This is a genomic window from Coriobacteriia bacterium, assembly GCA_003149935.1.
Classification (GTDB): domain Bacteria; phylum Actinomycetota; class Coriobacteriia; order Coriobacteriales; family QAMH01; genus QAMH01.
The window spans coordinates 479,792-710,477 of record QAMH01000006.1 but is presented as its reverse complement, the minus strand read 5'-3'; the positions used below and the strand labels follow the sequence as shown (position 1 = coordinate 710,477).

Below are 230,686 nucleotides of genomic sequence, written 5' to 3'. Positions count from 1 at the left end.
GCAGGGCGTGAAGCGCGTCGCTCCGCTGCCCTTGGAATCGAAGCAGGAGCCCAAGCGTGTTCTTGAACCAGAACCGGAGCCTGAGCCTGAGCAAGAGGTCGAATCTGAACTTGAACTTGAATCTGAACCGGTTTCTGATTCTGAACCCACATTTGAACTTGAACCTGCTTCGTTGCAGGAAGACGAGCAGCCCGAGGCGTTGGAAGAGGCCGACATCGAACTGCTCTCGACAGGGTCCGAGGTCGAGGACCTGCCGGGTGCTGCAAGCTCGGAGGAGAAAGCCGAGGAACCTGCAGACAAGAAGTCGGGCAAGAAGGGCAAGGAAAAGGACAAGAGCGGCAAGAAGGACAAGGACAAGTCCGAGAAAAAGGACAAGCCCGAAAAGAAAGCCGAGAAGAAATCCGAGAAAAAGCCCGAGAAGAAGGACAAGGAGAAGGTTGACCTAGACCTGCCGTTCATCACGAACAAGCCGGCGCATAGCGCCGGATTCAACGCCTCTGCCATGCTGGACGAGAACGTCAACATAGATGACCAGCCGCTCGGCAAGCACTTCAAGCCCTCGAAGAAGCCGGCGGAGGCTCCCAAGCCCGTGGCAGCGGGTGTCCCGGTGAGCACGGAAAGCACCGAGCAGCGTCTTGCGCGCGAGCGCTCGTACATGAGCGATTTCCCTCATACGGCACCCAAGGTCGAGGAGCCGGACAAGGTGCAAGAGCATGAGCCACAGCACGAAGCGCAACACGAAGCGCAACATGAGGCGCCCAAGAAAAAGGGCTGGTTCAGGAGTCTGTTCAGCTAAGGCTGCAGCGGCTGGGTAGATACATCGAGTATGAGCGTTGACGAGGGGATATATCTAGATTATGCAGCGGCAACGCCTGTTGGCGAGCAAGTGCTCGAGGCGATGCTGCCCTACTTTTCGCAGGACTTTGCGAACCCCTCGGCATCGTATGCGCCCGCGCGTCAGGTGCATGCGAGCGTGGAGGATGCCCGTGCGCGCATCGCGCATCTCATAGGAGGCAAGCCCGCCAACATCGTCTTCACGGCAGGCGCGACCGAGGCAAACAACCTCGCGCTTACCGCCGCCGTGCCTGGTGCGCACGTTATCGCAAGCGCCATCGAACATGCGAGCATGCGCAGCTGCGTGTCAGCGCGCGAGAATGGCTCGTTCGTGCCCGTTGATGCGCAGGGTTTCGTGAGTCCCGATGCTTTGAAGGCAACGATTCGTCCCGATACGGAGTTCGTCAGCATCGCTCTTGCCAATGGCGAGATCGGAACGATTCAACCGCTGCGCGAGCTTGCGCAAGTCGTGGACGACGAGCGTGCGCGTCGCCTTGCGGCTGGCGACATGCGCCCCATCTACCTACATACGGATGCTTCGCAGGCGGCGGCACTCAAGACGCTCAACGTCTCCTCGCTTGGGGCAGATCTCGTTACCGTGTCTGCTGCCAAGATGTATGGTCCCAAGCAGATGGGTCTGCTCTGGGTGCGTAGCGGCATCGAGCTGCGTCCACTCGTGTGTGGTGGTGGCCAGGAGGCGGGCTTGCGCAGCGGGACGGAAAACGTTCCGGGCATCATCGGCTTCGCGCGCGCCTTCGAGCTTGCCCGCGAGCGGCGCGAGGATGAGGCAAAGCGCTTGCGCGAGCTGCGCGATTGGCTACAAGTCACGTTGACGACCGCGTTTGCCGATGCCGTCGTTGCGGGGCCGACGCGTGACGCCCAGCGCCTCGATAACCTCCTGCATATTTCCTTTCCGGGTCTGCTCGCTCGTCGTCTCGTCATCTCACTCGACCAGCGCGGTGTCTATGTCGGGACGGGTTCGGCGTGTGCTGCGAGCAAGATGACGGTCTCGCCCGTGCTCGAGGCGATCGGCGCACCACCAGAAGTCGCCGAAGGCAGCGTGCGCATCACGCTCGGGCGTGATACGACGCGCGAGCAGGTCGAGCGGGCAGCGCAGGTCATCATCGAGGTCGTTCGTGTCGAATACGAGCGTGTAGGTTCGCGGTAGGATGTCATTCGGCCTCGGACGCGTCCCCCGTTGTCATTTTGACCGCAGGCGTGCAGCGCCGTAGTGGAGAAATCTCGCCATTCCGCTCGAAATAACAGAGGGGAGGCCGCTCGCTCGAAATACGTGATATCTTTATTTCTGTTGAAAGCCGCAAGTGGAGAGGACGTACATGGCACAGAAGGTCATCGTCGGCATGAGCGGGGGAGTGGACTCCTCGTTGGCGGCGGCGCTGCTTGTGGAACAGGGCTTCGATGTCACGGGTGTGTACATGCGCAACTGGTCGGTCGACCTGCCGGGGTTCAAATGTCCCTGGGCCGAGGACCTTGCCGATGCCGAGCGTGTCGCGGTGCAGCTGGGCATCGACCTCGAGGTCTGGGATTACGAGGAAGAATATAAACGCGGCGTGGTCGACTACCTGGTCGATTGTTATGCGCGTGGTCTCACGCCCAATCCGGATGTCATGTGCAACGAGAAGGTGAAGTTCGGCGTCTTCGCACGCGAGGCCTTCGAGCATGGCGCAGACTACATCGCAACGGGGCATTATGCCCGTGTGCTCCTCGATAATTCGGGCGCGAAGTGCGGTCACTTGCTTCGCGCGCTCGACGAGCACAAGGACCAGACCTACTTCTTATGGCGTGTGACTGGGGCGGTGCTGGCTCGCACGCTCTTTCCCATCGGCGAAATCGAGAGCAAGGCAGCCGTGCGCGAGATGGCTGCGCAGCGTGGGCTCGAGGTCGCGACCAAGCACGATTCCGATGGCATCTGCTTCATAGGGCCAGTCTCGATTCAGCAATTCCTGCTCTCGCAGCTCGAACGCAAGGCAGGCGACATCGTCGAATACGAGACGGGAGACGTGCTCGGTCAGCACGAGGGCGCGTTTCTCTATACGCTTGGTCAGCGTAAGGGGCTCGACCTCGGAGGGGGCCCGGCACGCTACGTGGTCAAGACGGACACGGCCGAGAACATTGTCTACGTGAGCGCGAACCACGACTGCGATGCGCTGTGGACCGACGAGCTCGTGCTCGACGACGTGCGATGGGTTTCGGGTGATGTGCCCGCACCGGGACGTTACCTGGTGCGCACGCGGCATACCCGCCCGCTTGTCGAGGCGCATGTCGAGACAGGAAAGGACGCGGCGCGCATTACCTTCGACGGACGTGTCGAAGCCGTTGCCGCTGGCCAGTCGGTTACCATCTACTGTGGCGAGGAGTGCCTCGGCGGCGGCATCGTGAAATGAGGCAGGGGCTGCTGTCATTTCGAGCGAAGCGAACGCAGTGAGCGGAGTCGAGAAATCTCGCTCTTAGCGCTTCGTTGGTCGTGATGGGTGAGATTTCTCGACTGCGCTTCGCTCCGCTCGAAATGACAGAGAGGGGCAATCGCTCCGCTCGAATGCATTGTTGTCATTCCGACCGGAGGGGCCGCAGGGCCCCGAAGTGGAGGAATCTCACCACTCCGCTCGAAATGACAGGAGAAGCGCTCTCTACTTCTCGTTCTCGCGCTCGGTGAGGATGCCGTTGAGGGTGCGCCAGGCAAGCTCGGCGCACTTGACGCGTGCGGGCATGCGCGAGATCGACTGGAGTTCGGCAGCCTCGTCAAGGTCCTCGATGTCGTCTTCGGAAAGCTCGTTGCCCTGAATCATGCCGATGAACAGCCCGAGCAAGCGCTTTGCCTCGTCAACTGACTCGCCCTCGATGAGGCCGGCCATCATGTCGGCCGAGGCCTGGCTGATGGCGCAGCCGTGCCCCGTAAACGAGGCCTCCTCGATGACGTCGTTCGCATCATCGATCTTGAGGTAGAGCGTGAGCTCGTCACCGCAGCTCGCGTTGATGCCGTCGTGGCTGTGCGTCGCGTCCTCGAGCTCGTATCGATAGTCGGGATGGGCGTTGTGATCCATCAGCGCAGCAGAGTAAATGCTGCTGGTAGAGCCATTAGACATTGAACATCCTTCCCACGAGCTCGAGCCCGTCGATGAGTCTATCGATATCATGTGCGTCGTTGTAGAACGCCACGCTCGCACGGCAACACGTGTGCATGCCGAGGAAGAGCAGGAGAGGCTGGGCACAGTGATGACCGGCGCGAATCGCGACGTTCTCGCCGCTCAGGATGCCCGAGACATCATGCGGGTGCACGCCGGTGACGTTGAAGCTGAAGGCGCCGCTGCGCGCATCCGGATCTGCGGGGCCCACGACCTCGATGAACTTGAGCGCCTCCATGCGCTCGGCCAAGTAACGCATGAGCGCCTTCTCGCGCTCCTCCATGGCTTCGATGCCGATGCCGTTGGCGTACTCGATTGCCACACCCGTCGCGTAGATGCCGGCGGCATCTTGCGTGCCTGCCTCGAATTTCTCGGGGACGGGGGACCAGACGGCGTCCTGCTCGCTCACGTAGTCGATCATCTCGCCACCCGTGAGGAACGGCGGCATACTCTCGAGCAGCTCGTGTTTGCCCCAAAGAACGCCCACGCCGAAGGGCCCGAAGACCTTATGGCCGGAGAAGGCGAAGAAATCGCAGCCAAGCTTGGTGACGTCGACGGGCATGTGCGGTACGGACTGTGCGCCATCGACCACCATGTATGCGCCGTTCTCGTGTGCGAGCTGCGCCATGCGGGCGATGGGGTTGGTGACGCCGAGGACGTTCGAAACGTGCGCCGCCGCGACGATTTTGGTCTTGGGGCCGATCTTGGTGAGCATCTCCTCTTCGGAGATGAAGCCGTCCTTGTCACAGTACATGTAGACAAGCTTCGCGCCGGTCTTCTTGCAGAGCTGCTGCCAGGGAATGAGGTTGCTGTGGTGCTCCATGATGGTGATGCATACCTCATCGCCCTCCTCGACCACGGTGGGGCCGAAGGACTGCGCGACGATGTTGAGCGCCTCGGAGGCATTGCGGTTGAATATTATGTCGCGTGCGTTTTCCTCGCCAACGTCGATAAAGCGTGCGATGAGCTTGCGCGTATTCTCGATGGCTTCGGTCGCCTCGATGGAAAGCTCGTAGAGACCTCGCAACGGATTGGCGTTCATGGTCTTGTAGAAGTGGTCCACTGCCTCGATGACGCAGGCGGGACGTTGCGCGGTGGCTGCGCTGTCGAGAAACGCCAGGTCTGGCATGGATACGAGAAGCGGGAAATCCCTCTTGTACGGATTGGCTATGATGTCGATCGAACTCACAGGTAAACCTCCTCGAAGTTCTCCACGATCGTGTTGCCGAGGCGCGCGACGGCCTGCTTGGTCACGTCGTTGGCGGCGTTGAGCCAGGCGTCCTCGAGCGTCGCGGTGATGAACATCTGCTCGGCCTGCTCGGGCGACAGCCCGCGGCTTTCCAGGTAGAAGAGCTGGTCGGCCTTGATGTGACCGATGGTCGCCCCGTGGTTGCCCATGACATCGTCCTCGTTGCAGAGGATGTTGGGGACGGTCTTGTTGCTCACGCCCTCGTCGACGAGCAGCACGTTGTCTACCTCGTGGCCCACGGCGCCCTTGGCCCCGCGAATGAGGTCGATGGTGCCGCGCAGCGTCTTCTTGCTCGAGCCGGCAAGCACGCCGTTGGCATAGAGGTTGCAGGTTGATTTGGTGCCGTGATGGCGCAGGATGTAGTTGAAGTCGAGTTCCTGCTCGCCATGGCCCAAGTAGTGCGTGTAGACGTTGATGGTGGAGTTGTGGCCGCGCAGGTCACCTGCAAGGCCCGTGTACGACTTGCCCGCGCCAAGCACGGTCTGATGTACGTCGATGGTTGCGTTGTCCGCAGCGAACAATCCCATGTCATCGAGGTCGGTCCAGGTGTCATCGAGTGTCTGGACGCGACGTAGCGTGACATGTGCGCCCTCGGCGGCAAAGATGCGGATGGAGCTGCCGGTGATACCTGTGCCGAAAGCAGGGGAATCCACGATGACGGCGACGTCGAGTGTGGCGCCCTCGTGGGCGACGAGGTCGATGGCGGCCATGTTGGCGCCCCCGTCGACGCCGCTTATCTGGATGTTTGCCGTATGGCTTGAGCCAGCTGGCGCGATGATGGAACGCGTCTGGCAGGCCATCTCGCGAATCCAGTCGCTGACTTCCTCGCCCATGCCCTGCTCGAAGGATGCGGCCAGGCTCTTGGCCTGCTCCATCGCGTCGGCCTTCTTCTGGTACGCGGACAGCGCCAGACCGCCGAGCTCCTCGGCCTGCTCATCGACGGCGTTGGTCAGCACGGGCTTGTCGCCATAGACCTTGTCCCAGGCAGTTTGCGCCGCTTCCATGGCCTCAACGAAGGCCGTGGCATCGCCGAGCGTGGCATCGGTTTCGATGACGGCGTCGGCTTCGCAGGAAAGCTGCGCGGGGATTTCGATGGTCACGTCGTTCATGTGGAGGAAGTACCAGGTCGGAGCTGGCATCGCACTTGCGTGCTCGAAGATACGTGCTTCCATTAGCCGATCGCCCCTTCCATCTCGAGCTTGATGAGGTTGTTCATCTCGACGGCGTACTCGAGCGGGAGCTCCTTGCTCACCGGCTCGGCAAAGCCGTTGACGATCATCGTACGTGCCTCTTCTTCGGAGAGACCGCGGCTCATCAGGTAGAAGACCTTGTCATCGCCGATGCGGCCGATGGTTGCTTCGTGTCCGATATCGACGTTCTTGCACTTGATGTCCATGGCCGGAATCGTGTCGCTGCGGCTGCGATCGTCGAGCATGAGCGACTGGCAGCTCACCGTCGCGGCGGAATCCTCGGCGTTCTTGGTCGCCACCACGCTCGAGCGGAAGGTAGAGACGCCGCCGTCCTTGGAGATCGACTTAGTCTCGACGCTCGCCTTGGTCTTGGGCGCGTTGAGCACGACCTTGCAGCCCGTGTCGAGGTTCTGGCCCGCACCCGCGAAGGTGATGCCGGTGAAGCTCGACTTGGCGCCGCGCCCGTTGAGGATGGACATGGGGTAGAGGTAGCCCACGTGGCTGCCGAAGGAACCCGAGATCCACTCAATATCGCCACCCTCCTTGCAGATGGCGCGCTTGGTGTTGAGGTTGTACATGTTCTTCGACCAGTTCTCGATGGTCGAGTAGCGCAGGTGAGCGCGCTGCCCCACGAAGAGCTCGACGGCACCCGCGTGCAGGTTGGCGACGTTGTACTTGGGGGCCGAGCAGCCCTCGATGAAGTGCAGGCTCGCGTCATCCTCGACGATGATGAGCGTGTGCTCGAACTGGCCCGCGCCACGCGCGTTGAGGCGGAAGTAGCTCTGCAGCGGATAGTCGAGCTGCACGCCGGCCGGCACGTAGACGAACGAGCCGCCCGACCACACGGCGCCGTGCAGGGCCGCGAACTTGTGATCGGTGGGCGGGATGAGTTTCATGAAATGGTCGTGGATGATGCCCTCCCACTTGGGGTCTTGCAGCGCCTCCTCGATGCCCGAGTAGACGATGCCCATCTTGGAGGCGGACTCCTGCATGGAGTGGTACACGAGCTCCGAGTCGTACTGCGCGCCCACGCCGGCGAGGTAGCTGCGCTCGGCCTCCGGGATGCCCAGGCGGTCGAAGGTGTCCTTGATGTCCTCGGGGACGTCGTCCCAGCTCGCCTGCTGGTCGGTCTCGGGTTTCACGTAGGTGACGATGTGGTCCATGTCGAGGCCGTCGATCGACGGGCCCCAGGTGGGGATGGGAAAGCCGTTGTAGATGTCGAGTGACTTGAGGCGCAGCTCGAGCATCCAATCGGGCTCGTCCTTCTTCTCGGAAATCTCGCGAACGATCTCGGGGGTGAGACCCGCCTCGAGATGCTCCTGGTTACTTTCGTCCTTGACGAAGTCGTACATACTGCGGTCGATGTCATCGACCTGCGTGCGCTTCTTTTCGCTTGGTCCGGTCATGGCGGCCCCTTATCGTGCCTGCGCGAGGGACTCGAACTGCTCGAATCCGTTGGTGTCGATGTCGGCGATCATGCTCGCGTCGCCCTCGGCGACCATGCGGCCGCGCACCATGACATGCACCTTGTCGACATCGAGGTGCTCGAGGATGCGCGTGTTGTGGGTGATGACGAGCAAGGTGCCGTTGCATTCGCGACGGTAGAGCTCCATGCCGCGGCTGACGACGGAGAGCGCATCGACGTCAAGGCCGGAGTCGGCCTCGTCGAGGATGGCGAGACGCGGCTTGAGCAGCAGAAGCTGCAGCATCTCGACCTTCTTCTTCTCGCCGCCCGAGAAGCCCACGCCAAGCTCGCGGTCGAGGTAGGCGCGATCCATGTCGAGCTCATCGGCAAGCTCGCGCACGCGCTTGCGGAACTCCTTGCGCTTCATGTCGAGTTCGGGGCGCGCCGAGGCGATGGCACGCAGGAAGCTCGACAGCGGCACGCCGGGAATCTCGACGGGAGCCTGGAACGAGAGGAACATGCCGGCAAGGCTGCGCTTGTCGGGGGAGAGATCGGTGACGTCCTCGCCGCCGAACATGATGGTGCCGCCCGTGACGTCGTAGGTCGGCTCGCCCATGATGACGTGGCCCAGCGTCGACTTGCCCGCGCCGTTGGGGCCCATCAGAACGTGGACGCCGCCTTCCTCGACATCGAGGTCGACCGAATGAAGAATCTCCTTGCCGTCAACACCAGCTGACAGGTCGCGGACGGACAATAGTGCATCGCTCATAGGTGTTCCCATCTCTCCTGCGAGGTCCTCTCATGTTTCCTCGCTGCGGTTTCACGTGCGCGAAGGCTCGTGGAACTTTTTCTGCTCAATGTAAATGGTGCATGTTCAATGTCAAGAAAACTCGCCGCTTCGACATGCAAAGGTAACTTTTGGGACGCGGCGGAGGGGGAGGGGGAGGGACGCTCCGCTCCGACGGTCGCCCATTGTCATTTCGACCGTAGGCGCGTAGCCCCCCCATTGTCATTTCGACCGGAGGCGCGTAGCGCCGGAGTGGAGAAATCTCCTCCGTCACTACTAACGGAACGCAAGAGCGGGATTTCTCGACTGCGCTCACTTCGTTCGCTCCGCTCGAAATGACATGAGGCGCTCACTTTGTTCGCTCCGCTCGAAATGACATGAGGCGCCATTGCGTTCGCTCCGCCCGAAATGACATTCTGGATGCCAACAGATAGAATGCGAGTTAGCACAGTATTACTAAAGAAAGGTGCCCTCATGAGCGGACTTACCATTGCCCTCATCGTCATCGTCGTAATAATCGTCATTCTCGCCATCGCGCTTATTGGGATGTACAACAACCTCGTGCGCATGCGCAATCGTGTCGATAACGCTTGGGCGCAGATTGACGTGCAGCTCCAGCGCAGGCTCGACCTCATCCCCAACCTCGTCGAGACCGTCAAGGGCTATGCGGCGCACGAGAGTGGCACGCTCGAGGCCGTGACGCAGGCGCGTAACGCGGCGATGAACGCCACGACGCCCGAGGCGCGTGCCGAAGCCGAGAACATGCTCACGGGCGCCCTCAAGACGCTCTTTGCCGTGAGCGAGGCGTATCCCGACCTCAAGGCTTCCGTCAATTTCCTCGACCTCCAGGCTCAGCTCTCGGAGACCGAGGACAAGATTAGCTACATGCGCCAGAGCTACAACGATACGGTCATGAAGTACAACAACGGTATCCAGACCTTCCCGGCCGTCATTTTCGCCGGCATGTTCGGTTTCAAGGAGCGTGAGCTCTTCGAGGCGGCCGCTCCCGCAGCCACCGCTCCGCAAGTGAGCTTCTCGTAATGCGAGCGCGAATTGCAATAGCGAAAAATGAGACAGCTGCTCAGAGTAACTGTCTCGTTTTGGTGTTGATGGCCGCGTGCGTGTTTTGGCTTGTCGCGTGCGCATGCATCATGCCCGTAAGCGCGCACGCCAAGAGTCATGCGTGCACGAGTGACACCATCAACGCGACCGTTAACGAGGATGGCTCGCTACATGTCGTCGATGCGCGGACCTATGAGTTCGACGGGCGCTATACGCTTACGGCCGCGGTGCTCGATCCGCCGCCCGGCGGCACGACCATCGTCAACGGCGTGTCGGTCATCGATGAGAACGGCGTCACCACGCAGCTCGTCGAAGTACCGTTTCAGGGTTCATGGCGTACGGCGGGTGGCCCTCCGAGCGGCTACTATTCCATCGATGTGGCCGAACGCGCGGTCTATGCGTTCTCGACGACCGAAGACGAGAGGAAGACCTTCGTCTTCGATTACACCTACACGGGCGCTGTCAATCGCTATGACGATGTGAGCGTGCTGTATTGGCAATTCGTCGCTCCCAACTGGGATGTCGATACCGAGGACGTGCATGCGTTCGTGCGGCTGCCCGTGCCTGCAGGTCAAAGCGTCATGGGCGGCGAAAACGTCTACGCCTTCGCTCACGGAAACATCAATGGCTCGGTGAGCTTCGAGGACACCGGCGTCATCGAGTTCGACGTTCCGCGCGTGAAAGAGGGGAGCTTCGCCGAGATGCGCGTCGCCTTCCCGGCAAGTTGGACGCCATCGGTCTCGGCCGAGCAAACGCACGCCTATGACGGGCTTCCCCAGGTGCTCGAGGAGGAGCAGGCATGGGAGCGCGAGGCGCAGACTCGTCGCATTATCGACGTGTTGTTGCTCGTCATCCCCCTGTGCATCTCGCTCGCGTGTCTCATCGTCGCGCTCGTCTTGTTCTTCCGCTATGGCCGCGAACACAAACCAAGCTTTACGGACGAATACTGGCGCGACGTGCCCGAGAAGGGGACAAACCCCGCCGTCATCGCGCGTCTATGGCGCTGGAACAAACCCGATGCCAATGATCTGACCGCCGTCCTCATGCATCTCTCCAATCTCGGCGTGGTGAGTATCTCGCGCGAGACGAGCATCGAGGAACGCAAGATCCTCGGTGACAAGGAGCACGTGACCTATAGGCTCGGGCTCAATCCCGAAAAGCGCCTCCATGTGAATCACGACGCCATTGACACCAAGGCGCTCGACCTGGTCTTCGACAGGATTGGCGTGCAGTACGGCAGCGTCACGCTCGAGGATATCGAGGCATATGCCAAGGATCATGCCCAAAGCTACGTGAACTCCATGCAGCTATGGCAGGGCACCATCAGTGCCGAGGTCGACAGACGTGGCTTTTTCGAGAGGACGGGCGAGCGTTGTAAACGCGCGTTTCAGATTGCGTCAATCGGACTCATCGTGCTCGGTGCCTTCGTGAGCATCACGATCGAGAACTTCATGCCGCTCATCGGTCTGTTTCCCGGTGCCGTGATTCTGCTTGTGTTCTCGTTCTTCATGACGCGGCGTTCTCAGGAGGCCGTCGATATCTACGCGCGCTGCACGGCGCTCAAGCGCTGGTTCAAGGACTTCACCGCACTTGACGAGGCCGTGCCTACGGATGCCAAGGTGTGGGGCGAGCTGCTTGTCTATGCGTATCTGTTCGGTGTTGCCGACCAGGTCGTGAATGACCTCAACCGCGTCGCACCTGACATTTGGACTAGCGACGTGTTTGTCGGCAGCATGCTGTGGTACTACAACCCCTACGTTTCGATGCATGCCGGTGCGGCGAGTGTGGACTTCTTTGGAAACGCGTTCGAGAACACGATGTCTTCGGCGCAAAGCATCATTGCCGCTGCCAAAGGTGGTGGCGGCGGGAGCTTCGGCGGTGGAGGCGGCTTCTCGATGGGTGGAGGCGGCGGTTTCGGCGGTGGAGGCGGCGGCTTCTCGCGCTAGGGCTTCACGCGCGAGCTGCATTTATCTGACGGAGGCATGCGTCTGACGAGGTGCACGTGCAGAGACCCGTCGGAGACTCGCATCTGGCGGGACGAGCCCGCGCAGGCCCTCTCGGATGGCGACCCACCGCAATTTGACGCCTGGATGCGATCGCTGAGACCCATTCGGGATGCCTCGTTGACGAAACGCGTTCGCATAGACCCACTCGACGGGTTTATGCGGGTCTCCTTCGGCTTATCTCGCCGATTTCGTCCCGCGCAGACCCATTTCCGAGTCTATGCGGTCGCAATCCGTCATCTCGCGATCTCCGTTCCGAATCATCGGCATCTGCTGCCTCATGGCGCGTCGCCTTCACGCTGCGTTCGTTGTCCCGTGATCTAGAATCCATGCAGCCGATATTTGCTGCTTCGCAATCCTGAGATTGTTTGCATCGTCTCACAAGAAATGTCGACAATCAGAACCGAACATAAAAAGTGTGCGATACTTGGCACGAGGATTAAAACCGATTACCAGGAGAGATGCCGAGGAATGACTATGGGCACACCTACTGACGAGCAGGTCAAAAGCTACATCGAGTCTGTTCCGGGACTTCGCGAGGAATGGGGCATTTCTGGGGCTTCAAGGTTGGCTAAAGTCACTTTTATCGTGATGAACGTCCTTCTCATCGCCGTAATCATTGGCGTCATCGCCTATTTTGCGTTTACGAGTCCCGAGCTCTCCACCAAGGGCGTTTCCGGTCTCATCATCATTCTCGTGCTTGCCTATGCGGCCAGTGTCGTTCGCATCTTTCAATTGCGTGCCGAGCGTAAAGAACTGCCCAGGTTCCGGCAGGCACTCGCGAGGCGCCTCACGGGTAATCCCGAAACGGATACGGAGGCACAGCAACAGGTCGAGGGCGAGTTCAAGTGGGAGTCGATGCGTTATCGAATCATCGTCCGTATGATTGGTATCGCGGGGCTTGTTATTCTCACTATCAATACGTATCAGGTCGGAACTGTCGATTTTGCCCGCGTCCTCCTCTTTGATGGGGCGATTCTTATCTACCTGGCAGGAGCATTTTGGAACAACTATGCCTTCAAGGCAGATCTTCTGGAAGTCGAGTTGCAGGAGCGTAGCCGGGCGACCATTCGTTGGCAAACGGAGCATCCGGGCGAGGCGCAAGAGGAAGAGGCGCAAAGGGACGCGGGACATGTTGCCTCTCACGAGTCCCATGAAGAGAACAAACGCCCTGAAGACTAGATGGGGATTCAGGGAAACGATTTGCCCAGCGACTCTCACTGGCATTCGGCGTTAGGCTTTTGATGATGAAGACCTCGACGTTAGAGAGAGCGCTCTGTTTCATAGCTTGTCATTGATTTGAATAATTCCCTGCGGAGGATTCCATGGCGCTCCTCCCAGTCTTCGGGAAAGTCCCTCATTCGGTGATGGATGCTTCGGGCGATGTCAGCTGCAACCTTTGCGAATTCGAACGCGTTGCACAGCTGTTTGCCCGTAAGGGTGAATACGGTATATCCCTTCGAGAGCAAGATGTTTCGCCTTGTGGCATCACGTGCCCTGCTTTCGCGGGATTCATGGTCGTCGTGGCCATCGTATTCGACGATAACCATGGCATGTGGCCAGCTCATATCGCTTTTGAAGTGCTCGCGTCGTGCAATACGCCGTTCCTCGGCATCGAGTTCGATGCGGGCATTAAGCTCGGCCTTCGGTAAGCCAAAGCCACCGTACCTTTTCGGAAGGCAGGCGAGGAGATACGCACGCGTTTCCATGGGAGAGTTCGAGCCATCTTGTAGGTACTTCAAAATAATGGACAACCGTTTTGATCCATGCAGCTCTGATGCCTCGCGCAGGAAACTGCGGATAGACGCGACCGATGCAAGCTGGAGGTCCCTGCAGATGTATCCGCGGGGCTCCTCGGGAAGCAGCGCATACGTGCCACACAGCTCCATGCACAATTCCATCAGTTGGTATCTCGAAAGCACGCATGCGGATTGGATGAGACAAAGCTCGGGGGAGGCCAAGCATACACGATCGCCGAGTTGTCGGAACGCACCTTTTGGGAGAGCGCGCGAATGGACACGGTATTTATATAACCGTTTCGATATGCGATGTGCATAGGATGGCACCATGAGGCGTATGGGCGCAGTGCCAAGGTCAAAGCGAGAGAGGCCGATTGCCTCTAGCTCTTGGGGTGTCGTCGGGCAATCGGTCAGGGGGTTTGCGACCTCTCTCTTGAGAGTGGTTGCACCCGCTTGGTTGCGTCGCCAGGCATGAAGTGCAGAACTACCGACTACGTATGCTTTCACGAACTTCCTTCCCATGCGTATGCGTCATCTGAGGGCGAATTGTTCGGCGGGCACCGCCAAGTGCGGCCTCTCTCCGTGCTGAGCAATGGTAGGTGTTAAAGCACCGAGACATCTACCCTGAGAATCTGAACGATTTCAGAGCGATTTCGGGATGATGTCGGAGTAATTTCGGTGTGAAGTCAGACTGGCTAAAGAATAGGGGAGTGACGTGGGCTACGGCGTGGCAGGTTGCGACTGCGCAGACCCGGAAATGAGTCTGCACGGGGTGGAATCGGCGTGATATGCCGAAAGGGACTTGCATAGGTCCGCCGGATGGGTCTTCGTGGCCGCATTCTGCCAGCGAAGCAGCCCGAACGGGTCTGCGCGGGTCCGTTTGGGCAGTTGCGGGTCTTCGTGGGCGCGCCCCGGTATCGGGCACCTCGACAATCTGCATGGTCACGGTTATCGCATAGAATGCGTGGAGAAACCGTGCCTTTGGGGCTCTTGCGGTATCATGAGCAAACATTTGTCATGAAAACTCACGATAACCAGTGATTTCGAACATGGGGAGCATCATGGTCAGGTATTCCGCTCACGGTAACCACAGTCGCAGTGGGCAGCAGCCCGTCTTGCGGTCGGATATGGCAGCGTACAACGCGAGCAATTACGTCGGACACAGCGCGCGGTGCCCCAAGAACCACAAGCGTCGCAACATCATCATCGTGGTTGTCGTGGCGGTCATCCTTATCCTGGGGTGTTCCGGTGTGGCCCTTGCCATGAGCGCCAAGGATGCCAAGGCCGATGCCGAAGTCCTCATGGACCAGGGAAAGACGCTTGTCACGCAGCTCAAGGAGGGCGATAAGACCGGCGCTGGAAAAACGGCGACGGAGCTTTCGGCAACCGCCAAGAAGCTCAACGACAACGTGAGCAGCCCTCTGTGGGCCGCTGCCACGCTCATTCCCGTCTATGGTAGCGATATCGCCCAGGTGCGCACGATTGCGAGCGTGGCGGACACGCTATGCGCCAAGGCGGTTACGCCGCTTATCAACGCGCTTCCCGCAGAGGGGCTTTCGGGCATCGTGGTCGATGGCGGCGTCAACGTGCAGGCCGTCGAGGACATGCTCACGCCGCTCGGTGCCGAGTATCCCACGATTCACGATTGCGCCGAGCAGGTCGCCAAGATGGGCGATTCTCACCTCGACCAGCTCAAGGAGCCCGTCCAGACCGTCAAGGGGCTGGTCGGCACGCTTGATACCGTTTCCGAGTACGCAAGCGAGCTCTCGCATCTGCTGCCCGGCATGCTCGGTGCCGATGGCGAACCCGCCCATTACCTCGTGATCGCTGCGAACAACGCCGAGCCGCGCTCCACCGGCGGCATGGCGGGGTCCTTTGGCATCATGACCGTCGAGGATGGCAAGATGAGCATGGGCGACTTCGTGGGAAGCGAGACCGCTCCTCGCCCGGATACCGGCGAGGCGGCTTTGCCCCTTACCGATGAGGAGCTCCTGATCTTTGGCAAGCGCGTGGGCATGGATATGCGTGACGTTGGCTACATTCCCAACTTCCCGCGTGTAGGCGAGCTCCAGAAGGCCATCTGGGAGTCGAGTGGCAACACGGTGGTCGATGGCATTGTCATGCTCGATCCGGTCTTTCTGCAGCGCATCCTCGCGCTCACCGGAGGCGTGACCACGAGCAATGGCACGGTTGTCGATGGCACCAATGCCGCGCAGATCCTCATGAACGAGGTGTACTTGCGTTACGGCGATGAGAACGAGATTCAGGACGCCTTCTTCGCCGAGGTCGCCAGTGCGGCGCTTGACCAGGTACTCGGCAATTTGGGCGAGGTCGACCTGGCAAAGCTTCTTGAGGTCGTCAATAACTCGCTCGATGACCGTCGCTTCTACATCTGGATGGCCAATCCCGAGGAGGAAGCCATCGTCACTAAGCTCGGTGCAGCCGGCTTGACCTCCGTGAGCGAGACCGAGCCCGTTGCGGGTATCTATTTTGGCGCCGCGTCAGGCGCGAAGAGCTTCTGGTATCTCGATGCGGATACGCAGGTAAGCGAAGGCCGCAAGAATGTCGACGGCTCTATGAGTTATGACGTCACCGTCACCTTTAGCAACACGCTTAGTGACGCTGCTGCCTCCGATATGTCCTGGTACATCACCGGCGAGGCGGCCATCAAGCGTAGCGTGAGCGACATGCATTTGGACGTGTATCTCTATGCGCCGGCAGGTGGCAGTATCTCGAACATGCAGACGAATGGCTACTTCTTCGATTCGAGCTACTTTGGTGGCGAGTGGTATACCACGCCCGGTCCTGACGAGATGACCAAGGCAAGTTATAACGGTAACGAGGTCTGGTACGGCATTACGGGCATCAACGGCGGGGAGAGTACGATCATCAGCTACACGGTGACGACTTCGCCCAAGGCAGAAACCTCTCTGCAGATCGACATGACGCCTTTGGCGAACGAGGCTCTCTAGGCCGCTGGGGTACATGTAACAGTCCGACGTGCCAAAGTGTCGCTTTCTGCTGTACCATGCAGCAGATGCTTTCATTCGATGTCCGGGAGACGCATGACTCGTAATGCGCATAAGGGAGATTGGGGCAAGGTCCTCAAGACGGGTGCCGCTGTGTTCGCGGGCGCATCGGTTGCCGTTGCCGCTGCGGGTCAAATTGTCGCTTGGAAGCGCGATCGCAAGGGCAAACCAGCGCCCGATGAAATCATCGATGTCACGAGCGTCCAGGCACAAAACGTGCTTGACAAGGCGACGCGTGGAACCGACATCGTGCTCAATCCCGTACAGCGTCAGCCTATTCCGGGCATAGACGATACCTATCGCTACCATGTGCTTAAACGTGGCTTCGATGTGGTGTTTTCCGCCTGTGCATCCGTTGCCTGTTTCATCCCCACTCTTGTGGTTTGCGGTCTTATATGGCTCGATAATCCCGGATCGCCCATATACAAGCACAAGCGCGTCGGGCGTTATGGCGTGCCCATGAACATCTACAAATTGCGTTCGATGGTGCCAGGGGCCGACGATGTCGAGAAACACCTCACGCCCGAGCAACTCAAGCAGTGGGAAGCCGAGCACAAGGTCGACAACGATCCGCGTATTACGAAGATCGGCAAGTTTTTGCGCAAGACTTCGCTCGACGAGTTGCCTCAGTTCTGGAACGTGCTTACGGGTGAGATGAGCGTCATCGGCCCGCGTCCCGTCGAGCCTGACGAGCTTGCAGCCTACGACGATTCGGTCGTGGAGTTTCTATCGGTGACGCCTGGTATCACGGGCTGGTGGCAGACGGTATCGCGCAACGATGCGAAGTACGAGGACGGCGAGCGTCAGAGCCTCGAGCTTTTTTATGTGCGCAATCGCAGTGCGAAGATTGATTTGAAGGTGTTCTTCGAGACCTTTAGCGCTATGTTTGGCAAGAACGCGAGCGGAAAGTAGAGAGACTATATGCGCTTTCGTGGCGCTATACGGTATCGCTTCTTTTCTGTGCGCGAATTATGATTACCACAATTGCCACGAGCAATCCCAGCACGGCAAATTCAACTGCATATTTGAGAGGGCTTGGACTTGCGGATGATGTGTCCGGGCTTGCGTAACTGATGATTTCGACACCCTCTTTATCGAGCGTGTTGAGTGCGTAATCACAGATGTATGATGCAAGCTCGTTTGCGATGACGCTTGCATCCTCGCGGGAAGCCCCGGTAACATCAATGACTATGACATCGCTCTCATCGGGCTTCGTTGCTTCGATGACCAGCTCATCTACATCGATATCGGGGTGTCGACTAATCAGTGCCGCGTGTGCCACGCTGCCATTGGCGACGCGGGTAAGTCCTGCCGTCATGTTTCTGTCGGCTGCTGCCATTTGCTCGCTTACAGGTATCAATACCGTACTCTGCACAACGTAGTCTTTAGGCACTACCGAAACAATTGCCCATGATGCTAGTGCAAAGCAGATGGGTATGACAATGATCAGCAGCAAATGCGCACGAACAAGGGAAAGCAATTGACGAAGCGTCATGTAAGCTCCTTTGATTTTTTGGTTGCAACAATGTTTGCTATGGGAAGTGACAGGTAGAGTAACAATATGTCGTATCTGAGGAATAGTGACAGATCATCTACGGTGAAATGGATAGCGAGGATAACGAGCATGGATACAAGAAACCAATCATGGTTTTTGTAAGCCCAGATGCATAGTGCGGTAAAAGCTCCAAAGAAGACCAGCGCAGGAATAACGCCAATCTGAACGAAAAGTTTTACATAAAGAGAGTCGATGTAGTTGTATGCGCCGACGGTTGAAGAGCCGCCGGATACATCGAGTCCGTTACCAATTTGCAGAATCTCTTGTCCGAAGAGCGTGAATCCATATGTATTTAAGGTTGCGTTTCCGTATTCCAGACGACGGCCCAGAATGCCGTTCAGCGTGTTCAGAATGGAATTATCTGGCGTATAAAAAATCGTAGCTGCGAGCATAGCCGCTGCGCAAAGAGGGAATGCAAGAAACACGAGCCATTTCACGGGTTTACTGTAAATGATGTTGCGGCCTTGGATGGCTACGGCGCCATGACGGTTTTTGGGAAGTTTTGAACAGCAAAGACCGGCAATAATTGCGATTACGGCGAGATAGAAGGAAAGACGCGAGTCTGTCGCAAAGTAGATTGCGAGGTTTGCCATAAATAGACCGGCGGCGTGCGTCCAACTGAAGTCGTATCGTTTAAGGAGGATGACGATACAAGTGATGTTGAAGACAATCATCGAGGGAAAGAGCATGTATCGGAATCCGAGAAGCCATCGTTGGCGATCTCCGCCGGTGAATATGTAATTGGGAATGATACCTACAAGAGAGCACAGGATTACTCCGGCACAAACCAGTATCGAACTCCAAAATGCGACTTTGAGGATCTTGTTCATCGCAACGTTACGTGCACAAAATGCAAAGATTATGCAATCGATGTAGTAGGCTTCCGCAGCGTTAATCATGCCGATGCAAAGAATCCATGCGAATGCCAGCCAAAGTATCGTGCGTTTATCGTATCTGCCGCCGATTAATTCGCTGAAAAGGAGCAGGCCGATGCAGCCATAACGAACTGTCTTTTCAATGGAACCAGAGACAAGAGGTCCCACCAATGCTTCCCCAAGAAGCTGAAAAACCATCCAGATTGCGAAGGCGATGAGGAATAACAGCTCGCATGCGTCGACATTGCCGAGCTGAATATGCATATTCCCTTGTTGGTCGTTTTCCTTGACTTTAATCAAAGCGGCACCATGTGGTTATCATGATTGGGTGATTGGGACCTGAATCGACAATATATCACATTAGGTGTTAGCGCCCCGACTCTTCGTGTCAATGCGGTATAGTTGCGATCATGTCACATTCTGTAAAGAAAAACTTTATCTACAATTCGGCGTATCAGATCTTTTTGATTATTGCGCCGCTCATCTCCACGCCGTATCTCTCGCGTGTGCTCGGGCCAGGGGGCGTGGGCGAGTTTTCATATACCTACGCAATCGCGGCATATTTCGTGATGTTTGCGACTTTGGGTATGTCAAATTATGGCGTGCGTACCATTGCCGCGGTCGCTGATGATCAGGAAAAGCGCAGCAAGACCTTTTGGTCGGTATTTGCTTCGCAGCTTGTCATCGCGGTCCCCGTCTTTCTCATCTACCTTGCCTATGCGCTTGTCATGCCCCAGGGAGGCACGCTCGTCGCGTTGCTTTGGGCGATGTACGTGTTTTCGGGCATTGTTAACATTTCATGGCTCTTTTTTGGCATGGAGGACTTTGCCAAGGCGACCGTCATAAACATCGCCACAAAGGCCCTCGAGCTTGTCGGCATATTCACCATCATCCGCTCTGCCCAGGATGTTTACCTCTATTGCGGCATTCACTCTCTTGCCTTGCTGCTTGGCTTTGCGCTGCTCATGCCGTTTGCGCGCCAGTACGTGAGTTTTTCCAGACCTACGTGGGCTGAGGTGAAGGTGCATTTCCTTCCCAATCTGAAACTCTTTATTCCCGTTATTGCGATTAGCCTCTATACGACGCTTAACTCCATTTTGCTCGGCGTTATGTCGACGATGGAGCAGACTGGCTATTTCGACTATTCGGAGAAGATGGCGAAGATGCCCCTTGCCGTAATTACGGCTCTGGGAACGGTTATGCTTCCGCATATGTCGGGCCTCTTTGCCTCCGGAAAGCATGAAGAAGGGCTCGCTTTGCTCGATACGTCCATGTGGTTCATGTTGGCTGGTGGTCTTGCCGTGGCATTTGGTATCGCGGGCATCGCGCCCGAGTTCGTGCCGGTTTTCTTTGGACCGGGCTATGATCCTTGCATTCCCGTGATGGTGGTTCTTGCCTGGGTAGTGCCCCTCATTTGCGCGACGAACGTAATAGGAGCCCAGTACCTGCTGCCCATGTACCGTGACAACCACTACACCATTTCCGTTTGCGTAGGTGCCGTTGCAAATATCGTGCTGTGCCTCGTGCTCATCAGTCGCTTGGGGGCGTTGGGCGCGGCAATCGGGACCGTTGCCGCCGAGCTCGTCGTGCTAGCTGTCCAGGCGTATTTTGTCCGTGGCGAACTTCCGTTATTGCGCTACCTACGCAACATGCTCCCGTTTGTCGTCATCGGCGCTCTCATGACAATTCTCATTCGCGTGATATCGATTCCACTCGTTTCGACCGTGGGCGTTTCGGTGCCCACGCTTCTCGTGGAGATGGTTGTCGGTGTGGCGTTTTTCTGCGTGCTCGCTTTCGCGTATTGCATTGCGACGAAAAACAAACACTTTCATCGGATTATAGGAGCGAGAGGAAAAAGTCAGCGATGACGGGAAAAGAGCACGGGATGCCGCCTTTGATTTCTGTCGTCATTCCAGCGTATAACGCCGAAAGATACTTGGATGAATGCGTGCGGAGCATCGTGGAGCAAGATTATTCGAATCTCCAGGTTTTGCTCGTGGACGATGGGTCGAGCGATTCCACCCCTGAATTGTGTGATGAGTGGTCTTGCCGGGATAAGAGGGTCTCGTCAATCCATACGGCGAATAGGGGCCCATCGGCGGCTCGAAATCGCGGATTAATCGAGGCGTCCGGAGACTGGATCTGGTTTGTCGATGCCGATGACTATGTTGCACCGGGCGCTTTGGAAAAGATCGCGGAGCGCATCTCTGCCTGTCGCTGTGAGCTTGTCGCTATCGGTATAAAATCATTCAATGAAGAGGGTGAGCTACCCGTTTCCGATTTGTATGCAGAAGCAACGCTCCCTGAGGGGGTTATTAAGTTTAGCGAGCTCGAATCCCTGCTCTATCAGGGGAGACGCGGTCATTATCTGTACTCTTACTTGTTCAAAGCCGATTGTCTGCGTGCTTTTGCAGCGGCCTCGGGCCCGTTCGACGAGGACATGTGGCTCTTTGAGGACGCAGCGTTTCTCCACCAGTATCTAGGCAACGTGAGCGATGTTTGTTGGATTGATGATCGGCTGTACTGGTATCGCCAGACCGAAGGTTCCCTTCTGCATCGCGCTGATGCCAAAAAGGCGGCATCTGGACTCAAGGCCGTCGAGCAAATCAGGGAAATCGAAGTCAATCCAGACCTTAGAGGCTTGCGTCAGCAAATGGTCATCCGTTTTTTGCTGAGTATTGATACGCTGGCGGGGGATTCAGTCGAAGGCATCGGCGTGCGAAGGCATGTCCGGGAGTTGCTCGCGGATGTTCTCGTCGAGGAACCTAGGGGCAATCTTCCTTTGGCGCTCCGTGCAAAATGCTTGCTTGTACGAATGGGAATATACCAAACGCTTAGAAAGCTCTTGATCAAGGCGGGGGCCATCAGGGCATGGGACGAAGCATAGCCTCGTCAATCGCATGCTTTAAGAAGTGGCCTTCGCGTAGCTTCTTCGAAATATCCCGGGCGTTTTCCCTCATCCGCGTGTATTCCTCTGTCGAGATCGGGTTGAGGGCATCGGCGAGCACAGACAGACTCGGCACGGTTATTCCCGCTCCGTGCTCTTTTATGAAGGGGGCGAGAGCAGCTTGATCCCAAATGACGACGGGGAGGCCAGCGGCAAGGTATAGCGATGTCTTGTGCGGGTTGTTGATGCGCAGATAGTCTCCAAAAGCGCCGGTGCACGTATTTGTGCTCGGTCCATCCCAGACAAGTCCGAAGCTACCCTGTAGGTTTGGTATGAGCTCTTCTGGCGAAAACTCCCCCATATAATGCAAATTGTGTCTCCCCGTGTCCTCGAAGTTCGCACCGTACAGATTGAAGTCAGGCGTTTCGGGCAGCTCGTAGAGATAGTCCGCCTTGCCCCTCTGAAGGTTTCCGGCGATAATCACCGGGCTTCCAGGCCCCGATGCCGTCGCATAGGCGTTTTCATCCGAGAGAAGATAGTCAAATACCTGCAACGGCACAATCCTCTCGGGGTCAATGCTATGAACTTCCACTAGCCGCTTCTTCATCGCCTCGTTATGCACTATAAGAACCGAAGAAAGATCGATGAGAGAAAGCTCTTCGGCGTATATACGTTTCTTTGCCGCACGGCTTCTATCGCGTTCTGCTCCGAGGCGAATGGAATCGAGGTCGTGAATTATCAAGATGAACCTTACGCCTCGTTCGTATGCTTTTTTGAAAGGGCCTTTTGCGAAAATCGAATGGTGCATCAGAGGAAACTGAAGGATGACTATGCTTCCATCATCGACTTTTGAAAGCGCGTCTGCCCAATCCCTTGCAGCTGAAAAATGAAAGCCAAGACGGGAAAGGGCGCCGCTTGTCATTCGGGCATGATAGTCGTAGTTGATCACGATTCTTGAAAACCCGATGTCATTTAAAATAAACGAAACATCGTCCCGCGCCTTGCATCCGGCGTTGTTCAGTCGATAGTCGGGACATATCTCGTCGATGTAGAAGATCTGGGTTGTCACATCTTGCCTTTTCGTGCAGCCGGTCGAATTTGACTTCAAGCATGTTAAACGACTTTCGTGCCCGTGTCGTCTGCTACGATACACAAATCGAGAGTAACGATACGAGGAAAACGTGAATGGAAACCTGTACTGTCGGAATAATAATTCCAACTCTGAACGCGCAAGATGAGATTGGGGAATTGCTCGAACTCCTGAAGAACCAAACCCGGTCACTTGATGAGATTCTTGTCATAGACTCGAGTTCCGATGATGATACGGTTTCGATTGTGGAATCCTTTGAGGACGTGCGGCTCATCTCCATCGAACGCAAGGATTTTAATCACGGACTGACGCGTGATTTGGGGATGAGGACGCTGCAAAGCGACTTCATCTTGTTCTTGACGCAAGATGCGTTGCCGGTATCCGAAAGGTATGTTGAAAACCTTATCCGCCCCATGCTGGAGTTTGACGACATCGCGATGTCATCTGGCAGGCAGCTTCCAAAGAAGGATGCCCGACGCTTCGAGCAGCTGGTGAGGTCATACAACTATTCGGCGGCATCGGTCGTGCGTTCGCTCGAGGATGTGTCCACGATGGGAATAAAGGCCTTCTTTGTATCGGATGCATGCTCGGCGTACCGACGTGAGACCTATATTGCATGCGGCGGTTTCGACGAGGTTGCGACGAACGAGGACATGCTCATGGCTGCAAAGTTTATGAGAGACGGGATGCGCGTTGCCTACGCCGCAGATGCCGAAGTCTACCATTCTCATAATCTAGGATTTCGCGAGCAGTACGATCGGAATTACGCTATAGGTGTCTTTTTGGAATCGCACAAAGATGACTTGTGCAATGCGGCCGTTACGAGCAGTGGAAAAGATCTGGCAAAACATGTGTTCTCCGAGCTGTGGAAAGAGCGCAACATGAGAGAGATGTCCGCGTTTTTTCTTGACTGCATCGCGCGCCTTGCGGGGAATGCTTCGGGTAGAAGGCACGCGGCTTCTGCAGTCGCGTCGAAGGGAAAGCGACGGTAAGTGCGCATGAGCTACGAATTGCAGGATGAACCGAAAAGCCAGGCTACGCCAATGCCAGTCGGCGCGGCGCTTGTGAGCATTGTCGTTCCCGCCTATAACATTTCGAGCCATCTGACCTCTTGTGTCAAAAGCCTTGCTTCTCAAAGCTATGACGCTGTCGAGATTCTTCTGGTTGACGATGGGTCGACAGACGGCACGAGCGAGATATGCGACACATTAGCTGGGGAATATCCGCAGGTGAAAGTCATTCACAAAAGCAATGGTGGTCTCTCGTCTGCCAGAAATACGGGACTTGCTTGCGCTGGTGGCGAGTACATCATGTTTGTTGATGGTGATGATGTTATATCTCCAGATTGCGTAGAGACCCTCATTGCTCCGATGCTTGATGATTCGTCCGTCCGTATGGTCGTAGGCGAATTCAAGCAGATTACCGGTACAGATGCACGGAACGAAGACTGGTTTTCCGAGACTCATTCTTGTGAGGTGATGACTGACGCTGCCGCTCTGGGCTTGATGTTGTACGGCGGGCGGTTTGAAATCAGCGCAGCATGCAAACTTGCGAAGAAGGACGTCTGGGGAGAAGCACCGTTTCCGGAAGGTAGATTCTACGAAGACCTGTATTGCATCGCCCAGATTGTGTCGAAATCTCCCATGGTCGGGATGGTGTCTTCGCCCTTGTATGGCTACGTCATGCGAAGTGGATCCATCACCGGTCAGAAATCCGCATCGAAGAAGAAGATATCCGATTATATAGACTCAGTTGCCCAGTGCGGAATCGCTATCCAAGAACGCTTTGCTGAAGATGCGGAATTGAATGCGGCATATGCGGCTCGGCAGGAACTCGAGTATTGCAGGATCTACCGTCTGTTGGAGGAAGGCGAGGACGAAACATACAAACGTGACATGCTTCCGATAATCCTCAAAAAGGTCCGAGACGGGCTTGACGATTATATGCAGGATTCTCATGTCTCCCGCATATGGAAGCTCAGGGCCTGGATCTTGTCTAGAATTCCCGCCCTCTATTTGCCCTCATTCAAATTGGCGGCCGCGATAAAGGGAAAGAAATACGAATGATTTGCTGTTTTGTTGTTTGTTTGAGGTGCAGTGTATAATCCAAGTTCACATAATTGGGAGCAAGCGAGCGCACACAAAGAAGCGACGAATAGCGCGCAAATCGCATGACGGGGTCATGCGGACAACGGGAGAGATATGGACAATTCGAATCTCGATGATTACGAGAATATGCGTCGCCCGCAAAACGGGCGAATGAGTGCGGCGAATCAGCCTTATCGCAAGCCTGCGCCACGTCCTTCAACGGATGAGCTCGCGCCATACGGCGCTGCAAATTACGTAAGTCATGGATCGAAGACCAGGACTCATCGACACGTGCGCAAGCCCATTATTGCTGGGGTTGCGGTGATTATCGTTTTGCTGCTGATTGTTCCTGGCACAGCACTTGCTGTGAGCGCAAAAAACGCAATGGATGATGCCAGGATTCTTATGAATCAGGGTTCGGCGCTCGTCAGCCAGATCCAATCGGGGGATGTTCAAGGGGCGCAGCGCACTGCGACCAATCTTAACTCCATCGCTAAAGAGCTTGACGCAAATGTCAATGGTCCACTTTGGGTACCGCTTACTTTTATACCTGTGTACGGTGATGATGTAAAGTCGATACGTACGCTGGCCGAGGTTGCCAACAAACTCTCCGAACAAGTGCTCATTCCTATTGCGCAGGGATTGTCCACTGATGGCAATGCGCGTCTTTTCGTTGATGGCGGTTTCAATATTCCGGTGATTCAGGCTATGCTTACGCCGATTGGAGCAGCGTCCGACACCATTCGGGAATGTGCACGACAAGTAAACGAGCTGAGCGAGCCGCACATCGTTCAGCTCATGAGTCCCGTTATGACTGTGAAAAGTCTTATGAGCGTTCTGAGCGAGGTCACGGGATACGCGAGCGACCTCTCACGAGCGCTGCCAGGCATTCTTGGTGCAAACGGTCCGCGAACGTATCTTATTATGGCGTGCAGCGAGGCTGAGCTACGCTCTGTCGGCGGTTTTCCAGGATCCACTGGTTTGATGACTGTCGATAATGGCAAACTTGAGATTGGTGAAATGACCGCGCCGAATCTTTCTTTTGCTCAGTCTGAAGATGAAGTCTTGGAGTTGACTGATGAAGAGAGGACTCTCTTTGGGACTCGTGCAGGGGAATATTTCTACGATGCGGGGTATAACCCGCATTTTCCTCGTGCTGCTGAGATTATGAAATCAATCTGGGATGCGAACAAGAAGCCTCCATTCGATGGCATTATTTCTGTCGACCCGGTCTTTTTGCAATCCATACTAGAGCTAACTGGAGGAGTGACTACGTCGGATGGTGTCGCGGTAAACGGTTCGAATGCTGCGGAAGTTCTAATGAATTCCGCATATATCATGTATAGCACCGAGTCATTTGAAGATGAATCTACCGAGAGTCCCGACATTGCAGCTGATGATCAGAAAACCGCATACGCTCTAGCATCGGCAAAACAAAACGCCTTCTTTAGCGAGGTTGCCTCCCTTGCCCTCGATGCATTTTTTGGAAACATTGATTCTGTTAGCATGCTGAGCGCCGTGCAGGTTATAGGGGATTCGATTGCTGATAAGCGCATCTACATGTGGGTGGCCAATCCTGAAGAGCAGGCTGTAATTGAAAAGCTCGATGCAGCGTGTGCGATCTCAATGAGCGAGGCTAATCCGGAACTCGGTGTTTATCTTGCGACGACAGTTGCTTCAAAGGGCAATTGGTATATCAATTCGGATACGACCGTGGGTAATGAGACCAAGAATGCTGACGGATCAACAAGTTATTCCGTAACGACGACAATTACGAATACGCTTTCTCCTGACGATGCTGCAAACCTTCCTGCAATTCTTACAACTCCTGATCAGTATGCTGTTGGTAAGGTGCGCTCAAAGGGAGATATGATTCTGGACGTGTACTTGTTTGCACCCATGGGTGGCGTCATTACTGATCTTCAAGTTGAGGGTGATTTTGCACCCGATACTTTTTTTGACGATGTGGGTGTTTGGTATACACAACCTGGGATTGAACCTATGACGCGGGCGACTTACAACGGCCATGAGGTTTGGTACGGTGTTACGATGATCGAAGGTCTGCAAAGCACGACATTGACATATACTGTCACGACTTCACCAAACGCGGTCGAGACACTTGTGATTGATACGACACCTTTGGGCCAAGAGTAGGTGAGGATGTCGATGATATTTTGCGCAAGAGGAGAAGGTTGCGTTGTCTGCTGAAAACAAAGACGCTGCTGACGAAATGAAGCGTATTCACGTGGATCGCAAACGCGCCGTGCGTACGGCGCTACTTGTTGTGTGCGACGCAATTTTCATTGCGTTTGCTTATATTCTTGCTTTGCTTATGCGTTTCGAATTTGATTTTGTTCAGATTGGCGAAACGTATCTGCATGCGTATCAGATTCTGATCATCCCGTATATTCTTATAGCTATTGCCTCTATGTGGGCGTTTAGACTGTATCACAGCATTTGGACCTATGCGTCGACAACGGAGCTCACGCATCTAGTCCTCTCGTGGCTTGTGACTCAGGCTGGTATTCTCGTCGTGTATTTCATCACGCAGATTCGTATGCCGCTCTCATTTTGGATTATGGGCGCCATTCTGGGCTTCTGCTTCACTGCCGCTTTGCGCTTTGGGTATCGTTTTCTGCGCATGACGCGCGTGCGTATGCGTGCTGATAGCGTGAATGGCAAGACGCCCGAGAATGTGATGATTATTGGTGCTGGTTCTGCCGGACGTGACCTTATTCATGAAATCAAATTTAGCGACAAGCTTAATTGGAAAGTCGTGTGTGCTATTGACGATAATCCATCGAAAGCTGGAAAGTATCTTGACGGTGTTCCTATTGTCGGAGGACGCAAGCGCATTATAGATGCGGTCAAGGAATATGGCGTTACGCAAATCGTATTCGATATTCCCAGTGCGACGGGTACAGTACGCCGAGATATTCTCGAAATATGTCAACAGACGGACTGCAAACTTCTTGCAATGCCTGGAATCTATCAGCTTTTGGACGGACAGGTAAATGTCTCGCGGTTGCGTGAGGTACAGATTGAAGATTTGCTTGGACGCGATCCTATAACCATTAACAGCGACGAAGTCCATGATTTCATACATGACAAAGTTGTCTTGATTACGGGAGGTGGCGGAAGTATCGGCAGCGAACTGTGCCGTCAGATTGCAGCGGACTGCCCTCGTCAGCTTGTGATTTTCGATATTTATGAGAACAATGCGTATGAAATTCAACAGGAGCTTTTGCGCTGTTATCCAGAAATAAACCTTGAGGTTCTCATTGGTTCCGTGCGTGATGAGGGACGAGTTTCTTGGCTTTTTGACCAATATGCTCCTGATGTTGTTTTTCATGCTGCTGCGCACAAACACGTGCCGCTCATGGAGAAGAGTCCAAACGAGGCCGTTAAGAACAATGTCATGGGAACGTACAATGTCGCGAAAGCAGCGCTCGAGCACGGCGCGGACCGTTTTGTGCTCATCAGCACTGATAAAGCTGTGAATCCTACTAATATCATGGGTGCAAGCAAGCGTGTGTGCGAGATGATTGTTCAGATGATGGACAGACGCTCTGCTGTGCGATGTGAGGAAAATCTTTTCAATGACGATGGCACGTTAAGTCCTGTGCGCACGATCTTCTCGGCTGTTCGCTTTGGTAATGTGCTTGGCAGCAATGGCAGCGTTATTCCATTGTTTCAAAAGCAAATTGCAGAGGGTGGCCCTGTCACTGTTACCGATAAGAACATCATCCGCTACTTCATGACTATCCCTGAGGCCGTGGGCCTTGTTTTGCAGGCGGCCTTCTATGCTGAAGGCGGAGAAATCTTCGTTCTCGATATGGGAGATCCGGTGAAGATTGACGATATGGCGCGTAAGCTCATACGACTGAGCGGCTTCGAACCTGATGTGGACATCGACATCGTTTATACCGGCCTTCGTCCTGGCGAGAAACTCTTCGAAGAAATGCTTATGAACGAAGAAGGGCTCAAGGAGACTCCCAACAGGCTTATTCACATTGGACAGCCCATTCAGATGGATGATGATGTAGTCAGCAGGAAGATTATTGAGCTTGGTAAGGAGAGTTGGCAAGAGAGCGAGACAATCAAGGTCATCATGGCCAGTGTCGTGCCCACGTATAAACCGAGTTTTGCCAGCGGATGCGTTGCAGGTGGGACAAGTGTAAACAATGCCACAGCTAATCATCCGGCTGGCACTCTGCCTGAAAATGGGAAGTTGCGAGAGTAGAAGGACGTTTCATATGCCTCTGAATAAAATCGTCCCGTTTGACCAGAAGGTCTGGCTTTCGTCGCCCACTATGCATGGCGATGAGCTTAAGTACATGTCCGAAGCTTATGATACCAACTGGATGTCTACAGTGGGTGGCAATATCAATGCCATTGAGCGGGAGATTTGCGAGAAAGTGGGCTGTGGGTATGCGGTTGCACTGTCCGCTGGCACAAGTGCGCTTCATCTTGCTATGAAGCTAGCGGGCATAAAACCCGGCGACGAGGTTTTGTGCAGCGATATGACCTTTTCGGCCACTGTGAATCCCGTAATCTACGAAGGGGGTGTTCCGGTTTTTGTGGATAGTGAATACGAGACCTGGAACATGGATCCTGTGGCCCTTGAGAGGGGTTTCGGACTTCATCCTGATGCTAAAGTCGTTGTGCTTGCTCATCTCTATGGTACTCCCGCGAAAATGGACGAGATTTGCTCGATTTGCGATGCCCATGGAGCGATTCTTGTGGAAGACGCTGCCGAAAGTCTTGGTGCCATATATAAAGGCAAGCAAACCGGAACCTTTGGCAAAGTGAGCGCTATCAGCTTTAACGGAAACAAGATTATAACGGGAAGTTCCGGGGGGATGCTGCTTACCGATAACGAGGATGATGCCAATCGTGTTCGTAAATGGTCTACTCAAAGCCGCGAAAACGCTCCATGGTATCAACATGAGGAGTTGGGTTATAACTACCGCATGAGCAATGTGATTGCTGGCGTGGTTCGCGGGCAGCTTCCGTATCTCGAGGAGCACATCATTCAAAAGCAAGCTATCTACGAGCGTTACAAAGAGGGGTTCAGGGATGTGCCCGTGAGCATGAACCCATTTGATTGCGAAATTTCTGAACCCAACCACTGGTTAAGCTGTTTACTCATCGATTCTGATGCGATGGCACCGCAGGTTCGTGGAGAACAAGATGCTCTCTATAAATCGGAGGCGGGCAAGAGCAGTCCTACAGAGATATTAGAGGTTCTCGCGGCACTTAATGCGGAGGGGCGTCCCATATGGAAGCCGATGCATATACAGCCCATATTTCGCATGAGTCCCTTTGTGACGCGTGAAGGGGACGGACGCTGTCTTACGAACGCATATATCTCCGGTGGTTCTGTGGGGGTCGATGGCAGACCGCTCGATATCGGTTCAGATATTTTCCATCGCGGTTTATGCTTGCCGAGTGACAACAAGATGACTCCCAAACAGCAAGACAAGATTATACAGGCAGTTTGCGCTTGCTTTGAATAAGGGTTCTTCATGCTTGCCCCTATTGATACCTCGGACGTTCCAAAAGGCATATACGCGCGAATAATCAAACGCGGCCTGGATGTTCTCTGTTCGCTTCTTGGCATCCTGGGTTTGTCTTGGCTGCTGTTAATTGTTGCGGTTCTCGTTCGGATTAAGTTGGGAAACCCTGTACTGTTCAAGCAACTTCGTCCTGGCAAAATTGATCCTTCAACAGGGTGTGAGACGATATTCTATTTGTATAAATTTCGAACGATGACTGACGAGCGGGACGAGGACGGTAATTTACTGCCAGATGACATGCGTTTGACCTCATTTGGAAAGTTCTTGCGCTCGACATCTCTTGATGAGCTTCCGGAGTTATTTAACATCCTGAAGGGAGATATGTCTGTAACGGGACCTCGCCCCCAGCTCGTACGCGATATGGTTTTCATGTCTCCCGAACAACGGAAAAGGCATCTTGTTGCCCCCGGTCTATCTGGACTAGCCCAGGTTAGTGGGCGAAATGCAATTTCATGGGAAGATAAACTCCAAATGGATCTCGTCTATATAGAAAATATTTCATTTATATATGACGTTAAAATCGTTATTAAGACGTTTGGAAAAGTCTTTGCGCGGAAAGATGTAACAGCAGATGGTATGGAAACGGCTGAAGATTATGGGGACTACTTACTTCGGCAGGGAAAAGTGCCGAAAGCTGAGTATGAAGCGAATATGCAGCTAGCAAGAGACGCTATTGCCCAGCACGGATGATTGTTGCTGCAAGATTCAGGCCTGTTTTTCGGCAATCCCGTTATCAATGTAGTCGGATAGTAGAGTATGCGGCTTTGCAAGGATAGCGAAACGAGTCTCTTGCAACTGTCTGTACTTTGAAGAATCGGATAAATCGTCTATTACTATCGGAATGCCGTTTTCGTATGCTTGTCGCAAAACAGTCGAATAAAGTGAAAGAGCATGGCGGGTGGTTGAAAGTGACTCTTCAATTGATACACACTCGCACGTTTCGAGATGAATTCCGGCATTGATGAAAGGTGCCAACTCACTTACATCTGTATATCGCGGATGAGGACGGATGCATAAATGAAATCCCTTTTTACGAAGCTTTAACATGTGCAATAAGATTGCGTCCAATTGTTGTCGCGTCTCTCCTCCAAGATAATAAGTGAAGTCATATCGCTTTCTACCCTCTTGGATGCACAATCGCAATGAGGGAGGTATAGAAACATGGAATTGATTACGGTGCGCCCGTAAATCAATGAACAGGTCAACGAGCTTGTCATCCCAAACGTAGCAACGATCAAATTGAAAAAAACTATCACGAATAAAAAAGAGTTTCTCACCGTGCATCACATTGATATGAACTATTCCATTTTCATGCAGGTACGCCGTCATAAGCGAGGATGCAAATGAATATTCGCTGCACACTATAAAAGCCTTTGGATTTATAGAGTCGATGACACCTCTATACTGCCGTACTTTTACAAGCGTCTTTAGAAGGAAATGCCATGAGAATGGGTAGCGCACGACAATCTGCCTGAAAAAGGCTCTGTCTTTTTTTGTAAGACGGCCCTGTGATGTGGAAGAACAGGGGACGATGTCAAAGCTTGAAGAAATCTCGATTGGAATGATATCGGTTGTCAAATCATCGAAATAGGCTGCGCGGGGGGTATCTTTGTCGCATATGTCTCTGCATGGGGTAATGGGACTCTCTTTTCGCAAGAGAATAACAAGGAGCAGTGGTGCAGAAGCAAGGTTAATCAGAGAGTGAACAAGCATTCCTTTTAACTTCATCTGGCATTTGTACTGCATGAACGACCGTTCGATTAAATCATGAGGTTCCTTGAGTGATTCAAGGTAGGAGATTTGTTTGGTGACCGGGGTGGAAAAAGGACTGACGCTCTTTTTTTCTATCACGTTGGCTATCTTTTTCAGTATATTCACGAGACTAGTCAAAATACACCTTTGCATATCGGGATTGAAGCAACCCTCTGTGTTTGGATTTTCAAGCGTAAACTATAATTATAGTTTACGCTTGGTATCCCAGGTCATAAAACTCCTTCGGCATGATGCCTTTCTCAGAAATGACCTCAAGAAGCTCTTTTGTCTTTTTGTAGTATGAACGAGCTGCATCTTCCCGATAATATGGATTGGTAGATTTTTCACCCTTGTGTGCTTGCGCCCAATTAATGGCACCTGAAATTTGCGTGCTGTCGCATGCAACGTCAATTACGCTTTCTGCCCGTACGCGGCCTTTTTGCCTATTCCCGATATTTACCGTAGGAACTCCGAGACTTGGTGCTTCAATAATTCCAGAAGACGAGTTTCCAATGAGGCATTCGGCGTGTTTTAGCAGGTGCAAGAAGCTGTCAACGGGCAAGTTTTCAAGATAAGACGCATTGTCATGAGATGCGACATAGTCTTTGACTGTATTACGAATTTCATTTGCTTGCGTGTCTGCATTTGATCCTAGAAAGATGAACTCGAGGTCGGAGTGCATATCGCATGCAGAAAGGAGTGTCTCTGTCTGTTCGATAACATCAATGTTTGAAAGTGTCTCGGGATGAAACAGCACAATACAGAAATCCTTGCTTGGGGTAAGCGGGAGTTGCTCCATGGAGGCGCGCTCGCTCAGCAAAACGCAATTCTCTGCCCCCAAAGCGCCTAGACAAAACACACGATCAGGATGCTCGCCGAGCTGAATAATTCTATCTCTGTATTCTTCGCATGAGGCAAAATGGAATGTGCTGAGTTTAGTAATCGAATGGCGAATAAACTCGTCATAATTTCCGTAGGTTGCCTCACCGCCATGCAAATGCAGAATAGGAATTCTCTGCATTGCCGCCGCAACTGATACCGCAAGCATTTCGTATCTATCACCAAGTACGATAAGCAAGTCCGGGCGTGTCGTTTCGAAATACTCTCCAAATGAACTGAGGCATGCAGCCATGCGGTTTATTACTTCAGCGTTGGATGAATAACCAGGTGGTAGGTGCAGTTCAAATGAGATGTCGAAACCATGCTTCTTTGCTAGGTCAACCTGGCAACCAAACTCCTCTTCGACGAAAGAACCGGTTGCGAGGATGGTGAGTTTGACATCTCTATCGTTATCAAGAAGCTTGAGATATCTTTCGACAATTCCAAATTCGGCCCTCGAATCGACCGCAAATGATATCTGGTACATTTGAGCTACTCCTTTTGCAGAAGTGCTTCCGCGAGAATGAAATCAACTTCATCGTCGATATCGACTGATTCGCGTTTGGGCATTATATAGGCAATGGACCGGTGGCCGAAGAAGTGCCTTTGGGTCATATACTCTTTGGGTTTTGCGAAGTATATCGCTCCATTTGGGCTATAGCTCCTGTCTTTTTGCCTAGCGTAGTGAGCAAAATCAGCAGAAAAATGTTTCATGCTCAAATCATTTTCAATGGGTTTTACCAGATCGGGACCGAATTCCGACTCTTTTACGGATACAAGAAAATCGAATGAATCTATATTCGACTCAAACAATGTTGCAGCAGCAACGATGCTTTGGGCCGTTCGCAAGGGGGACGTTGGTTGGAGTAGAGCAAAATAATCCGGATTCATGCTGAGCTTCGACAGGAAATCTTCTATTACGGCATATGTGGGTGCTGAGTCGCCAGAAATCGATTCATCTCTAAGGATAGTCTTCGCTCCATATTGTTCGGCGAGCTTAGCGTATTCCGTTGAATCCGTTGATACGTATACGTGCTTGAACAATTCCGATTCCAATGCCGCTTCGATCGTATATGCAATCATAGGCTTGCCGCATATGGGAAGCACGTTTTTGTTTTTTAGTCCCTTCGATCCCGAGCGTGCGGGAATAAGAGCTGTTCTGTTGTAACTGCATGGGGTCATGACTGTTCCTGCCAGGGGAATCCGTTTTGGATAATAAGCTCATCCTCAGAGAAGTCTCTTTGTGCTGTTAGACCGCAAAGCTCGTCCCAAAGCATAGGGGAGATGCCATATCCTGGTCTTTTGCATGCAAGATTTGCATTAGTGAACGTTTCCCCTTTCTTAATTTTCCTCGATGCCACAATGGATTTTCGTGCTGCGTTTTTGTTTTTCGCCTCGGATTTAGTTACGATTTTGCATCCATGTCCGAGCATTGCCTCGGCTCTTCGTACATCTTTGCACAAGGCGCGAAGCTCGTCTGGTGTGGAGGAAGCGACATGATCGGGTCCTGAGAGAGCTTTGTCCAGAGTGAAATGTTTTTCGATAACGCTGACACCAAGCGCAACAGCTTCAATGGCGGCGACAGAACCAACCGAATGATCAGAAAAACCGATGTTCAAACCTGGAAAAGATCGACGCAAATCGCATATCGCGGTAATGTTCACATCGGTATCAGGAGTCGGATATTCGGTATTGCAATGAAGGAGAGTGATTTCTTTGGAATTCACGCCTGATTCTCTAAGGACAGCGATGCAGGATTTCAATTCTTCGATGGTTGCCATACCCGACGAGACAATGAATTTTCGTTTTGGACACGACACTTGTGCAATGGATCGCAGATAGGGGAGATTAGTTATTTCTCCCGAAGGAACCTTCCAAATCGTTTGGCCTGCGTCTTTAAGGAAGTCGATTGTTTCCAAATCAAACGGGGTGGAAAACACATCAAGATTCAAGGATTCCGCATACTTTTTCAACTGTAGGTAATCTTCGTGTGACAGCTCGAGCTTTTGGAGCATCTCGAGCTGCGTTTCTTCACGCCCCATATTTCTTTTCTGATAATCAGCCTTCTCCGCAAACTTGGATACGAGCGAAGATGCAGAGAAAGACTGAAATTTAACAGCATCGACTCCACATTTTTTCGCCTGGGCGATCATTTCCTTTGCTAGTTTAGGATCTCCATTATGGTTACATCCTATTTCAGCAATTAGATATACGTGAGTTGACATGTTATCTCCTTTTTATTACTCGGGCAGGAGTGCCGACGACAGTAACACTGTCCCCCACGTTTCGAATGACTGATGACCCTGAACCGATTATCGACCATGACCCAATCGTAAGCTGGCCATTTGTTACAGAGCTGCTGCCGACGAAGGTACCGTCTCCAACAATTACGTCACCGTTAAGAACGGAATTGGTGGATACATGATTATGGCTCCCAACCCTGCAGCGATGCTCGACTAGGGCACGAGTGTTGATGATGTTGTTGTCTCCTATCTCTGCGAAGCTGTTTACGACTGCCAGCTTACCAATGAAGTTCCCTTCTCCAATACGAGCGGTATGGGAGACAATTGCACTCGAATCAATGATGTTTATGATATGCATGCCGGCATTTTTCAGGTGGGCATACCACTTGTAACGAACATGGTTGTCTCCAATTGCAATAAAAAAGGAATAGTTTTCGGGTGCGTCGATTTGCTCAAATCTCTGGGCGATTATCGGACGTCCAAGAAATGTGTCATTTCTTGCGTATTCATCAATGAACCCAATTAATTCTGTAGTGTTGGGGTTTACAGAATCAACGACGGACATGGCATGCCCGCCTGCTCCTACAATAATTAGTTTCGTTTTGTTCATCTTGACTCTCCCAGTGGTGCTATCGGGACAAGGTGCTTATTTTCTACTCTTTGATTTTATGCGAATGAGCAGGATGATGATGCAATAAAGGATTAAATACAAAATTCCAGAGACAAGATAAGGAACGTTAAAATATGCGGCGGTCAATGGGAGAATTGCACAAATACATCCTAGAGCAAGTGGCGCGCCCATGTCGCTGATTTGCTCAGGGTATTTGTACCCCAGGTATTCTCTGCAATAAACTGAAGTTGCGAGTTGTTCAAATAGACCGGCGATCATCCATGCGGCTGTAGCGAATTCTATGTTTCCACCGAACGCGTAGACAAGCCCCAGAAGCACAAGCGAAAAAGGAAGCTTAAGCAAGGCGATGCGCATCGGAAGCTCGCTTTTTCCGATGGCCAACAGCGCTTGTCTACATATTAGGGAAGTTGACTTCAAAAGTGAGATAAGACAAAAAAGCTGTAATATCGTAGTGCAGGGAAGCCATTTCTCAGTTAAAAGAAGTCGAATGATAGGCTCCGCATATATCAATATAATTATGATGATGGGAGTCATGACCAGCATGGTCTCCCTGTTTGCTTTTCTTAGTCCGTGCTTTAAATGAACTTTCGAGCATTGGCTGCGACTTGAGAAGTCTGCCAACAGGACTGGTGCAAGTGCCCCGGTTATCACTTCGCATATTGCTGAGGGGTATCTTTGCCCTTGAGAATAGTAGCCAAGGTCTTTCGTTGAGTACCATTTGCCGACAAGCAGGGTATACATGCTGTTCGCTGCGGAATTCAGCAGTTCAGTGCCCATGACCTTCCAACCAAACGAAATTAATGTCTTTGCGGATTCTGAGGAAAACTCAAGCCTTGGAAGCCACTTTACGAATAGTGCAGTGACGCAACAAGCGGTTAATGCAGCAATGAGTTGCTGGGCAATCAGGCTCCAAAGCCCCAAGCCCTCCATAGCCATCCAGATTGCGACAATACTCGCAACGACTTCGGAAGCAATGGCTCCGATGAAGACTGGGCGCATGTTTAACTGACGCGTTGTTTTCGCGACTTGAATGCTGTTGAATGACAAGGGGAAAAACTGAAGCGCAAGCACCTGCAGGGGGACGGCTAGCGCGAGGTTATCGTAAAAGACAGCAATCGGATTGGACAAAACAAGCAGCGTCAGAAAGGAAGCTAAGGAAAACCCCATGCTAATCCAGAAGGCAGTTGAGTAGTCCACTCTCTGAGGATTCACGCTTTGGATTAAAGCAGAATTAAGCCCTCCCAATACGACGATGTCTCCTAACGAGATAAAAACGAGCATAACGGCGAGTAAGCCAAACTCTTCAGGTGCCAGTATGCGAGCGAGTATAATTTGGACAATAAGGCGCAAGGCCTTGCTGCCGCCTCTTTCGAGCAACTTCCAGAGCAATGCCGTGTACGTTTTTCCGAACGTCTGCACTGGGTGTTTAGCCCCTATTCATTTCTTGCCACATGATTTCAAAATGATGGTAATTCAATAGAATATTTGAATCTAGCTCAAGTTGATTGAGCCGTTTTCTGTCGATGGGCTGCAGAACGTCCGCCGATTCGAGCAAGGCAAGATATTTCTCTCTAGCGGGAGAATCTCGGTTAAGCTCTGTAAGAGATTTCTTATCGTGATTAAGCAAGTGATATATTCTTCTTGCAAATGGATAATACCAGGCGCTCTTTTTTTCCTTTTGGAGATACTGCTTAATCCGAGTTTTGACCTGGCTCTCTTCGTTCAACGCATGACTTTGCGCATCATATTTCATTTTTCTGATATGTGAGAAGAAGGGCACTTCAAGTAACTCTGGAGTGAGATTGTGAATAGCTTCGATCATAGGCTTTGATCCCACGCGGTCATCAAATCCCATAAGGTTCATACTATCGGTCATCATCCGGTCGCCAAGCACTAAAAAGGAGTACATGAACTGATTCGCATAATTGGTCATGTGGATATCAGCTCTTTTTCTGTACATTTCGGTGTTAAGATGCTGAAAATCCGATTTAGTCAAGTTGCTCGAATCAATTCCGAGGTTTTCGCATATCGCGGTCATTGAATCCAAGATATGGGCGCGATAAGCGGTAAATTCAGGGTAAATATCCTTGTATGATCCCCGTAGGTACAAATCATCAAATAGTTCCGCTACGGTAAAAGACTCTTTGTCGTAAGCCTGTATGTCTTCGGTGTTGCGAAACATTTCTCCAAAATAGCCAAATGTTATGAAATCCACCGATGTATTGAAAAACGAGTGAATCAGATTTTCATTGTAGCCATATAGATGAGCGTACTCTCCAAATACGCCAAGAGCTTTGGCATAGTGTTCCCTGGAAGAGTCGCATGCGTCCCATACTTCGACATCCAAATCATACTTCGAGGCGAGCTGACAAGTGCATTCGTAATCCTGCTCTTTTGTGTTTGTCGAAATTGAGTTTCCTCGCCAGTAGATAAGGCGAGGCCTTATTCCGGCGCCAAGAAGCAGGGACAGGGCAAGGCGGCTGTCTTGTCCGCCGGTCATTGCGACTGCGGGTGTAACAAAGGTGTCTCTTATGGACGAAAACTTGCATGCGGCGGCGGATGATAACGAACGGCCCTTTTCAATGGACATGTCTAGGGGTGGTAGAAAGTCCATTGACCATATTCCCTCACGCCAGGAAATGGCATGATTGCCGTCAAGCCTCGAAATCCCATCGAGTATCGTTGCGTCACCAACGATACACGACTGGAAAAGCTGTTGTACCATGGCCTCCGAGTTCAACGAGATTGGTCTATGAACTTTTCCAAGATGAAATAGGCTGCTACAAATCGAAACATTATACTTATCTAGGGTGTAATAGAGATCCTGGGTTCCGTTCGAGTCGACAAATACGACTAGTTTGTTGTTTTTCCAGATGGCAATTGCGTACGACCCAATTAACACTTTTTGGAGTGCACGAACATCTCCGGAAAAGGCTTCGTATATGCATCGCAAAGCATCCGAATCGATTTTGCCTTCGTAGATGTAAGTTCCGATCCCGACGGCAAATCCGGAATTGCCGCTATGCACATTTGTGGTCGGTACTTTTAGCTTGCCAAAAGTTGCAATTGACCCAAACTCGCCGCTAGATTGGAATGTGTTTCTAAAGCAGGCCGGGATGATGTCAATCAGCTTACTGAATTCTTCTTGATTTGTTTCTATTATCAGTTTCGACACGCTAATCCTTTCGGTCGCTCACGCTGCTCTGTAGGGGAGTATGATGCTGACGCTATGAGAAGCCACTCGATGAATCCAAGAGCTAACTTGTTGCAAAGGAGCGTGCATTCGAAACAATTGTAAATAATGATTCCCGTGAAGACGGCGATTGAGAAGAAGGTGGTCTGGCTGCATGCGTTCTTAGAGATCTGTATCCAAAGGAATCCGAGAGTAGCGACAAACACTACGAGTCCAACAATTCCATTTTGTACAAGCAGCTGAAGGAATGTATTGTGAAAGGATTTGCCTGCAAAGGACCCTCCCGGCTGAGCACCGGTTCCTAAGCCTAGGATGAAATGAGAATCCAAGGAACTTAGAGCTTCTGCCCAAAGCGCCGGTCTCGATGAATCGATGTTTTTCCCAAAAAGCCTCACTGAATAGTTATTGAGAAAATCGTACCATCCAAAGTTTTTGGCGTTGACGTAAACGTATAGACCGACAAAAAGAAGAATGACGAGGGCGAAGAACATTATCTTTAGGGCCTTTGAAGACGGCTTTGTCATTGCTAGCGCGAGATAAAGAATCACAATGATTGCAAAAACAATGAGTGCCGTTCGTGATTTGGTTATGTCAATCATAATTATTGCAAGGATAATGCTCACCAGAAGAACTGCTATTCTGATTCTGTAGTGACCCAATCCAACACCATGTTCCTCGCAATCGCGAAAATGACAGAAGACCATATATGCAATTACGAAGACCAAGATTCCCGGAAGAGTGTTTTTAGATTCCAGCGTTGTGTTGTCGAAAAGGTACATAATGAAGCGAATTAAAATGGCAATTGCCCCGATACCTGCTATGAGATTTGCGCTTGGTTTCAGCGAATTTGTGATGAAACAGCAAGAGAAAAGCGTGATTGCGACAATATAGAAAACGTAGCGTATCGACAGAATATCCTGCACAAAGAAACAACCTATTAACTGAATCAGTGCAAGCACAAACATTGCTGCGGCATATTTTAGGACTACCCCATCACAACGGTATTCCTGAAGCAACTTAAGGGCGAATGCAATCGTGGCAATAACTATTGCTGGCAATAGCAACGGATTACTATCTCCAGAGCTGAAGACCACGGGAAATATTAGACACGCCCAAACGACAGCTGATGCGAGTGGGGATAGGGGGACGATATCATTTTTTTTGAGTGCGCAACGGCCCATGTATGTCTGCCTCCCTAGCTGGAGAAAAAAGCAATGGAGTCGCTAGAGAAGTATGATGTTTTCTTTTTTGCCAAGCTGTTTTGTCGCATTTCTTGTGTCAAATACGATGCGTGAGTGCTGCTGCACCTTTTCGTAGTCCACATTGGAATGGTCGCAAGCAATCACTACAATATCGGCGCTATCGAGCAGGTTTTCCGAGAGGCACGGGGCTGAGTGCATCGTTTCGTCCTTATATTTGTATTCGGGTATCCAGGGGTCATAGTAGCTTACGCTCGCGCCGCGGTTTTTCAGCTCTTCGATAAGCCGGAGCGCGGGGCTTTCTCTGTAATCATCAATATCCCTTTTATAAGCTACGCCTAGAATCAGGACATCTGATCCATTGACTGCCTTTCCGGTATCATTTAATGCTCTGGCGATACGATCGGCACAGTACTCGGGCATTTTGTCGTTGATCATCATGGAAGACTCGATCATGCTCGTATGGAAGCCGTATTCTCTCGCCTTCCACGAAAGATAGTACGGATCGAGGGGTATGCAATGTCCGCCGAGGCCTGGCCCCGGATAGAATGCGGTGAATCCATAGGGCTTCGTTTTTGCTGCGTCGATTACTTCCCATATATTAATTCTCATACGGTCACATAGCATTGCCATTTCGTTTATAAGGCCGATGTTGACATTCCTGTACGTATTTTCCAGTATCTTTTCCATTTCTGCGATTGCGGGGCTCGATACCTTCACGATTTCCCCTTCAAGAAAGCTGTCGTAGACAGAGGAGATCGAGTCAAGGGCTTCTTTGCCAATTGCGCCGACGACTTTGGGAGTGTTGTTTGTCTTGTATATTGGATTGCCAGGATCAACGCGTTCTGGACTAAAGGCGAGATAAAAGTCTGTGCCACATTTCATGCCCGATTCCGTCTCGATAATGGGCCTGATTAAATCCTCGGTCGTCCCGGGGTATGTTGTGGATTCAAGAACGATCATAGCCCCCTTTTTCAAGTACGGAGCTATAGCTTTTGTGGATTCTTCCATGTAGGACGTTTCGGGTTGTTGGTGACGATCAAGAGGGGTTGGAACACATATTGTAACGAAGTCGCATTCACGAATTTTCGACACGTCGTTTGTCGCTTCGAGCAGGTCTAATTCAACGAGTCTAGCAAGTGTTGAGTCTTCGATGTCGCCGATGTAGTTCTTTCCTTGGTTAACGAGGGCGACCTTTTCTGCGGAGACATCGTATCCTATAGTTTTGTAGCCTGCGCTTGCCATTGCAACCGCAAGCGGCAGCCCAACATAGCCAAGGCCGACTGCACCACATATCAACTGACGATTACGGATCTTGCTCTGTAGTTCACTCTGTTCCATCGTTGCTCAACTTTCCTGATTAGGTAGCTTACTGGCTTGGGTTGCGATTTAGCCCCTTCCTGGAGGGAGATCGATAAGGCTCTATTCTCTATTTAAAGAATGGTGCTTTTATTAGTCCGACCATCGAGCCAAGTCCATAACTAATGTGGAATAGCGGATGCAATCCCAGCAAAACAAAAAAATCTTTTATTCCTGATGCGACTTTCTTCGAAAAGTATACGTCACACAAAATGTAGGCTATTAACTCTAAGGCCAAGACAAGGCGTGCGGCGGGTAGGGGGAAGGACGCGATGATTAGAAAGATCAGCGAAAAAACGAATACCAGGGGGACAAAGTGACGCCATCCCATTGTGCCCGGAACGATTTTTGAAGTCAGCACATTCCATTTTCCGTTATCAAATGCCATCCGTATGATGCCTTTTAATGTATCTCGGCAGTAGTACGTGAAATTGATGTCAGAAGCTAGATAGATTTTCCCTCCGTTCGACCTGATTCTATGATTCATCTCATTGTCTTGATTTCGAACAAGTCTTTCGTTGTAGCCTCCGAGTGTTTCGAAAACTTCTCGTTTAAAGGCGCCGAACGGAACTGTGTCGACGTAACCTGACTTACCTCCAATCCTGAACTGCGAATTGCCTACGCCGAAAGGAGAAGAAAGCATTTTTGCTATTGTCTCTCCTAATGGAGTTTTGCCCTTTGTGATGGCTAGTCCACCTACGTTGTCGGCATCGTCTGTTTCAAGGTAATGCACGCATTTCTCGATATAATCTGTCGGGTACTCCGCATGGGCGTCTAACCTGACAATGTACTTTCCTCTTGAGGCGTCGATGCCGATGTTCATTGCACAAGGTGCGGTTTTCTGAGGATTGGAAGCGAGAATTATCAACTCGGGATTCAATGACCTGTATGACTCGAGCACTTCCCAGGTTGAATCATCGGATTTCCCATCAACGATAATCCATTCCATTTGCTCCTTTGGATACGTTTGCTTGAGAAGAGAGTCTAGACATTCGGAAATAAAACGCTCTTCGTTTCTGACCGGTATGACAACCGAGACCACGATATTTCTCAAATTCGAACACGTCCTTAAATGCATCGTCTGCATCACAAACAGATTATCGTGCAAGACCGGAAAAGCCAATTCGATGGCTTTGGTTGTTGCATGCAGCGTTCTTTTGCTGATTAGATAATAGCTAAGTATATGAAAAAAGAGCTGATGGGCTGAGGATAATCTTCAATAGCTCTCATTTTGTGGACCAAGGGCAGCGCACAAATGCCATACGGCGACAATGCGTAAGTCAAAGGCATGCCTAACTTGGCGAATGGCCCACATTAAACAAAGTATTCGCTTCATCTGTCGATTGAACCCTCCTGCTATAATTTCTATAATTTATGATTTGCTACGCTTGTTTTCTTGGGCGAGGCTCTGATTTTATCTGTAGAGTATTAAAGAGAGCTCTGGTATGACGTTACTTGATTTGCTGAGATTAATTAAACGAAATATTAAGTTGGTAATTGCGCTGCCCGTGATTTGCGTGCTCTTTGCTGTAGCTTGGTCGATGTTTACGCAAGGAAGTTACACGGCAACGGCGAGTTTCGTTACAAATGGTGATCTCGCGTTGGCCCAGGGGCTTGCCGCAAAGGAAGCCTCAAGTCATTCTAATGCCGAGATGCAAGTGTCCTGTTCTTCGGTTAGCGCTTCTAAACAAATCGTCATCAAAGCAACGGGTTCCAATTCCTCTGCTTGCATTGAGGCGGCGAATAACGTGGCGAATTCAACTGTAAGGCAGTATAAAGAGGCGAGCAATAATATTATTGCGACAGTTAGCGAGGCAAGCTATGCAGTCAGTAATAGCTCGTCTGTATTGAAAGTCGCGCTTCTTGCCATACTCGTAGGTTTGTTCCTTGCGGTTTGCTTTGTTGTTTTTATCGATGGAATTAAGGCGCCAATTAGATCGCGGGAAGATATTGAGAGCTCTTCGAAGCTCCCTGTTCTCGGCAATGTCCCCTCGTCTGACGGAGGGGAGAGGCTTCTTGCCAACCTGCAATTCTGCCATGGAACACGGCCGTCGACAGTCGCCGTCGTTCCTATTGGGGTTGCGATGACTGCCCCCGTCGTCGCTCGTGAACTCGCTGGAGCTCTTGAGCGCAGTGACGTTCGTGTCAAGCTTGTGAAAGGCTCTCCTCATGCGAACAAGTTCCAAGTGAGCGTTCCTGAGGATGCGGCGATTGTTGTGAGTTGCGAACCTCTGGAGGCTGGTATGGGGGCTGCATATATTGCGCATGGTGCTGATGTAACGGTGCTGTGTGCGAGTGAGTGGGCTGATTCCAGACGTCAACTCGTTTCGGTAGTTCGCGAACTCGGACTTGCTAAGGCCAAAATCATCGGTGTGGCGTACCTGCCTGAGGAGAAGAAGCCTAGGGAACCCAGAAGGGCCAAAGCTCCCGAAGGGGAATAAGAGGGCGGTCTCGTTCGCACCCTATCTGAAGTTGTTAAAGTGACAGGGCTAAGTTCGTCAGTCGTGTCATGCGTTCTTTAATCTCCGTCCATTGTGTTGCGCAGTATTCAGGATTCGTTAGGTAGCTTTGCGACAACAGCGCGTTGCCTGGATATGACGGCCTAATGTTGTTAAGAAGAAACGCCTGGTGGGCGCTGATCGTCTTTGATAGGACGTCTGCTTCTCGCGCGATAATCCAAGGGTGCAGGGGGATGGGGCCCGGCAATGCGCTGCGCTTGCGAGCTTCTTGTAGATGTGCCCAGTTGTCCTCGACTTGGAGAAGACCGTCGCTTATGACGGCCTCTTCTCCCATTTCTTCCAGAGCTCTCAAGACGATCCTTCGCTCTGTTTCTGCCAGCGAAATACAGTGATAGAGAGGGACTTCTAGGAGCTTACAGATGAGTCTTGCTTCTTTTCCAAAGGCGCGGAGAAGAGAGTAGGCGTTATCGGTGGGGAATAGAGAAGAGTCAATGCACTTGGAGCTAATCCGCAAGAAATAGACGAAAGATGTATTTTGAAAGATTCCCCAGGCCATTTTATAAGGTAGTCTGCACCAGCGTTTGAATACTAGCTGTATCGGTACATATACCAAAATAAGCGCAGGATACGCTAACATATCTTTCGTTCCTTTACCGATTCCGTGCTTCATCCGTATCTTGTTCGACAAGCCTTATTCGGAGGTTAAGATGGCTGAACGCAGCATGATTATGTATGGCCTGAGATTTAATGTCAGGCAGAAACCCGAAAAAGTAGTTTACCCCCGTGATATTAATGGCGAAAATCTTCTTGAAGTCTTTGATGACTGGTGCAATGAGAATATGAACGCTGCGCTGCATAGAGCATCATCAGATGACTGGATATGGATTAAGAGAATCGGCGTCGACCAGAACAAGAATGTCGCTTGCGTTGATATTCAAACCGGAAAGGCCGGTGAAGCTGGTGAGCTCGTGGACACATCTGAATCGAATCCAAGCATTCCATTTTCAGAGTATCATGCCCCTACTGTTGATGCGCGCGTGGTTTTGTATGTCCCTCCCAAATGCGATGTCGCTTATGCGTGCGTGGAGCATGTAGTCCATGGTGGCAGCGACATATTTTTCCTAGATTCATTCAAAAGAGGATTTGACGGGAGATTTCCAAAAATTACATTAAATCGAGTTCGGGTTATTGAGACCATGGACTTATGGAAGCAGTTTGAAGGGATGAGCGAAATCGAATTGAGGTTTATGTCGCCTTCGAAAGATATAGCTGATGGTCCATGTATGAAAGACGGCTTCCTTTCTTATAGATTGCAACATCGTCGATCGAAGCGCTTTTCCCTGGGCTTATTTGAGAGCATTAGAAATGATCCTCGTGAGGCGTTGGAGTTGATTCTGCCCAATAGCATGAATAAAGAAAACCTGGAAGAGTTGAATCCCGATATCTATGTCACACTCACCGACAATAATGGAGATGAACGAAAGTTCGCTATTGAGGGTCTGCCTTCAGCCCCTTTTCGTCAGATCCTTCCGAGTGGTAGTGATAGACAAGGCAAGATGACCGACGCTGAGTATACGAATTACTGTGTCAAGGCCTGTAAGGACGTCATGGAGAATGAAGGATATATCGTGAGATAAATCAAGGAGGCTCATATGTCAAAGATTTCCTTGGCTAACATTTTCCATGGATACTTTCGTACGCTAAGAAATTCGGATACGAATAGCATTTCAATAATTGATATCCTGATTCAGTTAGTTCTCCCTATTCTCATTGGCGTAATTTGCGCCTTATTTAATCTATGTTTAGATTTGGGGATAATCGCATCGGTGGTTGCAACTATATCTGCGTTGATGTGCGCGGTGGCGATTATGCTTTATCAAACAAGGATTCAGCTAAGCAATGAAACATATTTTAGTGAGTCACGGCAAAGGCGGCTGATTGATGAGCTTTTCTCCGATATTGCGTGGATAATCTGTGTGGGCTTCTTGCTTGTCATGCTTATCGTCTTTTTGGGTAGATTTTCCTGGATAACCGGCTTGGTAACTTGTCTGCTCTCGCACTTCTTCTTGGTTGGTCTAATGTGCCTCAAACGTATTAATAGCGCATACGAAATCCTTAAGATGCCTTAGAGCTGAGCATCTGAAATCGACAAGTTCTATTTGTCCGCATTCTCTGATCTATCGAAACAGGAAACTAAAACGCAGAGACGCGTTAAATGCTCTTAGCCATCGGGATTCGTTCACGAGCAATATCAAATGCTTCAAAGATACGTGTCAAAGCACCCTACTTACATCCTCCTATCCCCATATCTTGTATACCTGTTGTCACTATTCACAAAATATGTGGACAACTACGAGACTCCGCTTAAATATTTATTCGAAAAAATCCAACTATGCGATGTCGTTTTGTAGGAGAGGATGGCATTTCGTCGGAATATTCCACTTATCCACAACATCTCATAAATCACCGTATGCTATTCTATGTTCGAACCAAAAAGCGCTCTGCGCTTTTAACGCCTTGATGCGCCCGCGTGTCAGGGCGTTTTTTCAATGTAAGGAAGAACGTGGATAAAAAGCTATTGTCTCCCGCTCAACAAGTCGACTTCCTCAAGAAGAACAAGGGCATAACATTCAACCTGATAAAGGAACAAGATGCTGAACGGTTTCTTGAGAATAAGGTCTTTCTCTTCAAGCTCAAGGCGTTTTGCAAAAACTACGAGACTTACCAGAAAGTTGATAGTAAAAAGGGTACCTATATTAGTCTTGACTTCGGTGAGCTTGTTGAGTTGTCGAGGCTCGACAAAGCGTTCAGGGATGAAATTCTCAATTTAACTTTAGATATCGAGCATTATCTAAAGGTGCGCATAAATCGTGGAGCCATGAAATGCCAAGTCGACCCATACGAGCTCGCTGCGTCGTTCATAAGCAAATCAAAACGCTCCGCCATTCAGCAACAAAAGGAAAACCTGACCGCTGAAGAAGCGCTTCATCACATTAATGAAATTGCCGGAAAGTGTGCGATGCTATCAAGTGATGCGCCTATCGATGATATCGTAGAAACGGCTAATGGAATTAAAGAGCAGATAGACAGCGTGTTGCACAATATCAATCCAAATCATATCGCTGACTCGGTTAAAAACATGCTCAATTCGCCCTACTCAAAGGGTTTGGCAGAAAAATATGAGGGTAAGGTTCCGCCATATTGGTGTTTAGTAGAATTGCTCACCTTTGGCACAACTATATCTTTCTATAAGATGTGTTTCATGAAAGACGGGCTGCTTTCCAGTGCCGCTGACGAAGCGAAGACATGCAAAGATATAAAAAATTTGCTGAGAAGCGTGCAGACATTAAGAAATGCTGCCGCCCATAATGATTGCCTCCTAAACTCCCTGAACGTAAGGCATAGGTCTAGATCGAGAACAGGCACGGTACGGATTCTCGAGCAGAACTATCCCGTCCATTCAGCAAGCCTGAACCCGGTGAAACGTGTTCCTATTGCTGTTGATTTTTCCGCACTGCTTGTTGTTTACGATGTCGTTGTACCCTCGGGGCAATCGCGAGAAAGAGCACGTCACGGTCTTTTGCGTATGAGAGAGCGATTCTTTGAGAACATCCAGTACTTCCAAAATGAAGACGGTCTGATAAAAACCAGCTCTCTAAGGGATTTCTTCGCCTATCTGGACGATCTTTTGAATGTGTTTATCGAGAGACTTGAAGATAGTCCGCTCGTATTGAAGTAAGGCATTGCAGGGCATACGTAGATACGGCGCATGCCTCTGCAAGGCTTCGCTTCTGGATTGGGCGTCTGGGCGATATGCTGGACCATTCGGCTGGTCCGGATTTGAACCCGTATCCTATCTGGCAAATCAATGGAATTTGGAAGAGCCGGGACAGATCTCAGTCTTTAGTTCTAAAACGCTTAAGCCCCTGGTCGAAAAGAGGCTGCTCGTGTGACACGGGAACAGCTCAAATGATCCCTCGCAGTATTACTCTTTGCCAAAATAACTTTGGAGTGGCTTTGGAGTGAAAGCAATTCATGGATACCCAAGCTGCGGTCTGCAGAAAGCCTTAGCAAGTTTCACTTTGTCTGCGCGGTATACTGTAGTCACTTGATACCCCTCCCAGCTGTCCATGTGAGGTAACGCATCTTGTCCGATAGCTCTACGCAACGCTCTGTTGATAGCCTCCAGCCTACTCCCGCCCTCCGCGGCTTTGGCGTTGCCGTCCTCATCCCCTGCTACAACGAGGCTGCCACCATCGCCAAGGTAGTGAGGGACTTCCGCGCGGCGCTTCCCGAGGCCATGGTCTACGTCTACGACAACGCCTCCACCGACGACACGGCCGCCATCGCCGCCGCCGCGGGCGCCGTCGTGCGCCGCGAGCCGCGCCGGGGCAAGGGTAACGTCGTGCGTTCCATGTTCCGCGATGCCGATGCCAACTACTACATCATGGTCGACGGCGACGACACCTACCCCGCCGAGGCGGCCGTCCGTTTGTTGGCGCCCATTGTCGATGGCGATGCCGACATGGTTGTGGGCGACCGCATTTCCAACGGCTCCTACGATGCAGAAAACGGGCGCCGTTTCCATAAGTTTGGTAACAACCTCGTGCGAAGGCTCATTCGCCTGCTCTACGGTTATTCCTCCAATGACGTCATGACCGGCTACCGCGCCTTCTCGCGCGCCTTCGTCAAGACCATGCCCGTCATGTCGGAGGGCTTCCAGGTCGAGACCGAGATCTCGGTCTGGGCCGTCGACCGCCGCTGGCGCGTCGTCGATGTCCCTATCGACTACCGCGACCGCCCCGAGGGATCGGAGAGCAAGCTGTCGACCTACTCCGACGGCATGCTCGTGCTCGCCGCCATCGCGAGCCTGTTCCGCGACTACCGCCCCATGGCGTTCTTCGGCTGGGTGTCCGTTGTCCTCGTCGCGCTCGGGCTCATCGTCGGCGTCCCGGTCGTCGCCGAGTACCTCGACACGAGCTACGTCTCCAAGCTTCCCTCGGCGGTTCTCGCCGTCGCGCTTATGCTGTGCGCGGCGCTCTCGTTTGCCGCCGGCACCATCCTGGACTCCGTGGCGCGCGCCAACCGACGCCGCTGGGAGCTCGAGGTCTACCGCGTGATGGGGGAGTGAGGACCCTGCCCTCCGGCCTCTACAGTCCGTACCAGCTGATGCCCTCGTCCTGCCAGCCGACGCCGACAAGCTGCCAGTGCTCTTCGATGCTCGTCGTGTAGTTATGCGATCCGGCGACCGCATTGGGGTTGTACTGACGGTAGAGCGGCACGCGCTGCTGGTCGTCCGAGTACCAACCAATGCCCTCGTCAGCCCAGCCTGCCGCGAGCAGCGCGTCGCGTTCGACCGTGCTCGTCGTGTAGTGGTGATCGCCGGCATTGGCGTTGTAGAGTCGGTACACCGGCGTGTTCGAGCGCTCCGGTGCCGTCCAACCAGAACCCTCGTAGTTCCAACCGGCATTTACGAGCATGTCGCGCTCGGCTGCGCTGGCCGTGTAGAAGTGCTCGCCGCTGTGGGGGTTATAGAGGCGCTGCATGGACACGCTCGCATCGGATTCCGACGGCTTTGACGCCGATTCGGTAATCGCGAAGTTCGCCGTCGTCGTTCCCACGTAGTTGCCCGTTCCCGTGATGGTCACGTTCGCGGTACCCACGTTGACGTTATTCGCGTAGCTCAGCGTGTAATCGCGGCCTTCCACGAGCTCCCCAAAGCCGCCGAGCGTGACGGTCGGGCTCGGCGTGAGGGCGCTGCCCGTGTGCGTCTGCGCCGCGATGCTCACGGTGGCATCCGCGAGCGAGCGTGGCCTGATGCTGAAGCTGCCGGTCGTCTTGCCCGCGTATTTGCCCTTGCCGACGAGCGCCACCGTGCCCGTGCCGGCATTCACGTTGTTCGAGTAGCCCTCGATTGCGTAATCCGTACCCTCCTTGAGGACGTTACCGTTGTCGCGGACGGTGACGGCCGGCATCTGCGCCGCTCCCGAATAGGTGACGCTGCTCACCGATACGGAGCAGGACGCGAGGGAGGAGGTGATCTCGAATCTCGCCTCCTTGGAGCCTCGATAGTTGCCGCGCCCCTCGATGACGGCGGTGGCATCGCCCGTGTAGAGGTTGTTGTAATAGCTTACGCGGTAGTCAGTGCCCTTCACGAGCGTCTTTCCGTCGATCTTCACAGTCGGATCCGGCGTGACGGCCTTACCGGTGTAGGGCTGCGACGCGATGCTCACCGTGGCTGACGAGATGTCTTTCCTGTTGATGGTGAAGCTGCAGTCGCGCCAGTCGGTGGTCCCGGTAAAGTTGCCCTTGCCCACGACGCGCAGCTGCGCCGTTCCCGCATCCACGTTGCCCTGGTACTCGTAGACGAAGTCCTTGTTGGCCTCGAGGTCGCCAAAGCCGTAGAGATAGACGTAGGGCGTGGGCGTCGCCGCATTACCGGTGTAGATGTACGAGTCAACGGGCCCGATGGCGGCATACGCAAGGTTAACAGGTGTGATCTTGAAGCTCGTGGTGACCTCACCCTGGATTCCCTTGAGGCCCTTGATGGTGACCGTTGCCGTGCCTGCGTTTACGTTGTTCGAAAACTCGACGGAGTAGTTCTCGTTGCGAACGAGCGTCACGCCAGTGCTCGCCACGGTGATGCCTGGTTCGATGGCACTTCCCGTGTAGGGTTGGTCGGGAATGGCCGAGACCATCTCCGGCAGGATGACCATGACGATGGTGAACGTGAGTGTCACCGTGCCCGTGCAATTGCCCTTGCCGGTGATGACGGCCGTTGCGGTGCCGGTACCGGTGTTGTCGCTGTAGGTGACGGTGAAGTCGCGGTTGACGACAAGCTCGATGTCACCGGCCTTGATGACGGGAACCGGCGTGACGGCACCGCCCCTCCAAGGCTGTTCGCCAATGGGCTCGATAGTCGCGTCTTCCAACCGGATGGGCGTGATGTCGAAGGTCTTCGTGATTGTGCCCGTATAGTTGCCCTTACCGGTGAGGGTGATGCGTGCAGTGCCAGCATTCAGGTTGTCGGCATAGACGATGTCATATGCGTCGGTTCCCAGCGTCTTGCCGTCAAGCGCGACGGTAACCGCTGGTTTGATTTCGGCCCCGCTGAAGGCGTAGGAGCTCTCCACGCCGGAGACAATTGCAGCGCTTATGTCGAGTGGTGCAATCGTGAAGTTCTTGGTCTGTGTACCCGCGTAGTTGCCTATGCCCGTGACGGTGATGCTGGCAGTGCCGGCATTCACGTTGTCGGCGTAGGAAAGCGTGTAATCGGTGCCCTTGACGAGTGTCTTGCCGTTGATGGTGACGCCCGGATCGGGCGCGATGGCGCTGCCGGTGTAATCTGCGGAGGGAATGTCATCAATCGTTGCGCCGGCAACATCGATGGGCGTGATGTCGAAGAGGAGCCAACTGGACGAGCCCTTGAAGTTGCCCATGCCGACGACATGCACCTTGCCGGATCCTGCGTTGACGTTGTCCTCGTACTCGTAGATGAAGTCAGTGCCCTCGGTAAGCGCGCCAAAGCCCGCGAGCGTGACGGTGGGCGTGGGCTCGTGCGCCTCGCCGGTATAGGGGAGGGGCGCTATCGAGCTGAGCGTGGCCGGGAAGATGTCCGCCTTGCCGATGGAAAAAGTGCCGCTCGCGGTGCCGGCGGCATTTCCGATGCCCGTGATGGTGACCGTGGCCTGGCCGATTTCGACATTGTCGCTATAGGTCACGGTGTAGTCGACGCCTTCGATGAGCTCGGTGCCGCTCATGGACACGAGGGGCTTGGGCTCGACTTCATGGCCGGTATAGGCATGCTCGCCGGGGACCGTCACGGTGGCTTTCGAAATGTCGAGGGGCATGACCGTATAGGTCTTGCTGATGGAGATGCCCTCCACGGGATTGCCGTCTATGTCCTTGAACGTTGCGGTAACCGTGGCAGAACCCGGCTTCTGGCCTACGAGCGAGACGGTCTGCGTATCCGGATCGACCGTCATCTCGATGGTGTCGGAGTTATCGATGCTCCATTCCCATTGCTCGGTCGAGCCGTAAGTTTCCCAGCCCGTTCCGTCGCCATACTCGATGGAGACGGCCTGACGGTTCTTGTACTCGATGTTCTCGCTGCCGCCGAGCTGGGCGCTGATGACCTGGAGAGCATGGTAGGCGTTGATCTCGCCGTAGCCGGTCTCACGGTCCCAGCCGGGGTCGTCAATGTCTGTGGCCGTAGCGTAGATGAGGTCGACTACCTGGTCAGCGGTGAGGTCGGGGTTTTCCGTGAAGAACAGGGAAGCGATACCCGAAACGTAGGGCGCGGCCATGGAAGTCCCGTTCTTGGACCCGTAGGATCCGGCAGAATTCAGGGTGCTGCGGATTTTCGTGCCCGGTGCGCTGATGTTCTTGATGCGGGTGTTGTCGACGTTATAGTTCGAATCGGCATGACGGCCGACCACGTTATTCGTGGTGGTCCATCCATAGGTTTGCTCGAGGTTGATGACCGTGAGGCAAGATTCGTGATCGCCGGGATAGTCGACGAAGGGGACTGGTGCATCGGTTCCCGCATTGCCGGCCGCCGTGACGGTGAGAATGCTGTCGTGGTGGGTTTCGTTGCGATTGGAGTCGACCCAGATGCCATTGCGGGCCTGCCTGATTTTCGTCGTCAGAATGTCATCGTCCACGAAGTTCGCGCTGTGCTTGCCGCCAAGGCTCATGTTGATGACGCGGACGTTGTAGTACTCGGCATTGGTTTTGGAGCTGTCCACGGTCGATTGCCGGAAGAGCCAGGTATACGCCTGTGCCAAGGTGGTCGACTCGAACATATGTCTGTCCTCGCCCGTACCACCGTTGGTGGCGTTGATTATAACGAGACCGGCGTTATATGAGACGCCGGCAACACCAACGCCGTTATTCGTTCTGGCAGAGACGATTCCGGCCACATGCGTACCGTGGCTGTTGGTGTCGGCGACGGCGGCGGCACCAGTCTGGTTGGTTTTCGCGTTGTAGGAGGCAAGGACGTTGTCCTTCAAGTCGATATGCCCGATCGTGCATCCCGTGTCGATGACGGCGACGGAAACGCGGTTTGCGCGGGCCGTGCCCTCGGCGGTCTCGCCTGCCTTGGTGATGCCCCAGGCCTTGTAGGCGTCCAGGGAGTCAAGTGCCCACTGGTTTCCGCGGTCGGGGTCATTGATGGTGACGGCCGCGTTGGGCTCGATGTTCGGCAGCGCGCCTACTTCTGCTTCCGCAGGTAAATCACCTTCGGCAACTTCGTAGAGGTAGTTGGGCTGGGCGGCTAATCCCGATGCTTTGAGAGTCGCGACGGAGTCTTCCACGGTGGCGCCATCGACGAGGGCGACCTTGACGAAGCCGTTGTCGAGATCCTGGTCCGAGACGTCCTTTGTTGCGGCAAAGTCATAGGAAGCAAGCGTTTTGTTGATGCTGTCGGCGCTCGTGCCGGGTTCGAAGGAGAGCACGAGCTCATCGTGGACATAGCCGAGCTCGATATCGCGGGCGATATCCTCGTCACTGCGAGTTTCCTGTGGTTGCGGTTGGTCTTCAGAGGATGCTTGGTGGCCATCAGCCGTGACAGCTTCGGTGGCTGCGGGAGGCTCCTGTTGGGGCCCTGATTCCCTGATGAAAAAGAAACCGCCTATCGCGCATAGAAGCACCGTTGCAAGGCATGTGGAGAGAACCGCGCGTAAACGGCTACGCACGTGGGACTTCGTGCCGTTGGTGTGAGCTCCGGTTTTCATGGTGCGATTATATCCCCGGAAGTCGTGTTTCCGCAGTAAGAGAGTCACATTTGGCGGGAAAACGGCAGGCAAATGTAACCTTTTCCGTGTTTATCGGCGTGCAATAGATGCTAATGCGACTCTCTTGCACAAAAAGTTCACAGTCGCTCTACAGGGTCTGCAAAATGTGCCGCCGACGAGACAACGCCTCTGCGCCCCATCACAAAGGCCGAAGGCCCGCCCTCCCCCTGTCATCTCGACTGGAGCGGTCGTCAGACCGCGTAATGGAGAGATCTCCAGATGGCGAGATTTCTCGACTCCGCTTCGCTTCGCTCGAAATGACAGGGGAGGGCGTTCGCTCCGCTCGGAATGACGGGAATCTACATGCCGTACCAGCCGATACCCTCGTCGTTCCACCCGACGCTGATCAGATGGTCGCGTTCCACCGTGCTCGTGGTGTAGTTGTGCGAACCCGCGATGGCATTGGGATTGTACTGGCGATACAGCGGCACGGCTTGCGCATCATCGGAGTACCAGCCGATGCCCTCGTCGTTCCAGCCCACGGAGATGAGATGGTCACGCTCCACGACGCTCGTCGTGTAGTGGTGGTCACCGGCATTGGCGTTGTAGAGTCGGTATACCGGCGAGCTGGAGTTTTCCGGAGCGGTCCAGCCGGTGCCCTCGTCGTTCCAACCCACGCTGATCAGGTGGTCGCGCTCCACGACGCTGGCGGTGTAGAAGTGCTCGCCAGAATTGGGGTTATAGAGGCGGAACATGATCTTGGTGCCGGGGGCTCCTGGATTCCCGTCTTCGACATCGGTGACGGGCCCCTGTTGGACGGTTATGGGGAGCTGCACGCTGATCTTTGGGTTGGAGTCGAGCTTGGCGACGATGGTTACCTTGCCCACCTGCTTGGCAGTCAGCTTGCCATCTGCGGTGATGGTCGCATCGGCGGAGTTTTCGCCAAGCTCGAAGCTCCACGTGCCGTCGATGCTGCAGTCGACCTTGTATTGGGCGATGTAGTTCGACTGGATCGTGCCGGGCCCCGTGATTCTGCCATCGTAGACGGCGATGGTCTTTTTGAGCGTCTTGTCTCCCGATTTCACGCTGATGGTCGTGTATCCCGCCTTGAGTCCTCGTACAAGTCCGCTGCTGGTAACTGTAGCGATAGAAGGATCGCTCGAGGTCCAGCCGCTTGCCGCGGGGCAGTTCAGGCTGATCGAGCTGTTTATGTATACCGAGTCTGGACCCGTGACGTCTGCCACGCCCTTGGCGAGCTGGACGGCGTTATAGGCGTTGATTTTTCCGTATCCGGTGAAGCTGTCGAAGCCGGGCGTGTTGATGTCGTCGGCAGCCGAACAGAGTATGTTCTTGACGCTGGCGGCGCTCAATTGGGGGTTGGCGACAAAGGCGAGCGCGGCGACACCCGATACGCAGGGGGCGGCCATGGATGTTCCGGTCTTGGTGCCGTAGCCTCCGTTGTTTGTGGTGGTGTAGATCCTCGTGCCCGGGGCCGAGAGTTGCTTGGATTGGGCGCCGAGCGTGTTGTAGTTCGATTGCTCGTTGCGAACTATCGATCCGTTATCTTTTCGCTCGAGGTTTATGACGCCGATCACGTTGTCGGAGAAGTCGCACGGATAGCAACGGTAGGGAAGCGTGCCGTCTTGATTGCCCGCTGCACTCACGGTGAGGATGTCGTGGGTGGTGTATGCCTCGTCGATTTTGCGCATGACGGCCATGTCCTTTTCGCCGAGGCTGCCCGTGCGCTTGCTGCCCAGGCTCATGTTCACGACGCGGATCTTGGTGTCTCCGAGTTTCTTGTTGGCGATGACGTTCTCGTAGGCTTTGAGGACGTCGGTCGATTCGGCGACAAACTCGTTGCCCTGCTTGTGCAACGCCCTGACAATGTAGAGTCCTGCGTTGTACGAGACGCCGGCAACGCCGATGTTGTTATTCGCCTCTGCGGCGATAATGCCGGCGACTGGCGTGCCGTGATTCTGGTCGTCGGTAACGTTCGTGCCGCCCGTGCGCGTATCGTAGGCGCCGACGATGTTGTTTTTGAGGTCGGGATGGTCGACCATGCAGCCGGAATCGATGATCGCGACGGCAACGGGACGCGGCGCGCTGGCATTGGCCCTTCCCTTCGCGATATCCCAGGCATCATATGCGCGGATGATGTTGAGGCCCCACTGCTCACCCGAGTTTGGGTCGTTGAGATTCGTTGCCTGGGCCGTCAGCGAGGAATCTGCATCGGCTACCGTGGCAGCATCGGTTTCTTCATCGTCCAAGGCAAGCGCATAGTACTTGAAGTTGGGCTGGGCTTCGACGCCCTGGGCATACAGGAGATCTGCCACCTCGCCGGAGCTGGCGCTGCCCTCATAGGTGAGCTTGACAAAGCCGAATTCGGCATCGCTTGCGTCAACCGAGACGTTTGCCGTGGAGTCAAGCGCATCGACTTGCGATGCTATGCGTTCGATGTCCTGCGCACCGTCGATGGAGACGATGACGGTGTTCGCTGCGTACTCGTCTTCAGGCAAGGAAGCGTAGTAGGTTGTCTCCGGCTTCGTGTCGTTGGTGGGGGCACCATCCGATACCGCTGTGGTGCCGTCTGGCGCGAGGGCCTGCTCAGCGCTTTGGGATGAGGAAGCGATATCTGTTGCGTCATGCGCCGGCATGCCCGTGATCGTTGTGCCGAAGCTCAACGCAAAGACGAGCATGGCCGCAACGCACGTGGAGGAAATCGCTCCCAGGCGTGCCCAGATGCGGCGCCTCGAGGTCTTCTTGCTATGCTGTGCTTTTCTCATACTCCATACCATCCGATTCCCTCGTCATGCCATCCGATGCCGATGAGCATGTCGGTTTCCTCTTTGCTCGTAGTGTAGTTGTGCGACCCTGCGATTGCGTTTGGATTGTACTGGCGGAACAGGGGCACGCGTTGGGAGTCGTCAGAATACCACCCTATGCCCTCGTCATTCCAGCCCACGCTCACCAGGTAGTCCCGCTCGACGACGCTCGTGGTGTAGTGATGGTCGCCGGCGTTGGCGTTGTAGAGCCGGTATACGGGTGTGCTGGATTGGGTCGGGGCGGTCCATCCCGCTCCTTCGTAGTTCCAGCCTACGCCGACGAGGTGGTCGCGTTCGACCTCGCTGGCGGTGTAGAAGTGCTCACCCGAGTTGGGGTTGTAGAGGCGATGCATGACCGTTGTTGCGATTTCGGGAGTGGCTGGATCCGGGTTTGGCGTAGGCGTGGGCTCCGGCGTCGGATCGGGTGTCGGAGTCGGGTCGGGTTGGGGGGTTGGCGTCGGTGTTGGGTCAGGCGTAGGATCAGGTTTCGAATCGGGCGTGGGCGTGGGCGTGGGGTCCTGCGCTTTCACGATGGTGAACCTTGCGGTCTTCGTGCCCGTGTAGTTGCCCATTCCCTTGATGGTGATGGTGGCGGTTCCCACGTTTACGTTGTTAGCGTAGGTGATCGTGTAATCCGTTCCTGCCACGAGTTTCTTCGCACCCAGGGTTACTGCCGGTTGTGGCGTGATTGCCTTGCCCGTATAGGTTTGCGCCGGTATCGAGGAAATCGTCGCATTTGCTATGTCTTGTTTGGACACCGGCGGATCGGGTGTAGGGTCCGTATTGCTGTATGAAACACTGAAGTTCAGGGTATTGCTGCTATATTCGGCGGCAAGCTTAACATTCGGATTGCCCCAGTCCTCCTTGCCGAGTTGATAGGCTACGAGTGCGTAGATAATTTCCTTGAAATTGGATGGCCAGGAGATGTTTTCCGTAGGTAATGATAGTGAGAAGCTTGTTTCTTGTGCTGCAAGGTGGGCTTTCACGCTATAAGCGCCGGAGGCATCTTCAACATAGGGCTTGGTGAATTTGGATATTTCGCGCGATTGAATGAAGAAGTTATCCTCATAAGAATCTGCATCAAAAGGAGCCCGCGAATTATATGAGATGGCATAGGCACCGTCCCATCCTTTATGGACAGCACGCATCAATGAGGTGGGAAGTGCAAAGTAAAGGCGCCTCATGTCAATGCCGTTATAGGAGGCGTAGCTGGAATCATTCCACGTAGTGTCTACGTTGTACCATTTACCATCGAGTTTTACGCCGGTCCAAACATGTGCATCGCCAAAACTGTCCACGCGACGTGTTTCTATCCCAACTTTATTGAGCAGCATCGCATAGGCTTCGTGATATCCCTCGCAAGTAGCCAAACCACGTCCAAAGACGCCTTCAGCGTCCATATACGTGTATGAGTTGTCATATGTCGTGTTATCTATGATCCAGTCGTTGAACCAAAGAGCATGAGCGTACTCACTTGTATCACCGGCGGCGGTGCAGGCCTCCTGACATTACTTGGCAACTTTTGAAACGGTCGCGTCAATTGTCTCGAATCCCCCGGATTCAGCAATGGAAAACTCTATTTGAAACCGAGTAATATTGCTGAGCTTTTTTGTTCCGTCGCCGTTGTCCTCATACTCCATAGCATTGAAATCGAGGCGATATGTTCCAGCGCTGTAGAGATATTCCTCGAAGTAGTTCGAAGAGGAATATTTGTTAAAGGGCGATTTGCTGATGTCGATGACGTCATTCCAGACCCCGTCTTTTTTAATGCAAAATGAGTAAAGACGAAACATGAGAGGATTGGTGTTTCCCGTCACGTTATAGGTGAATCTCGTTTTTTGACCTTTCACGAAATTACCGTCATAGGTGACAGTTGCGGAAAGGGGAGCTTGCCCCTCTTGGGCGCTACTCACCGTAATGACTTTTGCGGGGGCAGTGACTTCCCCATTACTCGTAGCCTCAACGTTAGTTGAAGTCGGGCCTTCCGCCCTTGGCGCAGCAAATGCCAATAGAGGGGTCGTTGCAAGAAGGAGCGAGAGCGCGAAGGATGCGAACAGTCGGCCTATCTTGCGGGAAGATGATAGGGCTGTATATGCGCTGCGGGTTCTCGTCGACATTGCATCCTCCCGTGAGAAGGAAAACGTAATCCGGCTTTTCGCAAGTATACGTACGTGACATGCGAAATCGCGTTACAGCTTCAAAACAACAGGTGAACTGCATGATTTCATCGATACCGAAAACGTGCGATTGTGGTGCGAAGTGAGAGGATTGCTGGCGAAGATTCACGTTCGTGGCACAAGTCGTGAGGATTGCTGACGAAGAATCACGTTCGTGGCACATGAGGCATGTCATCGTAGGGCAAAACTGGGCGATTGTGCCAAGGATGTCCGTTTGGGGCACATTTCGTGCGCCCCAAACGAAAGTCCTCGCCGCCGCAGCCTCGAGAACGCACCCCAAACGGAAATCCCCGCCGCAGCAGCCTTGAGAACGTGCCCCAAATGGAAAAGCGCCTCAGTAACATGGTCGGTGCACGTGCTCATCGACCATCGTAATCTTTGCCATCTCGCTTCCTTCGAGAAGATGGGGATGCGTTTGCATGAATCGCTCGCCTTCGTATTTTGACAATGACATGAAAAGCTCTTGGCGAAGAATGGAGTGTCGCTGTTCCCAGTCTGTCGGGAAATCTTTGAGACGAAAGCCAATTCGACATGATATGTCGCGAATTACTTTGTCGAATGCATGCACATCACAAATTTGCTTGCCGGTAACGGTAAACACGTCATAGCCTCGCGAAATCAGGATATTGCGCTTTGCTGCATCTCTGGCCCTGTTTTCTCTCGACTCATGATCGTCATGTCCATCATATTCGACAATTACTTGCTGGTCGGGCCAGCATTCGTCACATTCGAGGTATTGACGCTTTGCCACACGCCTCTCGGCGGAGTTCAGGTTAATGCGAGCATTAAGCGTGGCTGGAGGAAGACCGTAACCTCCGAGTCTTTTTGGAAGACAAGTGAGCAGGTATTCGCGTGTTTCCATGGGGGAGCGAGAGCCATCGCACACGAATTGGACCGCCCGGCGGAGCTTCTTTACACCGTGAATATGAGAGATTCCTCGGAGGAAACGGTCGATGGATTCAGTCGAGGCAAGCTGGTAATTTCTTGAAATATAGCCTCGCTGTGTTTCGGGAACCAACGCGTACTTGCCGCATAGCTCCATGCACAACTCAATAAGTCGGAGGAGCGAGAGTTTGTTTGCCGATTCGAGAAGGCAGAGCTCAGGTGATGCTATGCATATGTGATCCGTAAGCTGATGAAACGCGTTCTCGGGAAGTGCATGAGGCTGGACGCTGTATCTATATAGGCGCCTCGATATCCTGAGCTCTTTTGATGGGACCATGAGTCGAACAGGCGCGTTCCCAAACTCGAAATCCGAGAATCTGAGAGAGGCAAGCTCCTTAGGCGATGTGGGGCAGTCGGTCAGCGCGTCGAATACTTCTTTCTTCAATATCGATTGTCCGCGTATATCTCGTCGCCAAAGATGTAGTGATGAACTGCCAACAACGTAGACTCTCATGGAAAGCTCCCTTTCGAATCCTGAAGAGATGCATATGGTAGTGCGAGGCCTTCGGAGTCATTCACCCCGAGAATCTGAGCAAAACAAGAGTCAGATGGGAGCGTTTTCCGTGTCGATTCAGACCATTTTCGGGATTTCTCGAAGCGCAAGAGTTCAAAGCTGCGTGTGTACGATGGTGATGGAGGCGGCTCTCCACGAGGCCTGTGGCTTACGAGTGCGTAGGTCGAAGCATTTTGGACAGGATGGTTTGTCGCTACATATATGTTCGAGCGTGTTTCGGAAAAACATGCCGATTGTATTTCGGGGAAGAGGAGGCGGCGGGGATTTGCGTTTGGGGCACATTTCGGGAGAGTGGATGACGATAGTTTGCGTTTGGGACACGTTTCAGGAGGATGAATGGCGAGGACTTGCGTTTGGGGCACACAGGATGTGCCAGTTTGGGTGAAAACGGGTCGGTTTTGCCGAAGATGTTCGTTTGTGGTGCGCATGGAGTGCCCCAAACGAAAGTTTCCGTCACGTGAGCGTATAAAACATGCCCCAAACGAAAATCCTCGACACGCACACATGCAGGGCGTGCCCCAAACGCAAGTTCTCGGCATGGGCGTGCGGAGGATGTGCCACAAGCGCAAGTTACCGCCATATGCAAATTACTGCCATATCCGCCACACACATATATATGTGTGACGCAGCCCAGATATGTGTGACGCAGCCCAGTCGAAGGAGGCTTCTCGTCGATGCGGTGGGAGGGCGTGAGCGGAGTGCGATAAAGATGATCGGGCACATGGCGGGCATGCGAAAGTGAGGCCTGCCGAAGAGCAGCACTCGTACTTTGTATACGCGTCATCGGATGATACGAACATTGCCCTATGTGTCGATTTTCTGATGAGCTTATGGTGCGGCAAAAGCTTCCGGATGAGTGTATTAGCGCATGGTAAGTGGGAAAGCGCATGGTAGCCATGACATATGATTGCGAGATTACCGCTTGGTAACCGGTCGTTGTGTCTTTGTGGAGGAGGCGAGGACGTTATCTCCATGTGCTATATTGGGCGGACGTTAAGTTCAGGAAGAAGGAGATGTGATTCATGAACGAAATGGTAAAGAGTCATAGTTCGCGCAAGAACATCCTTGCCACCCTGGCAAGCCTGCTTGCGTGCTTTGCGCTGGTCATGGCGCTTGTCCCCGTGCAGGCAATTGCTGCCGAGGGTGAGGGGGATACCACTCCTCCTGCGACCGAGCAGCCTGGCGGCGACGAGAATCAGGGCGGCACTCCCGGTGGCGATAATGAGGGCGATGACACCGAAGAGCCCACTGAGCCTGTCGAGCTTGTCGTTCCTACGGCCGCGCAGAATTTGACCTACACGGGTGAAGCCCAGAAGCTTCTCGACGTGAATGAGGGCTACGAGATCGTCATCCCCGATCCCGACGAGCCTGCAACGCCGGATAATCCGGACACGCCGGACACCCCGGACACCCCGGACACGCCGGATAACCCCGACCAGGGCCAGGATCCCGAGAACCCCGATCAGGGTGGCGAGGGCGATGATCCTGCGACCTCCCAGGCTGCCGAAGACGAGACCGAGCCTGAGCCCGAGACCGGCCTTGAGGTAACCAAGGATGGCGTCATGGCCACCGATGCCGGCACCTATAAGTTCACGGTCAAGCTGAAGGACGGCTACACCTGGAAGGGTGGCGGAACCACTGACCAGAACTACGAGATTACCATTGCCCAGGCTGACATCAACAAGGCGACGACCGCCACTGTCTCGAACGTGACCTTCATGGGCGAGCCTGTCAAGCCCGAGGTCACCATCACGATGGCCAACGGCACCAAGCTCGTTGAGGACACCGACTACACGCTTGAGTACGTCGACAATGACCAGGTCGGCACCGCCACGGTCATCATCAAGGGCGCGGGCAACTTCATGGGTACCAAGGTCGCTCAGTTCCAGATCGGTGAGCATCAGGCCATGTATCGCGTCTACAACCCCAACTCCGGTGAGCACTTCTACACCGCGAGCACGGTTGAGCGCGACCATCTGATCGAGGTCGGCTGGAAGAACGAGGACATCGGCTGGTACGCTCCCGAGAAGTCCAATGCCCCGGTCTTCCGTCTGTACAACCCCAACGCGGGCGAGCATCACTTCACCATGAGCGCTGTCGAGCGTGACGCGCTTGTCAAGGAAGGCTGGAACGACGAGGGCATCGGTTGGTACTCCGACGAGGCCCAGACCGTCAAGGTTCTGCGTCAGTACAACCCCAACGCATATGCCAACAACCACAACTACACCACGAGCCAGTACGAGTTCGATCACAACATCTCGCTTGGCTGGCAGGATGAGGGCATTGCCTGGTACGCCGCTGCTGAGGGCGGCGCTGACGAAAGCGACAAGTAACCCGGCGATTCCATATTTGATGCAGTAGACATTTAGACGGGAAGGCATCGACCATGACCAAACGCAGCATCGTCTTTCTACCGATTCGCCTACTGCTCGTAACAGCACTTCTGATAGCGGCTCTTCCGGCCCTGTTCGTGCAAAGCGCATTTGCCGAGCGGGTGGAAGGGCCGCTTCGCGCTGATCCGCGGGCATACGAGCATGTCGACGATGACGTGCTCTATGCCCAAGGTGAGAGCGGATTTGCCGATGGAGATATGATTGCCCAGGCTCAGGGCGGTTCGAATATCGTCAACCTTGGCATTACCTTGGATCAGATGATTCGGATGTGCATGGCCAATGACCAATATGGTAATTCCTATGCTCGCTTTCAGGCTGCTCTTGATCCCAACAACTGCGATCTCACCGTTTTCGCAGATCTCAGGACATCCTCTGGACTAACTGCTGCTCAAATTGATGCCTTCATTCTCTCGACGGCCAAGGGACGTCAAGGCAAGCTTGTCGGCATGGGTTCGGCCTTTGTTCAGGCAGAGCAGACATACCATATCAGCGCAGCGTATCTCGTGGCTCATGCGATTCTCGAGACTGGTTGGGGCACCTCTACTCTTGCCATGGGCCAGGATCACCAGGGGACCATCTACTATAATTTCTTCGGCATAGGTGCCTACGATGGTGTTGCCGATAGCGCTGGCCTGAGCATGGCGGTTAATCAAGGCTGGACAACGCCTACTTCTGCTGTACTCGGGGGCGCTCAGTGGATTTACGAACATTACATTTACGCCAAACAATATGCGCAGCCCACGCTTTATGCCATGAAGTGGGATTATGCGCAGGCAGATGCCAAGGGCACCTGCTGGCACCAGTACTGCACGCTGCCATCCAATGATACGCCGTGGCACGAGCAGATCGCCAAGCTCATGGACCAGGCCTATACCCATGCTGGATTCGATCCCACCTACAACTACATTCTTCCCCTCTATAAAGGGTGGAGCGTTCCCGACACCAACACCCGCGCTATGTTCCGCATGTATAACCCCAATTCCGGGGAGCACTTCTACACTTCGAGCATCGTCGAGCGCGAGACCCTCGATTCCGCGGGTTGGACCTATGAGGGCGTTGGCTGGAATTCGCCCAAGACGAGCAAATCGCCCGTGTATCGCCTCTACAACGAAATCGGCGGCGAGCATCACTACACCCTGAGCGCTTTCGAGCGCGACGCGCTTGTCAAGGAAGGTTGGAATGACGAGGGCGTAGGTTGGTACTCCGATGACGCGAAGGGCATCCCGCTGTATCGTCAATACAATCCCAATGCCTACGCAAATAACCATAACTACACGGCAAGCAAGTACGAGTTCGACCACAACATCTCGCTCGGTTGGCTTGACGAGGGGATTGCCTGGTACGGCATCTAGCCCTAGTCTATACACTCGATGAACATAGGTGCTGACAAATCGCTCTCGATTCGCGCGAACATGATTTGGAACGCCGCGGGCTCGCTTGTCTACATGGCGGCGCAGTGGCTGATCACGGTTCTCGTCGTGCGCTTGTCAACGGGCTATGATGCCGCGGGTTTGCTTGCCCTTGGCATGGCCGTTTCGAACATCTTCTCGCCCATCGGCTACTACAAGATTCGCACCTATCAAGTCTCCGATCTGGACGAGGAATTCACCTTTGCGCAGTACCTTGGCTTCAGGATCATCACGGTTGCCCTGGCCATTGGCGTCATGTTCGTCTACTGCTTCTTGACCTGCCCGGCTAGCGCATGGCTGACGGTCATCCTGTACGGCTTCTTCTCGCTCGGCCCCGTGTTCGTGGACGTACTGCATGGCGAGGAGCAACGTGAGTCGCGCATGGACGTTATCGGCATCTCGTTCATCCTGCGTGGCATTCTCTTGCTCGTCGCATTCATCGCGGGCATGGTGCTCTTCAACTCCCTCGACATCGCGCTCATCCTCATGACGGTGAGCACCTATCTCGTCATCGCGCTCTTCGACGGCACGGCCTTCATGAAGGTCACGCGCAAGCCCCTCAAGCCTGCCTTCGATGCCACGGCGATACGCTCGCTTTTCGTGAAATGCCTACCGCTTGTCGTCGCGTCCTTCTTCTGTTGGGCTGTCCCTGCTGTGCCGCGTCAGGCGCTCAATGACGTGATGGGGGAGTGGTTTCTCGGCATCTATTCGTCGGTGGCCGCGCCCGTGCTCATCGTGCAGATGTGTGCGCAATACATTTACGCACCCCTCCTGACGCGTTTCGCCGAGTATCTCAAGGCGGGTGACATGCGTGGTTTCCTCAGGCTCGTCTTCAAGGTCTCGTTAGCCATCTTCGCGCTTGCGCTTGCCTTCGGATTGCTCTTCGCGCTCGTGGGCGAGCCTGTGCTCGTGCTCATCTTTGGCTCGAGCATCGCGCCCTACGCGTACCTGATCGTGCCGCTCGTGCTTTGCACGGTCATGACCGCCTACGTCTGGTTTTTGGGTGACGTGCTCATCACGATGCGCCGCAATCGGGAGAATCTTGCCGGCTACGCCATCTCGTTCGCGCTTGTTCTCGTGAGCATGTACCCCATGATTCACGCGTTCGAGATGAACGGCGTGAGCTTCGCCATCATGCTCGCTTATGGCATGTCGATACTGTTTTTCCTCGGATGCATGCTGCTTGACGCGAAAAAGCGCTCGACTGTACCTGGCGAGTAGGCGCTGGGGGACGGGGTGACGGGTGTGACAGTGGGGACGGGGGTTCTGTCACGCTGGGTTCGCGTGACAGAACCCCCGTCCCCACTGTCACACCCGTCCCAAGCACTATTACCAGCAGACAAGGCCTTTCTTGAACCCTTCCGTGCAGTAATGCTTGTAATAGGCGGCAAGGTCGTCGCCAAATCTTTCCGCAAGTTCGGGGTTCTTCTCTCTGTAGGCCTGCACGTCAAAGTTGCGCGCCGTTTTTCCGCTGTACTTCTCGTCATGTATGCCAATCGTGGCAAAATGCTCCAATGCCCTGCCCGAAGTGGTGATTCCGAGCTTTCTGAGCTCGGGGTTTTGCTCGAGATAGTATTGGTAATCGAACACGTAGCCATAATCGAACCCGTTGTACCAACGGGTCGTGCGCGCCTGCTGACCAAGGGTTGCGCTACCAAGTAACCTGACGTTCTCGTCAAACCAATCCAAACGCCATCCGAGCCACTTTTGACAGAACTCGACGTTGAGTTCCCACGTCTCGAAAGGCTCAGCCTGGAAGGTGAACGAGGTGACGCCGAAGGGAATTTCGTTCATGCGCTGTGAGGCGGCAATGGTCTTGGCGTAGCTGCTTATGGAATGGAGCTTGCCTGCCGGACCCACTGCGTTTACGTCGCCAAGCACGACCTTCTGCACAAGATCGCGGAACGTGTCTTCGTATAGCTCCTGAATGCGCTTCTTGACCTGGTTGCTCATGATGGTGTTATGCAAGGTGAGGTAGTAACCCCAGTAGCTGCTCTGGATGGAGTCGTGCGCGTCGATGCGCGTGCCCATACCCGCGTCGAAGTCCCATACCGGGCCGGATTGCACGACCTTGCTGTCCTTATCCAAGTAGAAATAGGTCGAGCTCGTGTAGGTATCGTTGTTCTTGAGGAATTCCTCGAGCAGGTACATCTTTGCGAAGGAATCAAGACCGAAGGCAAAGCTGCCGTCGGAGAGCGCAGAGCCATCGGCAAGCTTGTCGGCATAGAGGTTGTCGAGTGCCTCCTGGATTGCCTCGCTGATGAAGGCGACGGCGTTTTTCGACGCGTATTCCGGGCTTTTGAGCACGAAGTGAGTGACGGCTCCATCTCCGGGCCAGATGGCCGTGAACCAGCATTTCTCCGCAGCATAGTAACCATTGTCAAGCTCGAGCAAATAGCCTCCCTCGATGTTGGAGGGATCCTTGACGCCCACGACGTATTGGAACTCGTTGCCATACTTGTTCGTTGCCGTCTTGGTGGGCAGCACGTCAAGGTCGGTGCCGAGGTTGGCGTTCTCTATGGCCTCTTCCAAGTCGAAGATGTCCACGCGACCGGGCTTGATTTCGATCTTCTCGGCAAGGAGGTAGCTGCCGCGGTACTCGCCGTCGTAGTAGAGATCGATGGGACGTACGTCGACCGTCGCCAGGCCAAGCTCGGCGGCGAGGTTAAAGGCGATGCTGCTGTGCAGCAGGGTCGCGTCGGCGCTATTGGCCAGGAGAATCCATTTCTTGGCGGGAGCGTCCGTGCCGATGAGGTCTGCCTTGGTGCTAAGCGAAATCTGATACGGCTTCTTGACGCCGTTACCCCAGGTGGAGTTGCCGCGTCCCTTGATGGAGGAAAGCGTCTTCTTGTTGCCGAAGGCATCCTTGTCGTAGATGACGCTGCCATCGGAATCGACCATGTGCACGGCGACGTTGGCCTTGGCGCTGTGGTCCGGGCTTGCTTCGATGAAGTCACGGCCCTGCGAGGAGATGTCATTGCTGTTGATGTAGATTGCGGGAACGTTTTCGGAGCGCATGACCGTAAGCGCGAAGGGTGTTGCGGTATTGCTGGTCTTGAACTTGAACGAAAGCGAGCCGTCAGCATTCTTGCCTGGTCCCAGGTTCAGCAGGTTGATTCCGTGTTCGGGATTGATGATGGAGAAGTCGTCGTTGCCAAGGTACAGGTTGACCTGCTCGGTCTTGCTCATATAGGCGTTCAAATAGAGGTTGTCGAGAGGCGCATAGGAGGGGAGGAAGAGATAGGTCTCCTTGCCCTTGGCGTACGAGACGATCGTTTCGGGGACGCTTCCGTCAGCAGCTGTGAAGGTTGCGGTGATATACGGGGCCTTCTCGATTACATCGTGTTTTGTCGTCTCGACGGTCTTTGTGTCGGATGCAAGCGCGTACCAGGCGACGCCCTCCCCGGTCCAACCCGCGCTGATGAGCGATGCGTTCTCGTGGTCGCTCGTCGTGAAGTTGTGGGCGCCAGCAATGGCGTTGGGGTTGTATTGCCGGTGAACGGGAATACCTTCGGAGCCTAAGGCGGAGTACCAGCCAATGCCCTCGTCATTCCAGCCGACGCCTACAAGGTAATCACGCTCGTAGGCAGAAAGCGTGTAGTGGTGATCGCCTGCGTTGGGATTGTAGAGGCGGAAGACGGGTTCATCGCTCGTAGCGGGCGCCATCCAACCGATACCCTCATAGCTCCATCCCACGCCTATCAAATGGTCACGCTCGACTTCGCTGGCGGTGTAGAAGTGCTCGCCTGAGTTGGGGTTGTACAGGCGATGCATGTCATGCTTGTCGATGGTGACGGTCTCGGTCACCGTCTCGGTCGTGCTTGTTTCCGCCTGGTTGCCCTCAACGATTCCGGGCGCATCCTTTGCGGGGCCACTGGATTTTGCCATTACCTTGCCATCGTCTTTGTCGTTCGAATTTATGGCAGCCGCATCGTCCGCCACCTCATTGCTGGCTGTTTCAGTTGCGGGTTCGCTATATGCCGCGAGCGTAATTTCGTTGTCCGGTGCGGACACGTCTTGGTCGGCACCAATGACATCGGCATAAGCAGGGGCTGTAATGAGAACAAGAGCGGCGGCAAAGGCCGCCGAAAACAGCTTCAAGCGCATGGGAATCCTCGCGTTTCAATCGATGTGAAGCCATTCTAACGCGCTGCCTATGTTGCGCCAGAACCGTTTGGTAACCATCGAGCGAGTAGCACGCAGCTGTTCGGGAGCGGCACTAGCCTTTCTGGGTCTCCAGGTCATGGGGAACGGCGGGCGCATCTTCCTCGGCATCTATGGCCTCGGCGCGGTTGTCGAAGGACTCGCCAGTTGCGGCATCCGTGTAGGTGATGAATCCGATGCCCTCTTCGAAGTGGAGCACAATGTCCTTGGTGCCCACGAGGTCGATATCACGTACGGCGATCTTGCTGTCCTCTGCGGTGAGCAACAAGACGTCATAGCTCTGGACGCCTGACTGTTTCGTGAACGAGAGGTCGACGCTGCTGCCGTTCTCGAAGACGAATCCGTCAAAGCTGTTCTCTGCCGTATAGCTCGTGTCACCTGCCGGTTTGATGCGCAGGCCGATGATGTCACTGCCCGTCTCGTTCTTCACCTGCACGGTCGTATCGCCGGCACCGATGACAGGGAGGTCCGAGCTGGCGACAGCTGAGCTCGAGCTACTACTCGAGATCGCCGATGAGCTGGTGGTGGCGCTATTACCCGACGGGGTCGTGCTGCTCTGCATGCAGCCGCACACCATGAGGGCGAGCGCGAAAATGCCCATGCAGCAAATCGTGATGACGAGCGTGGTGCGAAATCGTTTCATGTCAGCTCACTTTCCTCGGCGTGCCCGTGGGGCCTAGAAGCCATCCTTGGCGGCCTCGTACAGGCCGGCGGCAAGCTCGCGGGCGACGGTATCCTTGCGCTCCTGGTACTTCTTCATGTCATAGGAATTGTCGATGAAGCAGATCTCAAGCAGGGTACCGGGGATGTTCGTGCCCTTGCCGCTGCAGACGGCGAGCGCTGCGCTCTTCTTGCCGCGGTCGCGCAGACCCATGCCGTTCAAGAGGGACTCGTGCATGATGGATTGCAGCTTGGTCGCGCCAGGTGCCGCATTCCTGCTGTGGATGTAGCTCTCGCAACCGGTGCCGCCGCTATCGCTTGCGTTGAAGTGAATGGAGACAAGCGAGGTGCATCCGCGATCGAGCGCATCCTCCTGGCGATTCCAGTACTCGACGTTCGTGCCCACGTTGGAGTAGACCTTGAGACCGTAAAGCTCGCGGGCGTATTTTGCGGTGAGAGTCACGAGCTCGGAGGTGAGCTTTGCCTCCTCGTATCCGTTGCCGCATGCGCCGGAATCGTAGACGTCCTTTGTGGAGCTGCCCTTGCCATGGCCAGCGTCAAGGTAAATGTAGCTGGCTGCCACCGCGGTGTTTCCCTCGGAAACGGCGTACCAGCCCACGCCCTCGGCTTCCCAGCCTGCATCGACCAGAGCCTCGTCTTCATCTTGCGAAGTGGTGAAGTTGTGCGAGCCTGTCTTGGCGTTGGGATTGTACTGACGCAGCACGGCGATGCGTTGGGTGTCATCCGAATACCAGCCGATGCCCTCGTCGTTCCAACCTGCATCGACAAGTTCGTCACGCTCGAAAGCGGACAGCGTGTAGTGGTGGTCGCCCGCATTGGGATTGTAGAGGCGGAAGACGGGCGAGCGCGAGAAGTCGGGAGCAACCCAACCAACGCCCTCGTATTGCCAGCCGATTTCCACGAGATTCGCGCGCTCCTCCCAGCTGCCCGTGTAGAAGTGCTCGCCGGAGTTGGGGTTGTAGAGGCGGTGCATGTCGACGGTCTCGAGCGTGCCTGCGGCAAGCAGGGGCTCTTCGACGGGCTCGCTTTCGATGCCGATGGGGTCAGCTGCATCTTCGAGATGACGCTCGACCGTGATGGCGGGAGCGTCTTCGGTCTGTGCATCGATTGAGGTGGCGGATTCATCCTCTTGGACAGCGATGGTGTCCGTTGTCGGCAAGCTGGTGGCCGCAACCTGCTCGTCTGCAAACGCGATTCCCGTACCAAAAAGCATGGTGCAGAAGAACGCGGCAATGGCGATGCGTGCGAAGGGTTTCGTGGATAGTGTCTTCATGTTTTCGTTCACCCCTGAAATGTGCCGTTCGTAGATAGTTTTCAGAGTGATGGCAAGTGTAACGCCGCAGTTTGCAGGCTACGGAGAATCCAACTTAAAATTCACAAACCATGACCGTTCACCCTATACTGGTATGATTCGCATGTTTGGTACGGGATGTATTAAGGGGCTTGCATTGACAGATAAACCACTCGCGATGTGCCGGGGGGATTTGTACTGCTATCTGGCATTCGAGCTGGATGAAGATAGCCCTCGCATCGCTTTGGGAGCAGTCTTTTCCTGCGGTGGGCTCGAGTTCCCCGTTCCCGTCTACCCGCTCGAAGAAGTCTTGGGCGTCGAGCCCAGACGTTGGGTTGCGGTCTTTCCCCACAAAACGGATGAAGATCAGCGAGTTACGGTAATCGATAGAGCTACAGGGCGACAAATCTACGACTATCAATTTAGCTACGGGGACATGAAGTGGCAGTCACGCCTTGCCTACCGCATCAAGAAATCCCTTGCCATGCGCATGCGCGATATCGATCAGCTCTATTGGAGCACCGGTATTCTGATAGAGCTCGTTGACGTCTTTTCCGCATCGACTGATGAGCAGGTTATGCGCCTCGATATCATCTTCCCCTATGCTCGTCTCAATGATGTGGTTGATACCGATTTCATGCTCGCGCAAGGATCGTGTTCCCAGGTTATCGTTATGGAGGATGGCTTGGGAAACGATGGGAAGCGCCATGTTTCCCTGTCAATGCGTGTGGCCTGTGACGATCCGGGGTCTTTCGTTTTCGCGCAGGATTCTCGCGAACCGGGTTGTCGGCCGGGTCTGCTCGTTGTCGATGCCCCCATGCGTGTAGAGGAGGCTCGCAGGACTCGAGAACGGATGGCGAGCGCAGACGCTGACCCCACCTATCCGCACTGGCTCTTGCGTCATCGCGCCCAGGCATTCCAGTTGTCCGCGCAGCGTGCCACAAGTCGCGATTGGTCGGTTGGCGTGCTCATGGACATTGACAGAATCGATGCGTCGGCACTCGCGCAGAGCTTGGCTGCCCTTAGAGACCAAAGCGTTTCCGTGCAAGGCATCTGCCTTATGGGCGCGGGCGCAAAGCGGGCAAAGACGCGTATGCGTTCGGCGCTGCAGGATTACAGGTTGGTCGAGGTCGTCCAAGACGCAGACCAAGCAATGGGTCTGCTAGGGACGGACTGCCTGCTCGTTATGGACCAGCACGACATTCTTGAACCCAATGCGCTCTATGAGCTTGTGCTTTGCCTGCGTGAAGATGGCGACGCATTGCTGGCATATGCAGATGATGATCAAGTCGATAGGGCCCTTGCGGCCTATCGAAACCCTCGCCTCAAGCCTGATATCGACATTGATGCGCTTTACGCGGGAAACTATATCGGTTCATGTGCATTGTTGCGAGCGGACGCTTTTGGCGAGCTCGCCCTGGCGAACATCAAAACTGCCGAGCAGCTGATATATGCAGCATCGCTCGAACTGTGCGTTCGACAAGGCACCATTGTCCATGCGCCACGGGTCCTATGTCATCGACGTGAGCGAAAAGGCGATTTACGAACACTCGAGGGTGATCCGGGACTGCTTGCAGAGCACCTGCATGCTCGAAACGTAAGCGCGCACATCACACGGGACGATGCCTATAACAGGATCATCTACGAGACGTCTGAACCCCAAAAGCTCGTGAGCATCATCATTCCGACGAAAGATCACGCTTCCATGCTCAATGATTGCGTCAGCTCTATTTTGGAGAAGGCGGGCTATGACACCTTCGAGATTATTCTTGTCGAGAACAACAGCACGCAACCCGAGACCTTCGCGTTCTATGAAGAGGTTACGAAGCGTGACGCACGTGTGAAGGTCGTCACGTACGAGGGTGCATTCAACTTCTCCAAGATCGTCAATTATGGCGTGAGCCAGTCGAGCGGCGAGCTTGTGCTCATCCTCAACAATGACACGAAGGCAATCACCGACGGTTTCCTCGATATCATGGCAGGATATTTCGAGCGCCCGGAGGTGGGCGTTGTGGGCCCGATGTTGCGTTATCCGGACGGTCTTGTGCAGAATGCGGGCATTGCGCTCATGACGAGCGGCTGTCTGGGCTTCATGAATCAGAATCGTGCACCGGAGTACGACCAGGGCTATCTGGGCAGTCTTGCGCATCCGCGCGAATACTCGGCCGTGCTCGGCGCCTGCCTGATGGTGCGGCGCGATGACTTCGATGCTGTTGGCGGCTTTACCGAGGAACTCGCCGTGACCTACAACGATGTCGATTTTTGCTGGAAGCTACGTGAGCGAGGGCTGCGCTGCGTCTTCACGCCCTATGCCGAGCTCTATCATCTCGAGTTCGCTTCGCGGGGACGCGACCGCGTCAACGAGCAGCGCGCCATCCAAACCGAGCTTGAGGCTGGCATCATGCGTCAGCGTTGGCCGCAGTACTTTGCCTGTGGTGATCCCGTCTACAATCCTGCCTGCAGTCAGGTAGATCCGAACTTCAAGCTTGGGCGATAGGGGAGCCGCTTCGTGTGGTTGACCTTCTGCATAGCCGTTCTTGTATGCGCGCTCGCGTTTTATTTGCCGGGCTTTTTGCTCTTCTCAGGGTTGGGCATGAGCCGATTGCGCTCGTTGCTCGTTGCCCCGCTCGCAAGCGTTGCGGGCTACTGCGTTCTTGGCATCGTCTTGCCCAAATTCGGCATCTTCTGCTCGTGGGCAAGCGTTGCGCTTCCCGTGCTCGTAATCTGTGCCGTTCCTTTCGTCGTTCGCATTGCACGCAAGCGTGGGGAAGGCGATTCTGACGACCATGTGAGCGTCCTTGACTGGAAGACGTTCGGCCTCTATGTCGTTGCCGGTCTCGTCATCGGCGTGTACATATACGTCACGCCTCTGGGTTCGCCCGATGCCTTCTCGCAGGAATACGACAACGCCTTTCATATGGAGACGATTCGGGCCTTTGCCGATTCGGGCGTATGGTCCGTTCTGGATGTCTCCAAATATATGACGCCGGAAGACCAGGCTATCGCACCGCTGCCGGGCGCTGGCTTTTATCCGGCGCTCTGGCATCTCATGTGCGCGCTCATCGTGAATGTGCTTGCCTGCCCCGTTGCCGTCGCCCTCAATGCCGTGAACTACGTGGTTGCGGGTGTGCTGTTCCCGGCAGGCGTCATGCTCTTGCTTGCGACTATCTTGCAAGATCGTGGCGCCGTGCGCCTCGGGGCAATCTGCGCGCTAGCCTTTATCGGGTTTCCCTGGCTCATCCTCTACTGGGGTCCCCTATACGCAAATGCGTTTGGCTTTGCCCTTATCCCCATGGTTGCCGCGCTGTTCGTGCGCATCGTCGATTCGCTCGTGAAGCATGCGCTTAAGGCCGTCGATATCTTCGCCTTTCTTCTGGGCACGCTCGTGCTCGTCGTCGCGCAGACGAGCTCCATATTCTTCTGCATTATCTTTCTTGCTCCGTATTGCGTGTATCGTCTATGGTCGCATGATGGTCCCGTGCATCTTGGCAAGCGCGCGCTTCCCAACAAAACCTGTGCCGTTGTCTTTGCCGTCTTCGTGCTCGTCGTATGGACGGGGCTCGTGTTTGCGCCCTTCATGCACTCGCTCGTCTTCAATGGGGAGTGGGTCCCGACGAATACGGTTGACCAGGGAATCTGGAACATCATCACGATGGCGTTCGGGTGGTTTGCGCCGCAGTATCCGCTCGCGATCCTTGTGATTGTTGGCATCATCTACACGTTGCGTCATCGCGAGTATCTATGGATTACCGTTGCCTATCTTATCTTCTGCGTGATCTATGTCATATGTGTTTCGAACGGTGGTTTCGCACGGCACTTCTTCGCCGGATTTTGGTATGCGGATTCGTATCGCATTGTCGCCTGCCTCGCCTTGGTGGGCATACCTTTGGCAACGCTCGGCCTCTCCTGGATCGTGCGTTGGGTGTATGACCACATTCCGGCGGGTACGGGAGCCAAGCGGTTTTGCATAGGCGTTCTTTTGGCGTTGCTTTGCATCGTGCTCTATCTTCCGACGTTCTCCATTGGAGATATCAAAGTCGAGACTGCTCTCGGCAAGATTCAGGAAGAGTACTACGGTGCCAACCATAACGAGATTCCCAGTCATCACATCAAGCTTGACGAAGAGGAGGAAGCCTTCCTCGACGAGGTCGCGCGCATTGTCCCCGAGGGAGAGCTCATCCTCAACATGCCCGATGATGGCTCGATCTTTGCCTATGCGACGGACGGGCTGCGCACGTATTATCGCGATTATCGTTTCTATGATGGTGGGCGCGATTCAAGGTCCGGCTCACGTCCGGTTGAATCGCGTGAGAGCAAGATTATTCGCAAATATGGTGCGTGGGCATCGACGAATACGAGAGTGCGCGACGCTTTCGAAAAGGTTGGAGCACATTACGTGCTTCTCCTCGACCAGGGCAAAACCTTTAGGAACCAGCCCAAGCCGCCATCTTATGACGGAACCCTCTGGACGGGATTGACGGCTATAATGGACGATACACCCGGCTTCAGGCCGGTCCTGAGCGAAGGCGACATGCGCCTGTACGAGATAACAGCTTTAGATGGAATGGAATAGGAACGCTGGATGGGCATGCGAGGTGCGCACGAGATAAAGCGATTTGTGACCGAAAAAGGCTTTGGAAAGTTCGATGCCCTTGCGCTCGTCCTTCTCGTTGCTTTTCTTGTTCAGGGCGGCACTTTTTACCTCTACGTGCATTCCGCGCGGATTATCGTCTGCACGCTCTTGGCCGTTCTTGTCGTCATTGGCCTTTGGGCATGGCGTCGGGTGCTTCCCCAGACAGTTGATGCAGTATGTCGCAAGGTCTTTCCCGTTGTGCTCATTATCTGCGGCGTGGCGTTCTCGCTCTTTTTTCCGCCCGGCTCCGTGCCCGATGGTATCTACCACTTCAGGACGACCTATGCGTACTCGAATATTCTGGCCTTCCAAGATGCAGACCTCATGCGTGCGAGCGATGCGGAGCTGATCCACGATGAGAAGGTGGTAAACAAGCTCATCACAGCGGAGCATTGGAGGGTCACGAATGACGAACTCGAGGTCTTCAGCTCGGATAACTCGCCTGTTCATGAATACTGGCTCACCCATAGCAAGCTCTATGATGATGACCCCGTTGGCGTTGTAACGAACTTGCCGCTTCCCCAACTCAAGATTCCAGCAGCACTTGGCATCATGTTCGCGAAGCTCATTGGGCTCGGTGCGGTGCCCATGTTCTTCCTCGGGCGCCTGTTCAACATGCTCTATGCGGCGATACTCATCATCCTTGCCGTGAGGCTCACACCCATTGGCAAGAATATGTTCATGGCAGCATCGCTTATGCCCATGACCTTGCATATTCTCGGATCGTATTCATATGATGGGCCCATTATTGGCATGGCGTTTCTCCTTACGGCCTTGCTACTCAGAGCGATGCGGGGAGGGGAGGAGAAGGTCTCGAAGGGCCTGTGCATAGGAACCGTTGCGGTGGCAACGATCCTGGCTCCCTGCAAGGTCGTGTACATGACCATCAATTTCCTCGTGCTCTTTGTGCCTGCACGTCGCTTTAACTCGCGGGCATCGTGTGTCATGTTTAAGCTCTGCGTGCTTGGCCTCCCGATTCTTTTCATGATCGCATCGCGTTTTGCGGCGCTGCTTCCCTATCTGTCAGGTGGAAGTACGGGGGGCAAGTCTCCCGAGTACGAGGGCGCGGAATGCTATACGCTCGGCGGCTTGCTGAGCGATCCAAGGGCGACTTACTTGCTCTTTGCCAACACCTTGCTCGTCAATACGAGTAATTACCTGCCCGAGCTCGTGGGCGGCGTGCCCGGATGGCTCGAGGGGCGCGTCGCGCTTCCCATGTGGGCATCGTATTTCCTCGTCTTCCTCCTGTTTGCTTCGAGCGTCCGCGCCGAAGACGATGACGAATGCCTGCCGGTTTCGCAGCGTATCGTCTGTGTGCTTCTGTTTGTCATCACTTTGCTGGCTACCATGCTCGCGCTGGCGATTGACTGGACCTTAAACACCGATACGGTTATTCAAGGCGTGCAGGGTCGTTATCTCATTCCCGTCATCATCTTGCTGCTGCTTGCGTTGCGTTCAAAATGCATCCAAGTTAAGGCGCGTCTAGCCATGCCACTCGTGATGACGCTTTCAGGAATCAGTTTCATGTATTTGGCCTATATTGCTTTTAGAGCGCTGACAGGGTAATTTGCTACTTAGTGTTTTGACGCTTGCGCTCCGTGGCGTTACCCGGGTGTTCTAAGACGAGAAATGGGTTCACGTGCATTCAAAGGTCTTGCTCATAATTCCCGCTTACAACGAGGAAGATAACATTGCACGTGTTGTCGGCACGCTCGAGTCCGACTATCCCCAGTATGACTATGTCGTTGTGAATGACGGATCGAAGGACGGTACGGCAAACATCTGTCGTGAGCATGATTTTCGCTTTCTTGACCTTCCCATCAACCTTGGTCTTGCCGGTGCTTTTCAGGCTGGCCTCAAGTATGCGGATAAACATGGCTATGACTGCGCGATTCAGTTTGACGCCGACGGTCAGCACCGCCCCGAGTACGTTGCTCCCATGGTCGCCGCTTTGGCCGACAACGACATCGTGATTGGTTCGCGCTTCGTGGATGCTCCCAAGCCCAAGAGCATGCGCATGTTCGGCAATAACCTTATCGAGGCGATGATTAAACTCACGACGGGCATGAAAATCAGTGACCCGACTTCGGGCATGCGCGCCTATAACCGTCGCATGATAAGAGAGCTGGCCTATGGGCCTAACCTCGGACCCGAGCCCGACACCCTTGCCTATCTCATCAGGAAGAAAGGCGCTCGCGTTGCCGAGGTCCAAGTCTCCATGGACGAGCGCATTGCGGGGGAGAGCTACCTGAATTTCAGGACGTCCACGTCCTATATGGCGCGTATGGCGTTGTCCGTTCTTCTCATACAGTTCTTCAGATAAGGTGATGTGATGTTCTCGATTGCCCTGCGAATCATACTGATCGTCGCCGCCATTGGCCTCATGGCCTTTTTGCTGCATAGCATCAAGAAGTCCAAGATGAGTATCGAGGATGCCATGTTCTGGGTGGCGTTTTCCCTGCTCATTGTCCTGATGAGCATATTTCCCCAGATTCCCTCGCTTCTGTCAGACGCCATTGGCTTTCAATCACCGGTCAACTTCGTCTTCCTCTTCTTCATTTTCATATTGATTCTCCGCGACTTTTTCTCGAACCGGCGCATATCCCAACTCGAGAATCGCGTGAAGGAACTCACCCAGCAGATAGCCATCGACAGGCTAGACCATTATGAGCGAAGGCATCTGGGTGAGCATGACGATGACTGATGGGGAGACCGTGTCATCTCCAGCTCATGCATATGCGATCTTCTCGGCGCAGTATGCGCCACACGCGGGTGGTGTCGAGTCGTTTACCCAGCGCCTTGCCCACGAGCTTGCTATGCAAGGAAACCGCGTCTTCGTCGTGACCTCGCAGCTCTCTGCGAATACGTCTGCGTACGAGGTGCAAGATGATGGCGTTGAAGTGCATCGTCTGCCATGCAGGCCGCTTTTGGATGGCCGCTTGCCCATCTCGCGCAAGAACGCCGATTATCAGCACATGCTTGACGAGCTTGCCACTCGTGGTATCGATCGCGTGCTCGTCAATACGCGTTTCTACCAGCATTCCCTTGAGGGGGCGCGTTTCGCAAAGCGCATTGGCGTTCCTGCCATCGTGCTTGACCACGGCTCCGCGCATCTGACCTTTGGTGGCGGTATTGTCGATTGGTTTGTCGAACGCTATGAGCATGCTGTAACCAGGCGCATGCGGCACCTCGGGCCTGCCTTCGCGGGTATTTCGCAGGCAAGTAGGAGGTGGCTAACGCACTTTGGCATAGAGACCACGGCCGTTATTCCCAACGCCATCGATGTCGAGCAATTCAAAGATGCTGCATCAGAACGGGACTTTCGTGACGAGCTGCATGCGCATGACAAGACGCTCGTCGCCTTTGTCGGGCGTCTCGAACCCGAGAAAGGGGCACTTCCGTTTGCGCAGGCGGCAACGTTGCTTGGCGATGGGTTCGTATGTGCATTGGCGGGCGATGGTAGCCAACGCGAGCAGATTGCATGCCAAGGTTTTGACAACGTTGCCTTGCTTGGCAAGCTTGACCAGCCCGATCTCTCCGCTCTCCTGCGAGATGCGGATGTTTTCTGCCTGCCCACGCGTTCGGAGGGATTCTGCACCTCGCTTCTGGAAGCAGCTGCCCAGGGTTGCATCCCCGTCATGCCGCATGTGGGGGGCACAGATGAGGTGATGGGTTTTGACCCGGTGCGCTACGGTGTCATGCTCGAGAGCCGTGAGCCCGCAGACGTTGCACAGGCTATTCGCGAGGCGACGGCGCAACGTGCTTCAGGAGAAGGCCTGAGCGCTTTTGTTGCTGCCGAATGTTGTTGGGACAAGACCGTCGATGCACTCGAGATGGCCTTCGACCAGATTAGCTAAGAACATCGGATGACAATGTTTTGTCATTCCGAGCGAAGAGGCGGTCGCATTTCTGTTGTCATTTCGAGCGAAGCGAAGCGGAGTCGAGAAATCTCGTCACGAGATCTCTCCATTCCGCGGCCTCGCGGCCGCTCCAGTCGAGATGACAGGCGGCAGCCTGCGACCGCTCCAGTCGAGATGACAGGCGGCAGCCTGCGGCCGCTCCATGGACGTGCAGTGTTTCGTTATGCCTTCATAAGGTCGATGCCGTCGCCTAAGTCGAGGATGACAGGTGCGTGCGTGTAACGCTCCTCCTCGGGAGGTAACTGCATGTAGTCACCATAAAGTGTCTTGAGAAAGGCGTCACTATCATGGGGTGCACGCAGCGTGAGCCCGTCGAAGTCGATGTCCGTCGCGGGAAAGAGCACCTCGGTGTCAAATGATCCCCAGTTGGGATATGCGGCATCTGTCCAGCGCTGCGCGGGATTGTCCGTGTCGAAGGCGTGGTCGAATGTATCCTGCAAATCCTCTTGCTTCCAGCTGCGCGCGACGGTGGCGTGCACGAACTTGCAACCGAGCTCGACGATTGGCTTTAGCGGAGTAGACGGCGGCAGCTTGGGCCGCGAGAAGTGCCTGAGATATGACTTGAGCTGGGCAACGCGAGCCTTCTCGCATTGCTTCTGCGCAATCTTTGGGTCTGCATCGAGCTGGCAATAGGGAAAGATGTCCACGAAGACGCCCTGTTCGCACCCCGCCTCGCGGGAATTGTCATCGATGAAACGCGTGCCGTCCTTGAAGACCTTGGCCCAAAGTCCGGAAAATCCGCGCGTGTTCGTGGACGTGTGGAGCGAATAGCCGGCGGGTAGGAGTTCCGGCGCGATGGCGCAGAAACGGTCGTAATCGGCCTTGGGCATCCCGAGATCGACATCATCGTCCCAGGGAATGAAGCCTCCATGGCGCACGGCGCCCAAGCAGGTGCCGCCATCGATGAAGTACTCGATGTCGTTTTCCCGGCAGATCTTGTCGATGACGGCGACGATGTCGCGCTCAATGGCTTGCAATCGTTGAAGCGAGTCCTGCGGATAGGGCGAAGTGCTCACGGTGGCTCCCAACTCGGCGCATACAGGGCGTGTGTATTATACTTCTCGCAATTACACAGACGGGGGTTATTCACATGAAGCTAGGAACGATAACGCGCGGCGATAGGAAGATCTACATACTTCTGACTGCGGATTGCCCGCAAGGAGGGTCGATTGTTGCCGAGTCGCATTGCCAGGGGGATGACGCCGTTCCCGCCCTCGTCGCTGCCAAGGATGCCGCGCGTGGTGAGTACGTGCTCATCCTGCCTTTGCTCTACGTCGAGCAGACCGTCACCGTACGCGTGCTCGATGCGCAAGGTGCGGTCCTTGACGAGGAGTCTCAGAAGGTGCGACACCTCTCGAGCGCGTTGACCGCGAAGTACAATACCCTGAGCAAGGCGCCTGGCGTCAATGACATTCGCAATTTCGACCGCTATGCGCGCAGCGATATCTCTCATATCGAGCCTGATCGCATTTGCTATTTTGGCTACGAGCCGCAAAACAGCGAGCTCGTGCATATCGTCATCACGACTCACTGCGACGATGCGAGCACCTACGAGACGCCATTCGAGGTCATCGTTTTTGACCGCCAGGGCAAGCGCGTGCCTATCAGAAATCGCGCCGTCCTGAGCGACAAGCTCGACCATCCCGTGCCCCACTCCGATTTCACGCGTCGCACCATTCACACCTCGTTTCTCAAGGACCATGGCAACGACTGGTTCTTCATCTGGGTGCGCTTTGAAAATGACGCCCTGCCCCCTGCGTTCATCTGCATGGACAAGTGGCGCACGGAGTACATTCGCGATCGTTTTCAAAAGAAGTTCAATGATTCGGGTCAGGGCCCTTTCTACGAGGATTGGTTCTACCACACTCAAAAGAAGTCACCGATGGAGCTCGATGGGCAGCGCAGGGCGCACTTCGAAATCGAGCCGCTGTTCTCAATCATCGTGCCGCTCTACAAGACGCCGCTCGACTTCTTCGCGGAGATGTCACAATCCGTACTCGAGCAGACCTATGGCAAGTTCGAGCTCATTCTTGTCAACTCGACACCCGAGGATAAGGAGCTTGCCGCAGCTGTGGCCGCGTGCGCGGCAAACGATGATCGTGTACGGGTGGTGACGCTCGACAAGAACTACGGCATCGCGGGCAATACCAACGAGGGTATCGCCATCGCACAAGGCGACTTCCTCTGCTTCTTCGATCATGACGACATCCTCGAGCCGAGCATACTCTTCGAGTACGTTGATGCCATCAATCGTTATCCGGAGACGGATTTGCTCTATTGCGATGAGGACAAGATCAGGGACGGCAAGCTCTTCGATGGCTTCCTCAAGACGGATTTCAGCTGGGAGCTGCTCGCTACCTGCAATTACGTGTGCCATCTGCTCACGGTACGCAAGTCCATCGTGGATGTCATCGAGCTTTCGGGCGATGAGGTCACGGGTGCGCAGGACTGGGATATGACCCTGAAGGTTGCGGAGAAGGCGCGCAACATCTTCCACGTGCGCAAGGTGCTCTATCATTGGCGCTCCCATGAGCATTCGGCTGCCAGCAACGCCAACGCCAAGCCCTACACGCACAAGGCCGGCGAGATTGCGGTCAGGAATCACTACGAGCGTATCGGCATCCCCGTCGACGTGATCGATGGCTTCTGCGGCAACATGCATCGCATCGTGTATCACCTGCCCGAGAAGAAGCCGCTTGTCTCCATCATCATCCCCAATAAAGATCAGTCCTTCATGCTCGAGCGCTGCCTCGACTCCATCTGGGAGAAGACGACCTACGAGAACTTCGAGATTATCATCGTCGAGAACAATAGCGTCGAGGACGAGACATTCGCGTTGTACGAGCGTCTGCAGGCCGAGCATGACAACCTGCGTGTCGTGCGCTTCGAGGGTTCGTTCAATTACTCTGCCATCTGCAATTTGGGCGTGACGCATGCCGTGGGCGACCACTATCTCTTCCTCAATAACGACATGGAGGTCATCACTCCCGATTGGATTGAGTTACTGCTCGGGCCTTTGCAGCGCGAAGAGGTCGCCGTCGTAGGCGCACGTTTGCTGTATCCGGACAGGACGATCCAGCATGACGGTGTGGTGATTCCGCGCTCCGACCCCAAGCACGTGGCGTGCATGGCACCGGCGAGCCTCGTGTACTACTTTGGGATGATTCACAATGCCCGCGATGTGCTCGCGGTTACGGGCGCATGCCTTATGGTGAGCCGGAAGGACTTCGAGTCGGTCGAGGGCTTTGACGAGCGCTATGCCGTCGCCTACAACGATGTGGACTTCTGTCTGCGTCTCGTCGAGAAGGGCCGTCACGTCATCATCGACCCCAACATCGAGCTCTACCACTACGAGTCAGTGTCGCGTGGGTTCGATGAGACGGTCGAGAGCAAGATGCGAAACGCCGAGGAGCTCGCGATGTTCCAGAAGCGCTGGCCGCGCTTCATTGCCGAAGGCGATCCGTATTATGGAACCAACATCGCGCATGCGAACGCGTACTACGCGCTCAACTGGGACGTGCGCGCCTAGCCGATACCGAGGTACTGCTTCCAAAACGGCAGTGACGTCATGATGGGACGGGCCGCCTCGTACTCCTTGCGCAGGCGGTCCTTGTTCGCGCGGAACTCGACCATGTCACGGTGGAAACGGTCCCAGAGCTGATTGAAGCGCTCCTTGTCCATCTTGCGGATGATGCCCTTCTTGCTCGGCGCATCGATGGCGATGATGTACTCCTTCTTTCGCAGCTCATCGACGGGGTACAGCCAGCCGGCGGCGCTGATGACGGCAACCGATCCCTTGTCGTAGTAATCGCCCCTGACCATGCGATGGCCGTTGACGGTCATGTTGTCCCGTATGCGCTCGACGAACGAACGATGGTCGTCTCTCTCGTAGTTCTCGTGGTCGAATTGCGTTGCGGGGATGGTATCGAGGTCAACGCCCAGTGCCAGGGCGTCTTCCTTGATATCGTCAAGTGGAAGCAGCTTCTCCGCTTTCTTGAGGTGGTCAAGGTAGCTTCTCTCGGCTGCCCCCTTTTCCATGATGAAAGACGGACCCTTCAGAAAGTCCTCGAAGGCATCGAGTACGAGCGCTGCGTTGTCGTAGTTGTACTTCTTGAGTTCGAGCTCGAAGCCGATCTTCAAATCACCTATGAAGTCGGACATGGGGGCCATGCCGCTCGTGAACTGGCCGATGAGTACGTTGCGAGGCATTTGATAGCGCTCCACGGCGGCGCTGTAGCGTTGCTTGAACGGTGCGTGCCATACGCAGATACCGTTCATGGTCATGATCTTGGCATGCGCACGCAGACTGTACTCGACATCGTCGGTACGCACGAAGATGGGCAGCGGCAGTCCTTCGCGATCGATCACGGATACGGGTATGACGCAGTACCACCAGGCAGCATAGGACTGTGACATGCGGTCCGTGTCATATCCCGCTTCTTCGGGATTGCGGTGGATGAACGCCTCGTTTGCGACGCAGTCGTGCAGCACATCGACGTAGGCAAGGTTCTTGGCGGGGAAGTACTTGCCGTTGCACGCCACGAACCCGACATCCTCGTAGCGCAGGTTCGGCTGGTCCATGCTCATCATGGCACCGCTCAAAAACGCCTCCGAGTATTCGCCATTTACGATGGAGAGCAAGTTGAAGGTGCGTATGATGCTTTCGGGTGAGATGCTCACGTCATCGTCCATGAGCAGCACGTGGGTGGCACGCGGGGCCTGTTCCATGGCCTCAATCATGCCTCGGGCAAAACCACCCGCTCCACCCGCATTGGGGTTGGGATGTAGGAAGATGCGTTCGGATTCGATGTCCTTGGCGTCAAGGGTACGACCGTTGTCGACGACGTGCATGGAGAAGTGCTCCGAGATGGGCTCGTTAGTCTCGATGATGCGTGTTCTGACAAGCTCGACATTGGGGAGGATATAGTTCTCGTTTTTGAAGGTCGTCGTGCACAGGGCAAGCTCGACGGGGTGGATGTTCTCGTCATTGACCTCGGTGTAATAGTAGCTGTTGCGGATCTGCACGGCTCCCTGTGTCTCCAGCAGGAAGCCCACGAGCACGTCATCGTTGAGCTCGAGGGGGACATCGAGCGTGACCCACTCTTCGCTTGCCGCGATATCGCGTACCGTGTCTCCGAGACGTTCGACATGCCAGGTGTACGTGTCGGCGCGCGTTTGCGCGAACGTGCAAGCGGCTCCCTTAAGCTCGAGATGCAAGAAGAACTCGCGGGCACAGGTGTAGCGCATCCATTTGCTTGTGGGCAGCGCGTTGAAGAAGGTGGTGAAGTCGAAGGTGCCGGGCCCTTGCAGGACCCATTCGCCCTTGGCGGGATCATCACATGTTACGGGGGCGTTAGAGGAGCAATACATGGCAGGAGCTCGGAAGAACTGCCAGCTGTTTTCCAGTAGAACGTTCGAAAGCTTATGTCGCTGCATACCGTTTCCTTCCACGTATTGCCGCGGTTTCTTCCGGCTATTCTATCCGAGCATCTCGGCTAGAAACGCAAAAAAAGCAAAAGGATACATACGAACGTAAAAAGGTGGATTGGCGACCGTGTCGTCTCCGTTGCGGGATTGCTGCCTGCATGTAATGGGTTTTACGAATGGGAGCTTAGTAAAATGCAGGCAGGTCATATTACGCAGGAAGAACGCCAAAGGAGGTCAAATGATTAGTTTGGTAAGCAAAGGGCATGCGAAAAGATGTGCGCTCATCGCGATTCTTGCGCTCGCGTGCGCGGCGCTCGTCATGATGGTGCAGCCTCCGGCAAAAGCTGCTCATGCCGATGAGTCCGCGGTGAAGATGAATCGTCTCTACAATCCCAACAGCGGCGAGCATTTCTACACCGCCAGCCCGGTTGAGAAGGTCAGCCTTATGGATGCCGGCTGGAACTACGAGGGCATTGGCTGGACTGCGCCGGCAGATGGCAATGCGGTTTACCGCCTGTATTCGGGCACCGATCATCACTACACCATGAGTGAGTTCGAGCGCGACCATCTCATTTCCGTCGGCTGGAGCTATGAGGGCATCGGTTGGTATTCGGATGCAGACGAGTCCGTTGCCCTGTACCGTCAATTCAATCCCAATGTGCAGCCGTCTGCCCCAACCAACAACTCGGGAAGCCATAACTACACGTTGAGCAAAGTCGAAAACGATAGCCTCGTTTCGGCGGGGTGGAACGAAGAGGGTATCGGCTGGTATGGCATCAATGACACGAGCGAGCAGGACCTGTTCCTCGGCTCATTCTTCATCGACATGCCTGGTCAGGGCGCGGGTTTCGAGACCGCGCTGTGCTACACCCGTGACGGCATCAATTTCACCAAGGCTAGCACCCCGTTTGCGAGCAATGCAGATCCGCTTCACGATCCAAGCATCATGTTCAAGGACGGAACGTTCTACATGCTCTCCAACTGGAACAGGAACAACGGGCGCTTCTATCCCATGATTTCCTATTCCGAGAACCTTGTCGACTGGTCGCAGCCTGAAGGTCTGGGTCTCATTAACGGCGGAAGCTACGATGGCATCTCGCTGCCGTCCATGCCATTCGGTATCTCCGACTTTGATGTCGTTGCACCCGAGTGGTTCGTGGATGATAACGGAGACACCTATATCGTATTCTCGGCTGGTTTCTACGGCGAGTACCATGGCCAGCCCGAAAACGACAGAATGAAGGTCTACGCCGTCAAGGTCGATATCTCCAACGATGGCCTTGCCTTGTCCACGAGTGGTTCTGGCAAGCACTTCCCGCAGGGCCTCAGGCTCGATGCCTCCACCGCGTTCGAGATTCAGGGACTCGAGGCATCGGACAATTACATCGACTCCTCCATTTACAAGGACGGCGATACCTATTACCTGATAACCAAGAAGGACGGCGTCAACAATCAGATTTACGCGAACTCGAGCATGTCACCTGATGGGTGGCACCTGGTCAACACCAACATTGCCACGGGCAATGAGGGCCCCACGATGGTCAATGTCGATGGCGTATACATGCTCTACACCGATATGATCGCCACCTATCATGGGCAAACCGGCATTCAGGTGAGTGCATCTCTGGGCGAGAGCCAGCACTTCTCCGCACCGCAGTCAATTAGCTGCGTCGACAGCTCTGGAAACAAGGTGACGTTGCGTCATGGCACCGTCATCAAGTTGGAAGGCGAGGCGAAGGCCCTGGGCGAAACCTTTATAAGGCTATAGGGTTTCCGCAAAGTCTCTTTTGACTAACGAACGCCATCACATCCGATGTGATGGCGTTCTTCTATTCGGTATGTGCGCCATCTATATGCAATATCCTGGACATTGACTTGCATATTTTACTGACCAGGATACGGACAAATGTTACCTGTTCTGCGGTTTTCGCAAAGATATAGCGACCGCTGGCAGAAGCGATGCTCGACTAGATATGTGCACGTGGTAGTGTCGCGACGTGGTTATATCTGGTGTAGGGAAGTGATCAAAACATGAGTAAAGTTCGTTCGCTTGGAAGGGTATGGATTGTCATTGTCGCAACCGTGCTCGCATGCATGCTTGCGATGGCGGCGGCGCCTGCCTACGCGGCAGAAGACGCCGGGACTACCGACACGACGGTTTCCGATGGCGCCGTGACGACCGATCCCGATGACGGCGAGGACGTGACCGGGCCGGGCGACGTGACGCCGGGAGACGCCGACGATTCCGGCGATGCCGACGAGCCGACCAACCCCGATACGCCAGCAACGCCGGACGAGGGCGACGATGGCGATCAAGCGGACAAACCCGCTGGTGACACGCCGGATGACCAGGATAAACCTGACCAGGATACTCCCGACGACCCCGCGGACGAGCCTGACGAGCCCGCCGAGCCCGAGCCCTCCTACGAGGACTCCCACGCCAACATGTACCGCCTCTACAACCCCAACTCCGGCGAGCACTTCTACACCATGAGCCTGCACGAGGCCACGAGCGTCGCGTCCGCCGGCTGGCAGTGGGAGGGCATCGGCTGGGTGGCCCCGCTTTCCGGCGCGCCGGTCTACCGCCTCTACAACCCCAACGCCGGCGATCACCACTACACCACGAGCGCGGTCGAGCGCGACCATCTCATCGGCGTCGGCTGGAACGACGAGGGCATCGGCTGGTACTCCGACGGCGAGGACCACACGCCCGTGCTGCGCCAGTACAACCCCAACGCGGTCGCCGGCGCGCACAACTTCACGACCTCGGCGGTCGAGAACGACCACCTGGTCGGCGTCGGGTGGAACCACGAGGGCCTGGCCTGGTACGCGACCGACGGCCCCAACCTGGAGATCCAGGGCCGGTGGCTCGTCACGAGCGCCTGGGGAAGCCTCGAGCGCTACTGGATCGGCGCTGACGGCAACATCGTCAGGGGCCGCCTCATCGATCCCGAGGAGGGCACCGGCTACCACGCCTATGCCACCGACGATGGCGCTATCGTACGCGGCAAGTACTATGCCCCCGAACTCGACTGTGTCTATGTCGCCGACCAGGAAGGACGTCTTGTTTCCAAGCCCGATGGCCAGGACGGTTGGTACGTCACCGATTCCATCGATGGCGGCATGCAGCGCTACTATTACCTCGCTGACCTTCATGCCATGGACGCTGGTTTCTTTACGGTTGATGGTGTGAATTACTACGGTCTTGCTGCCGAGGGCTACGTGCTTCGTGGCAAATACAGCTGGGGCGGCATCGTCTTGCTCGGCAATCTCGAAAGCGGAGAGCTTGCGACGGGCCAGGGCTGGCTCGTTACCGATATCTACGATGGTGGCACTCAGCGTTACTGGCTCATCGCCACGTGGGAGAACTCGCCGTACTCCGGTGCTCAGACGGGCCTGATCTACGTCGATGGTGGCAAGTACTATGGTGATCCCAAGCAGGGCTACATTGACCGTAACAAGTATGTTTACGCGGATCGTTGGTACAAGGCCAATAACGATGGCTGGCTCACCGAGAGCGAGTCTCCCGAGGAAGGCGATATGATGCTGCGTGCCCAGGGCATGCGCAGCCCGACGGACTTCCTCATCCTCGTCGATACGGACAAATGCCGCGTGGGCATCTTCAGGGGCGGTAACGATAATTGGAACCTTGATAGGTTCGAGCCCTGCGTTTGCGGTGCTCCGTGGTCCCCGACCATCACGGGCACCTACTCCACGGGCTATCACCTGCCTGTGTTGCCGGACTGGTCGAATGCCCTGTATTGCACCAATATCACGGGCGGCTACTTCTTCCACAGCGTCCTGAGTTCCACCGATGAGCTTGGCCAGCATCTCTCCCATGGCTGCATTCGCCTCGACTGGCCGTTTGCCCAGTACATGCAGACGGTTCCCTACGGATCGACGGTGCATCTGTACTAGCGCGATGTGCGTGTTCGAATGGGTATCGTGTGCGGGCACCTCTCATTTGGGAGGTGCCTGTTTGCATTTGCCGTGCGTGTCTTATAATGGTTCGACATATCTCGAATCCAAGCGGAGGAGCACATCACATGAAGGGCATCATTCTGGCGGGCGGTAGCGGAACGCGCCTGTATCCGCTCACCCTCGTTACGAGCAAGCAGCTTCTGCCAATCTATGACAAGCCAATGATTTACTATCCGCTTGCCACGCTCATGATGGCGGGCATTCGCGACATACTCATCATCTCGACGCCTGCGGACCTTCCCAATTTCGAGCGCCTCTTGGGTGACGGAAGCCAGCTTGGAATCAAGCTTTCCTACAAGGTGCAGCCCTCGCCCGATGGCCTTGCCCAGGCATTCATCATCGGCGAGGAGTTTTGCGCGGGAGAGCCCTGCGCCCTCGTCCTCGGCGACAACATCTTCTACGGCAACGGCTTTCGCGATCAGCTCAGGCGTGCCGTTGAGCGTGCCGAGAACGGCAAGGGCTCCACGGTCTTTGGCTATTACGTCGATGATCCCGAGCGCTTTGGCGTCGTGGAATTCGATGAGAACTACAATGCGATCTCCATCGAGGAGAAGCCGGAGCATCCCAAGAGCAACTATGCGGTCACGGGCCTCTATTTCTACGACGAGCGTGTGTGCGAGCTTGCCAAGCAGGTCAAGCCTTCTGCGCGTGGAGAGCTCGAGATTACCGATCTCAACGAGATGTACCTCAATGATGGCTCGCTCAATGTCGAAGTGCTCGGCCGGGGCTATGCCTGGCTCGACACGGGTACGATGGAGTCGCTGTTCGAGGCGACGAACTTCGTGCGTACGGTCGAGCAGGCTCAAGGCATTCCGGTGAGCGTGGTCGAGGAAATTGCCTATGGCAACGGCTGGATCGATCGCGAACAGCTCGTCGAGGCGGCAACCAAGTACGGCAAGAGCAATTATGGCAAGTACCTCAAGAGCGTAAGCGAGAACAAGTTCTATGCAAAGGGCGGTAAGTAACCGATGAAGATCCTCGTGACCGGAGAACATGGCCAGCTCGGAAACGAGCTCAGGCGCTGTTTCGAGACCATGGAGGCCGAGATTGGCCCCATTCCCGAAGAGTACAGAGATGCCGAGGTCGACTATATCGATTACCAGGTGCTCGATATCAGCGATGCCGATGCCGTTGACGCCTGGTATGCCGAACACGGCCCCTACGACCTCACCATCAACTGCGCGGCAATCACCAATGTGGATGGCTGCGAGCAAAACGAGGCGGCGGCGCTTCACGTCAATGCCATCGGTGCCGAGAACATGGCACGCGCGGCGCAGGGCTGCGGTGGCAAGATCGTGCACATCTCCACCGATTACGTCTTTCCCGGTACCAATCCCGTTCCCCGCGTCGAGACCGATGCGGTGGCGCCCATCTCGGCATACGGCCGCACCAAGTGGGAGGGCGAAGTGCTCACCCAGGCCGCATGCGAGAAAAGCTTCGTCGTGCGCACGGCATGGCTCTATGGCTACATCGGCAAGAACTTCGTCAAGACCATGCTGCGTTTGGCGCGCGAAAACGGCAAGATTTCCGTCGTCAACGACCAGATGGGCAACCCGACAAGCGCCAACGATCTGGCCTACGAGATTCTCAAGATCGCGACGACCGATGATTACGGCACGTATCACTGTACCAATAATGGTACATGCAGCTGGTTCGACTTCGCTTGCGCCATTGTGGATGCTGCCGGCATCGAGTGCGAGAAGGAGGGACTGAGCTCCGCCGAGTACAAAGAGCGCTTCCCGCAGAGTGCCGATCGTCCGGCTTATTCGAGCCTCGAGAACGCGCACCTTGCGGCGACTGTTGGCGACGAGATGCGCCCTTGGCAAGAGGCTCTTGCGACGTACATGGATAGATTCGAGGAACTGGCAGATTAGGTTCTGTCAGGTAAGAATGGGAAAAGGTGTTTTACTCGCCAATGATTCGCACCCGAAGTGACAGAATCGCACAGCTGCTGCGGAACTCGCGCACAGAAACCGTGCGCTCAAACAGTCCTCGCAAGATCGCTTCGCGATTCTGCCTCTTCTGCTCATCGGGCTTCGTAAAACACCTTTTCCCATTCATATATGGATAGAAGGAACTTATGACAACGGATAAAGTCATCACGAGTGGCAACTTCACCTTCACGCAGACGTCCATCGAAGGCGTCATCATCGTCGACGTCAAAGCGTATGGTGATGCACGCGGCTACTTCATGGAGACGTACAAGCGTCCCGATTTCGTTGCGGGCGGCATCGACGTCGAGTTCGTGCAGGACAACCAGAGCTCGTCCACCAAGGGCGTGCTGCGCGGCTTGCATTTCCAGATTGAGCATCCACAAAGCAAGCTCGTGCGCGTCGTGAGCGGCGAGGTCTTCGACGTGTGCGTTGATTTGCGTGAGGGAAGTTCCACCTATGGCAAATGGGAGGGCGTTATCCTTTCGGCCGAAAACAAGCGCCAGTTCTTCGTACCGCGCGGCTTTGCTCATGGCTTCCTCGTGCTCTCGGATACAGCGGAGTTCTGCTACAAGTGCGATGACGTGTACCATCCCAACGACGAGGGCGGTTATCGATATGACGATCCGGCCTTCGGCATAGAATGGCCCGAGATTGATTGCGAGATCAATCTGAGCGACAAGGACCAGGTCCATCCCGCGTTCAAGCGCGACTAGCAAGGAGCAAGAGCATGACGGATACGTTTGCCCCCAAGAATGTCATCGTCACGGGTGGTGCCGGCTTTATCGGCAGCAACTTCGTGCATTGGGTCATCGACAATCAACCTGGCGTACACGTCACGGTGCTTGATGCGCTTACCTATGCGGGTAATCCGGATAACATAGCGGGTTTGTCACAAGATCGCATGACCTTCGTGCATGGCGATATCTGCGACGCAGAGCTCGTCGATAAGCTCGCTGCGGATGCCGATGCGATCGTGCACTTTGCCGCCGAGAGCCACAATGACAACTCCATCCTCGATCCCACGCCGTTTCTGAGAACGAACGTCGAGGGCACGTTCACGCTCTTGCAAGCAGCGCGCAAGCACGACCTGCGCTTCCATCACATTTCGACCGACGAGGTGTATGGCGACCTCGCACTCGACGACCCCGCGCGTTTCACCGAGGAGACACCTTATCATCCGAGTAGCCCCTATAGCTCGACCAAGGCATCGAGCGACATGCTCGTGCGCGCGTGGGTACGTACGTATGGCGTGCGCGCGACCATCAGCAACTGCTCGAACAACTACGGCCCACGCCAGCACATCGAGAAGTTCATTCCGCGTCAGATTACGAACATTCTCTGCGGCATCCGTCCCAAGCTCTACGGGGACGGTCTCAACGTCCGCGATTGGATTCACACCGAGGATCATTCCAGCGCGGTTTGGGACATCCTCACCAAGGGCGAGATAGGCGAGACCTACCTCATCGGTGCCGATGGCGAGAAGAACAACATTGATGTGCTGCGTGCCATCCTTACGGAGATGGGCAAGGACGCCGACGACTTCGACTGGGTCAAGGATCGTCCCGGCCATGATCGCCGCTATGCCATCGATTCCACGAAACTGCGCCGTGAACTCGGCTGGCAGCCCAAGCACACGAACTTCGACGAGGGCTTGCGTGACACCATAGCCTGGTATGAAGATAACCGCGACTGGTGGGAAGGCACCAAGCAGGAGACTGAGGCCAAGTACGCGAAGCAAGGGCAATAGGACATCTCATGAGCATCGATGACTTGCGTTTTGACGAGCGCGGCCTTATCCCGTGCGTCGTGCAGCAATACGATACGGGCGAGGTCCTCATGGTCGCCTGGATGAACGCCGAGTCCCTCGAGCTTACGCGAGAGACGGGAACCACCTGGTTTTGGTCGCGCTCGCGTCAAGAACTCTGGAACAAAGGTTTAACGAGCGGAAACATTCAGGCGGTCAAGGAGCTGTATTATGACTGCGACGGAGATACGCTCCTCGTGAAAGTCGATGCGGCGGGTCCTGCCTGCCACACGGGTGCCACGAGCTGCTTCTTTCGCACGCTTGACGTAAAACGCAAAGACGATGATGTTCGTCATCAGTCAGAAGAGGAGTAGGCGATAATGCCGGATACAGGTGCTGATGAGTTTGACGTGATTGGTTCTGCCGCAGCCGAGGCAAATCGCGACTATGTTCTCAAGACGGTGCAAGAGCGACATATTCACTTTATTCGCATGTGGTTTACCGATGTTTTAGGACAGATGAAGTCCTTTGCCATTACGCCAAGCGAGCTTGAGGCTGCATTCGACGAGGGTATGGGATTTGATGGCAGCTCGATCGAGGGCTTCGCGCGTGCCACGGAGTCCGATATGATCGCCTTTCCCGACGCGAGCACCTTCCAGGTACTGCCCTGGCGTCCCAAGGACGATGGCGTGGCTCGCATGTTCTGCAACATCCTCACGCCCGAGCGCAAGCCTTTCGACGGCGACCCACGCTACGTGCTGCGTTGCATGCTTACCAAGGCCGCGCGCATGGGCTATACCATGAACGTTGGCCCCGAGCTCGAGTACTTCTACTTCAAGAATTCCACGGAGCCCGACCCCATCGATTATGCGGGCTTTTTCGACCTGACCGCCGATGACACGGCTTCCGATCTGCGCCGCGACACGATTTTGACGCTCGAGCAGATGGGCATTCCCGTCGAGTACTCCCACCACGAGGCCGCGCCTTCGCAGCAGGAGATTGACCTGCGCTATAGCGATGCGCTCTCCATGGCCGATGCGGTCATGACATATCGTCTCGTTGTGAAGGAGGTCGCTCTCAAGCACGGCGTGCATGCGAGTTTCATGCCCAAACCCATCCGCGATGTCGATGGCAGCGGCATGCACGTGCATATCTCGCTCTTTCGCGATGACGAGAACGTTTTCTTCGACGAGAGCGACCCGCTCGGCTTCGGCCTGTCGCAGACGGCTAAGCATTACATCGCGGGTCTGCTCAAATATGCACCCGAGATGACGCTCATCACCAACCAATACGTGAACTCCTACAAGCGTCTCATTCCCGGTTTCGAGGCTCCTCTCTACGTGACCTGGGCAAATCGCAATCGTAACGCGCTCGTGCGTGTGCCGCTTTATAAGCCCGGCAAGGCAAATTCCGCTCGCTTCGAGTACCGTAGTCCCGATCCGGCATGCAATCCCTACCTCGTGTTCGCGGTGCTCCTGGGCGCAGGTTTGCGCGGTATCGAAGACGAGCTCGAGCTCGAGCCGCCCCTCACCGATGACCTATCGACTATGAGCGAGGCAGAGGCGCTCGCCGCTGGGTATCGCATGCTGCCCGGCGACTTGCACGAGGCCATCGAGCTCTTTGAGCATTCCGAGCTAATGCGCGAGATTCTCGGCGACGAGATGCATCGCTTCATCGTCGAGAACAAGAAGGAAGAATGGCGTTCGTATCGTTCCCAGGTTACGCAATGGGAACTCGATCGATACTTCCCGATTCTGTAGAAAGCGACCAGGTGCCGTGCCATGCATCGTAAACGTGTGCTATACATACAGGAGGGTATGCAAACGTATGGACGCATTGCGCGTCTGACGGCAGAGCTTGATGCCGATTTCGAGCTTTGTTCCGCCGCTGCCGCCAACTCTTCGCTCCCGCCCACCGACCTTGTCGTGTGCTCTCTCACGGATATGTGCTCCGATGGCATTGCCGCACTCGAGCAAAAGTTGCGACTCGCCGATAATGTGGGACTGCTTCTCATGGTGGAAGCCGATGCGCTCAAGCTTTTGCGCCTGCCTGCGCATATTCGTGCCGATTTCGCCCTCTCAAACGCTCCCGATGACGAGCTGCTCATTCGCATGCGACATCTTCTGTGGCCAGGGGAGGAGACGGCCAATTCCGACTTCATCGCAATCGATTCGATGGTCATCAATCTCTCGACCTATCAGGTTCTTGTCGATGGCAATCCCGTCGACTTTACCTATCTCGAGTACGCGTTGCTTGCGTTTCTGGTAACGCACGCGGGGCACGTGTACTCGCGTGATGCATTGCTTTCGCGCGTTTGGGGCTTCGATTATTTCGGAGGCTCGCGTACGGTTGACGTGCATGTGCGGCGTGTGCGCTCCAAGCTTGGCAACGATCTTGCGGCGCATCTGCGGACTGTCCGTGGCGTCGGCTACATGTGGGAGTAGGCGCGTCAGAGCAGACGATCTTGACGTTCACCGCGATGCTTGCGTAGCGTTTAGTACGCTACGCATCACGCTTCACGTCAATCTCGCCTACTCTGACGCGCCTACTGTAAACGTGTTACGCATCACGCTTCACGTCAATCTCGCTTACTCTGACGCGCCTACTGCGATGTGCCAACCAGACAAAAGTGCCCCGGCGATTATTGTCTTGTGCCAAGGGGTCTGACCCCCTGACACACTCTGCGATGTGCCAACCAGACAAAAGTGCTCCGGCGATTATTGTCTGGTTTTGCCCTATACGTCTATGAAGGCGTATTCGATTTCGTCGTGCAGGCGTTGACGAGTCTCTTCGATACGGTCCTTTTTAAGCTCGCATTCCCAGATGACGATGACATGCCAGCCTTCGCTTTCGAGCTGCTCCTTGACGCGCTTGTCCCGCGCCTTGTTACGCGCGAACTTTTGCTCCCAGAACCTCACGTTGCTCTTGGGTTTGCTTGCGTACTTGCATCCCTCATGCGCGTGCCAAAAACAGCCATTAATGAACAAAGCGAGTTTCCTGCCCGGATAGGCGATATCGGGATGTCCGGCGCACTTCTTCCAATCGCAGCGATATCCCGGCCAACCCATCTCACGGAGCATCTTGCGCACGACAAGCTCGGGTTTCGTGTTAGCGCGCTTATTGGCGACCATGACGTTATGTACGGCTTCGCTTACCATTTCCATCTCATGATACTGCATGAAACTGGGCCGCATCGCACCAAGTTCGCGGTACTATGGGAACACTATTTGCCCATACCGCCCGAAAGGCTGGCCATGTCTCAACGACTTATTGCTGTCATCGACGGAAATTCCCTGCTCCATCGCGCGTTCCATGCCGTGCAAACTCCCATGAACACGCCCGATGGCGCACCGACCAATGCCGTTTTCGGATTCATGCAGATGCTTCTGAAGATGATAGAGGACTACCATCCGGATGCCATCATCTGCGCCTGGGATGTGCATCGTCCCGATTGGCGTATGAAGCTGCTTGCGGGGTACAAGGCGCAGCGTCCCCCCATGGATGAAGGCCTCGCCGTACAGTTCCCCATGATTCAAGGCCTGCTCGAGGCGATGAACATCCCCTGCATCGCGATGGATGGGTATGAGGGCGATGACATCTTGGGCACTATGGCTGCGCGCGGTGAGGCCAATGGCGACCGCGTCTTTCTCATCACGGGTGACAAAGATGCCTACCAGCTCGCGAGTGATACCACGAGCATCGTGACGACTCGCAAGGGCATGTCCGATGTCGTTATCTACACGCCCGAAAAGGTTATGGAACGCTACGGCATCCCCCCGAGTCTCGTGCCCGATTTCCTGGGTCTCAAGGGTGATTCGAGTGACAACATTCCCGGCGTGCCCGGCGTGGGCGAAAAGACCGCTGCCAAGTTGCTTGTCGAATGGGGCTCGCTCGATGACGTGCTCGAGCATGCCGACGACATCAAGGGCAAGATGGGGGAGCGCATCCGCGAGCACGCCGAGGACGCGCGCATTAGCCGTGCCGTTGCCACGATCAGGCGCGATGCACCCGTTGAGCTTTCACTCGATGATGTTCACTTTCCGAGTTATTCCGCGCAGGAAGTAAGCGAGGCCTTTGGGGCGTTGCATTTCAATCGCCACCTGCGCGTGGTGCTTTCCTTGCTGGGTGATGACGCATCGACTGCCGCCGCCATGCCGCAGCCCAAGGTCAAGCTTAGCTATCACGTCTCCCAAAATGCCGAGTCTTTCGTCAAGGCGGCGGTGAAGGCGGGGCGTCGAGTTGCCGTTGCGCTCGACGAGCCCATCGAGCAGTCGCTCTTTGCGCAGGACCCCACCGTCGTCTTCTCTGATGGTGCGGGGCTTGCCGAGACGACGATCGAGCTTGCCGCGCCTCTCATCGGGCACATCCTCGCCGAGGGTACGCTTGTGGGCATCGACATCAAGCGCATGCTGCGAGGCGTGTTTGCGCCGGGCCATCCCGCGCGGGAACTCGACACGATATTCTCGGCCAATCTTTTTGACTGCAGCCTTGCGGCATACCTGCTCGATTCGAACGGTAGCTACCTGACGAGCGAACTTGCCGAGAAATACTTGGATCTGGTCAAGCCGACGGGCCAAAACGCTCCGAGCGACGGCCAGTTTGAGGCTGCCGTTGCCGAGAGCCTGGTGGATGTGCTCACAACCAAGCTCAAAGAAGACGATTCCTGGAATCTGTACTGCGATATCGAGCTCAAGCTCATGCCCGTGTTGCTCTCGATGGAGCGCTTCGGGACGGGTCTCGACACGAATGTTCTCAAGGATATCTCCTCGGAGATTTCCGGACACATCGAAGAGCTGCGCGCCGAGATCATCGAACTTGCCGGGGAGGACTTCAACATCGACTCGCCCAAGCAGCTCGGGCATATCCTGTTCGAGGTGCTCGGGCTCGATACGAAGAAGTCAAAGAAGAATCGTACGGGTTGGTCGACGAACGCCTCGGTGCTCGAGAAGCTGCGCGATGACCATCCGCTGCCGGACAAGATCATCGAGTATCGCGAGCTTACCAAGTTGCGGTCGACGTATCTGGATACTCTGCCGACGCTCGTCGATCGTGCTGACGGACGCATCCACACGAGCTTCAATCAGACGGTCACGACGACGGGCAGGCTCTCCTCGTCCGATCCCAACTTGCAGAATATTCCCGTGCGTACCGAACTGGGACGGCGCATCCGCGAGGCGTTCGTTGCCCCGGAAGGCGGCGTCTTCCTGTCGGCCGACTACTCGCAGATCGAGCTGAGGCTGCTCGCGCACCTTTCGGGTGATGAGGGACTCATCGACGCATTCTTGAGTGGCGAGGATTTCCATGCCCATACGGCTTCCGATGTCTTTGGCGTGTCGGTTGACGAGGTAACGCCCGATATGCGTTCGCGCGCCAAGGCAGTCAACTTTGGCATTGTCTATGGGCAACAGGCGTTTGGTCTCGGCCAGACGTTGCACATCCCGATGGTCGAAGCACAGGAGATGATCGACCGCTATTACGATGCGTATCCCAAAGTCCGTGCTTATCTCGATGACGTCGTCGCTCAGGCGCATAAGGACGGGTATGCGACGACCATGTTTGGTCGCAAGCGCCACATCCCCGAGCTGCGCAGCACGAATGTGAACCTGCGCCATTTCGGCGAGCGCACGGCAATGAACCATCCCATGCAAGGTACGGCAGCAGACATCATCAAGCTTGCGATGATCCAGGTGAACAAGCGTCGTCGCGAAGAGGGCCTGCATGCGCGTATGGTGCTTCAGGTGCACGACGAACTCGATTTCGAGTGCCCGAACGAAGAGGCGGATACGATGGCTGCGCTCGTCGCCGAAGTCATGAACAACGTGGTCGAGCTCAAGGTTCCGCTTATTGCCGATGTGCAGATGGGCCCCAACTGGGCGATTGCACATTAACTTGCGCACGCTCATTTGAAAGCGGAGGATGGAGCGCGACCGGAGCGACTGGGCTTCGGAGCTCCGGTGTGCATCATCCTCCGCTTCGCGTACAGGTTACCTCATACGCAGGCGTAGCCACTGGGAGGCACCCGGCGTCTGCTCGGCAAGCGCAAGCAGGTTATGCGCGGTAATGTAGCCTGCGCTATCGGCGGGAAGCTCGCCGCGCCAGCCCGTGTTGTGGTACCAGCTACGTGCGTTGAAGTACGCCTGCAGGCCGGGGTTCCTGAAGCTGTAGCCCTGACGCGCGTATGGCTCGTTGCGCGCGATGCAGAGCTCGGCATCGTTGAGGCCAAGAGCGCGAAGCTCGTCGATGCTGTAGGCCTTCTCGCTCGAGTTGGGAATGACGTAACCATCATGCAGGTTTACCGTGCCCGTGAGCGTGCGGCCGTTGGAGGCGACCATGGCGATGTTGACGGCACCATTGTTCACGCCGGGGCCATTCAGGTTATCGCCGCCGGTGTTGCCACCACTCGGGGCACTGCCACCCGAGGTGCCGCCGCTTGAGCCACCGGTGTTGCCTCCCGTATTGCCGCCCGAGCCGGTGCCGCTCGAACCGCCGGAAATGGCAGCGCCAGAGCTGCTTCCCGAACTACCGGAATTGCCACCCGTCGATGTCGAGCCGGTCGAACCCGAGCTGGAGCCCGTCGAGTTATCGGTCGCGGCACCGGGTGTGGTGGCATCGGAGCCGGGCGTTGTCGTGCCCGGCGCAGTCGTTGAGATGGAGCCCGGAAGTGCGCTGGAGCTGCTCTCTTGCTTCCACTTGGCATAAAGCGTCATATCTTGCGTGACGTCAATCGGGAAGCTGGCCTCCTCATTGTAGTTGGCATCGAGGTACCAGCCATCAAAGGTATAACCGGGGCGCGTGGGGTTAGCGGGGCGCTCGAGCTTGCCGTTCTCGAGTATGTATTGGTTGCCAATAACGGTGCCGCCATCGGTGTCGAAGCTTACCGTTTTGCTCTTGTTACCAGAGTTTGCGAGAAAGACGCCAAACGCCGCGAGGCAGCAGATGATGAGCAGCGCGATGAGAATGACGACGAACCTCTTCCTGTCGCCCGCCGTGTTGCGAGGCGTGCGTGTTGTGTCACGGTGCACGCTGCGGCGTGTCCGAGAACCGGGGATATCGCCCGTAGTGCCAGCGGATCGCGTGGGCGCTGGTTCTGCTGCGAAGTCGTCGATGAGAATCGGGGTGGTGGTGCCTGCTGCCGACCGCGCTACTGTGCTGGTGGTGGTTCTGGCCGTGCGTGCAGTCGTGCGGTCTTCGTCTGGAACCCTGCCGGATTCGCTTGTGGGACGCTTGATGACGGGAATCTTGCCCGTGGTAGCTGCGGCGCTTGTTCTGCGACGCGGCGTGGGAGCCTTATCGGAGTTTGCAGCTGCTCCTGGTGCGCTTGCAGAGCCCGGGGTTGTGGGGGTTGCGCCATCGCGCTTGGGCACACGGACCTCCCAGGGGCGCTCGATGGGCGTCGTGGGCTCGTTGCTCATGTCGGATGGAAGCTTGATGACCTTGCGGTTCGCGCTTCGATTGGATCTATCGGCACCAGGCATCTGGAGCGGTGACCCGCACTCCGAGCAGAACTTTGCTCCGTGAATATTGCTGAAGCCGCATTTGGCGCAACGCATGTGTGCTCCCCCGTGTGTTATCTAAGCTGCATTTAGGTAGCGTGTTCATACATATACTTGAACTTAGGTATTTTCTCTCAAATAGCGGGAGCATTTCAACTGAAAATTTCTTACATCTCAAAATATATAAATCGTTGTATGAAGCGGTGCAATTGTTACAAAGTCATTGCTTGAAATAGGGGTATATGGGGTACAATACATCTTTGCGTGCGGAATAGGCCGCACCGTGATGTTTTTGTTGGCCCCGAGTAAAAACGTTCGTTACGAATTATTCGCGGGCCCCGAAGAAAGGGGTCCTCTTGAGCGTAATCAAGAATCCTACCGTCATCGATGCAACCGAGATCTCCGATGACGAGATGAATGCCCTGATCGATGGTACGATTAATCCTTTCGAGGAAGGTGACCTGGTCACCGGCACTATCGTGAAGCTCGACCGTGACGAGGTCCTGCTCGACATCGGTTTCAAGTCCGAGGGCGTCATTCCCGTGCGCGAGCTTTCCATTCGCCGCGATGTCGACCCGTCCGAGGTCGTCAACCTGGGCGATCAGATCGAGGCTCTCGTGCTTCAGAAGGAGGACAAGGACGGTCGTCTCATCCTCTCCAAGAAGCGTGCTGAGTACGAGCGTGCCTGGATCAGCGTCGAGGAGAAGTTCAACAACGGCGAGAACGTCGAGGGCGAGGTCATCGAGGTCGTCAAGGGCGGTCTCATCCTTGACATCGGCCTGCGTGGCTTCCTGCCGGCATCTCTCGTCGACCTGCGCCGCGTGAAGGATCTTTCCACGTACATCCACTCCACCCTCGAGGCTCGCGTCATCGAGATGGATCGCAACCGCAACAACGTCGTGCTCTCCCGTCGCGTCGTCCTCGAAGAGGGTCGCAAGGCCGAGCGCGCCGAGGTTCTTGCCAAGCTCGCCAAGGGCATGCACCTCAAGGGCGTCGTCTCCAGCATCGTTGACTTCGGTGCTTTCGTCGACCTGGGCGGCATCGACGGCCTGGTCCACATCTCCGAGCTCTCCTGGAGCCACGTCAATCATCCCTCCGAGGTCGTCAAGGTCGGCCAGGAGGTCGAGGTCGAGGTTCTCGATGTCGACATGAGCCGCGAGCGCATCTCGCTCGGTCTCAAGCAGACCACCGAGGATCCGTGGCGCACGCTCGTCAAGAACTATCCCGTCGGCTCCATCGTCGAGGGTACGGTTACCAAGCTCGTGCCGTTCGGCGCATTTGTCGAGCTGGGTGACAGCATCGAGGGCCTGGTACACATCTCCGAGATGGCATCCCGTCACGTCGACGTCCCGAGTCAGGTTTCCAATGTTGGCGATCCCGTCCAGGTCAAGGTCATGGACATCGACATGGACCGTCGCCGCATCTCCCTGTCGATGAAGGCCGCCGCCGAGACGCTTGGCGTCGAGATCGAGGTCGCAGAGCTCGAGAAGCCCGAGTCCGATGACGAGCCTACTGGTGAGGTCGAAGAGGTCGTGGCCGAGGAAGTCGTGACCGAAGAGCCCACGGAAGAGTAGAAAAGGCAAAGCTTGTCTAAGATTCTTCTTGGCATGAGCGGCGGCATAGATTCGTCTGTTGCCGCCTGGATTTTGAAGCGTGACGCTCACGAGGTGGTGGGCGTCACGCTTCGCTTTCACGACAGCCCACAGCGGGCTGCCGCGATCGAGCGCGCACAAGGCTGCGCCCAGAAGCTTGGCATCGAGCATCACGTCATTGACATGCGCGACGAGTTCGCCCGCATGGTCAAGGATTACACCGCGTGCGAGTTCGAGCAGGGCCGCTTTCCCAATCCTTGCACTGTCTGCACGCGCGAGCTCAAGATGAACGCACTTTTCGAGCAGGCCACTGCCTTTGGATGCGAGCAAGTTGCAACGGGGCATTACGCTCGCATCACGCAGGACGAGGCGGGCTTCCAGCTGCTGCCTTACCAGCTACGCAAGCCCCTCGACGTTTCCAAGGATCAGACCTTCTTGCTCTACACGCTCGCGCAGGATCAACTTGCGCGGCTTGTCTTTCCATTGGCGGATTTGCACAAGGGCGTCGTCAGACGCATGGCGATGCAGGCCGGTCTCATGCGCATTGCCCCTGTCAACGATGGACAAGGCGAGCCCTGTTTCTACGATGACGAGGGGTTCGTCGCATGGCTCGAAGGCGAAGGTGGCTTGGAGCGTGATACGGGCGATATTGTCTATCTGGGCGATAATTCCATCATCGACAGCTACGAAGGGCAGTATCGCTTTGCTCCAGACCAGAGTTTGGGCCGTTACACCATCGCGCACGAGGTAAGCGAAGAAGACGACGCAAGCTCGGCGTCCACCATGGAAGATGAGGAGCTCTTCGCCGTCTACAAGGATGTCAGGAGTCATCGTGTGTATGCCGCAACCCGCGCCGTGGCCGGCACCGAGATGTGCCTGCTGCGCGATGTGTGCTGGACCTCGATTGACCCTCCGCAGGGCAAGCGCTCGTGCCGTGTCCGCATAGCATACGATCGCAAACCCGTCCCTGCTCATGTCATCTGCAACGACGAAGGAGTCGTTGTTGCATTCAGCGAGCGCGTGGGCGGCGTGCGCCCAGGTCAGCCCCTCGTCCTCTATTCGGACGATCTTGTTCTCGGCGGCGGAATCGTTACCGGGTAGTGGCGCCGGAAAGATGCGTATCGTGGCGGATTTCGAGCATATGTCGGCAGCAGGGCGTGCGGCAGCGCTTCGGGCGCAGCAACGTCAGAAGCACGATATCGATGCCGTCTCGCGTGCAGGCATGCGCTCGGAAAACGAAGATGATGACGGGTATGACCCGTATTCCGACTACATGGACATGCTCGCGCGTAGCTCGTACGAAGAGCCCGAAGCCGATCCGTGGGGGTAGGAGCATCATGTACACGGTCATGGTGACAGGCGGTATCGGGTCGGGAAAGTCGAAGCTCGTCGAGTTGCTGTGCGAGCGCGGAGCCGTTTCCATCGATCTTGATGAGATAAATCGCAGGCTCATCTCCAGCAACACCATGCTCATTGCCGAGCTCGCGGAACGCTTTGGGGAGGAGATCCTCGATGAGGATGGAGCTGTCGTTCCGGCGCGTTTGGCGCGGCTGGCGTTTGCAAGCGAACAAGCCACGCATGATCTCAATGCCATTTCGTTTCCCTACATCACCGAAGCGGCCACCAATTACATTCTCAATGTCGAATGCGTGCCACGTACGAATGCCAAGATTCTTGTCATCGAAGTGCAGCTCCTCACCGAGGTGCCCGAGTTTGCCCAGCTCGCCGACGAGGTCATTGCCGTGTCGGCACCAAGCGAGCTGCGTCTTGCACGTGCCGTCACGCGCGGCATGGACGCATCTGACGTGTTGGCCCGCATGCGTGTGCAGGCAACCGATGCCGAGCGTGCCTTGATTGCCGATACGATATGTGAGAACATATGTTCGATTGAAGAACTCGGTGATTGGGCTGATGCTTGGTACGATGAGCGTATGGAGATGCTCGAGAAGCAGGAGAGCTAGACGTGGACAGCGCGCAGAGTGCACAGATTAACGGTCGGCGCGAGCAGGGCAATCCCTTCAAGTGCGTCGCGCCCTATGAGCTCTCGGGCGATCAGCCGCAGGCAGTCGAGCGTCTTACCAACGGCATACAAAGTGGCATGCGCTACCAGACGCTGCTTGGCGTCACCGGTTCGGGCAAGACCTTCACGATGGCCAAGACCATCGAGCGCTTGCAGATGCCCACGCTCGTTCTCGCACCCAACAAGACGCTGGCAGCTCAGCTCGCAAGCGAGCTCAAGGAGTTCTTCCCCAACAATGCCGTGAACTACTTCGTGAGTTACTACGACTACTACCAACCAGAAGCATACGTTCCGCAGACCGATACCTACATCGAGAAGGACTCGTCGGTCAACGAGGAAGTCGAGAAGATGCGCCATGCGGCAACTTCGGCGCTGCTCACACGCAAGGACGTCATTGTCGTCGCGTCCGTAAGTTGCATCTATGGCATCGGATCTCCGGAGAACTACGCCGAGATGGCGGTTTTCGTAGACCGCGAGGTACCGCTCGATCGTGACGAGTTCATCTACCGGCTTATCGACATGCAATACGATCGCAACGATTACGAGCTCGAACGCGGCTCGTTCAGAGTGCGCGGTGATAGCGTCGACGTGTTTCCGCCTTACATGGATAATCTGCTGCACTTCGAGTTCTTTGGCGATGAAGTCGAGGAGATTGTCGAGGTCGACCGCATCACGGGCGAAGAGGTCATGAGCTATGCCTCGACGCCCATTTGGCCTGCATCGCATTACGTGACCAATCGTCCCAGTGTCGAGAAGGCCCTCGTATCCATTTCCGATGAGTTGCGAGAGCGCTTGGAGGATCTCAAGAAGAATGGCAAGCTGCTGGAAGCGCAGCGCCTCGAGCAGCGCACCTCGTATGACCTCGAGATGCTCGAGACCATGGGTTTTTGTACGGGCATCGAGAATTATTCGCGTCATCTCGACGGGCGCGAAGCAGGCGAGCCACCCTACACGTTGCTCGATTACTTTGGCGGCAGCGACTTTTTGACCTTCATCGACGAGAGCCACGTGACGGTGCCGCAGGTGCGCGGCATGCACGAGGGCGATCGCAGCCGCAAGGTCACGCTCGTCGAGCACGGCTTTCGTCTGCCAAGTGCGCTTGACAACCGTCCACTGCGATACGATGAGTTCGAGCAGCGCATCCCGCAGTTCATCTTCATTTCGGCCACGCCGGGCGATTACGAGGAGCGCGTAAGCGAGCAGACCGTCGAGCAGATCATTCGTCCGACGGGCCTGCTCGATCCGGAGATTGTCTTGCGTCCCACAAAGGCGCAGGTCGATGACTTGCTGGCAGAAATCCAGGACGTCGTCTCGCGCGACGAGCGCGTGCTCGTGACCACGCTCACCAAGAAAATGGCCGAAGAGCTTACGGATTTCCTGCTCGATCAGGGCGTGAAGGCAAATTACCTTCACAGTGACATCGGCACGGTTGAGCGCGTCGAGATTTTGCGCGAGCTGCGTATGGGCAGCTTCGACGTGCTCGTTGGCATCAACCTTTTGCGTGAGGGCCTCGACCTACCCGAAGTGAGCCTCATCGCGATTCTCGATGCGGACAAGGAGGGCTTCCTGCGCAATAAGCGAAGCCTCATCCAGACCATCGGCCGCGCCGCACGCAACGTAAGCGGACGCGTCATCATGTATGCGGATAACGTGACGGATTCGATGCGTATCGCCATCGACGAGACGGCTCGTAGGCGTCATATCCAGATGGCTTACAACGAGGAGCATGGTATCGAGCCCAAGACCATCCGCAAGGCCATATCATCCATCATGGACGAGCTCTCCGAGGGCAAGAGCGCCCAGGAGATTTCGACGAGCAAGGCGCTTGCCGATGATATCGCGCTGCTCGGACGTGACGAGGTGCTGCGCATGATCGACTCGCTCGAGGAGCAGATGGCCGAGGCCTCCGAAGCCCTTGACTTCGAGACGGCGGCCCATCTGCGCGATCAGGCGGTGAGCTTGCGTGCCAAGGTCGAGAGCACCGATGAAGACGATGCGCTCGCGCGCCTCAAGGCGACCTCACGACGCGGGTCGACTATGGGCACCCGCAAGAACTCCGGCAAGCACCGCAGGCGCTGAGGCGGGCGATCTCGACGTTCAGCGCCCTGCTCGCGTAGCGTCAGTACACGGTCTCGTCGTAATCCGTTTCGTGCCTGCCGCCGCATGCGATGCAGGGCACTGGCGTGACGTGATCGAGCACGCGCTCGTTATAGGGGCTCGAGTGGCGTTGATCGCAAACTGGGCAGCGTGTCCATTCGATATGCGTTTTACCTGCTACCGTGACCTCACGGGCGGTAGAAGCCTGATGGTGCACCGTGCGATAGACCGGTTGTTCTCGATATGCCGTGTGGTGAACGATGTAGCCTTGCCGCATGTCCGTTTCTGGCGCTTGCTCGACAGTCGCTGTCGCCGTGTCTGGCGTTGGCAACGCGTCTTGCACGGTGTCAGCGCTCGTCGTGCCTTCGGAGATATCGGGTACCTCGCTTCGCGCGTCATCGGCTTGCGCAGACTGCTGCGTTTGTTGCGCCGTGTCGAGACCACGAGCATCGTCTGGAGCTATGCCGGGCATGATGGCGCCGATATAGGGATCTGATTGTTCGATGGATTGTCGCGATGGCGAGCGAGCTGATTCGTCAGAGACTTTGGGTTGGCTGTGCAATGCCCAGGCGAGACTTGTCGAGCCTCCGATGAAGATGACGAGCGAGATGGCGAGAATCGTCAAATCTCTGGTTGATCGTGCCTGTGTTGATGCTGTGCGTCTGTTCCTCCTCGAGACGCGCTGCTTCAAGCTACCTCCTAGTTGTTGGTGACGATGAGGGCGATGATGAGGATGATGATGACGAGAAACGCGAGAATCTGGAAACGCCCAAGCCAGGTGTAACGATTCTCCTTGCGGATCATCTTGGCGATTTCCGCATCGCTCTTATCCGGATTAATGAGCTTGAGATACTCTGCATAGCTCATATTCTCGGGAATCTGCACCTTCTGGGAATCTTGCTCGGGCTCCTCGGGCGAGGGACTGGCCTTCGCCTGTCCGTCTGATGGTGCTTGCGTCTGCTCGTCGCTCATCGTGCCTCCTGTAGTCGTACACGGGCATACAGTGTAGCGCATACGCTGGCGTATGCACGCGAAAGCACCAAATTGCGATGAATGCCAAGGCGCGCGTTTTATGGTACCTTTCTCAGCAGATGATTTCTCGACCAGGAGGACCACATGACCTTGCTAAAGCGTGTTCGTCTGGCACTCGCTGCTACTGGTGTGACGCTTTTTGCTTGCGCGTGCCTGACTGCATGCGGTGAGCCCATTGCGGCGACCTACGACGGTGGATCGGTCACCGAGGAAACAGTCACGAGTACCATTGAAAACATGCGGACGTATTACGAGCTCGAGGATGACGCGGCCTGGGCCGAGTTCGTCAAGGGCCGCGAGTACGATACGGGCGCAAATGGCTCCATGCAGACGGCAGTCGAGAAGGCGGCCGCGCAGGCGGCAGCCGCAGCTGGCCAGACCGACGAAGACCAGACCGAGGGTACTGCCGAGGAAATGCGCGAGTACGTCATCGAGCAGATCATCCGCAGTCAGCTCATCGAGAAGGAGATCAAGGACCGCAAGCTCGAGGTGAGCGATGAAGACGTTGACGCATACGTCGAGCAGCAGCGTTCCTATGTCGAGTCAAGGCTCATGGAGGGTGTCTTCGAGAGCGTCCTGCAGAGGCAGGGCTACAAGGACCTCGATGAGTATCGCGAAGAGATTCGCGAACAGCTCAAGCAGCTCAAGCTCCAAAATGAGGTTTCGACCATCACAACGGACGATGGCCAGGAGATTTCCGGCAAGACCGCATGGTCCACATGGTTCGATAAGCTGTATGAGAGCGTCCATCCCAAAATCAATCCAGCTCCACAGCCGTTGCCCTACGCAATCGTCGAGGTAGCGCAGGATTCAGGTGCCGAGGGTGCACCGGAAGGCGAATAAGCAAGGCCAAGTTGGCGGATACATCTCACAGAACAGGGGAGAAGCATGTATTCCAAGAAGACCATCAAGGACGTCGACGTAGCCCACAAGCGCGTATTAGTGCGCGTGGACTTCAACTGTCCGTTGTATGAAGGTACCGTCGTGGATGATACGCGCATCCGCGAGGCGTTGCCGACCATCCGTTACCTCCTCGACCATGATGCTCGCGTCATTATCGCGAGCCATCTGGGCCGTCCCAAGGGGGATCATTTCGAGAGTCAATTCTCGATGATGCCCGTGGCCATGCGCCTCATTCAGTTGCTCGGACGTCCCGTTTCAGTCATTGGTGGCGAGAAGATTGCCGGCGAGGATGCCCTTTCGGCTTCGCTCGCGCTCAAGGACGGCCAGATCATGATGCTCGAGAATCTGCGCTTTGACGATGGCGAGAAATCCTGTGACCTGCAGTTCGTGCACCGCCTTGCCTCGCTCTGCGATATATATGTCAACGACGCCTTTGGCGCAGCGCATCGCGCTCATGCTTCCATCAGCGGCGTGCCGGAGTTCGTTCCGGCTGTGAGTGGCCTTCTGCTCGCCAAGGAGGTCGAGACGCTCACCTCGATGCTCGAGAATCCCAAGCGTCCCTTCGTTGCCATTTTGGGTGGCTCGAAGGTGTCGGACAAGATTGGCATTATCAGCAACCTCATGGACATCGCCGATACCATACTCATCGGCGGTGCCATGATGTTCACTTTCCTGGCAGCCCAGGGATATTCGGTTGGCCAGTCCAAGATGGAGGCCGACATGGTCGATACGGCTCGCCAGATGCTCGAGACCGCCAAGGAGAAAAACGTCAATCTTGTCATTCCCGTTGATGTCAAGATGGCCGATCAGTTCTCCGACCTTGCCTATACCGAGGCCGTCGATGTCGACGCCATTCCCGATGACATGATGGGGCTCGACATCGGCCCCAAGACAGGCCGCATGTATCGCGAGGTCATTCGCGAGGCCGGCACCGTCTTCTGGAATGGCCCCATGGGCGTCTTCGAGTTCCCGTCCTTCGAGCTCGGGACCCGTTGCGTTGCCGAGGCCGTGGCCGCATCCGACGCGACGAGCATCATCGGCGGTGGCGATTCGGTCGCGGCTATCAAGAAATTTGATCTGGCTGATCAGGTCACGTTCATTTCGACTGGCGGCGGTGCCTCGATGCGTCTGCTCGAAGGCAAGGAACTTCCGGGCGTCATGGCGTTGATGGACAAAGAAGCGTAAGACGACGAGACGGGGAGCAGCGTATGTTTGGCGCAATGCAAGATACCGCCGCCCGCATGCCGATGATTGCGGGCAACTGGAAGATGAACAAGACGACGGTCGAGGCCGTGACGCTCTCACAGCAGATCTCGTTCGAGTCTGACAAGGCCTGGGAGGCAGTCGAAGTGGTCATCTGCCCACCCTTCACCGACCTCAAGTCAGTCTTCAACGTTCTCACCTTTGACCACTCGAGCATCAAGCTTGGTGCCCAGGACGTGTATTGGGAGCCCGACGGAGCCTATACCGGCGCCATTTCGGTCTCCATGCTCAAAGAGCTCACCTGCGAATACTGCATTGTCGGGCATTCGGAGCGCCGCGAGTACTTTGGCGAGACCGACGAGACGGTCAACAAGAAGGTCAAGGCGCTGCTTGCCCAGGGACTTCATCCCATCATGTGCTGCGGTGAAGACCTTGATGTGCGAGATGCGGGCGATACGCTGGCCTTCATTGGCGAGCAAGTACGACTTGGCTGGAAGGGCGTTGGCGAAGAGGACATCGCCAAGTCGGTCATCGCCTACGAGCCCATCTGGGCAATCGGTACGGGTCGTGCTGCCACGCCCGAGCAGGCGCAGGAGGCATGCGCGCACATCCGCGGCGTCGTTGCCGACTTTGCGGGCGCAGACGCGGCGAGCAAGATGCGCATTCTCTATGGTGGCTCAATGAATACGGGCAATGCCGAGCTTTTCCTGCCGCAACCCGATGTCGACGGAGGCCTCATTGGCGGAGCCTCGCTCGATGCCAAGGCGTTTTCGACACTCGTTGAGATGGCGCTCAAGGCAAAGTAGTTTGCGTGCAACAAAAGAACTGTTCTACCGGGGCGATCTGTGATTGCCCCGATTCGTTAGAGGAGCATCTGAGATATGAAACCGTTCCTGTTGGTGATTATGGATGGCTATGGTCTGGCTGAGGACGGTCCGGGAAATGCCATTTCGCTTGCATCCAAGCCCTACTTTGACGAACTGTGGGCACAGCGCCCCCATACGACACTCGGAGCATCGGGGCGTGACGTTGGCCTTCCCGATGGCCAAATGGGCAATTCCGAGGTCGGGCACCTCAACATGGGTGCTGGGCGCATCGTACATCAGGAGCTCACGCGCATTAACGATGCATGCGAGAACGGCAGCATCGAAGAGAACGAGATTCTCATCGAGGCGATGGATGCAGCCATTAACGCGAATCGTCCCATTCATCTTCTGGGTCTGCTCTCTGATGGTGGCGTGCACAGCAATATCGAGCATCTCGAAGCGCTCATCGAAATGGCAGCCAAGCGCGGTGCTCGCGATATCCGCATCCATGCTTTTCTCGATGGTCGTGATGTCGATCCAAAGAGCGGCGCGGGCTATGTTCAACGCATCGTCGATTTCTGCGACCATATCTTCAATGATTACAATGGCGCCCAGGCAGAGATTGCGACCATATCGGGTCGTTACTATGCGATGGATCGTGACAAGCGCTGGGATCGCGTGCAACAGGCTTGGAATGCGATTGCACTCGGCGCAGGCAAGGGCTTCGCGCGCAACCGTCCCGTCGGCGCCGTCGAGGCTTCCTACAAGGTAGACATCACCGATGAGTTCGTCATCCCAACGGTTCTCAACCATCGCGGTGTCAATGATGGCGACACAATGATCTTCTTCAATTTTAGGCCCGACCGTGCCCGTGAGCTCACCCGTGCCTTCGTGGACAAAGACTTCGATGGCTTTCCACGTCCCAATGTGCCGGATGTCAACTTCGTTTGCCTGACGGAGTACGATCCGACCATCGATGCGCCCATTGCGTTTCCCAAGGCCTTCCCGGAGAACACGCTGGCCGATTTGCTTGCGGCGCAAGGCCTGCGCCAGTTCCATATTGCCGAGACCGAGAAGTACGCGCACGTCACATTCTTCTTCAACGGCGGTGTCGAGCAACCCAAGAAAGATGAGGAGCGCAAGCTCATCGCAAGCCCCAAGGTCGCGACCTATGATTTGCAGCCCGAGATGTCCGAGCCACTCGTTACCGAGGCGCTCGAGCAGGCGATCAACGATGACGTGGCCGATGTCTACATCGTGAATTATGCCAACTGCGACATGGTTGGACACACGGGCGTGATCGAGGCTGCCACGGCTGCCGTCGAGGCAGTCGATCATGGCCTTTCCCATGTGGTCGAGGCGATTCTCGCCAAGGGTGGTGCCGCACTCATTACGGCCGACCACGGCAATGCCGATAAGATGCTCGCCGACGATGGAGAGAGCCCGTTCACGGCTCACACGACGGCTCGCGTACCGTTCGTGCTTGTCTGCAACGATGCGTCACTCGGCCTTGTCGACGGGGATGATGCACGCTTGGCCGACGTCGCCCCCACGCTCATCGACTTGCTCGGCCTTGAGAAACCCGAGCAGTGGACGGGAAATTCACTGTTGACCCGCGCGTAGGAACTGTTAGAATGACTAACCTGTGACGCGTAGCGCGCGTCACGATGGTAAGAAGGAAAGGCATTTCGTGGACGCGATACTCAATGTGATGCACTCGGCGCCGTTTATGTATATCGTCTTGGTTCTCTGGGCGATTTCGGCAATCGGCCTTGTCATCTTCGTGCTTATGCATTCGGGCAAGGGTACGGGCGTTTCCGAAGTCATTGCCGGCAGCATTTACGGTACTGACACCGGATCGAGTATCGTCGAGCGCAATCTTGACCGAATGACGGTTATCTTTGCGGTCGTGTTCATGGTATCCTTGCTTCTCCTGATGATTTCCTTCCCCACGGGGTCGGTTCACTAGTCATCAGAGCTATTTGAAAAGTCGGAGTGGCGGAATGGCAGACGCGCTAGCTTGAGGTGCTAGTGCCCACATTACGGGCGTGGGGGTTCAAGTCCCCCCTCCGACACCAGTGATTTCGACGAATATCCCCCGGTCAGGGGGATATTCTCTTTCATAACCCGTCACATTTCGTCATATTTTCCGTGAAGATTCGTGAAGGTTTGACCTGCGAAGACGTGTCTTGCTGGTACCTGGTGTTAATCGAAAACGTGAAGATTCGTGAAGAAAAAGGAAAAAGAAGAGGACCCGCCTGAATGGATGAGAGGAGAAGGCGGGTCCTCACAAGGAGGGATGCGACTAAGCGTCGCGACTGATTCGTGTGCCGAGTCAAATTACTTGATTTGACGAATCAGGCGGGCAAGTTGGGGAGACCTTCCCGCTGACATGCAATATACGCGCATTGCGCTCAAAATGGGGCAAATTCGCATTCTCGCCACATCTTTTTAACTCTCTTGTTGCTTTTTATGCCGTTTTGTGTAGACCCTGTGATGAAAGTCGATTTGTCCATATCTTGATAATCTCTCAAGACTATATCCTAGATGTTGATAATTACCGATAGTCCCGTCTATTCACGTTTCCGCAATTCTCATCTCTTCACAAGGTTCTCATAAATGTTGGAATACGTGCGAGCGGGGAAGCCGTTGAGCGAAGGTACAAGGGAGCGCGCCGTAAAGACCACGAAGTGGGCTGTCGGGAAGCGACCGTCGAAGCGAGGCGGCTTCCCCGCTCGCACGTAACATCGTTTAGGCGAAAAATGCCCTGTCCATTTCCTCATTCGGCGGCGCTGAGTGCTATACTTCGCGTCACTGCGTTGATGGAGACAGTTGCATGCTTTCTCGAAGCAGAAAGCCAGAGACGTGCCCGTGTTGCTGGAAAGGCGCGACGCATCAGATGCATGCAAATTCACTCCGGAGCTACTCGCTGAACGGCATTTGCCCAGTAGGTGAGTCGGGTGCTCCCGATACAGGGCACAAATGAGCGGGTTGCAAGATGCAGCCAACCGAGGTGGTACCGCGGATTATCTTGATCCGTCCTCGCATGTCATGCGGGGGCGTTTTTTATTGCCCTCACGTCGTGTGGACGATTGGTCGAAAGGACAAGAGAATGGCGCTGAAGGAAGAACTGGAAGGCTTGCGCGACGAGACGCTTGCCGCCATTTCGGAGGCCGAGACAAGCGATGCACTCGAGGAAGTGCGCATCGGCGTGCTTGGCAAAAAGGGATCGCTCACGAGCGTGCTGCGCAGCATGCGCGATGTCCCGCCCGAGGAGCGTCCCATCGTGGGCAAGCTCTCCAATGAGGTGCGCGATGTGATTGAGGCGGCACTTGCCGAGCGCAAGACGGTGCTCAAGGCAGCCGAGCTTGATGCCCAACTTGAGGGGAGTGCGGTTGACATCACGCTGCCTGGTCGTAGCATGCCCATCGGCAGCGAGCATCTCATCAACCGCATCATCCGCGAGTGCACCGACATCTTTGCGGGTATCGGCTACGAGGTCGAGGGTGGACGCGAGATCGAGACCGACTGGTACAACTTCACGGCGCTCAATTCGCCCAAGGACCATCCGAGCCGCTCCATCCAGGACACCTTCTACATCGTCGACCGCTCTGGCGAGGTAAGCAACGTACGCGGTGAGAGCGACGTTTTGCTGCGCACTCAGACCTCGGGCACGCAGGTGCATGCCATGGAGGACAAGGAGCCGCCCATCTACATGATCAGTCCGGGCAAGGTGTATCGCCATGACGTGGCTGACCCCTCGCACCTGCCGCAGTTCCATCAGATCGAGGGTCTCGTCGTGGACAAGGGCATCACCTTTGGCGATCTCAAGGGGACGCTCGACTACTTCATCAAGGCGTTCTTCGGCGAGGAGCGCAAGACCCGCTTTCGCGCCCACTTCTTCCCCTTCACCGAGCCGTCTGCCGAGGCGGATGTTTCCTGCGGCATTTGCGGTGGCGAGGGCTGTCGCTTCTGCAAGCACACGGGTTGGGTCGAGATCCTGGGCTGTGGCATGGTCGACCCCAACGTCTTCGAGAACGTGGGCATCGATCCCGAGGTCTATACGGGCTTTGCCTTCGGCGTGGGCGTCGAGCGCCTTGCCTGCCTCAAGTATGACGTGCCCGACCTGCGCATGCTGCTCGAAGGCGACATGCGCTTCCTGCGTCAGTTCTAGCCCGCAACGTTTGTAATAGATAAGGAAACCACCATGCTTGTTTCATTGAAATGGCTTGACACGATGGTCAAGGTGCCCGATGCCCTGCAGGACTTCTGCGACAGGCTCGATTTGACTGGAACCGGCGTCGAGGGCGTCGAGAAGATGGGTGCCAACCTCGACGGTGTGAAGATCGGCCTCGTTAAGACCTGCGAGCCGCATCCCGATAGCGATCACATGCACGTCACGACCGTCGACTTTGGCGATGGCGCCGAACCGACGCAGATCGTGTGCGGAGCGCCCAACGTGCGCGCTGGCCTCAAGGTTGCCGTCGCGACCATCGGCACGGTGCTGCCCGGCGACTTCAAGATCAAGAAGTCGAAGCTGCGCGGTGTCGAGAGCTGCGGCATGATCTGCTCGGAACGCGAGCTCAACTTGGGAAGCAGCCATGAGGGCATCATGGAGCTGCCCGAGGATGCGCCCCTGGGCGAGTCGTTTGCCGCCTGGCGTGGCCTGAGCGACACGGTGCTCGATCTCGAGATCACGCCCAACCGCCCCGACTGCCTCTCGATGAAGGGATTTGCCCGCGAGGTGGGCGCCATGTACCACATCCCGTGGCACTATGATCCGCCCTGTGACGTGCCCGGCCCCACCAATGCCGAGGACGTGCGCGACCTTGTCTCGGTCGAAATCGACGACCCCGAGCTGTGCCCGCGCTATACGGCTCGCATCATCCGCGACGTGAAGATCGGCCCCTCGCCGCAATGGCTCGTCGAGCGCATCACGGCCCTGGGCGCCCGTCCCATCAACAACGTCGTCGACATCAGCAACTACATCCTCTTCGAGTTGGGCCAACCCCTGCACACCTTCGACCTGCGCGCCTTTCCCAAGGGCGCCGATGGCAAGCATCACGTGGGCGTGCGTGCCGCGCGCGATGGCGAGAAGTTCACGACGCTCGATGGCGAGGAACGCACGCTTACCAGCGACATGGCGCTCATCACCGATGGAGAGAACCCTGTCGCCCTTGCCGGTGTCATGGGCGGCCTCGACAGCGAGGTCACCGAGACAACGACCGATGTGCTCCTGGAGAGTGCGACCTTCTCGACGGCCCACACGAGCCGCACCTCGCGCAACCTCTCGCTCGTGAGTGAGGCCTCCCTGCGCTACGAGCGCGGTGTGGATGCGACCACCTGCGACGAGTACTCCGCCATCGCCGCCGCTCTCATCGCCGAGGTCGCGGGTGGCACGGTCTGCCTCGAGGTGGTCGATGAGTACCCCATTCGTACCGAGCGCGCCAAGCTCACGTTGCGCCCCGATCGTCTCCGTGCCCACATCGGCGCAGACATCACTGACGAGGGGCAGTTCCGCATCCTCACCGATCTGGGGTGCGATGTCGAAGGCAAGCCCGGCGATAAGCAGGTCGAGGTCATCGCTCCAACCTTTCGTCCCGACCTCACGCGGGAAATCGACCTGTACGAGGAAGTTCTGCGCATCTATGGCATGGACCGCATTCCCTCGACGCTTCCTGGCGGCGCTCATGCGGGCGGTCGTACGGTCGAGCAGCAGCGCATCGAGCTCATGGCCCAGACGTTACGCGCGTGCGGCATGAACGAGACGATGACATACTCGCTCGTGCCCTCCGACGACATGGACAAGACGCGTATGCCCGAGGAAGGCCGTGGCGAGGCCGTCGAGCTCATCAATCCGATGAGCAGCGAGCAATCGGTCCTGCGTCGCAGCATCATTCCCGGCCTGCTGCGCAGCGTTGCCTACAACCAGAGTCGTGGCGTCTTCGACGTACAGCTCTTCGAGCGCGGTGTCGTCTTCGGTGCGGCCGAGGGACGCAAGTCTCCGAAGGAACGCACGATGCTCGCCGGCGTGCTTGCCGGTTCCTTTACGCTTCCGGGTTGGAACCAGGCAGCGCAGGCCATCGACTTCTTCGATGCCAAGGGCATCGTCGAAAACCTCATGCGCGAGCTTTGCGTGCAGAAGCTGCAATTCAAGGCACTTGATGCCGATGAGGCCCCCTGGTTGACGCCAGGACGTGCTGCAAGCGTTATCGCAGGCGGGCGTGTGTTGGGCTGGGTCGGCGAGATGCATCCGCTCGTCTGCCAGGCCTTTGATGTGGAGGGTTCCGTTGCCGCATTCGAGTTCGACGTGCATCAGCTGCTCGGCGTGACCGGCGACATGCGCCCGTACGTGGACGTGCCCGTCTATCCGGGCATCGAGGTCGACCTCGCCATCGTCGTCGACGAGGACGTGACGGCCGAGCGCATCGAGCAGTGCATCACGAGCGCCGGCAAGAAGGGTCCCTTCGAAAGCGTGCGCCTCTTCGACGTGTACCGCGATGACGAGCGCGTGGGCGCGGGCAAGAAATCCATGGCGTTCAGGATCACCTATCGTGCGAGCGACCGTACCCTCACGAGCGAGGAAGTCGAGAAGGCCCACGAGCGTATCGTCGCCAAGGTCATGAAGGCGACAGGCGGCGAGGTGAGAAGCTGAGACCGCGTGACGTTCTCAGCGGCGTAACCGACAATGTCATTTCGACCGGAGGCGCGTAACCGACGATTGTCATTTCGAACGGGGGCACGTGACCCACGATTGTCATTTCGACCGGAGGCGTGCAGCGCCGGAGTGGAGAAATCTCTCCTATCGCAGGTACTTGTAGAACGCGGCGCAGGAGCCTTCGCTCGAGACCATGCAAGGGCCAATGGGGTGCTCCGGACTGCAGGCCGTGGCAAAGAGCGGACACTCGCTCGGGTCCATGACGCCGCGCAGCACATCACCGCAGCGGCAACCCTTGGGCTCGATCGTCGGCTCGATGATGGGTGAGAACTTGGCAAGCGCATCGAAGCGGGCGTACTTCTCGCGCAGCCTGTAGCCAGAATCGGGGATGAGGCCCAGACCGCGCCAGGTGGCATCACAGGGCTCGAAGGCCTCGGCGATGGTCGCCTGGGCATCGACATTGCCCTCGTCCTGCACGCCACGCCGGTAGTCGTTCACGATGTTCGCCTCACCGCGTGCGAGCATGCGCAGCAAGATCGCAATGCCGCTCAGCAAATCGTTTGGCTCGAAGCCCATGATGCATCCGGGAATGCCATAGTCACGCGCGAGGAATTCGTAGGGCGTGCGGCCGATGATGGTCGAGACGTGCCCTGGCAGTATGAGGGCATTGATGGCGACCTCAGGATCGTTGACGAGCGCTTCGAGCGTGTGCGGTACGGTCTTGTGCGCGGCAAAGACGCTGAAGTTCTCGATGCCGGCCGCCTCGGCGCGTTTGATGGTAGAGGCGATGAGCGGCGTCGTGGTCTCGAAACCAACGCCCACGAAGATGACCTCGCGGTCGGGATTTTCCTGTGCGCAGCGCAGTCCATCGAGGGGGGAGTAGACGATGCGGATGTCGCGTCCGGCGGCTTTCTCCTCGTTGAGTGAGGAAGTTGAGCCTGGCACGCGTGTCATGTCGCCGAAGGTCGTGATGATGACGTCATCGAGACGCGAAAGCGCGATGACCGTGTCGATGTCCTCGTTGGCCGTGACGCAGACGGGGCAACCAGGACCGCTGACAAGCTTGATGCCCTCGGGCAAAATGCTGCGGATGCCCGCTCGGGCGAGTGCGACCGTATGCGTGCCGCAGACCTCCATGAGCCTGATGTGCCCGTCACAGCGTTCGAGAGCTGCCGGGGCAATATCGTTGATGCGGGCAATGAGCTCCTTGCCGAGCTTGGGGTCGCGAAATCCGGAGAGGTCGAGCATTAGGCGACACCTGCGCCCATGCCGGGGTGGTCCTCATCGATGAGCTCGGGGAATTGCCTGATGAGCTCGAGCGTTTCGTTGGCGAATTGCTCGTCGATGATTTCGATGCCGTAGCCGGCATGCACGAGTACCCAATCGCCGACTTTTACCTTGGGGACAAGATCAAGTGCCACCTCGCGCGTGACGCCCATGATGTCAACGGTGCCCATCATCTGCTTTTCATCAAGCTCGGTGACTTGAGCGGGTATTGCCAAGCACATGTCTATTCCTCCAAACGTGCGCAGGCAACGATTGCCTGTCCATACGAGATACATCCATCATTGGGCGGAAGTTCGCGGTTGATGTAGACCGTGAATCCCAGGTCTCCTAAGCGCTCACACAGCTGGGAGAAGAGTATGCGGTTGACCATGCAGCCACCGCTCAAAGCAATGTCGTTGATCCCCGTCTCGCTTCGCGCCCGTAGCGTTTGTTCGATGATAGCGTTGATGAGGCCCTCATGAAACGCTCGTGCCGTGAGCGGGTGCTCATCGTCATTGCGCCAGGCGGCTGCCTCGAGCAGGCAGGCTGCCTCGCCGTCATAGCCGGGATGCGTGCAGATGCCCAGGAGTGCGCTTGCCGCATCGAAGAGGCGTCCTGTAGACGAGCACAAGGGCGAGTTAATGCCCTTTTCGATCATTTGGTCGAACAACGTGCGGTTCTCGAGGCGTTCGAGGAAGCACGCGAATTGCGGGTTATCGAGGGAGAACTGGCCGAAGAATGCATCGTCAAGCTCGTCATATGCCTTGAGCAGCGCATATGCAGTGCGCTCGGGGTTGAGGATGGCGGCAGCACCGCCTGGCAATGAGAAGCCAGGCAGGTGCCAGAAGCGTTCGAATTTGCCACGCGTGGCGATGAGAATCTCACCACCCCAGATCGTGCCGTCCGTACCGTATCCCGTACCGTCGAGCGCGATGCCGATGACGGGGCCTTGCAGTTCGTTCTCGCCGAGCACCGAGGCGATGTGCGCATGATGATGCTGCACTTCGATGAGCGGCAGATCATGTTCACACGCGTATTCGCGTGCCCATTTGCTTGCAAGATATTCGGGATGCATGTCGCAGGCAATGACCTGCGGATGCGTGTCGAAGAGCTGTTCGTAGCGCTCGCGTGCCTGGTGCCATGCGCGCATGGTGCCTAGATGCTCGAGATCGCCAAGATGCTGCGAGATGTAAGCGTGCTCGTCGTCGAGGAAGGTGAAGGTTGCCTTTTGCTCGGGACCGGCTGCGAAGATGATGGGGACGGCGCGTGACGGGGGGACGGGGCTAACGTCACACTGGGATTCGTGTGACGTTAGCCCCGTCCCCCCGTCACGCCCGAGGATAAGCGGCGTGGGCGCATAGCCGCGTGCGCGGCGAATCATCTGGACGGACCCATCATCCGTGATGCGGGCGACGGAGTCATCGTAACGTGCGACGATCGCGCGGTTGTTACCGAGAAAGCCATCGGCGATGTGTCCGAGCGCATCGAACGCCTCACAGTCGGTGGCGACGATGGGCTCGCCGCTACGATTGCCGCTCGTCATCACGAGGGGCGTATCGAGCTCGTGCATGAGCAGATGCTGCAGGGGAGTCGCCGGAAGCATGAGGCCAATCTCGGGCAGGTCTCCCGCGACGTTTGCGGCGATGGGGGAGTCTGGCACGCGTTCGAGCAGCACGATGGGACGCGCCGGGCTTTCGAGCAGGGCGGCTTCCTCATCAGACACGCGAGCATACGTGCGTGCCATGTCGAGATCGCGCACCATGACGGCAAGCGGCTTGCTTGGACGATGCTTGCGCACGCGCACGCGCGTGACGGCTTCCTCGTTGCATGCGTCGCATGCCAGGTGCCAGCCGCCGAGCCCCTTGATGGCAAGAACGTCGCCTGCACGCAATTGTTGCGCTGCGTATCCTATGATCGCATCTGATTCTTCCCGCGCGAGATGCTGCCTTTCGAGAATCAGTGTCCCCTCATCGTCAAATCCACCTTCAAGGACAGCTTCTGATACGGAGGCGGAAAGGGCATTCCCACGAGGAGTCAAAACGGTCTCGACGAGGGGGAATACCCTTTCCGCCTCCGTATTAGTGTCCACCCACCAGATCCGCGGCCCGCACGCGAAGCAGGCATCGGGCTGGGCGTGATAGCGGCGATCTGCCACATCGGCATATTCCTCGGCACATTGTGGGCACATCTCGAAAGCGCGCATCGAGGTCGCGGAGCGGTCATAGGGTAGCTCCTCGATGATGGTGAAGCGCGGGCCGCAGTTCGTGCAGTTGATGAACGGGTAGTGGTAGCGGCGGTCGTTCGGGTCGAAGAGCTCGTCTATGCAGGCATCGCAGGTGGCAAGATCGGGGCTCACGAGCGTGCTCGCATGCTCGCCATGCGCCGATGCCCGGATGGCAAAGTCATCAAGTTCTTCGCATGAACCTGGCCGCGACAGGCAACTCAGGATGTGGGCGGCTACAGGTGCGTCCTCGACAAGCGCGTCTTCGAACGCATCCAGCACGGCTGTATCTTCGTGCTGCACCTGGATCTCGACGCCGTGGGTGTCGTTGAGCACCCACCCCGTGCAGCCGAGCATGCGCGCGCAGCGCACGACATGGGGCCTGAAGCCCACGCCTTGCACGATGCCGTTGAGATGTATCCTGCGCGCCTGCATGTACCGCCTTTCCGCGTAGCGAGTGTATCACGCGCGATGCCGCGAGATGCCAACCGTCCCGTAACGTCAGCCGGAGCGCACATGCGTGCGGCCAGCTGCGTGAAACATGTTGAAGCGCCCGGCCAATCGCCCTATCCTATCGGGGTATTGAGTTCACGTACGAGGTGGCCACATCATGAAATCTGCACTGACACGACGTTTCCTTCCGATGCTCTGCTCCGTTCTCGCGCTTGTCGCGGTTCTTGCGCTCGGCGCGTGCTCCGCGCAGCAGCCAGCCGGCTCCATCCGCATCGGCACCATGCCGACCGAGGACATCCTGCCCATGTGGGTTGCCGAGGAAGAGGGTCTCTTCGAGAACGCGGGCGTCGATGCCGAGATAGTCGTCTTCGATTCCGCCCAGGGCCTTTCGGCGGCGCTGACGGCTGGCGAGGTCGACATCGCGATGACCGACCCCATGCGCGCGGTCAAGCTCTGCGAGTCCGGCACCGACCTCTCACTTGAGTGGATCACGCTCGGAGCGACACCCGAGCAGGGGCGCTTTGGCGTGCTGACGAGTGCCGATAGCGGTATCACCTCGCTTGCCGATCTCGCGAACGGTACCAAGGGCGTGGGGCTTGCCGCCAATACGGTGCCCGAATACGTCTTCGAGCAGCTGTGCGTGCAGCAGGGTATCGATCCCGCGAGCATCCCGGTGAGCGAGGTTGCGAGCCTGCCCGATCGTTATGGTCTCGTCGCTGCCGACCAGCTCGATGCCGCCGCGCTTCCCGCGTCCATGCTCGCGCTCGGCCAGGCATCGGGCATGGTGCTGCTTGCCGATGACGCGACGGGCGAGAACGTTTCGCAATCGGTCATGGTCGTGCGCGACGCCTATAACACGGGCGAGGGCGCCAAGACCCTGGCTGCCGTGCGCGAGGTGTGGGATGAGGCCGCAAGCCGGATTAACGCCGATCCCGAGAGGTACCGCATGCTGCTCGTCGAGAAGGCAAACCTCAACGAGCAGGTCGCCGCGAGCTACGCCATCTGCGAGTATCCGATGGCGCGCACTGCCCAAGGCGAGCCCGCCTATCCTCCTGCCGAGCTCATCGAGCCGGTGCTTTCGTGGATGAGCGCCAAGGGCTACGTCACCAAGAACGTGAGTTACGACGAGTCAAACGGCTCGTTTGTCATCTCGTAGGCAATCGCGACGCAAACGATGGCAGCCTCCGCACCGACGACGAGATACGAGTCCCTCACACCGCTCATGTGCGTGCGTCTCGCCGCGCCGCATACCTGGCCCGGCCCCTCAGTGCTCACGACGGTCTTCGGCGGTGTCTATGCCATCGCTTGCGGCTATGACTTCTCGCCGTTCATCTGGTGTCTGTTGCTTGCGGTCGCCGTCTTCGCGCAATCCGCGGTCAACACCCTGAACGATTGGGCCGACTATCGCGCCGGCACGGACACGGTCGAGAACTCCGATGATCCCACCGATGCCGTACTCGTCTACAGCAACCCCAACCCGCGTTCCGTGCTCATACTCGGCCTTGCGTACATGGCAGTCGCGCTTGTCTGCGGGATCATCTGCGTGCTGTGGTCGGGAAGCGCGATTCCGCTCGTCATCGGTGCTGTCGGCGCGCTGTTCATCGTATGCTATTCGAGTGGCAAGCTGCCTATCTCGTATTTTCCGCTTGGCGAGCTCGTGAGCGGTGTGGTCATGGGCGCGCTCATTCCGGCGGCCGACATCTGCATCTTCGCCGCGCATACGTATCCGGATGCCGGACTCTTCGGCATGCCCTGGCCTGTCGATTGGCTGCGCCTCGTCTCGTGTCTCGCGCCCTTCGTCATCAGCATCGGTATGGTCATGGCCACGCAGAACAACTGCGATATCGAGCGCGACATTCCCGTCGGACGAAAGACGCTTCCCGTCGTGCTCGGCCGCTCGCGCAGCGTCATCGTCTATCGCGTCTTCGTCGTGCTCTGGATTGCCATCGTGCTGCACTGTGCGTTCTGGTACTTCAACGCCGGCTTCTGGGCCGCGTGCGTGACCTTGGTGTTTGGCATCGGGGCTGTGCGCTTCCTGCTCACCACGCCGCTTACGCACGAAGTCCGCGGTCCGTCCATGGGCGCGGTCATGAAGGCAAACCTCTTCTTCAACGGCGCGCTCGTCCTCGCCGCGATGGTGTCGCTCATCTAGCGCAGCATCCGTCACTTTCCAAATCCGCTATCATGGTGCATCGATATTGCGAGGAGGGGAGTGTTGTGGCCAAGGAACACGTGCACGGTGTATTCGAATCGATTGCCGATGGGTACGATGCGGCAAATGACCGCATCAGTCTCGGCATGCATCGCCTCTGGAAGCGCGCGTTGTGCGACGCCGCGCTCAAGCCCTGCACGAACGCCAAGCGCGCGGGCTTCATCCTCGACGTGTGCTGTGGCACGGGCGACATCACCGCTATGCTCGCCGAGAAAAACCCCGATGTACTCGTCTGCGGGCTCGATTTCTCCGCGCATATGCTCGATGTCGCGCGCGAGCGCACGAAGGCCCTGCCCAACGTGATGCTCGTCGAGGGTAATGCCATGGAGCTGCCCTTCGATGACAATACCTTCGACTCTGCCGTCATCAGCTTTGGCCTGCGCAACACGCCCGACTACGAGCAAGTCGTGAGCGAGATGGTCCGCGTGACGAGGCCTGGCGGCGTCGTTGCCTGCCTCGATGCCTCCGTACCCGAGAGCACCGTCATCCAGCCCTTCTACCAGTTCTATTACAAGAACGTCATGACGCTCTTCGGCGGTGGCATCTCGCATCGCAAGGAGTACGACTGGCTCTACGAGAGCACGCAGGAGTTCCTGCGCAAAGACGAGCTCGTGCGCCTCTTCGAAGACTGTGGTCTTATCTCGGCGTGCGCGCGTCCGTTCATGTTCGGTGCCGCTGCCTTGCACACGGGCGTCAAGCCGCTGTTCAGCGTACCGCTGACCAGTGCCGTTGCCGACGCCGTGAAGAAGGCTGCCTGCAGCAAGGACGATGCGGCCGATGCATAAGCTCGAGTTTCGCGATGTGACGCTGCGTTATGACGACGAGCGTCATGGTGCTGATGGGCTGCTTGCGCTCGAGAGCCTGAGCCTTGCCGTGGATGCGGGCGAATCGCTCGCCATCATCGGGCCTTCGGGCTGCGGCAAGTCATCCACCTTGCAAATGGCCGCCGGGCTCGTGCGCCCCTCAAGCGGCGAGGTGCTCGTCGATGGCCAGCCCATCACGAAGCCACGCCAGAGGACGGCGCTCATCTTGCAGGACTTCGGGTTGCTGCCCTGGAAGACGGTGCTCGCCAATGCCGAGCTCGGCCTCAAGGTACGCGGCGTCGACCGCGAGCAGCGCGAGGCAAAGGCGCGTGAGGCTCTGGGCCTCGTCGGCCTTGCCGACTTCGCGCATGCCTATCCTGGCGAGCTTTCCGGCGGCATGCAGCAGCGTCTCGCCCTGGCGCGCTCCATCGCGCTCGATGTCGACTTGCTGCTCATGGACGAGCCGCTCTCCGCGCTCGATGCGCTCTTGCGCGAGCAGCTGCAAGACACCCTGCTCGAGCTGTGGCAGAAGGAAGGCTATGCGCAACTGCTCGTGACGCACTCCATCGACGAGGCGGTGTATCTCGGGCAGCGCATCGTCGTGTTGAGCGCGCGCCCCGGCCATGTGGTCGGCGTGCTCGATAACCCCGCGATGGGCCAGGCCGCCTATCGTGGCAGCTCCGCGTATTACGAGCTCTGCAACGAGATTCGCGCCTTGCTGCGCGATGCAACGCATGCTCACGAGGACGAGGAGGCGTGCCATGCGTAAGGCCTTGGGGTATGTGTGGGGCACCATCTTCGTCATCGTCTTGTGGTGGGTGTGCGCGGCGCTCATCGCCTCGCCCGCGCTTCCCACGCCGGCAGCGACGCTACCCGCGCTCGCCGACAACATCGGCAAGATCGCTCCCGAGTTCATGGTGAGCCTCGGGCGCATCCTGCTCTCGATGGCCATCGGAGCGCTCTTCGGCGTGCCGCTCGGCCTGTGGGTCGGCCGCTCCGAGCGCGCTGATGCTATCTTCGGCCCCGTGCTCTACGTGCTCTATCCCGTTCCCAAGATCGTCTTTCTGCCCGTCCTCTTCGTGCTCTTCGGCCTGGGAGGGGAGGGCAAGGTGGTGCTCATCGCCATTGCCGTGTTCTTCCAGATGATGGTCACGATGCGCGATGCCGCGAAGAACGTGCCAGCCGGTGCGGTCGAGTCCATGCGCTCGCTTGGCGCGAGCAAGTTTGCCATCTATCGTGACGTCATCTTCCCGGCGACCATCCCCGACCTGTTCACCGCTCTGCGCATCACCTGCGGTACGGCTGTCGCGATTCTGTTCATCGCCGAGTCGATGGCAGGTTCGAGCGGCCTGGGCTATTACATCATGCATGCATGGTCGCTGCTCGAATACGCCCGCATGTTTGCCGGCATCGTGGCGATGGCGCTGCTCGGCGTGCTGCTCTACGAGGCCTTCGACATCGTCGAACGCCGCCTCACCCGCTGGCGCAGGAGCGCATAGCCGAGGGGCTTACGGTCGCCGAACGCGTGTCGCTTGCCAATGACTCGCACCCGAAGCTCCAAAATCGCGAGACTGCTGCGGAACTCGCGCGCAAGAGCGGCGCGCTCAAACAGTCCTCGCAAGATCGTCTCGCGATTTCGGAGCTTCTGTTCGTCGGGCAGCGCGACACGCACCCGGCTACCAACACACACGTCATAAGATGTACCATATCCTCATGGACATCGAGATTCCACAGAGCGCCCGGACCATTCTCGACCTGCTCGAAGCGGCAGGCCACGAGGCCTATGTCGTGGGCGGTTGTGTGCGCGATGCGCTCATGGGCCGCACGCCCGCCGATTGGGACATCACCGCCTCCGCCAAGCCCGATCAGATCAAGGCCGCAGCTGCCAAAGCGGGCCTCAAGACGATCGATACCGGCATCGCGCATGGCACCGTGACCGTCATCATCGACCACGAGCCCTTCGAGGTCACGACCTATCGCGCGGACGGCGTCTACAGCGACGGGCGCCACCCGGACTCCATCGAGTTCCTCGACCGCATCGATGGCGACCTGGCTCGTCGTGACTTCACGATAAACGCCATGGCCTACAACCCTGCGCGCGGTCTCGTCGACCACTTTGGCGGCCAGGCCGATTTGCAGGCAGGCATTTTGCGCGCCGTGGGCGATCCACGTGAGCGTTTCACCGAAGATGCCCTGCGCATCGTGCGGGGCCTGCGCTTTGCCGCCCAGCTCGGGTTCACCATCGAGCCCGAGACCTCGGATGCGATGCACGAGCTGCGGGGCCTGCTCGACAACATTGCTGTCGAGCGCATCTGGGTCGAGTTTCGCGGGCTGCTCGAAGGACCCTATGCCGTCGACGTCCTACGCGCCTACAACGATGTGGTCTTCACCATCATCCCCGAGCTCGAGCCCGAGTTCGAATTTGACCAACGCAACCCCTTCCATCGCTATGACGTATGGGAACACACCCTGCATGCTCTTGAGGCAGCGCCGACGGACATGGAGGCGACCTTGCGTTTCGCGTTGCTGCTTCATGACATCGGCAAGCCCCACTGTCTCACCATCGACGAAGAGGGCAAGGGCCATGCCTATGGGCACGAGAAGGTGGGTGAGCCCGTCGCCGCAGAAGTTTGCCGCCGTCTGAAGCTGCCCCGTTCCGAATGCGAGACAGTCACACAGGTGGTGCGTCATCACATGTTTTCGATCCCCGACACCCCCAAGGCCATGCGTCGCTTTTTGCTCAAGCATGGCCCCAAACGTGCCCAGGATCTCTTCGCCATCCGTCGCTGCGACAAGAGCGGCATCGGACGCGGGCAGATGGTTGACAGTCCCATGAGCATAGCGTTTGCCAAGGCCGAGAAACTCATGGACGAACAGCTCAACGCCGAGCCTGTCTTCGGCGTGAAGGACCTTGCGATTAACGGTTCGGATTTGATCGCGCTTGGTATGGAACCCGGGCCAGTTATCGGTCATGTGCTGCAGGTGCTTTTGAATGAGGTTGTCGATGGCGACGTGCTCAACGAACGCGAAGCACTCATCACACGCGCTCAACAATTGGTCACTAGATGACTATGCGTTGGCAGACCGTCGAGCGGAGGCCTAAGGGAGCGCGCCGTAAGGACCGCGAAGCGGGCCGTCGGGAAGCGACCATCGACGCGAGGCGGCCTGCCAACGCGCGCCGCGAAGCGGGCTGTCGGGGAGCGACCGTCGAGGCTCGTCATCGCATGTCCGGCGACTGGCCCCGCGTAGCGGGTCGTCGGGAAGCGACCGTCGAGGTTTGCCCTCGCCATAAACTGTTGCTGATTCGCCATGGCTCTTGCGTTAGAATCGGGGGTTACATATCGACGAAAGGACACCACCATGGCCGAGAAGAACAAGCAGGTCCGCTTCAACATCCAGGCAAGCCCCGACCGCATGTGCGGCGTATATGCCAATGCCTCGATCGTGAGTACGACCAATGCCGAGTCCCGCATTGACTTCCTCTACGTCGACCATGCCAACAAGCAGGGCGATGACGTCCCAGCGCATCTCGTTGCGCGCGTCATCATGCCCACTACCGCGCTCGCCGACCTTTCGGAGACCTTGAGCAAGCACATCTCCAAGCATCTCGAGCAGGGAATGTAGACCCCATCGAAGCCGATTAAATCAAGAGAGACGAAAATGCCTGATACGCCAAACTACAAGCATACGATGAACCTCCCCAAGACTTCCTTCAAGATGAAGGCGAGTTTGCCCCAGCATGAGCCGGAGCGCCTCAAGAAGTGGGAGGACATGGACCTCTACTACAAGGTGCTCGCCCATAACGAGGGGCACGAGTCCTTCGTCCTGCATGACGGGCCGCCGTATGCCAACGGACCCATTCACATCGGCCATGCGCTCAACAAGACGCTCAAGGACATCATCGTCAAGTATCATGCGCAGCGCGGCTACTACGCGCCATACGTTCCCGGCTGGGACTGCCATGGCCTGCCCATCGAGAACAAGGTGGAGGAGGAGCTTGGTCCCGAGAAGATGGCCAAGATTGATGTCCCCACCTTCCGCAAGATCTGCCGTGAATATGCCGAGAAGCAGGTTGATGGCCAGCGCGAGGGTTTCAAGCGTCTTGGCGTTTCCGGTGACTGGAACAACCCCTACCTTACCTTCACGCCCGAGTACGAGGCGGGAAACATCGAGGTCTTCAAGGACCTCTATCTTTCGGGGGCGATCTACCGTGGTCGCAAGCCCATCCACTGGTGTACGCATTGCCACACGGCGCTCGCCGAGGCCGAGATCGAGTATTCCGACGAGGTGAGCCCCTCCATCTTCGTGAAGTTCCGCTTTACCGAGGTGCCCGAGGCCTTCAAGCCGGTCATGCACGATGACGCGGCGATGTCGGTCATCATCTGGACGACCACCCCGTGGACGCTTCCTGCCAACGCTGCCGTGAGCCTCAATCCGGATGCGGAATACGTTGCCGTGCGCGTGCGCGGCGAGTACTTCGTGCTTGCCCGCGAGTTGCTGGAAAGCGTCGCCGAGAAGGCGGGTTGGTCGGGCTACGAAGTCGTCGAGAAGGACGGCGAGCCCTTCGTCGTGAAGGGCGTCGACCTGGCAGGCGCTACATACAAGCATCCCATTCATGCTGACATGACGGGCACCCTCATCTACGGTGATCATGTCACGTTGGATACGGGTTCCGGTGCGGTTCACACCGCTCCCGGCCATGGCGCCGATGACTACGAGGTCGGCCTCAAGTTCAACATACCCGTCATCATGCCCGTCGATGACGATGGCACGTTCATGCAGGGCGGTGGCCCCTGGGCTGGCAAGGATGCCGTCGCCAGCAACGAGGACATCATCGCGTGGCTCGACGAGGACAACGCGCTCATCGCCCGCGAGGATATCACTCACTCGTACCCTCATTGCTGGCGTTGCAAGAATCCCGTTATCTTCCGCGCGACCACGCAATGGTTCGTCTCCATGGACAAGACGGGTTTGCGCGAAAGGGCGCTCGAGCAAATCGATGATAACGTGCGCTGGATTCCCGCCTGGGCTTCCAACCGCATCGGGTCGATGGTCGAGGAGCGTCCCGATTGGTGCATCAGCCGCCAGCGGTACTGGGGCGTGCCCATCCCGGTCTTCAAGTGCAAATCCTGTGGAGAGATTGTCGCCAACGAGGAAAGCTTCGATGCCGTCATCGAGCTATTCCGCACCAAGGGTGCCGATGCCTGGTACACCACTGCCCCCGAGGATTATCTGCCATCGAGCGTGTGCTGCCCCAATTGCGGCAGCCATGACCTCGAGCCCGAAAAGGACGTCCTCGACGTCTGGTGGGAGTCCGGCGTGTCGCACACGAGCGTCTGCGAGGCTCGTCCGTACCTGCATCGTCCGGCCGACGTGTACCTCGAGGGTTCCGACCAGCATCGTGGCTGGTTCCAGTCTTCGCTGCTCACGAGCGTGGGAGCCTATGACGAGGCTCCTTTCAAGACGGTCGTGAGCTGTGGGTTCACGGTCGATGAGAATGGCCGCAAGATGTCCAAGTCCCTTGGCAACGTCATCGACCCACTCGAGGTCTGCAAGGAGTTCGGTGCCGACGTTTTGCGTCTGTGGGTGGGTTCGGTCGACTACTCGCAGGACATGTCCGTGAGTCACACCATCTTCGAGCGCACTTCGGATGCCTACCGTCGTATTCGCAATACGTTCCGCTACCTACTCAGCAACCTCAACGACTTCACCAACGAGGATTACGTCTCTGCCGACGAGATGCTCGAGTTTGACAAGTGGGCTCTTGCCCGCCTGCAGGCGCTCGTAGAGGAGACGACGCAGGCTTACGAGGACTATCACTTCCATAGCGCCTATCGTGCTTGGTACGACTTCATCGTCAGTATCTCGTCCGAGTACTTCGATGCGGTGAAGGACCGTCTCTACGCTGACGCTGCCGCTTCCGTCGAGCGTCGCAGCGCCCAGAGCGTGCTTGCTAACATGCTCGAGGCCATGGTACGCCAGTTCGCCCCCATCCTGACCTTCACTTGCGACGAGGTGTGGGAGAAGTACCCCGAGGGCATGATGGAGGATGGCCGCGTGGCATCTGTCCAGCTGGCCGGATGGCCCGCGGCAGAGGACTTCGCCCCGCAATTGCCGGTCGCCGAGCGCGAGGAACTCTTGGCTTCCTACGAGGTGGTCATGGCGGCTCGCGATGCCGTGATGAAGGCCATCGAGGAGGCGCGAAACGACGGCATGTTCACGAAGAGCCAGGAGGCCGCCGCGACGATCATGGGCAACACGCAGCTCATCGAGGCCTTGGCTGCCCACGGCCTCGATACGCTTGCCGAGGTCTTCATCGTGTCGGCCGTCGAGCTCGAGGAGTCCGATGATGCCGATGGCTTCGTGGCGAGTGTATCGCCGGCACCCGGCGAGAAGTGCCCCCGCTGCTGGAACTACCGCGAGCTTGGTCCCGACGGTTTGTGCGAGCGCTGCCATGACGTCGTGTTTGGCCTCGAGTTCGAGACCCTCGAGTAGCACATAGGTGTCGCGTAAGCGGACATTCGTGTTGTTCATCCCCATCGTGATTGCGATGGTCGCCCTCGACCGCCTGGCCAAAGCCTGGGCGGTCGATCATTTGCGCCAAGGCGCTGCCGGCCCCGATTTCGGGCTCGTCGACCTCACGCTCGTGCACAACGCCGGCGCGGCCTTTGGCATGGGACAGGGGAGCGGTGCCATCTTCATCGCGATTGCAATCGTGATATGCGCCGCCGTCATCATCTGGCTTGTTGTGGGCAAGCGTCATAATGCCCTGGAGATCACGGCGCTCGCGCTCGTGGTCGCCGGTGGCATCGGTAACTGCATAGATCGTCTCACCACGGGTTACGTCGTCGATTTCATCCGCTTCACCTTCATCGACTTTCCCGTCTTCAACGTCGCCGATATCTGCGTAACCTGCGGCGTCATTCTCTTTCTCGTCGCCATCATCTTCACGGGCGTGCTCTCCGACGCCGATGAGGAGGAGGGGTGATGACGAACGTCTTCGATCACGAGGTAAGTGTCGACGAGCAAGGCACACGCCTTGACGTCTTCGTGGCCTCCCTCGGCATCGATGAACTCGCTTCGCGCTCGGCTGCCGTGCGCCTCATCGAGTCCGGTCGCATACTCGTTAACAGCCAGCCCACGACCAAGAAGCGCATCGTGGTCGCTGGCGATCAGGTCCACATCGAGATTCCACCCCGTAGCGGCGAAGGTGGCGTAATCGAGGCTGCCTACGACATCCCCCTGGACATTCGCTACGAGGACGAGCACCTCATCGTGCTCTCCAAGCAACCAGGACTCGTGTGTCATCCGGCGCGGGGGCATTATGGCGATACCCTGGTAAATGCCCTCGTCGCCCATTGTGGTATCGGCAATCTCGCCCAGGTGCAGGGCGAGGACAGGCCGGGCATCGTGCATAGGCTCGACCGCGACACGAGCGGCCTCATGCTCGCGGCCAAGACCGACCTGGCGGCCGCCCGTCTGCAGGATGGCATACGCACGCGCAACATCGACCGACGTTACCTCACGCTCGTTCATGGTTCCTTGGGTCATGACACGGGCATGATCGATGCGCCCATCGCCCGACATGTGACCGATCGCACGCGCATGGCCGTGAGCGATGCCCCCAATGCAAAGGGGGCGATCACGACCTTCGAGGTGCTTGAGCGCTTCGAGGCCGATCGCTATGACGACGGCTACAGCCTGCTCGAATGCCACCTTTTCACGGGACGTACGCACCAGATTCGCGTGCACATGGCCTACACGCACCATCCCGTCGTGGGAGATCCGCTCTACGGGCGCGCCGCGACGGCCAAAGCGCGCAACCGCAATGCCGCAGAGCATAGCGAGATGGGGCTCGACCGGCAGTTTCTCCATTCATGGCGTTTGAGTTTCGAGCATCCCATCACCGGCGAGGAGCTGAGCTTCACGGACATGCCCAGCGACGATTTGCAGATGATTCTGAATGAGCTTGCCCCGCGCTCCATGGGTCGCACGGACTATGGTCACGAGCTGCTGGGATAGAGGCCGCGTGTCGTAGATCTTATGCTGGCTCGGCTAACTCGGCGAAGAGGGCATCGAGCTTCGCGGGGTCTTCGACGGCGGCTGCGAGCTCTTCCAGACGACCTTCGCGTGCGAGTTTGGTGACAAGGGCGCTATAACGGGCTTCTCCTTCAGCCAACGCCTCTTCACGCGCCTCTTCGCATGCCTCTTCGCATGCCTTCTGCACTTCTTCGCGTACCTTTTCGCGCAATTTCTCCTCGGCTTCGCGCACCTTTTGCTCAACCTCGCGTGCGGCTTCGCGTGCGAATTCGCGCTTGGCGATGCGCACCCTGCGCTCGGCGTTCTCCTCGACGGTGCTCACGGACCAAAACATGCGTATCCAATCCTCGTCGTGGTTGATGGCGCAGACCGCCTCGTCGATTTCCTCGATGAGGTGGTCATCTTTCGCTACGGTGCCATTATACACATACTCGAGCAGGTCCCTCATGCCCTCGTCCTCTGTCGATTCCCATGCGGAGGCATTCAGGACAATCCAGGTGGAGCCGCTTTCTACCTCTAGGCCAGCTTCCTCTTTGCACGTCGGCCTTATTGTGTATACCGGGAGGGCGTGTCCGAAGGGATCATGTAGAATCATATGGATTACTGGCTACTAAGAGGTGTCTATACATGGCTGTTTCCTAATTACCACCCTAAACAAGGTACTCAAGATATCTTGAGCTATAGGCCACTCGAGACGTACCATTTTGCGTCCGACAATATGCCATCAATCGTTCCTTGAGGCGGAACGAAAGCAGGGCGTATCATCCGTGTTATCCACCTACAGGCTGAAGCTCTCGGGAATCTCATGCGTAATTCCCGCCATTGGAAGGAGATGACACCCATGAATACATCGACAAGGCGTGCTGTTCATGATGCATTGGCGCTCGCATTTGCCGTGGCTCTCTTGACGATCCTGTCATGGGTGGGGACGGTCACCCAGGCCTTTGCCTCTCCGATGCAAGATGCCGATAACGCTCTCGAGGCGCAGGTGTCCGCTACCTCTACGACGGCCCCGGTGGACATGTACCGCATGTACAACCGCAACTCCGGTGAGCATTTCTACACGGCCAGTACCGTCGAGCGTGACAGCCTCGTCAATGCCGGCTGGCGCTACGAGGGCATTGGCTGGGTTGCGCCCGAGACCTCGAGCACGCCGGTCTACCGCTTGTACTCGGGTACCGATCACCATTACACGACGAGTTCCTATGAGCGCGACAGTCTCATCGCTTCCGGTTGGCGCTATGAGGGCATTGGGTGGTATTCCGAGGACGTAACCAAGGACAAACCCCTGTATCGCCAATTCAATCCCAACGTGAACATCGAGGCCATCCACAACAACTCCGGCTCGCACAACTACACCATGTCCTACGACGAGCACAGCTCCCTCGTGCGCGTCGGATGGCGCGGTGAGGGTGTCGCCTGGTATGCCGCAGGCGAAGGGCAGCTGCTATCGAGCACGGCTCCGTCGGCTGCTGCCCTACGCTCCCAGCTCAGTATTACGGAGTACCTGCAGCCTGCACTGACCTACAACTACAAGGGAGCGGATTGGCAGGGCTACATCGTGCTCCATGACACGGAAGGGTCAGGCGACCCCATGAACGTGGTGGATGGCTGGCTCTATAACGGCGCTGGCGTGGCATCGCACTTCGTCGTCGGCCTCGACGGCTCCATCGTCCAGTGCGTCGACATGGACTACGTCGCCCACCATGCCGGCTGGGGCAACGACGGATTCAACCATGAGTTCGGCGTGCGCGAGTGGCCTTACGACGGCAGCGTCGACACTAACTACGGCATGAACTTCTGCTCCATCGGCATCGAGATGGTGCACTGGAACGGCCAGGGCTACTATCCCGAGGCCCAGCTTGCCGCGCTGGATAAGCTCATCGCCTATATCGACGCCTACTACGGGTTCGAGTCCACCATCATCGACCACAAGATGTGGGCCATCGGTAACTCCGACACCTCATCGGACTTCGCCGGCTATCTGGATAACTACCGGCGCTTCCGTCACCACTAGGGTTTTCTGGCCTTACTGCTTCACGGCTACGACCACAAAGCGCTCATCGGCCGTGCCGTAACTGCAGGTCGAAAGTGCGAGCAAGTCGTCACCGTAGTTTGCGCTTATGCCCGTTTCGTACATGGCGAGTTGCTTGACGTTTGCCACGTAGTCGTTGAACTGCTGCTCGGAAAGTTCGCCGACCTGATCCCAATAACGATAGGGGCTGGGCGCTGTCAGGTCCTCGTACCAGCAACCGAGGAGTTGATAGGTGCCGAAGCCCGTTGCACCTTCGATGGTGTTGTAGTCGATTACGTGGGAAAGGCCGAAGTCCGGGTTGTCGAAACTGCGCAGGCTCGCGAACATGCTGCCGTCGTTCATGTTGTGACCGTAGATGATGGAACTATTGCCATCGAGCAGGCAGCCCTTGCCCAAGAACGGCGTGCCAGCCGACGAATACTCGCCTTCGAAGTTGCGATGCAGGTAGTACTCGGGGTCATCGGGCGTGTACATGACGGGATAGTCAATACGCGTGTCGGCAACCTTGATCCAGCCCACGCAATTGGGATTATCCGTCACAAGCGCATTGGGGTTGCGGTCGTATTCCTCCGTGATGGTGTTGAACTCCTCGTTTGCGGTCCAGTATTTGCTGACCTGCATGAAGATGAGCACGGCGCATACGATGACGACAATGATGCAGATAATCTCGGCGATGAGGAATCCGCGGCGTCTGCCGGACCTGCTGGCGTGTTTTCCCTGTGCCATGCCTAGTAGTTCCCTTCGAAGAAGTCGGTGTCCTGAGGCAGCTCGTATCCGGTGAAGTACGCGTCGAAGTCAAGGCCAAGATACGAGCAGAGGTTCGCGAGTTCGATCATCGTGTTGTCGTTGACGGGGATGCCCTCCTTGCGCAGGCGCTCTTCGTTGAAGTGCTCCTTCTCGCCGTGGGTCCAGACGCGCTCGGCACCCCGCGCCACGGGGCTATCCCGCAGCTTCTGGAGGTAGTCGGAGAGATGGGCCCTGATTTCGGTGGGATCGCCGAAGATAGCCGGATCGATGACGATGAAGCCGTGGCAGATACCCGTCTTGTCATCGAAGGTGCAGCACTCGTCCGAGGTGTTGCCCATGGAAAGTATGGAGGAAAACAGTTCGCAGACCATGCCCCAGCCATAGCCTTTGTGACTGCCGGTTTTCTCGCTCGCGCCGCCGAGCGGCATAATGCCACCGCCCTTCTTGCCGACGATGTTCGCGAGTACGTCGGGGGCGTTGGTGGTGGGCTCGCCCTGGGCGTCAAGGGCCCAGACGGGCGGCAGGGGCTCGCCGTTCTTGTTGTAGATCTCGAGTTTGCCGCGCGTGACGACGGAGGTCGATGCGTCAAACCAGAAGGGGTAGGGGTCTGCCGGGGCGGCGATGGCGATGGGGTTGGAGCCGAGCATGGCCTGGCGTCCGAAGGTGGGAACCATGATGGCCTCGGAGTTGGTGCAGGCGATGGCGATGAGTCCCTGGTCGCAGGCCATCTTGGTGTAGTAGCCGGCGATGCCGAAGTGGTTGCCGTTGCGCACGGTCACCATGGCCATGCCGCTCTTCTTGGCCTTGTCGATGGCAAGGTCCATGGCGAATTTCGAGATGATCTGGCCCATCGCGGAATGGCCGTCGATAGTAGCCGAGACGGGCGTCTCGAAGACGACTTCGGGGGTCTCGTCGACGTGAATGGTACCCTTCTCGATGCCCTTGTGGTAACGCACCATGCGCTGCATACCATGGCTCTCGATGCCATAGAGGTCTGCGGTGAGGAGCACGTCGCTGATAACAGCGCTGTCTTCATCGGAAAAGCCGAACGCCTTGAAGACGTCGTTGCAGAAGGTGTTGAGGGTGTCATATTGCCAGTTCACGTAAGGCATGTGCTTCCCATTCTCTCGCGCGTGTACGTGCTCTATAAGATACTCCATTTGGGCTGGTTGGCACAGGCGCTATATGATACGGACGGCGTTTTGTAACGTTTTTATCCGACGATGACGAGGAGCATACCGTCGCGCACGCCAATCTGAAACTGCTCCCGGCAGCTACGGTTGCTTACCCCGAGGGGTATGGCGCAGCTCAGCGCGGCATCTTCAAGCTCCCATTGCAGACCGCGTTCGGTGACGCCGTAGGCATCGCCCCCAAAGGCGAGTACGGAGACGCGTGTTCCTGGCGGTGCCGAAAATCCTTGCGGTTCATCGGATGACGTGACGAGATGCACGCGCTGGGAGTCCCCGTATAGTACGCCGCTTGCGCCATGTTCGTGCAGGAAGGCGAGGGTCTGCATGTTCGCAAGCTCATGACCGACATCTCCGCCGAGTGCCGCGTGCAGGGCGAAGTTCGTGTATCCACGTGCCAGGCCCTCCTTGCATGCGTAGATGGTGTCGGTGTCGTCCTTGTCGCAGGGCAGCTCGATGCGCCCGCAGGTGATGAGTCCCACGAGCTCGGGTGCAAGACTGTCGAGGTCGCCTACGAAGAGGTCAGGCTCGAGCGCGGCGGCAAGGCAATGCGCAAAGCCGCCATCGACGGCGATGACGAAGTCACCGGGCTTGACAGGGGGGACGTGACAGGGGGACGGGGGTTCTGTCACGCTGGGTTCGCGTGACAGAACCCCCGTCCCCCTGTCACGTCCCCCGGGACCGGCACAGACGATGTGGCAGGTGCCGCTCATGCGCGCTCACTCTCGTCGATGAGCTCGCGTAGTTCGCGACTTGCCGCCTCGATGTCATCAGCGGCGATGATGGCGGAGACGATGGAGTAACCGGCAAGTCCCAAGCCAGCAAGCGAAGGTATGGTCTGGGCGTTCACGCCGCCGATGGCAACGATGGGAATGTCGACGGAGTTGACGATCTCGCGTAGCTCCTCGATGGTCAACACGCCGGCCTCGGGCTTGGTGGCGGTGGGGGTAATGGCACCGACGCCCAGGTAGTCGGCACCCGCCTTCTGGGCCGCCTGCGCTTCTGCGACGCTTGCGGCAGATACGCCCACGATGGCATCGGGACCCACGATGTCACGCACGCGCGATGCTTCGAGGTCTTCTTGTCCCACATGAACGCCGGCAGCGCCGACGGCGGCGGCAACCGCTGGATCATCGTTGATGATAAGCGGGACGCCATATGCATCGCAGATGCGCTTGACATCGCGTGCGATCGTTTTGTACTCCTCGCGAGTGACGTGCTTCTCACGCAGCTGCACGAGGGTCACGCCGCCTGCACAGGCCGCCTCGACGGCTTCGACGAGGGTGTCGGTCGACATAAGGTCACGGTCGGTGACCAGATAGAGCGTGTAATCGATGGCGGGTTTCATACGCGTCCTTTCGGATTGTCTTGAGCTCTGGTCAATCTTGTCTAGAGAGCCGTGCGCTTCCAGACGTTCGATGCGCGCAACGGGTCGAACACCTGTGTTCCGTGTCCGAGCGCAAGCGGTTGGACGAGTGCGCGGGCGATGAAGTCGTGACCGTCACGGACCGCATCGACAAGGGGCTTGCCACATGCGAGGTTGCAGGCAATTGCGGTCGAGAGGCAGCAACCGGTGCCGTGGTATTCCCCTGGCAGGCGCGGCGAGACGAATTCGTGGACCTCATCGCCGACGTACAGACGATCGACGAGAAGGTCTGCCTGATCATGCCCGCCCTTGATGAGCACGGCTTCTGCGCCGGAATCGAGAAAAGCGCGGGCTGCGTGCCCCATGCTCTCGGAATCGCGTACTTCGACGCCCGTGAGTTCGGTTGCCTCCGGGATGTTGGGAGTTACCACCGTCGCACGAGGAATGAGCGTATCGCGCACGAGCTCAAAAACGCTTGCCTCCGTGAGCGTCGCGCCTGACGTGGCGACGAGTACGGGGTCGAGCACGACCGGAACCTCCGGGTGCTCGACAAGTGATGTGGCGACTGCCTGGGCCACGCCTGCGTCTCCCAGCATGCCGATCTTGATGGCCGCCGGCGGCATGTCGGCGAAGACCGCCTCGATTTGCGCCTGCACGATAGTCGGCTCGATACTCTGGATGGCGGTGACCTCGTAGGTGTTTTGCGCTGTCACGCCCGTGATGGCGCAGGTGCCGTGAACGCCGTGCGCGGCGGCGCACTTGAGGTCGATCTCGATGCCCGCTCCGGCGCAGCTGTCCGATGCGGCAATGATGAGTATGGTGTTGTCCATGGCAATCCCTTCCAGCCCCGCATTACCGGAACCGTCTTGTCGGTCGCGAATAACTTCGCCTCTCAGCCGCACCTTGTCGCGCAGCTCCCGATAGGTGTTAGGTAATGGTAGCATGTCGCTTCTGTCATTTCGAGCGAAGCGAACGCAGCGGGCCCTCCCTTGTCATTTCGAGCGAAGCGAACGTAGTGAGCGGAGTCGAGAAATCTCGCCCCTCACGTTTCATCGGATCGTGTCAGAGGAGATTTCTCCACTACGCCGCCTGACGGCGGCTCCGGTCGAAATGACAGCGGGGGCACGTAATTAATCCTTGCATGCGTCTTATGGCAGAGATAGAATTGGCAAGCTGTGCGAAAACGCATGGCAGTAGCTTTTATTTCACATGCGAGGGGAGCCGCCCCGCTAGTGGCCTCGAAGGGGGTTGCGGGCAGCACGGCGATGATCCGAGCAGAGGACTAACGAAAACTGGAGGTTTACCCACAATGGCTACAACTGTGTCCATCAAGTCCCTTCTGGAGGCCGGCGTTCACTTCGGCCATCAGACCCGCCGCTGGAACCCGAAGATGAAGCCGTATATCTTCGGCGAGCGCAACGGCATCTACATCATCGATCTCAAGAAGTCCCTCTACGCCATCGACGATGCGTATAGCTTCCTTTACAACTTGGGCGCCGCTGGCAAGAAGGTTCTCTTCGTCGGCACCAAGAAGCAGGCCCAGGAGCCCATCAAGACCGCTGCCGAGCGCTGCGGCATGCCCTACGTCAACTACCGTTGGATGGGCGGCATGCTCACCAACTTCGCCACGATCCGCACGCGCGTGCAGCGCATGGAAGAGATCGAGGCCATGAAGGCCGATGGCCGCTTCGACGCGTACACCAAGAAGGAGCAGGCCGGTCTCAACAAGGAGCACACCAAGCTCGAGCTCGCGCTGGGCGGCATCCGTAACATGCACGACCTTCCCGACGCGCTGTTCATCGTCGACACCAAGCACGAGGATAACGCCGTGCGCGAGGCGCATCGCCTGCACATCCCCATCGTGGGTCTGATCGATACCAACGCCGATCCGGATGATATCGATTACGGCATTCCCGCAAACGATGATGCCATCCGTTCGGTCAACCTGCTGTGCCAGCTCGCCGCCGATGCGCTCATCGCTGGTTCTGGCACGGTTGTTACCGAGCAGGAGATGACCGCGGACGCACCGGCCGAGGACAAGGCCGTTCCCGAGATTCCCGAGGAACCGGAGATTTCCGAGCGAGTCGAGGTTTCCGAGTCAACCATTAAAGAGATCGAAGAGAAGACCGAGGAGGTTGCAGAATAATGGCAGAGATTACCGCAAAGATGGTCAAGGAGCTCCGTGAGGCTACCGGAGCCGGCATGATGGAGTGCAAGAAGGCCCTCACCGAGGCCGAGGGCGATTTCGAGAAGGCTGTTGACGTGCTGCGCACGCACGGTCTTGCCAAGGCAGCCAAGAAGGCCGGCCGTGCGACCAACGAAGGCCGCGTCAACGTTGCCGTCTGCAAGAACGATGCGCGCAAGGGTGCCGTCGTCGAGGTCAACTGCGAGACCGATTTCGTCGCACTTACCGACAAGTTCCAGGACTACTGCGACACCTTCACGCGTGCCGTCGTCCATAACAATCCCGCCACCGTCGACGAGCTCCTCGAGAGCGAGTACGAGGGCGAGAAAGTCGGCGATACGCTGACCGAGGCCATCCACATCATCGGCGAGAACATGCAGATCTCGAACTTCAAGCGTCTCGAGATCGACGGTACGGGCGCGTTGGTTCCCTACATCCACATGAATGGCCGCATCGGCGTTCTCGTGGGCTTTACCTTCGACAACGAGGCCACGGCCACCGACGAGCGCTTCCTGGCCATGGGCAAGGACGTCGCCATGCAGATTGCCGCGACCAATCCCGTGTCGCTTGACAAGGAAAGCGTGCCTGCGGACATCCGCGAGCATGAGTTTGAGATCTACAAGGCGCAGGCCGCCGAGTCCGGCAAGCCCGAGAATATCCAGGAGAAGATCGCCACGGGCCGCATGGAGAAGTTCTACAAGGAGAACTGCCTCGTGGAGCAGGAATTCGTGAAGGATCCGGACATCACCGTCGGCGCCTACATTGCCAAGTGCGCCAAGGAGATTGGCGACGACATCAAGGTCGTCTCGTTTGCTCGCATTGAGCTCGGCGAGTAACGCTCCTTCAACTGCACGTCAGTCGAGAGGGGATAGCGCACGGCGTTATCCCCTCTTTTTAGAATGAGTACGAGGAATGGAAACGATATGAGTGAGGTTCGAGTTCGCTTTGCCCCGTCGCCGACGGGCAAGCTGCATATTGGCGGTGCACGCACTGCCATCTATAACTGGGCGTTTGCACGCGCGATGGGGGGTACCTTCGTCCTGCGCATCGAGGACACCGATCCCGAGCGCTCCACGAAGGAGAACATCGACCTCATCATTCGCGCGATGAAGTGGCTCGGCCTTGATTGGGACGAGGGTCCGCACATCGGTGGTGATTATGGTCCCTATATGCAGACCGAGCGCTTCGACACCTACAGGGAGGCCCTCGAGCAGCTCAAGGAGAGCGGCAACGTCTATCCTTGCTTCTGCACGTCCGAGGAGCTCGCGGCGCGTCGCGAGGCTGTACAGGCCGGTGCTGCCAACGAGCCCGATCCCTGTCGCAGCCTAAGCCGCGAGGAGGCCCAGAAGCGCATCGATGCGGGCGAGCCCCATGTGTGGCGTCTCAAGGTCCCCGAGGACCGCGGCACCATCGTCGTGCACGACGTCATCCACGGCGACGCGGAGTTCGATGCCGCCCTCATGGATGACATGATCCTCGTGCGCAGCGATGGCACGCCCACCTACAACTTCGCGGTCGTCTGTGATGACGTGAACATGAAGATGACGCACATCATCCGTGGCGATGACCATCTGTCCAACACCCCACGTCAGGTCCTCGTCTACGAGGCCCTCGGCTATCCCACGCCGACCTTTGCCCACCTGCCGATGATCTGCGGTCCGGATGGCAAGAAGCTCTCCAAGCGTCACGGCGCTGCAAGCGTCGAGGAATATCGCGATATGGGTTACCTGCCCGATGCGCTCTTCAACTATCTCGCGCTGCTCGGCTGGGCGCCTGACGGCGAGACCACGCTGTTCACGCGCGAGCAGATGGCCAAGCTCTTCACGCTCGAGCGCATCAGCAAGAACCCGAGCTCGCTCGACTACGATAAGCTCGAGTGGATTAACAGCCAGTACATCCAGCAGATGGGTCCTGCGGTCTTCGTCGACGCCATCGCCCCGTATCTCATCGAGGCGGGGTATGCCGCGGACGAGGCCGGTGTCGAGGCGCTGCGTCCCCGCATCGAGCGCATCTATCCGCTCGTGAGCGAGCGCGTCAAGCTCATGACCGAGGCCGTTCCCATGATCGCCTACCTTCTCGACGAGCATATCGAACTTGACGAGAAGAGCGTCGAGAAGGTGCTGCGCAAGGAGGATAAGGGCGCCAAGACCGCCCTTATCGAGGCTGCTGCCGTACTGCACGACTGCGAGTGGACGGTCGAGGGCATCGAGGCTGCGCTGCGCGGCTTGCTCGAGAAGCTCGACGCCAAGCCGAAGTTCGTCTTTCAGCCGATTCGCGTTGCCGTGTGCGGCAACATGGTGAGCCCACCGCTCTTCGAGTCCATCGAACTTCTGGATCGCGATGTCGTCGAGCAGCGCCTCAAGACCGCTGCCGAGCTCGCCGTCGATTAGTCGACGGCGAAGCTGTTCGCGCATAGACCACCGTGGTCGATGGCGATGACGCCCTCGTTGCCCAGACGGCAGTAGAAACCCACGGGCTTGCCCTCGTAGAGATACACGCCGGGCATCGACTGCCATGACTCGACGAGGCAGGGGTCATCGTCATCGATGACCGTGTTGATGATATCGACGCGGGGTGGCTGGTAGAACTCCTGCACGATGTAGCCGGCATCGAGGTTGTCATCCACGATGTGCTCCCATTGTTCCTGGTCAAAGTCCACGCCGGGATAGACGCCGTGTGCGCCGTAGTCATCGGCCGGCTTGATGATCCAGGCGTCCTTGTCGCTCTTGACCTCATCGAGCGTGAAGCCGTTCACGCCACTTTCGAGGCGATAGGTGCGTGGCACGTGTGCGTCCACGAAGGCGGCCTCTTCCTCGGTTAAGAACGCGCGTGTGCGCTCGTCGAACAGGGCGATGTTGACTTCCTTGGAATGCACGACCGTCGTGCGGAAATGTCCGATGAGACAGGCTTTACCTGCAGCCACCGCATCGATGAGACCGTCGCATTCGCCGGGATGCTGCAGGATTTCGCTCGTGACCGCTCGCCGGTATATGGCGTCGACGATGCATCCGTCGGTCGAGTCGATGAGATGCTCGCCGTCAAACTCGAAGTCGCGTATGTCGGTGAAGCGCGCGTCGTAGCCCGCCTTCTGGAATGCGTCGATGAAACGATTGAAGTCGCTGAAGACCCCGCTTTCGCGAAAATCGGTGACGGCGATGGTGGGATGGGGGCGTGCACTGGGGCGCGACTCGTATATGCGCATGAACGACTCGACCCAGCTGTCGAAGAGCTCGAACTGCCTGAGCTCGTGATTTTGCGCGAAACGCTTATAGGCTGCGCCTTGCATGAGGGCCTTGCCGATCATGTAGTCGCGCGACATGGCACCGCTGCCGTCCGTATTGAATTCGCAAAACTTGTAGCTGAGATCCTCCTCGTTCAGGAAGAGGTCGAAGCGCGCCATGGGCAGAAGGTCGTCATAGTCGCAAGGCAGCATGATGAGGCGATGTAACTCCTCGGGAAAGTGAAAGAGCTCGCGATATGACTCGTCGTCAAGGTAGCGTCTGATCACCTTGCAGAGGATGCGGTGCATGGTCGTGACTTGATCGGCGATGTAAGCGCGGTCCTCCTTGTTGAAGAGGTATGGCACGTAGGGAAATGGCGCAGGCGCGCCGTGAACCCAGACATCTGAGTCGGCGATGAAGGCACGTGCCATTTCTCGCCCGTTGACGTCTCCATCCAACGCCAGGATATCGGCAATGTACTGTGCGCGCTCCTCTTTCATGAACCCTCCGCTCTGTCGTTTCACATGCTCAGTATCCCACGGTACGCGTGTTGTGCATAGCGCAAATCGTATCCGGATTCGTTCCGATTTTCGTTAGAGAGGGGTCTTGAACCGATGGGTGTTTGCTCGGTGATTTGACCAGAAACATTCGGCGTTTTTGTTGGATTTGCCTGAAAGAATTTCCCCCACGGTAGTTTGGCGAGAAAGGATGAACATGGCCGCAAAAGCGCAGATTGCATATCCCGGAAATGACGGGGAAGTACCAGATGACGAGCATGACATGATTAATGACAAGAAAGCCCGTGGTGACGAATGCGGCGATGGATCTGCATGCGATATCGACGGGGATTTGCTCGAGTTCGCCGAAGGCAAGATTGAGGACGATGAAGGCGAGGCTGAGACAGCAGACGAAGATGCCGAAGTGGTCGTTCGCGCACCGAGCGTACCTCCTGATCGCAGTTTCGATATCTCGCCCGAGGAGTTCTGCGGGGATCCCTACGAGCAGGAAGGCCATATCGAGTCACGTCAGGAGCTCGGCAAGAAGGGGGAGGAGGCCGCCGTCCGCTATTTGAAATCGCGTGGGTATGAGATCATCAAGCGCAATTGGTTCTGTCGCTTCGGCGAGGCGGACATCATCGCTCGCGATCCGGAGGGCACTCTGTGCTTCGTCGAGGTCAAGACGCGTCAGAGTCTCGAGGCCGGGCTTCCCGAAGAGGCGATTACGCGTAACAAGCAGAGTCGCTACGAACGCATCGCGCTGTGCTACATGATGGTGACCGATGACTGGGATGACAACAGCAGCGTCCGTTTCGATGCCATTGCGATTTGCGTCACGGCGCCTCATCGCGCGCTCCTGCGCCATCACAAGGGTTGCTTCAATGAGTGCTTCTAGGACTGTGCGCGCCTGCGTTCCCACCTGCGCCCTCTATGGCGTCCAAGCCGTTCCCGTTACGGTCGAGATCGAGATCGGGCCGGGATTGCCTGGCTGGCACATCGTCGGCATGGCCGATGCGTCCGTGCAGGAGGCACGTCTGCGCGTGCGGAGTGCCGTAAGGGCAGCCGGTTTCGATATGCCGGCCAGTCACGTGGTCATCAACCTGGCTCCTGCCACCGTGCGCAAGAGCGGTTCCGGATTCGATTTGCCCATCGCGATCGCATATCTTCTTGCAACGCGACAGATTGATCCGGCTTGTGTCGAGGAGACCCTGGCCGTAGGAGAGCTTGCCCTTGATGGTGCCGTGCGCCCCGTTGACGGTCTGCTCGCATACGCCATCGGTGCTCAACGAGACCAGTTGCGCCTGCTATCCGCATCCGATGCGACGTGCATGCCAAAGCTCGGCGGGCTCGACCACGTATGCATCGATCATCTTGCCCAGCTGCGATCTGCGTCGTTCTCTCCTCCCGACACGCTTGAGGCTGGGGTAGGCGTCGAGCAACTCGATTATCGTGATGTCGTCGGCCAGCAATTCGCTGTGCGTGCTCTCACGATTGCGGCGGCAGGCGGGCACGGCGCTCTGCTCATTGGGCCTCCCGGTGCGGGCAAGAGCATGCTGGCAAAACGCTTGCCAAGCATACTTCCGCCGCTTGACGAGGAGGAGCGCATCGAGACGGCGCTCATTCACTCGGTCGCCGGCCTCGATCTGCATACCATTACGTCGGGCGTACGTCCCTTTCGCGCACCGCATCATTCGGCGACGGTCGCCTCGCTCGTCGGTGGCGGCTCAGGTAACGTGCGGCCAGGCGAAGTGTCGCTCGCCCATAACGGCGTGCTGTTCCTCGATGAGTTCGCCGAGTTTTCGAACAGTGCCTTGCAGGCCCTGCGTCAGCCCATCGAGGATGGCAGGGTTGTCGTGAGTAGGGTCGGTTCGCGTGCGGTCTTTCCCGCGCGCTTTCAGCTCATCGCCGCCTCCAATCCCTGTCCCTGCGGTTTTCTAGGTGATGCCGCGCACGCCTGCCGTTGCAGCGAAAACCAGGTGAGTCACTATCAGGCAAAACTGGGCGGTCCGCTCAAGGATCGTATCGACCTCATATGCGAGGTCACCCGTGTCGATCCCACACGCGTGTTGGAGAGCGGCAAGGGCACGTGCTCGGCGCAGATCGCCGGCGAGGTACGTGCGGCACGCGAGCGTGCGAGCTGGCGCGGGGAGCGTGCGGAGTCGCTTGGAAACGTCACGCCACATGAGGTGATCGAGTCATGCGGACTCAGCACTGCCGGTCACAAGCTCATCGAGGACATGGCGCGCAAGCACTTTCTCTCGGGGCGCGGCATCGTGCGTATCCTGCGCGTGGCGCGTACGATTGCCGACCTCGACGAGAGCGAGTCCGTTCGCGAGGAGCATCTGCTCGAGTCATGTATGTATCGTGTCGACAATAATCTGGAGTAGCCATGGATGATGCATGCCAATTGGACGGCCCGCGATTCGAGATAGATATCGCCTCGGACGAGTATCCGGCCATACTACGCGATACGCCCGATCCGCCTCGTGTGCTTCGCGGTATCGGCAACCCAGCCGCCTTGCGTCCGGGCATCGCCATCATCGGCTCTCGCAAGGCGACGCCCTATGGCCTGGCCTGCGCCGAGGCCTTCGCTTCGCATATCGCCTCGCGCGGCATTCCCATCATCTCCGGTGGCGCCATGGGCTGCGACCAGTGTGCGCATCGCATGGCGCTCGATGCCGGTTGCCCGACGGTTGTCGTCTTTGGCTCGGGTGCTGACGTGACCTATCCCAAACGCGGCCGCGAATTGTTCCAACGTGTCATAGATGCCCAAGGTGCTGTCATATCCGAAAATCCCTGGGGTACCCAGCCCCTGCGTCCGACTTTCGTGCGACGCAACCGCATCATCGCGGGGCTTGCCGCGCTCGTGCTCATCGTGGAGGCTGGCCTTCCGAGCGGGACCTTTTCGACGGCGGATGCGGCTTTGCGCGCCAACCGCGACGTCGCGGCCGTGCCCGGCTCCATCACCTCGCCCAACTCGCGCGGTACCAACCATCTCATCGCCCAGGGCGCCTATTGCATCGTCGATACCGAGACCCTCGATTCCGCGATCGAGCTTGCCTGGGCCCATTCCATGTACGAGCTGCTTTCCGATAGGGTCGCGAAGGGGGAGGGGGACGCATGCGATGACCTCATCGGCGACGATCCCGTCCTGCGCGCACTTGCCGCCGAGGCGCTTTCCGCCCAGCAGCTCGCGGCCTACTTCGACTTCTCTCCCGGCGAGCTCTCGAGGCGGCTGGCCGCCTACGAGCTCGACAACCTCATCCAACGTGGCATGGACGGTCGCTACCAGCTCGTGCCACGGCACTAGGGAAGGAGGGAATCGTCATATGTAATTCCTTGCATCATGAGACAAGAAGATACGGGCAATGGTAAGGTGAATCGGTGAGTCCAAGCAGCTTGCCGAAAGGAATGCATTATGGATGATCAGGAAATGACCAAAGAGGAAATGCAAAGGTACCTGAATCAGCAGGCAGAGGCAGGCATACCCGAAGAGCGGGCACTCAAGAACCTCGCAGATGTCTTGGGCATCAGCTATCCCAAACTCGAGAAGTAACGGTTTGCCGGTGAGACAAAACCCCGGCAAGACGAGGGTGAATAGACGAGCATGATATACTTTTCCCATGCTGACGATTGAAGACATAGCAGAAGCTTTGCGGGAAGCTGTTGCGCCTTATGACGTGCGTGCTGGATACCTGTTCGGTTCCTTTGCGCGTGGAGAAGAAGAACGGCAAAGCGATGTCGATGTTCGCCTTGAATGCGGACATGACGTCAATTACAGCGATTTGCTCTCTATGCAGGAGCTTCTCGAAGAGCGTCTCGGTCGTTCCGTTGAAATTGTCACAAACCCACCTGAATTCATGAGGCCGGCCTTCAGAAAGCGCATTCAGCAAGATGAGGTGCTGCTTTATGAAACAGCTTGATCGCGATATCGAACTCATTGACGTTATTCTGGAAGATGCGCAAGTTCTCGCAAATCGGCTCCGGCGTTTCTCGCTTGACCAGAAACAATTCGTACATGATCGCTCGGAAGACGGGGAGCTGATTTATGACGCCGTTATGGCTCCCGTCTATCGTATTGCTGAGGACACTCTTCACCTGTCTGATGATGTGGTAAGCGCATTTCCGGATTACCCATGGCGTCAAATTAAGGGTTTTCGAAATTTTGTCGCCCATGGATATCGTGAGATCGACCGGACTATCGCGTGGCAGGTCGCGGGTGCCGATATACCAGAGCTGGCCCAGCTCCTTCGACAATATCGAGATGCGTATGCTTCGCAGATGACGCATGATGACGCTGGAGCAGGAGGCGCAGCGAGTCAGGCGTCTTCCGCATCTTTATAGTGACGGGGAGATAGGGCACATGAGCTTTCCAACAGTCACGGTCATCGGGGCAGGGCTCGCTGGTTGCGAGGCCGCGTTGCAGCTCGCTGCACGTGGAGTCCCCGTACGTCTTATCGAGATGCGCCCCGAGCATTCCACGCCCGTGCACAAGACGGGCAACGTCGCCGAGCTCGTCTGCTCGAACTCCCTCAAGAGCGTCGATCCCGAGACGGCGGCCGGTTCGCTCAAGTACGAGCTCTCCGCGCTTGGCTCCAGGCTCCTTGTCTGCGCCTATGAAACGCGCGTAGCCGCAGGCGGTGCGCTTGCAGTCGATCGCGACGAATTCTCCGCTGCCGTGCAGCGCCTGATCGACGCATCGCCCAACATTGAGCTCGTGCGCGAGGAGTGCACGATCATCCCCGATGGACCTGCTATCATCGCGACCGGCCCGCTCACGGCCGATGCGCTCGCGGGGCAACTTACCGACGAGCTCGGTTCGCAAGGTCTTGCGTTCTACGACGCGGCAGCCCCCATCGTCGAGGCGGACTCCCTTGACCGATCGGTTATCTTCGCCCAGTCACGCTATGACAAAGGTGACACGGCCGACTATCTCAACGCTCCGATGAATCGTGAGGAATACGAAGCCTTCGTTGACGAGCTCGTCAACGCGGGCCGCGTTATCGAAAAGGATTTCGAGCGTCGCGAGCTCTTCGCGGCGTGCCAGCCAGTCGAGGAAGTCGCGCGTACCGGGCGCGATGCGCTCTCGCATGGTGCACTCAAACCAGTTGGGCTTACCGATCCGCGTACGGGTAAGCGCCCCTGGGCTGCCGTGCAGCTGCGCGCCGAGAACGCCGCGGCGACGGCATACAACCTCGTTGGCTTCCAGACCAACCTGCGCTTTGGCGAACAGGAACGCGTCTTCAGGATGATTCCCGGCCTCGAGAACGCCGAGTTCTCGCGCTTCGGCGTCATGCATCGCAACACCTTTGTCGACACACCGCACGTGCTGACGAAGACGCTCGCCATCCCCTCGAGGCCCGAGGTGCATCTCGCGGGTCAACTCACGGGTACGGAAGGGTACCTCGAGGCCGTCGCCTCGGGGCTCTTCGTCGCGCTCGCCGTCTACGCCGAGCTCGCCGGCCTTGCCGAGCCCGTGCTGCCTCGCGAGAGCCTGTTCGGTTGTCTACTCGCGTACGCGACCGATCCTGGCACGGCAGATTACCAGCCCATGCATGTCAACTACGGCATCATCGATCCCATCGAACCCAAGATACGCAACAAGCGCGAGCGCAAAGCTGCCTATGCTGCGCGGGCGCATGCGGCCATCGACGATTTCGTCGCGGGGCGTCCCGACCTCTTCGATGGAGCACCGCAATCATGACGAAGGCCTTCTCTCCCGAGGAATGCTTCGCCGATGAGCGCCTCGACGCGAGCGCCGTGTGTTGGGCTTGCGCCTTTGCACGGCATCTCTCGGTCGAGCGGGGGCTTTCCGATAACACCGTGCGCGCGTACTGCATCGACATACGCAGCTACCTTGATTGGGCCGCACGTAGCGGACTCGACCCGCTCCAGGTGGAGTATCGACGGTTTCGCCGTTACCTCGTGGAGCTCAATGCCTCTGGCTATACCCCCAAGACGGTCTCTCGACGCCTTTCGGCTATACGCACCTTCTTCAAGTACCTGAACGTCCAGAATGTCACGCAGTTCAATCCCGCGGCAGCGACTTCGTCGCCCAAGTTGGGGCGCGACCTTCCGCGCAAGACGAGCGACTCCGACATCGAGCGATTGCTTGCCGTATGCGAAGACGATCCCGTTGGTTTGCGCGACCAAGCCTTTCTCGAACTGCTCTATGCGAGTGGTGCCCGTATCGCCGAACTTGCACGGCTCGAGCTCGCTGATGTCAATTTCTCGGATGCGAGCATCCGTCTCTTTGGCAAGGGCTCCAAGGAACGCATCGTCCCTCTGTATCCCATCGCGCTCGAAGCCGTGGACCGTTACGTGCGAGAGGGGCGTCCGTCTCTTCTGGGCGATGCGCGTAGCAACTCGCTCTTCGTCTCCACGCGCGGAAACGCGATGTCTGCCGACAGCCTGCGACGCGTTTTCAAGCAGCGGGCTGCTCAGGCGGGTCTTGACCCGAGTCTGCATCCCCATGACATGCGTCATGCCTTCGCGACGGATTTGGTCGAGGGCGGCGCCGACCTGCGCAGCGTGCAGGAGATGCTCGGGCATGCGAGCCTTTCGACGACGCAAGTCTACACGCACCTGTCGCTGCAGCACATGAAGGACGTCTACAAGGATGCCCACCCGAGGTCATAGGGATCGTCGGCGGACAAACGAGGAATCCACACCGCCTAGAAAATCATCGTCTCACATCATGCAATTTGTGCTATAATTCCGAATTCGCGTGGTGACACGCTCAATCCGCATGGAAATCCGGCGTAAGCCGTTTGTAGCAAGGAGAACGAAGATGTCGAAGGTATGCGAGGTCTGCGGAAAGCATCCGGCAGCAGGCCGCAATGTCAGCCACTCCCACCGTGTGACCAACAGGGTCTTTCGTCCCAACATCCAGAAGGTCACCATCAAGGACGCCAAGGGCCACGTTCGCAAGGCAAACGTCTGCACGAGCTGCTTGAAGGCCGGCAAGGTCACCCGCGCCTAGTCTTCGTGCATATACGCGTTACCTCGAGAGGCCCTGATGGGCCTCTTTTGCGTACATGACCATCATCTGCAAAGGAGCCATGCATGAGTAGTTTTCAGGAAACCGCCAAAGAGCTCATCGACAAGGGCAGCGAGTTCGTGTCAGGGCTTGCGTCGACGGCGGGTGATGTAGCGGCTAAGGCCAAGATCAAGATGAAGATCGCCGACTTGGTGCTTGAGGAGAACAAGCTCATGCAGCAGCTAGGCCGCGATGTCTACGAGCAACTGTCGGATGATGCGGCGTTTCGCGCATCGCATGCCGAGCTCATAGCTCGCATCGAGGAAAATGCCGCTCACAAGCAGGCATACGAGGACGAGCTTACGACCATGAGCGCGACCGTCGAGGACGCGCAAGGCTCGGATGACCCGCAGCCCATCGATGTCGATGCCATCGTCGTGAGCGACGAGCCTGTCGCAAGCGGAGACCAGACGAATGAAAGGGACGGCAAGTAATGCGATACAAGGCACCGAAAGGCACTCAGGATCTTATCTTCGACCGCGCAGGTGCGTGGCTCGAGTTCGTCGCTCGTGCGAACGAGGTGTTTTCCGCTTATGGCTACGAGCCCATCCAGACGCCGGTTTTCGAGAGCACCGAGCTCTTCACGCGCAGCGTGGGAGAGACGAGTGACGTTGCCAGCAAGGAGCTCTTCTCGGTACGGTCGATGGGGGCCATGCAGGCAATGCGCGAGGGTACCACGCTCAAGAGCGACCAGGTCCTCTCGCTGCGCCCCGAGGGCACGGCGGGTGTCGTGCGCGCCATCGCCGAGCACGCCCTCGTGCCGCAAGGTGCGGCTCCGGCAAAGCTCTGGTACGCAGGCCCCATGTTTCGCGCCGAGCGCCCGCAGAAGGGTCGCTATCGCGAGTTCAGACAGGTGGGCGTCGAGTGCCTTGGCGCCACCGAGCCAATTGCCGATGCCGAGATGATCATCATGTGCATGCGCTTTTTCGCCGCGCTCGGCATACCCGCCGAGCAGATGACGCTGCTCATCAACTCGATGGGTGACGAATCGTGCCGTCCGGCCTACACGCAGGCGGCACGCGATTACGAGGCCGAGCACGCCGAAGAGCTCTGCGATGAGTGCAAGCGCCGTATCGACGCCAATCCGCTGCGCTCCTTCGACTGCAAGAACGAGGCGTGCAAGCGCGTCATGGACGATGCCCCGCGCTTTTCGGACTACCTGTGCGAAAGCTGCTCCGATCGCTTCGAGCAGGTCAAATCGTGCTTGAACGCCGCCGGTATCTCGTACATGGAAGATCCCCGTCTCGTCCGTGGCTTCGATTATTACACGGGCACCGTCTTCGAGGTGCAGGTCACGGCTGGTCTGGGAACGCAGACTGCCATCGGTGGCGGTGGTCACTATGACAAGCTCATGGGCGAGATCTCGGGCAAGGACTTGCCGGGCCTCGGCTTTGCCGTTGGCTTCGAGCGCATCCTGCTCGTACTCGAGGAGCTCGGCATCGATCTTGCGCCCGAGAGTCGTCCCTTCGTCTACGTCGCGCTCGCAGATGCCGCACTTGCCGAGGACGCTTTCGCCATCGTGCAAGCGCTGCGTGATGCGGGCATCGCCGCGCAGATGGACATGCAGGGCCGCTCGCTCAAGTCGCAATTCAAGGTTGCCGGCAAGACACAGGCAGCTTACGTGCTTGTCATCGGCCCCGATGAGCTGGCTTCCGGTACGTGCACGGCACGCAACATGAACACGCACGAGGAGACGTCTGTGTCACTCGATACCATTGCCGAGGATATGGCGCGCTTGCTCTAGGTGCGCTTGGCGAAATGCCCCTCGCGCGGGGTTGTCGCTTGTTTCATAATAGCTAATTTATGAGTAAGAAGGACGCGGTCCTCCACTGTCTATGGCGGATCGCATGATGAAGGAGGGCATACAGTGCCTGAGGATTTTGCAAACGAGTACTCCATGCACACGCACACCTGCGGCGAGCTGCGCCGCAAGGACATCGGCCAGACGGTGACGCTTACCGGCTGGGTCGCCCGCAGGCGTGACCACGGCGGCCTCATCTTCGTCGATTTGCGCGATCGCACGGGCATTACGCAGGTCGTCTTCGATCCCGATACCGCCAAGGATTGCTTCGAGCTGGGCGAGAGGATGCGTCCCGAGTGGGCCATCGAGGTTACCGGCTTCGTGCGCGAGCGTCCCGAAGACACCGCCAACCCCGACCTGCCCACGGGCGAGATCGACGTGGTCGTGAACGAGTGCACGATCCTCAACGAGTCCGCCACACCACCCTTCCCGCTTGATGACGATATCGACACCGACGAGCTCACGCGCATGAAGTGGCGCTATCTCGACATGCGCCGTACGCCCGTGGCCGATGCCTTGCGTCTGCGCGACACCGTCACCTGGTCGATTCGCAATGCCCTGCACGAGCGCCTCTTCATCGAGGTCGAGACCCCCATTCTGGGCAAGTCCACCCCCGAGGGCGCCCGCGACTTCATCGTGCCGTCCCGCACCAATCCCGGTCACTTCTACGCGCTTCCGCAATCGCCGCAGCTCTTCAAGCAGCTCACGCAGATTGGCGGCATCGAGCGCTATTACCAGGTCGCGCGTTGCTTCCGCGACGAGGACCTGCGCGCCGATCGTCAGCCCGAGTTCACGCAGGTCGACATCGAGATGTCCTTCGTCACCGAAGACGACGTCATGAACATGATGGAAGACGTGCTCGCCGAGGTCTTCAAGGCCGTCGGCATCGACGACGTGAGCTTCCCGCTCGACCGCGTGCCCTACGCCGAGGCCATGGCCCGCTATGGCACCGACCGCCCGGACCGCCGTTTTGGCATGGAGCTCATCGATATCTCCGATATCGTCAAGGACTGCGGCTTCAAGGTCTTCTCCGGCGCGCTTGCCAATGGCGGCGTCGTCAAGGCCATCAACGCCAAGGGTGCGGGCGATTGGCCGCGTGCACAAATCGACAAGCTGGGCGACCTGGCGCTCGAGTGGGGTGCCAAGGGTATGGCCTGGATCCAGTTCCGCAGCGAGGGCAAGGTCAATAGCCCCATCACCAAGTTCTTCAGCGACGATGAAATCGAGGCGATCAAGACGGCGCTCGACGTCGAGCCGGGCGACCTCGTCATGCTCGGTGCCGACAGCGCGACCGTCGTCAACGAGGTCCTGGGCAACATGCGCCTGCACATGGCACATGCCATGAACCTCATCGAGCCAGGCACGCATGACCTGTGCTGGGTCGTGAACTTCCCGATGTTCCGCTACGACGAGGACGAGAAGCGCTATGCCGCCGAGCACCATCCGTTCACGCGCGTGCGCGACGAGGACCTCGACAAGATCGAGAGCGATCCGCTTGCCTGCGGCAGCTACTCCTACGACATCGTCATGGACGGCTTCGAGATGGGTGGCGGTACCATTCGTATCCACCAGCCCGAGCTGCAACGCCGCATTCTGCGTCAGATCGGCATGACCGACGAGCAGATCGACGAGCAGTTCGGCTTCCTCATCACCGCACTCGGCTTTGGCGCACCGCCTCATGGCGGCATCGCGCTCGGCCTGGACCGTCTGGTCATGCTCATCGGCGGCTATGCGTCCATCCGCGATGTCATCGCCTTCCCCAAGACGAGTTCGGGTGCCGATCCGATGACGGGCGCACCCGGCGAGGTGAGCCGTCGCCAGCTCAAGGAAGCCAACATCAGCATCAATCTCTAGTTTTTCGCTTTCACATCGAGGACGCCCCGGACTCATATTGCTCCGGGGCGTCTTCGTGCTTTGCGGTGCCTGGCTTGGTCTCGTTGCAGTGATCGCCTCTCTGTCTCGGTCGTGCGTTTTGCCGTTGGCGGCCGTGCCGTATTTGCACGGGGTGTCCGTTTGCGGCAACAGCGGCATCATGACGCCGTTGAGCGGGTACGATGTTCGTGACTCCGCCCAAGGCTCAAATCTTTATTCTAAAATCAGAATAAATAACCGCTCTCGTTGCTGTTAAGGTGTGCCTGCTTTTATTGGATGCCAAGTAAAGGAGTACGTAATGGCTTGCAATCACACCTACCGCGACTACACCAAGATGACCGTCGAGGAAATGGTTTCCTACATCGCTCAGGACGGCAAGATTCAGAGCACCTTCTCCGAGGACAACTACCGTGACGGTGCACTGGCTTGCTCCGTGCGCGGTGCTTTCGTGGGCAACGAGGAGCGATAAGCGCGTTTCGAAGGCAAACGGATTCCTGCGCCGAAGGTCTGGATTCGGCATCGAAGCCGTGGGAGAGGGGCAGATGCATTGCATCTGCCCCTTTTGCGTGGATATGGCTTTCATTGCAGTTGTGCCTACGTGGTACCATGTGCGACATATGTTTCGAGCACGAGCGCAAGCGAGGGTACAACATGAGCATCATGCGTATGAGCAAGACCTATTGTCCGACATTGAAGGAAGATCCTGCCGGAGCGGATATCGCAAGCCACAAGCTGCTGCTCCGCGCGGGCATGATTCGTCAGATGGGATCGGGCACCTACACCTTCTTGCCACTAGGAATGACCGTGCTCAACAAGGTGCAGGACATCGTGCGCGAGGAGATGAACGCGACCGGCGCCCAGGAGATCCTCATGCCCATCTTGCAGCCTGCCGAGCTCTGGCACGAGTCGGGGCGCTGGGATGATTACGGTCCCGAGCTCATGCGCGTTACCGACCGCCACGAGCGCGAACTGTGTCTGGGCCCCACCCACGAGGAGCTCATCACCGACCTCGTGCGCGACGAGCTGCGTAGCTACAAGGACCTTCCTTGCACGCTGTGGCAGATGCAGGTGAAGTTCCGCGACGAGATGCGTCCGCGCTTCGGCCTGTTCAGGACGCGCGAGTTCGTGATGAAGGACGCGTACAGCTTCAACGCCGACGAAGAATCGCTTGACGAGAGCTATCGCGATATGGAGGTCGCCTACGCGCGTGTCTGCGAGCGGCTCGGCCTCGAGTATCGCATGGTCGAGGCCGATTCTGGCCAGATCGGCGGCTCGGAGACCTGCGAATTCATGGCGCTGGCCGATGCCGGCGAGTCCGACCTCGTGCATTGCACCTGCGGATTCGCGGCAGACGCCGAGGCGGCAAACGTGGGCGTGACGATGGCGCTCGGCGAGGAGCGCGCACTCGAGAAGATCGAGACGCCAGGCGTGCATACCATCGGCGATCTTGCGGGCTTCCTCGACGTGCCCGAGAACGCGACCGTCAAGGCCCTATCGGGCACCGGTGCCGACGGCAAGATCTATGCCCTGTTCATCCCCGGTGACCACGAGCTCAACGACATCAAGGCCGAGAAGGCCATCGAGGGCTGGCGTCTGCTCACGGACGAGGAGATGCTCGAAGCGGGCTTGCACAAGGGCTCGATGGGTCCCGTCGATTTGCCGGAAGGCGTTGTCTGCATCTGCGATGCCGCGCTCGAAGGCACGCATGCCTGGGCCGTCGGTGCCAACGAGGATGGCTACCACTTCCTGGGTGCCGAGCCCGGTCGTGACTTCACGCCGGATGCGTGGATCGATCTCGTGCTCGCCGAGCCGGGCGACCTGTGTCCTGTCTGTGGCAAAGTCCTCTCGGGTTCGCGTGGCATCGAGGTGAGCCAGGTCTTCAAACTTGGCACGAAGTACTCCGAGGCCATGAACGCCACGTACATGGATGCCGATGGTGTCGAGAAACCCTACGTCATGGGCTGCTATGGCATTGGCGTGACACGCTCGATGGCGGCTGTCGTCGAGCAGCGCAACGACGAGAACGGCATGTATTGGCCCGTGAGCATCGCGCCTGCGCAGGTATGCGTCATTCCCCTCCAGATGGGCGATGACCTCGTCGAGCCCCTTGCGTCCAAGCTCGCCGACGAACTCGAGGCCGCGGGCATCGAGGTCGCCCTTGACGACCGTGACGAGCGCGCCGGCGTCAAGTTCGCCGATGCCGACCTTATCGGCTGGCCATATCAGCTGATCATTGGCAAACGTGGTGCGCAAAACGATATCGTGGAGTTCAAGGACCGCGCGACGGGCGAGAAGGTCGAGCTCGATACGAGCGAGGCCGTCTCGCACATCATACGCACGGTGCACGATGCGCTTGCCGCTCTCGAGCCCGTGACCACCTCGATGTAGAAAAAACCTATTCCATCGCGTGAAGTTTGCGTTACAATGTCGGTTCGTGCGCGACCCGTCATCGCGCCAGGTCTCAATTTCACGCCTGCAATGGGTGCAGGCGATAGATTGAAGGAGAAGTTTTGGTAGTCATCCGTCTGGCACGTCATGGTGCCCACAAAGCCCCGTTCTATCGCATCGTGGTCGCCGATCAGCGCAAGAAGCGCGACGGTCGTATCATCGAGCAGGTCGGCACCTACGACCCCGCGGGGGATCCTTCGATCATCGATCTCGATGTCGCCAAGGTCGATGAGTGGATTGCCAAGGGCGCTCAGCCGTCCGACCGCGTTGCCAAGATCATCGCGAGCGTGAAGAACGAGCCGCTGCCCGAGAAGCTCGCTCAGCGTATCGCCAACAAGACCGAGGCCAATCGCATCGCCGCCGAGGAAGCCGCCAAGAAGGCCGCCGAGGAGGCAGCTCGCAAGGCAGCCGAGGAAGCCGCCGCTGCAGCTGAGGCCGAGGCCGAAGAGGGCGAGTCCGAAGAGGCCGGAGAAGAGTAGGCCATGGTCGAGTCGTTCGAAGACGTCACGCAGCTCGTCCGTACGCTCGTCGAGCAGATTGTCGAGAATCCCGAGGCGGCGACCGTTACCGGTACCGACCAGGAAAACGGCGAGCTGTTCATCGAGATCGAGGTCGACGAGAGCGATATCGGCAAGATCATCGGTCGTCAGGGCCGTATCATCAAGGCGATTCGCACGCTTGCTCGCGCTGCTGCCTCGCAAGACGGTTTCCGTGTCGAGGTCGAGCTCGCCGAGTAGCAGCTGTATGTCTCGTACAGAATACGAACTTGTTGCCCGTGTCGGTAAGGCACGCGGGCTTGAGGGGGAGGTTACGGCCACGACGGCCGGCAACCTTCCCTTTTCCGTCTATGAGGGCTTGCACGTTCACGTCGTCCCGCCCACGTTGCAGGGCCCGCGCGAGCTTGATGTCATATCGGTGAGCGAAGGTGCGGGCAATACCTACCAGCTGCGCTTCGAGGGCATTGACACGATCGATGCCGCCGAGCAGATTGCCGGACGCTTTCTTCTGGCTGACGTGCGCAATCTCGAAGGCCTCGATAATCCCCTGCTCGAGATTGGACGCACGGTCGTTGACGAGCGTCATGGCGAGCTTGGCGAAATACGTGAGGTCATCGAGACAGCCGCCCATGACGTGTGGGTCATTGACGGTCCGTATGGGGAGGTGCTCGTCCCGGTCGTGGACGAGGTCATCGTCTCGTATCCCGAAGCTGCGGACGAGGCCATTCGTACGCGCGTCATGGACGGTTTGATCGAGTCATGATTGTCGAGACGCTCTCCGTTTTCCCCGAGATGTTCGAAGGGGTCATGTCAAGCTCCATACTTGGCCGCGCCCGCAAAAAGGGCATACTCGACTTTCACGCCTATGACCTACGTGATTGGACTCATGACAGGCACCGCACGACCGATGACGAGATTTACGGGGGAGGGGCCGGACTGCTCATGTGCTGCCCACCCATTTTCGAAGCCATCGAGAGCATCTGCTCGACGGGCCCCAAGCCTCACGTCATCTTCTTCACGCCTACGGGCCGTCCCTTCAACCAGGATATGGCCGCCGAGCTTGCGGGCTATGAGCGCCTGCTCATGGTATGCGGGCGTTACGAGGGTATCGACGAGCGTGCCTATACGCTTGCGGATCGCTGCATCAGCCTCGGTGATTACGTTTTGACGGGCGGCGAGCTTGCTGCCATGGTCGTTACCGATGCGGTGTGCCGTTTGCTTCCCGGTGCGTTGGGAGATGAGAACAGCGCCGTCGAGGAGTCCTTTGCCGACAACCTTCTCGAGTTTCCGCAGTATACGCGACCCGCTGTCTATCGGGATATGGAGGTGCCCGAGGTGTTGCTCTCGGGCAATCACGGGGCGATTGCGGCATGGCGCCGACGTGCCGCCATCGAGAGGACGGCTCTGCTGCGCCCCGACATGCTCGATGCCGCCAAGCTCACGGACGAGGAACGAGCGTACGCAGATACCATTCGTTCCGATTCTGACTGAGATACCGGTCTGGTCGCGCTATCATATACGCTTACATGTTTGTTTTTGAGGGAAGGAAAGGGGTGCATTCGTGAAGAAGAACTCGCCATTACGCCTGGTCATCGAGATACTTCTCATCATCGTGGTTGCCGTTGGCCTGGCCACGCTCTTCACGCGTTTTGTCATGCAGCCCTACGAGATTCCCTCCGGCTCGATGGAGCAGACCATCGAGATAGGCGATCGCGTCTTTTCCGAGAAGCTGAGCTACGCCTTCGGCGAGCCTGCCCAAGGCGACATCATCACCTTCGAGGATCCGTCCGACCCAGAGCGTGTGCTCATCAAACGTGTCATCGCCACGGGCGGTCAGACGGTTGACCTGCGCGATGGCGCCGTATATGTGGACGGCGTACGCCTCGACGAGCCGTACACGCAGGGCAAGCCGAGCAACGACTTGAATTCGGGCATCCAGTATCCCTATGTGGTACCCGAGGGCTATGTTTGGGTCATGGGAGACAATCGCACGAACTCCGCGGACAGCCGCGCCTTTGGCGCCATCAACACGGAAGACATAACGGGACGTGCCGTGTTCAGGTACTGGCCCCTCGACCGCATCGGCACATTGTAGAAGCAAGCAGACCATATCGCATGGTACGCACGATTGGATAGAGAGCATGCTGACCTTTCAAGACATCATTTTGACCCTGCAACAGTACTGGGCAGACCAGGGCTGCGTCATCTTGCAGCCATATGACTCCGAGGTGGGGGCGGGCACCTATCACACCGCGACGGCGCTGCGCGCGCTCGGTCCCGGTGCCTGGAAGACGGCATACGTGCAGCCGTGCCGTCGCCCGACCGACGGTCGCTATGGCGCCAACCCCAATCGCATGCAGCACTACTATCAGTTCCAAGTCATCCTCAAGCCCTCTCCCGATGACGTCCAGGAGCTCTACCTCGGCTCCCTGCGCGCCATCGGCATCGAGCCGCATCAGCATGACGTGCGTTTCGTCGAGGACGACTGGGAAAGCCCCACGCTGGGTGCCTGGGGTCTGGGCTGGGAGGTCTGGCTCAACGGCATGGAGGTCACGCAGTTCACGTACTTCCAGCAGGTCGGTGGCATCGAGTGCGATCCCGTTCCCGCCGAGATCACGTACGGCCTCGAGCGCCTCGCCATGTACATCCAGGGCGTTGACAGCGTTTACGACCTTGTCTGGAGCAAAGGGCCTGATGGCTCGATTTTCACCTATGGCGACGTCTTCTACGAGAACGAGCGCGAGCAGAGCGCATATGACTTCGAGTTCGCCGATGTCGATATGCTCTTCGCGCGCTTCGATGCTTCCGAGCGCGAGTGCATGCGCCTGCTCGACTTGGGGTTGCCGCTTCCCGCCTACGATTGCGTCATGAAATGTAGCCACGCCTTCAATCTGCTCGATGCGCGCGGCGCGATCTCGGCGACCGAGCGCATGGCCTACATCCTGCGCGTGCGCACGATGGCAAAGGCCTGCTGCGAGTCCTATCTCGAGCATGTGATCGAGAAGGGCGGCGCCTACATCGCCTCGCAGGATGGCCCGCGCGAGCTAGACGGCGACGCCGAGAAGGAGGGGGTCGCATAATGAATGCATCCAAGCTTGTCCTCGAGATCGGAACCGAAGAAATTCCCGCCATGCCCCTCTATGCGGCAACGCGTGATCTTGCCGATGCGGCACAGCACGCCCTCGACGAGGCACGCGTCGCCCACGGCGAGGTCGTCACCTATTCAACGCCACGTCGCATGATTCTCGTGGTCGAGGACCTTGCCGACGCAAGCGAGGCGCTCTCCATGCGCGCCAAGGGCCCCGCCGCCGCGATCGCCTTCGACGATGATGGCAAGCCCACGAAGGCTGCCGAGGGCTTTGCCCGTGGCAAGGGCGTTGACGTCTCCTGTCTCGTGCGCGAGGCGGACGAGAGCGGCAAGGAGTATGTGTACGCCTTGGTCGAGGAGCCCTCCCGCAAGACGGCGGATATCCTGCCCGACCTGCTTGCCGGCCTCATTGCAGGCATCAGCTGGCCCAAGTCGCAGCGTTGGGGCAGCGGTCATGTCACCTTCTCGCGTCCCGTGCGCTGGCTCATGGCCCTGTATGGCGACGAAGTCGTGCCCGTCGAGTATGCCGGTCTGGTTGCGGGCCGCATCTCGCGCGGCAACCGCCTCATGGCCGACCGCGAATTCGAGTTTGCGAGTGCCTCCGACTTGCCGGCCGCCTACGAGGAGATGAAGGTCATTCCTAGCGCGAAGAAGCGTGCGCAGGCCATTCGCGGTCAGATCAACGCCATCGAGGCCGAGACGGGCCTCAAGGCTGACACCCCCAAGGGCACCTTCGACGAGGTCGTGAATCTCGTCGAGTATCCCACCGTCATGCTCGCGCACTTCGACGAGCGTTTCCTTGACGTCCCGCCCGAGATCATCACCGACGCGATGCTCGAACATCAGCGCTACTTCCCGATGTACCAGCCCGATGGCACGCTCGACAACGCGTTTCTCATCGTGAGCAACGGTGATCCCGCCTACACCGAGACCATCGTCGCAGGTAACGAGCGCGTCGTGCGCGCCCGTCTCGACGATGCGGCCTTCTTCGTGGTCGAGGATCGCCGTGAGCCGCTCGAGAGCTACGTCGATGGCTTGAAGCGCGTCGTGTTCCAGGAGAAGCTCGGAAGCGTCTACGACAAGACCATGCGCATCGTGAAGAACGCCGAGGCCGTCTGTGACGCCGCCAGCATCACGGGTGCCGAGCGCGATGACGTCGTGCGCACTGCGCTGCTGTGCAAGGCCGACCTCATCACCAACGCGGTCGTCGAGTTCACCTCCCTGCAGGGCATCATGGGCGGTCACTATGCGCGCTTCTCGGGCGAGACGCCCGAGGTCGCCCTCGGCATCACCGATCACTATCGCCCGCGTTTTGCCGGCGACGAGCTGCCGCGCAACCTTGCGGGCACCGTCACCGCGTTCTCCGACAAGCTCGATACCGTCTGTGGCATCTTCGCGATTGGCGCGGGGCCCACGGGTTCTTCCGATCCCTTCGCGCTGCGTCGCGCCGCCATCGGCATCATCAACATCCTGCTCGATGGCCTCGACGTCTCGCTTGCCAAGCTCATTGACGTTGCGCTCGATAATTATCGCGACGTGGTCGATTTCGACTTCGACGAGGTGCGCGAGCAGGTGCGCGCCTTCTTCGCGACGCGTCTCGAGGTCATCGCACGCGACCGCGGCTACGCGCCCGATTGCATCGCCGCCGTCATGGCGACGGGAATGTTCGAGCCTGCCGAGACGCTGGCGCGCATCGATGCGCTTCAGACAGCGCGTAACGAGCAGCCCGAAGTCTTCGAAAACCTGGCGACGGCTTACACGCGCGCGGCAAATCTTGCCGATGCCTCCCTTGGTTGCGATGCTGACACATCGATCATGGAGGCACAGGAGCTTGCGCTGGCCGATGCCGTTACTACTGCCCGTGACGCGGTTACGGCCGCCCTTGCGGATGGCGCTCATCTTGATGCCATCGAGGCGCTTGCAAGTCTGCGCACGCCCATCGACAACTTCTTCGACGCCGTGCTCATCATGGATGACGACGCGGCCTTGCGCGAGATGCGTCTGCGTCTGCTCAACAGCTTCGTTGCCGTGTTCGCCAACGTGGCCGATATCGGCAAGATGGCCAAGAAGTAGGCACGTCATGGGCGATATGCCTACGCTGCCGACCATCCATGTCATCAGTGACTCGATGGGCAATACGGCCAAGACCATCGCTCGCTCGGCGGCAAGCCATTTCGGCGAGCTCGACCCGAATATCACGGTGCTTCCGTACGTCAGGTCCTTCGACCAGATTCGCTCGTTTCTCGAGGAAGAACAACGCTTGCATCGCCAGATGTACAACGACGATCGAATCATCGTCTACTACACCCTTGTCATTCAGGAGCTGAGGGATGCGCTGGAATCGTATCTTGCAGACCATCCCAACATTTACGCTGTCGACGTCCTGTCGGATTCCATTGCGGTCATCGAACAGGTGAGCGGCAAGACCCACAATCCCGCTCCCGGCGAACAGCACAAGATCAACGATCAGTACTTTCAGCGTATCGAGGCAATCGAGTTCACCGTCTCCCACGATGACGGTCTGCTCACGCAAGACCTGCCCGAAGCCGACATCGTGATTCTCGGCGTCTCCCGCACGAGCAAGACGCCGACGTCCATCTATCTGGGGCAGCAGGGGTACAAGGTTGCAAACGTTCCTCTTGTCGAGGGTCTCGAGCTTCCCAAAGAAGTCTACGAAGTTGACCGCGAGCGTCTCTTCGGCCTCATAACCGATCCCTCCGTGCTCGTTGGCGTGCGCAAGACGCGTATGGGTGGCCAATTGGGGCAGTCGAGGTATGCGGACATCGATGCCGTGACGTTGGAGCTCGACCGCGCGCGTACCATCATGCGCGGGCTCGGTTGCGTCATCATCAACACGAAAGACCGTGCTATCGAGGAGACGGCACAAGAGATACTGCGCCATTACAATGCCGCATTCCCCCGTATTCCGTCTCCCCACGGCTCGTTCGTTCTTCCCGTGTAGGGTCATGGACCAAAGGCGTTTCAAATACCCTATAATATCGAACATTGGAAACGGGGATTCTCGCACTTTGCAATGCACCGCTTCCTCTCCGACATGAAAGAAAGGATAGGCAAGATGGATCGTGACAAGGCATATGTTCTCTGGTTCGACGAGCTTCGCCGCGAGGACGTCGAGATCGTAGGCGGAAAGTCCTCTTCTCTGGGCGAGATGACTTCGGAGACCGATGTCCCCGTACCCTATGGCTTTGCCACCACGGCATACGCATACCGTCAGTTCATGGAAAGGACGGGCCTCGACAAGGAAATCCGCGAGGAGCTCAAGAAGCTCACGGACGTCGAGGACTCCGCGCTGCTGCGTGAGGTGACCGACAACATCCGTGCCATGATCGTCGCCGAGGAGATGCCGGCAGACATCGTCGAGGCCATCAAGGACGCTTACGCCGAGCTCGGCAATAAGATGCACGTGGATGATCCGTTCGTCGCCGTGCGCTCTTCTGCCACTGCAGAAGACCTTCCCGATGCCAGCTTTGCGGGCCAGCAGGACACCTACCTCAACGTGCACGGCCCCGATATGGTCGTGCAGAAGATCAAGGAGTGCTACGCCTCCACCTTCACCGACCGCGCTACCTACTATCGCGAGAAGACGGGCTTCGATCACCTGTCCATCGCGCTTTCCGCGACCGTCCAGATGATGGTCTTCTCCAAGGCCGCAGGCGTCATGTTCTCGCTCGATGTCACCAACGGCAATGACAAGGTCGTCACCATCGAGGGTTCCTACGGTCTGGGCGAGATGGTCGTGCAGGGCGCCGTCACGCCCGACAACTTCGTCGTTGACAAGGCAACGGGTGAGATTACGCGTCGCATCATCTCGGACAAGCACATCAAGATGATTCGCAAGCCCGAAGGCGACGTCGAGGAAGTCGACGTTCCCGCCGATGAGCGCAAGCAGCAGGTCATTACCGACGAGCAAATCAAGGAGCTCGCAGACTACGCCAAGCAGCTCGAGAAGCACTACGGCTGCTACATGGATATGGAGTGGGGCATCGACGAGCGCGATGGCAAGGTCTGGCTGCTCCAGGCGCGCCCCGAGACGGTCTGGTCGCGCAAGAAGGCCGACGGCGAGGTTGCCGATGAGGCAGATGACGCCGCAACCGAGAACCTTGACGTTATCGTGACCGGTCTGCCGGCCTCTCCCGGCAAGGTCGCCGGCAAGGCGCACGTCATCACCGATCCCGCCCTCATCGACGAGTTCAAGGACGGCGAGATTCTCGTCACCACGATGACCGCTCCCGACTGGGTGCCCGCCATGCAAAAGGCGCTTGCCATCGTCACCGATGCCGGTGGCATGACCTGCCACGCCGCCATCGTCAGCCGCGAGATGGGCATTCCCTGCATCGTCGGCACGGCGAGCCGCTCACAAGAGGCCACGGCCTCGATCCAGGACGGCCAGGAGATCACGGTCGATGCCTCCAACGGCACCGTGTACGCCGGTATCGTCAAGAGCATGGTCTCCGAGGCACCTGCTGCTGACGCCGCACCTGCCGCCGCGGCTTACGTGGCTCCTGTCACGGGCACCAAGATTTACATGAACCTCGGTAATCCCGATCTTGCCGAGAAGCATGGCAAGCTCCCGTGCGATGGCGTGGGCCTCATGCGCGAGGAGTTCATCTGGACCACCTTCATCCACGAGCATCCCATGCATCTCATCGAGACCGGCCGCGCCAACGAGGCTGTCGACATGCTCGCCGAGGGCATGCGCAAGGTCGCGAGCGCCCTTTCCCCGCGCCAGGTCGTGCTGCGCCTCTCCGACTTCAAGTCCAGCGAGTACCGTGGTCTTGCCGGTGGCGACAAGTACGAGCCCGAGGAGCCCAGCGCACTGCTCGGCTGGCGTGGCGCGTCGCGTTACTACGATCCCAAGTACCTTCCGGCCTTCAAGCTCGAGCTCCAGGCCATCAAGAAGGTTCGTGACGAGTACGGCTTCAAGAACCTCCAGGTCATGATTCCGTTCTGCCGCACCGTCAAGGAAGCCGAGATCGTCACGGGCATCATGGCCGAGGAGGGCCTGGTGCGCAGCCCGGACTTCAAGATCTGGCTCATGGCCGAGATTCCCAGCAACATCATCATGGCCGATCAGTTCAACAAGTTTGTTGACGGCTACTCCATCGGTAGCAACGATCTCACCATGCTGATTCTGGGCCTCGATCGCGACAACGAGATTATCCAGGACGTCGCCGACGGCCGTGACCTCGCCGTCAAACGCGCCATCCGCCATCTTATCGAGGTCGCTCACAGGGATGGCAAGACCGTGTCCATCTGCGGTCAGCTCCCGAGCATCTATCCGGAGTTCTGCGAGTTCCTCATCAAGAGCGGCATCGACTCCATCTCGGTCAATCCGGATGCGGTCATCCACACCAAGCAGATTGCGGCTCAGATCGAGCACAAGATGATGCTCGACAAGCTCACGGGCCGTGGCAAGGAAGAGGCCGAGGACCTCACCTGGTAAGCAATCCAGCTTCACCACATCGAGCAGGAGAGGGGCGACCGCATTGCGGCCGCCCCTTTTTTTTATGTGCCAAGGACGCACGTGTCAGGGGGTCTGACCCCTTGGCATATGCATCGTGTTGGGGCTGATGGCCCGGAGAGGGTAGGGCCGAGGTTTAAGGGAGCGCACCGTTAAGACCGCGAAGCGGGCCGTCGGGAAGCGACCATCGAGGCCCCCCGGACCATCAGACTCGCTATATATCCCACTGGTACGTGCGCATGTCAACGTGGCCGTCGTCTTTGAGCTCGACGCCCTCTTCGGTCAGGAGCGCAGCCTGCTCGTTCCAACCGGGCACAAGACGACCTACGGCGTTTACGACGCGATGGCAGGGATACTCGCCGTAGAACTGCGATTCCTTGAGCACCTTGCCCACGAGGCGCGCGTTCTTGGGCCTGCCGATGAGTCGGGCAATTTGCCCGTAAGTCGCGACGCAACCTGAGGGAATCTCGGCAACGGTCTCGAGAATCTCATAGACGAGATCATCGTCGAGCACATGACCGTTGCTTGAGCTTCGTGCTTCGCGAGAGAATATCTCCTCGAAATCCAATTAGACCCTCCTGCAAATGAATGGGCTGCGGCCAGCGAACAGGCGCGCAATGACCGAAGCATCTATACGCTGCTGCCCATTTTCTAGAAAGTATACGCAAAATTGCACGGCTCACTGTGAACGAAGTGTCGCCTGAATTACAATTACCGCATCTGTGTAATCTCAACCATGAAGGAGCTTGCATATGGCTGACGCTATTGCTGGCGAACTGACCATCGCCGAGGATGTCATCACCGACTTGGCCGGTTATGCCGCCCTCGAGAGTTATGGCATCGTGGGCATGGCCGCCCCGACGCTTTCCGATGGAATTGCCAAGCTGCTGCCCGCGAGTCGCCTGCGTCGCGGTATCAACGTCGAGAGGACCGATGATGCCATCGACATCGACCTGTACGTCATCATCGAGCACGGGACCAATCTCGCCGAGGTGAGTCGCATGCTCGCCGACAAGGTCAAGTTCACGCTCGAGGATGGCGCGCAATTGCCCGTTCGCAATGTGAACGTCCACGTGCAGGGCGTGAAGGTTCGCGATTAGCAGCTTGTAGGATTCGATACTCAACAGGGATATATCCATGAACATTGACGATATTCGCACATGCATCGCCACCGCTTCCGCAGAGCTGTCTGCGCGCAAGGAAGAGATCAACCGCCTCAACGTCTTTCCGGTGCCCGATGGCGATACGGGAACGAACATGTCGCTGACGATGGAGTCTGTGGCTCGTGAGGTTGCTGCCTTGCCGTTGAATGCCGATGGCGCCGCCCTGTGCAAGGCCGTAACGCACGGCTCGCTCATGGGCGCACGTGGCAATTCGGGCGTCATAACGAGTCAGATTCTGCGCGGCCTTTGCGAGGGACTTGTGGATGCCACCGAGTACAGCACCGAGACCATTGCCCGCGCGATGGCACGTGCCGTCGAGGTTGCCTTCCAGGCCGTACGTAAGCCGGTAAAGGGCACGATCCTCACCGTACTCGAGGATTGTGCCGCCGTTGCGCAGCAAGCCTACGAGGAGGGACTCGACGTTACCACGACGCTGCATGCCATTTCGGACGAGGCTCTTGCTTCGGTCAAGCGTACGCCGGAGCTTCTGCCCGTTCTCAAGGAGAATGGCGTTGTCGATTCGGGCGGTTTTGGCCTGGCCATTCTTACCCAGAGCTTCATCGCCGCGTTGACTGGCGAGCAAGCCCACCTTGCCTCTGCCGAGGATTTTACGCATGCCGAGGCGAAGGTCGCCATCGAGCATGTACGTGACTGGGCGGGTTCGGACTACATGTACTGCACAGAGTTTCTCCTACACAGCGACGAAGTCGATACGGTCGAGGCACTCGAGTTTCTCGCGTCTGTCGGGGATTGCGAGCTGCTTGTGGGCGCTCACCCCGACTTCAAGGTGCACGTGCACACGGACACGCCGGGTACGGTGCTTACCTACATGACGGATCGCGGTCAGGTCTCCGAGGTCTTCATCCACAACATGGTGCTCGAGAGCGAGGAGCGTGCCGATGGCATCGCTGCCGATGAGGCATCACGCCAGCCCGCCGAACGCAAGCCCATAGCGTTTATCGCCGTTGCCGCGGGTGAGGGCATGGCTAACATTTTGCGATCCCTCGGTGTTGACCATGTCGTTTCCGGCGGTCAGACCATGAATCCCTCGACGAAGGACCTGCTCGATGCCATCGAGCAGGTAAACGCCGACTCGGCCATCCTGCTTCCCAATAACAAGAACATCATCATGGCCGCCAACGCCGCTGCTGATAATGCCGATATCCCGTGCAGGGTCGTTCCCACAAAGTCAACGCCCGCGTCGTTTTCCGCAATGCTCGTCGCAAGTCCGGAAGGTGACCTCGATGAAATCGCCGAGGCCATGACCGAGGCGCTCGACGAGGTCAAGTGCGGCGAGGTGACAACCGCCATCAAGGACTCCAAAACTTCGGATGGTCACGAGATTCATCCGGATGACGTTATCGGTATCGCCGACGGCTCGCTCGATGTTGTGGGCAAGAGCGTCGAGGAGGTTACGCTCGCCCTCATCGACGAGCTTAACGATGACCTCGACTCGCTCACGCTCCTTGCGGGAGAGGATTTTGCCCAAGAGGATTTCGAGAAGCTCGTCGAACAGGTCGAGGAACTGTATCCCGACCTTGAAGTCGATGCGCAACGCGGTGAGCAGCCGCTGTATCCCATCGTTTTCTCGATCGAATAGGACCGGATAATTCAGGAGATGCAGATGGAGAAGATAGCGATCGTTACCGATAATTCATGCGATGCGTCTGATGCCGAGCTTGCCGAGCTTGGTGTCGAGTGTGTGCACCTCAGGGTCATCGAGCCCGACGGCACGCATTTTCCCGAGGACAACACCGTCGAAAATATCGAGGCCTTCTACGATTACATCGTCGATTGCGACGAGCTGCCCTCGACGTCCATGCCACCGCTGCTTGACTTCGCCCAGCTTTACACCGACCTTTCCCTTGCCGGCTACACGCACGTGATTTCCCTGCACATCTCGTCGCGCATGTCGGGGACCGTCCATACCGCCCGTATGGCCGCCGAAAGCGCTCCCATCCCCGTCGAGGTCATTGATACGCGTTGCAATACCGTCGCCCAGTTCCTTTTCGTGCGTCGTATTGCGCAGTTGCGCGAGTACGGTCTGAGTTTCGACGAGCTGGTCGAGGCCGCACACGAGCTTGTGGGAAAAACGAGTATCTGCTTCATGCTCGACAAGCTTCGCAATCTCGTCAAGGGGGGCCGCACCGGCAAGGCGACCGGTCTTGCCGCGGCCTTGCTCAAGATCAAGCCGCTTCTCACGGTCGATCCGGAAGGCGAGGTCGAGATGTTCGGCAAGGCCAAGTCACCCAAGCGCGCCGTCACCAAGCTCGTGCAGCGCTACAAGGAGCTCGAAGAGCACCTCGGGCCACTCGAGTGCTGTTTTGCCCATACGCGCAACATGGGTGGCGTTGATGACTTGCGCGAGGCCATGATCGAGGCGGGCATCAAGCTGGTTGAGGTCGGCGTGCGCATGGTTGGTCCTGTCATCACGACGCATGTCTCGACCGGCTGTTTCGGCTTTGCGTACATCCCGCAAGACGAGCGGGTACTAGGGCTTGCATAATGACATCACGCGGGGATTCCGACTTTCTGCTTGATTGCGATGTCGGCAAGATACGTGCCGTGAGTCCTGCACGCGCGAAGAACCTCTCCAAGCTCGGTATCTCAACGGTGCGGGGATTGCTCGAGAACTACCCACGCCGCTACATAGACCTTTCCAACGTCGAGACAGCCGCCCGCGCTTCCATCGGCCAGTTCGTGACCGTTGTGGGCACGGTCGATGAGGTTGTCGAGAAACAACCGCGCAGGCGCCTGCATATCCTCGAAGTGTCCGTCTTCGACGGTACGGGCGTCATCATCGCCACCTGGTTCAGGCAGCCCTGGATGGCTGCCAAGTTCGAGCGTGGCATGCGCGTCGCGTTTTCGGGGAAGGTCACGTTCGAGTACGGGTTCAAGCGCATGGCCAATCCCTACGTCGCCTTCTTGGGCGAGCCGGGTCAGGAGCAGACGCGCCTTGTCCAAATGCTCGCCGTGCACCCGGCTACCGAGGGCATCTCGACAACGTGGATGCGCCGCTTCATCGCAAACGCGCTTGAGCAGACGGCGGATATGAGCGACCCGCTTCCCGTCGCCTTGCGGCTCAAGCATAGGCTCATCGGCAAGAAGGCGGCCCTGCGCCAGATTCACTTTCCCGAGAACCGCACGCAGATGCTTCAGGCTCGCAAGCGCCTGGCTTACGAGGAGGTCTTGCGCCTGCAAATCGAGATGATGCGCTTGCGCCGTGCCGAGACACGCGATGGCGAGCCGACTGCCCACGTGCCAGGGCAACGGATGGATGAGCTACGCGCGCAGCTCCCGTATACACTCACAAGCGAGCAAGAGCAGGCCATTGCAGACATCGTGGATGATATGACCGCACCGCGCAGCATGAACCGGATGCTCCTGGGAGATGTTGGTACGGGCAAGACCATCGTCGCGGCCTTCGCCTTGGCGCTCAGTGCCGACAGCGGATGCCAGGCGGCCATGATGGCGCCGACCGAGGTGCTTGCGCGCCAGTACGCGAGCAAGCTCGGCCCACTCTTCGATGCGGCGCACATCAGCTGGGGCATCCTCACGGGAGCGACCGATTCCGAGGAGCGCGAGCGGCTCCTGGAAGAGGCGCAAGATGGCACGCTCCAAGTGCTCTTCGGGACACATGCCCTCATCGAGCCCACGGTGAGTTTCGCGCATCTCTCGCTCGTCATCATCGACGAACAGCACCGCTTCGGTGTCAACCAGCGTGCGGCCCTGCGCATGAAGGGGCCAGGCTGTGACCTACTCGTCATGACGGCTACCCCCATTCCACGCACGCTTGCGCTCACCCTATACGGTGACCTCGAGACGAGCTACATACGCACGCGCCCGGGCAACGTTCAGCCAACGCATACGGAGCTCATCTCACGCGACGCGCGGGGAAGGGCCTACGAGGCGATCAAGGAGGCCCTTGCACAGGGGCGGCAGGCCTATGTCATCTGCCCGCTCGTGGGTTTGACGCGCGAACGCAGGGCCGAGCGCATCGAGGACGGATCGCTTTTTGCCTCGCTCGCGAACGGAAGCGATATCTCCGATCCCAAGGCCGCTGAGGAGGAAGCCGCTCGTCTGCAGCGCGATGTCTTCGCGGGCTACCACGTTGGGCTGCTTACGGGTCGCATGAACGCGGAGGAGAAACAGCGGGCCATGGATGCCTTCAATGTGGGCGATATCGACGTGCTCGTTGCCACGACGGTTGTCGAGGTGGGTGTGGACGTCCCCAACGCGACGATGATGCTCATAGAGGATGCCGAGCGCTTCGGCCTCTCGCAGTTGCATCAGTTGCGTGGACGCGTGGGACGCGGTGCGTATCCGGGGACGGTCTTTCTCGTGGCAGACCCTGGCAAGGACGATGTCGATATGCGAGCACGCCTCGATGCTTTCGTGAGTACGACGGATGGCTTCGAGCTTGCAGAGGCGGATTTGCGCACGCGTCACGAGGGTGACGTGCTCGGCAGTAGGCAACATGGTGCCGAGACGCTCAAGCTCGTCAACGTCATCGATGACGCGCAGCTCATCGCCTGCGCGCATGCAGATGCGCTCGAGATCCTCGATGCCGATCCGGATCTCGTCGCGGCCGAGCACAAGGCGCTTGCCGCCGACATCGAGCGGACATTCGCAAATCTGGACGAGACGACGAGCAGGGGAGCGTAGCATGCGCATTGTCGCTGGTGAGTTCAAGGGCCGCATCATCGAAAGCCCGAGCGAGAAGACGACGCGTCCGACGACCGATCGCGTGCGCGAGTCCATCTTCTCGTCCATCTACTCACGTCTGCCCGAGCTTGCCGCCGTGGATGTCCTCGATGCCTTTGCGGGCAGTGGTGCCCTGGGTATCGAAGCGCTTTCGCGTGGTGCGCGCAGTTGTACCTTCATCGAGCGTGACCGTGCCGCCCGTGACGTGCTTGAGCGAAATCTCGCTTCCCTTTCCCTGAAGGCGCCACGCGTGCGCGTCATTGCCGCTGACAGCTTCGATGCCGTCGCGCAGCTTGCGCCTCATGGCCCCTTCGGGCTCGTCCTGCTTGATCCGCCCTATGCCGAGGTGCCCGCGCGTGTCCACGAGCTACTTGGTGAGCTCATCGATTACGGGAAGCTCGTCCAAGGGTGCGTCATCGTCTACGAGCACGCCCTGCAAGGCAAGGAGGCCGTTGCCGAAGAGTTCGGCATAGACAGGCGCTTCGTGCTCGATGGTCAGAAGAGATATGGCAAAATCGGCGTGACGTACCTGAAGTTCCACGATCGCGAGGATTAGGCATGCATAAGCTCTTGGTTCCCGGAACCTTTGACCCCATCACCTTTGGCCACCTGGACGTCATTCGACGCGCGAGCTGCATGGCCGACGAGGTCATCGTCGGCGTCGCCGCATCGCAGGGCAAGCGTGGCGGAACGCTTTTCACGCTCGACGAGCGCATCGAACTTGCCCGCGAGGTCACGGCGGAGTTCGCCAATGTCGAGGTTGTCGGCTTCGATAACCTGCTCGTTGATTTCGCGACCTCCATTGGCGCCACCGCTATCGTCAAGGGCCTGCGTGCGACGACGGACTTCGAGTACGAGTTCCAGATGGCCATGCTCAACTTCCGCCTTGCCCCCGAGCTGGAGACCCTCTTCGTCATGTCATCCCCCGATTACATGTACGTCTCCTCGTCCATTGCCAAGGAGCTCGCCTCGTTGGGTGGCAGCACGGAGGGCATCGTTCCCCCGATCGTGGGAGAGGCCCTCGCCAAGCGCCTGGGGTAGGATGAGGCGGGACGACATGGAAGGGGCACCGCCTCGACGGTCGCTTCCCGACAGCCCGCTTCGCGATCTTTACGGCGCGCTCCCTTAAACCTCGGCTCAACCCCTTCCATGTCGTCCCGCCTCATCCGTGCGCACAAGCGCTGCTGCTTCGTATATAATCAAAGGCTCTATAGCTAAACCTGGGCTCATGCGAGCCCATGCAACTTGAGAAAAGGAGGCGATACGTGAAACCTTTGCACATCATGGACACGACCTTGCGTGATGCCCACCAGTCACTGTGGGCGACGCGCATGGAGACGGGCGACATGCTCCCCATCCTGTCAAAACTCGATCAAGTCGGGTATTGGTCCATTGAGATGTGGGGCGGTGCGACATTCGATACCTGTCTGCGCTTCCTCGACGAGAATCCCTGGGATCGTTTGCGCGTCGTCAAGCAACACTGTCCCAACACGCCGTTGCAGATGCTCACGCGCGGACAGAACCTCATCGGCTATCATCACTATTCACGTGATATCGTCAATCGCTTCATCAAGGCCGCCCATCGTAACGGCATCGATGTCTTCCGCGTCTTCGACGCACTTAACGATATCCGCAATGTCATCGACAGCGCCGAGGCGCTCAACGAGTGCGGTGCCCATTTCGAGGGCGCCATCAGCTACACCATGAGCCCGGTGCATACGCTTGATTCCTACATCGAGTATGCCTCCGAGCTCAAGGCGCTTGGCGCCAAGTCCATTTGCATCAAGGACATGGCGGGCATGCTCACGCCGTATCGTACGGAGCGCCTGGTCAACGCCCTCAACCAAGAGGTGGGCCTGCCCGTTCACGTGCATTGTCACTACGTGGGTGGCATGGCCCCGGCCAACTACATCAAGGCTGCCGAGGCCGGTGCCTCGATTGTCGACACCGCATCCGCACCGCTCGCTTTCGGCAACTCCCAGCCGGCCGTCGAGATGATTGTCGCCGCGCTCAAGGAGTCCGAATACGATACGGGCCTCGACCTTGACCTCCTCTTCGAGATTTCGGATTACTGGGAGGAAATGCGCATCAAGAAGGGCTTTAAGCGCGGCATTTCCACGCTTTCGCATATGCGCGTCTACAGCCATCAGGTTCCCGGTGGCATGATGAGCAACCTCGTGAGCCAGCTCGAGATTCAGAAGGCGTCCAATCGCATGGACGAGGTTCTCAAGGAGATTCCCCGCGTACGCGCCGAGGTCGGCTATCCGCCGCTTGTCACGCCCATGTCGCAGATCGTCGGCACGCAGTCTGTTTTCAACGTGCTCACCGGCAAGCGCTGGTCGGTCATCTCCAAGGAGATGAAGGACTACATCGCCGGTTACTACGGCAAGGCACCCGGCAAGATCGATCCCGCAATCCAAAAAGCCGTGCTCGGCGACGAGCAACCGCTCGCCCCGGACGTTGCCCCGGGCTCGCTTGTCACGACGACCTACGACGAGCTTGCCGAAGAACTCGGGGATCTCGCCAAGAGCGAGGAAGACGTCCTCATGTACGCCATGTTCCCCAACGAGGCACGCCAGTTCCTCGAGAAACAGCGCAAGATCGAGAATACAAACTTCTTAATGAACGATGCCGTGAGCATCACCAAGGAGGAGGACTACGTGGACATCGCACAGATTCGTGACCTCGTGAAGCTCGTCGAGGAGTCCGGAGTCGGAGAGATCACCGTCGAGGAAGCCGGCGCCAAGGTCACCATTCGCACCCCGGGCATGCAGCCTGCTGCCTACGCCCCGGCCCCCGTCATGCCCCAGGCCGCTTCGGCGCCTGCTGCGGCGGAGGCTCCCGCACCCGCTGCCGCTTCGACGCGACCGGCGAGTTGGAAGCCCGTTACCGCCCCGATGGTCGGCACCTTCTACGCCGCGCCTTCGCCCGACGCCGATCCCTTCGTGACGGAGGGCGCAACGGTCGGCGCAGGCGAGACGCTGTGCATCGTTGAGGCCATGAAGCTCATGAACGAGATCGCCGCCGAGGAGGCGTGCGTCGTGCGCGAGGTCTGCATCGACAATGCCGCGCCCGTCGAGTTCGGCACCGTCATGTTCTACGTCGAGCCCACCGCCGAGTAGGAAAGGCCCGGATCGCGAATGCTTGACAAGATTCTCATCGCCAATCGTGGCGAAATCGCCCTACGCGTCGTGCGTGCCGCACATGAGCTCGGCATCAAGTGCGTCGTCGTGTATTCGGAGGCCGATAAGGACACGCGCGCTGTCGAGATGGCAGACGAGAGCGTCTGCATCGGTCCGGCGCCATCCGCGCTCTCGTACCTCAACATCCCCAATATCATCGCGGCTGCCAAGATCACCGGCGCGCAGGCCATCCATCCGGGCTACGGCTTCCTTTCGGAGAACGCCGATTTCGCCCGTGCCTGTGCCGATAACGACATCATCTTCATCGGCCCGTCACCCGAGTGCATCGATTCGCTCGGCAACAAGGCGGCGGCCAAGGCGACGATGAAGGAGCTTGGCGTTCCCACTGTGCCCGGTAGCGACGGCCCCGTCGATACCGTCGAGGAAGCACGTGCGTTTGCCCACAAAGTCGGCTATCCCGTGCTTATCAAGGCATCGGCTGGCGGCGGCGGCAAGGGCATGCGCGAGGCCAATGACGACGACGAGCTCGAGAAGATGTTCGTCGCCGCGCGTACCGAGGCGGCCAACGCCTTCGGCAACGACGAGGTCTATCTCGAGAAACTCATCCGCCGTCCGCGTCATGTGGAGATTCAGATCATCGCCGATACGCATGGCAACGCCATGCACCTCTGCGAGCGCGATTGCTCGATTCAACGCCGTCACCAGAAGCTCATCGAGGAGGCGCCCTGTCCCGTCATCGACGAGGAAACGCGCCAGGCGATGGGTGAGGCCGCGCTCAAAGCGGTGCGCGGCGTGGGCTATGTCAACGCCGGCACCATCGAGTTCCTGCTCGACACGGATGGCAGCTTCTACTTCATGGAGATGAACACGCGCGTCCAGGTCGAGCATCCGGTTTCCGAGCAGATCACCGGTGTCGATATCATCAAGCAGCAACTCATTGTCGCTTCGGGTGACCCCATCACCTGTGCGGACCTCGCACCGATGTCGCCGAAGGCCTGCGCCATCGAGTTTCGCATCAATGCGGAAGACCCGGCGCATGATTTCCGTCCCTGCCCGGGTACCATCACGCGCTTCGACATGCCGGGTGGTCCAGGTGTGCGCGTCGACACGCACCTGCGCGCCGGTGACGCGATTCCTCCCACCTATGATTCGCTCATGGCAAAGCTCATCGTATGGGGTGACACGCGCGAGGAGGCCATTGCACGTGGCAAGCGCGCCCTTGACGAGTTCGTCATCGAGGGCGTCGCCACGACGATACCCTTCCATCGCCGCGTGCTCGACAACGCGACGTTTAACTCAGGTATGGTGTACACGGATTTCATCGAAACCGAAACGAATGGGGGACAGCTGTGAAGGAAATCGACCAAGGCTACGTGATTGATGGCATCACCATTGCTCCCGGTGTTGTCGAGACGATCATCTCGCTTGCCGCAGCAGAGGTTCCCGGCGTTGCCGGAGTGGGCACTGCCGGTGCCATCTCGACCATCCGCTCGGCCTTCAATGCGGGCAATGCCATCCCCACCAACGGTATACGCATCGAGCCGCTTGGCGATAAGCAAGTCGCCGTCACCATCTCCATTCAAGCGTATTACGGCTACCGCCTCGTCGAGATCGCCGAGAACGTACGCAAGGCCATCGTCGATGCGCTCGCTGCCCAGATTGGCGTCACGGTGACGTCTGTCGACGTGCACGTAGACGCGCTCTCTTTCGAGGCGTAGGCGAGCCATGGCCGCACTTCGGCATGAACACACGGCTGCCCGCCGTGAGGCATTGCAGCTGCTCTACACTGGTGAGCTCATGGGTCTTCCGCTCGATCAGGTTGCCGACGGTAACGAGACCGAGCTCTTGCTCGTTCCCGAGTGTCCGCAGGGCGTAAGCGATGCCGACCTCGTGGGCGTCGATCTCGTTGCCTATGCCTCGACGTTAGTCAACGGCATTGCCGGTCATATCGACGAGCTCGACGAGCGCATCGGGTCGACAGCCGAGAACTGGACGCTCGAGCGCATGCCCATCGTCGATCGCAACATCATCCGCATTGCCACCTATGAGATTCTCCATTGCGATGAGATTCCCACGGGCGTCGCCATCAACGAAGCCGTCGAGTTGGCAAAGGCCTTCGGGACCGACGAATCACCGAAGTTCGTGAACGGCGTCTTGGGACGCATCGCGAGCGAGGTCTGCGGCGAGGATGCCGCTCAGCTCGATGCGAATGCGCTCGAGCCGCAAGCTTCGATAGATGAGGTATGACGATGTCAGAGAGTTCCAAGGAAACATTCGGCGAGGTCCGAGCGCGGCTCGATGAGATTGTCTCCGAAGTACGTAGCAAGGACGTCTCCCTCGAGAAGAGCCTCGACCTCTACGAGGAGGCTATCAGGCTTGGCAATCGCTGTGCCGAGCTCATCGACAAGCCCGATTACACGGCGGCCGAGATTGCCGAGGCCAACGAGGTCGTCGAAGCTGGTCAAGAAGAGGGTCCCGAGATTACGATCTAACATCGAAGATCGGACAGGATTTGACTGAGAAGATTCTGGATACGATAGAGTCGCCCGCTGACCTCGCTGATCTAAGCTATGAGCAGCTTAATCGTCTGGCCTTCGAGCTGCGCGCCGAGATGATAGCGGCGACGTCGCTGCATGGCGGACACCTTGCGCCATCGCTTGGTAGCGTCGAGCTCATCATCGCGCTTCATCGCGTGCTTGACTGCCCCCGTGACCGTCTCGTTTTCGACGTCGGCCATCAAGCGTACGCCCACAAGCTCTTGACGGGGCGGCGCAAGCAGTTCAAGACCTTGCGCACGTATGAGGGCATTTCCGGATTTCCCAAGATTACCGAAAGCGCATACGATGCCCACGATTCGGGCCATGCATCCGATTCGCTCTCGACGGCGCTTGGCTATGCCCTTGCACGTGACCTTGACGGATCGGATGCGACCATCGCCGCGCTCATCGGCGATGCCTCGTTTACGGGCGGCATGGCACTTGAGGCGCTCAACGACATCGGTCGTGCCAATACGCCGCTTCTGATCGTGCTCAACGATAACGGCATGTCCATCTCGCCCAATGTCGGTGGCTTTTCGACCTATCTTGCCAAGGTGCGCATGTCGGATCAGTACACGCAGCTGCGCAACCATGTCGAGGACGCCTTCAACGCGAGTGGCACGCTGGGGCGCCTGCTCATGCGTGGCGGCAACGCCGCGAAGGAGTCATTCAAGCAATTCGTGCTTCCCGGCGCGACCTTTCTCGAGGGCTTCGGCGTCACGTATATCGGCCCGGTGGACGGGCACGACATCCAGACGCTTGAGGAGATCCTCCGTGATGCCAAGGCGCTCGAGGGCCCCGTTGTCATCCATGCGGTGACGATGAAGGGCAAGGGCTACGGTCCCGCCGAAAAGAACCCTGCGCTCTTCCACGGCGTCGGCCCCTTCGATATCGCGTCGGGTACGCCCAAGCCCAAATCGAACGCTAATCCCACCTGGACGCAGGTCTTCTCCGACGAGCTCATCAAGCTTGCCGAGGATGATCCGTCAATCGTCGCCATCACGGCGGCGATGGCGAGCGGCACGGGACTTTCCGCTTTCGCGAAGGCCTACCCCGAGCGCTTCTTTGATGTCGGCATAGCCGAGGAGCATGCCGTTGGCATGGCAAGCTCGCTTGCGCTTGCAGGCAAGAAGCCCGTCGTCGCCATCTACTCGACTTTCATGCAGCGCGCCATCGACCAAGCTATCGTCAATGTCGGTCTACAGAAGGCCCATGTCGTCTTCTGTCTTGATCGAGCGGGGCTCGTGGGTGATGATGGCCCTACGCATCATGGTGTTTTCGACCTTGTCTACCTGCGTATGATTCCCAACATGCGCATCCTCGCCCCTTCCAGCGATGGGGAGCTGCGCATGGCGCTGCGCTGCGCCATGGCGCTCGAAGGGCCCGTGGCCATTCGCTATCCGCGCGGCAGCGCCCCCGTCGCTCCAGGTGCATGCGAGCCGTGGCAGGAGGGTCATGCCGTCAAGGTCAGGGACGGTGCCGACGGGGCGCTACTCGCCTTGGGTCGCATGGTCGATGTCGCGTGCGAGGTTGCCGAGGTAGCCGCGCGTCAGGGAGTCGAGCTTTCCATCTGGGACATGCGCTGGGCCAAGCCCATTGATGCCGACGCGTTGCGTGATGCCGCCCATACGGGCCATATCTTCACGCTCGAGGATGGCGTCATCACGGGAGGATTCGGTTCGGGCGTGCTCGAGCTGCTTTCCGATATGGGTGAGAGTTGTCCGGTCAGGCGCTTCGGCATCCCCGACACCTTCGTGACCCAAGGTCCGGTCGACAAGCTCTTTGAAGTGCTCGGACTCGATGCGGAAAGCATCAGCGCCGAGGTGCTCGCAGCGTATCAATCCTAGAGGTTACCCATGCGACTTGACGAGCTTCTCGTAGAGCGCGGGCTCGCGCGTGACCTGCATGATGCTCAGGCGTATGTCATGGCTGGCGAGGTCGTGGTGGGTGAGCATCGCGCCACGAGTGCCGGCATGAGCGTGAAGCCCGATGTTGCCTTGCGTCTTAAAGACGATAAGCGGCGTGGTGGCTTCGTGTCGCGCGGTGGTCTCAAACTCCAACAGGCCCTCGATACCTTCGGCCTTGAGGTCGGGGGCCTTGCATGTGCTGACTTAGGCGCTTCGAGTGGCGGTTTTACCGACTGCCTGCTCCAGCGAGGTGCTGCGCGTGTGAGCGCAGTCGATGTGGGCGTGGGACAATTCGACTGGCGTTTGCGCAATGACCCACGTGTGAGCCTTTTCGAGCGTACGAACATCCGCAACGTGAGTGCTGCCGACATAGACGGTCCTTTCGATCTGGTTGTTGCCGACCTTTCGTTCATCAGCCTTGCGTCTGTCATGAGCGATGTCGCCGCGTTCCTGAAGCCCCAGGGTTGCTTCGTCTCGCTTATCAAACCGCAATTCGAGGCATCCAAGGAAGACGTTGGAGAAGGGGGCGTCGTACACGATCCCCAGGCACACGCTCGCTGCATCGAGGCGGTTTTCGAGAGCGCGCGTGCCTGCGGATTCGAGGTCTGCGGTCTCACGTATTCACCCGTCACGGGCCCTGCGGGTAATATCGAGTTTCTCTTTTGGGCGAAATCCCGGCCATGCGATTCCCCGCGAGAGGGTAGTATGTGCTTCGATGAAATCGAGCGTGTCGTCGCAGAGGCGCATGCCAAGCTGAAAGGTGAATCGTGAAGGTTCTGATCGTGCCAAGCAACGTGGACGAGGTTGGTACCGCGGCCCACTATCTCGCTTCGCGCCTTGTCATATCCGGTATCGATGCCCTCGTCCAGGACTCCAAGGCGCCTGACCAGCTGTCTGTCCCCGTCGACGAGCTCGCGCTTGTCGTTTGCATGGGTGGCGACGGTACCTTCCTGCGCGCCGCACGTCTTGTCGATTTTGCTCCCGTGCCCATGCTCGCCCTCAATTACGGCACCCTCTCGTTTCTTTCCGGCAATCCGGCACGCGATGATGTCGAGCTCGTCACGAACGCCCTGGCTGGTGACATGGTCTTCGAGCATCGCTCGACAGCCGACATCACGATAGAGCAGGCTGACGGCCAGGTCATCAACGCGACCGCTCTCAATGAGATTGCCTATACACGCGGTCGTAGCGGGCGCGTGGTCGAGTATCGCTACGGCATCAACGGAATCACCATTGCGCAGCTCAAGGCCGATGGCCTGGTGGTTGCCACGCCCACAGGATCGACGGGCTACGCGCTCTCGGCTGGTGGCCCCATCGTGTCTCCGGCCTATACGGGTCTTGTCGTCGTGCCGGTTGCGCCCCATGCGCTCAACACCCGTGCCATTGTGCTCGCGCCTTCGGATGTGCTCGAGGTCATCATGGATACGACGCGTTCGCGCGATGCGTCGGTGTTCGTAGATGGGGTCATGATCGATGTCGACCAGCCCTCCTCGATAGAGGTGCGCCGCGGAGAGCGTGACTTGCTCTTGGCACGCGGTGGCGACGCCTTCTTCCGCAATGTCTCGCGCGTCTTCTTCGGTGGTCCGCATCCGGACATGCCCGAGCGACAATAGGGAGGGGCACATGCTCGACGAGCTCCATGTATCCAATATCGCCCTCATCGAGGACGCGACCATAGCCTTCGCACCGGGTCTGACCGTCCTCACGGGCGAGACGGGTGCGGGAAAGACGGCGCTTCTCGCGGCCCTCAAGCTCATATGTGGTGCGCGTGCCGACAATACGGTGGTGCGTGATGGTGCCGAGGAGGCGCTTGCCGAAGCACGCATCGTCGATGTAGACGAGCATATCGTTCGTCGGCGTCTGAGTGTCGCCGGGCGTAGCCGTTGTACGATTGACGGAGCAATGGCCACCGTCGGCGAGCTTGCCACACTCACGTCGTCGATCGAAGTGCACGGGCAACATGAGCAGGTGCTTCTCCTGGAGCCGGCTCGCCAGCTCGCCTATCTTGATGCGTGGGCGCAAGATGACGAGCTCCGTGCTCGCTACGCCGAGGCTCGCACGGCCTACCAGCAGGCACGCGCCACTCTTGACGAGCTCGAACAGGCCCAGGGCAAAAACGAGCAGGAGCTCGAGTTCATGCGTTTCACCTGCGAGCAGATCGAGAAGGTCAACCCGCAGGCAGGCGAGCTCGAGGAGCTTGAGGAACAGTTGCCGCGTCTGCAGCATGCAGACCAGCTCGCTCAGGCTTTGCAAGGTGCCTGCGCTGCGCTGCATGATGACGATGGCGCCCTCGACCTCATCGCCCGGGCGACTTCGGAGCTCATGCGGCAACAGGGAATCGATGAGGATCTCGATGAGCTCATTGGTCGGCTTGACGTCCAGATGCAGGAGCTTGAGGACCTCACCCGTGACCTGAGCGCGTATGCGCAGGGCATCGACACGGATCCGAGCAGGCTCGAGGAGACGCTTGATCGTCTCGATAAGCTCAATGGCCTTATGAAACGCTTTGGCCCTGGCATGGACCAGGTTTTCGCCACCTGGGAGGCGGCGAGACGCTCCCTTGAACAAGCCCAGGACTCGCCCGAACGCATGGAGCGGGCGCGCGCATGCCTCGCTCAAGCGCAAGACGCATATCGTCAGGCCGCCGCGGCACTTAGCGCTGCGCGACACGATGCAGCGCAGAGCTTCTGCGAGCAGCTCGCAAAGACCGTAAGCGAGCTTGCGATGGAGGGGGCGAGCTTCGAGTTCTCGTTTGACGAGCTGCCCTTCGAGCGTTGGGGTGAAGCTGGTAGCGAGCAGGTCGAGCTTCTCTACCAACCCGCCCCGGCGTCTAAACCCCGTCCGTTGCGTCGCATCGCATCTGGTGGCGAACTCTCGCGCATCCTGCTTGCGCTCGAGTGCCTGCACTACGATTCTTCCGATACCGGTGCGTCACGCTCGACCATCGTCTTTGATGAGGTCGATTCCGGCATCGGTGGTGCCACCGGCAATGCCGTGGCACGCAGGCTCGCGGCGCTTTCGAAAGACGCGCAGGTCATTGTCGTCACGCATTTGGCGCAGGTTGCCGCGCTGGCCGACGAGCACTATGTGGTGAGCAAGCAGAATGGCGCTGACGGGATGCCGCATACGAGCGTCGAGCCCGTCGTGGGCGAGGCGCGCGTGACGGAGATTGCTCGCATGCTCTCGGGAGACGATGACGAGCGTGCGCTCGACCATGCACGCTCCCTGCTCGAAGGGACGCGCTGATGACGGCCTCCACGCTTTCTCGGGCGCTACGCGATGGACAAGCCGTGATCGTCGCGACCGATACTGTCTACGGCCTTGCGGCTCTTCCCGGCTCTATGGGATACGCGAGCATCTTCGAACTCAAGGAGCGTCCCGCCGATCAGGTGCTGCCCTGGCTCGTGCATGATGTCCACGTGCTCGATGCGCTCGCGGACGACGTTCCAGCCTATGCCCGTCGTCTGGCCCAGATGTTCTGGCCTGGTGCGCTCACCCTCGTCGTGCGTGCCTCGAGTGCCGCGCGCGAACTTGGTGACGTCGCAGACGATGGGACCATCGCGCTGCGCAGCCCTGATGCGCCCGAGCTGCTCGCGCTCCTCGCAGAGCTCGATGCCCCGCTCGCCTGCACGAGCGCGAATGTCCATGGCGAACCCGCGCCCTCGCGCCTGGCGGATGTCCCCGCATCCATGCGCGAGTTGCCTGGTGGCGACTCTCTATCCGAGGTGTGTTGCGTTGGCCGCGCGTCAACGATTGTGGATTGCACGGGCCCTTATCCGAAGATACTGCGTGAAGGGCCGATACCCGAGCAAGTCCTACTCGATGTAGCTGCCTTCGGTGCTACACTTACAAGCCACGAGTAAAACGGCATCACTAGTGGGGACGTACCGCATTTTCGAGCATCTGGAGCAGATGAGCGATTTTCGCGAAGCGGTCTTGCGAGGACTGTCTGAGCACGCGGTCTTTGCGTGCGAGTTCCGCAGCAGCTTCGCGACAATCGCTCATCGGGTGCGAGAGCAAGCTCGAAAATGCGGTACCTCTCTTGACTGATTTGCACATAGCGACGAGAGGGCATGACAATGGCACAACTGCGTATCGCCTTGGCATCGGACCATGGCGGCTTCGAGCAGAAGGAAGCGCTTAAGCCGTGGCTCGAGGATCTTGGCTTTACGGTTGATGACTTCGGCTGCGATAGCGAGGAAAGCGTCGACTATCCCGATTACGCCAAACGTGCCGCCCGTGCCGTGGCACAGGGCGATGATGATTACGGCGTGCTCGTCTGCGGTACGGGTATCGGCATGATGATTGCCGCCAACAAAGTGCATGGCATTCGTGCCGCCAATCTTACGTCCACCGAGTTCGCCAAGCTTTCGCGCGAGCATAACAACGCGAACATTGCAACGCTTTCGGGACGTTTCACGTCCCTCGAGGACAACAAGGCAATTCTTGAAACCTTCCTCGGTACCGAGTTTTCGGGTGATAGGCATGCCCGCAGAGTCGAGAAGATCATGACCATCGAAACCGAAGAGTAGGAGAACTTCGCCCATGAATAACGAGCTACTTGCCCAAGCAGACCCCGAGATTTCCGCCGCCATCAACGACGAGCTGACGCGCCAGCGCAACACGCTCGAGCTGATTGCGTCCGAGAACATTCCCTCGCTGCCGGTCATTGAAACGATGGGCACGATCCTTACCAACAAGTACGCCGAAGGCTATCCTGGCAAGCGCTATTACGGTGGTTGTGCCAATGTCGATACCATCGAGACCATCGCGCGCAACCGCGCTTGCGAGGTGTTCGATGCGGCATACGCCAACGTCCAGCCGCATTCGGGTGTCTGCGCCAACTCGGCAGCCTATTTTGCGCTGCTCGACCCGGGTGCCACCATTCTGGGCATGTCGCTTCCGGCGGGCGGTCATCTTTCGCATGGCGCCAAGTTCTCGCTCTCGGGTCGCTTCTACGACGCCCACTCCTACGGCTTGAATCCCGAGACCGAACGCATCGACATGGACGAGGTTCGCGCTATTGCCCAGGAGGTCAAGCCTGATCTTATCGTTGCCGGTGCGTCGGCTTATCCGCGTATCATCGACTTCGAGGCATTTGCCGACATCGCCCATGAGGTTGGTGCCTATCTTATGGTCGACATGGCGCATATCGCGGGTCTCGTTGCCGGCGGTGCGCATCCTTCGCCGGTGCCTCATGCCGACATCGTTACCTCGACCTCGCACAAGACTTTGCGCGGTCCGCGCGGTGGTTTCATGGTCACGAACAACGAGGAGATTTACGAGAAGTACAACAAGGCCGTGTTCCCCGGTTGGCAGGGCGGTCCGCTCATGCACGTCATCGCCGCCAAGGCCGTCGCCTTTGGCGAGGCTGCCCGTCCGGAATTCTCCGACTACGCGCATGCCGTCGTCGAGAACGCCGCCGCCCTGGGCGAGGGCCTCGTCGAAGGTGGTCTGCGCCTCGTTTCGGGTGGCACCGACAATCACCTCTGCCTCGTCGACCTCACGCCTGCCGGCATCACCGGCAAGGAGGCCGAGGAGCTGCTCGAGCCGCTCGGCATCACGACCAACAAGAACGCCATCCCCAATGATCCGCTGCCGAGCAGCATCACGAGCGGCGTGCGCGTGGGCAGCGCGACGATTACCTCGCGCGGCTTCGATGCCAACGAAGCTCGTGTCATCGGCGGCTTCATTGCCCAGGTTATCTTCAACCGGGATAATCAAACCGTTCTCGACAAGGTAGCGGGCGAGGTGCACGACATGCTCGAGAAGCACCCCCTGTATCCCGAGATTGCCTAGTAAACGGGCGGTAGGAGGAAGACGCATGGCTGATACGCGCCCGAGCTGGGACGAGTATTTCATGGATATCACGAAGCGGGTCGCCACGCGCTCGACCTGTCTGCGTCGCGCCGTCGGTGCCATACTCGTGCACGACAAGCGCATCATCGCCAGCGGTTACAACGGCGGACCGACGGGGCTCGCGCATTGCCTCGACATCGGATGCCTGCGCGAGAAGCTCGGCATCCCGTCCGGGCAGCAGCATGAGCTCTGCCGTGGCATTCATGCCGAGCAAAACGCCATCATCCAAGCCGCGCGTTACGGCGTCTCCATCGAAGGCGCCACGCTCTACTGCACGACGCAGCCCTGCACGCAATGCACCAAGATGCTCATCAACGCGGGCATCACGGAGATTGTCTATGCGGAAGGCTATCCCGATGACCTCGCGCGTGAGCTTCTGGACGAGTCGGGAATCGTCGTCCGAAGATTCGAGGACTGACGCCGTACGGTCGTTTCATGATCGCGAGTTCGTGACCTTAGGTTTTTGCCAAAGCTAACTTACGCATGCCGTTCGCCTGAAATAGCGGCAGTTCACTGGGATTGCCACTATGAAGTGCTGCGGCCGCCATTATACTTTGGAGTGTTTTGTGTGAGTGCTGTCTTTGGGGAGAACTAGCTACATGGCGATAGCGATCATCGCGGGCATTCTCGCGGGTTTGGTAAGCTTGGTTCCCATGTGGGCTGGAGTTCGCAGCGCGAAGCGAATGGATGCGCAGCAATCGGCTGCCGGGTACCTCACTCCGGTATTGCTGGCCGTCGGAGGCTCGTTTGTGGTCCTCGCTTTGGCGACAGTCATTTGCGTTGTCGTGGCTCGATCGAGTGTCGTGCCCTTTGCTTTGGCAGAGGCCTGCACACTTGTTGTCGCGGCGCTCGGTTATGGAATAGCGAAAGCTATACGTAAGTAGAACGGAGAGGGCGAAAGTGGATATCAATCCGTTAGAGGTACTTCAAGGAGAGCCTCTCGAGGAACTGCAACACTCGTTCGATTCGATGTACCTTATTAGTGGAGGCGGCGAGGTCGGCCTCACGCAGTACATCTTCTGGATGATCATCTCGATGGTGCTTACCGCGCTCGTCGTCATTCTTGCCGGCAAACGTCTGAGCATCATCCCCACCAACAAGTTCGCCAATATGGTCGAATGGGGCTATGAGCGCATTTGCGTCAACATGGGCGAGAACGCAATCGGCAAGGGCTATCAGAAGTTCATGCCCGTCATCCTCACCTTCTTCTTCTTCATTCTCATCTCAAACGTCATCGGACTCATCCCGGGTTGCAAGACTCCCACGGGTTCGCTTTCCGTGACGTGGGCGCTTGCAACGGTCGCCTTCATCTACTTCAACTGGCAGGGCATCAAGAGCAAGGGCGGTCTTGGCTATATCAAGTCCATCGCCCCGTCTGGTCTGCCCGTCGTGATGGTTCCCATCATCTGGCTCTTCGAGTTCATCTCGCTCGTGCTGCGTTGGCTTACCCTTGCCGTCCGACTTTACGGCAACATGTTCGCCGGCCACATGATTCTTGGCATCTTCGCCCTTATGACCACCATCTTCCTGCAGTGCAGCATCGAGGCTATGAACTTCGTCATCGGCCTGCCTGCCATTGCATGGGTTCTCTTGCTTATCGTCATGTATGCCATGGAGTGCCTCGTCGCGTTCCTGCAGGCATACGTGTTCTCGATACTTACGGCCGTTTACGTCGGTCTTGCGGTTTCCGAATCGCACTAATTTGGTTCTCGGTCGGGTACCGTGCCCGACTGGTTCATAGGAAGTTAGGCTTGCACGGAGAAGGCCGTGCAGGTCGTCACTTAAGGAGGAACAAGTGGAAACTACCCTCATCATCGCCGCCCTCAAGGTTGTCGGCTACGGTCTTGGCGCCATCGGCCCAGGCATCGGCATCGGTATTGCTTGCTACGGCTGCTGCGTCGGCTCCGCCCGTCAGCCCGAGCTCGCAGGTCGCCTCTTCACCAACTTCATCATTGGTGCGGCACTTGCAGAGGCCCTTGCACTCATCGGCTTCGTGCTCTTCTTCCTTGCCTAGTCAGGTTTCGTTACGTTGGAAACAATGCCTAGGGAGGGATCAGTGAAAGCACAAGTCAAGAAAATTGCCACTCGCGGCACTGCCGCATGCGCGCTCGCGAGTGCCATGGCTTTCGCAGCCCCCACGCTTGCATTTGCGGCCGAGAAGGAGACCGCGGGCATTTCGGCGATTCTGCCGGCAATGGATGAATTCATCCCGATGCTCGTCGCCTTCCTCATCCTGCTTGCGATTCTCGCCAAGTTCGGATGGCCCATGTTCAACGGCATTCTCGAGAAGCGCGAAACCACCATTCGCGAAGCACTCGAGAAGTCCGAGCAAGCTCGTATCGAGGCCGAGCGTGTGCTTGCCGAGTACCAGGACAAGCTCATCGAGGCCCGTCAGGAAGCGGCTACGATCATCTCCGAGGCCAAGCAGCAGGCTGAGGCGCAACGCGCTGCCACCACTGCCAAGGCCCAGGAGGAAGCCGAGAAGATCATCGCCAAGTCTCGCGAGGCGATGCAGGCCGAGAAGAACGCCGCCATCGCCGAGCTTCAGGCATCCGTCGCTGACATCGCATGTGCTGCCATGACACGCGTCGTGCAGGAGGACTTCACCGATGCGGATCATCGCAGGCTCATCGAGAAGAGCATCGAAGAGATAGGTACGCTCAATGCCTAAGAATCGCCTGCTCATCAAGAAGGAAATCGAAGCGTACGCCGAGGTCTTGCTCGAACTTGGCGAGTCCAAAAACGACGTGTACTCGATTTCCGCACAGCTCGAGGAGATGAAGAAGGTCGTCAACATGCATCCCGGTCTTAGGGAAGTGCTTGCGAACGACTCCATCGACGAGAATACGCGTGCGACGGTCATGCACGAGGTTTTCAAGGAGTTTGATATCGAGCTCATCCAGTTCGTCATCTTCATGGCCTCGCGCCATGACATCACGCTTCTTCCCCGTGTGGCCGAGCGCTACGACAATATGGTGCAGGACAAGTACGATGTCGTCATTGTCGACGTCGCGACCGTCATCCCGCTTGACGACGAGCTGCGAGAGAAGTTTAAAAGTAAATTTTCCGCCCAATTTGGCAAGGAAATCGTCCTGCGCGAGCATGTCGATGCCTGGCTGCTTGGCGGTACGAACGTGAGAGCAAATGGAAGGCGTGTCGATTGTTGCACTGCTACGCGGATCGAGATGGTCCGTGCCGAGCTCTCTTCAGCAATGACTGGAGGTGAAAGGTAAATGGCGGAAATCACCGCGAGCGACATCGATCAGATTCTGCGTGAGAAGCTTGCTTCTCTGCAGACCAGCGTCGAGACTCGTGAGTTTGGTCATGTCATTCAGATTGGCGACGGCATTGCGCGCGTCAACGGTCTGAAAAGCGCAATGGCCGGCGAGCTCCTCGAGTTCGTCGCCCATGACGGCACGACTGTCTATGGTCTCGCCCAGAACCTTGAAGAAGACGAAGTAGGCGCCGTTCTCCTGGGCGACTACACCTTGATCAAGGAGAACGACGAGGTCCACACCACGGGCCGCGTCGTCGAGGTTCCCTGCGGCAAGAGCCTGCTCGGCCGCGTCGTGAACCCGCTTGGCATTCCGCTGGACGGCAAGGGCCCCATCGAGGCCGAGGGCTATCGCCCCGTCGAGTTCCGCGCCCCGGGCGTCATCGAGCGCCAGCCCGTCCACGAGCCCGTCCAGACCGGTCTCATCGCCATTGACGCGATGATCCCCATCGGACGCGGCCAGCGCGAGCTGATCATTGGCGATCGCCAGACGGGCAAGACGTCCATCGGCATCGACACGATCATCAACCAAAAGGGCAAGGGCATGATCTGCATCTATGTCGCCATCGGCCAGAAGGCCTCCACGGTCGCGACCGTGGTCGAGGCCCTCGAGAGCCATGGTGCCCTGGATTACACGATCATCGTCTCCGCTCCCGCATCCACGTCCGCACCGCTGCAGTACATCGCTCCCATGGCGGGTGCCGCAATGGGCGAGTACTTCATGTACAACGGCGAGGATGGCCAGCCCGCAAGCGCCACCAACCCTGGCCGTCACGTGCTCTGTGTCTACGACGACCTTTCCAAGCAGGCCGTCGCATATCGCCAGATGTCGCTGACGCTGCGCCGTCCGCCGGGACGCGAGGCTTACCCCGGCGACGTTTTCTACCTGCACTCCCGTCTGCTGGAGCGCGCCGTCAAGCTCAACGACAAGAACGGTGCCGGTTCGCTTACGGCGCTGCCGATCATCGAAACCCAGGGCGGTGACGTCTCGGCATACATTCCGACCAACGTCATCTCCATTACCGATGGCCAGATCTTCCTGCAGCAGGACCTGTTCATGCAGGGCCAGCGCCCGGCCGTCAACGTCGGTATCTCGGTTTCCCGCGTCGGCGGTTCCGCGCAGATCAAGGCAATGAAGCAGGTTGCCGGTACGCTGCGTCTTGACCTCGCCGCATACCGCGAGCTGCAGGCGTTCTCGCAGTTCGGTAGCGACTTGGACAAGGCGACGCAGCAGCAGCTCTCCCGTGGTGCTCGCATGACCGAGCTTCTCAAGCAGGGCCGTTACGCTGCCATGGACGTCGAGGACCAGGTTGTCGCGATTTTCGCTGGCGATCAGGGCTTCCTCGATGGCATGCCCGTCTCCGACACGCTGCGCTTCCGCGATGATCTCGTGCAGTACATGCACACGGTTCGCAAGGACCTCAAGGATAAGATCGCGACCGAGAAGCAGCTGACCGATCAGATCAAAGAGGAGCTCCTCGAGGCCATCACGACCTTCAAGCAGAGCTTCATCATTGCGAAGAAATAGAGGTTAGCGCATGCCCAGTCAACGCGATATCAAGAGGCGTAAGCTCTCGGTCGAGAGCACGAAGCAGATTACGCGCACCATGGAAATGGTCGCCACTGCCAAGATTCGCCATGCGACTGAGCGCATCGCCGCGGCTACCCCGTATTCCGAAGCCATGGTCAAGACTCTTTCCGGTGTGGCTGCTCATTCGCTTTCCGTTGAGCATCCACTCCTGGAGGAGCATCCGGAAAAGAAGAACGCGATTGCAATCGTCGTGGTTTCCGATCGCGGACTTGCCGGTGGTTTCAACAGCAACGTCTTTCGCATGGTTGACAAGTACCGTGCGGATAACACCGCTGCCGGCATCAAGACCAATGTCATAGTCTGCGGTAAGAAGGGCGCAAGCTACTTCCACTACCGCAGGCTCGAACCACTCATGGTGTTTCGTGACATGTCCGCGGATCCCACGCTTCAGGAGGCACGCGAGATTTCCTCGTACGTGCGCAGCAGTTTTCTCGACCATGCGGTCGACGAGGTCGTGATTTTCTACAATCACGCCCGCAACGCCGCTGATCAGGACTTGCGCCAAGAGGTCATCCTGCCTGTCCAGGCCGATGCGCTGAAGGCAAACGAAGACGAAAACGGCGAGGCGGAAATCGCTGCCGACACGAGCTTCGAGCCTTCGTCAGAAGAAGTACTTGACCGCCTCCTCCCGGCCTATGTCGAGACGGTGGTCTATCACGCGCTTATCGATTCAGCCGCTGCCGAGCAGGGCGCTCGCCGCAAGGCGATGAAGTCCGCGACCGACAACGCGACCGAGATGATCGAGACGCTGGATCGTCTGTACAACCGCGTGCGCCAAGGTGCCATCACCACTGAGATTACCGAAATCGTCGGTGGCGCTGCCGCTTTGGAGGATTAGAGAATGACGAGTAATGATAAGGACACAACTATGAAGAACGTTGGACGCATCGTTCGCATCGTTGGTGCTGTCGTAGACTGCGAGTTTGCGGCTGATTCCATCCCTGCGATCTACAACGCGCTCACGGTGGATGCCGATACTCCAGTCGGTCACGTTTCCACCGTGCTCGAGGTCCAGATGCACCTCGAGGGCAACATGGTTCGTACGGTCGCCATGACCAGTACGGATGGCTTGCAGCGTGATACCGAGGTCGTCGATACCGGCGCACCTATCCAGATGCCCGTCGGCAACGAGACCCTCGGCCGCATTTGGAACGTCATCGGCCAGCCGGTCGATGGCAAGCCGATGCCCAAGATCGACCAGACCTATCCGATTCACCGTCCGGCTCCCTCTTTTGACGAGCTGACGACCAAGACCGAGACCTTCGAGACCGGCATCAAGGTCATCGACCTCCTCGAGCCCTACATTCGTGGTGGCAAGACCGGCCTGTTCGGTGGTGCAGGCGTCGGCAAGACGGTTCTCATCATGGAGCTCATCAACAACCTCGCCCAGGAGCACAACGGCACGTCGGTGTTCACGGGCGTCGGTGAGCGCACCCGTGAGGGCACGGACCTCTACCTCGAGATGAGCGAGTCGGGCGTTATCAACAAGACTTGCCTTGTGTACGGCCAGATGAACGAGCCTCCCGGAGCGCGTCTGCGCGTCGGTCTGGCGGGCCTGACGGTTGCCGAGTACTTCCGCGACCAGGGTCAGGACGTTCTGCTGTTCATCGACAACATCTTCCGCTTTACCCAGGCTGGCTCCGAGGTTTCCGCATTGCTCGGTCGTATGCCGTCTGCAGTCGGTTATCAGCCCACGCTGGCCACCGAGATGGGCGACCTGCAGGAGCGCATCACCTCGACCGCCACGGGCGCCATCACCTCCGTCCAGGCCGTCTACGTTCCCGCTGACGACCTGACCGACCCGGCTCCCGCCACCGCGTTCATCCACCTCGATGCGACGACGGTTCTGTCGCGCTCCATTGCCGAGCTCGGCATCTACCCGGCCGTTGACCCGCTGGCTTCCACGAGCCGCGCCCTCGATCCTTCTGTTGTGGGCGACGAGCACTATCGTGTCGCCGTGCAGGTGCAGGAGATCCTCCAGGCCTATTCGGACCTTCAGGACATCATCGCCATCCTTGGTATGGACGAGCTTTCCGAAGACCAGAAGCTGGTCGTCGCTCGTGCCCGTAAGGTGCAGCAGTTCCTGGGCCAGCCGTTCCATGTTGCCAAGCAGTTCACTGGTATCGACGGTAAGTACGTCAAGGTCGAGGATACGGTTCGCTCGTTCAAGATGATCATTGACGGCGAGATGGACGACGTTCCCGAGCAGGCGTTCCGTAACAAGGGTGACATCGAGGAAGTCCTCGAGGCTGCCAAGGAACTCGCTTAAAGAAAGGGTGCAATCAAACCATGCTGCAATGTGAAATCGTCACTCCCGAAAGCAAACTGTATTCCGACGAAGTCAATTTCGTGGTAATACCCGCTTCCGAGGGCGAGATGGGCATCTACTCCAAGCACGAGCCCGTCGTGACTACGCTCAAGGCCGGTACCGTGCGCGTGACCGAGACAGAGGGTCAGGAGCCCGTACGCTACATTGTGGCCGGTGGATATGCACAGATTGAGGCGAATCGCGTCATCGTGCTCGCCGATCACGCGGCCGCCCTGCAAGAGCTCGACGAGACTGCCATCAAGGTCCATATTGACGACCTCAAGGAGAAGATGGCCGACCTTAAGGATGACGATCCTAATCGTGCGTTCATCGAAGACGAGGTCAAGTGGAACCAGGTTCTTCTCGAGCAAACCAAGTAGTGCCAGCGAGCAAGTTTCCACTTATGCGAGGGGCCGCCATGGGCGGCCCCTCTTGCGTTTGCGTGTGGATTTGCGATGGCTTGCTTGCGCACGCTATTGTGCAACGAAGCGCTTTTTCGCGATGTCGATGTCGGTAAACGTGAGGGGGACGAGTTCTCCGACGGGCAAGCTCGGGTCACAGGCCACGGTGTGGTAGGACTCGCTCGTGCCGATTCCTGGTCGCTCGATAATCACCTTCTCATTCGTGCCTATGCGACGCTCCATGTCTGCGAGCGCAAGGCGCTGGCCAAGTTCGATGAGCTTCTGGGAGCGCATGGCCTTCACGCGGGCGTCAATCTGGTCGATGCGCGCGGCTGCTGGTGTGCCCGGACGCTTCGAGTAACGAAAGACATGCAATCGCATGAAGCCGCAGTTCTCGACAAGCTCGCATGTCTGCTCGAAGTCCTCATCGCTTTCGCCGGGAAAACCGACGATGACGTCGGTTGAGAGGGCGCACTGCGGTATTGCAGTACGTAGCTGCGTGACAAGTGATGCAAATGCATCAGCGTCATAGTGGCGGTTCATCTCGCGCAGCACCTTGGAGGAGCCTGACTGCAAGCAAAGGTGCAGGTGGCGGCAGAGACGCCCGTCGGAGCGCGCCAGCACATTGACGAGCGAAGACGTAACGCTCTGGGGCTCGACCGAGGATATGCGGACGCGTCCTATCGTGCTTTGCGTGAGGAGCAGCGAGCTCAGACGTGCGAGGTCAGTGTCACCGTCGGCGTATGCGGCGAGGTCGATGCCAACGAGTACCAGCTCGCGCACGCCTCTGTTGGCAAGTTCTTGAGCCTGATGGAGCACCGTGGCTGCAGGTATCGAGCGCGCTGGCCCACGAGCAATGTGGACGATGCAATAGCTGCACGCATTATCGCAGCCATCCTGAATTTTGAGGTCGACACGCGTCCTGAAACCGTAGCTGCCATGAGCTCGAAGCTCGATATGCTCGAGCTCGTCGAGACGAGAGGGCTCTGCGTTACCAAGAAGACGTGCCGCAAGGCTCGGCACCTTGCACTTGTCCGCCTCACAGCTTATGCGGGCGTCGATTCCACCATATGCATTGTCATCGATGTTGATGGCACATCCCGTCACGATGAGCGGCATGTCTCCTGCGCGAAGTAACGAGCGAATTGCCTTGCGGTTCTTGGTATCCGCCTCGCCCGTGACCGTGCAGGTATTGAGAATGTTGACGTCACTTGTATCGGCGGTTTCGGCGCGCGTCCATCCAGCGCTCAACAACGCGGCGGCTATGGTCTCGGACTCGGCCTGATTGACCTTGCAGCCCAGGGTATGGATGTGAAAGCGCGGAATGGGAGCCCTCGCGTTCTTGGTATGGTGCTGATGTCTCTAGCGATGGTTGCCGAGGCCACCGAGCGTGTACATGCATAGGGCTGTGGCAACGGTACCGGCAGTCTCGGTGCGCAAGATAAGCTCGCCAAGCGAGACGATTTTGACAAAGCTTCCCAGAGCCTTGATCGCCTCGACCTCCTCGGCGGTAAGACCGCCTTCGGGACCGATGACGAGCGCGACATGGCTATCGATGTCGCAGCCTTCGAGCGCATCGGTGACAGACAATGGTGTGCCGTCAGCACGCTTGTCGGCTTCCTCCCAGGCAATGACGACGCGATCGTAGTCCATGAGCTCGCGGCAGATATCATCGAGGCCCGTCGGGTCGTCGACGATGGGCAGGATGTTGCGCCCCGACTGCTTGGCAGCGGAAAGCGCGATGCGGCGCCAGCGATCCCCCTTGCGACCGCGCTCGTCAAGCGCGAGACGCACGACTGTGCATGCGGAGAGGAAGGGGATGATGCGACCGATGCCGAGCTCAGTTGTCTGACGGATGGTCTGTCCCATGCGGTCGCCCTTGGAGATGCCCTGCACGAGCGTAAGGTCGGGCAATTTCTCGAGCGGCATGTTTTGGATGCAGCGACCCGTTACCTCGAACTCGTCAATCGTGACGATTTCGACCTCCCAGCACTTGCCGCCAGCGGCGACAGCGGCGATGTGCTCGCCCTCCTTGATGCGGCGTACGGTGAGGTGATGGAGCTCCTTATCGGAGAAGGGGAGGGTGACGATATCGCCTTCGGGCAATTCGCCTTCCATGAAAAAACGAGGTATGGACATGTACATCTCCCATTGGGACGCGTGCGAAAGACACTCGCTGATTAGTACCTTGGCTATCTAAACAGGTGTATTGTAGCGGTTTTCAGGTCATGCTATAGTGGCACAGTCAAAAGGCGCGGCAAGCGTCTCGACTTTCCTTTTCACAGTCAATCCCCGTTTGAAATTTCGTTCCTTGCATACCCCTGCTCAGGTTCACGAACGGTGAAGACAATCAATGTACGAAGGAGCCACAGTGAAGTTTTTCCTGGATACTGCCGACCTGTCCGAAATCGAAGAGGTTGCATCGTGGGGAGCCCTCGCCGGTGTCACCACCAACCCGAGCCTCTATGCCCGTATTGGTGGCAAGCTTGAGGACTTCGAGAACCACCTTGTCAAGATTTGCAAGCTTGTCGATGGTCCCGTGAGTGGCGAGGTCACCGCCGAGGATCGCGATGGCATGATCGAACAGGGCCGCACGCTTGCGGCGCTTGCCGATAACATGGTTGTCAAGATTCCCGTCTGCGTCGAGGGTCTTGCTGCAACGCGCGTGCTTGCCGAGGAGGGCATCGACGTTAACATGACGCTCGTGTTCACCGTGCCCCAGGCTCTGCTTGCCGCACGCGCTGGTGCACGCTACATTAGTCCCTTCGTCGGACGCTTCGATGATATTGCCGAGGATGGCCTTGGCCAGCTTGATGATATCGTGACGGCTATCCAAAACTACGATTTCGGCCATCCGGTCGAGATCATCGCCGCGTCTGTGCGCTCCGCCAATCATGTGACGCAGGCAGCTCTTATGGGCGCAGACATCGCGACCGTTCCCTACGGTGCGATGAAGCAATGTATCTATCATCCGCTCACCGAGCAGGGCCTCGAGAAGTTCAAGGCCGACTGGGAAAAGGTTAAGAACGCATGAGTGAAGAGACCGTAGTCCCCGCCGAGGCAACCGAGGAGAAGCCTGCGGCAAAGAAGACCACGCGCAAGCCCGCTACCAAGACGGCGGCTAAGGCAACGGCGTCAAAGAGCGCTACAGCCAAGAAGACGGCGGCTGCAGCCAAGAAGACAACGACGGCTGCCAAGAAGACCACGACGCGCAAGACGACAACGCGTAAGACCGCGGCGAAGAAAGCCGAGGAAGCCTCGGCAGCTCCCGTTGCCGAGGAGCAGCTCTCTCTTGTCGACGTGCCCGAGCTTCCGGTTGCAGATGAGGCTCCCGAGGCTGTACCCGAGAAGAAGCCCGTGCGTAAGCGCAGGACATCCAAAAAGGCCGAGGATGCCGAGAAGCCCGTTGAGGCCGAGGTCGAGAAGACTGAAGATACGGATAAACCTGTTGAAGCCACAAAAGCCGAAGATACCAAGGCGGCCGATGCGGAAACCGCGAGCGATGAGGCTGCGTCCCAGGATAAGGCTGACGCGCCTGCACAGGCGGGTTCCGAAGCCGAAGGTGGCTCCACGCCCGATGCGGCAAGCGCCGAAGGCGCTGATGACGCTGAGTCCGGTGAGCAGCGCGAAGGCAAGCGCAATAGGCGTCGCAATCGCCGTAGTCGCAACAACCACCAGCGCAAGGAGATCGTTCCGTCGGCGACGCGCGATGAGCTCGCGTTGCTCGATGATGACGCGCTCACGGCCAAGGCCATCGAGCTCGGCGTTGACGCGAGCGAGTACGGTGAGCGCGACGACCTCGTATCCGCGGTCTACGATGCGCTCCTCCAGGCCGAGGGCTTCGTCATGGTCGAGGGCATACTCGATTTGCTGCCCGATGGCTACGGCTTCATCCGCACCAACGGCTACCTGCCCGGCGAACATGACGTCTACGTCGGCGTGAGCACCGTGCGACGCCAGGGTCTGCGCAAGGGCGACTACATCACCGGTCGCGTGCGCCCGCCGCGCGAGAACGAGAAGTATCCGGCACTCAACACGATCGTCACCCTCAACGACGAGCCGTTCGAGGGCCCCACGCATCGCGTGAAGTTCGCGAACCTCACGCCTGTCTATCCCGACGAGCGCCTCTTCATGGAACATGGCAAAGACACGCTCACCGCACGTTCCATCGACCTGGTTGCTCCCATCGGCAAGGGTCAACGTGGCCTCATCGTCTCGCCACCCAAGGCAGGCAAGACGACCGTCCTCAAGGACATCGCGGCTGCCATCAGCGCCAACAATCCCGAGGTGCACCTCATGTGCCTGCTCGTCGACGAGCGCCCCGAGGAAGTCACCGACATGGAGCGCAGCATCAACGGCGAGGTCATTTCCTCGACCTTCGACATGCCCTGCGAGAACCACATCGCCGTGGCCGAGCTTGTGATCGAGCGTGCCAAGCGCCTTGTCGAGAACGGCCAGGATGTCGTCATTCTGCTCGACTCCATCACGCGTCTGGCGCGTGCGTACAACCTCGGCCAGCCGGCTTCCGGTCGCATTCTTTCCGGTGGTGTCGATTCCACGGCGCTGTACCCGCCCAAGAAGTTCCTGGGCGCGGCTCGCAACATCGAGGACGGTGGCTCGCTCACCATTCTGGGCACTGCCTTGGTAGACACGGGCTCGAAGATGGATGAGGTCATTTTCGAGGAGTTCAAGGGCACGGGCAATATGGAGCTCAAGCTCGACCGCGCTCTGGCAGATAAGCGCGTTTTCCCCGCCATCGATCCGGTCACGTCCGGTACGCGCAAGGAGGAGCTGCTCATCGATCCGCAGGAGGCTCCCCTCATCTGGGGCGTGCGCAGCCTGCTTGCCAACATGAACAACACCGAGCGCGCGATGAAGATGCTCGTTTCGTCGCTCAAGGCGACCGAGACCAATCGCGAATTCCTCATCAAGTCGGCTCGCAAGGCATCCAAGGCGGCACAGAGTCTCTAGGCTGTTTCTTGCACATATCTGGTGATGACGCCCCGGCTCTTCGCGAGTCAGGGCGTTTCTTCTTGCTCCGAGAGACTATCGTAGGCTAGAAATGGTATCCGAAGCTATCCGCCGTCAGGATGTCAAAGCTGTATCCCTGGGATTTGAAGTAATCGATGATTTGCGGCAGTGCATCGGCCGTCGTCGGTTTGAAGTCCGAATCGTGCATGAGCACGCAGCAGGAGTTGCACCCTTCTGCCTCGCGTTTGATGTTCTCCACAAGTGCCTCGACTGGGGCGGGCGGTTGGGTCGAGTCGCCGATGCTCACGTTCCAGTCGAAGTAATGCCAACCCTGGTCGGCTGCCGCTTGCTTGAAGGCGTCCGAACGACCGGCGTTGTAGCCATTGACGCTGCCACCTGGGAAGCGAATGAGCGTTGGCATGAAGCCGATCTGCTCGCTCACGGCCGAGCCGATTTTGTTAATGTCGACGACGAAGTTATCCGCGTTCGCGTAGATGTAATCGTAATCATGCTCATCGGAATGCAATCCGACTTGGTGACCGGCATTCCAGATGTCCTTGACCGTATCGATGTGACCGGTGTTGCCGAGGATGAACCACGTGGCTTTGATGCCGTAGCTGTCGAGCGTATCGAGTATCTGTTGGGTATGTCCCGAGGGCCCGTCGTCGAAAGTGAGGTAGACGACCCTTTCGGTGGGCTTGACGTCGTTGGCGCTAGCGCTCGTCTTGGTGCGTTCCTGGGGGTCAGTCGCGATTGCGGTCGCCTTATTGTCTGCAGGATCGCTGGCTGCAGATACATCGGTGCTCGTGGAGGAGGAAGTGGCGATGCTCTGCGTGGATTCGTTGGCGGGTGCGCAGGCGACGAAGCGGATGATGCACACAATCACGATGATGACGAGAATGGGGATGACGAGCAGGAAACGATTGCGGGGTGGCCGAGCGTTGGAAGAGCCTCGTGACGCCTGACGCTGCGTGTAGTTGCTTCTCTGGTGCTGCTGATGATATGGCTGTCGCGTGCGAGTCGAATGCTGGGTTTGCGGCGCGCGCCGGGATTGTGTTTGGCGCCGAGGCTGCGACGAGCGATATCTTCTCTCGACCATGACCTGCTCCTTGGTCTGTTGTCTTTCGCCCAAGGGTACACCCGTTTTCCAAATACGATGCGAACAAATCGATATGTGGCGATATGGCAAAATAAGGTCTGGCTATGCGTATGAGATGCTGGTATCATACTTTAGACTGTTTCACGCCTTGGTCGGAAACTAAGGCACATCAAAGGAGCAAGAATGAAACCCGATATCCATCCCGATTACGTCGAGTGCACGGTGCGCTGCAGCTGCGGCAACACCTTCAAGACCCGCTCGACCAAACCCGAGCTCGTCGTCGATCTGTGCAACGAGTGCCACCCGTTCTTCACGGGCCAGCAGAAGTTCGTCGATACCGGCGGACGCGTCCAGCGTTTCTCCAACAAGTTCGGTTCCGCTGCCGACCAGCTCAAGGAGCGCAAGGCAGCCGAGAAGGCCGCCAAGCAGGCTGCCGCCGCCGAGAAGGCCGCCAAGGCCGCCGAGGAGCGCGCTGCCAAGCAGGCCGCCAAGGAAGAGCGCGCCAAGAAGTACGCCGAGAAAGCCGCTCGTGATGCCGAGAAGGCCGAGAAGGAAGCTGCTGCTGCCGAGGACGAGGCCAAGGAAGAGGAAGGCGTGTCCGAGGTCGCCGAGGCTGCTGCGGAGGCAGCCGAGGCCGAGCAGGCCACCGAGGAGGCTACTGCCGAGGAGAGCGCCGAGTAACCCTCGCATCCAAAGAAGCTCGAAACGCCGTCCCATTCGGGGCGGCGTTTTTCGTTCGTCTGCGCAATTATGTTCAAGAATGTTTCTCGCTATGGCAGTATGCTTGCGAGACATTGGCAATGGCAAGCGTGTTGACTGGAATGGCACGGCATGATTTATATCGGAAAAGGCGAGGCGGTCAGCCCGACGCAAGCGAGTCCCTCATGCGTGGTTACGCCACTGCGCCATATCGAGGGCGAACGGAGGACCTACGAGGGCTTTCTACAGTCGTTTGCGTCTCATTCACATAGTCATTATGCCATCGGCTTTGTTCGTCGTGGCATGCGGACGCTCGAGTGCAATGGTGAGACACATGCGCTTGTGCCCGGCGATGTCGTCGTATTCAATCCCGGTGACGTACACGGATGCGTTCAAAGTGGGGAAGGAGCCTTCGCGTACGACAGTTTCGCCTTGCCTGCGCGCGCGTTTGGCTCGACAAAACTTGCGGGGCCGGTTCTGAGAAACTGTGGCGCGCGTGATGCGTTCACGATGTTTGCGGATGCCGTGGAATGCGCCGCTGACAGATACGTGGCCGAGGATGCGCTGTTCGCCTTGCGAGATGCCCTTTCGAGGGATGGTGTGGCGGAATCAATCGCATCGGTCCCACGGCGCAATCGCGAGGCCGCGCTTAGGACGTATGCCTATCTGCGTGGCCATATGGCAGACCCCGTCGCGGTGGGCGAGCTCGCACGGCGGGAGGGAATCTCGGAGTTTGCGCTCATCAGGGCGTATAAGAGCGAGTTTTCCATCACGCCGTCCCAGCACCTCCTCTCGATGCGGGTCGATTGTGCTCGCGATCTTCTTGTCCGTGGGGCGAGTCCTGCTGACGTGGCGGCCGCAACCGGCTTTTCCGACCAGGCCCATCTCACGCGTGCCTTCAGGCAGCGCATCGGATCGACGCCCGCTGCCTATCGCGCGATGGTTACCGGGGGCGACGTTCAGTGAGGTACCATCTCGTCGCGTTGTTCACCATCCTCGTCTGGGGTCTTACCTTCGTCTCGACCAAGGTGCTCCTCGTCGATTTCACGCCGTTGCAGATTCTGGCGATTCGCTTCGTCATCGGTACGATTGCACTCTGCGCTCTACGCCCGCGCATCATGCACTTGCATGAGCGTCGTCACGAATGGCTCTTCGTCCTTGCCGGGGCGACGGGCATCGCCGCGTATTACCTGCTCGAGAACATCGCGCTCGTATTCACGACGGCGACGGCCGTGGGTGTCATCGTGGCGGCTTCGCCGTTGTTCACGGCGATCATCGCGATGGCGCGCGGGGATCGCTCCGCCCTGAGCGTGCGCTTCGTCATCGGCTTTCTATTGGCGATGGGCGGTCTCGTGCTCGTCGGCGTGAGCACGGGTGGCGATGACGCGATGTCGGCCTTTGGCGGCCTCTCATATCTCGGCGACCTGCTCGCTCTTCTGGCGGCCGTCGTCTGGGCCGTCTACTCGATGCTTGTCAAGCGCATCGGCGAACTTGGCTACGAGACCATCGCGTCCACCAAGCGCACCTTTCTCTGGGGTCTCGTCTTCATCATCCCGACGAGCATTTTGCTTGGTGGCGACTTGCTCGCGGTGCACGAGGCGCTTGCCTGGTATAATCTCGCGAATCTGCTTTTCCTGGGACTAATCGCCTCCGCGGCGTGCTTCGTAACCTGGAACGTGGCGGTGCGCAGGCTCGGCGCCGTGGTCTCGACGACGTACATCTACCTCGTCCCCGCCATCACGGCGACCGCCTCGATCATCCTGCTGGGCGAGCCACTCACCGTGCCCATCGTCACCGGGTTGGCGCTCACCATCGCGGGCCTAGTCCTCTCGCAGCGTGGCCAGGCCGAACGAGAGGTATAATCTCGTCGTGCTTTCGATGATACCTGCAGGGGACATTCGAGACGTTTTTTTTCGAAGACGAGGAACGCATGGCTCTCGAGAACAAGCTCGGCATACAAGATGATATTGAGTTGGCTCACGAGGAGGAGAAGCTCAGCAAGATGCGAGCGCTCGAGCTCTTCGAGAGCGGTATGTCCGATGAATTCGAAATCGGGACGTTTGCAGGTCTTGCGCAAGTTCACGCGCAGCTTTTCCAGGATGTCTACGACTTTGCTGGTCAGATGCGGACTGTCGACATCGCAAAAGGCGGTTTTCGCTTCGCCTCTGTGCTCTATCTCGATGATGCGCTTGCGGCGATAGATAGGATGCCGCAATCGACCTTCGACGAGATAATCGAGAAATACGTCGAGATGAACGTCGCCCATCCTTTCAGGGAAGGAAACGGTAGGAGCATGCGCATCTGGCTCGACGCGATCTTGAGACGTGAGCTCGGCGTCGTGGTGGATTGGAGTCGCGTGGGCAAGGAAGACTACCTCTCCGCGATGGAGCGCAGCCCCTTGAAGGACGTCGAGATCAAAGCGCTTCTTGCGGAGGCATTGACCGACCGCATCGATGATCGCCAGGTCTACATGAAAGGTATCGACGCGAGCTATCGCTACGAAGGCTATGGCACGTACACGACCGCCGAGCTCGGTGCGTAGCGAAGGTGACGCAGGACGTAGCGCTGTTTTCTCCAGACAACTCTCGGACGGCCGTGCTCGCGGTGAAGTTCAATTAAGGCTAGCTACGATAGCTGTGAGCACGAACCCGACGACCAAACCGAAACCGGCACCGCAAACAAGCTTCACCATATTGCTCAGCCATCTGTGTCTTCTCCCGAAAGAGCCGTCTTCGGCAACGTCATCTCTTCCGTCCATGAACGCGCTTATCTCCTTGTACGTCACGAGATTATGCTTGTTCTTGATTCGCTCAATCCGAAACGCGAGGAACAGAGCCAGCGAGAAGAGCGCGATGAATAGACCTATACCGACAAGTGCGCCGCATGACATATGCGGGATGAAGGAAGGGTCAGGCCAGATATCGCACCAGCCCACCATGCAGGCGACTCCTGCCAAGACGGCGCAGACCGCTCCCCAGCTTGACCTTTCCATTGCCAAAGCATCTCGGCTAATCATTTCTTTCATCGTAACCACGTCTCCTTTCACGAGCTCATCTATGGAGACTCCGAAGAGCTGGCTCAGCAACAGCAGGCTCTGCACGTCGGGATAGGTCTTGCCGTTCTCCCAGCTGGATATCGTCTGGCGCGATACGTAGATCGCATGGGCGACATCCTCTTGCGACAGTCCTAGACGTTCGCGATTGGCCTTTAATTGCTCGGGCAGCTCCACAGGCGTCTCCTTCCACGAGACGAGGTTTTCATCTACGGTAAGAAAATACTACCAAGACTGCTTTACATCGTTGGCTTGGAAGCGCCATGCCATGTCAAAAGGTCTTTACATGCACCGCTGAACTGGGGTTTGCCGATGTCGCCTCATTGCATAGGGTCCAGAGCGAGCAGTGCATCGCATATGTCGTTCTGGACGAGCGGCCTCATGCTGTCAGCAAATCGCGGTATGTCGGCGTGCCTGAGCGAGGGTGCGATGCGCGGTACCAGATGCGGCTTCGCTTCGGAAAGTTTCAGGAGAGATTTGATGCACTGTCGGGCTGTGATGGGTTTGTCGTCGGTCACATGATTCAAATATTCGTCGATGGTCTCATCGATTCGTCCCGCCTCATCCCACTTTGCATTGCAGGCGATCAGGGTCAGCCCACGAGTCCGAACATAGGAACTGGAATCGTGCATCATCTCGATGAAGGTATCGATATGAGCATAGACGGCATCATCCAAGTCGCTTGTCTCCTGCAGTGACTGCAAGGCGCGATAGGCATCGCGGTTGTTCGGGCATCGGAGCATGCATACCTGTTCTGCAATGTTCAAGTAATCAGGCAATGCTCTTCTTCCTTCTCAATAGTTTGCAGTGGGGACGAATCGTTGCAGCCCCGGCTTCTTTTCGCCTCGTCCCAATTCAGTCGCCTGTGGGCTGTTGAGAACCTGCATGTGCTTTCGACGGCGTAGTATAAAACATCGAATCATGCTTAACTCATCCTTGTTTGTCTTGGTGCTAGGTTGGAGGAATGATCATCCTGATAGGTGGAGCAAACCATACAGGCAAGACCCTTTTAGGCGACCTTGAGGTCGACTCCCTGTTTGCCGACGATTACGATGCGGCTGCACGGTTGTTTTGCGACACGGTTCATGCGGTCAACGCTCGCGACTACGCAGCCGATCAGCTCGATGCTTGGGCGCCCTGCGACGACCAGCACCGTGCGCAAATCGTCAAGAAACTTGCGGGGCAGAAGACGGCCAGCGTCAAGGAACGCGGCATCATCGTTGGATTCGGGAGTCTGGATGACAAGGGCGACGTCGACATGCTCTTCGTGCATAAGGACAGACAGGGTCAGGGCATAGGGAGCACCATCCTAGAAGAGCTGGAGCATATGGCGGTCGAACGAGGAAAAGAACACGTTTCATTGTTCTCGTCGATAACGGCAAAGCCGTTCTTTGAGCATGTGGGATATGCGGCCGAGCGCGAGAACAGTGCGGTCAGAAACGGCGTGCCGCTTGCGAATTACCTGATGAGCAAGCGGTTGCAGGAGGGGAAGACGCCGCGAGACGTTGATGCCGGCTGGGCCTAGGTCGACGGACAGCCCCGATATCCATGCCCCAACAGTCCACAACCAACTAGTCCGCCTCCTACTAGGTTTCGAGATTCTTCTGTAAGGTAGTGTATTGCAGAGCCTTATCGACGCGCATTTTTGCCGAAAGTCTAGGATTGCGGGGCGTCTCGTGCGCATTTTTGCCGAGAGTCTAGGGCTTGTCGGTGCTGCATGCGCATTTTCGACGAAAGTCTAGGATTCACGGCGAGAATTCCTAGACATGCAAGGAAAATGCGCAGAAGCTTCGACAGTACGTGACGCGAGCCATTGCATGAACCCCTTGACTTCTCATATCCTCATTTCAACTTGCTCATCGCGTAGTCCGGACCTCCGTCGTTTCTGGTGAAGAGATCGACGATCTCCACGTCGAGGCCCGATGCGATTTTGGAGAGCGCATCAAGGGTGGGATTTGCCTTGCCGCCCTCGATGCTGCAGATGTAGGCATAGTCCATGCCGACCATGTGGGCGAGCTTACGCAGGGAGAGGCCCTGTTCCTCTCTGAATCTGTTGATCGCGGCGCCGACCAGACGCCTGTTCTGCAGGCCCTGCGAATCCATTTCCTGAGCGTATGTGATAGCATGATGCGGGCGTTGGGCTAAGAAACAACAAACCGTATATGATTTATAGCAAAGGCAGATAAAGGCGTTTTGCACACTGCATATCGCTCTGTAGAAGCTTTTTCGTGTATGAAAGTCGATATGACGTATCGAGACACATCACATATGGGCGCCGAGGACCTGACTCGTCAGGTTGACGAGCTGTATTGCGAGTTGGGCAAGCGCATCTTCGAGGACAAGAAGGCCGACGAGGAGCTCTATCTCCAATATTCCGATCTCTTCTTCCGGATTACGCAGGCGCTCGAGGCACGGCAATCTCCTGCTGCCGATGACCCATCAGGGAGCATAGCGCCCTAGCTTATTTGCACCGCTGATTTGCGAATTCTGACGATTCGGTGCATGTTTACGTTCTCTTCCCATACTAACTCGCGCTTTTGACTAGTATGGTGCAATCGTTGACGATGAAGCCATGCGCTTCATACCTCACGCCCTTGGAAAGGATGCTTTCATGAACGTCGAGCTGCTCTATCACACGCCCGATCCCCAGCGCGCCGTTGCGACGGCAGCGCGGCTTTGCTATGCCCCCGTGGGCGCCGCCGAGCTCATGGAGACCCTGTCCGAGGAGCGCATCGAGAAGGTCCTACGCACCATTCTCGAGAGCGGTCACTTCTCGACGCTCGAGCATGCGAGCTATACCTTTGCCATCGACGGCGTCTCGCGCGCGATGACGCATCAGCTCGTTCGTCATCGTCTCGCTTCGTACAACCAGCAGTCGCAACGCTATGTCACCTTCAAGGAGGAGCCGGAGTTCATCGTACCGCAGACCGTTATCGATGCCGGTGCCGAGGCCGAGTACGATCAGGCTGCCTGTGCCGCGTTTAAAGCGTACGCCGATCTCGTCGAACGAGGCGTCCCCGCCGAGGATGCCCGCTATTTGCTGCCCAATGCATGCGAGACCAAGATCGTCGTGACCATGAACATTCGCGAACTTCTCCACTTCTTCGAACTACGCTGCTGCAATCGCGCCCAATGGGAGATTCGTGCGGTCGCTTGTCGCATGCTCGAGCTCGTACGCCCCACTGCGCCGCTCATCTTTGCGCAGGCGGGCCCTGGTTGCGTGAAGGGCGCATGTCCTGAAGGCAAGATGACCTGCGGTAATCCCTGGCAGCGAGTGGAGTTGTAGGCTTTGAGCGAATCACGCAAGGCATTTGCTGCAGATTGCGACGTCCAAACGCGGACGCATATCGGTGGGCAGGCGCTCATCGAGGGCATCATGATGCGCGGTCGCTATAATTGGGCGGTTGCCGTCCGCCAGTCAGACGGTGAGATCTACACCGAGGAACACGATCTGGCTTCCGGGCGCAAGAAGAACGCCTGGATGTACTGGCCCGTTATCCGTGGCTGCACCGCCTTCGTGGAATCCTTGGCGCTTGGTTACAAAGCGCTCGGCATCTCGAGTGAGCATGCTTACGATTGGGACGAGGAAGAGGACGAGCTCGCCGAGGACGGTGAGACGAAGAAGAAGTCCGCTGGTACGAGCGCCCTCATGACCATCTCGATGCTCGTCGGCATCGTACTCGGCATCGCAATCTTTATCATCCTGCCCGCAGCGCTGAGCAACCTCGTTCTCGGTGAGTCGAGCATGAATTCCGTCGCCTGGAACATCTTCGATGGCATCGTGCGCGTGGCCATCTTCATCGTCTACATATGGCTCATCAGCCTTATGAAGGATATCCGGCGCATGTTCAGCTATCACGGAGCCGAGCACAAGACCATCCACTGCTTCGAGCATGGCGAATCGCTCGAGCCCGGGGTCGCCATGCGTTTTCCGCGCTTACACGTACGCTGTGGCACGGCCTTCATCATCATGGTCATGCTCATCGCCATCTTCGTCTACACGGCGCTTGGTCAGCCCATCAACGCGCTTGTCGATCTGACGGGCGTCACCGAAGGCCCATTGCGCTTCGTCCTCATCATGCTCACGCGCATCATCCTGCTACCGCTCATTGCCGGCGTATCCTACGAGGTGACGGTCAAGTGGGCTGGTACGCATCCAGACAACAAGCTTGTCCGCATCATTCTGTGGCCTGGTATGCAGATGCAGCGTCTGACGACGAATCCTCCTGACGAGGGTATGATTGAATGCGCTATTGCGGCGATGAACATCGTGCTGGCGCGTGAGGAGCTCGAGGCACGCAAGACCGCACAGCAAGATCGCGCGGGCCAATAGAGGGAAAGGGAAGATCATGGAGTTTGTCACGGCAGGGGAGTCGCATGGACCAGCGCTCACGGCGATCGTCTCCGGCATGCCGGCGGGCGTTTCCATCGACATCGATGCGATCAATCGCGATCTTGCACGTCGCCAGGGCGGCTATGGTCGCGGTGGTCGCCAGAAGATCGAGCATGACACCGCGCAGATACTCTCCGGCGTACGCTTTTCCCAAACGCTCGGCACGCCCGTTACCCTGCAGGTCGTCAATGACGATTTCGCCAACTGGACTGACCGCATGGCGCCAAACGGGGAGGCTCCAGACGACCTGAAGCGCGAGACCTGTCCGCGTCCTGGCCATGCGGACCTCGTCGGCATGCTCAAGATCGCGACCGACGATGCCCGCGACATCCTCGAGCGCTCGAGCGCACGCGAGACGGCGGCGCGTGTCGCAGCTGGCGGCATTGCCAAGGCGCTCCTGGCCGAGCTCGGCGTCGAGGTCTATTCCTACGTGCGCCGCATCGGCACGGTGGAGCTGCCCGAAAACGCGCAGATCGAGCGCGCAGCCATCGAGGCATCCGAATGCCGATGCCCCGACGAGGAGACGACACAGGCTATGAAGGCACTTATCGATGAGGCGCGGACCAAGGGCGAGTCGCTCGGTGGCGAGTTCGTCGTCGTTGCCGATGGTCTCGTTCCCGGCCTTGGCAGTTACGCTTCCGGTCCCGACCGCCTCACCTCGCGTCTGGGCGCAGCGGCGTTTTCCATCCCCGCCATCAAAGGCGTCGAGTTTGGCTTGGGCTTCGAGGCAGCGCGGCGTCCTGGAAGCCTCGTGCACGATTCCATCTACTATGACGAGGCGCGTGGCTTCACCCGTTCCGGTAACAATGCCGGCGGCCTCGAGGGCGGCATGACCAACGGCGAGCCTCTCGTCATGACGTGTGCGATGAAGCCCATTCCAACCATGATGCAGCCACTTGATACCGTCGATACCGACACGCTCATGCCCGTCAAGGCATCCAAGGAGCGTTCGGACGTGTGCGCGGTGCCTGCCGCGGCCGTCGTGGCCGAGGCTGAGGTCGCCTTCGTGCTCGCCGATGCCTACCTCGAGAAGTTCGGTGCCGACGTGATCGATGACATCATCTCTGCACGCGATGCATATCGGGAGCGCATCGCATTATGACGCGCGAAACATGCAACGATCACATACTCCTCGTTGGGTTCATGGGCTCGGGCAAGACAAGCGTCTCGCGCAAACTGTCTGCCATCACGGGACTTTCGCTCATCGACCTTGACTATCGTATCGAGGCAATTCAACACCGCAAGATCCCCCGCATCTTTGCCGAGGAGGGCGAAGCGGGTTTCAGGCGCATCGAGACCGAGACCCTCCGTAGCCTCGAGCATGAGGGCCGCTCCATCATCTCCTGTGGCGGTGGCATCGTCTGCAATCCGGTTAACCGCCCCATACTCAAATCCCTCGGCACGGTCGTCTTTCTTGACGTGCCATGTGATGAGGCCATTGGGCGCATCTCGAATCCCTCCACGCGACCGCTGCTCTCGGGCGAGCGTCCCGTCGATGAAATCTATGCCGAACGCATGCCCTGGTACCGTGAAGTTGCGGATATCACCATCGAGTCATCGGGCAAAAGCGTCTATCAGGTGGCCAACCAATGCAAGGAAGCTCTGGAACGAGAGGGGCTGTTATGAGCCGAGACCGCATCATCCACGTCGCCTTACCGGGCGGTCATGTGTACGATATCCGCATCGGGAGCGGTGCCCTTTCCGCACTCTCCTCGACGGCACGCGATCTCAAGGATTGCCAGCGTGCCCTCGTCATCTCGGATGAGAACGTGGGGCCTGCCTATGGCAAGCTCGTGAAGAAACGTCTCGAAGAGGCCGGATTCGAGGTCTACGACCTGCTCATCGCGCCGGGGGAAACCTCCAAGTCCGTCGAACTCGCCAATGAGCTCTGGGAGGCTATCGCCCGCTATGGTTTCACTCGCGATGATTTCATCGTTGCGTGCGGCGGTGGCGTCGTGGGCGATTTGGCCGGCTTCGTCGCCTCGACCTACATGCGCGGCATCGACTTCATCCAGGTGCCCACGACCCTGCTCGCGATGGTCGACTCGTCCATCGGCGGCAAGACGGGGGTCAACCTTCAGGCCGGCAAGAACCTCGTCGGCACCTTCCATCAGCCCGTCTTCGTGTGCTCCGACATTCGCTGCCTCAAGACCCTTCTCGAGGAGGACTGGGCAAACGGCTTTGCCGAGATAGCCAAGAGCTCCTTCGTGGCCCCGCGTCGTTCCTTCTACGAATGGCTGCGTGACAACGCCGCAGGCCTTATGGCGCATGACGTCGAGTTGCTCGAGGAGGCGGTCTACATGACCGCCGAGTTCAAGGCATCCGTGGTGAGCAAGGACAGTACCGAGTCCGCCGGTGTGCGCGAGTGTCTCAACTACGGACACACTCTCGCACATGCCATCGAGAACGCTGCGGGCTATGGCACCATCGCGCATGGACGCGCCGTTGCCGAGGGAATGCGTTTCGCAGCACGTCTCTCGGTCGAGATGCTTGGCTGCGACATGAGTGTCGTGAAGGCAACGGATAGCCTGCTCGACTCGCTGGGCTTGCCAGCGCTTCCGTGGGTGGCGCCACCGGAGCGCCTCTTCAAACTCATGAAGGGCGACAAGAAGGCACGTGGCGGCCAGGTCAGGTTCGTTCTGCTCGAGGACATCGCCAAGTGGAAGCTCGTGGCCGTGCCCGATGACGTCATCATGGAGCATTTGCGGGCCTGGTGCACGCTCAAGGAGCGCCTCATCGAGCAAAACGGCGGAAAGATGTGGGGGCAAGCATGAGGCTGCTGTTGATGAACGGCCCCAATCTCAACTTGCTGGGGCAGCGCGAACCTGACGTCTACGGCACGACGACGCTCGCCGACATAGAGGCTGATACGGTTTCCTATGCGCGTGAGCATGGTGCCGACATGGATTGCTTCCAGTCCAACCATGAGGGCGAGCTTATCGACAAGATACATGCGAGCCAGGGCGTCTATGACGGTATCGTCTACAACCCCGGCGCGCACACGCACTATAGCTACGCCTTGCATGATGCGATCAGTTCGGTCACCACACCGGTTGTCGAGGTGCACATCTCCGATATCTCGAAGCGCGAGGAGTTCCGACGCCACTCCGTGCTCGCCGATGCCTGCATCGGGCAGATCAAGGGGCTCGGACCTCAAGGCTACCTGCGCGGCGTCGACATGCTGCTGGAACATTTGGGGTAAGCGTGATATGACGTGGCTCCGCCATTTCGAGCGGAGACGCCACGTCGCGCGCTGTCATTTCGAGCGAAGCGAAGCGAAGTCGAGAAATCTCTGCTGTTGGAGATTTCTCCACTCCGGCGCTGCGCGCCTCCGGTCGAAATGACAGAAGTGGCCGCCGCACGCCTCCGGTCGAGATGACGGCAGAGGTATAGATATGCCTTACTCGATCACCATGAGCTCGTGCGTGATGTCACAGAAGCTCTCGAATCCGGTCTCGGTGACGACACCGCAATCCTCGATGCGCACGCCCATTTCGCCTGGTAAGTAGATGCCCGGCTCGTCGGTCACGACGTTGCCAGCGACAAGCGCTTCCTTGTTGGTAGGCGAGAGCAGGGGAAGCTCATGGATATCGATACCCACGCCATGCCCGAGCGAGTGGCCCATCTTGTGCTCGAAGCCCGCCTTGGCAAGCTCGCTTTCGGCGAGCGTATGCATCTGCGCGCCTGTTACACCCGGTTTGATGTTTGCGGCAACCCATTCGTTTGCCCGGCGTACGGCCTCGTAGACGCGTATCTGCTCCTCGCTTGCCCCACCGATGCATACGGTGCGTGTCGTGTCCGAGCAGTATCCGCCCACGCGTGCACCGAAGTCGAAGACGATGAAGTCGCCCTGCTCGAACTGGCGCTCTGACGGTATGGCGTGGGGTTTGGCGCCGTTGGGTCCGCTTGCGACGATGTTCGCGAACGCGAGCTCGCTTGCTCCCAGGCGTTTCATGTTGAACTCGAGCATGATCGAGGCGTCACGCTCGCTCATGCCGGGCTGTAAATCCTCCAGCGTTTCCATGAACGCCTCCGAGGCGATGGCCTGGGCTCGCTTCATGAGGACGATCTCATCGGCATCCTTGACGGCACGCAGCTTGAGAATGTCATCGGAGCGCTCCTTGAAGCGCGCGTTGGGCATTGCATCCGAATACTTGCGATAGAGGCTCAACGGCATGGTCTCGTCAATGGCGACACGTCCCGTGACGAGCTTAAGTTCCTTGAGCATGTGGGCGATGAACTCGACCTCACGCTCGCGCGAGGCGTCAATTTGCCAGATGCCTTCCTCGTGGGCCTTCTCGCGCATGGCGGTCACGTAGCGCGTGTCCGTATGCAGGATGCAGTCCTGGCGCGTGATGATGGCGACATGAGCTTGCTCGCTGTCGAAGACGTCCTCGAAACCCGTGAGCCAGAACAGGTCGCTGTTTGCCCGAACGATGATCGCATCGAGAACCTGGTCCTCGAGAAGCCTCTGTACCTGTTCGATTCTGTGTAACGCCCGCATGTTCCACACCTTTCCATACCTATTGTCATCCCAAGCGAAGGAGATCTCTCCGTTCCGCGGTCTCGCGACCGCTCCAGTCGAGATGACAATAGCCCCTGTCATCCCGAGCGAAGGAGATCTCTCCGTTCCGCGGTCTCGCGACCGCTCCAGTCGAGATGACAATAGCCCCTGTCATTTCGAGCGAAGCGAACGCAGTGAGCGAAGTCGAGAAATCTCTGCTGTTGGAGATTTCTCCACTCCGGCGCTGCGCGCCTCCGGTCGAAATGACAGGACAGACTGCCTTGCGCCTCCGGTCGAGATGACGGAAGTGGCCGCTTCGCGCCTCCGGTCGAAATGACAGAAGTGGCTGCTTGCACATGCGCTCCATTGTACGGAAACGTCTGCCGGGAGCAAGAATCGGATGCGTTTCGCACAATTACGGGCATTTTGCGCACGCTCAAAGCTGACCCTCACGTTTGCGGGTCGATAGAGTAGAATAGTGCGGATATGTCGAGAGAAAGGCAGTGAAAAGTGAGCGTTCAGCCCTCAAACTTTAAAAACGGCATGTGCATCAAGTACAACAACAAGCTTTGCACCATTGTCGAGTTCCAGCACGTCAAGCCCGGCAAGGGCGGTGCCTTCATTCGCACCAAGCTCAAGGACGTCTCTACGGGTCGCGTCGTCGAGTACACCTTCAGGCCCAACGACAAGTTTGACGATGTGCGTCTCGAGACCAAGGAGATGGAGTATTCCTGGACCGACGGTGACACGTTCTACTTCATGGACCCTGTGACCTACGAGCAACCCGAGGTCCCCGCGGCCATCATCGGCGATAACGAGAAGTGGCTCAAGGAGGGCGACACCTGCCTGGCACAATACGCCGACGGCGAGCTCATCAACGTCGAGCCTCCCATGTTCGTCGAGCTCGAGATCACGGAGACCGAGCCCGGCTTCAAGGGCAACACCGTCCAGAGCGGTACCAAGCCTGCCGTTTGCGAGACGGGCGCCGAGATCAAGGTTCCGCTCTTCCTCGAGATTGGCGACAGGGTCAAGATCGACACGCGCGACGGCCGCTTCGTCGAGCGCCTCTAATTGCGATTCCATCCCGAGAAGGGGAGCCACATGGGCAACTACAAGTACAAGCGTGTCTTACTCAAGCTGTCGGGCGAGGCGCTGCAAGGCGAGCAAGGCTATGGTATCGATCCCAAGGTCATTAGCGAGATTGCCTCGCAGATTCGCGAGATTGTCGATGGTGGCATCGAGCTTGCCATCACCGTCGGTGGCGGCAACATCTTCCGCGGTCTTGCTGGTGCTGCCGAGGGCATGGACCGTGCCCAGGCCGACTACATCGGCATGCTGGCAACGATCATGAACGCCCTCGCCCTCCAAGAGGGCCTCGAGCGCGCCGGCGTCTTCACGCGCGTGCAGTCTGCCATTAGCATGCAGGAAGTCGCCGAGCCCTATATCCGTCGCAAGGCCATCCGCCACCTCGAGAAGGGGCGCGTTGTCATCTTTGCCGGTGGTACGGGCAATCCGTACTTCACGACCGATACGACGGCTGCGCTGCGTGCTTGCGAGATTGATGCCGAGGCCATCCTCAAGGCGACGCAGGTCGATGGCATCTACGATAGTGACCCGCACACGAACCCCGATGCGGTCAAGTTCGACGAGATTTCCTACATGGAAGTACTCTCGCGCGAGTTGCACGTCATGGACTCGACCGCTACGACGCTGTGCATGGACAATGATATTCCCATCATCGTGTTCAACCTGCATAAGCCGGGCAATATCGATCGCGTGCTCAAGGGCGAGCACGTCGGAACGACCGTCAGCTAGAGAAGGAGACCCAAAGTGTCAGAAGAACTCGATCAGGCAAAAGAGGCAATGGCCCGTGCGGTCAAGGCGCTCGATCAGGATTTTTCGAAACTCAACACGGGTCGTCCCTCGGCGAGCATCCTCGACAACGTGAAGGTCGACTATTACGGCGTTCCCACGCCCGTTTCACAGGTCGGTGCCATCAAGATTCCCGAGGGCAACCTCATGACCATCGAGCCGTGGGACAAGTCCCTGCTCGGACCCGTCGAGAAGGCCATCCTCTCTGCCAATCTGGGCATCACACCCAATAATGATGGCTCGGGCATCATCCGCCTGCCGTTTCCCGCTCCCACCGAGGAGCGCCGCCGCGAGATCGTCAAGGAGTGCAAGGCCGCTGCCGAGAACCGCCGCGTTGCCGTGCGCAACGCTCGCCGCGATGCCAAGAACAAGATCGAGCGACTCAAGAAGGACGGCGAGATCAGCGAGGACGAGCAGCATCGCGAAGAAGAGCAGCTTCAGAAGCTCACCGATGACTTCATCGCGAAAATCGACGCGGCCCTTTCCGTGAAAGAGGCCGAGGTCATGGAGATCTAGGGAGCATTTTTGAGCGAGAGACCATCCACACTGGAGGAGATCTTTCCCGAACCTCCCGCAGAGCTCGACGTATACGCACTCGATACGAGCAGAATCCCCGAGCACGTTGCCATCATCATGGATGGCAACGGGCGCTGGGCCAAGCAAAGCGGCCTTGACCGCGGCGAGGGCCACAAGGCTGGCATCCGCGCCGTGCGCGAAGCCATTACCACCTGCAACGATATCGGCGTGCGCTACCTCACCATCTACTCGTTTTCCACCGAGAATTGGAACCGTCCCAAGACCGAGGTCACGGGTCTCATGGATCTCTTCGCCAAGACCATGGGCGCTGAGGTCGACGGCCTTGACGAGGAGAAGGTTAGGATCAAGCTGCTCGGTCGTGTCGAGGACCTGCCGCTCACGACGCGCACCATCTTCAAGCAGGCCGAGAAGCGTACCGCCAAGAATGGTGGCATGACGCTTGCCATCGCGGTCAACTACGGTTCGCGCCTCGAGATTACCGATGCGGTCCGCGCAATCACGCGCATGGTCGAGATCGGAGATCTCACGAGCGAGGCGGTTTCGGAGGACCTGCTATCCGCTCATCTGTACACGGCCGGCATGCCCGATCCGGATCTCCTCATTCGCACGAGCGGTGAGATGCGTCTTTCCAATTTCCTGCTCTGGCAGCTTGCCTACTCTGAGTTCTACGTCACCGACGTGCTCTGGCCCGACTTCGATCGCTACGAGCTGTTGCGCGCGCTTCTCGATTACCAAGCGCGCAATCGTCGCTTCGGAAGGGTCGATGAGTAAATGATCGGTGGTGTGTGATGGCAATTAACGTCAAGGACCTCGGTCGTCGTGTCGGTGTCGGTGCGGTGTACGTCACCATTACATCCGTCGCGACCTTCGTCTCGTGGTATACGACGGTCATTGTCATCGCCGCAACGGCTGCCCTGTGCTGCTACGAGTTCCTTCGCATGGCGCAGGGCAATGGCTATCACCCTTACATCATCATCGGCACCGTCACGGCCGGTCTCATACCCCTGGCCATGTGCCTTATTGTCCAGACCGGGCATGTGGCCGTTGCCGCCTTGACCGTCTCGTTCATCGCGGGCATCATCATGCTCATGCGCTACTTCGCGCACGTGGAGGACACCATTGTCGACGTTGCGCTCACACTGTTCGGCTATCTGTATACGGGTCTCATGCTCTCCTCCTTCGTGATGCTGCGTGGTGTCATTCCCGGTTTCGAAGGTGGTCTCATGTGCTTCCTGGTCTTGGGAAGCATCTGGGCCAATGACGGTTTTGCCTACCTTGGTGGTTCGGCATTTGGCAGGCACAAATTCGCTCCGCACATCTCGCCCAAGAAGACCTGGGAGGGTGTCGCATGCGGCATGGTGTTCAGCGTGCTTTTCTGGGTGCTTATCGTCGTTTTCGTTCCCGATTGCGGCTTTGGTTGGGTCTGGGCCGTCATCTCCGGTTTGGTCGTGGGCTATGCGGGCATCATCGGCGATTTGACGGAGTCCCATATCAAGCGCGGGTTTTCTGCGAAAGATTCGGGTGACATCATGCCTGGGCACGGTGGTCTGCTCGACCGCTGCGATTCGGTCATTTTCGGCTCCGTGGCGGCATATGCCATGGTCGCCGGTGCCCCCTACATCTTCTCATTCATAGGGTTCGCACTGTAGGAAAGGAACGCACATGAGCAAGATGCGTCTCGTCATTCTGGGCGCGACTGGTTCTATTGGCACGCAGACGCTTGACGTCGTGCGCATGCATCCAGACAAGCTCGAGGTCGTTGCGCTCGCGGCAGGCCGACGTGTCGACGAGATGGTGCGCTATGCGCAGGAGTTCGGCTGCAAGCACCTTGCCTTCGGCGATGAGACCGTGCGCGATGCTCCTGCGTTGGCACAACTTGATGACGACGTGTCTGTCGGATTTGGCGCCGCCGCCGTTGCGGCCCTCACGCAACTTGACGATGTCGACATTGTGCTTAACGCGCTTTCCGGTGAGGCGGGCATGCGCGCCTCCTACGACACGCTCAAGGCGGGCCGCATCCTCGCGCTTGCCAACAAGGAGTCGCTCGTCGTGGGCGGCGATCTCATCATGCCGCTTGCCACGCACGATACCCTGCTCCCCGTCGATTCCGAGCACTCGGCAATCTACCAGTGCTATCTGGGAGAATTCGCAAACGAGGCGCGTAGGATTTGGCTCACCTGCTCGGGTGGCCCCTTCCGTGGCATGACGCGCGACGAGCTTTCGCAGGTGACGGCTGCGCAGGCGCTTGCGCATCCCACATGGAACATGGGACCCAAGATCACCATCGATTCGGCGACGCTCATGAACAAGGGCCTCGAGGTGATCGAGGCGCAGCATCTCTTCGACGTGAAGACGGATGACATCCGGGTTGTCGTGCATCCGCAGTCATGCGTGCATTCGATGGTCGAGTACGTCGATGGCTCGGTCAAGGCTCATCTGGGCGTTGCCGACATGCGCATCCCCATCCAGTTCGCGCTGAGTTATCCGCATCGCTGGGAAAGCCCGGCAGCGCAGGTCGATTTTACCCAGATGGCGTCACTCGAGTTCCTCGATCCGGATTTGGATACTTTCCGCTGCCTGACGCTCGCGCTTGAGGCGGGTCGCGCAGGTGGCACGCTTCCCTGCGTGATGAACGCGGCAAACGAGGTCGCCGTGGCGGCCTTCCTTGCCGATGCCTGCCGCCTGACCGATATCGACGCGACCGTCGAGCAGGTTATGGAGCGTATGGGAAGCGAACCGGTCGAATCGCTCGAGCAGCTCGAGGAAATCGACGCGCGCTCTCGTGCGCTCGCGTCCGACATTCTAGCGAGGGGATAGTCCGTCTCGTGAACATCCTCGCGATCATATTCTGGTTCATCGTCATTATCGGCGTGCTCACGCTCGTGCATGAGCTTGGCCACTTCATCGCTGCGCGAGCCTTTGGCGTGCGTGTGACCGAGTTCATGATCGGCATGCCGGGCCCCAACATCGGCTTCGAGAGAAACGGATGCCGCTACGGTGTCACCTGCATTCCGCTAGGTGGCTACAATCGCATCGCGGGCATGGAAGGCGATGTCGAGAACCCGAATCTGGCCAAGGTGCTCGCCTACGTATATCGACACGGCACGGCTGACGTATCCCACGTCGCGCTGGGCTGCGACCTCGATGCGGAGTCCGCGGAGCTGGCGCTCGTCATTCTGGATGGCTGGGGCTCCATCATCGCGCCCAAGAAGCACGGTCCTGACGATGTCTATTCCGCACCGGCACGCGATGGATTCGAGCTTGGGCAGGCACGTGAGGTCGATGATCCGCAAGCGTTGCTCGACGAGGAGCGCTCGCACACCTATCGCGCGCTGTCGTTTCCCAAGCGGCTCGTCACGCTCTTTGCCGGCCCGTTTATGAACGTGCTGCTTGCCTTCATCCTGCTCATCGTCATCTTCTGCGGCATCGGCTTGACCGTTGCCTCGACGACGCTTGGCGATGTCGTCGAGGGCAGTCCCGCGCAAGAGGCGGGTTTGCAGGCGGGTGATACCATCGTTGCCATTGACGGCACCGACGTGCCCGATTGGCAGACGTTGTCCACCGTCATCGCCGGACTTGCGCCGGGCGAGGCGATAGACGTCGCCTACGAACGCAATGGACAGACGACGAGCACGACGCTCATCGTCGGGATGGACGAGAACGGCTCGCCGCGCCTCGGCATATACGCTGGTCAGGAGCAGTATCGCTTGCCCGTCTTGGAGGCGCTGGGCGCGTCCTGGGAGTACCTCGTGCTCACGGTGCAGGGCTATCTCAACCTCTTCAATCCCGCTACGGCGGGCGAGACGCTCAGTCAGTCGACCTCGGTCGTCGGTATCGCCGTCATGAGCGAGCGGGCGGCATCTGCCGGCATCGTCCCGCTGCTCTTCATCATCGCAATCGTATCGCTGTCGCTTGCCGTCGTGAACCTGCTGCCCCTGCCACCGCTTGATGGCGGGCGTATCCTCATCGAGGTCATTCAGCGCGTCACGCATCGCGCGGTGCCGGCGCGCGTCGTCAATGTGATCACCTTTATCGTCATCGCGCTGCTACTTGTTCTGTTCGTCTTCCTGTTGCGACAAGACATCGTCAATTTCTTCCTGAAGGGGTAGCCCATGGACTTCGAAACGCCTCGTAACGCGACGCGTCGTGTACATGTCGGCAAGGTTGCCGTTGGGGGAGGGGCGCCTGTCAGCGTGCAGTCGATGACCAATATCCCCATGATTGATGGTCCGGACGGGCCATGGCTTGACGTTGAGGGCAACCTCGCGCAAATCGAGCGCCTGGCCAAGGCCGGCTGCGAGATTGTCCGCGTTGCCATTCCCAATCGCGCGTCGATTGTGCGTTTCGGGCAGGTCGCGGAGGCAAGCCCACTGCCCGTCGTTGCCGATGTGCACTTCGATTATCAAATTGCGGTGGGAGCCTGTCATGAGCATACAGCGGGCCTGCGCATCAATCCGGGCAATATCGGCGCCATGAACAAGGTCGATGCGGTCATCGAGGCGGCGGGGGAAGCCGGCATTCCCATACGCATCGGTGTCAACGCGGGCTCGCTCGAGGATGCCCTTGCTGCGCGTAGTGACCTCACCCAAGCGGAGAAGCTCGCGCTCTCGGCCGAGGGCTTCGTGGAGCATTTCCGCGAACGTGATTTCGATGACATCGTCGTCTCGGCCAAGGCGCATGACGTGATGACGACCGTGAACGCGTATCGGAGCCTCTCGCAGAGTTTGCCCGAGGTGCCGCTGCACATCGGCATCACGGAAGCCGGTGGTGTGCGCCAGGGTACGATCAAGTCTGCTGCAGGGCTTGGCATGTTGCTTGCCGAGGGCATAGGCGACACCATGCGCGTCTCGCTCACGGCAGATCCGGTCGAGGAAATCGCCGTGGCCTTCGATATCCTCTCCGCCGTCGACGTGCGCCGCTGCAAGCCCGAAATCGTCTCCTGCCCCACGTGCAGCCGTTGCCAGGTCGACCTCATTCCCATCGCCGACGAGGTCACGCGCCGTCTCGCGATGATTAACAAGCCGCTCAAGGTCGCGGTCATGGGCTGCGTCGTCAACGGGCCGGGCGAGGCGCGCTTCGCCGACGTGGGCGTGGCCTGCGGGCGTGACGAGGGTCTGCTCTTCGCGAAAGGCGAGAAGCTGCGTCGCGTGCCCGCCGACGCAATCGTCGACGAGCTGTTCGCGCTCATCGAGACGCTTTAAGGGAGGGAAAGCCATGCCGCCTATTCAGACTTCTTCTCACACCCGATGAGCGTTTTTCGCAAAGCTGCTGCGGAACTCGCACGCAAAGACCGCGTGCTCAGACAGTCCTCGCACTCGCTTTGCGAAAAACGCCCATCTGTTCGAGAAGTCTGAATATGCGGCAGGCTTTTCCTAGGTTTATGAGGTAATAATGGTTCATTCCGAGACATACGAAATCGAACCTATCGCGCACATCCGCACACCGTTTCCTGAGAAGTTCGGAATTCCACGGCAAAGCGGACTGGTCGCCGAGGCGAAGGGCACCATCGTCTTCGAGCCCAAGTACCGTGACCCCGATGCCCTGCGTTGCATCGAGACCTTTAGCCATCTGTGGCTGATATGGGGCTTTTCCGAGGTCGAGCAAGACGAGTTCTCGCCGCTCGTGCGTCCACCGCGCCTGGGCGGTAACGAGAAATGCGGCGTGTTCGCGACGCGCTCGCCATTCCGTCCCAACGAGCTCGGGCTTTCCGTCGTCAAGCTCGATGGTGTCGAGAAGACGAAGGGCAAGGGCACCGTGCTCGAGGTAAGCGGCGTCGACCTTCTAGACAAGACGCCCATTTATGACATCAAACCATATATCCCCTATGCAGACGCGCATCCGGATGCACGAGGCGGCTTTGCGTCCGATCCCGACGAAGGTGTGCTCACCGTCGATTGCGATGACGCGCTGCGTGAGCGCCTGGGCGATGACGCGACGGCCGTGCTCGCTGCCCTGGCACGCGATCCACGCCCGGCTTATCACGATAACCCCGAGCGTGTCTACGAGATGCGCTACGGAGCGCGGACCGTGCGTTTCTCCGTCGATGACGGCGTCCTCACCGTGCGTTCGGCGGAATGATGAGACACATTGGACAGGTACATCTGTCTCATTTGGGTTTAAATGAGACAGATGTACCTGTCCAATGTGTCTCATCTGCCTTGTCGTTCTCTGCTAGAATACTGCGAGCTGGCTCTGTAGCTCAGGGGATAGAGCACCGCTCTCCTAAAGCGGGTGTCGTACGTTCGAATCGTATCAGGGCCACCATGAAACATCAGGCCAGCGGCTTGTGTCGCTGGCCTTTTAATATCGAGTCAACAATGAACGAGGAGACCCGTTGGACCAGCAACATCTCATCGCCTACTTCGATCGCATCGGCCTTGACGAAGAGCCCACACGTGATATCGCGGGCATCGGCATGATGCAGCGGGCCCATCTCGAGACGGTCCCTTTCGAAAACCTCGACATCCTTGCGGGCAAGGTTCCCCTAGATTTGAGCGAAGAGGGGCTTTTCGACAAGATCGTGGGGCGTGGGCGTGGCGGCATCTGCTACGAGCTCAACTTTCTCTACGCTGCGGCTCTCCATGCTCTCGGCTTCGACCTCGAGCTTAGGGGCGGACGCATTTACGATGATGGGGACGAATTCGACCATGTCTTTCTCATGGTGACCGACCCCGATAATCCCGCATCGGACCCCTGGATCACGGATGTCGGCTTTGCCTACAACATCGCCGCACCCATTCGCTTTACGCCGGGCATCGTACAGGATGACGGGCGCTGCCAGTACCGCATCGACGAGATCGACGTCGATGGCGAGTCCTGGTATCACGTCATACGCATCGTTAATGGCGACGAGTCGCTCATGTTCGCCTTCCGCGACGTGGCTCGCGAGCCGGCCGACTTCGACCCACGCCGCACCTTCTTCGAGACCGATCCATCGTCGCGCTTTCTCAAGGGACCGCTCGTATGCATCGATGGCGAGGAGGGTCGTGTCACGCTTTCCATGCGCCGCATCAAGGAAACGAGGGATGGCGTGGTCACCGAACGCGATATCGACTATCCTGACGAGTTTGACGACCTGCTCGCGAGTGTCTTCAAGATGCGCGTTACCAATCAAGCGAAACCAGATGTCATTGCATGAGAGGGGATGGCACCGTGGCCGATAAAAAGAAAGACAAGCGCAAGCAGATTCCGCTGACCGTACGGCCCAACGCCTTTGCCCGCACGGAGCGCAAGGCACAGCACGCGATTAGGGAAGTAAGGGAAGACGTCGAAAAGCGCGTAGAGGACTCTGTTGAGCGCATCGAGCACTCTGCCGAGCACTTTGGCGAGGAGCTGCACGAGACGGTGCCGCCCTCGACCATTCCCAAGGCCAACCGTATCATCGCCGCGCTCATCATCATCTCGCTCGGCATTTCGGTATTGCAGGTCATCTCGCAATGCGTGCTGAGCTGGGGACACCTGACCGAGCTCTTCACCGGCACGGTCAACAGTTACGGCATCGTCGCCATCGTCTACGGCTTTCTCGCCGCGCTCAACTTCGCCGGCCTTATTGTTCTCATCAGGCTCGACCGCAAGGGCAAGATATTCGAGGCACGCATGCTCCTGCGTGTGCTCATAGTCTTCCTGCTTGCCGGCTTGCTTACGAGCGTTGCCCTCAACGGCGTTGTCTGGCTCGAAATCACCTACTTGTTCCAGTTCATCTGTGCCATTGCCTACCAAATCTACAATGATCCCAACCTCGATCGCGCGCCGGCGTTCAAAAACCCCTTCAAGGAGGGCAAGGAGGCTCGCAAGAAGGTCTACGAGCAAGACCCTGATCGTCGTGGCTACATCCCGCTTAATTTCTTCAACTTGTTCTGGATTTTCATGACGGCGTGCGTGCTCGGCCTATGCATGGAAATGATCTTCTGCCTGCTTGTCAATCACGTCTGGGAGAGTCGCGCAGGACTTCTATGGGGGCCGTTCTCGCCCATCTATGGCTTCGGTGCCTTGCTCATGACCATTGCGCTCAATCGTATGTGGTATCGCAATGCGTTCTTCATCTTCGTCGTCTCCGGTCTCATCGGAGCCGCCTTCGAGTTTTTCGTCTCTTGGTACATGCAGACTGCCTTTGGCGTAGTTGCCTGGGATTATTCCGGCACCTTCCTCTCGATCGACGGCAGAACGGATTTCGCACACGCCTGCGCTTGGGGGCTTTGCGGTCTGGTGTGGATACGCATCCTCTTGCCCGGCGTCATGCAACTTGTCGATATCATTCCGCTCAAGTGGCGTGCGATCATTACGGTGCTTGTCTTCACGTTCATGGTAGTCAATGCCATCATGACCTTGCTCGCACTTGATTGCTGGTCGCAACGTGAGGCTGGCCTGCCCGTCGAGAACGAGGTGCAGGTGTGGTTTAACGAACATTACGATGATGCGTTCATGAAGGAACGTTTTTCGACCATGGGCATGAGCGAAGAGAGCGCCTTGCGCGCTCAGCAAAACCTGCACTAGGTCTTGCGTCTATCTGCTAAACTAATGGTTCCTTTTGTCGAAATCGAGGCGAAGCATGCAAGTTTACACATTTCCCGATCCCGTGTTGCATGAGGTCTGCGAACCGGTCGAACCCGGTGACGAGACCGTCTTGCGCTATGTCGATAACATGTTCAAGGAGATGTACGGGTCGGATGGTGTCGGCCTTGCCGGGCCGCAGGTTGGCCTGCTCAAGCGCATGGTCGTTATCGATACCGATTACGTGACCGAAGACGAAGACGGCGAGCTTTTGCCCAGTCGTCCGCTCGTGCTCATCAATCCCGAGATTATCGAGCATTCAGATAACAAGATTCCCTCGACCGAGGGTTGTCTCTCCCTCCCGGGCCTGTCCGTCAACGTGAAGCGTTGGGAGTGGGTGAGGGTCAGATGCCTGGATGCCGATTTCAACGAGGTCGAGCATTACGGCGAGGATCTCTTCGGAATATGCATGCAACACGAGATGGACCATCTGGACGGCGTGACGCTCATCGAGCGCGCAGATCCCATCGCCCGTCTCAAGGCGCTCAGGGAATATCGCGTCGCAACTGGCCAGTAGGAAAGCTCGCTATCTGGGTCCTGACCGCTGATGGAGGTGGATGCACAATGAATATCGTCTTCATGGGCACGCCCTCCTTTGCCCTACCCGCGCTCGATGCGCTCGCGGCATCTCCCGATCATGTCATCAGCGCGGTCTATACGCGTCCCGACGCACATGCCGGCCGCGGCAACAAGATGCAGCCGACGCGTGTCAAGATGCGCGCCGAGGAGCTGGACCTGCCGGTCTTCACGCCCTATTCGCTGCGTGAGGATGGCGTCGTCGAGCATCTGACCTCGCTTGCCCCCGACGTCATTATCGTGGCGGCGTTCGGTGCGTTGCTCACGCGCGAGGTTCTGGACATTCCCCGTTTTGGCTGCCTGAACATCCATGGCTCTCTGCTGCCGCGCTGGCGTGGCGCCGCACCGGTACAGCGTGCCATCCTCAATGGCGACGAGCTCGCTGGCGTCTGCCTCATGCAGATGGAGGAGGGTCTTGATACGGGTGCCTACCATACGCTCGGTGCAGTCGAGATTGCACACAAGACGACCGAGGAGTTGCTTCACGAGCTTGCCGAAATCGGCGCTGCCGGCTTGCTCGAGGCGCTTCCGCAGGTCGAGGCGGGTACCTACGAGTGGTTCGAGCAGGATACCGAGTTCGTGACCTACGCCGAGAAGGTTTCCAAGGACGAGACGCTGCTGCGCCCCGGTCTTACCAATGCCGAGTTCCTGCGACGCGTGCAGGCCTCCTCGCATCGTACGCCATCCCGTTGCGTGGTATGCGGACGCCGGGTCACCATCTTGCGCGCCCATCCGGCCGATATCGTCTTGGAGCGCGGCGAGGTCGTGCTCGAGAAGAAGCACATCTATCTTGGCCTCAAAGGTCGTGCGGTCGAGATTGACGAGGTCAAACCCGAGAACAAGCGCGTGATGTCTGCCCAGTCATGGATTGCCGGTCTGCACGACTGTGATGATCTTACCTGGAACGTCCTGCCCGAGTACTACCACAAGCTGCCGGTCTATGGCTAACGGACGTCGTGCGAGCAAAGCGACGCCTGCTCGCCTGCTCGCTCTCAAGCTTACCCGCGAGGTTCGTAATCGCGACGCGTACCTGCGCGAGCTCGTGAGCAGTGCACGAGAGACAACGCGGCTTCCTCCCGAAGAGTTCGATTTTGCCCAGGTGCTCGCCTTTGGTGCCGTGATGTGCCGGGGCACCCTTGACGAGGCCATCGATCGCTCGCTCTCCTCGCCACGCGATGTCAAACCCAAGGTACGGGATGCGTTGCGCATATCAGCCTACGAATTGCTGTTCCTGCACAAAGCCGAGCACGTGGTCGTGGACCAGGGTGTCGAGCTCGTGCGCTGCGTGACGCCACGCGCTGCGGGTTTTGCCAATGCCGTGCTGCATAAGATGGCCCGTGACGCGCGTGACTTTCCCTGGGGCGATGTGAGTACGGACGATGCCGCCTGGGCGCGTTCCTTCGGCATGCCGCTGTGGCTCGCCGAGCGTCTCGCTGCGCAGTACGGGCGCGATGTTGCCACGACGGTCATGGAGGCGGACCTACGTCCGGCGCCGCGCTATCTGCGGGACAACCCGTTTGATCCCGATAACCCCTTCGCCTGCGATCTCTCGGCCCAACGTGTGGCGGACCTTGTGCCGCTTGATGGGACGATGCTCGAGATAGGGGCGGGGAGAGGCACCAAGACGATGTTGCTGGAGAGCCGGGCGTTCGAGACGCTCGGTCATACGGTGCCCATTCATACTGTCGACCTTCACGAGTACCGCGCGCGGCTCCATGCCGAGCGCATGCAGCAGGCGGGTATCGAGGACGTGCTCTCGCTCACGGGTGATGCGCGTGATCTTGACGGTATCGATGGGGTGTTACCGCTTTACGATGCCGTGTTGCTTGACGCGCCGTGTTCGGGAACGGGCACGATGCGCCGTCATCCCGAGATACGCTGGAACCTTACGCCCGATGACGTAAGCGACCTCGCGGAGCTGCAACGCGCGTTGCTCGATGAGGCAGCGTGCCACGTTGCCGTGGGTGGCACGCTCGTCTACGCGACCTGTAGCATCCTCGATGAGGAGAACCAACAGGTCGTCGACACTTTTCTCGCGGCACAGCCACAAGATGCCTGGCGCATCGACGAAGGCTCGTTTGCGACGCTTCCCGCGCTCGACGGCCCCGATGGCCACTTCGCCGCCGTATTGCAGCGGGTGAAATAGTCGCGAACATGTGTGCAGGGAAGTCGTCGAGCGGAGGTCCAAGGGAGCGCTTGGGCGCGTGGCGCGCCGCCCGATGAGCAGAAGCTCCAAAATCGTGAGGCGGTCTTGCGAGGACTGTTTGAGCGCGCTGGTCTTGCGCACGAGTTCCGTAGCAGCCGAACGATTTTGGAGCTTCGGGTGCGAATCATTGGCAAGCACCATGCGCCTGAGCGCCACTCTTAGCGTGGCGCAATCTCCCTGGCTTCGGTGACGATCGTCTTCGTGTCTTTGTCGAAGCTCTTGATGGCATAAAGCGTGAAGTGCTCGTCTGTGCGCGTGAGCGCGTATCCCTGCAGTCCCGTCGTCTTGCTGTACGCCGCTGACATGCCGCCATCGATGCAGATGACGCGGCCGCCCGCCTTAACGGGATTCTCGCCGTCCTTTGCCTTGACCGGCACGTGACCGCAGATGATGCGGGCGTGAGCGGGATCGAGCCCGAAATCCTCGAAGATGCGCTCGTACGGCTCTGCCTCGTCAAGTAGCAAGTAGAAGGCGTTCTTGACCTCCTTGCGCGCCGCCTTGTCCTTGCAGAGGTAGATCTCGAAGGTCGCCATCTTGCTCTTGGCGAAAAGCGGTGAGCCCGGCCCGAGCCACAGATACCAAATGAGGTCGCGGCCTTTCTCGCGCATGGCCTCGTCATTGGACTCGAAAGCCGTGCGCACCCATTTCTGCGCCTCATCGTAGAGACTTTTGCCCTTGCAGGTTACTCCGAAGATGTCGACCTCCTTGAGGGTGCCATCGTCGTTGAGCGGCACGCAGGCATGCGCAAGCAAATCGCCGTCGCAAATCTTGTACAGGCTTCCGTGCTCGAAGAGGAAGCGAATGTGCCGCGCGAGCTTTTCGCAGCCGGTGAATGCGTCCACGAGGTAGTTCATGACGGCCTGCTCCTCATCGGTGAGCTTATACGGGTCATCGCGGTCGACGGTGGGAAAGTAGATGTCGGTGAGTTCGTAGATGACGCCATCGACGACGACGGTCTTGGCGTCGTAATCGATGAGATGCAGAAGCTTCCTATCTTCGAGCCCAAAACTGGGATACTTGTTTATGAGCGCCGCCTCGACCTTGAACTGCAGAACTGCCATTGCCTTTTGAATCTTGACGTTCATTTCGAGTTCCGCGTCAGTGAGCCCGGGGTTTGACTTGAGCGCGAATGCGTCGCAGGGGTCATCCGCATAGGCGGTGAGCGCGAACGTCGCCAGGGGTTCCAGATTGATTCCGTATGAACTAGTCAAGATGTCTAGATTACCATAGCGTGCACAGTTACGCACAACATGAGCAATGCAACCAGGCTGTCCGAGCGCAGCACCCATCCACACCACATCATGGTTGCCCCATTGGATGTCGGCATCAGGATAGGCCATGAGCAGATCGATAATCTTGTCCGGGGCGGGACCGCGATCGTAGATGTCGCCGACGAGATGAGCCCAGCGCAGGTCATCGCGCCAGCCATCGAGCAGATAGGCGAAGGTATCGAATTCGCCGTGAACGTCCGAGAGGTAGAGTACGCAATTGCTCTGCGCATCGCTGTGTGTCATGACGAGCTCCTCGGGTCGAGTCTTTCGGTGTACAGGTCCATTGTACTGTTCGAAAAACGATGAGGATGCCACGCGAATCCGTTCGCGTGGGTATTTGGCCCAAATCATGCGAAATCCATAAAAAATTTTGGGGAAATGCCCCACCCCTCAAAGAGCCCACAAATGCGGTTAGACAAAATGCCGAACACAACATCTTGTGCAGATTTCGATAATCTCCGGGGAATGGGAGGATATTTAGATGGGTCATATGGGGAGAAATGCCCATAATAGTGTTGTGAAGTGGGATGTGATGGGATATTATTCTCGCTGCGACCCTCCAAGAAACGTAGAAATCAAACATAGCCAGGAGGGTCGCCAAATTTTCGGGACGGCGAGGGATGTGACGAAATGCGCTTCCGCGGTGAATATCAACATAGCGTTGATAACAAGGGCCGCGTTTCCCTGCCGGCTAAGTTCCGTAAGGCCCTGCCAGATGAGGTGACGATCGTTCCGGTCGCCAATGCGGATTTTGGCAAGGCGTTGTACGTCTTTTCAGATGAAGCGTACGACGAGTGGATGGATTCGTTCTTCGATAGCGAAGAGGGGGGCTATAACCCGCGCAGCAAGAAGCACATCGCTTTGCACAAGTATCTCAACTCGAGTGCGGAGTCGGTTGCTGTCGATGCCGCTGGGCGTGTCAAACTCTCTCCGAAGCAGTGTGAAAAAGTCGGCATCGACAAAAACGTGACCATCATCGGCGAGGGCGATCATATCGAGATCTGGGATAGCCAGGCCCTTGATGAGTACATGGATTCCATCGATCCGTTCGGCAGTTTCCTGGAAGACTAGGGACGGCACGTTGACAGCTGAATACCGGCACATTCCCGTTCTGCTCCATGAGTGCATCGATGCACTCGCATTGTACGATGGAGCCACAGCGCTCGATTGCACACTCGGCGGAGCGGGACACTCCGAAGCGATAGCAAGAAGCATCGCGCCTCATGGTACGCTCATCGGCATCGACCAGGATGACATGGCGCTTGAGGCGGCGAGAAAGCGACTTGACAGTGCGGGACTTGACTCGGACCCGATTCTGCTCAAGGGAAACTTCGCTGATTTGGATGAGTTGCTCGTCGTGGCGCGCGTACCAGGCGTCGATGCCGTCCTCTTCGACCTCGGAGTGAGTTCTCCACAATTCGATTTTCCTGAGCGTGGCTTCTCGTATAGAGAAGACGCTCCCCTCGATATGCGCATGGACCCGAGTACACATACTCTAACCGCAGCAGAGATTCTGAACTCCTACACCACAGATGATCTCGCTCGGGTCCTGCGTGAATACGGTGAGGAAAAGTGGGCTGCCCGTATCGCTCGCTTCATTGTTGACGCGCGTTGCGAGCAGCCCGTCAATTCAACTTTTCAGCTGGTAGACATCATCAAACGAGCAATACCCGCAAGCGCGCGTAAGAAGGGCGGTCATCCCGCCAAACGTACGTTCCAGGCGCTGCGCATAGAGGTAAACCATGAACTTGACGTCTTGTCTCGCGGGCTTGAGGCGGCCATACGCTGGCTCAACCCAGGTGGCAGGATCGCCGTCATCTCATATCACTCGCTTGAAGACCGCATCGTGAAAGACTGCTTCCGTCGGATGGAGAATCCCTGCACCTGTCCTCCGGAGCTTCCGGTGTGCGTGTGTGGGAAGAAGCCGGTATTGAAGGTCGAGACGCGTAAGCCGCTTGTGCCGGCTGCGGATGAAATTGAGGAGAACAACCGGGCGCATAGCGCTCGATTACGGGTTGCAACGAAGCTGTAATGTAGAAAGGACGCCCGTCTATCATGGCGCAGGCTGCTCGACAATACTACGGTTATTCTCGGTTTGCCGGTCAGGCTGCCCGTGACCTGGCGCCCGAGCGCCAGGCGCGTCCCGATGTCCATGTCATTCCCGGACAGCGCACGTCGAATCCCGCGCTGCAGGCCATCTCCCCCGAGCATGCTTTCGCCTTCAAGCTCGCTCTCGTCATCATCGTCACCATCGCCGTGCTGTGTTCCGTGCGCGTATGGCTCTCTGCCTCGACAGTGGCGATGCTCGACAACGTCAATACGATCGAGAGCACGTTGACGAGTGCCCAGGCCAAGACCAACGAGCTTGAGATTCAGCATTCCATTCTGTCGAGCTCGACGCGCATCGAGGAAGAGGCAAGCAAGATTGGCATGATCGCGCCACCTACCGTCAAGTATCTGAAAGTCGTCATTCCCGGCAAGGTCGTTTTGAATGCGGACGGATCAATATCGCTTACGGGCACGCTCCAAAACGTCGAAGACTACGTTGCCGCAAGCACGGGGTAGGTTCTTTGTATGAGGCATAGTCAAGACAGAGCACACAGCGTGATGCCGGAGCGATGGTCCAGGGACTGGATCATCCTCGTGCTTTTTGCGGTATTTCTCGTCGCCATCATCGCAAACCTCATTTACATCCAGGTCATCCGTGGCCCGGCGTATGCCCGCATGGCGCAATCTTCCCATACGACCGAGGTGAGCCTCTCTGCGCGACGTGGCACCGTCTACGACCGCAACGGAGAGGTCATAGCATCCAATGTCGATGCGACGACCATCTACGTGAATCCTCAGGAGGTCACGAACCCCGACCGTCTCGCCACCGTGCTCGCCGAGGTCCTGGGGCAGGATAGCGGCAAGACCAAAGAAGACTACCTCAAGATCATCGACCAGCCCGACCTTTCGTTCGCCTACATCCAGCGCAAGGCGGATACCGTGTCTGCCGAAGCCCTCAAGAACCGTCTGAGCGATGAGAAGCTCAAGGGCATTCACTATCTCGATGATACGAAACGCGTGTATCCCAACGGGGAGGTGGGCAGTCAGGTCGTCGGAGTGGTCGACATCGATGGCAAGGGCATTTCCGGCCTCGAGCTCGAGTACGACGAGTTGCTCAAGGGCGTGGATGGCAGCATCGTCTTCGAGCGAGGCATGAACGACATTCCCATCACCAACGGCGAGACCTCCCGCGTCGAGACGGTCGATGGCACGGACATCGTGACGAGCATCGACATCAACCTGCAGAAGCTCTGCGAAGAGCGGCTTCTGGCGACGGTCATAGACACGGAGGCGCAAGGCGGTAGCATTACCGTGATGGATGCGGCCACGGGCGAGGTCTATTCGGCCTGTTCATACGCGAAGAAGAGCGACGAGGAGCGCAACGCCGAGTACGAGGCAGCCGAGAAGGAAGCGGCGGCGATAGCGGCGTCGGGTCAGCCGAGCGAGGTAAACCCATTCGACGAGCTCTGCGACTACAAGCTCGAGGTGGGCAAGCTCGCCTCCGTGACCGACATCTACGAGCCGGGATCGACCTTCAAGGCGTTCACGGCGTACTCGGTGCTTGCCAATAACGCCAATATCGACGAGAACACGACCTACAAGGTTCCGTATGCCCTTGAGGTCTACGATACCGTCATCACCGATTCGCATGACCATCCCTTCGAGGATATGAGCCTGCGCAGGATTCTGGCCGATTCCTCGAACACGGGCACGACGCTCGTCTCTCGCGAGGTTGATCTCGTGCAGCTCTACGACAGCTATCACGCCTTCGGGTTTGGCACGAAGACCGGGTGCGACTTCCCCGGCGATACGGCCGGCCAGCTCGAGGAGAGCAAGGACTGGGATGGCGTGCAGAGTGCGACGGTCACGTTTGGGCAGGGCCTTACCGTGACGCCGCTGCAACTCGTACGCGCCTATGGTGTTTTGGAGCAGGGTGGTACGCTCGTGACCCCGCACTTCCTCACCGATGTTCCCAACGACGCCGAGACTGCGCAACGTCTTATGCAGGACTTGACGAAGCGCGAGACCGTTGCCGATGCGGGCGTATGCAAGGAGGTAAGCGAGATGCTCACCTCCGTCGTGACCGAGGGAACGGGCGAGGAAGCCGCCGTCGACGGATTTACCGTCACGGGCAAGACGGGCACGGCCGAGATCGCAAGCGTCTATGGCGGCTACGAGGAAAACGCATACGTCATGTCATTTTGCGGCTGGCTCTACGGCTCCTCGAGCGATCTTATCTGTCTCGTGACGGTAAACAGACCTCATACGAATCTTGGCGCCGGCGGCCTGTGTGGCCCGGTCTTTTCCGAGATCATGACATACGCAACGAAGCGCTACCAAATTGACGCGCAGAGCAAGTAGGGAAGAGCGAAGAGACAATGATGCGGAGTGCATGCAACATAGAATCCTTGTTCGCGGGTGTGGCCCATGAGGCGCTGCACTGCGAGGACGGCCCGTACGAGGTGAACGCTCTCGAGTTCTCCTCGCGTGACGTCAAGCCAGGTGCGCTTTTCTTCTGCGTTCCCGGTACCGTCGTCGACGGGCATGATTTTGCCGCCGATGCGCTCGAGCATGGTGCCGTTGGCCTTGTGGTCGAGCGTCAACTCGAGATTGATGCGCCGCAGTTTCTCGTCGAGGATGCGCGCGCTGCCTTGGCGCTTTGCTCGGCGAACTTCTACGACAGCCCGTCGCGCAAGCTCGACGTCGTTGGCATTACGGGCACGAATGGCAAGACGACCACCTGCTTTCTCGTCGAGCATCTCCTGAGACATGCCGACATGCGCGCCGGTCTCATCGGCACGGTCGAGTGCCATGTTGCCGACGAAATCTACCCTTCCGCGCATACCACGCCGGAGTCACGTGATTTCCAGGAGCTTCTTGCCCGGATGGTCGATGCACATGTCGATGCCTGTGCATGCGAGATCTCGAGTCACGCGCTCGATCTCGGGCGTGTCAGGGGAACGCACTTTAGGGTGGCTGCATTCAGCAATCTCACGCAGGATCATCTTGACTACCACAAGACGATGGAGGAGTACTTCGCGGCGAAGGCGCGTCTCTTCACCGAGTATGAGCCCGATGCATGCGTCATCTGCACGGATTCGGATGCGGGCAAGCGCATGGCGCAGCTCTGCAGCGATGCAGGCCGTGTGCTGTATCGCGTCGGCTCCGATGCCGATTGCGAGGTACGCCTCGTGGAAGCGCGCTTTGATGCCCGCGAGACACGCATCGACGTGGAGGCCGCGGGGGAGTGGCTGCATCTGACGCTACCGCTCGTCGGCCGCTTCAATGTCGAGAACGCGCTTATCGCCTTCGGCATCGGTATGGCGCTTGGCCTTACCAACGAGGTAATCGTTTCCGGTCTCGAATCTGCGCCCCAGGTCCCCGGACGTCTCGAACGCGTCACGGGCGCCAAGGGAACGCATGCGCCTTTCGGCGTACTCGTGGATTACGCGCATACGCCCGATTCGGTCGCGAAGGCCATTGATGCGGTGCGGGCCGTCACGCAAGGCCGCATATTCTGCGTTTTCGGTTGTGGCGGAGATCGGGACCATGGCAAGCGCCCCAAGATGGGCGCTGCCGCACTCGCAGCCGATTTCGCCATCGTGACGAGCGACAATCCGCGCACGGAAGATCCTAATGCGATCATCGAGCAGATCGTCGCGGGCATGCAGGATTGCGAGGAGCGCTACACCGTCATACCGGACCGTGCCGAGGCCATACGCTTTGCTATTGAACAGGCCCGTGAGGGCGATGTCGTT

198 protein-coding genes, 2 tRNA genes and 4 pseudogenes (2 of these 204 cut by a window edge) are annotated in these 230,686 nt (G+C 57.8%); 149 read left to right on the top strand and 55 right to left on the bottom strand.

Going from position 1 to position 230,686, the window contains the following annotated elements; all coding sequences use genetic code 11:
- From ppk1 to DBY20_05880, 3 genes are all read left to right on the top strand, one after another.
- On the top strand, nucleotides 1–796 hold the 3' end of the coding sequence (gene ppk1, locus DBY20_05890; protein ID PWL79392.1) for a polyphosphate kinase 1. It extends 2,240 nt beyond the left edge of the window; only the last 796 of its 3,036 coding nucleotides appear in the window; its start codon lies off the left edge, out of view; its stop codon occupies nucleotides 794–796.
- 30 nt (nucleotides 797–826) lie between these two features.
- A complete protein-coding gene (locus tag DBY20_05885) occupies nucleotides 827–2,002 on the top strand; it encodes an aminotransferase (protein ID PWL79391.1) in 1,176 nt (391 codons plus the stop codon).
- Between the two features lie 169 nt (nucleotides 2,003–2,171).
- Nucleotides 2,172–3,239 carry a tRNA 2-thiouridine(34) synthase MnmA gene (locus DBY20_05880; protein ID PWL79390.1) on the top strand — a complete coding sequence of 356 codons (1,068 nt, stop codon included), beginning with the start codon at nucleotides 2,172–2,174 and terminating at the stop codon, nucleotides 3,237–3,239.
- 243 nt (nucleotides 3,240–3,482) lie between these two features.
- On the opposite strand, the gene DBY20_05875 is transcribed toward DBY20_05880, so the two are convergent.
- The 5 genes from DBY20_05875 to sufC are packed head-to-tail and all read right to left on the bottom strand — an operon-like array spanning nucleotide 3,483 to nucleotide 8,590.
- Nucleotides 3,483–3,938: an SUF system NifU family Fe-S cluster assembly protein gene (locus DBY20_05875; GenBank protein ID PWL79389.1), complete on the bottom strand. Its 456-nt coding sequence runs from the start codon at nucleotides 3,936–3,938 to the stop codon at nucleotides 3,483–3,485.
- Nucleotides 3,931–5,166, bottom strand: a complete 1,236-nt coding sequence (locus DBY20_05870) for a cysteine desulfurase (GenBank protein PWL79388.1) — start codon at nucleotides 5,164–5,166, stop codon at nucleotides 3,931–3,933. Before DBY20_05870 ends, DBY20_05875 begins: the two co-directional genes overlap by 8 nt.
- Nucleotides 5,163–6,398: an ABC transporter permease gene (locus DBY20_05865; protein ID PWL79387.1), complete on the bottom strand. Its 1,236-nt coding sequence runs from the start codon at nucleotides 6,396–6,398 to the stop codon at nucleotides 5,163–5,165. Before DBY20_05865 ends, DBY20_05870 begins: the two co-directional genes overlap by 4 nt.
- Nucleotides 6,398–7,822, bottom strand: coding sequence for a Fe-S cluster assembly protein SufB (gene sufB / locus DBY20_05860; GenBank protein ID PWL79386.1), 1,425 nt, complete (start codon nucleotides 7,820–7,822; stop codon nucleotides 6,398–6,400). Before sufB ends, DBY20_05865 begins: the two co-directional genes overlap by 1 nt.
- A 9-nt stretch (nucleotides 7,823–7,831) precedes the next feature.
- Nucleotides 7,832–8,590: a Fe-S cluster assembly ATPase SufC gene (sufC, locus tag DBY20_05855; protein ID PWL79385.1), complete on the bottom strand. Its 759-nt coding sequence runs from the start codon at nucleotides 8,588–8,590 to the stop codon at nucleotides 7,832–7,834.
- Between the two features lie 492 nt (nucleotides 8,591–9,082).
- On the opposite strand from sufC, the gene DBY20_05850 reads away from it, so the two are divergent.
- Complete coding sequence (locus DBY20_05850; protein PWL79384.1) at nucleotides 9,083–9,649, top strand: hypothetical protein; 567 nt, start codon at nucleotides 9,083–9,085, stop codon at nucleotides 9,647–9,649.
- Nucleotides 9,650–11,522: 1,873 nt separating this feature from the next.
- Here the strand turns inward: DBY20_05850 and DBY20_05845 are convergent.
- A pseudogene (locus DBY20_05845) lies at nucleotides 11,523–11,603 on the bottom strand (LysM domain-containing protein).
- Between the two features lie 547 nt (nucleotides 11,604–12,150).
- Between DBY20_05845 and DBY20_05840 the strand changes: the two are divergent.
- A complete protein-coding gene (locus tag DBY20_05840; GenBank protein ID PWL79383.1) occupies nucleotides 12,151–12,855 on the top strand; it encodes a hypothetical protein in 705 nt (234 codons plus the stop codon).
- Between the two features lie 80 nt (nucleotides 12,856–12,935).
- On the opposite strand, the gene DBY20_05835 is transcribed toward DBY20_05840, so the two are convergent.
- Nucleotides 12,936–13,934 (bottom strand): hypothetical protein, encoded by a 999-nt coding sequence (locus DBY20_05835; GenBank protein PWL79382.1) that lies wholly within the window; start codon nucleotides 13,932–13,934, stop codon nucleotides 12,936–12,938.
- 527 nt (nucleotides 13,935–14,461) lie between these two features.
- Here DBY20_05835 and DBY20_05830 point away from each other — a divergent pair.
- Nucleotides 14,462–16,384 (top strand): hypothetical protein, encoded by a 1,923-nt coding sequence (locus DBY20_05830; protein ID PWL79381.1) that lies wholly within the window; start codon nucleotides 14,462–14,464, stop codon nucleotides 16,382–16,384.
- Between the two features lie 93 nt (nucleotides 16,385–16,477).
- Nucleotides 16,478–17,353 (top strand): sugar transferase, encoded by an 876-nt coding sequence (locus tag DBY20_05825; GenBank protein ID PWL79380.1) that lies wholly within the window; start codon nucleotides 16,478–16,480, stop codon nucleotides 17,351–17,353.
- 25 nt (nucleotides 17,354–17,378) lie between these two features.
- Here DBY20_05825 and DBY20_05820 read toward each other — a convergent pair whose 3' ends face one another.
- Nucleotides 17,379–17,936, bottom strand: coding sequence for a hypothetical protein (locus DBY20_05820; GenBank protein ID PWL79379.1), 558 nt, complete (start codon nucleotides 17,934–17,936; stop codon nucleotides 17,379–17,381).
- Nucleotides 17,933–19,135 (bottom strand): hypothetical protein, encoded by a 1,203-nt coding sequence (locus DBY20_05815; protein PWL79378.1) that lies wholly within the window; start codon nucleotides 19,133–19,135, stop codon nucleotides 17,933–17,935. The genes DBY20_05820 and DBY20_05815 overlap by 4 nt, the downstream gene beginning before the upstream one ends.
- Nucleotides 19,136–19,281: 146 nt before the next feature.
- Between DBY20_05815 and DBY20_05810 the strand changes: the two genes are divergently transcribed.
- Both DBY20_05810 and DBY20_05805 read left to right on the top strand, forming a co-directional pair.
- Nucleotides 19,282–20,739 carry a flippase gene (locus tag DBY20_05810; protein ID PWL79377.1) on the top strand — a complete coding sequence of 486 codons (1,458 nt, stop codon included), beginning with the start codon at nucleotides 19,282–19,284 and terminating at the stop codon, nucleotides 20,737–20,739.
- Nucleotides 20,736–21,758 (top strand): hypothetical protein, encoded by a 1,023-nt coding sequence (locus tag DBY20_05805; GenBank protein PWL79376.1) that lies wholly within the window; start codon nucleotides 20,736–20,738, stop codon nucleotides 21,756–21,758. Before DBY20_05810 ends, DBY20_05805 begins: the two co-directional genes overlap by 4 nt.
- Here the strand turns inward: DBY20_05805 and DBY20_05800 are convergent.
- The gene (locus DBY20_05800) at nucleotides 21,736–22,827 is read right to left on the bottom strand and encodes a galactofuranosyltransferase (protein PWL79375.1); all 1,092 of its coding nucleotides are present in this window, start codon (nucleotides 22,825–22,827) and stop codon (nucleotides 21,736–21,738) included. The two genes, DBY20_05805 and DBY20_05800, sit on opposite strands and share 23 nt — an antisense overlap.
- A 116-nt stretch (nucleotides 22,828–22,943) precedes the next feature.
- On the opposite strand from DBY20_05800, the gene DBY20_05795 reads away from it, so the two are divergent.
- The 6 genes from DBY20_05795 (at nucleotide 22,944) to DBY20_05770 (ending at nucleotide 31,204) form a co-directional block, all read left to right on the top strand.
- Complete coding sequence (locus tag DBY20_05795) at nucleotides 22,944–23,840, top strand: glycosyl transferase family 2 (GenBank protein PWL79374.1); 897 nt, start codon at nucleotides 22,944–22,946, stop codon at nucleotides 23,838–23,840.
- A gap of 6 nt (nucleotides 23,841–23,846) precedes the next feature.
- A complete protein-coding gene (locus DBY20_05790; GenBank protein PWL79373.1) occupies nucleotides 23,847–24,914 on the top strand; it encodes a hypothetical protein in 1,068 nt (355 codons plus the stop codon).
- A gap of 135 nt (nucleotides 24,915–25,049) precedes the next feature.
- Entirely contained in the window at nucleotides 25,050–27,089 is a 2,040-nt protein-coding gene (locus DBY20_05785) for a hypothetical protein (GenBank protein ID PWL79372.1), read from the top strand.
- Between the two features lie 76 nt (nucleotides 27,090–27,165).
- Nucleotides 27,166–29,178 carry a nucleoside-diphosphate sugar epimerase gene (locus tag DBY20_05780; protein ID PWL79435.1) on the top strand — a complete coding sequence of 671 codons (2,013 nt, stop codon included), beginning with the start codon at nucleotides 27,166–27,168 and terminating at the stop codon, nucleotides 29,176–29,178.
- A 13-nt stretch (nucleotides 29,179–29,191) separates the two neighbouring features.
- The gene (locus DBY20_05775) at nucleotides 29,192–30,454 is read left to right on the top strand and encodes an aminotransferase DegT (protein ID PWL79371.1); all 1,263 of its coding nucleotides are present in this window, start codon (nucleotides 29,192–29,194) and stop codon (nucleotides 30,452–30,454) included.
- Nucleotides 30,455–30,463: 9 nt separating this feature from the next.
- Complete coding sequence (locus DBY20_05770; protein PWL79370.1) at nucleotides 30,464–31,204, top strand: UDP-galactose phosphate transferase; 741 nt, start codon at nucleotides 30,464–30,466, stop codon at nucleotides 31,202–31,204.
- 15 nt (nucleotides 31,205–31,219) lie between these two features.
- Here the strand turns inward: DBY20_05770 and DBY20_05765 are convergent, their stop codons facing one another.
- From DBY20_05765 to DBY20_05720, 10 genes are all read right to left on the bottom strand, one after another.
- A complete protein-coding gene (locus tag DBY20_05765) occupies nucleotides 31,220–32,419 on the bottom strand; it encodes a hypothetical protein (protein ID PWL79369.1) in 1,200 nt (399 codons plus the stop codon).
- A gap of 58 nt (nucleotides 32,420–32,477) precedes the next feature.
- Complete coding sequence (gene neuC, locus DBY20_05760; GenBank protein PWL79368.1) at nucleotides 32,478–33,632, bottom strand: UDP-N-acetylglucosamine 2-epimerase (hydrolyzing); 1,155 nt, start codon at nucleotides 33,630–33,632, stop codon at nucleotides 32,478–32,480.
- A gap of 5 nt (nucleotides 33,633–33,637) precedes the next feature.
- The gene (locus DBY20_05755) at nucleotides 33,638–34,327 is read right to left on the bottom strand and encodes an acylneuraminate cytidylyltransferase family protein (GenBank protein ID PWL79367.1); all 690 of its coding nucleotides are present in this window, start codon (nucleotides 34,325–34,327) and stop codon (nucleotides 33,638–33,640) included.
- Entirely contained in the window at nucleotides 34,324–35,370 is a 1,047-nt protein-coding gene (gene neuB, locus DBY20_05750) for an N-acetylneuraminate synthase (protein PWL79366.1), read from the bottom strand. The genes DBY20_05755 and neuB overlap by 4 nt, the downstream gene beginning before the upstream one ends.
- Before the next feature lies 1 nt (nucleotide 35,371).
- Nucleotides 35,372–35,998, bottom strand: a complete 627-nt coding sequence (locus DBY20_05745; protein ID PWL79365.1) for a shikimate dehydrogenase — start codon at nucleotides 35,996–35,998, stop codon at nucleotides 35,372–35,374.
- Nucleotides 35,999–36,034: 36 nt separating this feature from the next.
- Nucleotides 36,035–37,456 carry a hypothetical protein gene (locus DBY20_05740; GenBank protein PWL79364.1) on the bottom strand — a complete coding sequence of 474 codons (1,422 nt, stop codon included), beginning with the start codon at nucleotides 37,454–37,456 and terminating at the stop codon, nucleotides 36,035–36,037.
- A complete protein-coding gene (locus DBY20_05735) occupies nucleotides 37,446–39,194 on the bottom strand; it encodes a hypothetical protein (protein ID PWL79363.1) in 1,749 nt (582 codons plus the stop codon). Before DBY20_05735 ends, DBY20_05740 begins: the two co-directional genes overlap by 11 nt.
- Complete coding sequence (locus DBY20_05730) at nucleotides 39,182–40,393, bottom strand: hypothetical protein (protein PWL79362.1); 1,212 nt, start codon at nucleotides 40,391–40,393, stop codon at nucleotides 39,182–39,184. The genes DBY20_05735 and DBY20_05730 overlap by 13 nt, the downstream gene beginning before the upstream one ends.
- A gap of 42 nt (nucleotides 40,394–40,435) precedes the next feature.
- Nucleotides 40,436–41,752 carry a UDP-N-acetyl-D-glucosamine dehydrogenase gene (locus DBY20_05725; GenBank protein PWL79361.1) on the bottom strand — a complete coding sequence of 439 codons (1,317 nt, stop codon included), beginning with the start codon at nucleotides 41,750–41,752 and terminating at the stop codon, nucleotides 40,436–40,438.
- Nucleotides 41,753–41,840: 88 nt separating this feature from the next.
- Nucleotides 41,841–42,893 carry a glycosyltransferase family 2 protein gene (locus DBY20_05720; GenBank protein PWL79360.1) on the bottom strand — a complete coding sequence of 351 codons (1,053 nt, stop codon included), beginning with the start codon at nucleotides 42,891–42,893 and terminating at the stop codon, nucleotides 41,841–41,843.
- Between the two features lie 322 nt (nucleotides 42,894–43,215).
- On the opposite strand from DBY20_05720, the gene DBY20_05715 reads away from it, so the two are divergent.
- Nucleotides 43,216–44,211: a hypothetical protein gene (locus DBY20_05715; protein PWL79359.1), complete on the top strand. Its 996-nt coding sequence runs from the start codon at nucleotides 43,216–43,218 to the stop codon at nucleotides 44,209–44,211.
- A gap of 34 nt (nucleotides 44,212–44,245) precedes the next feature.
- Here the strand turns inward: DBY20_05715 and DBY20_05710 are convergent, their stop codons facing one another.
- The gene (locus DBY20_05710; GenBank protein PWL79358.1) at nucleotides 44,246–44,866 is read right to left on the bottom strand and encodes a hypothetical protein; all 621 of its coding nucleotides are present in this window, start codon (nucleotides 44,864–44,866) and stop codon (nucleotides 44,246–44,248) included.
- A 70-nt stretch (nucleotides 44,867–44,936) separates the two neighbouring features.
- On the opposite strand from DBY20_05710, the gene DBY20_05705 reads away from it, so the two are divergent.
- The 4 genes from DBY20_05705 to DBY20_05690 all read left to right on the top strand — a co-directional run bounded on the left by DBY20_05705 (nucleotide 44,937) and on the right by DBY20_05690 (nucleotide 49,360).
- Nucleotides 44,937–45,866 carry a hypothetical protein gene (locus tag DBY20_05705; GenBank protein ID PWL79357.1) on the top strand — a complete coding sequence of 310 codons (930 nt, stop codon included), beginning with the start codon at nucleotides 44,937–44,939 and terminating at the stop codon, nucleotides 45,864–45,866.
- 15 nt (nucleotides 45,867–45,881) lie between these two features.
- Nucleotides 45,882–46,358: a hypothetical protein gene (locus DBY20_05700; GenBank protein ID PWL79356.1), complete on the top strand. Its 477-nt coding sequence runs from the start codon at nucleotides 45,882–45,884 to the stop codon at nucleotides 46,356–46,358.
- A gap of 401 nt (nucleotides 46,359–46,759) precedes the next feature.
- Nucleotides 46,760–47,968 carry a hypothetical protein gene (locus DBY20_05695; GenBank protein ID PWL79355.1) on the top strand — a complete coding sequence of 403 codons (1,209 nt, stop codon included), beginning with the start codon at nucleotides 46,760–46,762 and terminating at the stop codon, nucleotides 47,966–47,968.
- Nucleotides 47,969–48,376: 408 nt separating this feature from the next.
- Complete coding sequence (locus DBY20_05690) at nucleotides 48,377–49,360, top strand: glycosyl transferase (protein PWL79354.1); 984 nt, start codon at nucleotides 48,377–48,379, stop codon at nucleotides 49,358–49,360.
- 19 nt (nucleotides 49,361–49,379) lie between these two features.
- Here DBY20_05690 and DBY20_05685 read toward each other — a convergent pair whose 3' ends face one another.
- The 6 genes and pseudogenes from DBY20_05685 to DBY20_05660 form a co-directional block, all read right to left on the bottom strand.
- Nucleotides 49,380–53,963: a hypothetical protein gene (locus DBY20_05685; GenBank protein PWL79353.1), complete on the bottom strand. Its 4,584-nt coding sequence runs from the start codon at nucleotides 53,961–53,963 to the stop codon at nucleotides 49,380–49,382.
- 359 nt (nucleotides 53,964–54,322) lie between these two features.
- Entirely contained in the window at nucleotides 54,323–56,758 is a 2,436-nt protein-coding gene (locus DBY20_05680) for a hypothetical protein (GenBank protein ID PWL79352.1), read from the bottom strand.
- On the bottom strand, nucleotides 56,743–58,185 hold the full coding sequence (locus tag DBY20_05675; protein ID PWL79351.1) for a hypothetical protein: 1,443 nt from the start codon (nucleotides 58,183–58,185) through the stop codon (nucleotides 56,743–56,745). Before DBY20_05675 ends, DBY20_05680 begins: the two co-directional genes overlap by 16 nt.
- Before the next feature lie 108 nt (nucleotides 58,186–58,293).
- Nucleotides 58,294–58,902 (bottom strand): hypothetical protein, encoded by a 609-nt coding sequence (locus DBY20_05670; protein ID PWL79350.1) that lies wholly within the window; start codon nucleotides 58,900–58,902, stop codon nucleotides 58,294–58,296.
- Between the two features lie 394 nt (nucleotides 58,903–59,296).
- The gene (locus DBY20_05665) at nucleotides 59,297–60,361 is read right to left on the bottom strand and encodes a hypothetical protein (GenBank protein PWL79349.1); all 1,065 of its coding nucleotides are present in this window, start codon (nucleotides 60,359–60,361) and stop codon (nucleotides 59,297–59,299) included.
- Nucleotides 60,362–61,757: 1,396 nt separating this feature from the next.
- A pseudogene (locus DBY20_05660) lies at nucleotides 61,758–61,856 on the bottom strand (EscT/YscT/HrcT family type III secretion system export apparatus protein).
- Nucleotides 61,857–61,983: 127 nt separating this feature from the next.
- Here DBY20_05660 and DBY20_05655 point away from each other — a divergent pair.
- From DBY20_05655 to DBY20_05645, 3 genes are read left to right on the top strand one after another with little or no spacing between them, the layout of a single operon-like run.
- Complete coding sequence (locus DBY20_05655; protein ID PWL79348.1) at nucleotides 61,984–62,754, top strand: hypothetical protein; 771 nt, start codon at nucleotides 61,984–61,986, stop codon at nucleotides 62,752–62,754.
- Between the two features lie 53 nt (nucleotides 62,755–62,807).
- Nucleotides 62,808–64,166, top strand: a complete 1,359-nt coding sequence (locus DBY20_05650; GenBank protein ID PWL79347.1) for a hypothetical protein — start codon at nucleotides 62,808–62,810, stop codon at nucleotides 64,164–64,166.
- 18 nt (nucleotides 64,167–64,184) lie between these two features.
- Entirely contained in the window at nucleotides 64,185–65,444 is a 1,260-nt protein-coding gene (locus DBY20_05645) for a polysaccharide biosynthesis protein (GenBank protein ID PWL79346.1), read from the top strand.
- 108 nt (nucleotides 65,445–65,552) lie between these two features.
- Here the strand turns inward: DBY20_05645 and DBY20_05640 are convergent, their stop codons facing one another.
- The 3 genes and pseudogenes from DBY20_05640 to DBY20_05630 form a co-directional block, all read right to left on the bottom strand.
- The gene (locus tag DBY20_05640) at nucleotides 65,553–68,330 is read right to left on the bottom strand and encodes a hypothetical protein (protein ID PWL79345.1); all 2,778 of its coding nucleotides are present in this window, start codon (nucleotides 68,328–68,330) and stop codon (nucleotides 65,553–65,555) included.
- Between the two features lie 112 nt (nucleotides 68,331–68,442).
- Nucleotides 68,443–69,030 (bottom strand): hypothetical protein, encoded by a 588-nt coding sequence (locus DBY20_05635; protein PWL79344.1) that lies wholly within the window; start codon nucleotides 69,028–69,030, stop codon nucleotides 68,443–68,445.
- A 618-nt stretch (nucleotides 69,031–69,648) separates the two neighbouring features.
- Nucleotides 69,649–70,041 (bottom strand): annotated as a pseudogene (locus DBY20_05630) (hypothetical protein).
- A 349-nt stretch (nucleotides 70,042–70,390) separates the two neighbouring features.
- Here DBY20_05630 and DBY20_05625 point away from each other — a divergent pair.
- From DBY20_05625 to DBY20_05600, 6 genes are all read left to right on the top strand, one after another.
- Nucleotides 70,391–72,856, top strand: a complete 2,466-nt coding sequence (locus DBY20_05625) for a hypothetical protein (protein PWL79343.1) — start codon at nucleotides 70,391–70,393, stop codon at nucleotides 72,854–72,856.
- Nucleotides 72,857–72,961: 105 nt separating this feature from the next.
- Nucleotides 72,962–74,932: a hypothetical protein gene (locus DBY20_05620; GenBank protein PWL79342.1), complete on the top strand. Its 1,971-nt coding sequence runs from the start codon at nucleotides 72,962–72,964 to the stop codon at nucleotides 74,930–74,932.
- A gap of 9 nt (nucleotides 74,933–74,941) precedes the next feature.
- Nucleotides 74,942–76,558, top strand: coding sequence for a hypothetical protein (locus tag DBY20_05615; protein ID PWL79341.1), 1,617 nt, complete (start codon nucleotides 74,942–74,944; stop codon nucleotides 76,556–76,558).
- Nucleotides 76,559–76,631: 73 nt separating this feature from the next.
- Nucleotides 76,632–77,315 carry a glycosyl transferase family 2 gene (locus DBY20_05610; protein PWL79340.1) on the top strand — a complete coding sequence of 228 codons (684 nt, stop codon included), beginning with the start codon at nucleotides 76,632–76,634 and terminating at the stop codon, nucleotides 77,313–77,315.
- Nucleotides 77,316–77,324: 9 nt separating this feature from the next.
- Entirely contained in the window at nucleotides 77,325–77,696 is a 372-nt protein-coding gene (locus DBY20_05605) for a DUF2304 domain-containing protein (GenBank protein PWL79339.1), read from the top strand.
- Nucleotides 77,659–78,849, top strand: coding sequence for a glycosyltransferase family 1 protein (locus DBY20_05600; protein PWL79338.1), 1,191 nt, complete (start codon nucleotides 77,659–77,661; stop codon nucleotides 78,847–78,849). Before DBY20_05605 ends, DBY20_05600 begins: the two co-directional genes overlap by 38 nt.
- 224 nt (nucleotides 78,850–79,073) lie before the next feature.
- On the opposite strand, the gene DBY20_05595 is transcribed toward DBY20_05600, so the two are convergent.
- Nucleotides 79,074–79,940, bottom strand: a complete 867-nt coding sequence (locus DBY20_05595) for a hypothetical protein (GenBank protein ID PWL79337.1) — start codon at nucleotides 79,938–79,940, stop codon at nucleotides 79,074–79,076.
- Nucleotides 79,941–80,002: 62 nt separating this feature from the next.
- Here DBY20_05595 and DBY20_05590 point away from each other — a divergent pair, with 62 nt between their 5' ends.
- Nucleotides 80,003–82,441 (top strand): glycosyltransferase family 2 protein, encoded by a 2,439-nt coding sequence (locus DBY20_05590; GenBank protein PWL79336.1) that lies wholly within the window; start codon nucleotides 80,003–80,005, stop codon nucleotides 82,439–82,441.
- On the opposite strand, the gene DBY20_05585 is transcribed toward DBY20_05590, so the two are convergent.
- Nucleotides 82,438–84,348: a galactofuranosyltransferase gene (locus tag DBY20_05585; GenBank protein PWL79335.1), complete on the bottom strand. Its 1,911-nt coding sequence runs from the start codon at nucleotides 84,346–84,348 to the stop codon at nucleotides 82,438–82,440. The two genes, DBY20_05590 and DBY20_05585, sit on opposite strands and share 4 nt — an antisense overlap.
- Before the next feature lie 364 nt (nucleotides 84,349–84,712).
- Here DBY20_05585 and DBY20_05580 point away from each other — a divergent pair.
- The 9 genes and pseudogenes from DBY20_05580 to DBY20_05540 all read left to right on the top strand — a co-directional run bounded on the left by DBY20_05580 (nucleotide 84,713) and on the right by DBY20_05540 (nucleotide 94,442).
- Nucleotides 84,713–85,117 (top strand): annotated as a pseudogene (locus tag DBY20_05580) (hypothetical protein).
- Nucleotides 85,118–86,370: 1,253 nt separating this feature from the next.
- Entirely contained in the window at nucleotides 86,371–88,257 is a 1,887-nt protein-coding gene (locus DBY20_05575) for a hypothetical protein (protein PWL79334.1), read from the top strand.
- A gap of 128 nt (nucleotides 88,258–88,385) precedes the next feature.
- Nucleotides 88,386–89,285, top strand: coding sequence for a glucose-1-phosphate thymidylyltransferase (gene rfbA, locus DBY20_05570; GenBank protein ID PWL79333.1), 900 nt, complete (start codon nucleotides 88,386–88,388; stop codon nucleotides 89,283–89,285).
- Between the two features lie 3 nt (nucleotides 89,286–89,288).
- Nucleotides 89,289–90,194, top strand: coding sequence for a dTDP-4-dehydrorhamnose reductase (gene rfbD, locus DBY20_05565; protein PWL79332.1), 906 nt, complete (start codon nucleotides 89,289–89,291; stop codon nucleotides 90,192–90,194).
- A 206-nt stretch (nucleotides 90,195–90,400) separates the two neighbouring features.
- Nucleotides 90,401–90,967 carry a dTDP-4-dehydrorhamnose 3,5-epimerase gene (gene rfbC, locus DBY20_05560; GenBank protein PWL79331.1) on the top strand — a complete coding sequence of 189 codons (567 nt, stop codon included), beginning with the start codon at nucleotides 90,401–90,403 and terminating at the stop codon, nucleotides 90,965–90,967.
- 14 nt (nucleotides 90,968–90,981) lie between these two features.
- On the top strand, nucleotides 90,982–92,001 hold the full coding sequence (gene rfbB / locus DBY20_05555; GenBank protein ID PWL79330.1) for a dTDP-glucose 4,6-dehydratase: 1,020 nt from the start codon (nucleotides 90,982–90,984) through the stop codon (nucleotides 91,999–92,001).
- Nucleotides 92,002–92,009: 8 nt separating this feature from the next.
- The gene (locus tag DBY20_05550; protein PWL79329.1) at nucleotides 92,010–92,372 is read left to right on the top strand and encodes a phosphoribosyl-AMP cyclohydrolase; all 363 of its coding nucleotides are present in this window, start codon (nucleotides 92,010–92,012) and stop codon (nucleotides 92,370–92,372) included.
- Between the two features lie 6 nt (nucleotides 92,373–92,378).
- On the top strand, nucleotides 92,379–93,758 hold the full coding sequence (locus DBY20_05545; protein ID PWL79328.1) for a glutamine synthetase: 1,380 nt from the start codon (nucleotides 92,379–92,381) through the stop codon (nucleotides 93,756–93,758).
- Nucleotides 93,759–93,779: 21 nt separating this feature from the next.
- Nucleotides 93,780–94,442 carry a transcriptional regulator gene (locus tag DBY20_05540; protein ID PWL79327.1) on the top strand — a complete coding sequence of 221 codons (663 nt, stop codon included), beginning with the start codon at nucleotides 93,780–93,782 and terminating at the stop codon, nucleotides 94,440–94,442.
- 291 nt (nucleotides 94,443–94,733) lie between these two features.
- On the opposite strand, the gene DBY20_05535 is transcribed toward DBY20_05540, so the two are convergent.
- Nucleotides 94,734–95,177: a very short patch repair endonuclease gene (locus DBY20_05535; GenBank protein PWL79326.1), complete on the bottom strand. Its 444-nt coding sequence runs from the start codon at nucleotides 95,175–95,177 to the stop codon at nucleotides 94,734–94,736.
- A gap of 75 nt (nucleotides 95,178–95,252) precedes the next feature.
- On the opposite strand from DBY20_05535, the gene DBY20_05530 reads away from it, so the two are divergent.
- Nucleotides 95,253–97,886, top strand: a complete 2,634-nt coding sequence (locus DBY20_05530) for a DNA polymerase I (protein ID PWL79325.1) — start codon at nucleotides 95,253–95,255, stop codon at nucleotides 97,884–97,886.
- Nucleotides 97,887–97,982: 96 nt separating this feature from the next.
- Here DBY20_05530 and DBY20_05525 read toward each other — a convergent pair whose 3' ends face one another.
- The gene (locus tag DBY20_05525) at nucleotides 97,983–99,548 is read right to left on the bottom strand and encodes a hypothetical protein (GenBank protein PWL79324.1); all 1,566 of its coding nucleotides are present in this window, start codon (nucleotides 99,546–99,548) and stop codon (nucleotides 97,983–97,985) included.
- 299 nt (nucleotides 99,549–99,847) lie between these two features.
- Between DBY20_05525 and DBY20_05520 the strand changes: the two genes are divergently transcribed.
- The 4 genes from DBY20_05520 to DBY20_05505 all read left to right on the top strand — a co-directional run bounded on the left by DBY20_05520 (nucleotide 99,848) and on the right by DBY20_05505 (nucleotide 105,182).
- A complete protein-coding gene (locus DBY20_05520; GenBank protein ID PWL79323.1) occupies nucleotides 99,848–101,065 on the top strand; it encodes a 30S ribosomal protein S1 in 1,218 nt (405 codons plus the stop codon).
- Nucleotides 101,066–101,098: 33 nt separating this feature from the next.
- The gene (locus tag DBY20_05515) at nucleotides 101,099–102,184 is read left to right on the top strand and encodes a hypothetical protein (protein PWL79322.1); all 1,086 of its coding nucleotides are present in this window, start codon (nucleotides 101,099–101,101) and stop codon (nucleotides 102,182–102,184) included.
- Between the two features lie 101 nt (nucleotides 102,185–102,285).
- Complete coding sequence (gene coaE / locus DBY20_05510; protein ID PWL79321.1) at nucleotides 102,286–103,044, top strand: dephospho-CoA kinase; 759 nt, start codon at nucleotides 102,286–102,288, stop codon at nucleotides 103,042–103,044.
- A 2-nt stretch (nucleotides 103,045–103,046) separates the two neighbouring features.
- The gene (locus DBY20_05505; GenBank protein PWL79320.1) at nucleotides 103,047–105,182 is read left to right on the top strand and encodes an excinuclease ABC subunit UvrB; all 2,136 of its coding nucleotides are present in this window, start codon (nucleotides 103,047–103,049) and stop codon (nucleotides 105,180–105,182) included.
- A gap of 40 nt (nucleotides 105,183–105,222) precedes the next feature.
- Here DBY20_05505 and DBY20_05500 read toward each other — a convergent pair whose 3' ends face one another.
- Nucleotides 105,223–105,825: a hypothetical protein gene (locus DBY20_05500; GenBank protein ID PWL79319.1), complete on the bottom strand. Its 603-nt coding sequence runs from the start codon at nucleotides 105,823–105,825 to the stop codon at nucleotides 105,223–105,225.
- 74 nt (nucleotides 105,826–105,899) lie between these two features.
- A complete protein-coding gene (locus DBY20_05495; GenBank protein PWL79318.1) occupies nucleotides 105,900–106,172 on the bottom strand; it encodes a hypothetical protein in 273 nt (90 codons plus the stop codon).
- 144 nt (nucleotides 106,173–106,316) lie between these two features.
- On the opposite strand from DBY20_05495, the gene DBY20_05490 reads away from it, so the two are divergent.
- The 8 genes from DBY20_05490 to DBY20_05455 all read left to right on the top strand — a co-directional run bounded on the left by DBY20_05490 (nucleotide 106,317) and on the right by DBY20_05455 (nucleotide 115,799).
- The gene (locus tag DBY20_05490) at nucleotides 106,317–107,075 is read left to right on the top strand and encodes a hypothetical protein (GenBank protein ID PWL79317.1); all 759 of its coding nucleotides are present in this window, start codon (nucleotides 106,317–106,319) and stop codon (nucleotides 107,073–107,075) included.
- Nucleotides 107,076–107,120: 45 nt separating this feature from the next.
- Nucleotides 107,121–108,320: a phosphoglycerate kinase gene (gene pgk, locus DBY20_05485; protein PWL79316.1), complete on the top strand. Its 1,200-nt coding sequence runs from the start codon at nucleotides 107,121–107,123 to the stop codon at nucleotides 108,318–108,320.
- A 35-nt stretch (nucleotides 108,321–108,355) separates the two neighbouring features.
- Nucleotides 108,356–109,144: a triose-phosphate isomerase gene (locus DBY20_05480; GenBank protein ID PWL79434.1), complete on the top strand. Its 789-nt coding sequence runs from the start codon at nucleotides 108,356–108,358 to the stop codon at nucleotides 109,142–109,144.
- 75 nt (nucleotides 109,145–109,219) lie between these two features.
- Nucleotides 109,220–110,767 (top strand): 2,3-bisphosphoglycerate-independent phosphoglycerate mutase, encoded by a 1,548-nt coding sequence (locus tag DBY20_05475; protein ID PWL79315.1) that lies wholly within the window; start codon nucleotides 109,220–109,222, stop codon nucleotides 110,765–110,767.
- 88 nt (nucleotides 110,768–110,855) lie between these two features.
- Complete coding sequence (secG, locus tag DBY20_05470; GenBank protein PWL79433.1) at nucleotides 110,856–111,113, top strand: preprotein translocase subunit SecG; 258 nt, start codon at nucleotides 110,856–110,858, stop codon at nucleotides 111,111–111,113.
- 20 nt (nucleotides 111,114–111,133) lie between these two features.
- Nucleotides 111,134–111,222 (top strand) — tRNA-Leu (locus tag DBY20_05465).
- A gap of 1,034 nt (nucleotides 111,223–112,256) precedes the next feature.
- Complete coding sequence (locus DBY20_05460; GenBank protein PWL79314.1) at nucleotides 112,257–113,318, top strand: phenylalanine--tRNA ligase subunit alpha; 1,062 nt, start codon at nucleotides 112,257–112,259, stop codon at nucleotides 113,316–113,318.
- Between the two features lie 33 nt (nucleotides 113,319–113,351).
- Entirely contained in the window at nucleotides 113,352–115,799 is a 2,448-nt protein-coding gene (locus DBY20_05455) for a phenylalanine--tRNA ligase subunit beta (protein PWL79313.1), read from the top strand.
- 147 nt (nucleotides 115,800–115,946) lie between these two features.
- On the opposite strand, the gene DBY20_05450 is transcribed toward DBY20_05455, so the two are convergent.
- From DBY20_05450 to DBY20_05440, 3 genes are read right to left on the bottom strand one after another with little or no spacing between them, the layout of a single operon-like run.
- A complete protein-coding gene (locus tag DBY20_05450; protein ID PWL79312.1) occupies nucleotides 115,947–117,050 on the bottom strand; it encodes a hydrogenase formation protein HypD in 1,104 nt (367 codons plus the stop codon).
- Entirely contained in the window at nucleotides 117,050–117,310 is a 261-nt protein-coding gene (gene hypC / locus DBY20_05445; GenBank protein ID PWL79311.1) for a HypC/HybG/HupF family hydrogenase formation chaperone, read from the bottom strand. The genes DBY20_05450 and hypC overlap by 1 nt, the downstream gene beginning before the upstream one ends.
- 2 nt (nucleotides 117,311–117,312) lie before the next feature.
- Nucleotides 117,313–119,724 carry a hydrogenase maturation protein HypF gene (locus tag DBY20_05440; protein ID PWL79310.1) on the bottom strand — a complete coding sequence of 804 codons (2,412 nt, stop codon included), beginning with the start codon at nucleotides 119,722–119,724 and terminating at the stop codon, nucleotides 117,313–117,315.
- A gap of 175 nt (nucleotides 119,725–119,899) precedes the next feature.
- Here DBY20_05440 and DBY20_05435 point away from each other — a divergent pair, with 175 nt between their 5' ends.
- From DBY20_05435 to DBY20_05390, 10 genes are all read left to right on the top strand, one after another.
- Nucleotides 119,900–120,898 (top strand): nitrate ABC transporter substrate-binding protein, encoded by a 999-nt coding sequence (locus DBY20_05435; protein PWL79309.1) that lies wholly within the window; start codon nucleotides 119,900–119,902, stop codon nucleotides 120,896–120,898.
- Between the two features lie 18 nt (nucleotides 120,899–120,916).
- Nucleotides 120,917–121,894 carry a prenyltransferase gene (locus tag DBY20_05430; protein ID PWL79308.1) on the top strand — a complete coding sequence of 326 codons (978 nt, stop codon included), beginning with the start codon at nucleotides 120,917–120,919 and terminating at the stop codon, nucleotides 121,892–121,894.
- Between the two features lie 32 nt (nucleotides 121,895–121,926).
- On the top strand, nucleotides 121,927–122,739 hold the full coding sequence (locus DBY20_05425; protein PWL79307.1) for a ubiquinone biosynthesis methyltransferase UbiE: 813 nt from the start codon (nucleotides 121,927–121,929) through the stop codon (nucleotides 122,737–122,739).
- Complete coding sequence (locus DBY20_05420) at nucleotides 122,723–123,526, top strand: ABC transporter ATP-binding protein (protein ID PWL79306.1); 804 nt, start codon at nucleotides 122,723–122,725, stop codon at nucleotides 123,524–123,526. Before DBY20_05425 ends, DBY20_05420 begins: the two co-directional genes overlap by 17 nt.
- Nucleotides 123,519–124,256 (top strand): ABC transporter permease, encoded by a 738-nt coding sequence (locus tag DBY20_05415; GenBank protein PWL79305.1) that lies wholly within the window; start codon nucleotides 123,519–123,521, stop codon nucleotides 124,254–124,256. The genes DBY20_05420 and DBY20_05415 overlap by 8 nt, the downstream gene beginning before the upstream one ends.
- Before the next feature lie 199 nt (nucleotides 124,257–124,455).
- Entirely contained in the window at nucleotides 124,456–125,826 is a 1,371-nt protein-coding gene (locus tag DBY20_05410; protein PWL79304.1) for a tRNA nucleotidyltransferase, read from the top strand.
- Between the two features lie 240 nt (nucleotides 125,827–126,066).
- On the top strand, nucleotides 126,067–126,381 hold the full coding sequence (locus DBY20_05405) for a hypothetical protein (protein ID PWL79303.1): 315 nt from the start codon (nucleotides 126,067–126,069) through the stop codon (nucleotides 126,379–126,381).
- Between the two features lie 36 nt (nucleotides 126,382–126,417).
- Complete coding sequence (locus tag DBY20_05400) at nucleotides 126,418–129,252, top strand: isoleucine--tRNA ligase (GenBank protein ID PWL79302.1); 2,835 nt, start codon at nucleotides 126,418–126,420, stop codon at nucleotides 129,250–129,252.
- 28 nt (nucleotides 129,253–129,280) lie between these two features.
- On the top strand, nucleotides 129,281–129,745 hold the full coding sequence (lspA, locus tag DBY20_05395) for a signal peptidase II (GenBank protein PWL79301.1): 465 nt from the start codon (nucleotides 129,281–129,283) through the stop codon (nucleotides 129,743–129,745).
- On the top strand, nucleotides 129,745–130,779 hold the full coding sequence (locus DBY20_05390; GenBank protein ID PWL79300.1) for an RluA family pseudouridine synthase: 1,035 nt from the start codon (nucleotides 129,745–129,747) through the stop codon (nucleotides 130,777–130,779). The genes lspA and DBY20_05390 overlap by 1 nt, the downstream gene beginning before the upstream one ends.
- Nucleotides 130,780–130,798: 19 nt before the next feature.
- Here the strand turns inward: DBY20_05390 and DBY20_05385 are convergent, their stop codons facing one another.
- Nucleotides 130,799–131,245, bottom strand: coding sequence for a hypothetical protein (locus DBY20_05385; GenBank protein ID PWL79299.1), 447 nt, complete (start codon nucleotides 131,243–131,245; stop codon nucleotides 130,799–130,801).
- Between the two features lie 393 nt (nucleotides 131,246–131,638).
- Here DBY20_05385 and DBY20_05380 point away from each other — a divergent pair, with 393 nt between their 5' ends.
- Nucleotides 131,639–132,814: a hypothetical protein gene (locus DBY20_05380; protein ID PWL79298.1), complete on the top strand. Its 1,176-nt coding sequence runs from the start codon at nucleotides 131,639–131,641 to the stop codon at nucleotides 132,812–132,814.
- Nucleotides 132,815–132,826: 12 nt separating this feature from the next.
- Here DBY20_05380 and DBY20_05375 read toward each other — a convergent pair whose 3' ends face one another.
- From DBY20_05375 to thiD, 5 genes are all read right to left on the bottom strand, one after another.
- Complete coding sequence (locus DBY20_05375; protein PWL79297.1) at nucleotides 132,827–133,558, bottom strand: sortase; 732 nt, start codon at nucleotides 133,556–133,558, stop codon at nucleotides 132,827–132,829.
- Nucleotides 133,559–133,560: 2 nt separating this feature from the next.
- Nucleotides 133,561–134,691: a malate dehydrogenase gene (locus tag DBY20_05370; GenBank protein PWL79296.1), complete on the bottom strand. Its 1,131-nt coding sequence runs from the start codon at nucleotides 134,689–134,691 to the stop codon at nucleotides 133,561–133,563.
- A gap of 101 nt (nucleotides 134,692–134,792) precedes the next feature.
- Nucleotides 134,793–135,479 (bottom strand): thiamine diphosphokinase, encoded by a 687-nt coding sequence (locus DBY20_05365; protein ID PWL79295.1) that lies wholly within the window; start codon nucleotides 135,477–135,479, stop codon nucleotides 134,793–134,795.
- Nucleotides 135,476–136,114 (bottom strand): thiamine phosphate synthase, encoded by a 639-nt coding sequence (gene thiE, locus DBY20_05360; GenBank protein PWL79294.1) that lies wholly within the window; start codon nucleotides 136,112–136,114, stop codon nucleotides 135,476–135,478. The genes DBY20_05365 and thiE overlap by 4 nt, the downstream gene beginning before the upstream one ends.
- Nucleotides 136,115–136,155: 41 nt before the next feature.
- Nucleotides 136,156–137,076, bottom strand: a complete 921-nt coding sequence (gene thiD, locus DBY20_05355) for a bifunctional hydroxymethylpyrimidine kinase/phosphomethylpyrimidine kinase (GenBank protein ID PWL79293.1) — start codon at nucleotides 137,074–137,076, stop codon at nucleotides 136,156–136,158.
- Between the two features lie 365 nt (nucleotides 137,077–137,441).
- On the opposite strand from thiD, the gene rpsB reads away from it, so the two are divergent.
- The 3 genes from rpsB (at nucleotide 137,442) to DBY20_05340 (ending at nucleotide 140,707) form a co-directional block, all read left to right on the top strand.
- A complete protein-coding gene (gene rpsB / locus DBY20_05350; GenBank protein PWL79292.1) occupies nucleotides 137,442–138,278 on the top strand; it encodes a 30S ribosomal protein S2 in 837 nt (278 codons plus the stop codon).
- Entirely contained in the window at nucleotides 138,278–139,153 is an 876-nt protein-coding gene (locus DBY20_05345; GenBank protein PWL79291.1) for an elongation factor Ts, read from the top strand. Before rpsB ends, DBY20_05345 begins: the two co-directional genes overlap by 1 nt.
- A gap of 87 nt (nucleotides 139,154–139,240) precedes the next feature.
- Complete coding sequence (locus DBY20_05340; protein PWL79290.1) at nucleotides 139,241–140,707, top strand: glutamate--tRNA ligase; 1,467 nt, start codon at nucleotides 139,241–139,243, stop codon at nucleotides 140,705–140,707.
- On the opposite strand, the gene DBY20_05335 is transcribed toward DBY20_05340, so the two are convergent.
- Nucleotides 140,704–142,038 carry a hypothetical protein gene (locus DBY20_05335; protein ID PWL79289.1) on the bottom strand — a complete coding sequence of 445 codons (1,335 nt, stop codon included), beginning with the start codon at nucleotides 142,036–142,038 and terminating at the stop codon, nucleotides 140,704–140,706. The genes DBY20_05340 and DBY20_05335 overlap by 4 nt on opposite strands.
- A gap of 208 nt (nucleotides 142,039–142,246) precedes the next feature.
- Between DBY20_05335 and DBY20_05330 the strand changes: the two genes are divergently transcribed.
- The 21 genes from DBY20_05330 to DBY20_05230 all read left to right on the top strand — a co-directional run bounded on the left by DBY20_05330 (nucleotide 142,247) and on the right by DBY20_05230 (nucleotide 164,244).
- Nucleotides 142,247–142,930 (top strand): YraN family protein, encoded by a 684-nt coding sequence (locus DBY20_05330; protein PWL79288.1) that lies wholly within the window; start codon nucleotides 142,247–142,249, stop codon nucleotides 142,928–142,930.
- Nucleotides 142,917–144,422, top strand: coding sequence for a magnesium chelatase (locus DBY20_05325; GenBank protein PWL79287.1), 1,506 nt, complete (start codon nucleotides 142,917–142,919; stop codon nucleotides 144,420–144,422). Before DBY20_05330 ends, DBY20_05325 begins: the two co-directional genes overlap by 14 nt.
- Before the next feature lie 2 nt (nucleotides 144,423–144,424).
- A complete protein-coding gene (gene dprA, locus DBY20_05320; protein PWL79286.1) occupies nucleotides 144,425–145,345 on the top strand; it encodes a DNA-protecting protein DprA in 921 nt (306 codons plus the stop codon).
- A gap of 313 nt (nucleotides 145,346–145,658) precedes the next feature.
- Entirely contained in the window at nucleotides 145,659–145,958 is a 300-nt protein-coding gene (locus DBY20_05315; protein PWL79285.1) for a hypothetical protein, read from the top strand.
- Nucleotides 145,930–146,379 carry a hypothetical protein gene (locus DBY20_05310; protein ID PWL79284.1) on the top strand — a complete coding sequence of 150 codons (450 nt, stop codon included), beginning with the start codon at nucleotides 145,930–145,932 and terminating at the stop codon, nucleotides 146,377–146,379. Before DBY20_05315 ends, DBY20_05310 begins: the two co-directional genes overlap by 29 nt.
- 19 nt (nucleotides 146,380–146,398) lie before the next feature.
- Nucleotides 146,399–147,739 carry a methylenetetrahydrofolate--tRNA-(uracil(54)-C(5))-methyltransferase (FADH(2)-oxidizing) TrmFO gene (gid, locus tag DBY20_05305; GenBank protein PWL79283.1) on the top strand — a complete coding sequence of 447 codons (1,341 nt, stop codon included), beginning with the start codon at nucleotides 146,399–146,401 and terminating at the stop codon, nucleotides 147,737–147,739.
- A complete protein-coding gene (locus DBY20_05300; GenBank protein ID PWL79282.1) occupies nucleotides 147,736–148,674 on the top strand; it encodes an integrase in 939 nt (312 codons plus the stop codon). The genes gid and DBY20_05300 overlap by 4 nt, the downstream gene beginning before the upstream one ends.
- A gap of 151 nt (nucleotides 148,675–148,825) precedes the next feature.
- Entirely contained in the window at nucleotides 148,826–149,017 is a 192-nt protein-coding gene (gene rpmB / locus DBY20_05295; GenBank protein ID PWL79281.1) for a 50S ribosomal protein L28, read from the top strand.
- Between the two features lie 83 nt (nucleotides 149,018–149,100).
- The gene (locus DBY20_05290; protein ID PWL79280.1) at nucleotides 149,101–149,508 is read left to right on the top strand and encodes a hypothetical protein; all 408 of its coding nucleotides are present in this window, start codon (nucleotides 149,101–149,103) and stop codon (nucleotides 149,506–149,508) included.
- Nucleotides 149,508–150,818, top strand: coding sequence for a histidine--tRNA ligase (locus tag DBY20_05285; GenBank protein PWL79279.1), 1,311 nt, complete (start codon nucleotides 149,508–149,510; stop codon nucleotides 150,816–150,818). The genes DBY20_05290 and DBY20_05285 overlap by 1 nt, the downstream gene beginning before the upstream one ends.
- Nucleotides 150,819–150,971: 153 nt before the next feature.
- Nucleotides 150,972–152,729, top strand: coding sequence for an aspartate--tRNA ligase (locus DBY20_05280; protein ID PWL79432.1), 1,758 nt, complete (start codon nucleotides 150,972–150,974; stop codon nucleotides 152,727–152,729).
- Nucleotides 152,730–153,407: 678 nt separating this feature from the next.
- Nucleotides 153,408–155,135: a proline--tRNA ligase gene (locus DBY20_05275; protein PWL79431.1), complete on the top strand. Its 1,728-nt coding sequence runs from the start codon at nucleotides 153,408–153,410 to the stop codon at nucleotides 155,133–155,135.
- 107 nt (nucleotides 155,136–155,242) lie between these two features.
- A complete protein-coding gene (locus DBY20_05270; protein ID PWL79278.1) occupies nucleotides 155,243–155,674 on the top strand; it encodes a 30S ribosomal protein S16 in 432 nt (143 codons plus the stop codon).
- A 3-nt stretch (nucleotides 155,675–155,677) separates the two neighbouring features.
- Entirely contained in the window at nucleotides 155,678–155,932 is a 255-nt protein-coding gene (locus tag DBY20_05265; protein ID PWL79277.1) for a KH domain-containing protein, read from the top strand.
- A gap of 7 nt (nucleotides 155,933–155,939) precedes the next feature.
- Entirely contained in the window at nucleotides 155,940–156,455 is a 516-nt protein-coding gene (locus DBY20_05260; protein ID PWL79276.1) for a 16S rRNA processing protein RimM, read from the top strand.
- Nucleotides 156,452–157,183, top strand: coding sequence for a tRNA (guanosine(37)-N1)-methyltransferase TrmD (locus tag DBY20_05255; GenBank protein PWL79275.1), 732 nt, complete (start codon nucleotides 156,452–156,454; stop codon nucleotides 157,181–157,183). The genes DBY20_05260 and DBY20_05255 overlap by 4 nt, the downstream gene beginning before the upstream one ends.
- A gap of 70 nt (nucleotides 157,184–157,253) precedes the next feature.
- Complete coding sequence (lepB, locus tag DBY20_05250; GenBank protein ID PWL79274.1) at nucleotides 157,254–157,787, top strand: signal peptidase I; 534 nt, start codon at nucleotides 157,254–157,256, stop codon at nucleotides 157,785–157,787.
- A gap of 46 nt (nucleotides 157,788–157,833) precedes the next feature.
- A complete protein-coding gene (glyQ, locus tag DBY20_05245) occupies nucleotides 157,834–158,772 on the top strand; it encodes a glycine--tRNA ligase subunit alpha (protein PWL79273.1) in 939 nt (312 codons plus the stop codon).
- Entirely contained in the window at nucleotides 158,772–160,853 is a 2,082-nt protein-coding gene (locus tag DBY20_05240) for a glycine--tRNA ligase subunit beta (protein PWL79272.1), read from the top strand. Before glyQ ends, DBY20_05240 begins: the two co-directional genes overlap by 1 nt.
- Nucleotides 160,854–160,860: 7 nt before the next feature.
- Entirely contained in the window at nucleotides 160,861–161,742 is an 882-nt protein-coding gene (locus tag DBY20_05235; GenBank protein PWL79271.1) for a kinase/pyrophosphorylase, read from the top strand.
- 114 nt (nucleotides 161,743–161,856) lie between these two features.
- Nucleotides 161,857–164,244 (top strand): phosphoenolpyruvate synthase, encoded by a 2,388-nt coding sequence (locus DBY20_05230; protein ID PWL79270.1) that lies wholly within the window; start codon nucleotides 161,857–161,859, stop codon nucleotides 164,242–164,244.
- A 232-nt stretch (nucleotides 164,245–164,476) separates the two neighbouring features.
- Here DBY20_05230 and DBY20_05225 read toward each other — a convergent pair whose 3' ends face one another.
- Nucleotides 164,477–164,776: a DNA methyltransferase gene (locus DBY20_05225; protein PWL79430.1), complete on the bottom strand. Its 300-nt coding sequence runs from the start codon at nucleotides 164,774–164,776 to the stop codon at nucleotides 164,477–164,479.
- Between the two features lie 238 nt (nucleotides 164,777–165,014).
- Between DBY20_05225 and DBY20_05220 the strand changes: the two genes are divergently transcribed.
- From DBY20_05220 to atpC, 28 genes are all read left to right on the top strand, one after another.
- Entirely contained in the window at nucleotides 165,015–165,362 is a 348-nt protein-coding gene (locus DBY20_05220) for an Asp23/Gls24 family envelope stress response protein (GenBank protein PWL79269.1), read from the top strand.
- 37 nt (nucleotides 165,363–165,399) lie between these two features.
- Complete coding sequence (locus tag DBY20_05215; GenBank protein PWL79268.1) at nucleotides 165,400–167,025, top strand: Dak phosphatase; 1,626 nt, start codon at nucleotides 165,400–165,402, stop codon at nucleotides 167,023–167,025.
- A gap of 18 nt (nucleotides 167,026–167,043) precedes the next feature.
- Nucleotides 167,044–167,931 carry a hypothetical protein gene (locus tag DBY20_05210; protein ID PWL79267.1) on the top strand — a complete coding sequence of 296 codons (888 nt, stop codon included), beginning with the start codon at nucleotides 167,044–167,046 and terminating at the stop codon, nucleotides 167,929–167,931.
- Nucleotides 167,931–170,090 (top strand): ATP-dependent DNA helicase RecG, encoded by a 2,160-nt coding sequence (locus DBY20_05205; protein ID PWL79266.1) that lies wholly within the window; start codon nucleotides 167,931–167,933, stop codon nucleotides 170,088–170,090. The genes DBY20_05210 and DBY20_05205 overlap by 1 nt, the downstream gene beginning before the upstream one ends.
- Nucleotides 169,972–170,685, top strand: coding sequence for a 16S rRNA (guanine(966)-N(2))-methyltransferase RsmD (rsmD, locus tag DBY20_05200; GenBank protein PWL79265.1), 714 nt, complete (start codon nucleotides 169,972–169,974; stop codon nucleotides 170,683–170,685). The genes DBY20_05205 and rsmD overlap by 119 nt, the downstream gene beginning before the upstream one ends.
- Before the next feature lie 2 nt (nucleotides 170,686–170,687).
- Nucleotides 170,688–171,170: a pantetheine-phosphate adenylyltransferase gene (locus DBY20_05195; protein ID PWL79264.1), complete on the top strand. Its 483-nt coding sequence runs from the start codon at nucleotides 170,688–170,690 to the stop codon at nucleotides 171,168–171,170.
- 224 nt (nucleotides 171,171–171,394) lie between these two features.
- Nucleotides 171,395–173,251: an acetyl-CoA carboxylase biotin carboxyl carrier protein gene (gene accB, locus DBY20_05190; GenBank protein ID PWL79263.1), complete on the top strand. Its 1,857-nt coding sequence runs from the start codon at nucleotides 171,395–171,397 to the stop codon at nucleotides 173,249–173,251.
- An 18-nt stretch (nucleotides 173,252–173,269) separates the two neighbouring features.
- Nucleotides 173,270–174,625 (top strand): acetyl-CoA carboxylase biotin carboxylase subunit, encoded by a 1,356-nt coding sequence (accC, locus tag DBY20_05185; GenBank protein ID PWL79262.1) that lies wholly within the window; start codon nucleotides 173,270–173,272, stop codon nucleotides 174,623–174,625.
- Nucleotides 174,622–174,990, top strand: coding sequence for an Asp23/Gls24 family envelope stress response protein (locus DBY20_05180; protein PWL79261.1), 369 nt, complete (start codon nucleotides 174,622–174,624; stop codon nucleotides 174,988–174,990). Before accC ends, DBY20_05180 begins: the two co-directional genes overlap by 4 nt.
- Before the next feature lie 7 nt (nucleotides 174,991–174,997).
- The gene (gene nusB / locus DBY20_05175; GenBank protein ID PWL79260.1) at nucleotides 174,998–175,519 is read left to right on the top strand and encodes a transcription antitermination factor NusB; all 522 of its coding nucleotides are present in this window, start codon (nucleotides 174,998–175,000) and stop codon (nucleotides 175,517–175,519) included.
- Nucleotides 175,516–175,764: an exodeoxyribonuclease VII small subunit gene (gene xseB / locus DBY20_05170; protein PWL79259.1), complete on the top strand. Its 249-nt coding sequence runs from the start codon at nucleotides 175,516–175,518 to the stop codon at nucleotides 175,762–175,764. The genes nusB and xseB overlap by 4 nt, the downstream gene beginning before the upstream one ends.
- A gap of 20 nt (nucleotides 175,765–175,784) precedes the next feature.
- Nucleotides 175,785–177,656, top strand: a complete 1,872-nt coding sequence (dxs, locus tag DBY20_05165; GenBank protein PWL79258.1) for a 1-deoxy-D-xylulose-5-phosphate synthase — start codon at nucleotides 175,785–175,787, stop codon at nucleotides 177,654–177,656.
- A 9-nt stretch (nucleotides 177,657–177,665) separates the two neighbouring features.
- Entirely contained in the window at nucleotides 177,666–178,487 is an 822-nt protein-coding gene (locus DBY20_05160) for a TlyA family rRNA (cytidine-2'-O)-methyltransferase (protein PWL79257.1), read from the top strand.
- Complete coding sequence (locus tag DBY20_05155) at nucleotides 178,484–179,329, top strand: ATP-NAD kinase (protein PWL79256.1); 846 nt, start codon at nucleotides 178,484–178,486, stop codon at nucleotides 179,327–179,329. Before DBY20_05160 ends, DBY20_05155 begins: the two co-directional genes overlap by 4 nt.
- Nucleotides 179,274–180,962: a DNA repair protein RecN gene (recN, locus tag DBY20_05150; protein PWL79255.1), complete on the top strand. Its 1,689-nt coding sequence runs from the start codon at nucleotides 179,274–179,276 to the stop codon at nucleotides 180,960–180,962. The genes DBY20_05155 and recN overlap by 56 nt, the downstream gene beginning before the upstream one ends.
- Nucleotides 180,962–181,579, top strand: a complete 618-nt coding sequence (locus DBY20_05145; GenBank protein ID PWL79254.1) for a threonylcarbamoyl-AMP synthase — start codon at nucleotides 180,962–180,964, stop codon at nucleotides 181,577–181,579. The genes recN and DBY20_05145 overlap by 1 nt, the downstream gene beginning before the upstream one ends.
- A 225-nt stretch (nucleotides 181,580–181,804) precedes the next feature.
- Nucleotides 181,805–182,248: a ribose 5-phosphate isomerase B gene (gene rpiB / locus DBY20_05140; protein ID PWL79429.1), complete on the top strand. Its 444-nt coding sequence runs from the start codon at nucleotides 181,805–181,807 to the stop codon at nucleotides 182,246–182,248.
- A 13-nt stretch (nucleotides 182,249–182,261) separates the two neighbouring features.
- Nucleotides 182,262–183,515 (top strand): serine hydroxymethyltransferase, encoded by a 1,254-nt coding sequence (gene glyA / locus DBY20_05135; GenBank protein PWL79253.1) that lies wholly within the window; start codon nucleotides 182,262–182,264, stop codon nucleotides 183,513–183,515.
- Between the two features lie 25 nt (nucleotides 183,516–183,540).
- On the top strand, nucleotides 183,541–183,993 hold the full coding sequence (locus DBY20_05130; GenBank protein ID PWL79252.1) for a cytidine deaminase: 453 nt from the start codon (nucleotides 183,541–183,543) through the stop codon (nucleotides 183,991–183,993).
- A gap of 181 nt (nucleotides 183,994–184,174) precedes the next feature.
- Nucleotides 184,175–184,459: a hypothetical protein gene (locus DBY20_05125; GenBank protein ID PWL79251.1), complete on the top strand. Its 285-nt coding sequence runs from the start codon at nucleotides 184,175–184,177 to the stop codon at nucleotides 184,457–184,459.
- 22 nt (nucleotides 184,460–184,481) lie between these two features.
- On the top strand, nucleotides 184,482–185,276 hold the full coding sequence (gene atpB, locus DBY20_05120) for an ATP synthase F0 subunit A (GenBank protein ID PWL79428.1): 795 nt from the start codon (nucleotides 184,482–184,484) through the stop codon (nucleotides 185,274–185,276).
- A gap of 94 nt (nucleotides 185,277–185,370) precedes the next feature.
- Nucleotides 185,371–185,589 carry an ATP synthase F0 subunit C gene (atpE, locus tag DBY20_05115; GenBank protein ID PWL79250.1) on the top strand — a complete coding sequence of 73 codons (219 nt, stop codon included), beginning with the start codon at nucleotides 185,371–185,373 and terminating at the stop codon, nucleotides 185,587–185,589.
- A 24-nt stretch (nucleotides 185,590–185,613) separates the two neighbouring features.
- Nucleotides 185,614–186,246 carry an ATP synthase F0 subunit B gene (gene atpF / locus DBY20_05110; protein ID PWL79249.1) on the top strand — a complete coding sequence of 211 codons (633 nt, stop codon included), beginning with the start codon at nucleotides 185,614–185,616 and terminating at the stop codon, nucleotides 186,244–186,246.
- Entirely contained in the window at nucleotides 186,239–186,808 is a 570-nt protein-coding gene (gene atpH / locus DBY20_05105; protein PWL79248.1) for an ATP synthase F1 subunit delta, read from the top strand. Before atpF ends, atpH begins: the two co-directional genes overlap by 8 nt.
- Nucleotides 186,809–188,377: a F0F1 ATP synthase subunit alpha gene (locus tag DBY20_05100; protein ID PWL79247.1), complete on the top strand. Its 1,569-nt coding sequence runs from the start codon at nucleotides 186,809–186,811 to the stop codon at nucleotides 188,375–188,377.
- Between the two features lie 10 nt (nucleotides 188,378–188,387).
- Complete coding sequence (atpG, locus tag DBY20_05095) at nucleotides 188,388–189,278, top strand: ATP synthase F1 subunit gamma (protein PWL79246.1); 891 nt, start codon at nucleotides 188,388–188,390, stop codon at nucleotides 189,276–189,278.
- A gap of 3 nt (nucleotides 189,279–189,281) precedes the next feature.
- Nucleotides 189,282–190,709: a F0F1 ATP synthase subunit beta gene (gene atpD / locus DBY20_05090; protein PWL79245.1), complete on the top strand. Its 1,428-nt coding sequence runs from the start codon at nucleotides 189,282–189,284 to the stop codon at nucleotides 190,707–190,709.
- A 20-nt stretch (nucleotides 190,710–190,729) separates the two neighbouring features.
- Complete coding sequence (atpC, locus tag DBY20_05085; GenBank protein ID PWL79244.1) at nucleotides 190,730–191,128, top strand: ATP synthase F1 subunit epsilon; 399 nt, start codon at nucleotides 190,730–190,732, stop codon at nucleotides 191,126–191,128.
- 93 nt (nucleotides 191,129–191,221) lie between these two features.
- Here the strand turns inward: atpC and DBY20_05080 are convergent, their stop codons facing one another.
- The gene (locus DBY20_05080) at nucleotides 191,222–192,475 is read right to left on the bottom strand and encodes a tRNA (N(6)-L-threonylcarbamoyladenosine(37)-C(2))-methylthiotransferase MtaB (protein ID PWL79243.1); all 1,254 of its coding nucleotides are present in this window, start codon (nucleotides 192,473–192,475) and stop codon (nucleotides 191,222–191,224) included.
- 36 nt (nucleotides 192,476–192,511) lie between these two features.
- On the bottom strand, nucleotides 192,512–193,294 hold the full coding sequence (locus DBY20_05075; protein ID PWL79242.1) for a hypothetical protein: 783 nt from the start codon (nucleotides 193,292–193,294) through the stop codon (nucleotides 192,512–192,514).
- 226 nt (nucleotides 193,295–193,520) lie between these two features.
- Between DBY20_05075 and fsa the strand changes: the two genes are divergently transcribed.
- Nucleotides 193,521–194,183, top strand: a complete 663-nt coding sequence (fsa, locus tag DBY20_05070) for a fructose-6-phosphate aldolase (protein PWL79241.1) — start codon at nucleotides 193,521–193,523, stop codon at nucleotides 194,181–194,183.
- Entirely contained in the window at nucleotides 194,180–196,120 is a 1,941-nt protein-coding gene (locus tag DBY20_05065; protein PWL79240.1) for a transcription termination factor Rho, read from the top strand. Before fsa ends, DBY20_05065 begins: the two co-directional genes overlap by 4 nt.
- A gap of 85 nt (nucleotides 196,121–196,205) precedes the next feature.
- Here DBY20_05065 and DBY20_05060 read toward each other — a convergent pair whose 3' ends face one another.
- Nucleotides 196,206–197,219 (bottom strand): hypothetical protein, encoded by a 1,014-nt coding sequence (locus DBY20_05060; protein PWL79239.1) that lies wholly within the window; start codon nucleotides 197,217–197,219, stop codon nucleotides 196,206–196,208.
- Between the two features lie 183 nt (nucleotides 197,220–197,402).
- On the opposite strand from DBY20_05060, the gene DBY20_05055 reads away from it, so the two are divergent.
- The 4 genes from DBY20_05055 (at nucleotide 197,403) to DBY20_05040 (ending at nucleotide 200,460) form a co-directional block, all read left to right on the top strand.
- Nucleotides 197,403–197,900: a 50S ribosomal protein L31 gene (locus DBY20_05055; protein PWL79238.1), complete on the top strand. Its 498-nt coding sequence runs from the start codon at nucleotides 197,403–197,405 to the stop codon at nucleotides 197,898–197,900.
- Between the two features lie 150 nt (nucleotides 197,901–198,050).
- Entirely contained in the window at nucleotides 198,051–198,884 is an 834-nt protein-coding gene (locus DBY20_05050) for a hypothetical protein (GenBank protein ID PWL79237.1), read from the top strand.
- Nucleotides 198,833–199,780 carry an EamA family transporter gene (locus tag DBY20_05045; protein PWL79236.1) on the top strand — a complete coding sequence of 316 codons (948 nt, stop codon included), beginning with the start codon at nucleotides 198,833–198,835 and terminating at the stop codon, nucleotides 199,778–199,780. The genes DBY20_05050 and DBY20_05045 overlap by 52 nt, the downstream gene beginning before the upstream one ends.
- Before the next feature lie 68 nt (nucleotides 199,781–199,848).
- Complete coding sequence (locus DBY20_05040) at nucleotides 199,849–200,460, top strand: cell filamentation protein Fic (protein ID PWL79235.1); 612 nt, start codon at nucleotides 199,849–199,851, stop codon at nucleotides 200,458–200,460.
- Nucleotides 200,461–200,529: 69 nt separating this feature from the next.
- Here the strand turns inward: DBY20_05040 and DBY20_05035 are convergent, their stop codons facing one another.
- Both DBY20_05035 and DBY20_05030 read right to left on the bottom strand, forming a co-directional pair.
- Nucleotides 200,530–201,147, bottom strand: coding sequence for a transcriptional regulator (locus DBY20_05035; GenBank protein ID PWL79234.1), 618 nt, complete (start codon nucleotides 201,145–201,147; stop codon nucleotides 200,530–200,532).
- A gap of 143 nt (nucleotides 201,148–201,290) precedes the next feature.
- Entirely contained in the window at nucleotides 201,291–201,713 is a 423-nt protein-coding gene (locus tag DBY20_05030; GenBank protein PWL79427.1) for a SufBD protein, read from the bottom strand.
- 221 nt (nucleotides 201,714–201,934) lie between these two features.
- Here DBY20_05030 and DBY20_05025 point away from each other — a divergent pair, with 221 nt between their 5' ends.
- Complete coding sequence (locus DBY20_05025) at nucleotides 201,935–202,495, top strand: GNAT family N-acetyltransferase (GenBank protein PWL79233.1); 561 nt, start codon at nucleotides 201,935–201,937, stop codon at nucleotides 202,493–202,495.
- A 317-nt stretch (nucleotides 202,496–202,812) separates the two neighbouring features.
- Here the strand turns inward: DBY20_05025 and DBY20_05020 are convergent, their stop codons facing one another.
- On the bottom strand, nucleotides 202,813–203,073 hold the full coding sequence (locus DBY20_05020; protein ID PWL79232.1) for an XRE family transcriptional regulator: 261 nt from the start codon (nucleotides 203,071–203,073) through the stop codon (nucleotides 202,813–202,815).
- A 165-nt stretch (nucleotides 203,074–203,238) separates the two neighbouring features.
- Between DBY20_05020 and DBY20_05015 the strand changes: the two genes are divergently transcribed.
- The 7 genes from DBY20_05015 to aroQ all read left to right on the top strand — a co-directional run bounded on the left by DBY20_05015 (nucleotide 203,239) and on the right by aroQ (nucleotide 208,565).
- The gene (locus DBY20_05015; protein ID PWL79231.1) at nucleotides 203,239–203,430 is read left to right on the top strand and encodes a hypothetical protein; all 192 of its coding nucleotides are present in this window, start codon (nucleotides 203,239–203,241) and stop codon (nucleotides 203,428–203,430) included.
- 151 nt (nucleotides 203,431–203,581) lie between these two features.
- Nucleotides 203,582–204,256, top strand: coding sequence for an FAD-dependent thymidylate synthase (locus DBY20_05010; GenBank protein PWL79426.1), 675 nt, complete (start codon nucleotides 203,582–203,584; stop codon nucleotides 204,254–204,256).
- Between the two features lie 90 nt (nucleotides 204,257–204,346).
- Nucleotides 204,347–205,303, top strand: a complete 957-nt coding sequence (locus tag DBY20_05005) for a DUF1385 domain-containing protein (GenBank protein PWL79425.1) — start codon at nucleotides 204,347–204,349, stop codon at nucleotides 205,301–205,303.
- Between the two features lie 16 nt (nucleotides 205,304–205,319).
- Complete coding sequence (locus DBY20_05000) at nucleotides 205,320–206,465, top strand: chorismate synthase (GenBank protein ID PWL79230.1); 1,146 nt, start codon at nucleotides 205,320–205,322, stop codon at nucleotides 206,463–206,465.
- A complete protein-coding gene (locus DBY20_04995; protein PWL79229.1) occupies nucleotides 206,462–206,989 on the top strand; it encodes a shikimate kinase in 528 nt (175 codons plus the stop codon). The genes DBY20_05000 and DBY20_04995 overlap by 4 nt, the downstream gene beginning before the upstream one ends.
- Nucleotides 206,986–208,137, top strand: coding sequence for a 3-dehydroquinate synthase (gene aroB, locus DBY20_04990; protein ID PWL79228.1), 1,152 nt, complete (start codon nucleotides 206,986–206,988; stop codon nucleotides 208,135–208,137). Before DBY20_04995 ends, aroB begins: the two co-directional genes overlap by 4 nt.
- Nucleotides 208,134–208,565, top strand: a complete 432-nt coding sequence (aroQ, locus tag DBY20_04985) for a type II 3-dehydroquinate dehydratase (protein PWL79424.1) — start codon at nucleotides 208,134–208,136, stop codon at nucleotides 208,563–208,565. Before aroB ends, aroQ begins: the two co-directional genes overlap by 4 nt.
- 198 nt (nucleotides 208,566–208,763) lie before the next feature.
- Here the strand turns inward: aroQ and DBY20_04980 are convergent, their stop codons facing one another.
- Nucleotides 208,764–209,867, bottom strand: coding sequence for an aminopeptidase P family protein (locus DBY20_04980; GenBank protein ID PWL79227.1), 1,104 nt, complete (start codon nucleotides 209,865–209,867; stop codon nucleotides 208,764–208,766).
- A 510-nt stretch (nucleotides 209,868–210,377) separates the two neighbouring features.
- Here DBY20_04980 and efp point away from each other — a divergent pair.
- From efp to DBY20_04905, 15 genes are all read left to right on the top strand, one after another.
- Complete coding sequence (gene efp, locus DBY20_04975; GenBank protein PWL79226.1) at nucleotides 210,378–210,938, top strand: elongation factor P; 561 nt, start codon at nucleotides 210,378–210,380, stop codon at nucleotides 210,936–210,938.
- 30 nt (nucleotides 210,939–210,968) lie between these two features.
- Entirely contained in the window at nucleotides 210,969–211,682 is a 714-nt protein-coding gene (locus DBY20_04970; GenBank protein PWL79225.1) for a UMP kinase, read from the top strand.
- 15 nt (nucleotides 211,683–211,697) lie between these two features.
- Nucleotides 211,698–212,255: a ribosome recycling factor gene (locus DBY20_04965; GenBank protein ID PWL79224.1), complete on the top strand. Its 558-nt coding sequence runs from the start codon at nucleotides 211,698–211,700 to the stop codon at nucleotides 212,253–212,255.
- 9 nt (nucleotides 212,256–212,264) lie between these two features.
- Entirely contained in the window at nucleotides 212,265–213,047 is a 783-nt protein-coding gene (locus DBY20_04960; GenBank protein ID PWL79223.1) for an isoprenyl transferase, read from the top strand.
- 17 nt (nucleotides 213,048–213,064) lie between these two features.
- Nucleotides 213,065–213,925: a phosphatidate cytidylyltransferase gene (locus DBY20_04955; protein PWL79222.1), complete on the top strand. Its 861-nt coding sequence runs from the start codon at nucleotides 213,065–213,067 to the stop codon at nucleotides 213,923–213,925.
- A 13-nt stretch (nucleotides 213,926–213,938) separates the two neighbouring features.
- A complete protein-coding gene (locus DBY20_04950; protein ID PWL79221.1) occupies nucleotides 213,939–215,093 on the top strand; it encodes a 1-deoxy-D-xylulose-5-phosphate reductoisomerase in 1,155 nt (384 codons plus the stop codon).
- The gene (locus tag DBY20_04945) at nucleotides 215,021–216,385 is read left to right on the top strand and encodes a hypothetical protein (protein PWL79220.1); all 1,365 of its coding nucleotides are present in this window, start codon (nucleotides 215,021–215,023) and stop codon (nucleotides 216,383–216,385) included. The genes DBY20_04950 and DBY20_04945 overlap by 73 nt, the downstream gene beginning before the upstream one ends.
- Before the next feature lie 3 nt (nucleotides 216,386–216,388).
- The gene (locus DBY20_04940; GenBank protein PWL79219.1) at nucleotides 216,389–217,477 is read left to right on the top strand and encodes a 4-hydroxy-3-methylbut-2-en-1-yl diphosphate synthase; all 1,089 of its coding nucleotides are present in this window, start codon (nucleotides 216,389–216,391) and stop codon (nucleotides 217,475–217,477) included.
- 190 nt (nucleotides 217,478–217,667) lie between these two features.
- Nucleotides 217,668–218,354 (top strand): tRNA (N6-threonylcarbamoyladenosine(37)-N6)-methyltransferase TrmO, encoded by a 687-nt coding sequence (gene tsaA, locus DBY20_04935; GenBank protein ID PWL79218.1) that lies wholly within the window; start codon nucleotides 217,668–217,670, stop codon nucleotides 218,352–218,354.
- Nucleotides 218,355–218,464: 110 nt separating this feature from the next.
- Nucleotides 218,465–218,540: transfer RNA gene (locus DBY20_04930), tRNA-Arg, on the top strand.
- A 70-nt stretch (nucleotides 218,541–218,610) separates the two neighbouring features.
- Nucleotides 218,611–219,414 carry a hypothetical protein gene (locus DBY20_04925; GenBank protein ID PWL79217.1) on the top strand — a complete coding sequence of 268 codons (804 nt, stop codon included), beginning with the start codon at nucleotides 218,611–218,613 and terminating at the stop codon, nucleotides 219,412–219,414.
- Nucleotides 219,411–220,769, top strand: a complete 1,359-nt coding sequence (locus DBY20_04920) for a hypothetical protein (protein PWL79216.1) — start codon at nucleotides 219,411–219,413, stop codon at nucleotides 220,767–220,769. Before DBY20_04925 ends, DBY20_04920 begins: the two co-directional genes overlap by 4 nt.
- A gap of 55 nt (nucleotides 220,770–220,824) precedes the next feature.
- A complete protein-coding gene (def, locus tag DBY20_04915) occupies nucleotides 220,825–221,343 on the top strand; it encodes a peptide deformylase (protein PWL79215.1) in 519 nt (172 codons plus the stop codon).
- A gap of 47 nt (nucleotides 221,344–221,390) precedes the next feature.
- Nucleotides 221,391–222,350: a methionyl-tRNA formyltransferase gene (locus DBY20_04910; protein ID PWL79214.1), complete on the top strand. Its 960-nt coding sequence runs from the start codon at nucleotides 221,391–221,393 to the stop codon at nucleotides 222,348–222,350.
- A complete protein-coding gene (locus tag DBY20_04905) occupies nucleotides 222,292–223,548 on the top strand; it encodes an rRNA methyltransferase (protein PWL79213.1) in 1,257 nt (418 codons plus the stop codon). Before DBY20_04910 ends, DBY20_04905 begins: the two co-directional genes overlap by 59 nt.
- A gap of 218 nt (nucleotides 223,549–223,766) precedes the next feature.
- On the opposite strand, the gene DBY20_04900 is transcribed toward DBY20_04905, so the two are convergent.
- Nucleotides 223,767–225,230, bottom strand: coding sequence for a hypothetical protein (locus tag DBY20_04900; protein PWL79212.1), 1,464 nt, complete (start codon nucleotides 225,228–225,230; stop codon nucleotides 223,767–223,769).
- A 279-nt stretch (nucleotides 225,231–225,509) separates the two neighbouring features.
- Here DBY20_04900 and DBY20_04895 point away from each other — a divergent pair, with 279 nt between their 5' ends.
- The 5 genes in view from DBY20_04895 to DBY20_04875 are tightly spaced (at most 23 nt apart) and all read left to right on the top strand, a layout consistent with a single transcriptional unit that may run on beyond the window.
- Nucleotides 225,510–225,950, top strand: a complete 441-nt coding sequence (locus DBY20_04895) for a division/cell wall cluster transcriptional repressor MraZ (GenBank protein ID PWL79211.1) — start codon at nucleotides 225,510–225,512, stop codon at nucleotides 225,948–225,950.
- Nucleotides 225,901–226,911, top strand: coding sequence for a 16S rRNA (cytosine(1402)-N(4))-methyltransferase (locus DBY20_04890; GenBank protein ID PWL79210.1), 1,011 nt, complete (start codon nucleotides 225,901–225,903; stop codon nucleotides 226,909–226,911). The genes DBY20_04895 and DBY20_04890 overlap by 50 nt, the downstream gene beginning before the upstream one ends.
- Nucleotides 226,912–226,934: 23 nt before the next feature.
- Nucleotides 226,935–227,444, top strand: coding sequence for a hypothetical protein (locus DBY20_04885; GenBank protein ID PWL79209.1), 510 nt, complete (start codon nucleotides 226,935–226,937; stop codon nucleotides 227,442–227,444).
- A 9-nt stretch (nucleotides 227,445–227,453) separates the two neighbouring features.
- A complete protein-coding gene (locus DBY20_04880; GenBank protein PWL79208.1) occupies nucleotides 227,454–229,289 on the top strand; it encodes a hypothetical protein in 1,836 nt (611 codons plus the stop codon).
- 17 nt (nucleotides 229,290–229,306) lie between these two features.
- Nucleotides 229,307–230,686, top strand: the 5' portion of a protein-coding gene (locus DBY20_04875; protein PWL79207.1) for a UDP-N-acetylmuramoyl-L-alanyl-D-glutamate--2,6-diaminopimelate ligase. It continues 108 nt past the right edge of the window; the window shows 1,380 of its 1,488 coding nt (coding positions 1–1,380); its start codon is at nucleotides 229,307–229,309; its stop codon lies off the right edge, out of view.

Coding starts and splice junctions, on each gene's coding strand:
- DBY20_05210 (PWL79267.1), top strand. CDS start 167,044: ATGCAGATGGAGAAGATAGCGATCGTTACCGATAATTCATGCGATGCG.
- DBY20_05785 (PWL79372.1), top strand. CDS start 25,050: ATGGACAATTCGAATCTCGATGATTACGAGAATATGCGTCGCCCGCAA.
- DBY20_05745 (PWL79365.1), bottom strand. CDS start 35,998: ATGAACAAAACGAAACTAATTATTGTAGGAGCAGGCGGGCATGCCATG.
- xseB (PWL79259.1), top strand. CDS start 175,516: ATGACGATGTCAGAGAGTTCCAAGGAAACATTCGGCGAGGTCCGAGCG.
- DBY20_05345 (PWL79291.1), top strand. CDS start 138,278: ATGGCAGAGATTACCGCAAAGATGGTCAAGGAGCTCCGTGAGGCTACC.
- DBY20_05495 (PWL79318.1), bottom strand. CDS start 106,172: ATGAGCGACGAGCAGACGCAAGCACCATCAGACGGACAGGCGAAGGCC.
- DBY20_05215 (PWL79268.1), top strand. CDS start 165,400: ATGAACATTGACGATATTCGCACATGCATCGCCACCGCTTCCGCAGAG.
- DBY20_05795 (PWL79374.1), top strand. CDS start 22,944: ATGGAAACCTGTACTGTCGGAATAATAATTCCAACTCTGAACGCGCAA.
- atpD (PWL79245.1), top strand. CDS start 189,282: ATGACGAGTAATGATAAGGACACAACTATGAAGAACGTTGGACGCATC.
- DBY20_05380 (PWL79298.1), top strand. CDS start 131,639: ATGAATACATCGACAAGGCGTGCTGTTCATGATGCATTGGCGCTCGCA.
- sufC (PWL79385.1), bottom strand. CDS start 8,590: ATGAGCGATGCACTATTGTCCGTCCGCGACCTGTCAGCTGGTGTTGAC.
- DBY20_05325 (PWL79287.1), top strand. CDS start 142,917: ATGAGTGCTTCTAGGACTGTGCGCGCCTGCGTTCCCACCTGCGCCCTC.
- DBY20_05780 (PWL79435.1), top strand. CDS start 27,166: ATGAAGCGTATTCACGTGGATCGCAAACGCGCCGTGCGTACGGCGCTA.
- DBY20_05830 (PWL79381.1), top strand. CDS start 14,462: ATGGGGAGCATCATGGTCAGGTATTCCGCTCACGGTAACCACAGTCGC.
- DBY20_05755 (PWL79367.1), bottom strand. CDS start 34,327: ATGACCCCATGCAGTTACAACAGAACAGCTCTTATTCCCGCACGCTCG.
- DBY20_05290 (PWL79280.1), top strand. CDS start 149,101: ATGAGTAGTTTTCAGGAAACCGCCAAAGAGCTCATCGACAAGGGCAGC.
- DBY20_05715 (PWL79359.1), top strand. CDS start 43,216: ATGACGTTACTTGATTTGCTGAGATTAATTAAACGAAATATTAAGTTG.
- DBY20_05880 (PWL79390.1), top strand. CDS start 2,172: ATGGCACAGAAGGTCATCGTCGGCATGAGCGGGGGAGTGGACTCCTCG.
- DBY20_04940 (PWL79219.1), top strand. CDS start 216,389: ATGGACTTCGAAACGCCTCGTAACGCGACGCGTCGTGTACATGTCGGC.
- rfbA (PWL79333.1), top strand. CDS start 88,386: ATGAAGGGCATCATTCTGGCGGGCGGTAGCGGAACGCGCCTGTATCCG.
- DBY20_05820 (PWL79379.1), bottom strand. CDS start 17,936: ATGACGCTTCGTCAATTGCTTTCCCTTGTTCGTGCGCATTTGCTGCTG.
- DBY20_05585 (PWL79335.1), bottom strand. CDS start 84,348: ATGCAGCGACATAAGCTTTCGAACGTTCTACTGGAAAACAGCTGGCAG.
- DBY20_05815 (PWL79378.1), bottom strand. CDS start 19,135: ATGCATATTCAGCTCGGCAATGTCGACGCATGCGAGCTGTTATTCCTC.
- DBY20_05260 (PWL79276.1), top strand. CDS start 155,940: ATGTCTCGTACAGAATACGAACTTGTTGCCCGTGTCGGTAAGGCACGC.
- DBY20_05645 (PWL79346.1), top strand. CDS start 64,185: ATGAACATAGGTGCTGACAAATCGCTCTCGATTCGCGCGAACATGATT.
- DBY20_05060 (PWL79239.1), bottom strand. CDS start 197,219: ATGGTCGAGAGAAGATATCGCTCGTCGCAGCCTCGGCGCCAAACACAA.
- DBY20_05030 (PWL79427.1), bottom strand. CDS start 201,713: ATGCTCCGATGCCCGAACAACCGCGATGCCTATCGCGCCTTGCAGTCA.
- DBY20_05535 (PWL79326.1), bottom strand. CDS start 95,177: ATGCAGTATCATGAGATGGAAATGGTAAGCGAAGCCGTACATAACGTC.
- DBY20_05650 (PWL79347.1), top strand. CDS start 62,808: ATGACCAAACGCAGCATCGTCTTTCTACCGATTCGCCTACTGCTCGTA.
- rfbB (PWL79330.1), top strand. CDS start 90,982: ATGACGGATACGTTTGCCCCCAAGAATGTCATCGTCACGGGTGGTGCC.
- DBY20_05125 (PWL79251.1), top strand. CDS start 184,175: ATGGCGATAGCGATCATCGCGGGCATTCTCGCGGGTTTGGTAAGCTTG.
- DBY20_05400 (PWL79302.1), top strand. CDS start 126,418: ATGCCTGATACGCCAAACTACAAGCATACGATGAACCTCCCCAAGACT.
- DBY20_05065 (PWL79240.1), top strand. CDS start 194,180: ATGAGTGAAGAGACCGTAGTCCCCGCCGAGGCAACCGAGGAGAAGCCT.
- DBY20_05605 (PWL79339.1), top strand. CDS start 77,325: ATGTTCTCGATTGCCCTGCGAATCATACTGATCGTCGCCGCCATTGGC.
- DBY20_05600 (PWL79338.1), top strand. CDS start 77,659: ATGAGCGAAGGCATCTGGGTGAGCATGACGATGACTGATGGGGAGACC.
- DBY20_05410 (PWL79304.1), top strand. CDS start 124,456: ATGTACCATATCCTCATGGACATCGAGATTCCACAGAGCGCCCGGACC.
- rfbD (PWL79332.1), top strand. CDS start 89,289: ATGAAGATCCTCGTGACCGGAGAACATGGCCAGCTCGGAAACGAGCTC.
- DBY20_05825 (PWL79380.1), top strand. CDS start 16,478: ATGACTCGTAATGCGCATAAGGGAGATTGGGGCAAGGTCCTCAAGACG.
- dprA (PWL79286.1), top strand. CDS start 144,425: ATGGATGATGCATGCCAATTGGACGGCCCGCGATTCGAGATAGATATC.
- DBY20_05220 (PWL79269.1), top strand. CDS start 165,015: ATGGCTGACGCTATTGCTGGCGAACTGACCATCGCCGAGGATGTCATC.
- DBY20_05515 (PWL79322.1), top strand. CDS start 101,099: ATGAGCGGCGGCATAGATTCGTCTGTTGCCGCCTGGATTTTGAAGCGT.
- DBY20_05100 (PWL79247.1), top strand. CDS start 186,809: ATGGCGGAAATCACCGCGAGCGACATCGATCAGATTCTGCGTGAGAAG.
- DBY20_05075 (PWL79242.1), bottom strand. CDS start 193,294: ATGTACATGTCCATACCTCGTTTTTTCATGGAAGGCGAATTGCCCGAA.
- DBY20_05195 (PWL79264.1), top strand. CDS start 170,688: ATGCATAAGCTCTTGGTTCCCGGAACCTTTGACCCCATCACCTTTGGC.
- recN (PWL79255.1), top strand. CDS start 179,274: ATGTCTCGCGCGTCTTCTTCGGTGGTCCGCATCCGGACATGCCCGAGC.
- DBY20_05240 (PWL79272.1), top strand. CDS start 158,772: ATGAATGCATCCAAGCTTGTCCTCGAGATCGGAACCGAAGAAATTCCC.
- DBY20_05415 (PWL79305.1), top strand. CDS start 123,519: ATGCGTAAGGCCTTGGGGTATGTGTGGGGCACCATCTTCGTCATCGTC.
- DBY20_05550 (PWL79329.1), top strand. CDS start 92,010: ATGAGCATCGATGACTTGCGTTTTGACGAGCGCGGCCTTATCCCGTGC.
- DBY20_05230 (PWL79270.1), top strand. CDS start 161,857: ATGGATCGTGACAAGGCATATGTTCTCTGGTTCGACGAGCTTCGCCGC.
- DBY20_05050 (PWL79237.1), top strand. CDS start 198,051: ATGATTTATATCGGAAAAGGCGAGGCGGTCAGCCCGACGCAAGCGAGT.
- DBY20_05480 (PWL79434.1), top strand. CDS start 108,356: ATGCAAGATACCGCCGCCCGCATGCCGATGATTGCGGGCAACTGGAAG.
- DBY20_05435 (PWL79309.1), top strand. CDS start 119,900: ATGAAATCTGCACTGACACGACGTTTCCTTCCGATGCTCTGCTCCGTT.
- DBY20_05385 (PWL79299.1), bottom strand. CDS start 131,245: ATGAGGGACCTGCTCGAGTATGTGTATAATGGCACCGTAGCGAAAGAT.
- neuC (PWL79368.1), bottom strand. CDS start 33,632: ATGTACCAGATATCATTTGCGGTCGATTCGAGGGCCGAATTTGGAATT.
- pgk (PWL79316.1), top strand. CDS start 107,121: ATGTATTCCAAGAAGACCATCAAGGACGTCGACGTAGCCCACAAGCGC.
- DBY20_05765 (PWL79369.1), bottom strand. CDS start 32,419: ATGCAAAGGTGTATTTTGACTAGTCTCGTGAATATACTGAAAAAGATA.
- glyQ (PWL79273.1), top strand. CDS start 157,834: ATGCTGACCTTTCAAGACATCATTTTGACCCTGCAACAGTACTGGGCA.
- DBY20_05640 (PWL79345.1), bottom strand. CDS start 68,330: ATGCGCTTGAAGCTGTTTTCGGCGGCCTTTGCCGCCGCTCTTGTTCTC.
- DBY20_05835 (PWL79382.1), bottom strand. CDS start 13,934: ATGGGAAGGAAGTTCGTGAAAGCATACGTAGTCGGTAGTTCTGCACTT.
- DBY20_05335 (PWL79289.1), bottom strand. CDS start 142,038: ATGAAAGAGGAGCGCGCACAGTACATTGCCGATATCCTGGCGTTGGAT.
- atpF (PWL79249.1), top strand. CDS start 185,614: ATGCCTAGGGAGGGATCAGTGAAAGCACAAGTCAAGAAAATTGCCACT.
- DBY20_05730 (PWL79362.1), bottom strand. CDS start 40,393: ATGGGCCGTTGCGCACTCAAAAAAAATGATATCGTCCCCCTATCCCCA.
- DBY20_05625 (PWL79343.1), top strand. CDS start 70,391: ATGGCAAGTGTAACGCCGCAGTTTGCAGGCTACGGAGAATCCAACTTA.
- DBY20_04890 (PWL79210.1), top strand. CDS start 225,901: ATGAGTACATGGATTCCATCGATCCGTTCGGCAGTTTCCTGGAAGACT.
- DBY20_05450 (PWL79312.1), bottom strand. CDS start 117,050: ATGCTCGACCTCTCCGGATTTCGCGACCCCAAGCTCGGCAAGGAGCTC.
- DBY20_05530 (PWL79325.1), top strand. CDS start 95,253: ATGTCTCAACGACTTATTGCTGTCATCGACGGAAATTCCCTGCTCCAT.
- DBY20_04995 (PWL79229.1), top strand. CDS start 206,462: ATGACGCGCGAAACATGCAACGATCACATACTCCTCGTTGGGTTCATG.
- DBY20_04920 (PWL79216.1), top strand. CDS start 219,411: ATGAGAGGGGATGGCACCGTGGCCGATAAAAAGAAAGACAAGCGCAAG.
- DBY20_05775 (PWL79371.1), top strand. CDS start 29,192: ATGCCTCTGAATAAAATCGTCCCGTTTGACCAGAAGGTCTGGCTTTCG.
- rsmD (PWL79265.1), top strand. CDS start 169,972: ATGCGCTCGAGATCCTCGATGCCGATCCGGATCTCGTCGCGGCCGAGC.
- DBY20_05460 (PWL79314.1), top strand. CDS start 112,257: ATGGCGCTGAAGGAAGAACTGGAAGGCTTGCGCGACGAGACGCTTGCC.
- DBY20_05710 (PWL79358.1), bottom strand. CDS start 44,866: ATGTTAGCGTATCCTGCGCTTATTTTGGTATATGTACCGATACAGCTA.
- def (PWL79215.1), top strand. CDS start 220,825: ATGCAAGTTTACACATTTCCCGATCCCGTGTTGCATGAGGTCTGCGAA.
- DBY20_05235 (PWL79271.1), top strand. CDS start 160,861: ATGGGCGATATGCCTACGCTGCCGACCATCCATGTCATCAGTGACTCG.
- aroQ (PWL79424.1), top strand. CDS start 208,134: ATGAGGCTGCTGTTGATGAACGGCCCCAATCTCAACTTGCTGGGGCAG.
- DBY20_04885 (PWL79209.1), top strand. CDS start 226,935: ATGGCGCAGGCTGCTCGACAATACTACGGTTATTCTCGGTTTGCCGGT.
- DBY20_05665 (PWL79349.1), bottom strand. CDS start 60,361: ATGAGAGTCTACGTTGTTGGCAGTTCATCACTACATCTTTGGCGACGA.
- DBY20_05440 (PWL79310.1), bottom strand. CDS start 119,724: ATGCAGGCGCGCAGGATACATCTCAACGGCATCGTGCAAGGCGTGGGC.
- gid (PWL79283.1), top strand. CDS start 146,399: ATGAGCTTTCCAACAGTCACGGTCATCGGGGCAGGGCTCGCTGGTTGC.
- DBY20_05455 (PWL79313.1), top strand. CDS start 113,352: ATGCTTGTTTCATTGAAATGGCTTGACACGATGGTCAAGGTGCCCGAT.
- DBY20_05375 (PWL79297.1), bottom strand. CDS start 133,558: ATGGCACAGGGAAAACACGCCAGCAGGTCCGGCAGACGCCGCGGATTC.
- hypC (PWL79311.1), bottom strand. CDS start 117,310: ATGTGCTTGGCAATACCCGCTCAAGTCACCGAGCTTGATGAAAAGCAG.
- DBY20_04910 (PWL79214.1), top strand. CDS start 221,391: ATGAATATCGTCTTCATGGGCACGCCCTCCTTTGCCCTACCCGCGCTC.
- neuB (PWL79366.1), bottom strand. CDS start 35,370: ATGTCAACTCACGTATATCTAATTGCTGAAATAGGATGTAACCATAAT.
- DBY20_05885 (PWL79391.1), top strand. CDS start 827: ATGAGCGTTGACGAGGGGATATATCTAGATTATGCAGCGGCAACGCCT.
- atpH (PWL79248.1), top strand. CDS start 186,239: ATGCCTAAGAATCGCCTGCTCATCAAGAAGGAAATCGAAGCGTACGCC.
- DBY20_05025 (PWL79233.1), top strand. CDS start 201,935: ATGATCATCCTGATAGGTGGAGCAAACCATACAGGCAAGACCCTTTTA.
- DBY20_05160 (PWL79257.1), top strand. CDS start 177,666: ATGCGACTTGACGAGCTTCTCGTAGAGCGCGGGCTCGCGCGTGACCTG.
- DBY20_05425 (PWL79307.1), top strand. CDS start 121,927: ATGGTGCATCGATATTGCGAGGAGGGGAGTGTTGTGGCCAAGGAACAC.
- DBY20_04970 (PWL79225.1), top strand. CDS start 210,969: ATGGGCAACTACAAGTACAAGCGTGTCTTACTCAAGCTGTCGGGCGAG.
- DBY20_05590 (PWL79336.1), top strand. CDS start 80,003: ATGAAGCTAGGAACGATAACGCGCGGCGATAGGAAGATCTACATACTT.
- rfbC (PWL79331.1), top strand. CDS start 90,401: ATGACAACGGATAAAGTCATCACGAGTGGCAACTTCACCTTCACGCAG.
- DBY20_05840 (PWL79383.1), top strand. CDS start 12,151: ATGGGCACACCTACTGACGAGCAGGTCAAAAGCTACATCGAGTCTGTT.
- DBY20_05810 (PWL79377.1), top strand. CDS start 19,282: ATGTCACATTCTGTAAAGAAAAACTTTATCTACAATTCGGCGTATCAG.
- DBY20_05205 (PWL79266.1), top strand. CDS start 167,931: ATGACATCACGCGGGGATTCCGACTTTCTGCTTGATTGCGATGTCGGC.
- DBY20_05330 (PWL79288.1), top strand. CDS start 142,247: ATGAACATGGCCGCAAAAGCGCAGATTGCATATCCCGGAAATGACGGG.
- sufB (PWL79386.1), bottom strand. CDS start 7,822: ATGACCGGACCAAGCGAAAAGAAGCGCACGCAGGTCGATGACATCGAC.
- thiE (PWL79294.1), bottom strand. CDS start 136,114: ATGAAACCCGCCATCGATTACACGCTCTATCTGGTCACCGACCGTGAC.
- DBY20_05145 (PWL79254.1), top strand. CDS start 180,962: ATGACGGCCTCCACGCTTTCTCGGGCGCTACGCGATGGACAAGCCGTG.
- DBY20_05875 (PWL79389.1), bottom strand. CDS start 3,938: ATGTCTAATGGCTCTACCAGCAGCATTTACTCTGCTGCGCTGATGGAT.
- DBY20_05315 (PWL79285.1), top strand. CDS start 145,659: ATGCTGACGATTGAAGACATAGCAGAAGCTTTGCGGGAAGCTGTTGCG.
- DBY20_05525 (PWL79324.1), bottom strand. CDS start 99,548: ATGCGTTGCGCCAAATGCGGCTTCAGCAATATTCACGGAGCAAAGTTC.
- DBY20_05575 (PWL79334.1), top strand. CDS start 86,371: ATGAGTAAAGTTCGTTCGCTTGGAAGGGTATGGATTGTCATTGTCGCA.
- rpmB (PWL79281.1), top strand. CDS start 148,826: ATGTCGAAGGTATGCGAGGTCTGCGGAAAGCATCCGGCAGCAGGCCGC.
- DBY20_05680 (PWL79352.1), bottom strand. CDS start 56,758: ATGGTATGGAGTATGAGAAAAGCACAGCATAGCAAGAAGACCTCGAGG.
- DBY20_05805 (PWL79376.1), top strand. CDS start 20,736: ATGACGGGAAAAGAGCACGGGATGCCGCCTTTGATTTCTGTCGTCATT.
- accC (PWL79262.1), top strand. CDS start 173,270: ATGCTTGACAAGATTCTCATCGCCAATCGTGGCGAAATCGCCCTACGC.
- DBY20_05655 (PWL79348.1), top strand. CDS start 61,984: ATGGCCACCGATGCCGGCACCTATAAGTTCACGGTCAAGCTGAAGGAC.
- DBY20_05850 (PWL79384.1), top strand. CDS start 9,083: ATGAGCGGACTTACCATTGCCCTCATCGTCATCGTCGTAATAATCGTC.
- tsaA (PWL79218.1), top strand. CDS start 217,668: ATGGTTCATTCCGAGACATACGAAATCGAACCTATCGCGCACATCCGC.
- DBY20_05255 (PWL79275.1), top strand. CDS start 156,452: ATGATTGTCGAGACGCTCTCCGTTTTCCCCGAGATGTTCGAAGGGGTC.
- DBY20_05015 (PWL79231.1), top strand. CDS start 203,239: ATGGGCGCCGAGGACCTGACTCGTCAGGTTGACGAGCTGTATTGCGAG.
- DBY20_04895 (PWL79211.1), top strand. CDS start 225,510: ATGCGCTTCCGCGGTGAATATCAACATAGCGTTGATAACAAGGGCCGC.
- atpC (PWL79244.1), top strand. CDS start 190,730: ATGCTGCAATGTGAAATCGTCACTCCCGAAAGCAAACTGTATTCCGAC.
- atpG (PWL79246.1), top strand. CDS start 188,388: ATGCCCAGTCAACGCGATATCAAGAGGCGTAAGCTCTCGGTCGAGAGC.
- DBY20_05020 (PWL79232.1), bottom strand. CDS start 203,073: ATGGATTCGCAGGGCCTGCAGAACAGGCGTCTGGTCGGCGCCGCGATC.
- DBY20_05685 (PWL79353.1), bottom strand. CDS start 53,963: ATGAAAACCGGAGCTCACACCAACGGCACGAAGTCCCACGTGCGTAGC.
- DBY20_05770 (PWL79370.1), top strand. CDS start 30,464: ATGCTTGCCCCTATTGATACCTCGGACGTTCCAAAAGGCATATACGCG.
- DBY20_05005 (PWL79425.1), top strand. CDS start 204,347: ATGATGCGCGGTCGCTATAATTGGGCGGTTGCCGTCCGCCAGTCAGAC.
- DBY20_04980 (PWL79227.1), bottom strand. CDS start 209,867: ATGCGGGCGTTACACAGAATCGAACAGGTACAGAGGCTTCTCGAGGAC.
- rpsB (PWL79292.1), top strand. CDS start 137,442: ATGGCTACAACTGTGTCCATCAAGTCCCTTCTGGAGGCCGGCGTTCAC.
- DBY20_04900 (PWL79212.1), bottom strand. CDS start 225,230: ATGATTTGGGCCAAATACCCACGCGAACGGATTCGCGTGGCATCCTCA.
- DBY20_05675 (PWL79351.1), bottom strand. CDS start 58,185: ATGGACGCTGAAGGCGTCTTTGGACGTGGTTTGGCTACTTGCGAGGGA.
- DBY20_04950 (PWL79221.1), top strand. CDS start 213,939: ATGAGCAAGATGCGTCTCGTCATTCTGGGCGCGACTGGTTCTATTGGC.
- DBY20_05300 (PWL79282.1), top strand. CDS start 147,736: ATGACGAAGGCCTTCTCTCCCGAGGAATGCTTCGCCGATGAGCGCCTC.
- DBY20_05545 (PWL79328.1), top strand. CDS start 92,379: ATGCCGGATACAGGTGCTGATGAGTTTGACGTGATTGGTTCTGCCGCA.
- secG (PWL79433.1), top strand. CDS start 110,856: ATGCACTCGGCGCCGTTTATGTATATCGTCTTGGTTCTCTGGGCGATT.
- DBY20_05130 (PWL79252.1), top strand. CDS start 183,541: ATGGCTGATACGCGCCCGAGCTGGGACGAGTATTTCATGGATATCACG.
- DBY20_05475 (PWL79315.1), top strand. CDS start 109,220: ATGAAACCGTTCCTGTTGGTGATTATGGATGGCTATGGTCTGGCTGAG.
- DBY20_04880 (PWL79208.1), top strand. CDS start 227,454: ATGAGGCATAGTCAAGACAGAGCACACAGCGTGATGCCGGAGCGATGG.
- DBY20_05365 (PWL79295.1), bottom strand. CDS start 135,479: ATGAGCGGCACCTGCCACATCGTCTGTGCCGGTCCCGGGGGACGTGAC.
- DBY20_05000 (PWL79230.1), top strand. CDS start 205,320: ATGGAGTTTGTCACGGCAGGGGAGTCGCATGGACCAGCGCTCACGGCG.
- DBY20_05705 (PWL79357.1), top strand. CDS start 44,937: ATGGCTGAACGCAGCATGATTATGTATGGCCTGAGATTTAATGTCAGG.
- DBY20_05490 (PWL79317.1), top strand. CDS start 106,317: ATGACCTTGCTAAAGCGTGTTCGTCTGGCACTCGCTGCTACTGGTGTG.
- DBY20_05010 (PWL79426.1), top strand. CDS start 203,582: ATGAACGTCGAGCTGCTCTATCACACGCCCGATCCCCAGCGCGCCGTT.
- DBY20_05865 (PWL79387.1), bottom strand. CDS start 6,398: ATGGAAGCACGTATCTTCGAGCACGCAAGTGCGATGCCAGCTCCGACC.
- DBY20_05340 (PWL79290.1), top strand. CDS start 139,241: ATGAGTGAGGTTCGAGTTCGCTTTGCCCCGTCGCCGACGGGCAAGCTG.
- DBY20_05670 (PWL79350.1), bottom strand. CDS start 58,902: ATGTCGACGAGAACCCGCAGCGCATATACAGCCCTATCATCTTCCCGC.
- coaE (PWL79321.1), top strand. CDS start 102,286: ATGCCGTCTCGCGTGCAGGCATGCGCTCGGAAAACGAAGATGATGACG.
- DBY20_05285 (PWL79279.1), top strand. CDS start 149,508: ATGCGATACAAGGCACCGAAAGGCACTCAGGATCTTATCTTCGACCGC.
- DBY20_05040 (PWL79235.1), top strand. CDS start 199,849: ATGGCTCTCGAGAACAAGCTCGGCATACAAGATGATATTGAGTTGGCT.
- DBY20_05790 (PWL79373.1), top strand. CDS start 23,847: ATGAGCTACGAATTGCAGGATGAACCGAAAAGCCAGGCTACGCCAATG.
- nusB (PWL79260.1), top strand. CDS start 174,998: ATGGCCGCACTTCGGCATGAACACACGGCTGCCCGCCGTGAGGCATTG.
- DBY20_05725 (PWL79361.1), bottom strand. CDS start 41,752: ATGGAACAGAGTGAACTACAGAGCAAGATCCGTAATCGTCAGTTGATA.
- aroB (PWL79228.1), top strand. CDS start 206,986: ATGAGCCGAGACCGCATCATCCACGTCGCCTTACCGGGCGGTCATGTG.
- DBY20_05615 (PWL79341.1), top strand. CDS start 74,942: ATGGGCATGCGAGGTGCGCACGAGATAAAGCGATTTGTGACCGAAAAA.
- DBY20_05370 (PWL79296.1), bottom strand. CDS start 134,691: ATGCCTTACGTGAACTGGCAATATGACACCCTCAACACCTTCTGCAAC.
- DBY20_05275 (PWL79431.1), top strand. CDS start 153,408: ATGCGTATGAGCAAGACCTATTGTCCGACATTGAAGGAAGATCCTGCC.
- DBY20_05265 (PWL79277.1), top strand. CDS start 155,678: ATGGTCGAGTCGTTCGAAGACGTCACGCAGCTCGTCCGTACGCTCGTC.
- glyA (PWL79253.1), top strand. CDS start 182,262: ATGAATAACGAGCTACTTGCCCAAGCAGACCCCGAGATTTCCGCCGCC.
- DBY20_05405 (PWL79303.1), top strand. CDS start 126,067: ATGGCTCTTGCGTTAGAATCGGGGGTTACATATCGACGAAAGGACACC.
- thiD (PWL79293.1), bottom strand. CDS start 137,076: ATGCTACCATTACCTAACACCTATCGGGAGCTGCGCGACAAGGTGCGG.
- DBY20_05055 (PWL79238.1), top strand. CDS start 197,403: ATGAAACCCGATATCCATCCCGATTACGTCGAGTGCACGGTGCGCTGC.
- DBY20_05540 (PWL79327.1), top strand. CDS start 93,780: ATGCATCGTAAACGTGTGCTATACATACAGGAGGGTATGCAAACGTAT.
- DBY20_04955 (PWL79222.1), top strand. CDS start 213,065: ATGGCAATTAACGTCAAGGACCTCGGTCGTCGTGTCGGTGTCGGTGCG.
- DBY20_05700 (PWL79356.1), top strand. CDS start 45,882: ATGTCAAAGATTTCCTTGGCTAACATTTTCCATGGATACTTTCGTACG.
- DBY20_05420 (PWL79306.1), top strand. CDS start 122,723: ATGCGGCCGATGCATAAGCTCGAGTTTCGCGATGTGACGCTGCGTTAT.
- DBY20_05390 (PWL79300.1), top strand. CDS start 129,745: ATGACGAACGTCTTCGATCACGAGGTAAGTGTCGACGAGCAAGGCACA.
- DBY20_05635 (PWL79344.1), bottom strand. CDS start 69,030: ATGAAACGATTTCGCACCACGCTCGTCATCACGATTTGCTGCATGGGC.
- DBY20_05430 (PWL79308.1), top strand. CDS start 120,917: ATGGCAGCCTCCGCACCGACGACGAGATACGAGTCCCTCACACCGCTC.
- DBY20_04905 (PWL79213.1), top strand. CDS start 222,292: ATGATCTTACCTGGAACGTCCTGCCCGAGTACTACCACAAGCTGCCGG.
- DBY20_05280 (PWL79432.1), top strand. CDS start 150,972: ATGCACACGCACACCTGCGGCGAGCTGCGCCGCAAGGACATCGGCCAG.
- DBY20_05310 (PWL79284.1), top strand. CDS start 145,930: ATGAGGTGCTGCTTTATGAAACAGCTTGATCGCGATATCGAACTCATT.